General features: G+C 63.2%; 192 protein-coding genes, 3 pseudogenes and 2 riboswitches (2 of these 197 only partly in view). Of the genes and pseudogenes, 105 read left to right on the top strand and 90 right to left on the bottom strand.

Translation table 11 applies throughout. The features are described from left to right. From gltB to C2H86_RS10230, 16 genes are all read left to right on the top strand, one after another. Positions 1–1,798: the end of a glutamate synthase large subunit gene (gene gltB, locus C2H86_RS10305; protein ID WP_159412474.1), read on the top strand. It extends 2,648 nt beyond the left edge of the window; 1,798 of the gene's 4,446 nt are visible here — the last part of the coding sequence; the start codon falls outside the window, past its left edge; the stop codon is at positions 1,796–1,798. A 123-nt stretch (positions 1,799–1,921) separates the two neighbouring features. Further along, positions 1,922–3,340, top strand: coding sequence for an FAD-dependent oxidoreductase (locus tag C2H86_RS10300; RefSeq protein ID WP_103446059.1), 1,419 nt, complete (start codon positions 1,922–1,924; stop codon positions 3,338–3,340). Positions 3,341–3,490: 150 nt separating this feature from the next. After that, the gene (hemE, locus tag C2H86_RS10295) at positions 3,491–4,555 is read left to right on the top strand and encodes a uroporphyrinogen decarboxylase (RefSeq protein WP_159412473.1); all 1,065 of its coding nucleotides are present in this window, start codon (positions 3,491–3,493) and stop codon (positions 4,553–4,555) included. Positions 4,556–4,766: 211 nt separating this feature from the next. Further along, complete coding sequence (gene gbpA, locus C2H86_RS10290; RefSeq protein ID WP_240349698.1) at positions 4,767–6,236, top strand: N-acetylglucosamine-binding protein GbpA; 1,470 nt, start codon at positions 4,767–4,769, stop codon at positions 6,234–6,236. A 56-nt stretch (positions 6,237–6,292) separates the two neighbouring features. Next, entirely contained in the window at positions 6,293–6,805 is a 513-nt protein-coding gene (locus C2H86_RS10285; protein ID WP_159412472.1) for a cytochrome b, read from the top strand. A 79-nt stretch (positions 6,806–6,884) separates the two neighbouring features. Continuing rightward, a complete protein-coding gene (locus tag C2H86_RS10280) occupies positions 6,885–7,304 on the top strand; it encodes a hypothetical protein (RefSeq protein WP_159412471.1) in 420 nt (139 codons plus the stop codon). Continuing rightward, entirely contained in the window at positions 7,301–9,142 is a 1,842-nt protein-coding gene (gspD, locus tag C2H86_RS10275) for a type II secretion system secretin GspD (protein ID WP_159412470.1), read from the top strand. The genes C2H86_RS10280 and gspD overlap by 4 nt, the downstream gene beginning before the upstream one ends. Next, positions 9,139–10,602, top strand: coding sequence for a type II secretion system ATPase GspE (gene gspE / locus C2H86_RS10270; RefSeq protein ID WP_159412469.1), 1,464 nt, complete (start codon positions 9,139–9,141; stop codon positions 10,600–10,602). Before gspD ends, gspE begins: the two co-directional genes overlap by 4 nt. A gap of 2 nt (positions 10,603–10,604) precedes the next feature. Next, on the top strand, positions 10,605–11,810 hold the full coding sequence (gspF, locus tag C2H86_RS10265; protein ID WP_159412468.1) for a type II secretion system inner membrane protein GspF: 1,206 nt from the start codon (positions 10,605–10,607) through the stop codon (positions 11,808–11,810). A gap of 1 nt (position 11,811) precedes the next feature. Then, positions 11,812–12,258: a type II secretion system major pseudopilin GspG gene (gene gspG / locus C2H86_RS10260; RefSeq protein WP_159412467.1), complete on the top strand. Its 447-nt coding sequence runs from the start codon at positions 11,812–11,814 to the stop codon at positions 12,256–12,258. Continuing rightward, positions 12,255–12,719, top strand: coding sequence for a GspH/FimT family pseudopilin (locus tag C2H86_RS10255; protein ID WP_159412466.1), 465 nt, complete (start codon positions 12,255–12,257; stop codon positions 12,717–12,719). Before gspG ends, C2H86_RS10255 begins: the two co-directional genes overlap by 4 nt. 22 nt (positions 12,720–12,741) lie before the next feature. Further along, complete coding sequence (gene gspI, locus C2H86_RS10250) at positions 12,742–13,080, top strand: type II secretion system minor pseudopilin GspI (protein WP_240349717.1); 339 nt, start codon at positions 12,742–12,744, stop codon at positions 13,078–13,080. Beyond that, complete coding sequence (gspJ, locus tag C2H86_RS10245) at positions 13,067–13,645, top strand: type II secretion system minor pseudopilin GspJ (RefSeq protein ID WP_159412464.1); 579 nt, start codon at positions 13,067–13,069, stop codon at positions 13,643–13,645. Before gspI ends, gspJ begins: the two co-directional genes overlap by 14 nt. A gap of 47 nt (positions 13,646–13,692) precedes the next feature. Then, entirely contained in the window at positions 13,693–14,499 is an 807-nt protein-coding gene (locus tag C2H86_RS10240) for a general secretion pathway protein GspK (RefSeq protein WP_159412463.1), read from the top strand. After that, positions 14,492–15,604, top strand: a complete 1,113-nt coding sequence (gene gspL, locus C2H86_RS10235; RefSeq protein ID WP_346266757.1) for a type II secretion system protein GspL — start codon at positions 14,492–14,494, stop codon at positions 15,602–15,604. The genes C2H86_RS10240 and gspL overlap by 8 nt, the downstream gene beginning before the upstream one ends. Before the next feature lie 92 nt (positions 15,605–15,696). Next, the gene (locus C2H86_RS10230) at positions 15,697–16,071 is read left to right on the top strand and encodes a hypothetical protein (protein WP_240349697.1); all 375 of its coding nucleotides are present in this window, start codon (positions 15,697–15,699) and stop codon (positions 16,069–16,071) included. A 12-nt stretch (positions 16,072–16,083) separates the two neighbouring features. Here C2H86_RS10230 and C2H86_RS10225 read toward each other — a convergent pair whose 3' ends face one another. Next, on the bottom strand, positions 16,084–17,271 hold the full coding sequence (locus C2H86_RS10225) for an MFS transporter (protein ID WP_240349715.1): 1,188 nt from the start codon (positions 17,269–17,271) through the stop codon (positions 16,084–16,086). A gap of 164 nt (positions 17,272–17,435) precedes the next feature. Here C2H86_RS10225 and C2H86_RS10220 point away from each other — a divergent pair, with 164 nt between their 5' ends. Beyond that, complete coding sequence (locus tag C2H86_RS10220; protein WP_159412459.1) at positions 17,436–18,329, top strand: LysR family transcriptional regulator; 894 nt, start codon at positions 17,436–17,438, stop codon at positions 18,327–18,329. An 82-nt stretch (positions 18,330–18,411) separates the two neighbouring features. Then, the gene (locus tag C2H86_RS10215) at positions 18,412–19,185 is read left to right on the top strand and encodes a ParA family protein (protein ID WP_159412458.1); all 774 of its coding nucleotides are present in this window, start codon (positions 18,412–18,414) and stop codon (positions 19,183–19,185) included. A gap of 279 nt (positions 19,186–19,464) precedes the next feature. Here the strand turns inward: C2H86_RS10215 and selO are convergent, their stop codons facing one another. The 6 genes from selO to betI all read right to left on the bottom strand — a co-directional run bounded on the left by selO (position 19,465) and on the right by betI (position 30,190). Further along, entirely contained in the window at positions 19,465–20,925 is a 1,461-nt protein-coding gene (gene selO, locus C2H86_RS10210; RefSeq protein ID WP_159412457.1) for a protein adenylyltransferase SelO, read from the bottom strand. 45 nt (positions 20,926–20,970) lie between these two features. After that, the gene (gene mscK, locus C2H86_RS10205; protein WP_159412456.1) at positions 20,971–24,279 is read right to left on the bottom strand and encodes a mechanosensitive channel MscK; all 3,309 of its coding nucleotides are present in this window, start codon (positions 24,277–24,279) and stop codon (positions 20,971–20,973) included. A 35-nt stretch (positions 24,280–24,314) separates the two neighbouring features. Next, on the bottom strand, positions 24,315–26,057 hold the full coding sequence (locus C2H86_RS10200) for a potassium/proton antiporter (RefSeq protein WP_159412455.1): 1,743 nt from the start codon (positions 26,055–26,057) through the stop codon (positions 24,315–24,317). Positions 26,058–26,248: 191 nt separating this feature from the next. Then, positions 26,249–27,946: a choline dehydrogenase gene (betA, locus tag C2H86_RS10195; protein ID WP_159412454.1), complete on the bottom strand. Its 1,698-nt coding sequence runs from the start codon at positions 27,944–27,946 to the stop codon at positions 26,249–26,251. Between the two features lie 77 nt (positions 27,947–28,023). After that, positions 28,024–29,496 (bottom strand): betaine-aldehyde dehydrogenase, encoded by a 1,473-nt coding sequence (betB, locus tag C2H86_RS10190; protein ID WP_110633071.1) that lies wholly within the window; start codon positions 29,494–29,496, stop codon positions 28,024–28,026. Between the two features lie 37 nt (positions 29,497–29,533). After that, a complete protein-coding gene (gene betI / locus C2H86_RS10185) occupies positions 29,534–30,190 on the bottom strand; it encodes a transcriptional regulator BetI (protein WP_159412453.1) in 657 nt (218 codons plus the stop codon). A gap of 533 nt (positions 30,191–30,723) precedes the next feature. On the opposite strand from betI, the gene C2H86_RS10180 reads away from it, so the two are divergent. Next, entirely contained in the window at positions 30,724–32,670 is a 1,947-nt protein-coding gene (locus C2H86_RS10180) for a BCCT family transporter (protein WP_240349714.1), read from the top strand. Between the two features lie 161 nt (positions 32,671–32,831). Further along, on the top strand, positions 32,832–37,499 hold the full coding sequence (locus tag C2H86_RS10175) for a dermonecrotic toxin domain-containing protein (protein WP_159412451.1): 4,668 nt from the start codon (positions 32,832–32,834) through the stop codon (positions 37,497–37,499). Here the strand turns inward: C2H86_RS10175 and C2H86_RS10170 are convergent. From C2H86_RS10170 to gpmI, 4 genes are all read right to left on the bottom strand, one after another. Continuing rightward, the gene (locus C2H86_RS10170) at positions 37,486–38,271 is read right to left on the bottom strand and encodes a divergent polysaccharide deacetylase family protein (protein ID WP_159412450.1); all 786 of its coding nucleotides are present in this window, start codon (positions 38,269–38,271) and stop codon (positions 37,486–37,488) included. The genes C2H86_RS10175 and C2H86_RS10170 overlap by 14 nt on opposite strands. Before the next feature lie 8 nt (positions 38,272–38,279). Next, positions 38,280–39,614 (bottom strand): S41 family peptidase, encoded by a 1,335-nt coding sequence (locus C2H86_RS10165; RefSeq protein WP_159412449.1) that lies wholly within the window; start codon positions 39,612–39,614, stop codon positions 38,280–38,282. A gap of 78 nt (positions 39,615–39,692) precedes the next feature. Beyond that, positions 39,693–40,988, bottom strand: coding sequence for a murein hydrolase activator EnvC family protein (locus tag C2H86_RS10160; RefSeq protein ID WP_159412448.1), 1,296 nt, complete (start codon positions 40,986–40,988; stop codon positions 39,693–39,695). A gap of 143 nt (positions 40,989–41,131) precedes the next feature. Further along, positions 41,132–42,667, bottom strand: a complete 1,536-nt coding sequence (gene gpmI, locus C2H86_RS10155) for a 2,3-bisphosphoglycerate-independent phosphoglycerate mutase (protein WP_159412447.1) — start codon at positions 42,665–42,667, stop codon at positions 41,132–41,134. 206 nt (positions 42,668–42,873) lie between these two features. On the opposite strand from gpmI, the gene C2H86_RS10150 reads away from it, so the two are divergent. Genes C2H86_RS10150 through secB form a run of 3 tightly spaced genes read left to right on the top strand, consistent with a single transcriptional unit; the run spans position 42,874 to position 44,069 of the window. Then, on the top strand, positions 42,874–43,287 hold the full coding sequence (locus C2H86_RS10150) for a rhodanese-like domain-containing protein (RefSeq protein WP_159412446.1): 414 nt from the start codon (positions 42,874–42,876) through the stop codon (positions 43,285–43,287). Position 43,288: 1 nt separating this feature from the next. After that, positions 43,289–43,543: a glutaredoxin 3 gene (grxC, locus tag C2H86_RS10145; protein ID WP_003249204.1), complete on the top strand. Its 255-nt coding sequence runs from the start codon at positions 43,289–43,291 to the stop codon at positions 43,541–43,543. 40 nt (positions 43,544–43,583) lie between these two features. Beyond that, entirely contained in the window at positions 43,584–44,069 is a 486-nt protein-coding gene (gene secB, locus C2H86_RS10140; protein WP_060480433.1) for a protein-export chaperone SecB, read from the top strand. An 80-nt stretch (positions 44,070–44,149) separates the two neighbouring features. On the opposite strand, the gene trmL is transcribed toward secB, so the two are convergent. Beyond that, complete coding sequence (trmL, locus tag C2H86_RS10135) at positions 44,150–44,611, bottom strand: tRNA (uridine(34)/cytosine(34)/5-carboxymethylaminomethyluridine(34)-2'-O)-methyltransferase TrmL (protein ID WP_054884254.1); 462 nt, start codon at positions 44,609–44,611, stop codon at positions 44,150–44,152. Here trmL and C2H86_RS10130 point away from each other — a divergent pair. Further along, positions 44,610–45,047, top strand: coding sequence for a hypothetical protein (locus C2H86_RS10130; protein WP_159412445.1), 438 nt, complete (start codon positions 44,610–44,612; stop codon positions 45,045–45,047). The genes trmL and C2H86_RS10130 overlap by 2 nt on opposite strands. A 300-nt stretch (positions 45,048–45,347) precedes the next feature. Here C2H86_RS10130 and ntrC read toward each other — a convergent pair whose 3' ends face one another. The 4 genes from ntrC to glnA form a co-directional block, all read right to left on the bottom strand. Continuing rightward, complete coding sequence (gene ntrC / locus C2H86_RS10125; RefSeq protein ID WP_054884256.1) at positions 45,348–46,784, bottom strand: nitrogen regulation protein NR(I); 1,437 nt, start codon at positions 46,782–46,784, stop codon at positions 45,348–45,350. Further along, positions 46,781–47,866, bottom strand: a complete 1,086-nt coding sequence (gene glnL, locus C2H86_RS10120; protein WP_159412444.1) for a nitrogen regulation protein NR(II) — start codon at positions 47,864–47,866, stop codon at positions 46,781–46,783. Before glnL ends, ntrC begins: the two co-directional genes overlap by 4 nt. A gap of 265 nt (positions 47,867–48,131) precedes the next feature. Then, complete coding sequence (locus tag C2H86_RS10115) at positions 48,132–48,668, bottom strand: chorismate mutase (protein WP_159412443.1); 537 nt, start codon at positions 48,666–48,668, stop codon at positions 48,132–48,134. A gap of 152 nt (positions 48,669–48,820) precedes the next feature. Then, positions 48,821–50,227, bottom strand: a complete 1,407-nt coding sequence (gene glnA / locus C2H86_RS10110; RefSeq protein WP_103446036.1) for a type I glutamate--ammonia ligase — start codon at positions 50,225–50,227, stop codon at positions 48,821–48,823. Between the two features lie 490 nt (positions 50,228–50,717). Here glnA and thiI point away from each other — a divergent pair, with 490 nt between their 5' ends. Further along, the gene (thiI, locus tag C2H86_RS10105; protein WP_159412442.1) at positions 50,718–52,172 is read left to right on the top strand and encodes a tRNA uracil 4-sulfurtransferase ThiI; all 1,455 of its coding nucleotides are present in this window, start codon (positions 50,718–50,720) and stop codon (positions 52,170–52,172) included. Positions 52,173–52,300: 128 nt separating this feature from the next. Then, the gene (gene typA, locus C2H86_RS10100) at positions 52,301–54,121 is read left to right on the top strand and encodes a translational GTPase TypA (protein ID WP_027921032.1); all 1,821 of its coding nucleotides are present in this window, start codon (positions 52,301–52,303) and stop codon (positions 54,119–54,121) included. 71 nt (positions 54,122–54,192) lie between these two features. On the opposite strand, the gene C2H86_RS10095 is transcribed toward typA, so the two are convergent. The 3 genes from C2H86_RS10095 to C2H86_RS10085 all read right to left on the bottom strand — a co-directional run bounded on the left by C2H86_RS10095 (position 54,193) and on the right by C2H86_RS10085 (position 55,689). Then, the gene (locus C2H86_RS10095) at positions 54,193–54,453 is read right to left on the bottom strand and encodes a DUF3077 domain-containing protein (protein WP_159412441.1); all 261 of its coding nucleotides are present in this window, start codon (positions 54,451–54,453) and stop codon (positions 54,193–54,195) included. 62 nt (positions 54,454–54,515) lie between these two features. After that, positions 54,516–54,797 carry a hypothetical protein gene (locus C2H86_RS10090; RefSeq protein ID WP_159412440.1) on the bottom strand — a complete coding sequence of 94 codons (282 nt, stop codon included), beginning with the start codon at positions 54,795–54,797 and terminating at the stop codon, positions 54,516–54,518. A 487-nt stretch (positions 54,798–55,284) separates the two neighbouring features. Next, positions 55,285–55,689 (bottom strand): YkgJ family cysteine cluster protein, encoded by a 405-nt coding sequence (locus tag C2H86_RS10085; RefSeq protein WP_003249225.1) that lies wholly within the window; start codon positions 55,687–55,689, stop codon positions 55,285–55,287. 185 nt (positions 55,690–55,874) lie between these two features. On the opposite strand from C2H86_RS10085, the gene C2H86_RS10080 reads away from it, so the two are divergent. From C2H86_RS10080 to C2H86_RS10070, 3 genes are all read left to right on the top strand, one after another. Continuing rightward, positions 55,875–58,325, top strand: coding sequence for a glycogen/starch/alpha-glucan phosphorylase (locus C2H86_RS10080; RefSeq protein WP_159412439.1), 2,451 nt, complete (start codon positions 55,875–55,877; stop codon positions 58,323–58,325). Positions 58,326–58,471: 146 nt separating this feature from the next. Continuing rightward, positions 58,472–59,482: a class 1 fructose-bisphosphatase gene (locus C2H86_RS10075; RefSeq protein WP_103446028.1), complete on the top strand. Its 1,011-nt coding sequence runs from the start codon at positions 58,472–58,474 to the stop codon at positions 59,480–59,482. Between the two features lie 3 nt (positions 59,483–59,485). After that, positions 59,486–60,082, top strand: coding sequence for a DUF924 family protein (locus C2H86_RS10070; protein ID WP_159412438.1), 597 nt, complete (start codon positions 59,486–59,488; stop codon positions 60,080–60,082). A gap of 116 nt (positions 60,083–60,198) precedes the next feature. On the opposite strand, the gene C2H86_RS28685 is transcribed toward C2H86_RS10070, so the two are convergent. Then, complete coding sequence (locus C2H86_RS28685) at positions 60,199–60,924, bottom strand: methyl-accepting chemotaxis protein (protein ID WP_374755353.1); 726 nt, start codon at positions 60,922–60,924, stop codon at positions 60,199–60,201. A 177-nt stretch (positions 60,925–61,101) separates the two neighbouring features. Continuing rightward, positions 61,102–62,091 (bottom strand): annotated as a pseudogene (locus tag C2H86_RS28680) (cache domain-containing protein); the annotation flags it as partial. A gap of 224 nt (positions 62,092–62,315) precedes the next feature. Between C2H86_RS28680 and bamE the strand changes: the two are divergent. Both bamE and C2H86_RS10055 read left to right on the top strand, forming a co-directional pair. Further along, on the top strand, positions 62,316–62,570 hold the full coding sequence (gene bamE, locus C2H86_RS10060; RefSeq protein ID WP_027921036.1) for an outer membrane protein assembly factor BamE domain-containing protein: 255 nt from the start codon (positions 62,316–62,318) through the stop codon (positions 62,568–62,570). Next, entirely contained in the window at positions 62,567–63,139 is a 573-nt protein-coding gene (locus tag C2H86_RS10055) for a lipocalin family protein (RefSeq protein WP_159412436.1), read from the top strand. The genes bamE and C2H86_RS10055 overlap by 4 nt, the downstream gene beginning before the upstream one ends. Positions 63,140–63,173: 34 nt before the next feature. Here the strand turns inward: C2H86_RS10055 and C2H86_RS10050 are convergent, their stop codons facing one another. Next, positions 63,174–64,538, bottom strand: coding sequence for a formimidoylglutamate deiminase (locus tag C2H86_RS10050; protein ID WP_159412435.1), 1,365 nt, complete (start codon positions 64,536–64,538; stop codon positions 63,174–63,176). Between the two features lie 145 nt (positions 64,539–64,683). Here C2H86_RS10050 and hutC point away from each other — a divergent pair, with 145 nt between their 5' ends. From hutC to hutG, 7 genes are all read left to right on the top strand, one after another. Then, positions 64,684–65,394: a histidine utilization repressor gene (hutC, locus tag C2H86_RS10045; protein WP_178083372.1), complete on the top strand. Its 711-nt coding sequence runs from the start codon at positions 64,684–64,686 to the stop codon at positions 65,392–65,394. Then, complete coding sequence (locus C2H86_RS10040) at positions 65,391–65,960, top strand: HutD/Ves family protein (protein ID WP_159412434.1); 570 nt, start codon at positions 65,391–65,393, stop codon at positions 65,958–65,960. Before hutC ends, C2H86_RS10040 begins: the two co-directional genes overlap by 4 nt. 230 nt (positions 65,961–66,190) lie before the next feature. Further along, entirely contained in the window at positions 66,191–67,864 is a 1,674-nt protein-coding gene (gene hutU / locus C2H86_RS10035) for a urocanate hydratase (protein ID WP_051099534.1), read from the top strand. 70 nt (positions 67,865–67,934) lie between these two features. After that, positions 67,935–69,467: a histidine ammonia-lyase gene (hutH, locus tag C2H86_RS10030; RefSeq protein ID WP_159412433.1), complete on the top strand. Its 1,533-nt coding sequence runs from the start codon at positions 67,935–67,937 to the stop codon at positions 69,465–69,467. Between the two features lie 166 nt (positions 69,468–69,633). Next, on the top strand, positions 69,634–71,025 hold the full coding sequence (locus C2H86_RS10025) for an amino acid permease (RefSeq protein WP_159412432.1): 1,392 nt from the start codon (positions 69,634–69,636) through the stop codon (positions 71,023–71,025). Between the two features lie 15 nt (positions 71,026–71,040). Beyond that, positions 71,041–72,246 carry an imidazolonepropionase gene (hutI, locus tag C2H86_RS10020; protein WP_159412431.1) on the top strand — a complete coding sequence of 402 codons (1,206 nt, stop codon included), beginning with the start codon at positions 71,041–71,043 and terminating at the stop codon, positions 72,244–72,246. Positions 72,247–72,256: 10 nt separating this feature from the next. Further along, a complete protein-coding gene (gene hutG / locus C2H86_RS10015) occupies positions 72,257–73,060 on the top strand; it encodes an N-formylglutamate deformylase (RefSeq protein WP_159412430.1) in 804 nt (267 codons plus the stop codon). Positions 73,061–73,118: 58 nt separating this feature from the next. Here hutG and C2H86_RS10010 read toward each other — a convergent pair whose 3' ends face one another. Further along, positions 73,119–78,644: a dermonecrotic toxin domain-containing protein gene (locus C2H86_RS10010; RefSeq protein WP_240349696.1), complete on the bottom strand. Its 5,526-nt coding sequence runs from the start codon at positions 78,642–78,644 to the stop codon at positions 73,119–73,121. 170 nt (positions 78,645–78,814) lie between these two features. On the opposite strand from C2H86_RS10010, the gene pip reads away from it, so the two are divergent. The 7 genes from pip (at position 78,815) to C2H86_RS09975 (ending at position 87,588) form a co-directional block, all read left to right on the top strand. Then, entirely contained in the window at positions 78,815–79,786 is a 972-nt protein-coding gene (gene pip, locus C2H86_RS10005; RefSeq protein WP_159412429.1) for a prolyl aminopeptidase, read from the top strand. Further along, positions 79,783–80,220, top strand: coding sequence for a D-aminoacyl-tRNA deacylase (gene dtd, locus C2H86_RS10000; protein ID WP_159412428.1), 438 nt, complete (start codon positions 79,783–79,785; stop codon positions 80,218–80,220). Before pip ends, dtd begins: the two co-directional genes overlap by 4 nt. A 263-nt stretch (positions 80,221–80,483) precedes the next feature. Continuing rightward, entirely contained in the window at positions 80,484–82,220 is a 1,737-nt protein-coding gene (locus C2H86_RS09995; protein WP_205524602.1) for a glucan biosynthesis protein G, read from the top strand. Continuing rightward, positions 82,213–84,786, top strand: coding sequence for a glucans biosynthesis glucosyltransferase MdoH (gene mdoH / locus C2H86_RS09990; protein WP_159412427.1), 2,574 nt, complete (start codon positions 82,213–82,215; stop codon positions 84,784–84,786). Before C2H86_RS09995 ends, mdoH begins: the two co-directional genes overlap by 8 nt. A 236-nt stretch (positions 84,787–85,022) precedes the next feature. Beyond that, a complete protein-coding gene (locus C2H86_RS09985; RefSeq protein ID WP_027921050.1) occupies positions 85,023–85,820 on the top strand; it encodes a transporter substrate-binding domain-containing protein in 798 nt (265 codons plus the stop codon). Between the two features lie 78 nt (positions 85,821–85,898). After that, complete coding sequence (locus C2H86_RS09980) at positions 85,899–86,861, top strand: amino acid ABC transporter permease (RefSeq protein WP_159412426.1); 963 nt, start codon at positions 85,899–85,901, stop codon at positions 86,859–86,861. Further along, positions 86,854–87,588, top strand: coding sequence for an amino acid ABC transporter ATP-binding protein (locus tag C2H86_RS09975; protein WP_027921052.1), 735 nt, complete (start codon positions 86,854–86,856; stop codon positions 87,586–87,588). The genes C2H86_RS09980 and C2H86_RS09975 overlap by 8 nt, the downstream gene beginning before the upstream one ends. A 104-nt stretch (positions 87,589–87,692) precedes the next feature. Here the strand turns inward: C2H86_RS09975 and C2H86_RS28675 are convergent, their stop codons facing one another. The 13 genes and pseudogenes from C2H86_RS28675 to ubiE form a co-directional block, all read right to left on the bottom strand. Beyond that, complete coding sequence (locus C2H86_RS28675; protein WP_430738586.1) at positions 87,693–88,397, bottom strand: methyl-accepting chemotaxis protein; 705 nt, start codon at positions 88,395–88,397, stop codon at positions 87,693–87,695. Positions 88,398–88,595: 198 nt separating this feature from the next. Beyond that, positions 88,596–89,636, bottom strand: a pseudogene (locus C2H86_RS28670) (methyl-accepting chemotaxis protein); the annotation flags it as partial. A 133-nt stretch (positions 89,637–89,769) separates the two neighbouring features. After that, positions 89,770–90,474: a methyl-accepting chemotaxis protein gene (locus C2H86_RS28665; protein WP_430738585.1), complete on the bottom strand. Its 705-nt coding sequence runs from the start codon at positions 90,472–90,474 to the stop codon at positions 89,770–89,772. A 198-nt stretch (positions 90,475–90,672) separates the two neighbouring features. Beyond that, positions 90,673–91,686, bottom strand: a pseudogene (locus C2H86_RS28660) (methyl-accepting chemotaxis protein); the annotation flags it as partial. Positions 91,687–91,785: 99 nt separating this feature from the next. After that, positions 91,786–92,493 carry a 16S rRNA (uracil(1498)-N(3))-methyltransferase gene (locus C2H86_RS09960; RefSeq protein ID WP_159412423.1) on the bottom strand — a complete coding sequence of 236 codons (708 nt, stop codon included), beginning with the start codon at positions 92,491–92,493 and terminating at the stop codon, positions 91,786–91,788. Beyond that, positions 92,490–93,281, bottom strand: coding sequence for a twin-arginine translocase subunit TatC (tatC, locus tag C2H86_RS09955; RefSeq protein ID WP_110633178.1), 792 nt, complete (start codon positions 93,279–93,281; stop codon positions 92,490–92,492). Before tatC ends, C2H86_RS09960 begins: the two co-directional genes overlap by 4 nt. Next, complete coding sequence (gene tatB, locus C2H86_RS09950; RefSeq protein WP_159412422.1) at positions 93,278–93,655, bottom strand: Sec-independent protein translocase protein TatB; 378 nt, start codon at positions 93,653–93,655, stop codon at positions 93,278–93,280. Before tatB ends, tatC begins: the two co-directional genes overlap by 4 nt. A 3-nt stretch (positions 93,656–93,658) precedes the next feature. Then, entirely contained in the window at positions 93,659–93,931 is a 273-nt protein-coding gene (locus tag C2H86_RS09945) for a twin-arginine translocase TatA/TatE family subunit (protein WP_085676666.1), read from the bottom strand. A gap of 24 nt (positions 93,932–93,955) precedes the next feature. Beyond that, complete coding sequence (locus C2H86_RS09940; protein WP_013974545.1) at positions 93,956–94,291, bottom strand: phosphoribosyl-ATP diphosphatase; 336 nt, start codon at positions 94,289–94,291, stop codon at positions 93,956–93,958. Between the two features lies 1 nt (position 94,292). Beyond that, positions 94,293–94,685, bottom strand: coding sequence for a phosphoribosyl-AMP cyclohydrolase (gene hisI, locus C2H86_RS09935; RefSeq protein WP_159412421.1), 393 nt, complete (start codon positions 94,683–94,685; stop codon positions 94,293–94,295). 72 nt (positions 94,686–94,757) lie between these two features. After that, entirely contained in the window at positions 94,758–96,380 is a 1,623-nt protein-coding gene (gene ubiB / locus C2H86_RS09930) for a ubiquinone biosynthesis regulatory protein kinase UbiB (protein ID WP_159412420.1), read from the bottom strand. Then, positions 96,377–97,000: a ubiquinone biosynthesis accessory factor UbiJ gene (locus C2H86_RS09925; RefSeq protein ID WP_159412419.1), complete on the bottom strand. Its 624-nt coding sequence runs from the start codon at positions 96,998–97,000 to the stop codon at positions 96,377–96,379. The genes ubiB and C2H86_RS09925 overlap by 4 nt, the downstream gene beginning before the upstream one ends. Further along, positions 97,000–97,770 carry a bifunctional demethylmenaquinone methyltransferase/2-methoxy-6-polyprenyl-1,4-benzoquinol methylase UbiE gene (ubiE, locus tag C2H86_RS09920; RefSeq protein WP_103446001.1) on the bottom strand — a complete coding sequence of 257 codons (771 nt, stop codon included), beginning with the start codon at positions 97,768–97,770 and terminating at the stop codon, positions 97,000–97,002. The genes C2H86_RS09925 and ubiE overlap by 1 nt, the downstream gene beginning before the upstream one ends. A gap of 124 nt (positions 97,771–97,894) precedes the next feature. Between ubiE and C2H86_RS09915 the strand changes: the two genes are divergently transcribed. Beyond that, positions 97,895–98,170 (top strand): polyhydroxyalkanoic acid system family protein, encoded by a 276-nt coding sequence (locus C2H86_RS09915; protein ID WP_159412418.1) that lies wholly within the window; start codon positions 97,895–97,897, stop codon positions 98,168–98,170. Between the two features lie 18 nt (positions 98,171–98,188). Here the strand turns inward: C2H86_RS09915 and C2H86_RS09910 are convergent, their stop codons facing one another. Next, positions 98,189–102,919 (bottom strand): hypothetical protein, encoded by a 4,731-nt coding sequence (locus tag C2H86_RS09910; RefSeq protein ID WP_159412417.1) that lies wholly within the window; start codon positions 102,917–102,919, stop codon positions 98,189–98,191. A gap of 178 nt (positions 102,920–103,097) precedes the next feature. Between C2H86_RS09910 and C2H86_RS09905 the strand changes: the two genes are divergently transcribed. Continuing rightward, the gene (locus tag C2H86_RS09905) at positions 103,098–103,517 is read left to right on the top strand and encodes a phasin family protein (protein WP_159412416.1); all 420 of its coding nucleotides are present in this window, start codon (positions 103,098–103,100) and stop codon (positions 103,515–103,517) included. Positions 103,518–103,527: 10 nt separating this feature from the next. Further along, a complete protein-coding gene (locus C2H86_RS09900) occupies positions 103,528–104,289 on the top strand; it encodes a phasin family protein (protein WP_159412415.1) in 762 nt (253 codons plus the stop codon). Between the two features lie 123 nt (positions 104,290–104,412). Here C2H86_RS09900 and C2H86_RS09895 read toward each other — a convergent pair whose 3' ends face one another. The 14 genes from C2H86_RS09895 to gshB form a co-directional block, all read right to left on the bottom strand. Continuing rightward, positions 104,413–105,027: a TetR/AcrR family transcriptional regulator gene (locus tag C2H86_RS09895; protein WP_159412414.1), complete on the bottom strand. Its 615-nt coding sequence runs from the start codon at positions 105,025–105,027 to the stop codon at positions 104,413–104,415. Positions 105,028–105,040: 13 nt separating this feature from the next. Continuing rightward, complete coding sequence (gene phaC, locus C2H86_RS09890) at positions 105,041–106,723, bottom strand: class II poly(R)-hydroxyalkanoic acid synthase (protein ID WP_159412413.1); 1,683 nt, start codon at positions 106,721–106,723, stop codon at positions 105,041–105,043. 68 nt (positions 106,724–106,791) lie between these two features. Next, positions 106,792–107,643, bottom strand: coding sequence for a poly(3-hydroxyalkanoate) depolymerase (phaZ, locus tag C2H86_RS09885; RefSeq protein WP_103445995.1), 852 nt, complete (start codon positions 107,641–107,643; stop codon positions 106,792–106,794). A gap of 63 nt (positions 107,644–107,706) precedes the next feature. Next, a complete protein-coding gene (gene phaC / locus C2H86_RS09880; RefSeq protein ID WP_159412412.1) occupies positions 107,707–109,386 on the bottom strand; it encodes a class II poly(R)-hydroxyalkanoic acid synthase in 1,680 nt (559 codons plus the stop codon). A 353-nt stretch (positions 109,387–109,739) separates the two neighbouring features. After that, positions 109,740–110,117 carry a gamma-butyrobetaine hydroxylase-like domain-containing protein gene (locus tag C2H86_RS09875; protein ID WP_159412411.1) on the bottom strand — a complete coding sequence of 126 codons (378 nt, stop codon included), beginning with the start codon at positions 110,115–110,117 and terminating at the stop codon, positions 109,740–109,742. 141 nt (positions 110,118–110,258) lie between these two features. Continuing rightward, complete coding sequence (hslU, locus tag C2H86_RS09870) at positions 110,259–111,602, bottom strand: ATP-dependent protease ATPase subunit HslU (protein WP_159412410.1); 1,344 nt, start codon at positions 111,600–111,602, stop codon at positions 110,259–110,261. Between the two features lie 74 nt (positions 111,603–111,676). Continuing rightward, positions 111,677–112,207 carry an ATP-dependent protease subunit HslV gene (gene hslV / locus C2H86_RS09865; protein ID WP_027920652.1) on the bottom strand — a complete coding sequence of 177 codons (531 nt, stop codon included), beginning with the start codon at positions 112,205–112,207 and terminating at the stop codon, positions 111,677–111,679. A 243-nt stretch (positions 112,208–112,450) separates the two neighbouring features. Next, positions 112,451–113,722 carry a dihydroorotase gene (locus tag C2H86_RS09860; protein ID WP_159412409.1) on the bottom strand — a complete coding sequence of 424 codons (1,272 nt, stop codon included), beginning with the start codon at positions 113,720–113,722 and terminating at the stop codon, positions 112,451–112,453. After that, positions 113,719–114,723 (bottom strand): aspartate carbamoyltransferase catalytic subunit, encoded by a 1,005-nt coding sequence (locus tag C2H86_RS09855; protein WP_016395343.1) that lies wholly within the window; start codon positions 114,721–114,723, stop codon positions 113,719–113,721. Before C2H86_RS09855 ends, C2H86_RS09860 begins: the two co-directional genes overlap by 4 nt. A gap of 13 nt (positions 114,724–114,736) precedes the next feature. After that, positions 114,737–115,255 (bottom strand): bifunctional pyr operon transcriptional regulator/uracil phosphoribosyltransferase PyrR, encoded by a 519-nt coding sequence (gene pyrR / locus C2H86_RS09850; protein WP_159412408.1) that lies wholly within the window; start codon positions 115,253–115,255, stop codon positions 114,737–114,739. Between the two features lie 60 nt (positions 115,256–115,315). Next, the gene (gene ruvX, locus C2H86_RS09845) at positions 115,316–115,741 is read right to left on the bottom strand and encodes a Holliday junction resolvase RuvX (RefSeq protein WP_159412407.1); all 426 of its coding nucleotides are present in this window, start codon (positions 115,739–115,741) and stop codon (positions 115,316–115,318) included. After that, entirely contained in the window at positions 115,741–116,310 is a 570-nt protein-coding gene (locus tag C2H86_RS09840) for a YqgE/AlgH family protein (RefSeq protein WP_159412406.1), read from the bottom strand. Before C2H86_RS09840 ends, ruvX begins: the two co-directional genes overlap by 1 nt. 129 nt (positions 116,311–116,439) lie before the next feature. Beyond that, a complete protein-coding gene (locus C2H86_RS09835; protein ID WP_159412405.1) occupies positions 116,440–117,345 on the bottom strand; it encodes an energy transducer TonB in 906 nt (301 codons plus the stop codon). A gap of 91 nt (positions 117,346–117,436) precedes the next feature. Further along, positions 117,437–118,390, bottom strand: a complete 954-nt coding sequence (gene gshB / locus C2H86_RS09830) for a glutathione synthase (protein ID WP_159412404.1) — start codon at positions 118,388–118,390, stop codon at positions 117,437–117,439. A gap of 195 nt (positions 118,391–118,585) precedes the next feature. Between gshB and pilG the strand changes: the two genes are divergently transcribed. Genes pilG through trhA form a run of 7 tightly spaced genes read left to right on the top strand, consistent with a single transcriptional unit; the run spans position 118,586 to position 128,064 of the window. Continuing rightward, positions 118,586–118,975: a twitching motility response regulator PilG gene (gene pilG, locus C2H86_RS09825; protein ID WP_159412403.1), complete on the top strand. Its 390-nt coding sequence runs from the start codon at positions 118,586–118,588 to the stop codon at positions 118,973–118,975. Positions 118,976–119,033: 58 nt separating this feature from the next. After that, the gene (gene pilH / locus C2H86_RS09820) at positions 119,034–119,399 is read left to right on the top strand and encodes a twitching motility response regulator PilH (protein WP_060509717.1); all 366 of its coding nucleotides are present in this window, start codon (positions 119,034–119,036) and stop codon (positions 119,397–119,399) included. Further along, positions 119,396–119,950 (top strand): chemotaxis protein CheW, encoded by a 555-nt coding sequence (locus C2H86_RS09815; RefSeq protein WP_159412402.1) that lies wholly within the window; start codon positions 119,396–119,398, stop codon positions 119,948–119,950. Before pilH ends, C2H86_RS09815 begins: the two co-directional genes overlap by 4 nt. Positions 119,951–119,997: 47 nt before the next feature. After that, positions 119,998–122,022 (top strand): methyl-accepting chemotaxis protein, encoded by a 2,025-nt coding sequence (locus C2H86_RS09810; protein WP_240349713.1) that lies wholly within the window; start codon positions 119,998–120,000, stop codon positions 122,020–122,022. 9 nt (positions 122,023–122,031) lie between these two features. Beyond that, on the top strand, positions 122,032–126,921 hold the full coding sequence (locus tag C2H86_RS09805; RefSeq protein ID WP_159412400.1) for a hybrid sensor histidine kinase/response regulator: 4,890 nt from the start codon (positions 122,032–122,034) through the stop codon (positions 126,919–126,921). Next, complete coding sequence (locus tag C2H86_RS09800) at positions 126,914–127,387, top strand: chemotaxis protein CheW (protein ID WP_159412399.1); 474 nt, start codon at positions 126,914–126,916, stop codon at positions 127,385–127,387. The genes C2H86_RS09805 and C2H86_RS09800 overlap by 8 nt, the downstream gene beginning before the upstream one ends. 59 nt (positions 127,388–127,446) lie before the next feature. Beyond that, positions 127,447–128,064, top strand: coding sequence for a PAQR family membrane homeostasis protein TrhA (trhA, locus tag C2H86_RS09795; protein ID WP_159412398.1), 618 nt, complete (start codon positions 127,447–127,449; stop codon positions 128,062–128,064). Between the two features lie 8 nt (positions 128,065–128,072). Here the strand turns inward: trhA and C2H86_RS09790 are convergent, their stop codons facing one another. The 3 genes from C2H86_RS09790 to C2H86_RS09780 all read right to left on the bottom strand — a co-directional run bounded on the left by C2H86_RS09790 (position 128,073) and on the right by C2H86_RS09780 (position 130,893). Continuing rightward, the gene (locus C2H86_RS09790) at positions 128,073–128,795 is read right to left on the bottom strand and encodes a 16S rRNA (uracil(1498)-N(3))-methyltransferase (RefSeq protein WP_159412397.1); all 723 of its coding nucleotides are present in this window, start codon (positions 128,793–128,795) and stop codon (positions 128,073–128,075) included. Positions 128,796–128,916: 121 nt separating this feature from the next. After that, positions 128,917–130,323: an adenosylmethionine--8-amino-7-oxononanoate transaminase gene (locus C2H86_RS09785; RefSeq protein WP_159412396.1), complete on the bottom strand. Its 1,407-nt coding sequence runs from the start codon at positions 130,321–130,323 to the stop codon at positions 128,917–128,919. A gap of 78 nt (positions 130,324–130,401) precedes the next feature. Then, entirely contained in the window at positions 130,402–130,893 is a 492-nt protein-coding gene (locus C2H86_RS09780) for a hypothetical protein (RefSeq protein WP_159412395.1), read from the bottom strand. A gap of 211 nt (positions 130,894–131,104) precedes the next feature. Between C2H86_RS09780 and C2H86_RS09775 the strand changes: the two genes are divergently transcribed. The 3 genes from C2H86_RS09775 to C2H86_RS09765 all read left to right on the top strand — a co-directional run bounded on the left by C2H86_RS09775 (position 131,105) and on the right by C2H86_RS09765 (position 134,245). Beyond that, a complete protein-coding gene (locus tag C2H86_RS09775) occupies positions 131,105–132,874 on the top strand; it encodes a flavin monoamine oxidase family protein (RefSeq protein ID WP_159412394.1) in 1,770 nt (589 codons plus the stop codon). A 206-nt stretch (positions 132,875–133,080) separates the two neighbouring features. Further along, positions 133,081–133,632 (top strand): cytochrome b, encoded by a 552-nt coding sequence (locus C2H86_RS09770; protein WP_103445976.1) that lies wholly within the window; start codon positions 133,081–133,083, stop codon positions 133,630–133,632. A gap of 34 nt (positions 133,633–133,666) precedes the next feature. Beyond that, a complete protein-coding gene (locus C2H86_RS09765) occupies positions 133,667–134,245 on the top strand; it encodes a YceI family protein (protein WP_159412393.1) in 579 nt (192 codons plus the stop codon). 64 nt (positions 134,246–134,309) lie between these two features. On the opposite strand, the gene C2H86_RS09760 is transcribed toward C2H86_RS09765, so the two are convergent. The 5 genes from C2H86_RS09760 to ahcY form a co-directional block, all read right to left on the bottom strand. After that, a complete protein-coding gene (locus tag C2H86_RS09760; RefSeq protein WP_159412392.1) occupies positions 134,310–136,205 on the bottom strand; it encodes a DEAD/DEAH box helicase in 1,896 nt (631 codons plus the stop codon). Between the two features lie 218 nt (positions 136,206–136,423). Further along, entirely contained in the window at positions 136,424–137,212 is a 789-nt protein-coding gene (locus C2H86_RS09755; protein ID WP_159412391.1) for a substrate-binding periplasmic protein, read from the bottom strand. 63 nt (positions 137,213–137,275) lie between these two features. Then, positions 137,276–138,352 (bottom strand): hypothetical protein, encoded by a 1,077-nt coding sequence (locus C2H86_RS09750; RefSeq protein WP_159412390.1) that lies wholly within the window; start codon positions 138,350–138,352, stop codon positions 137,276–137,278. Positions 138,353–138,446: 94 nt separating this feature from the next. After that, positions 138,447–139,292: a methylenetetrahydrofolate reductase [NAD(P)H] gene (gene metF, locus C2H86_RS09745; RefSeq protein WP_159412389.1), complete on the bottom strand. Its 846-nt coding sequence runs from the start codon at positions 139,290–139,292 to the stop codon at positions 138,447–138,449. 126 nt (positions 139,293–139,418) lie between these two features. Then, positions 139,419–140,828, bottom strand: a complete 1,410-nt coding sequence (ahcY, locus tag C2H86_RS09740; RefSeq protein WP_099815603.1) for an adenosylhomocysteinase — start codon at positions 140,826–140,828, stop codon at positions 139,419–139,421. 20 nt (positions 140,829–140,848) lie between these two features. Next, positions 140,849–140,945: riboswitch (S-adenosyl-L-homocysteine riboswitch) on the bottom strand. Between the two features lie 179 nt (positions 140,946–141,124). Here ahcY and C2H86_RS09735 point away from each other — a divergent pair. After that, positions 141,125–141,526, top strand: a complete 402-nt coding sequence (locus tag C2H86_RS09735; RefSeq protein WP_012274534.1) for an acyl-CoA thioesterase — start codon at positions 141,125–141,127, stop codon at positions 141,524–141,526. Between the two features lie 32 nt (positions 141,527–141,558). On the opposite strand, the gene C2H86_RS09730 is transcribed toward C2H86_RS09735, so the two are convergent. Continuing rightward, the gene (locus tag C2H86_RS09730) at positions 141,559–142,794 is read right to left on the bottom strand and encodes a cation:proton antiporter (RefSeq protein ID WP_103445969.1); all 1,236 of its coding nucleotides are present in this window, start codon (positions 142,792–142,794) and stop codon (positions 141,559–141,561) included. Positions 142,795–143,065: 271 nt separating this feature from the next. Between C2H86_RS09730 and C2H86_RS09725 the strand changes: the two genes are divergently transcribed. Further along, positions 143,066–143,899 carry an EamA family transporter gene (locus tag C2H86_RS09725; RefSeq protein ID WP_159412388.1) on the top strand — a complete coding sequence of 278 codons (834 nt, stop codon included), beginning with the start codon at positions 143,066–143,068 and terminating at the stop codon, positions 143,897–143,899. A gap of 28 nt (positions 143,900–143,927) precedes the next feature. Continuing rightward, the gene (locus C2H86_RS09720; RefSeq protein WP_159412387.1) at positions 143,928–144,314 is read left to right on the top strand and encodes an MAPEG family protein; all 387 of its coding nucleotides are present in this window, start codon (positions 143,928–143,930) and stop codon (positions 144,312–144,314) included. Between the two features lie 24 nt (positions 144,315–144,338). Here C2H86_RS09720 and mltA read toward each other — a convergent pair whose 3' ends face one another. Further along, on the bottom strand, positions 144,339–145,490 hold the full coding sequence (gene mltA / locus C2H86_RS09715; protein WP_159412386.1) for a murein transglycosylase A: 1,152 nt from the start codon (positions 145,488–145,490) through the stop codon (positions 144,339–144,341). A gap of 119 nt (positions 145,491–145,609) precedes the next feature. Between mltA and C2H86_RS09710 the strand changes: the two genes are divergently transcribed. After that, positions 145,610–146,056 (top strand): c-type cytochrome, encoded by a 447-nt coding sequence (locus C2H86_RS09710; protein ID WP_159412385.1) that lies wholly within the window; start codon positions 145,610–145,612, stop codon positions 146,054–146,056. Positions 146,057–146,086: 30 nt separating this feature from the next. Here C2H86_RS09710 and C2H86_RS09705 read toward each other — a convergent pair whose 3' ends face one another. From C2H86_RS09705 to C2H86_RS09690, 4 genes are all read right to left on the bottom strand, one after another. Beyond that, positions 146,087–146,479, bottom strand: coding sequence for a DUF1090 domain-containing protein (locus tag C2H86_RS09705; protein ID WP_159412384.1), 393 nt, complete (start codon positions 146,477–146,479; stop codon positions 146,087–146,089). Between the two features lie 131 nt (positions 146,480–146,610). Continuing rightward, positions 146,611–148,302 (bottom strand): NAD-dependent DNA ligase LigB, encoded by a 1,692-nt coding sequence (gene ligB, locus C2H86_RS09700; RefSeq protein WP_159412383.1) that lies wholly within the window; start codon positions 148,300–148,302, stop codon positions 146,611–146,613. Between the two features lie 144 nt (positions 148,303–148,446). After that, positions 148,447–149,637 carry a methionine adenosyltransferase gene (metK, locus tag C2H86_RS09695; RefSeq protein ID WP_103445962.1) on the bottom strand — a complete coding sequence of 397 codons (1,191 nt, stop codon included), beginning with the start codon at positions 149,635–149,637 and terminating at the stop codon, positions 148,447–148,449. A gap of 19 nt (positions 149,638–149,656) precedes the next feature. Next, on the bottom strand, positions 149,657–150,649 hold the full coding sequence (locus C2H86_RS09690) for an ArsR/SmtB family transcription factor (protein WP_159412382.1): 993 nt from the start codon (positions 150,647–150,649) through the stop codon (positions 149,657–149,659). A 226-nt stretch (positions 150,650–150,875) separates the two neighbouring features. On the opposite strand from C2H86_RS09690, the gene tkt reads away from it, so the two are divergent. From tkt to C2H86_RS09645, 9 genes are all read left to right on the top strand, one after another. Continuing rightward, complete coding sequence (gene tkt / locus C2H86_RS09685; protein ID WP_159412381.1) at positions 150,876–152,873, top strand: transketolase; 1,998 nt, start codon at positions 150,876–150,878, stop codon at positions 152,871–152,873. Between the two features lie 150 nt (positions 152,874–153,023). Beyond that, positions 153,024–154,085 (top strand): erythrose-4-phosphate dehydrogenase, encoded by a 1,062-nt coding sequence (gene epd / locus C2H86_RS09680; protein WP_159412380.1) that lies wholly within the window; start codon positions 153,024–153,026, stop codon positions 154,083–154,085. Positions 154,086–154,097: 12 nt separating this feature from the next. Further along, entirely contained in the window at positions 154,098–155,261 is a 1,164-nt protein-coding gene (locus tag C2H86_RS09675) for a phosphoglycerate kinase (protein WP_159412379.1), read from the top strand. 32 nt (positions 155,262–155,293) lie between these two features. Further along, positions 155,294–155,512 carry a hypothetical protein gene (locus C2H86_RS09670; protein ID WP_159412378.1) on the top strand — a complete coding sequence of 73 codons (219 nt, stop codon included), beginning with the start codon at positions 155,294–155,296 and terminating at the stop codon, positions 155,510–155,512. A 76-nt stretch (positions 155,513–155,588) separates the two neighbouring features. Further along, positions 155,589–155,918, top strand: coding sequence for an MliC family protein (locus C2H86_RS09665; RefSeq protein WP_110633321.1), 330 nt, complete (start codon positions 155,589–155,591; stop codon positions 155,916–155,918). Between the two features lie 100 nt (positions 155,919–156,018). Next, positions 156,019–157,083: a class II fructose-bisphosphate aldolase gene (gene fba, locus C2H86_RS09660; RefSeq protein ID WP_008093958.1), complete on the top strand. Its 1,065-nt coding sequence runs from the start codon at positions 156,019–156,021 to the stop codon at positions 157,081–157,083. Positions 157,084–157,281: 198 nt separating this feature from the next. After that, positions 157,282–159,399: a putative bifunctional diguanylate cyclase/phosphodiesterase gene (locus C2H86_RS09655; RefSeq protein ID WP_159412377.1), complete on the top strand. Its 2,118-nt coding sequence runs from the start codon at positions 157,282–157,284 to the stop codon at positions 159,397–159,399. Between the two features lie 39 nt (positions 159,400–159,438). Next, positions 159,439–159,939, top strand: a complete 501-nt coding sequence (locus C2H86_RS09650) for a M48 metallopeptidase family protein (RefSeq protein WP_027920691.1) — start codon at positions 159,439–159,441, stop codon at positions 159,937–159,939. Positions 159,940–159,951: 12 nt separating this feature from the next. Continuing rightward, positions 159,952–160,248 carry a winged helix-turn-helix domain-containing protein gene (locus C2H86_RS09645; protein ID WP_023378388.1) on the top strand — a complete coding sequence of 99 codons (297 nt, stop codon included), beginning with the start codon at positions 159,952–159,954 and terminating at the stop codon, positions 160,246–160,248. On the opposite strand, the gene C2H86_RS09640 is transcribed toward C2H86_RS09645, so the two are convergent. Next, on the bottom strand, positions 160,223–160,696 hold the full coding sequence (locus tag C2H86_RS09640; RefSeq protein ID WP_159412376.1) for a GNAT family N-acetyltransferase: 474 nt from the start codon (positions 160,694–160,696) through the stop codon (positions 160,223–160,225). The two genes, C2H86_RS09645 and C2H86_RS09640, sit on opposite strands and share 26 nt — an antisense overlap. Positions 160,697–160,862: 166 nt before the next feature. Here C2H86_RS09640 and C2H86_RS09635 point away from each other — a divergent pair, with 166 nt between their 5' ends. Then, positions 160,863–161,600, top strand: coding sequence for a substrate-binding periplasmic protein (locus tag C2H86_RS09635; RefSeq protein ID WP_159412375.1), 738 nt, complete (start codon positions 160,863–160,865; stop codon positions 161,598–161,600). A gap of 41 nt (positions 161,601–161,641) precedes the next feature. Here C2H86_RS09635 and yccS read toward each other — a convergent pair whose 3' ends face one another. From yccS to C2H86_RS09600, 7 genes are all read right to left on the bottom strand, one after another. Continuing rightward, positions 161,642–163,825, bottom strand: a complete 2,184-nt coding sequence (yccS, locus tag C2H86_RS09630; protein ID WP_159412374.1) for a YccS family putative transporter — start codon at positions 163,823–163,825, stop codon at positions 161,642–161,644. Between the two features lie 83 nt (positions 163,826–163,908). Continuing rightward, positions 163,909–165,090, bottom strand: a complete 1,182-nt coding sequence (locus C2H86_RS09625) for an NAD(P)/FAD-dependent oxidoreductase (protein ID WP_159412373.1) — start codon at positions 165,088–165,090, stop codon at positions 163,909–163,911. Positions 165,091–165,204: 114 nt separating this feature from the next. After that, positions 165,205–166,539, bottom strand: a complete 1,335-nt coding sequence (dbpA, locus tag C2H86_RS09620) for an ATP-dependent RNA helicase DbpA (RefSeq protein ID WP_240349712.1) — start codon at positions 166,537–166,539, stop codon at positions 165,205–165,207. Between the two features lie 112 nt (positions 166,540–166,651). After that, positions 166,652–168,079 (bottom strand): multidrug transporter subunit MdtD, encoded by a 1,428-nt coding sequence (gene mdtD / locus C2H86_RS09615; RefSeq protein ID WP_159412372.1) that lies wholly within the window; start codon positions 168,077–168,079, stop codon positions 166,652–166,654. Positions 168,080–168,209: 130 nt separating this feature from the next. Continuing rightward, positions 168,210–169,529 (bottom strand): TldD/PmbA family protein, encoded by a 1,320-nt coding sequence (locus C2H86_RS09610; RefSeq protein ID WP_159412371.1) that lies wholly within the window; start codon positions 169,527–169,529, stop codon positions 168,210–168,212. After that, positions 169,529–170,971, bottom strand: a complete 1,443-nt coding sequence (locus C2H86_RS09605; protein WP_159412370.1) for a TldD/PmbA family protein — start codon at positions 170,969–170,971, stop codon at positions 169,529–169,531. The genes C2H86_RS09610 and C2H86_RS09605 overlap by 1 nt, the downstream gene beginning before the upstream one ends. Before the next feature lie 120 nt (positions 170,972–171,091). Then, complete coding sequence (locus C2H86_RS09600) at positions 171,092–171,970, bottom strand: LysR family transcriptional regulator (protein ID WP_159412369.1); 879 nt, start codon at positions 171,968–171,970, stop codon at positions 171,092–171,094. Positions 171,971–172,095: 125 nt separating this feature from the next. Between C2H86_RS09600 and C2H86_RS09595 the strand changes: the two genes are divergently transcribed. Genes C2H86_RS09595 through C2H86_RS09585 form a run of 3 tightly spaced genes read left to right on the top strand, consistent with a single transcriptional unit; the run spans position 172,096 to position 174,992 of the window. Next, complete coding sequence (locus tag C2H86_RS09595) at positions 172,096–173,076, top strand: hypothetical protein (protein WP_159412368.1); 981 nt, start codon at positions 172,096–172,098, stop codon at positions 173,074–173,076. 24 nt (positions 173,077–173,100) lie between these two features. Further along, complete coding sequence (locus C2H86_RS09590; protein WP_240349695.1) at positions 173,101–174,057, top strand: 2OG-Fe(II) oxygenase; 957 nt, start codon at positions 173,101–173,103, stop codon at positions 174,055–174,057. A 2-nt stretch (positions 174,058–174,059) separates the two neighbouring features. Further along, positions 174,060–174,992: a DMT family transporter gene (locus C2H86_RS09585; protein ID WP_159412367.1), complete on the top strand. Its 933-nt coding sequence runs from the start codon at positions 174,060–174,062 to the stop codon at positions 174,990–174,992. Here the strand turns inward: C2H86_RS09585 and C2H86_RS09580 are convergent. Continuing rightward, entirely contained in the window at positions 174,989–176,791 is a 1,803-nt protein-coding gene (locus C2H86_RS09580) for an acyl-CoA dehydrogenase (protein WP_159412366.1), read from the bottom strand. The genes C2H86_RS09585 and C2H86_RS09580 overlap by 4 nt on opposite strands. Before the next feature lie 152 nt (positions 176,792–176,943). Next, positions 176,944–180,897, bottom strand: a complete 3,954-nt coding sequence (putA, locus tag C2H86_RS09575; RefSeq protein WP_159412365.1) for a trifunctional transcriptional regulator/proline dehydrogenase/L-glutamate gamma-semialdehyde dehydrogenase — start codon at positions 180,895–180,897, stop codon at positions 176,944–176,946. A 357-nt stretch (positions 180,898–181,254) separates the two neighbouring features. Between putA and putP the strand changes: the two genes are divergently transcribed. After that, the gene (gene putP, locus C2H86_RS09570; RefSeq protein WP_159412364.1) at positions 181,255–182,733 is read left to right on the top strand and encodes a sodium/proline symporter PutP; all 1,479 of its coding nucleotides are present in this window, start codon (positions 181,255–181,257) and stop codon (positions 182,731–182,733) included. A gap of 126 nt (positions 182,734–182,859) precedes the next feature. Here putP and C2H86_RS09565 read toward each other — a convergent pair whose 3' ends face one another. Further along, positions 182,860–183,117, bottom strand: coding sequence for a hypothetical protein (locus C2H86_RS09565; protein ID WP_159412363.1), 258 nt, complete (start codon positions 183,115–183,117; stop codon positions 182,860–182,862). 181 nt (positions 183,118–183,298) lie between these two features. On the opposite strand from C2H86_RS09565, the gene C2H86_RS09560 reads away from it, so the two are divergent. The 7 genes from C2H86_RS09560 (at position 183,299) to C2H86_RS09530 (ending at position 191,783) form a co-directional block, all read left to right on the top strand. Further along, positions 183,299–184,135 carry a 23S rRNA (adenine(2030)-N(6))-methyltransferase RlmJ gene (locus tag C2H86_RS09560; RefSeq protein ID WP_159412362.1) on the top strand — a complete coding sequence of 279 codons (837 nt, stop codon included), beginning with the start codon at positions 183,299–183,301 and terminating at the stop codon, positions 184,133–184,135. A gap of 226 nt (positions 184,136–184,361) precedes the next feature. After that, positions 184,362–186,119, top strand: coding sequence for a carbamoyltransferase family protein (locus C2H86_RS09555; protein ID WP_159412361.1), 1,758 nt, complete (start codon positions 184,362–184,364; stop codon positions 186,117–186,119). Beyond that, complete coding sequence (locus C2H86_RS09550) at positions 186,103–187,233, top strand: glycosyltransferase (RefSeq protein WP_159412360.1); 1,131 nt, start codon at positions 186,103–186,105, stop codon at positions 187,231–187,233. Before C2H86_RS09555 ends, C2H86_RS09550 begins: the two co-directional genes overlap by 17 nt. Then, entirely contained in the window at positions 187,233–188,129 is an 897-nt protein-coding gene (locus tag C2H86_RS09545; RefSeq protein ID WP_159412359.1) for an antimicrobial resistance protein Mig-14, read from the top strand. Before C2H86_RS09550 ends, C2H86_RS09545 begins: the two co-directional genes overlap by 1 nt. Further along, the gene (locus C2H86_RS09540) at positions 188,126–189,529 is read left to right on the top strand and encodes a PIG-L deacetylase family protein (RefSeq protein ID WP_159413075.1); all 1,404 of its coding nucleotides are present in this window, start codon (positions 188,126–188,128) and stop codon (positions 189,527–189,529) included. The genes C2H86_RS09545 and C2H86_RS09540 overlap by 4 nt, the downstream gene beginning before the upstream one ends. A gap of 37 nt (positions 189,530–189,566) precedes the next feature. After that, positions 189,567–190,523: a glycosyltransferase gene (locus C2H86_RS09535; RefSeq protein ID WP_159412358.1), complete on the top strand. Its 957-nt coding sequence runs from the start codon at positions 189,567–189,569 to the stop codon at positions 190,521–190,523. Between the two features lie 168 nt (positions 190,524–190,691). Beyond that, on the top strand, positions 190,692–191,783 hold the full coding sequence (locus C2H86_RS09530) for a glycosyltransferase (RefSeq protein ID WP_159412357.1): 1,092 nt from the start codon (positions 190,692–190,694) through the stop codon (positions 191,781–191,783). Positions 191,784–191,785: 2 nt separating this feature from the next. On the opposite strand, the gene C2H86_RS09525 is transcribed toward C2H86_RS09530, so the two are convergent. Further along, entirely contained in the window at positions 191,786–192,391 is a 606-nt protein-coding gene (locus C2H86_RS09525) for a toluene tolerance protein (protein WP_159412356.1), read from the bottom strand. Between the two features lie 101 nt (positions 192,392–192,492). Here C2H86_RS09525 and C2H86_RS09520 point away from each other — a divergent pair, with 101 nt between their 5' ends. The 3 genes from C2H86_RS09520 (at position 192,493) to hldE (ending at position 197,042) form a co-directional block, all read left to right on the top strand. Next, entirely contained in the window at positions 192,493–193,668 is a 1,176-nt protein-coding gene (locus C2H86_RS09520) for an O-antigen ligase family protein (RefSeq protein WP_159412355.1), read from the top strand. Positions 193,669–193,683: 15 nt separating this feature from the next. Further along, on the top strand, positions 193,684–195,492 hold the full coding sequence (msbA, locus tag C2H86_RS09515) for a lipid A export permease/ATP-binding protein MsbA (protein WP_159412354.1): 1,809 nt from the start codon (positions 193,684–193,686) through the stop codon (positions 195,490–195,492). Positions 195,493–195,620: 128 nt separating this feature from the next. Then, entirely contained in the window at positions 195,621–197,042 is a 1,422-nt protein-coding gene (gene hldE / locus C2H86_RS09510; protein ID WP_159412353.1) for a bifunctional D-glycero-beta-D-manno-heptose-7-phosphate kinase/D-glycero-beta-D-manno-heptose 1-phosphate adenylyltransferase HldE, read from the top strand. A 34-nt stretch (positions 197,043–197,076) separates the two neighbouring features. Here hldE and C2H86_RS09505 read toward each other — a convergent pair whose 3' ends face one another. Genes C2H86_RS09505 through C2H86_RS09490 form a run of 4 tightly spaced genes read right to left on the bottom strand, consistent with a single transcriptional unit; the run spans position 197,077 to position 200,464 of the window. Continuing rightward, the gene (locus C2H86_RS09505) at positions 197,077–198,045 is read right to left on the bottom strand and encodes a metal ABC transporter ATPase (protein ID WP_085676736.1); all 969 of its coding nucleotides are present in this window, start codon (positions 198,043–198,045) and stop codon (positions 197,077–197,079) included. 55 nt (positions 198,046–198,100) lie between these two features. Next, positions 198,101–198,913 carry an aldo/keto reductase gene (locus tag C2H86_RS09500; protein ID WP_159412352.1) on the bottom strand — a complete coding sequence of 271 codons (813 nt, stop codon included), beginning with the start codon at positions 198,911–198,913 and terminating at the stop codon, positions 198,101–198,103. Next, on the bottom strand, positions 198,910–200,085 hold the full coding sequence (locus C2H86_RS09495; RefSeq protein ID WP_159412351.1) for an NAD(P)/FAD-dependent oxidoreductase: 1,176 nt from the start codon (positions 200,083–200,085) through the stop codon (positions 198,910–198,912). Before C2H86_RS09495 ends, C2H86_RS09500 begins: the two co-directional genes overlap by 4 nt. 46 nt (positions 200,086–200,131) lie before the next feature. Continuing rightward, the gene (locus C2H86_RS09490; protein ID WP_054887895.1) at positions 200,132–200,464 is read right to left on the bottom strand and encodes a DMT family transporter; all 333 of its coding nucleotides are present in this window, start codon (positions 200,462–200,464) and stop codon (positions 200,132–200,134) included. Positions 200,465–200,551: 87 nt separating this feature from the next. On the opposite strand from C2H86_RS09490, the gene C2H86_RS09485 reads away from it, so the two are divergent. Both C2H86_RS09485 and waaA read left to right on the top strand, forming a co-directional pair. After that, positions 200,552–201,442, top strand: a complete 891-nt coding sequence (locus C2H86_RS09485; protein ID WP_159412350.1) for a LysR family transcriptional regulator — start codon at positions 200,552–200,554, stop codon at positions 201,440–201,442. An 11-nt stretch (positions 201,443–201,453) separates the two neighbouring features. Beyond that, positions 201,454–202,725 carry a lipid IV(A) 3-deoxy-D-manno-octulosonic acid transferase gene (gene waaA, locus C2H86_RS09480; RefSeq protein ID WP_159412349.1) on the top strand — a complete coding sequence of 424 codons (1,272 nt, stop codon included), beginning with the start codon at positions 201,454–201,456 and terminating at the stop codon, positions 202,723–202,725. 67 nt (positions 202,726–202,792) lie between these two features. Here waaA and C2H86_RS09475 read toward each other — a convergent pair whose 3' ends face one another. Beyond that, positions 202,793–204,229: a TolC family outer membrane protein gene (locus C2H86_RS09475; protein ID WP_159412348.1), complete on the bottom strand. Its 1,437-nt coding sequence runs from the start codon at positions 204,227–204,229 to the stop codon at positions 202,793–202,795. A gap of 161 nt (positions 204,230–204,390) precedes the next feature. Continuing rightward, positions 204,391–204,497: riboswitch (TPP riboswitch) on the top strand. Between the two features lie 154 nt (positions 204,498–204,651). On the opposite strand from C2H86_RS09475, the gene thiC reads away from it, so the two are divergent. Next, complete coding sequence (thiC, locus tag C2H86_RS09470) at positions 204,652–206,532, top strand: phosphomethylpyrimidine synthase ThiC (protein WP_085676742.1); 1,881 nt, start codon at positions 204,652–204,654, stop codon at positions 206,530–206,532. Positions 206,533–206,683: 151 nt separating this feature from the next. Next, on the top strand, positions 206,684–207,967 hold the full coding sequence (cytX, locus tag C2H86_RS09465) for a putative hydroxymethylpyrimidine transporter CytX (protein ID WP_159412347.1): 1,284 nt from the start codon (positions 206,684–206,686) through the stop codon (positions 207,965–207,967). On the opposite strand, the gene C2H86_RS09460 is transcribed toward cytX, so the two are convergent. Continuing rightward, positions 207,936–208,682, bottom strand: a complete 747-nt coding sequence (locus C2H86_RS09460; RefSeq protein ID WP_159412346.1) for an RsiV family protein — start codon at positions 208,680–208,682, stop codon at positions 207,936–207,938. The genes cytX and C2H86_RS09460 overlap by 32 nt on opposite strands. A 185-nt stretch (positions 208,683–208,867) precedes the next feature. On the opposite strand from C2H86_RS09460, the gene C2H86_RS09455 reads away from it, so the two are divergent. The 9 genes from C2H86_RS09455 (at position 208,868) to C2H86_RS09415 (ending at position 218,163) form a co-directional block, all read left to right on the top strand. Beyond that, the gene (locus C2H86_RS09455; RefSeq protein ID WP_159412345.1) at positions 208,868–209,485 is read left to right on the top strand and encodes an NUDIX domain-containing protein; all 618 of its coding nucleotides are present in this window, start codon (positions 208,868–208,870) and stop codon (positions 209,483–209,485) included. After that, positions 209,476–209,928, top strand: a complete 453-nt coding sequence (locus C2H86_RS09450; protein WP_027920723.1) for a DUF1249 domain-containing protein — start codon at positions 209,476–209,478, stop codon at positions 209,926–209,928. The genes C2H86_RS09455 and C2H86_RS09450 overlap by 10 nt, the downstream gene beginning before the upstream one ends. Positions 209,929–210,013: 85 nt before the next feature. Beyond that, on the top strand, positions 210,014–210,817 hold the full coding sequence (gene cpdA, locus C2H86_RS09445) for a 3',5'-cyclic-AMP phosphodiesterase (protein ID WP_159412344.1): 804 nt from the start codon (positions 210,014–210,016) through the stop codon (positions 210,815–210,817). A 144-nt stretch (positions 210,818–210,961) separates the two neighbouring features. Then, the gene (locus C2H86_RS09440) at positions 210,962–211,570 is read left to right on the top strand and encodes a YqiA/YcfP family alpha/beta fold hydrolase (RefSeq protein WP_159412343.1); all 609 of its coding nucleotides are present in this window, start codon (positions 210,962–210,964) and stop codon (positions 211,568–211,570) included. 35 nt (positions 211,571–211,605) lie between these two features. Then, positions 211,606–213,510 (top strand): DNA topoisomerase IV subunit B, encoded by a 1,905-nt coding sequence (gene parE / locus C2H86_RS09435; RefSeq protein ID WP_159412342.1) that lies wholly within the window; start codon positions 211,606–211,608, stop codon positions 213,508–213,510. Beyond that, positions 213,507–214,493 carry an esterase-like activity of phytase family protein gene (locus C2H86_RS09430; RefSeq protein ID WP_159412341.1) on the top strand — a complete coding sequence of 329 codons (987 nt, stop codon included), beginning with the start codon at positions 213,507–213,509 and terminating at the stop codon, positions 214,491–214,493. The genes parE and C2H86_RS09430 overlap by 4 nt, the downstream gene beginning before the upstream one ends. Beyond that, the gene (locus C2H86_RS09425) at positions 214,490–215,008 is read left to right on the top strand and encodes a retropepsin-like aspartic protease family protein (protein WP_159412340.1); all 519 of its coding nucleotides are present in this window, start codon (positions 214,490–214,492) and stop codon (positions 215,006–215,008) included. The genes C2H86_RS09430 and C2H86_RS09425 overlap by 4 nt, the downstream gene beginning before the upstream one ends. A 10-nt stretch (positions 215,009–215,018) precedes the next feature. Continuing rightward, positions 215,019–217,277 carry a DNA topoisomerase IV subunit A gene (gene parC / locus C2H86_RS09420; protein ID WP_159412339.1) on the top strand — a complete coding sequence of 753 codons (2,259 nt, stop codon included), beginning with the start codon at positions 215,019–215,021 and terminating at the stop codon, positions 217,275–217,277. Positions 217,278–217,452: 175 nt separating this feature from the next. Beyond that, complete coding sequence (locus C2H86_RS09415; protein ID WP_159412338.1) at positions 217,453–218,163, top strand: PqiC family protein; 711 nt, start codon at positions 217,453–217,455, stop codon at positions 218,161–218,163. Between the two features lie 117 nt (positions 218,164–218,280). On the opposite strand, the gene C2H86_RS09410 is transcribed toward C2H86_RS09415, so the two are convergent. After that, positions 218,281–219,744 (bottom strand): AhpA/YtjB family protein, encoded by a 1,464-nt coding sequence (locus tag C2H86_RS09410; RefSeq protein WP_159412337.1) that lies wholly within the window; start codon positions 219,742–219,744, stop codon positions 218,281–218,283. A 135-nt stretch (positions 219,745–219,879) separates the two neighbouring features. On the opposite strand from C2H86_RS09410, the gene serB reads away from it, so the two are divergent. Next, on the top strand, positions 219,880–221,094 hold the full coding sequence (gene serB, locus C2H86_RS09405) for a phosphoserine phosphatase SerB (RefSeq protein ID WP_163985954.1): 1,215 nt from the start codon (positions 219,880–219,882) through the stop codon (positions 221,092–221,094). 56 nt (positions 221,095–221,150) lie between these two features. Here the strand turns inward: serB and asd are convergent, their stop codons facing one another. From asd to C2H86_RS09390, 3 genes are read right to left on the bottom strand one after another with little or no spacing between them, the layout of a single operon-like run. Further along, on the bottom strand, positions 221,151–222,014 hold the full coding sequence (asd, locus tag C2H86_RS09400; protein ID WP_159412335.1) for an archaetidylserine decarboxylase: 864 nt from the start codon (positions 222,012–222,014) through the stop codon (positions 221,151–221,153). Next, positions 222,011–222,838: a rhodanese-like domain-containing protein gene (locus C2H86_RS09395; protein WP_159412334.1), complete on the bottom strand. Its 828-nt coding sequence runs from the start codon at positions 222,836–222,838 to the stop codon at positions 222,011–222,013. The genes asd and C2H86_RS09395 overlap by 4 nt, the downstream gene beginning before the upstream one ends. Positions 222,839–222,882: 44 nt before the next feature. Further along, on the bottom strand, positions 222,883–224,418 hold the full coding sequence (locus tag C2H86_RS09390) for an HDOD domain-containing protein (protein WP_159412333.1): 1,536 nt from the start codon (positions 224,416–224,418) through the stop codon (positions 222,883–222,885). Positions 224,419–224,548: 130 nt separating this feature from the next. Between C2H86_RS09390 and motA the strand changes: the two genes are divergently transcribed. Then, positions 224,549–225,400, top strand: a complete 852-nt coding sequence (motA, locus tag C2H86_RS09385) for a flagellar motor stator protein MotA (protein ID WP_159412332.1) — start codon at positions 224,549–224,551, stop codon at positions 225,398–225,400. Positions 225,401–225,403: 3 nt separating this feature from the next. Further along, on the top strand, positions 225,404–226,438 hold the full coding sequence (motB, locus tag C2H86_RS09380; RefSeq protein ID WP_159412331.1) for a flagellar motor protein MotB: 1,035 nt from the start codon (positions 225,404–225,406) through the stop codon (positions 226,436–226,438). Between the two features lie 34 nt (positions 226,439–226,472). On the opposite strand, the gene C2H86_RS09375 is transcribed toward motB, so the two are convergent. Continuing rightward, positions 226,473–226,952 (bottom strand): molecular chaperone Tir, encoded by a 480-nt coding sequence (locus C2H86_RS09375; RefSeq protein WP_159412330.1) that lies wholly within the window; start codon positions 226,950–226,952, stop codon positions 226,473–226,475. 113 nt (positions 226,953–227,065) lie between these two features. Further along, positions 227,066–228,097 (bottom strand): small ribosomal subunit biogenesis GTPase RsgA, encoded by a 1,032-nt coding sequence (gene rsgA, locus C2H86_RS09370; RefSeq protein WP_159412329.1) that lies wholly within the window; start codon positions 228,095–228,097, stop codon positions 227,066–227,068. Positions 228,098–228,238: 141 nt separating this feature from the next. Between rsgA and orn the strand changes: the two genes are divergently transcribed. Together orn and C2H86_RS09360 are read left to right on the top strand one after the other, a co-directional pair. Beyond that, entirely contained in the window at positions 228,239–228,781 is a 543-nt protein-coding gene (gene orn / locus C2H86_RS09365; RefSeq protein ID WP_054887871.1) for an oligoribonuclease, read from the top strand. 91 nt (positions 228,782–228,872) lie between these two features. After that, positions 228,873–229,484 (top strand): trimeric intracellular cation channel family protein, encoded by a 612-nt coding sequence (locus C2H86_RS09360; protein WP_103445901.1) that lies wholly within the window; start codon positions 228,873–228,875, stop codon positions 229,482–229,484. A gap of 26 nt (positions 229,485–229,510) precedes the next feature. Here C2H86_RS09360 and queG read toward each other — a convergent pair whose 3' ends face one another. Further along, positions 229,511–230,575: a tRNA epoxyqueuosine(34) reductase QueG gene (gene queG, locus C2H86_RS09355; RefSeq protein ID WP_159412328.1), complete on the bottom strand. Its 1,065-nt coding sequence runs from the start codon at positions 230,573–230,575 to the stop codon at positions 229,511–229,513. 64 nt (positions 230,576–230,639) lie between these two features. Here queG and C2H86_RS09350 point away from each other — a divergent pair, with 64 nt between their 5' ends. Next, positions 230,640–230,686: the 5' end (the start) of an NAD(P)H-hydrate dehydratase gene (locus C2H86_RS09350; protein ID WP_159412327.1), read on the top strand. The gene runs 814 nt beyond the window's last position; the window shows 47 of its 861 coding nt (coding positions 1–47); the start codon lies at positions 230,640–230,642; the stop codon falls past the right edge of the window.

The following is a 230,686-nucleotide window of genomic DNA, read 5'->3' as shown; positions in this document are numbered from 1 at the left end:
CGCGCGCTCCAACTCCGGTGAGGGCGGTGAAGACCCGTCGCGCTACGGCACCATCCGCAGCTCGAAGATCAAGCAGGTGGCCACCGGCCGCTTTGGCGTGACCCCGGAATACCTGGTTAACGCCGAAGTGCTGCAGATCAAGGTTGCCCAGGGCGCCAAGCCCGGCGAAGGCGGCCAGCTGCCAGGCGGCAAGGTCAACGGCCTGATCGCCAAGCTGCGCTATGCGGTACCGGGCGTGACCCTGATCTCGCCGCCGCCGCACCACGACATCTACTCGATCGAAGACCTGGCCCAGCTGATCTATGACCTCAAGCAGGTCAACCCGCAGGCCCTGGTTTCGGTCAAGCTGGTGGCGGAAGCCGGCGTTGGCACCATCGCCGCTGGCGTGGCCAAGGCCTATGCCGACCTGATCACCATCTCCGGTTACGACGGTGGTACCGGTGCTTCGCCGCTGACCTCGATCAAGTACGCTGGCGCCCCGTGGGAACTGGGCCTGGCCGAAACCCACCAGACCCTGCGCGGCAACGACCTGCGCGGCAAGGTACGGGTGCAGACCGACGGCGGCCTGAAAACCGGCCTGGACGTGATCAAGGCCGCCATCCTCGGCGCCGAGAGCTTCGGCTTCGGCACCGCGCCGATGATCGCCCTGGGTTGCAAGTACCTGCGCATCTGCCACCTGAATAACTGCGCCACCGGCGTGGCCACGCAGAACGAGAAGCTGCGCAAGGACCACTACATCGGCACCGTCGACATGGTGATCAACTTCTTCACCTTCGTCGCCGAGGAAACCCGTGAGTGGCTGGCCAAGCTGGGCGTGCGCAGCCTCGGCGAGCTGATCGGCCGTACCGACCTGCTCGACGTGCTGCCAGGCGACACCGAGCGCCAGCAGTACCTGGACCTGACCCCGCTGCTGGGCAGCTCGCACATCCCGGCTGACAAGCCGCAGTTCTGCGAAGTCGACAAGAACCCGCCGTTCGACAAGGGCGAGCTGGCCGAGAAGATGGTCGAGATGGCCCTGCCGGCGATTCGCGACCAGGCCGGCGGCGAGTTCAGCCTCGACATCTGCAACTGCGACCGTTCCATTGGTGCCCGTATCTCTGGCGAAATCGCCAAGCTGTACGGCAACCAGGGCATGGCTGACAAGCCGGTCACCTTCCGCTTCAAGGGTACTGCCGGGCAGAGCTTCGGCGTGTGGAACGCCGGTGGCCTGAACCTGCACCTGGAAGGTGACGCCAACGACTACGTCGGCAAAGGCATGACCGGTGGCAAGGTCACCATCGTGCCGCCAGCCGGCAGCCCGTTCGCCACCCAGCACAGCGCCATCGTCGGCAACACCTGCCTGTACGGCGCCACCGGCGGCAAGCTGTTCGCCGCGGGTACCGCAGGCGAGCGCTTCGCTGTGCGTAACTCCGGCGCCCACGCTGTTGTCGAGGGTACTGGCGATCACTGCTGTGAATACATGACCGGTGGCTTTGTCTGCGTTCTGGGCAAGACCGGTTACAACTTCGGTTCTGGCATGACTGGCGGCTTCGCCTACGTGCTCGACATGGACAACAGCTTCGTCGACAAGCTCAACCACGAGCTGGTGGAAATCCAGCGCATCAGTGGTGAGGCGATGGAGGCCTACCGCAGCCACCTGGCGCGGGTCCTTGGCGAATACGTGGAAGAGACCGGCAGCGAGTGGGGGCGTGAGCTCTTCGAAAACCTGGACGACTACGTGCGGCGCTTCTGGCTGGTCAAGCCGAAGGCGGCCAACCTCAAGCAACTGCTGTCCAGCACCCGTGCCAACCCGCAGTAACAACAGCTGCAAGTGGCAAGCCTCAAGCTGCAAGTAAAAGCAGCACGAGGTTTGCCCGGCTTAAGTGATCGTCTTGCGGCTTGCAGCTTGTAGCTCGCAGCTGCTGTAAAGAGGTTTTGAAAAATGGCTGAACGTCTGAACAACGACTTCCAGTTCATCGAAGTGGGCCGCAAGGACCCGAAGAAAAAGCTGCTGCGCCAGCGCAAGAAGGAGTTCGTGGAGATCTACGAACCGTTCAAACCGCAGCAGTCCGTGGAGCAGGCGCATCGCTGCCTGGGCTGCGGCAACCCGTATTGCGAATGGAAGTGCCCGGTACACAACTTCATCCCCAACTGGCTGAAGCTGGTCTCCGAAGGCAACATCCTGGCCGCGGCCGAACTGTCGCACCAGACCAACACCCTGCCGGAAGTGTGCGGCCGTGTGTGCCCGCAGGACCGTCTGTGCGAGGGTGCCTGTACCTTGAACGACGGCTTCGGCGCGGTGACCATCGGCTCGGTGGAGAAGTACATTACCGACACCGCCTTTGCCATGGGCTGGCGCCCGGACATGTCCAGGGTCAAGCCAACCGGCAAGCGCGTCGCCATCATTGGAGCCGGCCCGGCTGGCCTGGGCTGTGCCGACGTGCTGGTGCGTGGTGGCGTGACCCCGGTGGTGTTCGACAAGAACCCGGAAATCGGTGGCCTGCTGACCTTCGGTATCCCAGAGTTCAAGCTGGAAAAGACCGTGCTGAGCAATCGCCGCGAAGTCTTTACCGGCATGGGCATCGAGTTCCGCCTGAACACCGAGGTGGGCAAGGACATCACCATGGAACAGCTGCTCGCCGAGTACGACGCAGTGTTCATGGGCATGGGCACCTACACCTACATGAAGGGTGGTTTCCCGGGGGAAGACCTGCCAGGCGTGCACGATGCGCTGGACTTTCTGATCGCCAACGTCAACCGCAACCTCGGTTTCGAGAAATCGCCGGAAGACTTCGTCGACATGCAGGGCAAGAAGGTCGTGGTACTGGGTGGTGGCGACACCGCGATGGACTGCAACCGCACCTCGATCCGCCAGGGCGCCAAGTCGGTGACCTGTGCCTATCGCCGTGACGAAGCCAACATGCCGGGTTCGCGCAAAGAGGTGAAGAACGCCAAGGAAGAGGGCGTGAAATTCCTCTACAACCGCCAGCCCATCGCCATTGTCGGTGAGGACAAGGTCGAAGGCGTGAAGGTGGTCGAGACCCGTCTCGGCGAGCCGGATGCCCGTGGCCGTCGCAGTCCCGAGCCGATCCCGGGCTCCGAAGAAATCCTGCCGGCTGACGCCGTGGTGATCGCCTTCGGCTTCCGCCCGAGCCCGGCACCGTGGTTCGAGCAGCATGGCATCCAGCTGGACAGCCAAGGCCGTGTGGTGGCCCCGGAGAAAGCCAAGTTCAAGCACCAGACCAGTAACCCGAAAGTGTTCGCCGGTGGCGACATGGTGCGTGGTTCGGACCTGGTGGTGACCGCCATCTTCGAAGGCCGCAACGCCGCTGAAGGTATCCTGGACTACCTCGAAGTCTGATCGATTGCTGGGGCCGCTTTGCGGCCCCGGCACATTTTGTATACAAAATCGCTTGATCTGTGGCACCCAATAGACAAAACGCATGGCCTTGACCGTGCCTTTTGCGCTGGCGTCTGAGAAAATGCCGGCACTATTTTTCCGGATGCCGACATGACTGCCCTGAAGAACGATCGTTTCCTGCGTGCACTGCTCAAGCAACCCGTAGACGTCACCCCTGTCTGGATGATGCGCCAGGCCGGCCGCTACTTGCCGGAGTACCGCGCCAGCCGCGCCAAGGCCGGTGATTTCATGAGCCTTTGCATGAATCCGCAGTTCGCCTGCGAGGTTACCCTGCAGCCGCTGGACCGCTACCCGCTGGACGCGGCGATCCTGTTCTCGGACATCCTCACCATTCCCGACGCCATGGGCCTGGGCCTGTACTTCGAAACCGGCGAAGGCCCGCGTTTCAAGAAGGTCATCAGCACGCCGGCCGATATCGAAGCGCTGCCGATCCCTGACCCGCAGAAAGATCTCGGCTATGTGATGGATGCGGTCAGCACCATCCGCCGCGAGCTCAATGGTCGTGTGCCACTGATCGGTTTCTCCGGCAGCCCGTGGACCCTGGCCACCTACATGGTAGAAGGCGGCTCGTCCAAGGACTTCCGCAAGACCAAGGCCATGGCCTACGACAACCCGCAGGCCCTGCACCTGTTGCTGGACAAGCTGGCCCAGTCGGTCACCAGCTACCTCAACGGCCAGATCCTTGCTGGCGCCCAAGCGGTACAGATCTTCGATACCTGGGGCGGTAACCTGTCGGCGGCGGCCTACCAGGAGTTCTCCCTGGCATACATGCGCAAGATCGTCAGCGGCCTGATCCGTGAGCACGAAGGGCGCAAGGTGCCGGTGATCCTGTTCACCAAGAATGGCGGCCTGTGGCTGGAAAGCATCGCCGAAGCAGGCGCCGACGCACTGGGACTGGACTGGACCTGCGAAATCGGCGACGCCCGCCGCCGTGTTGGTGACAAGGTTGCACTGCAGGGCAACATGGACCCAACGGTGCTGTACGCCAAGCCCGAGGCTATCCGCCAGGAAGTGGCGCGTATCCTGGCCAGTTATGGCAAGGGCACTGGCCACGTATTCAATCTTGGTCACGGGATCACCCCGGAAGTCGACCCGGAGCATGCCGGCGTGTTCATCAACGCCGTGCATGAGCTGTCGGCGCAGTACCACCAGTAAATGCGCTGAAACGAACAGCCCGGCCAAGTGCCGGGCTTTTTGTTGAGTTCTACACGCCTCCCTCACCGATGAGGTCGGCGCCATCAAGCCGCTAGTGAGAAGCCTGAAGAATTCCAGGCTTTTTCCTACATATCGGCGCCTTGGCCATTCCTAGACTCCTGCACTCCTGTCGGGCCCCCCCGACGCAAGCTCAAGTAGTCCGGAGTGCGTCATGAGTACAACAAAGAATCTGCGAAGGTTTGCTGCCAGCGGTTTATGGCTGGCAGTTGCCGGTGCGGGCATGCATGCCCAGCTGGCCAATGCGCATGGTTATACCAGTGAGCCACCATCTCGTGCGTATGCCTGCAAGTTAGGTACGAACACTGGATGCGGCCAGCCCATGTACGAGCCGCAAGCTGTCGGAGAGGCACCAAAAGGGTTTCCGGCCCGCGGTCCAGTCGATGGGAAGCTCGCCAGTGGTGGTGTGCGGTCTGATTTCTCGTTGCTTGATGAACAATCGGCCAACCGCTGGACCCTGACCCCTATCAAACAACGTGAAATCGCCTTCAACTGGCACTACACGGAAGGGCACAAGACAACGGGCTGGGAGTATTTCATCACCAAAACGGGTTGGAACCCGAATGCCCCGTTGGGCCGTGATGCGTTCGAGCCAACGCCTTTCTGCACAGTCGACGGGCAAGGCAAGCCCGCCCGTGGCGAGGGGCAACCCACGAGTGGGCCGGCCCTGGTAAAACACCAGTGCACGCTGCCTGCCGGCAAGTCCGGGCAGCACATTATTCTGGGAGCCTGGACAATCGGCGATACCGCCTTTGCGTTCTACAACGTCATGGATGTGGATATCCAGGTAGATGGCGGCCCGGTTCCGGAGTGGCCGCAGGTGGGTAGCATCAACCCCCACCGTGACCTGCAGGTTGGCGACAAGGTCAAGGCCCGCGCGTTCGTGGCCGGTTCGGAAAGCGCTCCATACAGCGTCACGGTTGCTATCGAGAACGCCGAGGAAGGCCTCGCGCCCAATTGGTCTTACAAGCTGGCCAAGCGCATCAATGAAACCCAGTCGCTGGTGCAGGCCGGTCAGCTCGATAACGACGGCAACATAAAGCCCGAGCAGGGCGCCAACAACATCTTCGCCAAGCCAGAGACGGGCATCAGCAGTTATCAGCTGGATTTCGAAGGCGTGCCGGTCGACGACAGCTATATGCATCTGCATGACCTCAAGCCTGATTACAGCTTGACTGACGGCAAGGCGAACATTGACTTCACCGTCATGACCAACCGCAAGCTGCAGGTCAGCGCACGGCTGTTCGACAGCGCTAACCAGCAGGTCGGCTTCGCTCGCCTGGACGTGGATGCCACCACCAGCCCCGTTGCGCTACCAGTGACTAGCGTCGAGGGCGAACACCTGCTCAAGGTGGTTGGTGTGAACAAGACGGGGAGAATTTTGCTGCAGGAAGAACGTGTGGTTCAGCTCAAAGCCGCAGGTGGCGAAGACTACGACTTTGAATTCCCTCAGTCGATCGCAAGCTACAAAGAAGGCACTCGTGTCCTGCAGCCCAAGACCGGCGAGGTATTCGAGTGCAAACCATTCCCGTTCGAGGGCTGGTGCAAGAGCTATTCCGCCAGTGCCAATCACTATGAGCCTGGCGTAGGCAGCAACTGGCAAGACGCCTGGATCAAGCGCTAAAAGGAGTGCGGCCTGGCAGCCCAATAGGCATGCCGGGCCGTGCCACGGTATTTCTCATGCAACAACATACTTATTGCTGGCAGCAGGTCCTGTTGCACTGGGTCTCTGCCTTGGTCATCGTCTGGGCCTTGGTGAGTGGTTTTTACGTGACTGGCTTTGTTGTCGAACCAGCCACCGCACAATGGGTCGGTTTCGTGAATGTCGGCCTGACCACGCTGTTTATTCCGGTCTTTCTGTTGCGCTGGTTGACGCGCTACCTGAAGGCAAGGCCGAGTGCACTGAACGAAAACGCCCTGGCGCGGCGTATGGCGCATGTTGTCCACGAAGGCATCTATTGGCTCATCGCATTGGTGCTGACTTCAGGCGTGCTGATGATGGATCGTGCAATTGACGTGTTTGGCTGGTTTGCATTCGCGCCCTTGCTGACTGATCCATTTTGGCTAAGCACATGGCTCAAGGTGCATATAGCAGCAAACGTCGCCCTGGCTTTGGCTGTGGCGTTGCACGTAGGTGCAGTCGCCATGCATGAGTTTGCCGGGCGGAGTGTATTACGTCGAATGCTGCCCTGAGCCAATGAAACACGCTACTGCCTTGTCCTGGATGGCAATCCCTCTGCTGGCGCTGGTCTTTCTGGTCTGGCGCGAAGTCATGCGTCCTGCTCTGGTTGAACCTGCCGGGCCGGGCAGTGTTGCTGGTGCACTACCTGCGCAGCAGCCATTACCTGTGGCAACCCTGGCATTGGCCTTTGGCTACAGCGAGCCAGGGGAGCGGGTTGCAAGCCAGGCCGGATTGGTGCTCAAGGCATGCTTCATCCCCAGTCGCGGCCAAACCCGTGCGTTGGTGGGAAGCCGCGAGGGTGACCGCTTCTACAGTGTGGGCGACCGCTTGCCGGGTGGCAGCGTATTGCGCCGCATCGACGTGGGAGCGATCACCCTTTGGGTCGACGGGCGTGAAAAAACCCTGACCTTGTCCGGCTCCCGCGGCAACGTGTTCGTTCAATCTGGCAGCGGCACCGTACGCGCGTCTGCCCCTTCCGACTCGCCCCGCCTTTTGCGGGAGGTGCAATGAGATATCAACGTTACCTGCGGGCAGCCTCACTCGGCGCTTGCCTCACCTTGACCGGCCCACTGGCCATGGCTGATGTACCTACCTGGCAATTGGCGATGAGCGATGCGGATGTGCGTGATGTGGTGCGCGAAGTCGGCGCCATCCTTGACCAGACGATTGTGCTCGATCCACGCGTGCAAGGACGTATCACGGTGTTGTCCAATGAGGCGCACGACCGCGAGGGTGTGCGTCGGCTGTTCTACTCGGTCTTGAATGCCCAGGGCTTTGCCGCGGTCAACGACGGCGACCGCTTGCTGGTCTTGCCGGCAAGTGAAGCCAAGGCTTGGGCCAACCAGCAGGTCGATGCGATTCCGTCCGCATTTACCACACGTGTGTTCAGCCTGTCTGGCAGCACTGCCGCCGACCTGGCCGGCCTGCTGAGACCGCTGGTGTCGAGCAATGGGTATATCGGCCCGTCCAGCTCCGCCAATGCCCTGGTTGTCACTGACTCGGCTGCCAACCTCGAGCGGTTGCAGGCCCTGGTGGGGCAACTGGACGGCGGTCAGCGGCATGACTACGAACTGGTCACGCTGCGTACAGCGCAAGCCGCCGATGTATTGCCGGTCGTCGAGGCCTCGGCAGGAAGCCCGGACAGCGGTGTGCGGGTATTGGCCGACACGCGCAGCAATCGCCTGCTCGTGCTTGGCCCGGAAAAGTCCCGTCAACGATTGGCAAGACTGGCCCGCGAACTGGATGTGCCGGCACCTGAAAATTCGCATAACTGGCGTGTGGTGCGCCTTCAGCATGGAAATGCCGAACAGCTGGCCGAGGTGCTCAATGAAGTGGGCAAGCGGCTGGATGGCAAACCGGGCACAGAAGCCTTGGGCCAGGCGCTTGCGGCCGGGGCGATGGTCAAGGCAGACAGCAGCCAGAACGCCTTGGTGCTGCTGGGGGAACCCAAGGCGCTGGGGAGTGTGGTGCAGATCATCGAGCAATTGGACCAGCCTCGCGCGCAGGTGTTGATACACGCGGCCATTGTCGAAGTCAGTGGTGATATCAATGAGGCGTTGGGATTGCAGTGGGGTATAGATACCGGCAGCCTCAAGGGCGGAGTGACATTCCCGGACAGCGGTGCGCTGTTGTCCGATGTGCTGGGGGCGGACAAGGCGTTGCCCAGTGGCGCGGCCCTGGTTCTGGGCTCTGACCGCTTCGGTCTGCTGGTTTCTGCATTAGCCAGCAACAGCCGTAGCAACCTGCTGTCCACTCCCAGCCTGCTTACGCTCGACAACCAGGAAGCGCAAATCCTGGTGGGGCAGAACGTGCCATTCAAGACGGGTTCGTACACCACGGCGGGCAATGGCGCGGATAACCCGTTCACCACCGTGGAACGCAAAGATATTGGCATCAGCCTCAAGGTTCGCCCGCATATCAACGAAGGCCGAAGCTTGCGTCTCGAGGTCGAGCAGGAAAGCTCGGAACTGGCACCCAGCACGCTCGAAGGTGACCTGATTACCAGCAAGCGAACGCTCAAGAGCACCATCCTCGCGGCGGACGGCGAGATCATCGTTATCGGTGGACTGATCAAGGACAGTGTGCGCACAGAGCAGCGTGGCGTGCCGTTACTCAGTCGTATTCCTTTGATCGGTGGCTTGTTCCGCTGGACCAGGGATACCCAGGAAAAGACCAATCTGATGGTGTTCCTGCGCCCCACCATTTTGCGTACCCAGGCGGAATTGGTCGAGTCCGGGCAGCGTGCCTACGATGATGTTCGCGCCTCCGACCCGACGCGCGTGCCCCAGGATCCCCACAGGTTGTTCGAAGCGCGGCCAATGCCGGAAGGCGGGGAGCCATCGCCTTGAACCCTTTGCTTCCATTCGGCTTCGCCCGGCGTCATGGCATTCTGCTAGATCGGCAGGCAGCCGAGCCCACACTGTTGATGCGTGACGATGCCACGCTGGAATCGCTTTCCGAGGCGCTGCGTATCGTTGGGCATCACTGGCCACTGCGCCTGGTGGATGGCGACCAGTTTGCAGAGCACCTTGCCGCTTGCTACGGCGGCGCCCAGGATGCTGCGGAGTCGGTCATTCAGGGGCTGGATGAGCACATAGACCTGTCACGCCTGGCTGAGGCCTTGCCGCAGGCAAGCGACCTGCTCGATCAACAGGATGATGCGCCCATCATCCGTTTGCTCAATGCCTTGCTCAGCGAAGCGGTCAGGTCGCGCGCTTCCGATATCCACCTGGAAACGTTCGAACAGCAGTTGCGCGTTCGCATGCGCGTCGACGGGGTTATGCGTGAAGTGCTGTCGCCGCCCAGGGCGCTCGCGGCCTTGCTGGTGTCGCGGATCAAGGTCATGGCGCGTCTGGACATTGCCGAAAAGCGCGTGCCACAGGATGGCCGCATCAGCCTGCGGCTGGCCGGCCATGAGGTGGATGTGCGTGTGTCTACCTTGCCTGCGGCCCATGGCGAAAGGGTAGTGCTACGTCTGCTGGACAAGCAGGCTGTGCGTCTGGATGTGCAGCACATGCAGATGCGACCCTCGGTGCAGCAAGCGTTTCTGGCATTGCTGGAAAAACCCCATGGTATTTTCCTGGTGACAGGCCCGACCGGCTCGGGCAAGACCACCACGCTGTATACCGCGCTCTCGGTACTGAACCGTGAGTCGCGCAACATCCTCACCGTTGAAGACCCGGTCGAATACCACTTGCCAGGCATCGGCCAGACCCAGGTCAACACCAAGGTCGACATGACCTTCGCCCGTGGGCTTCGGGCGATCCTGCGGCAGGACCCAGACGTCGTGATGGTAGGGGAGATCCGTGACCGGGAAACGGCGGAAATCGCCGTGCAGGCATCGCTGACAGGTCATCTGGTGCTGTCGACCCTGCATACCAACAGCGCTCTGGGCGCCATCACGCGGCTGGCGGACATGGGGGTGGATCCCTGCCTGCTGGCCTCCTCCCTTGCCGGTGTCATGGCACAGCGCCTGGTGCGTGTGTTATGCCCCCACTGCAAAGCCGCGTACGAGGTGGAGGGCGCCATTGCCGACGCCCTGGGCAACCCTGACAGCCTGCCGAGGCAGCTGTACAAGGCCGTAGGCTGTGAGCTGTGCCAGATGGGTTACAGCGGGCGCATGGCGTTGCATGAGATGGTCGTCATTACCCCGCAGCTGGCGCAGGCCATCCATGGCCGCGCGTCGTTGGCACAGATGCAAGATTTACTGCGACCGGGCACGACCAGCCTGTTTCAGCATGGCGTTCAGCGTGTCTGCCAAGGGCAGACCAGTCTTGAGGAACTGCTGCGCGTGACGGGCGAGGGCTGAGAATGGCGGTTTTCCGGTATCAGGCCCAACGCCTGGGTGGCGCTCGCCAGCGCGGAACGCTTGAGGCGGCCAATGCGCGTCAGGCCCGGCAGCAGTTGCGCGAGCAAGGCTGGTTGGTCATCACGATCGAGCGGGTACAGCCTTCGCCTTTTGCTGCCCTGGTTGCAGGCAATCGTCTTTCCCTGGCACGCCGCTGTTTGCTTACCCGGCAGCTGGCGACGCTGTTGCAGGCGAGCATGCCGTTGACCGAGGCGTTACAGGCGGTGGCGACCCAAAGTGGCCAGCGACAGGCCAGGCAGATATTGCTTGGCGTGGCTGAGCGAGTCGCCGAAGGTAATACCTTTGCCGATGCGCTGGCCCATTACCCCTTGGCTTTCCCACTGGTTTACCGCGCCACGGTCGAGGCGGCGGAGCGCTCCGGGCACCTGGCAGGAGTACTGGAGCGGCTGGCAGCCCATGGTGAAGATCAGCAGGCCCTGCGCCAGAAAGTGCAACTGGCGATGGTCTACCCACTGATACTGACCATCGTCGCGCTGATGGTGGTGGCGTTTCTGCTCGGCTATGTAGTGCCGGACGTGGTACAGGCATTTACCCGCGACCAGGCACAGTTGCCGCTGGCGACACAGCTGCTGATTGCATTGAGCAATGCTTTTGGCCGCTTCGGGTTGCCGGCCCTGCTGGTGCTGCTGGCAGGTGTTGCTGGCGCTGCCTCGCTGTTGCGCCAGCCGGCGAGGCGAAGGCAATGGCATGCCATGGCCCTGCGCCTGCCAGGTTACGCAGGCTTCGTTCGTGCCAGTGAGGCTGCGCGTTTCATCAGTACCCTGGCGATTCTCGGCCGCAGCGGTGTTGTGTTGGTCGATGCCATGAACATCGCTGCCGGTGTGGTGGGCAACCTGGTCTTGCGCGAACGCTTGCATACCGCTGTGCGTGAGGTGGGCGAGGGCGCAACGCTGGCCCAAAGCCTGGAACGCAGCCAGAGCATGCCTGCACTGATGCTGCACATGATTGCCAGTGGCGAGCGTGCCGGTGAACTGGACAGCATGCTCGAACGTGCCGCCGATCTTCAGGCCAGGCAACTGGCGGGTCGGATAACCCTCCTGGTTAGCCTGTGCGAACCCCTGATGCTGTTGGTGATGGGGGGCATCGTGCTGTTCATCGTGCTGGCCATCCTGCTGCCCATTCTCAATCTCAACCAACTGGTCAACTGATATGTCTTCTGGCTTTGCACGTCGTGCGCAGCGTGGTTTCACGCTCATCGAAATCATGGTGGTTGTGGTTATTCTGGGGGTGCTCGGCGCGTTGGTGCTGCCCAACGTGATGAGCCGCCCGGACCATGCCAAGTTCACGGCGGCGCATACCGATATCCAGTCAATCTCCACAGCACTGGAAATTTACCGCCTGGACAATGGCCGTTATCCGACCACCGCCCAAGGCCTGGAGGCGCTCATCCGGCGCCCGACCGTTGCCCCCTTGCCACGTCAGTGGAACGCCCAAGGCTACCTCAAGAGCCAGGCGCTCGACCCCTGGGGCACACCCTATCAATACAGTAACCCCGGTACGCGATCAGGGCAGGGGTATGACCTGTTCTCTTTCGGCGCCGATGGCCAACCTGGTGGTGAAGATGCGGATGCCGATATCGGTAACTGGGCCGAATGAGTCTGCGTCGCTCGCGAGGCTTCACCCTGCTTGAAATGATGCTGGTGCTGGTACTGGCGGGCGTTGTCATGGGCATGGCCGGGGTGCAGTTGGGGCGCGACCCGCAACGCCTGGCCAGCCAGGAGGCCGGCTTGTTCCTGCAACTGGTCGAGCATGCCCGGCAGCAGGCGGTGCTGGAGGGGCAGGAGATGGGAGTGCACATCGATGACCGCGGCTATCAGCTGATGAAGGCGTCCGGGAGAAGCTGGGTGTCTGCAGGGCCGCGCCGGGACACTGGCCTGGACCTGCGCCTGAGTATCGACGGGTTCCCGGTGATGCTCGCTGGCCCAGGAAATGCTACGCAATTGGTGTTTGACCGTAACGACGAGTACACCCCGTTCTCGTTGTCATTCCACGAGGCGGGGGTCAGCCTTGCCCAACTATCAAGCGATGGCCTCAATGACCCCTGGCTCGAACGCTGAACGTGGGTTCACCTTGCTGGAAGTGCTGGTGGCGCTGTCTGTATTTGCCGTGCTGGCCGCAGCAGTGACCACCGCCAGCCAGCAGGTGCTGGCACAGTCGCAGGGTATGCGCGATCGACTGTTCGCAAGCTGGATCGCTGATAACCACCTCAACGAGCTTCGCTTGCACGCGACAGCGACTGCACAGCGTCGCATGCAAGAGGTCCAGTTCGATCAGCGCAGCTGGTTCATCGTCGAATCGAGGCGTCATCAGCCAGAGCTGGCACTCGTCGAAGTTGGCGTGAGCGTCGGCCTGGCATCGGACCGACAGCCGCTTCACCACGCTGTGGGCTGGCTGGAGGTTGCCGATGCAACGCAATAAGTCAGTCCGAATCCAGCGCGGCTTTACCCTGCTCGAGCTATTACTGGCCATCGCCATCTTTGCCTTGCTGGCGACGGCTACCAGCCAATTGTTGGCTGCATTGGTACGGGTAGATGCCGCGCGTCAGGCCCAGGCCGAAGAATTGCGTGCGCTTGGGCGAGCAATGAGTGTGATGCAGCGGGATGCACTGCAAGGGTACTGGACCGCAGGCAGCAAAAAGGGCGGGAGTCACGGTGTATTGCTGACGCCGCAGCGGGTGGGCTGGTTGCTTGGCGCAGAGCGTGATCGGCAATCGCTGCCACGCAGCGATCTGCGAGTAGTCGAGTACTGGCTGGCGGACGGTGTGTTGTGGCGTCAGCGGCGCACGCTGGAGCACGGGCAGGTACGCCCGCAACGGCTGCTCGAAGGTATCGAGGAGCTGCACTGGAGGATGTACGGTGCAGAAAGCGGATGGGTATCCAGCTGGGCGGCTGCGCAACCGCCCCAGGCACTTGAAGTCACCTTGTCGACCCAGCGCTTTCAGCGGATTCGCCGAGTACTGCCCCTGGCGGGGGTAAGCCTGTGAAAACCCCGAGGCAACAGGGCGTGGCGCTCATTACGGTGCTGTTAGTAATGGCACTGTCGACCCTGCTGATTGCCGGCATGTTGCGTAGCCACCAGGGGATGCTGGGCAGCATGCGGCAGCAGATCGATGCCTCGCGCTTGCTGCAGCTCGCCCATGCCGGCGAGCACCATGCCTTGAAGCAGCTGAAACAGCAGGCTGCGACCTTGCTGCAGGTGACCCATCGCGGTCAGCCTTGGGCGCAAACCCGATTGCTGGACCTTGAGCAGGGGCAAGTTCGGCTGCGCCTGGAGGACCTTTCCGGGCGCTTCAATATCGCTGCGTTGACCGCACGAAAAACCCTCGACCCGGTACTGCTCGAACGTTGGCAGCGGTTGTGCCATGCCCTGCAGATCGAGGCACCAATGTTGGAACCTCTGGCCGGGCAACGCCTGCTCGACCCCAGTCAACTGCGCGCCTTGCCGGGCGTCGATGCGCAGGTGATGGCACGTTTGCAGCCATGGGTCGTGGCCTTGCCTACCCATGCGGGGCTCAACGTCAATACCGCCCTGGCGCAGGTACTTGAAGGCCTGGAAGGCGTGGATGCCACCATTGCACGGAGCGTGACGGGCAAGCAGCCCGAACAGGGCTACGCGAGCGTTCAGCAATTTCTGGCGCAACCGCAGTTGGTGGGCCTTGGCATCGACAGCCATGGGTTGTCGGTGACGAGCCGCTGGTACCGCCTGGAGGTGCGTGCAGAGGTGGAAGGCAACCTTGGCTATCTGTACAGCGACCTTGAAATCGACCCGAACACACATCAGGTGCGCGTGCTGCGTCGGTTTTTTTCTGCACAACCGGAGCACATGCACGATGAGTAATGTTTACCTGTTTCTGCTGATGGGGGGCGTGGCCGAAGACAGTGGGACATGGCCAGTGCTAGTGCGCACAGCGCAGGGCCATCTATATCGGTCACAGTTAGGCAGCTTGCCGTCGGAGTTGGCCGGCGCTGCGGTGGTGCTCGTCCTGCCGATGGAGCTGGCGGGGTACTGTGTGATCGGGCCGATACCGGGCAGGCGCCCCAGCCGGGAGACTTTGGGCTATGCGACGGAAGATCAATTGGCAGCACCCTTGGAGGCTGTGCACCTGGCGTTCGGGCCAGCGGATGAAGAAGGCCGGCGCAAGGTAATGGCGATAGCGCTGGAATGCTTGCGCTTGCTGATGTCGAAGCTGTTGCAGCAGGGCATCGACCCCATCGCTGTCTACGTCGATGCCGACCTGCTGAATGCCGAGCGGGCCTGCGCCCTGTGGTTCGAGGGGCGATGGCTGCTGGGGGGCAGCGAGGGTGCTTGCCTGGCGCTCAGTGCCCAGGCGGCACAGGCACTGAAGCAGAAATATGCTTCGATGCCCTGGATGGCCGAGGCTGGCTCAACAGGCGCAGGCGACTCTAGTCAGCCGATTACCAGTGCTGTGGATATCCTGATGCAAGGCAATGCTGGCGCCGTGGACCTGCGCCAAGGCGCCCTGCGTCGGCGGCGCATTGGGCCAGCATGGCGTGGTCTGGCAAGTGGCGTGGTGCTGGCTTTGCTGATGGTTTGCCTGGTCGATCACGTGCGCACGCAGTGGCTCATGCAGCAAGCTTCACGGTTGCATGCCGAGAACCTTCGAGTTTTGCAGCGCTGGGCACCTGAGCAGTCTCCGGATGGCGACCTGGCTACGCGAATCAGGTTGCTCGAACACCGCCCTAGGCAGGCGACTACGTTGGAGCAGCTGGCACTGCTCTCGGAGCAACTGGTCGGCGTTGGCAATGTAGTGATCGAGCGGGCTGAATCGACGCCTGAACAAGGCTGGCGAGTCGACGTTGTCGCCCAAGGCTTTGACGATCTCGAACGGCTTGGCGCACGTGTGCCCGGTATGCGAATGGAACAGGGCCGACAGGCCGACCAAGGTGTGCGCGCGACCCTGTCCTGGCGGGAGGCTGAATGAGTTATTGGAGAGGATCTGGGTGGGTACGACAGTGGCAACAGCTACCGCCCAGCCGACGCACGCAGTTGAAGGCAGCATCATGGGGGCTGACCTTGATCGTGATCGGCCAGTTACTCTGGCTGCCGGGGCAGGCCCGCCTGCAACAGGCTGAGCGAGACCTGGCACGCGAACATGAAGTGCGTGTCCAGTTGCAGCGAATCGTGCAGGGGCCACCTTGGTCGTCAATCCCCGTCGAGGTGCTGACACCTGCGGGATTGAACGAGCGCGCCAAGGCTGCGGGCCTGCGTATCACCAGCCTGGAGGCCAGGTCCGGGCAAGTGGATGTCAGCCTGGAAGGGGCTGCGGCCGCCGTGCTGGCCTGGTTGCACGTACTGGAGCAGGACGGTGGCAAACCGCTCACTCTCCAGCTGCAAGCCGAAGGAGAGCTGATACAGGCGCGTTTCGTGATGATACTCGCCGAGGCATGATGCCTCGGCCTTTCAGGCCGCCTTGGGTTGCAACCTGCTCAAGTGCAGGGCCACCAGCAACGCTACTGCCAGCAGGCTGCCGATGAACAAGCCGATCCCATTCCACCCCCACTGGTGCCAGAACACTCCACCGGCCGTACCGGCCACGCTGGACCCTGCGTAATAGCTGAACAGGTACAGCGACGAAGCCTGCCCCTTGGCCTTCAGCGCCCGCCGGCCGATCCAACTGCTGGCCACCGAGTGCGCACCGAAGAAGCCGAAGGTGAACACCAGCATGCCGACGATCACCAGCGCCAGCGGGTTGGCCAACGTCATCAGCAAACCGCCGGCCATTACCACGATACTGGCCCAGAACACCTTGCGCCGGCCCAGCTTGTCGGCCAGGGCACCGACCTGCGCCGAGCTGTAGATACCCGACAGGTACACCACCGACAGCAAGCCGACCAGCGCCTGGTTCATGTGGTAAGGCTCGGCCAGCAGGCGATAGCCGATGTAGTTGAACAGGGTGACGAAGGCGCCCATCAGCAGGAAGGCTTCGAGGAACAACCACGGCAGCCCGGCATCCTTGAAGTGCATGACAAAGCCGTCCAGCAGGCTGCGCGGGTTCATCGACTGCGGGCGGAAATTGCGCGATTCAGGCAGCACTTTCCAGAACACCAGCGCCGCCACCAGGGCCAGGCCACCGATGGTCAGCATCGCCGCATGCCAACTGACGAAATCGATCAGTACCCCGGTAATCAACCGCCCGCTCATGCCGCCGATGGCATTGCCGCCGATGTACAGGCCCATGGCCAGGCCGATGTGCTGCGGGTGGATTTCTTCGCTGAGGTAGGTCATCGCCACCGCCGCCAGGCCACTCAGCGACAGGCCCACCAGGGCGCGGGTGGCCAGCACCAGCTCCCAGCTCGGCATCACCGCGCTGGCCAGGGTCGACAGGGCGGCACAGACCAAGGCAAACACCATCACCGGCTTGCGGCCGATGCGGTCGGAGATCGGGCCGGTGATCAGCAGGCCGAACGCCAGCATCGCAGTGGACACCGACAGCACCAGGCTGCTCTGCGCCGCGTTGATGGAAAACTCCTTCGACAGCAGCGGCATCATCGGCTGCACGCAGTACAGCAGGGCGAACGTGGCGAAGCCGCCGCTGAACAGGGCCAGCACGGTTTTCATGAAGGCGGGGGTGCCTTTTTCGATCCACATGTCGTTCAGGGGGGCAGGTTCTGGGCCGGCAGGAAGGGGGGCTACAGCAGTTTTCACGGGCGGTACCTCTCGCGCAATGAAAAAAGCATATAGCTGGCTAATGATTAGATCCAATATATTGTTCGACCTATTTAAGACGTTTAGCGACCTGATTGGAGCCGATCATGGAACTGCGCCATTTGCGTTACTTCATCGCCGTTGCCGAAGAGCTGCACTTCGGCCGCGCGGCCCAGCAACTGGGCATCTCCCAGCCGCCGTTGAGCCAGCAGATCCAGGCACTGGAACAGGAACTGGGCGCCCGCCTGTTCGAGCGGACCAATCGTCGGGTCGAGCTGAGCGAGGCGGGTCGCCTGTTCCTTGAAGAGGCGCGTCAGGTGCTGGCGCAGGTGGAGAAGGCGGCCGATGTGGCGCGCCGTGCGCAGCTGGGTGAACTGGGTGAGATGAAAATTGGCTTCACCTCGTCGGCGCCGTTCACGTCGAAAATTCCCAAGGCCATTCATGCCTTTCGCCAGCGCTTCCCCGCAGTGCACCTGAACCTCAAGGAAATGAGCAGCCGGGATGTCGCCGAAGGGGTGTTCGACGAATCCATCGAGGTCGGTCTGATGCGGCCGATGCCGCTGCCGGAAGGCCTGGTGGCTACCGAGCTGTTCCGCGAGCCGCTGGTGGCAGTGATCAATGCCTCGCATCCGTTGGCAGAAGGTACGGAACATGGCGTGCACATGGCCGCCCTGGCCCATGAACCGTTCGTGTTCTTCCCACGCAGCTATGGCAGCGGGTTGCACGCGCAGTTGCTGAGCCTGGCACGCGAGGCCGGGTTCAGCCCGCACTTTGCCCAGGAAGCGGGGGAGGCGATGACCATCATCGGCCTGGTATCGGCGGGGCTTGGCGTCTCGGTGCTGCCGGCATCGTTCCAGCGCATGCGCATCGAAGGTGTGGTGTACCGCACGCTGCTGGATGAAGGGGCGATGTCGGCAGTATGGCTGGTGCAGCGCGAGCGCGGTGGTTCGGCGATGGCCCGGGCGTTTGCCGAATTGCTGACGGGCCTGATGGCGGCCTGAGGCGGCGAACGGGCAAATGGCACTGGCCATTGCCGCTGCGTCGCCACATACTCGGGCATTCGTTGATACACGGAGGTCAATCATGCGGCGCGTGGTGTTCAATCAGAAAGGTGGCGTGGGCAAGTCGAGCATCGCTTGCAACCTGGCGGCAGTGAGCGCCAGCGAAGGTTATCGGACCTTGCTGATCGACCTGGATGCCCAGGCCAACTCGACCCAGTACCTGACTGGCCTGACCGGCGACGACATTCCCATGGGCATCGCCGATTTCTTCAAGCAGAGCCTGTCCAGCGGACCGTTCAGCAAGAAGAACAAGGTCGACATCTACGAAACCCCGTTCGACAACCTGCATGTGGTCACCGCCACGGCAGAGCTGGCCGACCTCCAGCCGAAGCTGGAAGCCAAGCACAAGATCAACAAGCTGCGTAAGTTGCTCGACGAACTGGACGAGGACTACGAGCGGATCTACATCGACACCCCGCCGGCGCTCAACTTCTATGCGGTTTCCGCATTGATCGCCGCTGATCGCGTACTGATCCCCTTCGACTGCGACAGTTTCTCGCGCCAGGCACTGTACGGCCTGCTGGCCGAAATCGAAGAGCTCAAAGACGACCACAACGAAGACCTGGTGGTCGAAGGCATCGTGGTCAACCAGTTCCAGTCCCGCGCCAGCCTGCCCCAGCAGATGCTCGACGAACTGCTGGCCGAAGGGCTGCCGGTGCTACCGGTGTACCTGGGCAGCTCGGTGAAGATGCGCGAGTCGCACCATGCCAACCTGCCGCTGATTCACCTGGAACCGCGGCACAAGCTGACACAGCAGTTTGTCGAATTGCATGATTTGCTCGAGGAGAATGCCTGAAGATCTTCAGCGCCAATGAGATCGAGCGCCGCCCGCGCGGCGCATCGCGAGCTTTGCTCGCTCCTACGCTTGTTTCGGGCCAGTTTCGCCTGTGGCAGGCGCGCGCGACCGCCTTGTTGGTACAACGCAATATCGCGCTATGCGCCAAGGCGTACGCGCGCAAATCCGATAGGACACATTGGCCCGAAACAAACGTAGGAGCGAGCGCAGCTCGCGATGCGCCGCGCGGGCGGCGCTCGATCTCACAGGCTCCAATTATCTCAAGACATGCCCTTCAGATTATGAAGAACAGCTGATTTCCAAATGCTTGCCCCATTCCGGTGGGCGCTCGGCATAGGCCTGCATGCCGGCTTGCTCATCGAACGGCTTGCTCAGCACCTGGTGCAGGCGGCGCACCTCACTGTAGTCCCCCGCTTCGGCCGCTTCGATGGCCTTCTGCGCCAGGTAATTGCGCAGCACGTACAGCGGGTTCACCGCATGCATGCGCTCACGACGGCCTTCGGCATTGCCCGTCTCGCGCTCGCAGCGGGCCAGGTAATCCGCGCCCCAGGCATCGAACCCGGCGAGGTCGATGAAGTCGTCGCGCACCGCTTTCAGCGCCTCGGCGACGGGCTGGTCGCCCAGCTTGCGGAAGAACAGGTTGTAGTCCACGCCGCCGCTCTGCATGCGCTGCAAAAGGCGCTCGACCAGCGCCATGTCGTCGTCTTCTGCAGTGGTCAGGCCCAGGCGCCGACGCATCAGGTCCAGGTAGTGCGCCTGATACAGCGGCAGGAACAGGCCCAGCGCCTCCTTGAGCGACTCCACCTCGATCACCGTGGTCATGGCCTGAGCCAGGGCGCTGAGGTTCCAGTGGGCAATCGGCACCTGGTTGGCGTAGCTGTAGCGGCCTCGATCGTCGGAGTGGTTGCAGATGAAATTGGCGTCGAAGTCGTCGAGGAAGGCGTACGGGCCGAAATCGAAGGTGATGCCGAGGATCGACATGTTGTCGGTGTTCATCACCCCGTGGCAGAAGCCATAGGCCTGCCAGCGGGCGATCAGCTCGGCATTGCGCTCGACGATGGTGCGGAACATGGCCAGGTAAGGCTGCTCGGCATCGCGGCATTCGGGGTAGTGCTGCTCCAGCACGTGGTCGATCAGCACACGCTGCTGTTCCGGCTGCTTGGTGTAGTAGAAGTACTCGAAATGCCCGAAGCGCACATGGCTCTGCGCCAGGCGGGTGAGCATTGCCGCGCTCTCGCGGGTTTCGCGCCACACCGGGGTGCTCGAACCGATCACGCACAGTGCCCGGCTGGTGGGGATGCCCAGCGCGTGCAGGGCCTCTGAGGCGAGGAACTCGCGGATCGACGAGCGCAGCACGGCGCGGCCGTCGCCCATGCGCGAATACGGCGTCTGGCCGGCGCCCTTGAGGTGCAGGTCCCAGTGTTCGCCCTGGTCATTCAGCACTTCGGCCAGCAGCAGGCCGCGGCCATCGCCCAGGCGCGGGTTGTAGGAGCCGAACTGGTGGCCGGAATAGACCATCGCCCGCGGGTCGGCCTCTTCCCAGAGCTTGTGGCCGCTGAACAGCTCGGCGAACACCGGCTCATTGGCCTGGGCCGGGTCGAGGTCAAGCAGGGCCATGGCCGACTCGCTGGCCACCACCAGGCGCGGCTCGGCGATCGGCTCGGGCAGGACCTGGGTGGAGAACGCATCGCCCAGGCGGGCGAAGCGGTTGTCGAAGGTGAGTTGGTCGAGGGCTTTCACGGGCTGCTCCTGAGATTCAGCACAGAATAAAGCATTCGAGCCCACTCAGGCCGGTGCAGTGCCATCCGGTTTAGGTTGCTCCATCGGGATCAACTGCTGCTTGCCGCCTTTCGGGTCCATCAGGAACACCTCGACCTGGCGTACCGAGATCTTGATGTTGTGGGCTTTGAACTCGCGGTTGATGTAGCGGTTGATCTCGTCCAGCGTCGGGTTGCGGTCACCGAGGTCGCGCACGTGCATGCGCAGCTCGTGGTCCAGCGAGCTCTCGCCGAAGTTGAGGAAGTACACGATCGGCTCCGGGTCCTTGAGCACCCGTGGGTTGTCGTGGGCGCCCTTGAGCAGCAGGTCGCGCACCAGGTCGAGGTCGGAGCCGTAGTCGATGCCCAGCTTCAGCGTCACCCGGGTGACGGTGTCGGTCAGCGACCAGTTGATCAGCTGGCCGGTGATGAAGGTCTTGTTGGGGACGATGATGTCCTTGCGGTCGAAGTCGGTGATGGTGGTGGCGCGGATGCGGATCTTGCTCACCGTGCCCGACAGGTTGCCGATGGTGATGGTGTCACCGATCCGCACCGGGCGCTCGAACAGGATCATGATGCCGGAGATGAAGTTGGCGAAGATCTCCTGCATGCCGAAACCCAGGCCCACCGACAGTGCCGCCACCAGCCACTGCAGCTTGTCCCAGCTCACCCCGAGGGTCGACAGGGTACTGACGATGCCGACGCCGACGATGGTGTACGAAAGCAGTGTGGTGGTGGCGTAGGCGCTGCCCTGGGCCAGGTTCAGGCGCGACAGCACCAGCACTTCCAGCAGACCCGGCAAGTTGCCGGCCAGGGCGAAGGTGATGCCGACGATCACCAGCGCGCCAAGCAGGTCGCCGAGGCTGATCGGCACCATGCTGGCGGCGGTGCCGGTGCCGCTGGTGTATTCGTACAGGACGAAATTGTTGAGGTAGGCGAACACCGTGATCAGGTCCGACCAGACCCAATACAAGCCGGCGATGAAACCACCGAGCAGGGCCAGGCGGATCAGGCGCAGCGACTGCTGGTTGACCTGTTCGATGTCCAGGGTCGGCTCTTCGGTGATGACTTCGCCATCCAGCCCTTCCTTGGCCGCCTGGCGCTTGCTCAGCGCCCGCTGGTAGGCCAGGCGCCGCGCAGCCACCGACAGGCCGCGCACGAATGCAGCTTCGATCACCAACCAGAACATCAGCAGGTAGAGGGTGTAGATGAGCCGGTCGGTGAGCTTGAGCGCGGTGTAGTAATAGCCGAAGCACACCGCCACGAACAGGGCGATCGGCAGGGCGGTGAAGGCCACCCCGACGGCCCGGCGGAACAACGAAGTGTCGCGGTGAGCCGGGCTGCTTGCCAGCAGCCGGCTGAGCAGCCAGGCCATCAGCGCATAACAGGTGAGCACCACACCGATGCCCAGCACATCGTCGGCCAGCGCCGAAGGCTGGTGTTCCGCGACCGCCACCACGCCGACCAACGCCAGCACCACGGTGCCCAGCCGGCGTACCCAGCCACGCAAAAACTCGACTTGCGGCTTGTGCCAGCGGAAATGGATTTCCGCCACGCCACCGGGAGCGAGGATACGGTAGGCGGTGTAGAACACCAGCCACGCCTGGGCCAGTTGCCAAAGTGCGGCGCCGAGGTTGGCGTTCTGCCCGCGGGCGTCGATCTGCAGGGCGTAGCTGCACAGCGCAAGGCCCAGGCTCACCGGCATCGCCAGAAGGATGTTGATCAGGATCGCCTGGGGCGTGTGCCACTGGCTGTCACGCCGGAAATGGCCGATATCCTGATGCACCTTGCTCAGCCGCTGGTAGAGGTACTTGCGCCGCCACAGCAGCGCGCCGATCACCAGCAGCAACGGCAGGAACAGCAAAGGGCGCTGGCTCAGGCCATCGCTCAGTTCCTGGAGCCCGGAGCCCCAAGGCAGGTCGGCAACCTGCTTGGCAAAGCGCTCCGGTACATATTTCAACCAATCCCAGTCCAGCGGCTTGTTGCTGGGGATCCAGAACATCTGCTCATCCAGGGTAGTGCGCAGGCCCTGCGCGGTACCGAGCAGTTGCTTCTGGTTGAGTTGCAAGGTGATCGATTCGTTGAGCAGCGCCGACAGTTCGCGGTTCAAGCGTTCGAGCAGGTCGCTGCGGGTGATCGCCACTTCCAGCAAGGCTTTGCGCAGGGCCGGGGTGACGTCTTCCTGCGGCTGGCTGGCCAGCAGCTTGTCAACGTAGGTCACCGGGTTGCTCATCTGCTCGCGCTGCTGGTTGATCTCGAACTGGTACAGGCGGATGTCGGCGATCTGATCGGCCAGGTCACGGTCGAGCTTGAGGTGCGGCAGCGCTTGTTTCTGTTTGTAGAGAATCTTCGACAGCAACAGGCTGCCCTTGAGCACGCTGATCTGCTCATCCAGCGCCTGGTCAGCCTGGGTCAGGCTGTCGAGCTGCTGCTTGGTGCGCAGGTTCTGCTGGGTCAGCTCGTTGAGACGGTCGGTGCTCTTGAGCAAGTAGTCGGACAACTTCAGGTTGGCCGCACTTTCGCTGGCCAGCAGGCTGCTGCCGCCAGCCTTCTGTGCTTCGATCGACTGCTGGGTGACGGTCTGCTGGGATTGCGCCAGGCGTTTTTCGTTGATCAGGGTCTGCAGGTCCTGGATTTCCTGTTCCAGGCGCGCGGCACGCTCGATCAGCAGGTCATGGCGAGCATTGCCCAGGTCCTGCAGCAGGCCATTGCCGGCCAGCTCCTGGCGGCGCAACAAGGTCACGGCGTTAAGAGAGGCCAGTTCGGCGGCGAGCTGGTTGCGCTGGTCGGCGTTGATCGACTTGCCGCCGTCCTTGCCGCTCTTGAGAATGTTGTTGATCTGCTGGGTGCGGGTCTGGTTGCTGCTGATCTCGGCCTGGGCGCGCTCGGGGCGGGTCTGCGAGTTGATGATCAGGCTATTGGCTTCGGACAGCGCCTTCTGCAGCTCACCCTGCAAAGTGTTGCGCTCGCTGAGCAGCTGCTCCAGCTGCGGCACCGTGAGGCTGGCATAGCGCTGGGCGACCGGTTGCGGCTTGCTTTCCTTGAGCCTGGCCAGTTCTTTCTGGCTGTCGCTGGTTTCCTTGGGCGCGCTGGCCAGCTGCTGTTTGAGGGCGGCAAGCTTCTTCTCGCTGTCTTCCTTGCTGTTGAGCAGGCTCAAGGTCTGTTCGAGCACCTGCTGCAAGGCCTTCTGGTCGGCTTCGGGCAGCTTGCGCTCGGCGATCTTGTCGAGGCTGTTCTGGATGCTGGCGGTGGTCGGGGTTTCCGCCGCGTTGACGGCGAAAGGAAGGGACAGGCACAACCCCAGCAGGGCTGTGCGAAGGTACACGCGCAGGGACATAGGCAGACTACTTGTGGATCAGGCAGAAACGGAGTTTAGAGGAACAATCCTGGTCCGGGTCGCGTTCCTTCGGGGAATCTGACGCCGACTTTCTGGATCTTGTTCCCGTCCATGGTCGCCACGGTCCAGATCGTGCCGTGCCAATCGACCTGGTCACCTACTACTGGAGCGCCTCCGACCTTCTGTCGGATGAACTGCGCCAGCGGCATTTTCGCGTCCAGGCCGTCCAGTTTCAGGCCATAAAGTGCGGCCACTGCGCCCAGCTCGGCATCACCTTCGAGCACGAAGTCGCCGAAGAAGCGCAGGTCCAGGCCACGCTGCGGAGCCTGGCTGAACAGTTTGCCCAGCGCCGGAAGGTTATGTTCGTGGCCGATCACGCAGAGCATGTCGCCGACTTCCAGTACCGTGCTGCCGGACGGGTGCAGCAGTTGCTCGGCGCGGAACAGCGCGGCGATGCGGGTGCCTTCAGGCATTTTCAGCTCGCGCAGGGCAGCACCGATGCACCATTTTTCCGCACCCAGGCGGTAGACGAACAGCTCCCACTCGCTGGTGACGTGCACTTCCAGCGCCGAGCGGGAAATGGGTGCAGGGTCTGGCGGTACGGTGACTTTCAGCAGCTTGGCCATCCACGGCAGGCTGGTGCCTTGCACCAGCAGCGACACCAGCACGATGAAGAACGCCAGGTTGAAGAACAGCTGGGCGTCCGGCAGGCCGGCCATCAGCGGGAACACCGCCAGAATGATCGGTACCGCACCGCGCAGGCCAACCCAGGAAATGAAGCCTTTTTCGCGACCATGGAAGGCCTTGAACGGCAGCAGGCTGGCGACCACCGACAGGGGGCGCGCCACCAGGATCATCCACAGCGCCAGGCCCAGTGCTGGCAGGGCGATCGGCAGCAGGTCGTGGGGCGTAACCAGTAGCCCCAGCACCAGGAACATGCCGATCTGGGCCAGCCAGGCCATGCCGTCGAGCATGTGCAGGATGCCGTGGCGGCTGCGGATCGGCTTGTTGCCCAGCACCAGGCCACACAGGTAAACGGCGAGGAAGCCGCTGCCGTGCAGGGCGTTGGTAAGCGAGAACACCACCAGGCCGCCAGCGACCACCAGGATCGGGTACAGGCCACCGGCCAGGTTGATGCGGTTGACCAGCTGCAGCATCAGCCAGCCGCCGCCCAGGCCAAGCAGGGCACCGATGCCAAACTCGCGCAGCAAGTGGCCTAGCAGGCTCCAGTGCAGGCCCGTCTGGCCGCTGGCGATCATGTCGATCAAGGTAACGGTCAGGAACACCGCCATCGGGTCGTTGCTGCCTGATTCGATTTCCAGCGTGGCGGTAACCCGTTCGTTCAGGCCTTTGCCGCCGAGCAGCGAAAACACTGCCGCAGCGTCGGTGGAGCCGACGATGGCGCCGATCAGCAGGCCCTGGATCAGGCTCAGGTTGAACAGCCAGGCAGCTACCATGCCGGTGAGCCCGGTGGTAATCATCACACCGACGGTGGCCAGCGACAGTGCCGGCCACAGGGCTACGCGGAAGCTCGCCACCCGGGTGCGCAGGCCACCGTCGAGGAGGATCACGGCCAATGCCAGGTTGCCCACCAGGTAGGCGGTCGGGTAGTTGTTGAAGATGATGCCGCCACCATCGACACCTGCGACCATGCCGACGGCGAGGATGATGACCAGAATAGGGATGCCCAGGCGTGACGACAGCGAGCTGACCAGGATACTTGCGCCCACCAGCAATGCGCCGATCAGAAACAGGCTGTTGATGGTGCTGGCATCCAAAGGCAGGTACTCCGGGATATCGCGGGAAGAGGGTGACTCGCAAGTCGCGTGCCAAATGATTCTAACCTGATGAATTGGCAGCCTGTAAAGCGTTTCTGCAGATGAAAAAAAGGCACCGCAGTCGGTGCCTTTTCTGGTGTTGGCTGGGAGGGCCCTTTCGCGGGCTTGCCCGCGAAGAGGCCGGGGCAGGCTTACGCCTGCTTCACCTCACGCATCGCCTTGCCCTTCACCGGTGCACCGTTGGCTACGTAGTACTTGGCGGTGCTGCGCGGCAGTGGTTTGCGGTTGCGGATCTTGTCCGAGATCTTCTCGGCGATCATGATCGTGGTGGCGTTGAGGTTGCCGGTGATGATGATCGGCATGATCGACGCATCGACCACACGCAGGCCCTTCATGCCGTGCACGCGGCCTTCGCCGTCAACCACTGCCATGTCATCGGTGCCCATCTTGCAGGAGCAGGATGGGTGGAAGGCGGTTTCGGCGTGTTCGCGGATGAACTTGTCCAGCTCCTCATCGGTTTGCACGTGCTCGCCCGGGCTGATCTCGCGACCGCGGTACGGGTCCAGCGCCGGCTGGGCCATGATTTCGCGGGTCAGGCGGATGCCATCACGGAATTCCTGCCAGTCCTGCTCGGTGGCCATGTAGTTGAACAGGATGCTCGGGTGCTGGCGCGGGTTCTTCGACTTGGCCTGGATGCGGCCACGGCTTGGCGAACGCATCGAGCCCATGTGCGCCTGGAAACCGTGTTCCTTCACCCCGTTGGAGCCGTTGTAGTTAATCGCGACCGGCAGGAAGTGGTACTGGATGTTCGGCCACTCGAATTCAGGACGGGTGCGGATGAAACCACCGGCCTCGAACTGGTTGCTGGCGCCGATACCGGTACCCTTGAACATCCACTCGGCGCCAATGGCCGGCTGGTTCCACCACAGCAGCGATGGGTACAGCGACACGGGCTGGGTGCAGGCGTACTGCAGGTACAGCTCGAGGTGGTCCTGCAGGTTCTCGCCGACGCCCGGCAGGTCGTGCACCACCGGGATGTCGAGGCTTTCCAGAAGGGCGCGCGGGCCGACACCGGAGCGCTGCAGCAGCTGCGGCGAAGCGATGGCGCCGGAGCTGACGATCACTTCCTTACGGGCACGGGCTTCGACGCGCTCTTCGCTGTCGCCAACCAGGTAGGTCACGCCGATGGCGCGCTTGCCGTCGAACAGCACACGGTCGCTCAGAGCGTGGGTGACGATGGTCAGGTTCGGGCGCTTCTTGGCCTGGTCCAGGTAGCCACGGGCGGTGCTGGAACGGCGGCCGTTCTTGGTCACCGAACGGTCCATCGGGCCGAAGCCTTCCTGCTGGTAGCCGTTGAGGTCTTCGGTGCGCGGGTATCCGGCCTGCACGCCGGCTTCGACCATGGCGTGGAACAGCGGGTTGTTGCCGGCTTTTGGCGTGGCCACGCTGACCGGGCCGTCGCCGCCGTGGTAGTCGTTCGGGCCGATGTCGCGGGTTTCGGCTTTACGGAAGTACGGCAGGCAATCCAGGTAGGTCCAGTCTTCCAGGCCTGGCAGTTCCGCCCAGCCGTCGAAGTCCATGGCGTTGCCGCGGATGTAGCACATGCCGTTGATCAGCGACGAGCCACCCAGGCCCTTGCCGCGGCCACATTCCATGCGGCGGCCGTCCATGTGCGGCTCCGGGTCGGTCTCGTAGGCCCAGTTGTAGCGGCGGCCCTGCAGCGGGAAGGCCAAAGCGGCTGGCATCTGGGTGCGGAAGTCGAAGCGGTAGTCGGGGCCACCGGCTTCCAGCAGCAGCACGGTAACGCCGGCGTCTTCGGTCAGGCGGGTCGCCAGGGTGTTACCGGCGGAGCCGGCACCGACGATGATGTAGTCGAATTCTTGGGACATGAAAGTACCCTCGTGTTGGCGGTGATCAGGGAGCGGAAACGCCCGTGCGCAGTGCACGGGCGTGGCTGGACAGGGCCTTAGAAGACCGAGTTGTAGCCGCCCAGCTCGACCTGGACCGACTTGATGCGAGTGTATTGAGCCAGCGAGCTGACGCCGTTCTCACGGCCGACGCCCGACTGCTTGTAGCCGCCAACCGGCATTTCGGCTGGCGATTCGCCCCAGGCGTTGATCCAGCAGATACCGGCTTCCAGCTGGTGGATGATGCGGTGGGCGCGGGAGATGTCGTTGGTGCAGACACCGGCGGCCAGGCCGTAGTCGGTGTCGTTGGCACGGCGGATGACTTCTTCTTCGGTTTCGTAGGTGAGGATGCTCATCACCGGGCCGAAGATCTCTTCCTTGACGATGGTCATGTCGTCGGTGCAGTCAGTGAACACGGTCGGGGCCACGAAGGCGCCGTTGGCGAAGTCACCGGCAGTCAGACGCTCGCCGCCGCACAGTACGCGGGCACCTTCTTCCTTGCCCTTGGCGATATAGCCGAGCACGCTTTCCATGTGCTGGAAGCTGACCAGCGGGCCGAAGTTGGTGTTCTCGTCTTCAGGGTTGCCAACGCGGATGCGGGCAACGCGCTCGGCGATCTTGGCTTCGAAGGCAGCCTTCATTTCAGCCGGGATGAACACGCGGGTGCCGTTGGTGCAGACCTGGCCGGAGCTGTAGAAGTTGGCCATCATGGCGATGTCGGCGGCCTTGTCCAGGTCGGCGTCGGCGCAGATGATCAGTGGCGACTTGCCGCCCAGTTCCATGGTGACTTCCTTGAGCGACGAGCTCGAGGCGCTGGCCATGACCTTCTTGCCGGTGGTGGTGCCGCCGGTGAAGGAGACTTTCTCGATGCGTGGGTGCTCGGTGAGCCAGGTGCCGACTTCGCGGCCGCTGCCGGTCAGGACGTTGAACACGCCGTTCGGCAGGCCGGCTTCGGTGTAGATCTCGGCCAGTTTCAGGGTGGTCAGCGAAGTGACTTCCGACGGCTTGAAGATCATCGCGTTGCCAGCGGCCAGGGCCGGCGCGGACTTCCACAGGGCGATCTGGATCGGGTAGTTCCACGCACCGATACCCACGGTGACGCCCAGCGGCTCGCGGCGGGTGTAGACAAAGGACGATTCACGCAGCGGGATCTGCTCGCCTTCGATGGCCGGTACCAGGCCAGCGTAGTACTCCAGCACGTCGGCGCCGGTGACGATGTCGACGTAGCGGGTTTCCGAGTACGACTTGCCGGTGTCCAGGGTTTCCAGCATGGCCAGTTCATCGTTGCGCTCGCGCAGGATGTCGACGGCGCGGCGCAGGATGCGCGAACGCTGCATGGCGGTCATCGCGGCCCAGACTTTCTGGCCGCGCTCGGCGCTTTCAACGGCCTTCTCGACGTCAGCCTCGGTGGCACGTTGCACGTGGGCGAGGACTTCGCCGGTAGCCGGGTTGATGGCTTCGAAGGTGGCATCGCTGCCAGCGTCGACGTAAGCGCCATCAATGTAGAGTTTTTGCGTTCCGAAACGGGCCATAGTGTCCTCGCAAGTGCAGTGTGTGGTTGGCTGCGCGTCACGCTCCTGCCGGGTTGGCAAGTGCCGTGCGTGCTTGATCAGCGGCCTGGTCGGTTGTGCCCAGGGTGTGCTGTTTTGCCAGTTGTAGATCCATGTATTCGTATGCAATCCGTACTGCCTGGTCGGTGTCGAATGCATCTCCCGACAGGGCACCACGCAGCCACAGGCCGTCGATCAGGGCCGCCAGGCCGCGGGCTGCCTTGCGCGCATGGTAGAGCGGCAGGGCGCGGCGGAACTGGCAGCACAGGTTGGAATACAGGCGGTGATCGTTGATCCGCTGCAACCTGTGCAAATCGGGCTGGTGCATGCTGGAAGCCCAGAAGGCCAACCAGGTTTTCATTGCCGGGCCGTTCACCTGGCTGGCATCGAAGTTGCCCTCGATGATCACTTTCAGGTGGGCGCGCGGGCTGTCGTCCGTCAGGGCCTGGCGACGTGCTCTAACGCCTTCGTTGAGCATGTTCATGATGTAACCCATCGTCGCTGCGATCAGGCCGTTCTTGTCCCGAAAGTAGTGACTGATGATGCCGTTCGACACACCGGCCAAACGGGCAATCAGCGCAATGCTGGCGTCACCCAGTCCGACCTGATCGACCGCCTGCAACGTGGCTTCGATCAACTGCTGGCGGCGGATGGGTTGCATACCGACCTTGGGCATCTTGCTATCTCCTCAGGCCTGCGAGCAGACGACAGGCGGCTGACTCGGCGAAGGCCAGTCTATTTTGTTTTGATTGAACGTTCAATCAATAAAGAATAAGCTCTGCGACAATTTGTGCCATTGACAGTTTTTAAGGCCGTCGAGAAGGCACCGATTGACACCCCAGGAAATCGTGTAACCCCCGGAATACAAGGCGTTGACGGGCATGAGCGATGCGAAATGCAGATTCTGCCGTACGGTCACTGGCCCTGCGACAGGCCCTTGGAGCGGGCGGGGTGATCTGTGACGAATGCGCGCACCTCCGCTGAGGCGTGGCATTTTCAGCAGGCCACCTGTCTGTTTTTTTGCAACGTATCGATTCGGGATCACGGTTTCCAGGGTGCTTTTATAACACCTGATGCAGTGGGGATATTCCACCAATTGCTCGGGAAAGACTGATTAGCCTCCACAGCCGTACTGCCCGGAGCATTCGTGCAATGAGTTCTGCCTCACTTACCAAGCCCCCCGCCGAGAGGGTACGGGTCAACCGCGTGGTGTTCTTCACCTCCGCGCTGATGATCCTCGTTCTGACTGCCTTGTTGATCGCTGTACCCGAAACCGCCGGCCAGGTGCTGGGCGTGGCCCAGAAGTGGTTGACGCGCACCTTCGGCTGGTACTACATGCTGGTGATCGGCGGTTACCTGCTGTTCGTCATCTACCTGGCGTTTTCCGACTACGGCAAGCTCAAGCTTGGCGGCAAGGACGACCAGCCTGACTTCAGCTATGGCGCCTGGGCCGGCATGCTGTTCTCCTCCGGTATCGGCATCTCGCTGCTGTACTTCGGCGCGTCCGAGCCGCTGGACCACTACTTCAATCCACCGGAAGGCACCTCCGCCAGCCTCGAGGCCGCGCGCCAGGGCCTGCAGCTGACCTTCCTGCACTGGGGCCTGCATGGCTGGGCGATCTACGCCCTGGTCGGCCTGGCCGTGGGTTACTTCGCCTACCGCCACAACCAGCCGCTGGCACTGCGCTCGGCGCTGTACCCGCTGGTGGGTGAGCGCTGGGTCAAGGGTGCAGCGGGCAATGCCGTGGATATCTTCGGCATGTTCGTGACCCTGCTGGGCCTGGTGACCAACCTGGGTATCGGTTCCATGCAGGTTTCGTCCGGCCTGGAATACCTGTTCGGCATGGACCACAGCAAGACCAACCTGCTGGTGGTGATCCTGGTCATGGCCGGCGTGGCCACCGTGGCGGCGGTATCGGGTGTGGAAAACGGCATCCGTCGCTTGTCCAACCTGAACATCATGCTGTTCAGTGGCCTGCTGATCTTCGTCCTGCTGGGCGGCGAGACCCTGCACCTGCTCAACGGCTTCGTGCAGAACGTCGGCGACTACCTGAACGGCATCGTGCTGAAGACCTTCGACCTTTACGTGTATGAAGGCGAGGCCGGCAAGTCCGAGCGCTGGCTGGGCCTGTGGACCGTGTTCTACTGGGCCTGGTGGATCTCCTGGGGTCCATTCGTCGGTATGTTCATTGCCCGTATCTCCAAGGGTCGTACCGTGCGCCAGCTGGTCAGCGGCGTGCTGCTGATCCCGCTGGGCTTCACCCTGGCCTGGCTGTCGATCTTCGGCAACACCGCGCTGGACCTGGTGATCAACCAGGGCGCCGTGGAGCTGGGCAAAACTGCCCTTGAACAGCCGTCGATGTCGATTTATCAGCTGCTGGAATACTTCCCGGCGGCCAAGATCGTGATCGGTGTGGCGGTGTTCGTCGGCTTCGTGCTGTTCCTTACCCCGGCCGACTCCGGTGCGGTGATGATGGCCAACCTGTCGTGCAAAGGCGGCAAGGTCGACGAAGACGCTCCGCACTGGATGGTGGTGTTCTGGTCGGTGGTCATCACCCTGGTCACCATCGGTCTGCTGTTCGCCGGTAACTTCGAAGCCATGCAGACCATGGTAGTGCTGGCGGGCCTGCCGTTCTCGGTGGTGCTGGTGCTGTTCATGTTCGGCCTGTACAAGGCCATGAAGCAGGACGTGGCCGTTGAGCAGGAGCGTGCCGAGCTGGCCGCCCGTGGCCGCCGCGGCTTCACCGAGCGCCTGAGCCAGCTGGACCTGCAGCCAACCCAGGCCGTGGTGCAGCGCTTCATGGACAAGCAAGTCAGCCCGGCCCTCAAGGAGGCCGCGGCACAGCTGCAGACCCTGGGCTTCGAGGTGGAAACCCGTGTTGGCCAGTCGCGCAACATGATGGGCCTGCGGGTGATGATGGACGAGGGCAACCCGTTCGTTTACGAAGTGAGCCTGGACGGCTACATGGCCGCGCCGAGTGAAGCACCGGTGGAAGGCGAGCCGGAAGTGCGCCAGCGCTTCTACCGTGCCGAGGTGTACCTGCACGATGGCAGCCAGGAGTACGACCTGATGGGCTTTGCGCCGGAGCAGATCGTGCGCGATGTACTGGACCAGTTCGAAAGTCACCGCCAGTTGCTGGGGCGTGTGTACAGCTGACGAAGGCTACCGAGCAACAAGGGCCCGGTTCGTGAGAGCCGGGCCCTTTTTTGTTTCCGCTCGCTCGTGGCCGCGTCTGAAATAGCACAGCAGTATGTAATGCCACGCAGGGAGTACGCCTCTGCATTCTTGTGCCCTTTGACCGTAAAGGGCGCGCGTATATGTCTACCTTGGAAACTTCCCCTTTTGACTTCATGGCAGCGGTTGCAAGCCAGTTCGCCTCCCGGCCACGCCTGCGCGAAGTGCTAGGCAGGCAGTTGCTCGAACTGCTGCTCAAGCAGCTCCCCTACCTCGCTGCGACCCAGCCCCCGCTGATATCGGCCGCCCCGCTGATGCTCGATTCACCCGAACCGGGGCAGGGTTGGTGGACGACTCAACCGCTGGTCGATGCCGTACTCGCGGCCATGGCTGCCGGTGAAGAAATAGACATCGAACCGCTTGAAGGTCGTGACTACAAGCTGGGGCTGTCGGGTTCCTATCGGTTTGCGGGGTCCGAAAGTGTGTATGACACCTGTGCGCTCAGTGGCCTGAGCGAGCCACTGAATGAATTGATCGAACAGCTTCCCCGGCATTTCGCCCAGGCGCAGTTGGATTTCTGGCGCTCTCACGGCAGCGCGGGGGTCAGCCGTGATCGCTGGTTCCAGTTGCTGATCAAGCAGGCGATGCTGCGCAATCTGCCCCTGCAAGGGCTGGATGCCAGGGCTGTGGCTTGCGTGCATGGGCTGCTGTTGGGGGAAGATCCTCCTCCGGTGTATGCGTTGCAGGTCAGCCTGAGCCTTGAAGATCAGCAAACCAGCCTGCTGCTGCACAACCTGCTGGTAACCGGCGAATGGGATGAAGGCACGGTGGTGTTGTGGTGCGCCCCGTCGAGCGTCATCAGCGCGTTCGAGTCGCTGGACGCGTTTGCACAGGCGCTGTGCGATGAGCTCGCCAAGGACTATTGCTTCGATGCCATGACCTGGCAATGCCTTGCGCTTGAGGGCGATGCATTCGCCCAGCAAAGTGCCTTGCTGCTGGATGGCCTGCTGGAGCGCATCGAGCAGGTTCGCTATTCGCAGGTGGAGGACAGCGCTGCGCTGGAGCAGTTGTTCGCCAACCTGAGCGACCCCTCTCAAGCGTTCTACAGTGGCTACTTCATAGACCGGGACGTATGGCCCGAGGTGCTCCCAGCTCTGGCGGCATCCAGCGCCAGGGACTGCTTTGCCTGGCAGGAGGCGCAGTTCACGCTGGCGTTGTACCAGCTCGAGTCGAAGGGCGCAGGGTCACTGGACGATATCCAGGATCTACATGGCTATGTCAGCCAGCGACTCGCCGAACGCATGCGTGCGCTGCATCCGGACGAAGACATACCTGTGTCGGACGACATTGTACTCTCGCTGGGCATCGCGGCCGGTGTGCCAGGCGGGGCGGGTGTGGGTAGCGGTGGAGGCGAGCCGTTGGTGCCGGCCGGCAGCAAGTCACTGACTGAATTCGCCATTGGCAACCTGGCCGCTCTGCAGGGGGCGATCATTACTGGCATGGCCCGCCGGGATGGTGGTGTTTTGCCGAAATGGCTCGGCGTGGACTTTGCCAAGCAGTTGGTGGCCGATGTCGACATCGGCGGCCACTACCCCCGTTATGTCGCCGAGCGACTGGATGACACCGAGAGGCGACCGACAAGGGTCAGCCACTTCGCCCGGGAGTGGCGTGCCTCATTACTGTTCGCAGGGCTGCAGGCAAAACTGGCCGGCCGGCTGAGCGAGCGTGGTCTGCAATGCGTGACGGATTTTTGCCGAGGCCATATCGATGCCTTGGCCCCGACCCTCTCGCTGTTGCCGTTGGCGTTCAAGCGTCGGCCGACGACGACGGTGCGCGATGTGGTTGCCGGCATGTATGTGCTGATGTGCAGCCAGCCCTCGGTCGTGGTGCTCTACAGGCCGCTGTACCCGGATGATCCGCTCAGATCGTTCGCCAGTGAGCAGGCCATGCTGGAGGCGATTATCAAGGATCACGAGCTGGAGAGGAGCCTGCTTGAGTGGATGGCGCCAACTGCACGCCCGGTCTATGACAAAGGCGGCTTCGCTGAGCCGCACATTGAGCATATCGGTATCGATCCGTTCCTCAATTTCGAGTCGCCAGCGCCTGCCAGCCTGGCGGTCGAGCTCTGGGACGACGATGTGGATGAGAAGCTGTTTGTCGCGAACCGCAACCTGCTGGTCGCATTGGCCGATCTGCGTACTACGTCGACTGCGGAAAACCGCTGGGCCACGTTGTTGGAAGGTGCCTGGCTGGTGTTCAACACCGTAACGCTCATTTTCAATGGGCCGATTGCTTCGGTTACCTGGTTGCTGCAGACCGTGAAAAGTCTGGAGGCTGATCTTGAGGCCATCAGCGACGGTGAGCCATTCGACCGCTCCGCGGCCTGCGTTGATGTGCTGCTCACGTTAGGCGTGACCATGGCGCATTTACGGCAACCAGTCAGGCAACCGATGATGTCGACTCGGCTGCCGGATGCCAGGTTTTTCGAAGGGCCTCTGCGGCGTGAGGCGGTCAGGCAATGGGTCGACCCCGTGAGCCAGCCCCGCATTACGGCTTTATCCGGAGGATTGCAGGGTATAGCGGGGCATCAGCTTGACTTCTCGTGGCGCGGAAACCAGGGCTTCAATAGCTTGCCTGCCGCGAAGCGTGCGGCGCTCAGGGCGATGCGCGTGAGTGTTCGTCTAGATGACCTGGCGCCGCTGGACAGTGGAGATGGGCAGGGGACCTACCGGATCGGCACGCGACATTACGTCGAAATGGCCGCAGACGTCTATGAAGTGAACCTGCTGCCGGAGGGCGTGCGTGTGGTCGGCAAGCAGGGCGCAGTCGGGCCTTGGCTGTCCCTGGAGCACGGGGTCTGGCGCGTCGATAGCGGATTGCGTTTGCTGGGTGGGATGCCCCGAAGCATGACGGCGCAAAGGCTGGCCGCGACGCTAAAAGGGATGAAAAAGACAGCGGATGCGCTCACGGACCGAGTCAACGCACTTTCGGCCCTGTTCACCGAACAGGGCAAGGAAGTCCTTCGACTGCAGGGGCAGATCGAAACACTTGAGCGCCTCAAGGCCTCCGAGGTCATCAAAGCGCAGGCTAATCACGCGATGGTGCAGATGTATGCCGAGCGAATCACGCAGCTCGAGCCTGGTGTGCAGGAGGAGCGCCTGAAGTCCATTGCGACGATGGAGCAGGTCGTCAAACTCGACGATAACAAGATAGCGCTGTTCGACCAGATGCTGGAACCCAAGTACCGTGGGGGGCAGGAGGCTGATTTCGAGCAGTCGTTGAGGGACCAGCGTGCTCTGCTGACTGCCTCGCAGATCACCAACAACGACTTCGTCTTCAACGAATTGTGGCGCCTCGCCGACTACCCGAAGCACGATGCCCTGGTGACGGCCCTGAGTGGCAAGAAACTGCATGAAGTACGGCAGCCTTACCAGGCCTTCAGGCAGAACCTTGAGCGTGTGGTGGCACTGCAGGAACGGATGCTGGTCGCCAATGCGCAGCTCGACAAGTACTTGCCGCTCGTCAGTCCCGACGCGCAGGTTAACCCCGGTGTCGATGCCCGGACGATGGCCCAGCTGATCGGCCAACGGGCATTCACGACCGAAGACCTGCGCTTGCACCATGTGCTCAATCTGGCTGACCTGGCCTTGCACATGGATTCGGCCACGGGCTTGAGGAAATTGGTGAAATATCGGGGCGAGCTGGGTGGCAAGCTGTTCCAGAGCGCTGCCCGTGCCCATGGCGAGTCGATCATGGCCAACCTGGCGGTGGCGGATCGAGTCAGCATTCTCCAGGAGGCGTGGGACGAGTACTCGGCTGCGATAGTCAACAGTGATCTGATTGCCGCTGATGGAGGCAGCCTGGTCGATCCTGCCTTGCTCAAACAGTACAAGGATCATGTGCTGTTGCTCAAGGAGGACGCCGGGCGTCGCTTGGTAGAAGCCCGCGAGGTGCTCGAGGGAAGGGCTGGGCGTGTGCTGGACACCGGCATTTACCCCGTGCCGACACAAGCCCAGCATGTGATCCGCAATAGTGAAGGCGTCATTATCATCGCCACTGAGGAGCAGGAAGAGGGGCACTCGATCCTCGTTGTGCGTGAGCCCTTGAACCAGAACGTGGTGCAGCGTTTCGATCTACGCGAAGGGCAGTGGGTCGAACGTATCGATGCCGTGCCCGAGGCGGTGATTGACGAAGAGTCCGCAAGCGTCAGTAGCCTGGCGCAGGCACAGGCGCTGATGCAGGACAATGAAGCCATTCTCCGGCAAGCCCGGCTGTTTGTGTCGCAGGATATCAGCGGCAAGCATCTGGCTCGGCTGTTCGATGAGCAGATTGCCAGGTTGCAGGCGTTTGCCGTGGGGCTTTCGGAAGCGGACTCTGAGGCTGCCCGGCTGGTTGGCACCGCGCGCGGCGAATTGCAGGCGCACAAAGACGCACTGTTGACCCAGCTCTACACGCAGACGTCATATCCTGACGCGCAAGCCCTGCTGTACCTGCATGGACGGAAACTGATCAAAGTCGAATACGTCGGCCCTCGACAGCTCATGGTCGACGGCAGTGCGTTCGATGAGTACAAGGTCATGCGCCTGAAGGCCGCAGGCGAAAGCAAGGGCAAGGCGCTTTGGGCCGTACACTTCCACCTGCCCAGTGCCGGTGCTATGGCTGATGCGTTCACCCGCGGTCACCTCAAGCTTTGGGCGCAACGCTTCGAGAGCAATGCGAACAGCGGCTTCAAGCGTGACGCCTTGCCGGGCAGGCGGGTGCATTACGGCCCACTGACCTTGGAGCAGGCCCGAGGGATCATTCCATTCTGACCGGGCTGCTGTTGGTGTAACGGCCATGCTTGCCGTGGGCAGGCATGGCCTGGTTGCCGCGCACGGCAATCATCTGTGGCAGGGTGATCAGCTCGATGCCCTGGCTTTTCAACTTGGGGATCTCGCGTGACAGCACGTCGAGTGTCTGTGGATAAGGGTGGCCGATCAATACCGCAGAGCCCTGTTTGCGTGCCAATTCGACACCTTGGCGCAGTTGCCCGGCAATGGCCTCAGGGGTGCGCACGTCGTCGAGAAACACATCCCTGGACACATGCGCCAAGTCTTGTGCCTGTGCTTCGGCTGCCGCGACCGTGGCGGCGCTGGTTCGGCTGTCGACAAAGAACAGATGGCGTCGCCCCAACTCGCCCATCAACCACTTCATGGGTTCGCGTTGAGCTGTCATTCGGCTACCCATGTGGTTGTTGATGCCAGCGGCGTACGGCACCTTGGCCAAGGCCGCATCCAGGCGCTGCGCCAGCTCATTGATCGGGATGCCTGGGTGCCAGGCGTAGGGTCCGGTCGCAGGGTCCATGGGCATGTGCAGGATCACCGTCTTGCCGGCCTTGTGGGCCTGGCGGGCGAAGTCGGTGGCATGCGGGGTATCGGGCATGATCGCCATGGTCACCGGCCCGGGCAGGGCCAGCGTTCGACTGTCGCGATCGGCGCTCTGGCCCAGGTCGTCGATGATGATGCTCAGGTAGGCCTTGCCGGCCGGCGCCGCTTGCGCGACCCCGGCCATCAGGCAGAACAGCAGACACAGCAGATAACGCATGGGGTGGATCAGTCGCCCTTGGTGATGTTCAGGCCCTTGAGCAGGCTCAGGGCCTGGCTCAGCTGGTAGTCACTGTCCTGCGGGCGCTCCTGGCGCTTGCTGCTGCCGGTCGGTCGGTCGGCGCCGCCGTTGCCGTTGCCCAGGTGGCCCTGCAGGTCGGCTTCCTTGAAGGTGTCGTTGTCGCTGGCATCGGCGGTCAGCTTGGCCGGGCGCACTTCGATGTCGGGGACGATGCCCTGGGCCTGGATCGAGCGGCCGTTGGGCGTGTAGTACAGCGCGGTGGTGAGCTTCAGCGCACGGTCGTTGGCCAGTGGCAGCACAGTCTGTACCGAGCCCTTGCCGAAGCTGTCGGTGCCCATCAGCACGGCACGCTTCTGGTCCTGCAGGGCGCCAGCGACGATTTCCGAGGCCGAGGCACTGCCGCCATTGATCAACACCACCAGCGGCACGCCTTCGCTGGCGTCGGCCGGGTCGGCATTGAAGCGCAGCTCGGAGTTGGCGATGCGGCCCTTGGTGTAGACGATCAGGCCCTTGGTCAGGAAGTGGTCGGCAACTTCCACTGCCGACTGCAGCACGCCACCGGGGTTGTTGCGCAGGTCGAGGATTACCCCGCGCAGCTTCTTGCCGTTGTCCTTGCGCAGTTTGGCCAGGGCCTTGCCGACTTCGTCGCCGGTCTTGACCTGGAACTGGGTGATGCGAATGTAGCCATAGCCGCTCTCCAGCAGCTGACTCTTCACGCTCTTGACCTGGATCACCGCACGGGCAAGGGTCACGTCGAACGGATTGCCGCCGTCGCGCACCAGGGTCAGGGTAATCTTCTCGCCAATCTTGCCGCGCATCTTGTCGACCGCTTCGGTCATGGTCTGGCCACGGGTGGGTGCGCCGTTGATCTTGACGATCAGGTCACCGGCCTGCACGCCGGCACGCGAGGCGGGGGTGTCGTCGATCGGCGACACCACCTTGATGTTGCCGTCCTCCTGGCCCACTTCGATGCCGAGGCCGCCGAATTCACCGCTGGTGCTTTCCTGCAGCTCCTGGAAGTCCTCAGGGCCGAGGTAGGCCGAGTGTGGGTCAAGGTTGCTGAGCATGCCCTTGATGGCGTTTTCCAGCAGGGTCTTGTCGTCCACGGGTTCGACGTAGGCGGCCTTGATGCGGTCCATGACCTCGGCGAAGGTGCGCAGCTCTTCCAGCGGCAGCGGTGCCTTGGCGGTCACCTCGGTGGCTGGCACTGCAGCAGGCTTGGCTGGCGAGGCTTTCGCCGGCTCCGCGGCGCTGGCCAGGGGCGCACCGATCGCCAGGGCGATGGTCAGGGCCAGCTGGGTGAGGCGAGGCGAATGCAGCATGTCGAACGAACTCCTGATCCTGTAAACGCTCCCTGCGGAGCATCGGCGGGGCGCTTGGCGCCATGCCGTATGTATGTGTCAGCCGCGGCACCACTGCGAAGGGTCGGTCGGCCGGCCCTGCTGGCGGATGGCGAAGTACAAGCCTGCGCTGTCCTGGCCACCACTGTCGCCAACGGTGGAGATGGCTTCGCCGGCCTTGACGATGTCGCCGGCGCTCTTGAGCAGGCTCTGGTTGTGGCCGTACAGGCTCAGGTAACCATTACCATGGTCGAGAATGACCAGAAGTCCAGCGCCACGCAACCAGTCGGCAAACACCACGCGCCCGCCGTGCACCGCGCGTACCTGGGTGCCGGGGCTGGCGCTGATCATCACGCCGTCCCACTTGGCCCGGGCATCGCTGCCGCGGGCATCACCGAAGCGTGCCAGCAATCGACCATTGACCGGCCAGGGAAGTTTTCCCCGTGCAGCAGAAAATGCACCGCCATAGCTGGCGCCGTCACTGGAAACCAGCGGACCGAGGGTGGTGCGGGCCTTTTTCGGCGGCTCGGCATCTTCCTTATCCGCGCGGGCGGCCAAGGCCTCCTGCTGGCGGCGCTTCTCGGCTTCCTGCTGGGCGAGCAGGGCTTTCTTGCGTGCTTCTTCGGCTTCGCGGGCCTGGCGGGCCAGGGTTTCCTCGATGGTCTTGAGCACCTTGGCCAGGTCGGCCTGGTCCTGTTGGCGGGCCTGCAGCTTCTGGTCGCCGTCTTTCACGTCGCTGTTGAGCTTGGCCAGTACCTGCTGGCGCTTGCCGCGCTCGGCGTCCAGCGCCTGGCGGCGGGTGTCGAGGTCGGCGCGCTGGGCCAGCAGCTGTTCCTGCTCGCGGGAAATGTTCTGTTCGACACTGGCCAGCTGGCGCAGGGTCTCGTTGAACGCCTTGAGCTGGTCGAGGCGCGCTTTGCTCAGGTAGTCGTAATAGGACAGGGTGCGAGCGAATTTCTCAGGGTTCTGCTGGTTGAGCAGCAGCTTGAGGTATTCCTCGCGGCCGTTGTTCTGGTAGGCCGAACGGGCCTGAATGGCTATCAGCCGTTGTTGTTCAACGCGGGCGCTCTGGAGTTTTTTTTTCTCGGTATCAAGGCGCTCCAGCTCGCCCTCGGTCTTTTTTAGTTCTTGTTGCAGGGCCTCCACCTGCTTCTCCAGGTTACCGATGTCGGTCTCGGTGGCCTTGAGGTCTTTTTGCACGCCGGCCTTTTCTTCCTGGAGCTTGCCCAGCGTCTTCTTGAGCTCGGCAATGTCCTGGCGGGTGGCGTCCAGTTGCTGCTGGGTCTGTGCGCGCTCATCGGCGAAGGCCGGACTGAGCAGGCAGGACAGGGCTAGTAGAATCAGGGCGCGTAGCATGGGGTTTGGCGTACCGGGGATGGAGACTGGCCTAGTATGGAGTAGCTGCAAGCGCCAAGCTACAAGCGGCAAGAAAAAGCGAGCAATGGCAGGCCTCTTCTTGCAGCTTGCAGCTTGCAGCTTGCAGCTTGCAGCTTGCAGCTTTAAGCGTCGACCAGGATCGAAGTACCGGTCATTTCTGCCGGCTTTTCCAGGCCCAGCAGTTTCAGCATGGTCGGCGCCACGTCCGCCAGCACGCCGCCTTCGCGCACTTGCACCTTGCGCTTGCCGACATAGATGAACGGCACCGGCTCGCTGGTGTGCGCCGTGTGCGCCTGGCCGGTGCAGGCGTCTTCCATCTGCTCGACGTTGCCGTGGTCGGCAGTGATCAGTGCTTCGCCGTCGACCTTTTCCAGCGCCTCGACGATGCGTCCGACACAGGTATCCAGGGCTTCGACTGCTTTGACGGCAGCCTCGAACACGCCGGTGTGGCCAACCATGTCGCCGTTGGCGTAGTTGACCACGATCACGTCAAAACGCTGCTGCTCGATGGCTTCGACGATGCGGTCGGTCACTTCAGGGGCGTTCATCTCGGGCTGCAGGTCGTACGTGGCGACCTTTGGCGACGGTATCAGGATGCGCTCTTCGCCTTCGAACGGCTCTTCACGGCCACCGGAGAAGAAGAACGTGACGTGCGCATACTTTTCGGTTTCGGCGATGCGCAGCTGGGTCTTGCCGTTTTTCGCCAGGTACTCGCCCAGTACGTTGTTCAGGCTGGACGGGGCGTAGGCTGCCGGCGCGGCGATTTTTGCCGAGTACTGGGTCAGGCCGATGTAGGCGGCCATCTTCGGCAGGCGTGCACGCGGGAACTCGTTGAAGTCCGGCTCGACGAAGGCGCGCGACAGCTCGCGGGCGCGGTCGGCGCGGAAGTTCATGAAGATCACGGCATCGCCGTCTTCGACCTTGACCGCCTCGCCAATGCGCGTGGCCTTGACGAATTCGTCGTTCTCCTCGCGGGCGTAGGCGGCTTCCAGGCCTGCCAAGGCGGTGTCGGCGGTGTAGTCGGCAACGCTGTCGACGATCAGGTTGTAGGCGGCGCTGACGCGGTCCCAGCGGTTGTCGCGGTCCATCGCGAAGTAGCGGCCGATCAGGCTGGCGATCCGGCCCTTGCCGAGCTTGGCGAAGGTCTTGTCGAGCAGTTCGATCGACGATTGCGCGCTGCGTGGCGGGGTGTCACGGCCATCGAGGAAGGCGTGCAGGTAGATCTTCTCGGCACCGCGCTGCGCGGCCAGTTCGGCCATGGCGACCAGGTGGTCCTGATGGCTGTGCACGCCACCGTCGGACAGCAGGCCGAGGATGTGCACAGCCTTGCCGGCGCTTGCAGCCTTGTCCACGGCGCCGGTGAGCACCGGGTTCTGGAAGAACTCGCCATCACGGATGGCCTTGGTCACCCGGGTGAAGTCCTGGTAGACGACGCGACCCGCGCCGAGGTTCATGTGACCGACTTCGGAGTTGCCCATCTGCCCGTCCGGCAGGCCGACATCCATCCCTGATCCGGAAATCAGGCCGTGCGGCTGGGTAGCGCGCAGGCGGTCATAGACCGGTGTATTGGCGGCATAGATGGCGTTGTATTCGGGGCTTTCGCTGTGGCCGAATCCATCCAGGATGATCAGGACCAGGGGTTTGGGCGTACTCGTCATCAATCAAACTCACGGTTGTTCAAAGATGATAAAGACACGCATTTTAGGGCAAATGCGCCATCAACGGCGAATAATCGTCCCGTCGCCCGACCGGCGCGGTCAACCCGGTAACATGAAGGTACCTTTACAGCCGGCCCTTCGGGCTTTGGTGGTACTGGGGGGCTGTGTATACTGGCCGGCATTTTCAATCGCCTGGAACACCGCTGATGGTTGCTCACCTGATTCAATTCGCGACAGATCACTACATCCTGGTGGCGATCTTCGTGGTTCTGCTGGTTGCACTGCTCGTCAATGAACTGCGCCGTGGCGGCCAGAGCCTGAGCAACGGCCAACTGACCGCGCTGGTCAATGCCGACAAGGCACTGGTCATCGACATTCGTCCTTCCAAGGAATACTCCGCCGGCCACATCGTCGGTGCGCTGAACATCCCGCAGGACAAGATCGCCAGCCGCATGACCGAGCTCGAGAAGCACAAAGAGAAGACCCTGATCGTCGTCGACGCGATGGGCCAGCAGTCCGGCGCGGTCTGCGGTGAGCTGATCAAGGCCGGTTACACTGCCGCCAAACTGAGCGGTGGCGTTTCCAGCTGGAAAGCCGATAACCTGCCCCTGGTGAAGTGATATGAAGCCCGTCATCGTCTATTCCAGCGACTACTGCCCCTACTGCATGCGCGCCAAGTACCTGCTCGAGAGCAAGGGCGTGGCCTTCGAGGAAATCAAGGTCGACGGCAAGCCGCAGGTTCGCGCCGAGATGAGCCAGAAGGCCGGCCGTACTTCGGTGCCGCAGATCTGGATCGGCAGCACCCACGTCGGCGGATGCGATGACCTCTATGCCCTGGAGCGCGCCGGCAAGCTCGACGCGCTGCTGGCGGCCTGATTTGCACTGCATTCAAAAACATTAGGATTAAGGATCTGCCATGACTGACCAACAGACCAACGGCGCTGCTGCAGAAGACAACAGCCCTCAGTTCTCCATGCAGCGCATCTACGTGCGCGACCTGTCGTTCGAGGCCCCGAAAAGCCCGCAGATCTTCCGTCAGACCTGGGAGCCAAGCGTTGCCCTGGACCTGAACACCAAGCAGAAGGCCCTGGAAGGCGACTTCCACGAAGTGGTACTGACCCTGTCGGTGACCGTCAAGAACGGCGACGAAGTAGCCTTCATCGCTGAAGTTCAGCAGGCCGGCATCTTCCTGATCAAGAACCTCGACGCTTCCTCGATGAGCCACACCCTCGGCGCGTTCTGCCCGAACATCCTGTTCCCGTACGCCCGTGAAACCCTGGACAGCCTGGTGACCCGCGGTTCGTTCCCGGCCCTGATGCTGTCGCCGGTCAACTTCGATGCCCTGTACGCGCAAGAGCTGCAGCGCATGCAGGAAACTGGCGAAACGCCGACCGTGCAGTAATTCTGCCGGTAACAAAAAAGCGCCTCTCGGGGCGCTTTTTTGTTACCTGTACTGTCGTCTTCGCGGGTACAGGCTCGCGATCAGCTCCCGGCAAACCCGTTCTGCCGCCAGGCTTCATAGACGGTAACCGCCACGGTATTGGACAGGTTCAGGCTGCGACACCCTGGCCGCATCGGCAGGCGCAGGCGTTGCTCGGCCGGCAGGCTGTCCAGCACTTCGGCCGGCAGGCCGCGGCTCTCTGGCCCGAACAGAAACGCGTCACCGGGCTGATAAGCCACTTCATGGAACGGGTGCGAGCCCTTGGTGGTGAAGGCGAACAACCGTGGATTGCCCAGGCTTTCCAGGCATCCGGCCAGGCTTTCGTGGCGCTTGAGCGTGGCATACTCGTGGTAATCCAGCCCGGCACGGCGCAGGCGCTTGTCGTCCAGTTCGAAGCTGATCGGTTCGATCAGGTGCAGGGCGCACCCGCTGTTGGCGCAGAGGCGGATGATGTTGCCGGTATTCGGCGGAATTTCTGGTTGAAAAAGGATGACGTGAAACATGCACGGCTCCAAACGTGAAGATGACGAGCATTCTACCCCCGAACCCGACCTGCGTTCGAAGGCCTGGCCGCGCATGCTGCTTTCCCTGGCGCTGTTCGGCATTTTGGTGGGCCTGATGATCGGCCGTTTGACTGCCCCCGATGAGCATGTGCTGGAACAGGTCGAGGTGGTGCAGGATGGCTTGGACCTGTGGTTCAACGAAGAGCCCAAGCTGCATGGTGAAAACGTTGAAGGCACCGTTGCGCTGTTGTTCGAGGCCGAGGGCAAGGCGCAGCGTGGTCAATTGGACCTGCAGGGCAAGCCGGTCGGCTGGCGATTGCAGAAAAGCGATAAGGGGCTGTTGCTGACGGTAATTGCTGCGCGTCCCCTGCACGGCGAATGGGCCGGTGCAGAGGACGCTGGGCGTTGGCGGGTGCAGGTGAAGCTGCACGAATAAAAGAGGGGATATCTCGGCCTGCCTGTACCAAGGTCCCCGAAAGCGGCGTTACTGCAAATAAAAGAGGGGTTACCCGGCCTGCCTGTACCAGGGCCCCCGAAACTGGATATGTATTAACTATTGCAGGGGGCGTGCCAGTTTTGCATGGCCATGGAAACATGGGGTTTCAGGGCGATTAGGCCGAATTTTGAGGGGTTTTGTGCCTTCGTGAGGTGCATCGGGCACAGCATCGGTGCACTGGAAGGCAGAAATGACTGGGGCCGCAAATGCGGCCCCAGAGTTTTCACGGGTTAACAGGGATCAGTGGTCCTCGCCCTCATCATCATCCCCGCCATCGACATTCATCCCCAGCTCCTTGATTTTGCGGGTCAGGGTATTACGCCCCCAGCCCAGCAGCACTGCTGCATCCCGCCGGCGCCCGGCAGTGTGTTTGAGCGCGGTCTCGATCATGATTCGTTCGAAGCTGGGCACTGCGCTGTCGAGCAGGTTCGACTGCCCGCGCGCCAGAGCCTGATCCGCCCACTGGCGCAGCGCCTGTTCCCAGTTGGTCACTGGCGCTGCGTCCTGCGGCAGGTTCAGCAGCTCCGGCGGCAGGTCGCCGATCAGCACTTCGCGACTCGAGGCCATCACCGTGATCCAGCGGCAGGTATTCTCCAGCTGGCGCACGTTGCCTGGCCACGGCAGGTTGCGGATGAATTCTTCGGTTTCCGGCTTGAGCAGCTTCGGCTCTACGGCAAGTTCCTGGGCGGCACGGCCGAGGAAATGCCGGGCCAGCGCCGGAATGTCCTCGCGGCGGTCGGCCAGGCGTGGGATATGGATGCGGATCACGTTGAGGCGGTGGAACAAGTCCTCCCGGAACTTGCCGGCCGTCACCAGCGATTCCAGATTCTGGTGGGTCGCCGCAATGATGCGTACATCAACCTTTACCGGCACGTGGCCGCCAACGCGATAGAACTCGCCATCGGCCAGCACCCGCAGCAGGCGGGTCTGGGTATCGGCGGGCATGTCGCCGATCTCGTCGAGGAACAAGGTACCGCCGTCGGCCTGCTCGAAGCGGCCGCGGCGCAGGTTGGCCGCGCCGGTGAAGGCGCCTTTCTCGTGGCCGAACAGCTCCGACTCCATCAGGTCCTTGGGGATGGCCGCCATGTTCAGGGCGATGAACGGCGATGCGGCACGCGGGCTGTGACGGTGCAGGGCGTGTGCCACCAGTTCTTTACCGGTACCGGATTCGCCGTTGATCAGTACCGTGATGTTGGAGTGGCTCAGGCGGCCGATAGCGCGGAACACCTCCTGCATCGCTGGCGCTTCGCCGATGATTTCCGGGGTGCGGGCCAAGGCCTGCGGCACATCGAGGCCTTGCTGCTCCTGGGCGTGCTGATTGGCACGCTTGACCAGGGACACCGCTTCGTCGACGTCGAACGGCTTGGGCAGGTACTCGAAAGCACCCCCCTGGTAGGACGCCACGGCGCTGTCCAGATCGGAATGGGCGGTCATGATGATGACCGGCAGGCGTGGATGCTGTTCGCGGATCTGCGCCAGCAGGTCTAGGCCGCTGGCGCCGGGCATGCGAATGTCGGAAATGATCACATCAGGCTGCTGGCGGGCCAGGCGGCCCATGACACCATCGGCGCTGTCGAAGCTCTGGGTGGTCATGCCTTCCTGTTGCAGGGCTTTTTCCAGGACCCAGCGGATGGAGCGATCATCATCGACGATCCATACGGTTTCACTTCGGCTCATGAGGCGGTGGCTCCTTGTTCCAGGGGCAGGAAGATCGAGAAGGCGGTGTGCCCTGCGTGGCTTTCACACTCGATCAGGCCCTGGTGCTGGCTGATGATGTTCTGGGTAATGGCCAGGCCGAGCCCGGTACCGTCCGGGCGCCCGCTGACCATGGGATAAAAAAGCGTGTCCTGCAATTCCGCAGGGATGCCTGGGCCGTTGTCGATGATCTCGATACGCGCCGCCAGGCGATGGCGCACATGGCCGATGGTGAACTGGCGCACGGCACGGCTGCGCAGGGTGATGCGACCCAGGCGCAACTCGTGCTGCGAACTGATCGCCTGCATCGCGTTGCGCACGATGTTCAGTACGGCCTGGATCATCTGCTCGCGGTCGATCAGCACATCCGGCAGGCTTGGGTCGTAGTCGCGCACCAACGTGATGCATCCCTGACTTTCGGCTTCGACCAGGCTGCAGACCCGCTCCAGTACTTCGTGGATGTTGGTCATGGCCAGCGACGGCAGCTTGTTCGAGCCGAGCATGCGGTCGACCAGGTTGCGCAGGCGGTCGGCCTCTTCGATGATCACGTTGGTGTAGTCGCGCAGCCCCTCTTCGGGCAATTCGCGAGCCAGCAGCTGCGCGGCACCACGAATACCGCCAAGCGGGTTCTTGATCTCGTGGGCCAGGCCGCGCACCAGCATCTTGGTGGTTTCCTGCTTGCTCAGCTGGGCTTCTTCCTTGGTGATGCGCAGCAAGCGATCACGCGGGTGCACTTCCAACAGCAGCAAGGTATTGCCCTGATGCAGGATCGGAGTCACGGCATAGTCGACGGTGATGGCCTGCCCGGTCAGCGAGGTCAGTTGCGCTTCACGCTTGGTGAACGGGTGCGCCTGTTCCACGGCCTGGCGCAGCGAGTTGAGCGCCTCGGTCGATTCAGTGAACAGCTCACTGATGAACTGCCCATGACTGCGCTGGCCGCTGACGGCCAGGAGCATTTCCGCAGCCGGGTTCATGTACTCCAGGCGCAGTTCGCTGTTGAGCAGGAGCGTGGCGGTGGTCAGGTTGTCCAGAAGCAGACGGTGCTGTGCATCGCTGATGGTCATAAGGCGTCGTTGACCTCTTTTGGCGCTTGTCAGGCAGGGCACGGCCATGGCCGGGCAGTCGGTGGATCCGCGGATGCCAGTCTCTGCACAGGAAAATGCAAGAAACAAACCAAGGCTCCGAAAAGAAGCGGAATCGCCTGATAAAGACCTGGAATTGCGCTTATTCGGACCAGATTGCCCTGGTTTATCGTTTCAAGTGACCCGTTTTGGGCTGCAAATCGAAGCGTTCGGTGCGCTTATGCACCAATATAGAGCATTGCTGAGGTCAGCGTTTTACACACAAATGTGCGGTTGCGCGGACCAGGGCCATGTGCCGCAGCGGGTCGCTGGCATGACCGGCCAGGGCGTCGGTCAACTGGCGAGAGCAGTCGTCAAGCGGCTTGCGGTCCAGGTTGCCCAGTTCGAACAGCAATGTTGCCTGGAGCATGTCCAGGCGCGGGCGCAGTTCATCTGCGAGGTTCCGAGCTTGCTGAGGGGGCCGCTTCCCCAGTGCAGTCCAGCGGTCGATCAAGCCGTACTGGACGATTTTGTTGGCTTCGATCTGGTCGGCAAAAAAGGCCGCTGCCCGTTCGGGAGTCAGGTCGTAATCATGCGCTGCAGCTTGAACCTGCTGCAGAACCTCTTGTTCTCGCAGGGGGGCCTCGACTGGCACGCCATTGTCCCATTTGTGCACGGCTACGGCGTAGGCCAGGTCCAGGCGCTGGCCTATTGCCGCGAGCAAAGGCTTGAGTTCAGGTTGTGAGGGGGAGCTGCAGCCGAAAAGAGGTAAGACGAAGCACAGCACGAAGGGCAGGGGGCGCATGGCAATCTCCTTATTGTCGGAGATTTGATTGTGCGCAGTCAGGTAAGTCTTGCTTGTAGGGAGTATCTGAAAGCGATGAGCGTAAAACAAAAAACGGCCTTCAGAAGAAGGCCGTTTTCGGTGATTCTGATTGGCGCCAGGCGCCAATCGGATCAGCAGCTGTAGTACAGCTCATATTCCAGCGGGTGCACGAAGGTGCGGACCTTGATTTCCTCTTCGCTCTTCAGCTCGATGAAGGCATCGATGAAGTCGTCGGAGAACACGCCGCCCTTGGTCAGGAACGCACGGCCTTTATCCAGCTCTTCCAGAGCCTCTTTCAGGCTGCCGCAAACTTGCGGGATGTCCTTGGCTTCTTCAGGCGGCAGGTCGTACAGGTTCTTGTCGGCAGCATCGCCTGGGTGGATCTTGTTCTGGATGCCGTCCAGGCCGGCCATCAGCAGGGCCGCGAACGCCAGGTACGGGTTGGCCGATGGGTCCGGGAAGCGTGCTTCGATACGGCGGGCTTTCGGGCTGCCGACGTAAGGAATACGGATCGAGGCGGAACGGTTGCGAGCCGAGTAAGCCAGCATTACCGGGGCTTCGAAGCCTGGGACCAGACGCTTGTACGAGTTGGTCGACGGGTTGGTGAAGCCGTTCAGGGCCTTACCGTGCTTGATGATACCGCCGATGAAGTACAGGGCGGTGTCGGACAGGCCGGCATAGCCTTCACCGGAGAAGGTGTTCTTGCCGTCTTTCCAGATCGACATGTGCACGTGCATGCCCGAACCGTTGTCGCCGTACAGTGGCTTCGGCATGAAGGTAGCGGTGCGGCCGTAAGCGTCGGCAACGTTGTGCACGACGTATTTCAGGGCCTGTACTTCGTCAGCTTTCTTCACCAGGGTGTTGAACTTGACGCCGATTTCGTTCTGGCCGGCAGTCGCCACTTCGTGGTGGTGAACTTCAACGGTCTGGCCCATTTCTTCCAGAGCGTTGCACATGGCGGTACGGATTTCGTGGTCGTGGTCGAACGGCGGAACCGGGAAGTAGCCGCCTTTCACGCCTGGACGGTGGCCTTTGTTGCCGCCTTCCACGTCAGCATCAGACATCCACGAGCCTTGCTCGGAGAAGATCTTGAACATCGAACCGGAGATGTCGGACTTGAACTTCACTTCGTCGAAGATGAAGAATTCTGGCTCTGGGCCAGCGAAGACGGTGTCACCGATGCCGGTGCTCTTCAGGTACTCTTCGGCGCGCTTGGCGATCGCACGTGGGTCGCGATCGTAGCCCTGCATGCTCGATGGGTCGACGATGTCGCAGGTGATGATCAGGGTTGGTTCTTCGGTGAACGGGTCCAGAACGGCGGTCTCGTCGACCGGCATCAGGATCATGTCGGAAGCTTCGATGCCTTTCCAGCCAGCGATGGAGGAGCCGTCGAACATCTTGCCGACTTCGAAGAAGTCTTCGTCCAGGCCATCACGCGCCGGCATGGTCACGTGATGCTGTACGCCCTTGGTGTCCGTGAAACGCAGATCAATCCACTTGACGTCATGATCTTTGATGAGTTGAACCGACTTCGACATGTTGTCCTCCGGAGGGTCTAGAGCGCGGTGGGCCGCTGCTCTGGAAAAAGGGTGTTGCCGGGCGCGGATAGTCGGCCAAGCTTACCTGCCTCACAAGGGAGCAAATTGCATGCCAGTGCCCGAAAATGGCGAGGGCGAGATAAAAAGGGGCGTTTGCGGGCATTTGCTGGGGTGGCTGCGGACAAAAGTGCACCATTAGGAGGCGGGAATTCAGGGTGACGCACCAAATGAGTGCGCAGCTCGAATGCTGTGCTTTCTTTGAGGGCCCTTTCGCGGGTAAACCCGCTCCCACAGGGACCGCACAGCGCTGGAAACTTGTGTGGTCCCTGTGGGAGCGGGTTTACCCGCGAAAGGGCCGGAACAGGCGGCTCAAAAAACCGTCCCTGCATTTATCTGAAAGCTTCTGATCAAAAGTTGGTCAAATCCTGAGCAATTTCCGCTATAATTCGCGCCCCTCATTTTCGGCAGGCCCTGCGCGCGCTGTTAACCAATGAAACTTATCGTCAAAGTCTTCCCAGAAATCACCATCAAGAGCCGGCCGGTGCGCAAGCGCTTCATCCGCCAGCTCGGCAAGAACATCCGTAACGTGCTCAAGGATCTCGATCCTGAGCTCGCGGTCGATGGTGTCTGGGACAATCTCGAGGTGGTCACCCGCGTCGAGGACGAGAAGGTCCAGCGCGAGATGATCGAGCGCCTCACCTGCACCCCGGGTATTACCCACTTCCTGCAGGTCGAGGAATACCCGCTGGGCGACTTCGACGACATCGTCGCCAAGTGCAAGCACCACTTCGGCCACCTGCTGGCCGGCAAGCGCTTCTCGGTGCGCTGCAAGCGCGGCGGGCATCACGACTTCACCTCGATGGACGTCGACCGCTACGTCGGCAGCCAGCTGCGCCAGCAGTGCGGCGCCGCCGGCATCGACCTGAAGACGCCTGAAGTCGTGGTGCGCATGGAGATCCGCGACCAGCGCCTGTATGTGATCCACAACCAGCACAACGGCATCGGCGGCTACCCGCTGGGTGCCCTGGAGCAGACCCTGGTGCTGATGTCCGGTGGTTTCGACTCCACCGTGGCGGCCTACCAGATGATGCGCCGCGGCCTGATGACCCACTTCTGCTTCTTCAACCTTGGTGGCCGTGCCCACGAGCTGGGCGTGATGGAAGTGGCCCACTACCTGTGGAAAAAGTACGGCAGCAGCCAGCGCGTGCTGTTCATCAGCGTGCCGTTCGAAGAAGTGGTCGGCGAGATCCTCAACAAGGTCGATAACAGCTACATGGGCGTGACCCTCAAGCGCATGATGCTGCGCGGTGCCGCACACATGGCTGACCGCCTGCAGATCGACGCGCTGGTTACCGGCGAGGCGATCTCCCAGGTCTCCAGCCAGACCCTGCCGAACCTGTCGATCATCGACTCGGCCACCGACAAGCTGGTACTGCGCCCGTTGCTGGCCAGCCACAAGCAGGACATCATCGACCAGGCTACCGAGATCGGCACCGCCGACTTCGCCAAGCACATGCCGGAATACTGCGGCGTGATCTCGGTGAACCCGACCACCCATGCCAAGCGTCACCGCATGGAGCACGAAGAAAAGCAGTTCGACATGGCCGTGCTGGAGCGCGCCCTGGAGCGTGCCAAGTTCATCTCCATCGACCATGTGATCGACGAGCTGGGCAAGGACATCGAAGTCGAGGAAGTGGCCGAGGCGCTGCCAGGCCAGATCGTCATCGACATTCGTCACCCCGATGCCCAGGAAGACGAACCACTGGCGCTGGAAGGTATCGAAGTCCAGGCCATGCCGTTCTATGCGATCAACAGCAAGTTCAAGCATCTGGACCCTACGCGCCAGTACTTGCTGTATTGCGACAAAGGTGTGATGAGCCGTTTGCACGCACACCACCTGCTCAGTGAGGGACATGCCAATGTGCGTGTTTATCGTCCGACATAAGACGCCAGGGCTGTATGGCGGCAGCATCCGCCATCGCCCTCCCGACCATCGGGCCCGCTGAGCCTAAAAGCGTACATATTCGCCGCCTACACTAGGTGGCAACCGAATCCTCTGATCGAGATACAGTTGTGATCGAAAATCTGCGTAACATCGCCATCATCGCCCACGTTGACCATGGTAAAACCACCCTGGTCGACAAACTCCTGCGTCAGTCCGGCACTCTGGAGCGTAACGAGCTCAACGACGAGCGCGTCATGGACTCCAACGACCAGGAAAAAGAGCGCGGTATTACCATTCTGGCGAAAAACACCGCCATCAACTGGAACGGCTACCACATCAACATCGTCGACACCCCCGGCCACGCCGACTTCGGTGGCGAGGTTGAGCGTGTAATGTCGATGGTCGACTCCGTGCTGCTGCTGGTCGACGCCCAGGACGGCCCGATGCCGCAAACCCGCTTCGTGACCAAGAAGGCTTTCGAAGCTGGCCTCAAGCCGATCGTCGTGATCAACAAGGTCGACCGTCCGGGCGCGCGTCCTGACTGGGTTCTGGACCAGATCTTCGACCTGTTCGACAACCTCGGTGCCACCGACGAACAGCTGGACTTCAAAGTCGTCTACGCCTCGGCCCTGAACGGCATTGCCGGTCTGGACCACACCGCCATGGGCGAAGACATGACCGCCCTGTACCAGTCGATCGTCGACAACGTACCGGCGCCGGACGTTGACCGTGACGGTTCGTTCCAGATGCAGATCTCCGCGCTGGACTACAACAGCTTCCTCGGTGTTATCGGCGTTGGCCGTATCGCCCGTGGCCGCGTCAAGCCGAACACCCCGGTTGTCGCCATCGACACCAACGGCAAGAAGCGTAACGGTCGTATCCTGAAGCTGATGGGCCACCACGGCCTGCACCGCGTCGACGTCGAAGAAGCCCAGGCTGGCGACATCGTCTGCATCAGCGGTTTCGACGAGCTGTTCATCTCCGACACCCTGTGCGCCCCGGACGCGGTAGAGGCGATGAAGCCGCTGACCGTTGACGAGCCGACCGTTTCGATGACCTTCCAGGTCAACGACTCGCCGTTCTGCGGTAAGGAAGGCAAGTTCGTCACCAGCCGTAACATCAAGGACCGTCTGGACAAGGAGCTGCTGTACAACGTTGCTCTGCGCGTTCAGGAAACCGATTCCCCTGACAAGTTCAAGGTATCGGGCCGTGGTGAGCTGCACCTGTCCGTTCTGATCGAAACCATGCGCCGTGAAGGCTTCGAGATGGCCGTAGGCCGTCCTGAAGTGATCATCCGCGAAGTCGACGGCGTGAAGCAGGAACCGTTCGAGAACGTCACCATCGACATCCCTGAAGAATCCCAGGGCAAGGTCATGGAAGAGATGGGCCTGCGTAAAGGCGACCTGACCAACATGGTGCCGGATGGCAAGGGCCGTGTGCGTCTGGAGTACAACATTCCAGCCCGTGGTCTGATCGGTTTCCGTAACCAGTTCCTGACCCTGACCAACGGTGCAGGCATCCTGACCTCGATCTTCGATCGCTACGACACCATGAAGTCGGGCCAGATGTCCGGCCGTCTGAACGGTGTTCTGGTTTCGGTCGAAACCGGCAAGGCACTGACCTACTCGCTGGAAACCCTGCAGGCTCGCGGCAAGCTGTTCGTCGAGCACGGCCAGGAGATCTACAACGGTCAGATCATCGGCCTGAACAGCCGTGACAACGACCTGGGCGTGAACCCGACCAAAGGCAAGAAGCTCGACAACATGCGTGCTTCGGGCAAAGACGAAGTCATCGCCCTGGTACCGCCAGTTCGCCACACCCTGGAACAGGCTCTGGAATTCATCCAGGACGACGAGCTGTGCGAAGTGACGCCTAAGTCGATCCGTCTGCGCAAGAAGATCCTGGACGAAGGCGAGCGTACCCGCGCTGCCAAGAAAGCCAAGAACTGAGTTAGCTCAGGCTGAATGAAAACGCCCCCGGTCGAAAGGCCGGGGGCGTTTTTGTTTGTCTGGGGGAATGCTTAGCGAGTGGTGCCCAGTTCGGCGTCGTCCAGTAGTGCCTTGGCCAAGGCGCTGAGGTAGTGCGCGGCCCAGATCAGTTGCGGGTCGTTGTCCATGACCGCGTTCAGGGTCAGGTCGCGTACGCAGCCCAGCAGTTCGGAGGCTTGGTCGCGGGCGTCCTGGCAGGGGATGCCAGCGCAGATCTGGAACAGGGGCTGCTTGTGCTCTTCGCCTTGGAAAAAGCAGGTTTTGCCGGGGGTGGTCGGGTTGTGTTCGGTCATTGGTTCCTCTCCCTGAATCTTTGGTGTGGATGGCACCAGCTCTGCCCGCGAAGCGGCGAACATCAATGCGTGCTGCCGGTACGTTCCAAGGCGAGCGACAAGGCATCCGCTTGCCCCCAGGCCAGCTGCATGGCCCGCAAACCATTCACCAGCGTCTCCCGCGTGTGGTCATCCTCGATGTTGTCGAGGGCGCAGTGGCTGTGGTTGTAGGCGATCATCAGGTAGTGGGTGATGTTGACCACGACGTGGTCGAGAGGGACGAGATTTTCGCAGATGGCGTGGGTGAGGGTCGTGCCGTCTGGGAGGTCGAAGTGGTGGGGTGGGTCGGGGACGATCTTTTTCATGGCTGGCTCTCATGTCATTTACCGCACCCGCTCGTTTCCACACGAAAGGGCGGCGGTTGTACACGGAGTGGAAAACCAGGCATGAGAACCCCGGCAGGCCTTGCGGCCTTCCGCGTACAACCGCCATAACGACAGTCGCAGTTCTCATGAATTGCCGGGTTTCCACACCCGATCGCTGAACCATTCAGCGACTTGGACAGCCTAGGGGGACAGGTTTCCAGTAACAATCAGACGCGAGTCGACAGGGTTTGTAGGGTATTTCGCAGGGGGTGAGATCGCTAGATCGGATTTGTAGGAAATGTCTGTGGATTGTGTGGGAATGGTTGCTGCGGTGGGCCTGTCTTGAGGTTGCGGGTGGGCCACCATGGGTCCGCCTCGATATTTTCAGCGCCTATGAAATCGAGCGCCGCGCGGGCGGCGCTCGATATCCGCCACAACATCACAACCAAGGCATGCGCTTGGTGGCCATCACCCAATCAAAAGGCGATCACCGCCCAACCACCTTCGGCTTATAAGCACAATACCCCGGCCGCGGCCCGACCTTGGGGTGGTTGCGGCAGGTATCCGGCCGCTTGTCATAAATGGTGCACAGCCGGCTCTTGCGATCCAGGTACATGCAATCATCGTTGCTCATCCGGGTCAGGGTGAAAATCCCCGACTTCTGGTTGAAGCGCTCGATGATGCCTTCCTTCTGCAAACGCTTGGCCACGTTCTTCGGCGGTTCGTCTTTTTCGAACTCGTCGACCACGCCGATGCGGATCAGATCCTTGATCTTCACCTCCACCGGCAGGGTGCAACAGGTCGAATGGCAGCCATGGCACATGTTGCTGGTGTAGCGCTGCCAGGTCTCCAGGCGGTCGACTTCGGCCGCGGCGATCAGGGTCGTTTTCATCGTTATGGGGGTGAATCACGGTCTTGGGGCGCGCGATCATACCGGAATTGTTCAATTTATGAACAACCTTTTGACCGAATGCGCAAACGTTCATGAAAACCGCGAACACTGGCTGTCGCTCTTGGTCGAAGCGTCTAGGCTCAACAGTCTCCCTCCGCTTTCGTCAACTTGCCCGAGGATGCCGCATGTCCCAGGAACCTAAAGCACGTGACGCCGAAGTCGCGGATTTTCGCGCTGCTGTACTGGATAAGCTGACCTACGCGGTCGGCAAGGACCCAGAGCATGCCTTCGACCACGACTGGTTCGAAGCCATCGCCCTGGCCGCGCGCGATCACATGGTCGACCACTGGATGGACCACACCCGCCGCGCCTATCGACGCAGTCAGAAGCGGGTCTACTACCTTTCCCTGGAATTTCTCATCGGTCGCCTGCTGTACGACAGCCTGAGCAACCTCGGCTTGCTGGATATCGCCCGGGATGCCCTCGACGGCCTGAACGTCGATCTGGAGCGCATTCGCCTGCTGGAGCCTGATGCCGCCTTGGGCAATGGTGGCCTTGGCCGCCTGGCGGCTTGCTTCATGGAGAGCATGTCGACCTTGGGCATCGCTGCCCATGGCTACGGCATCCGTTACGAACATGGCCTGTTCCGCCAGGCTGTGGTCGATGGGTGGCAGCAGGAACAGACCGAGAACTGGCTGGACTTCGGCAACCCCTGGGAGTTCGAGCGTGCCGAGGTGATCTACCCGATCAGTTTCGGTGGCAGTGTCGAAACCGTGCACGATACCCACGGCCAGCAACGCCAGGTTTGGTCGCCGGGCGAGACGGTGCGGGCGGTAGCCTACGATACGCCCGTGGTTGGCTGGCGCGGCGCCAGCGTCAATACCTTGCGCCTGTGGCGGGCGCGGGCACTGGAAGAGCTGCACCTGGAGCGCTTCAATGCCGGTGACCACCTGGGTGCCGTCGCCGAAGTGGCGCGGGCCGAGAGCATCTCGCGGGTGCTGTATCCGGCCGATAGCACCGAGGCCGGCCAGGAGCTGCGCCTTCGCCAGGAGTACTTCTTTGTTTCGGCGTCGCTGCAGGATCTGCTGCGCCGGCATCTGAACATGCACCAGAATCTGCTCAACCTGCCGGATGCCGCCGCCATACAGCTCAATGACACGCACCCGTCAATCGCCGTGGCCGAGCTGATGCGGCTATTGGTCGACCAGCATGAAATTCCCTGGGACAAGGCCTGGGAACTGACGGTCGGCACGCTGGCCTACACCAACCACACCCTGCTGCCCGAGGCCCTGGAAACCTGGCCGGTGGCACTGATGGAGCGCATGTTGCCGCGGCACATGCAGATCATCTACCTGATCAACGCCTACCATATCGACAGCCTGCGGGCCAAAGGCCTGCACGACTTCGATGTGCTGCGCGCGGTATCGCTGATCGAAGAGGACAACGGCCGTCGGGTGCGCATGGGCAACCTGGCATTCCTGGGTTCGCACAGCGTCAATGGTGTGTCGGCGCTGCACAGCAAACTGATGAAAAGCACCGTGTTCGCCGAGCTGCACAAGCTCTACCCGCAGCGCATCAACAACAAGACCAACGGCATCACCTTCCGCCGCTGGCTGTACCAGTCCAATCCGCAGTTGACCGAGATGCTGGTCGAGGCGCTCGGGCCGGAGCTCAAGGACGACCCCGAGGGGCGTCTGGCCGGGCTGGTGCCGTTCGCCGACAAAGCCAGCTTCCGCAAGCAGTTCGCCGCCCAACGCTTGCACAGCAAGCGTGCCCTGGCCAGCATCATCCAGGACCGGATTGGCGTCACGGTAAATCCCGAGGCGCTGTTCGACGTGCAGGTCAAGCGCATCCATGAGTACAAGCGCCAACTGCTCAACCTGCTGCACACCGTGGCGCTGTACCAGGCCATGCGCAACGATCCCGGTACCAACTGGGTGCCACGTGTGAAGATCTTCGCCGGCAAGGCTGCCGCCAGTTACCACCAGGCCAAGCTGATCATCAAACTGGCCAACGACATCGCCCGGGTGGTCAACAACGACCCGACCGTGCGCGGCCTGCTCAAGGTGGTGTTCCTGCCCAACTACAACGTCAGCCTGGCAGAGAGCATCATCCCGGCGGCGGACCTTTCGGAGCAGATCTCCACGGCTGGCTACGAGGCGTCGGGTACCAGCAACATGAAATTCGGCCTCAACGGCGCGCTGACCATCGGTACGCTCGACGGTGCCAACGTCGAGATGTGCGAGCAGGTGGGTGCGGACAACATGTTCATCTTCGGCCTGACCGCGCAGCAGGTGGAGGCGCGGCGCAAGGCGGGGGACTTCGGTGCGAATGCGGCGATTGCCGCGTCCAGCCGATTGGGCGATGTGCTGCAGGCGATTCGCAGCGGGGTGTTCTCGCCGGACGATCCGTCACGCTATGCGGGGCTGATCGATGGGCTGGTGGGCTATGACCGTTTCCTGGTGTGCGCCGACTTCGATGCCTACTGGGATGCCCAGCGGCGGGTCGAGGAGCTGTGGCACACACCGCAGGAATGGTGGCGCATGGCAGTACTGAACACGGCGCGGATGGGATGGTTCTCCTCGGACCGCACCATTCGTGAGTACGCCACCGAGATCTGGAAGGCTCTGGATTGAATCGAGGGGCCGCACAGCGGCCCCAGCCGACCATTGGCCGGGCCCTTGCTGAACTCAAGGCCGGAAGTCGAGTCTCTTTGCTCGCTAGGCTGCAACTCTCCCTGTAAACTGCGGGGGTTTTCTCCCCCTATCCTTCGGAGCCATACATGTCCCGCGTTACCCTGAGTCGCTATCTGATTGAGCAGACCCGCAGCAACAATACCCCTGCCGATCTGCGCTTCCTGATCGAAGTGGTGGCGCGTGCGTGCAAGGAAATCAGCCATCACGTGTCCAAAGGCGCCCTTGGCGGTGTGCTGGGCAGCATGGGCACTGAAAACGTGCAGGGCGAAGTCCAGAAGAAACTGGACGTGATCTCCAACGACATCCTGCTCGAAGCCAACGAATGGGGCGGTCACCTGGCCGGCATGGCGTCCGAGGAAATGGACAATGCCTACCAGATCCCGGGCAAGTACCCGAAAGGCGCCTACCTGCTGGTCTTCGACCCACTGGACGGTTCGTCCAACATCGACGTCAACGTGTCGGTCGGCACCATCTTCTCGGTACTGCGTTGCCCTAACGAGTACCTGAGCCAGAACGAAACCCTGAACGAAAACGCCTTCCTGCAGCCAGGCACCCAGCAGGTCGCTGCCGGCTACGCCATCTATGGCCCGCAGACCATGCTGATCCTGACCCTGGGCAACGGCGTCAAGGGCTTCACCCTGGACCGCGAACTGGGCAGCTTCGTCCTGACCCACGAGAACATCCGCGTGCCGGAAAGCACTGCCGAGTTCGCCATCAACATGTCCAACCAGCGTCACTGGGAAGCGCCGGTGCAGCGCTACGTGGGCGAACTGCTGGCTGGTGAGACCGGCCCGCTGAAGAAGAACTACAATATGCGCTGGATCGCCTCGATGGTGGCCGACGTGCACCGTATCCTGACCCGTGGCGGTCTGTTCATGTACCCGCGCGATGCCCGCGACCCAAGCAAGCCGGGCAAGCTGCGCCTGATGTACGAAGCCAACCCGATGTCGTTCATCATTGAACAGGCCGGCGGCGTATCCACCGATGGTTACCAGCGCATCCTCGACATCAAGCCGGAGGGCCTGCACCAGCGCGTGTCGGTGATCCTCGGCTCGAAGGAAGAGGTCGAGCGCGTCACCGCCTATCACAAGGAGTAAGTCATGCTCGCACCTTGGCAGCCGTTGCTGGAGTGGTGGTTCGGTTGGGGTACCAGTCCCCAGGCCGTGGCTGACGAGAAGAGCACGCTGTGGTTCGGCAAGCATCACGATGCCGAAGCCCAGGCGTTGTTTGGCGACCTGGTCGAGGACGCCCTGGCAGGTGGGCTCGACGAGTGGCAGCAGAGCCCGCAGGGTTGGCTCGGTTTGCTGATCCTGCTGGACCAGCTGCCGCGCATGATCTACCGCGACACGCCGCGTGCCTTTGAAGGCGACCGGCGGGCGCAGGTGGTGGCCATGCAGGGCCTGCAGAAGAACTGGGATTACCAGTTGCTGCCGATCCAGCGGGTGTTCGTGCTGCTGGTGCTGGAACATGCCGAGGTGCTGGACTGGCAGAACCTGTGCGTCGAGCGTTACCAGGTGCTGCTGGAAGAGCAGCCCGAGGATCACCGGCGTTTGTTCGAAGGTTTCCTCGATTACGCCGAGCAGCATCAGCGGGTGATTGCCCGCTTCGGGCGCTTCCCGCATCGCAACCTGGTGCTGGGGCGACCGAGTACCGGTGAAGAGATGGACTTTTTGCTGGAGCCTGGGTCCAGGTTCTAGTGCCAGTGGGGCTGCTTTGCAGCCCATCGCGACCTGCGGTCGCTCCTACGAGGGAACGCGATCCCACGTAGGAGCGACCGCAGGTCGCGATGGGCCGCACAGCGGCCCCAGCGGTTTCAGATCCTGAAACTGCCTACCAGATGTTTCAACCGCTCGACCTGATGCTCAAGGTCGGTGCAGGCACGCAAGGTGCTCTGCAGGTTCTGCACCCCTTCCTGATTCAACGTATTGATCTCGGTGATGTCGACATTGATCGACTCGACCACGGCCGTCTGCTCTTCGGTGGCGGTGGCCACCGACTGGTTCATGCCGTCGATCTCGCCAATGCGCTGGGTCACGCTGCCCAGGCGCTCGCCGGCCTGGTTGGCAATCCCCACACTGTGGTCGCTGTGCTGGCGGCTCTGGTTCATGGTGCTGACCGCCACTTGCGCGCCGGCCTGCAGCTCCTCGATCAGGCGCTGCACCTGCTGTGCCGACTCCTGGGTGCGGTGGGCCAGGTTGCGCACCTCGTCGGCCACCACGGCAAAGCCACGCCCGGCCTCGCCGGCACGGGCCGCTTCGATCGCGGCGTTGAGCGCCAGCAGGTTGGTCTGCTGGGAAATACCGCTGATCACATCGAGGATCTGGCCGATGTTGGCGGTGTGGGCATTGAGCGTCTCGATGTTGCCGCACGAGTCGCTGATCCGCGCCGACAACTGGTTCATCACATCGATGGTGCGCCCGACCACTTGCTGGCCATCCTCGGCAAGGCCACGCGCTTCGCTGGAATGTTGCGAGGCCAGCGCGGCGTTCTGGGCGATTTCCTGGGCGGCGGCGCCCAGCTCGTTGATGGCTGCCGCCACGCTGCTGGTACGGCTGGACTGCTGGTCGGCATTGTTGATCGAGGCATTCGAAGCGGTCACCACCTGGGCGGCCACGGCGTTGACCTGGCCGGTGGCCGAGGCCACTTCGCGGATCGACTCGTGAATACGCTCGACAAAGCGGTTGAACGATTGGCCAAGGCTGCCGAATTCATCCTGGGCGTGGATGGTCAGGCGTCGGGTCAGGTCGCCTTCGCCTTCGGCGATGTCGTGCATGGCACGGCCCATCAGGTGCAGTGGCTCCATCAGCACGCGAATTAGCAGGCCGAGCAGGGCGATGATGGCAACTACCGCGATGAAGGTGGCGATGATGGCGGAGGTGCGCAGCTCACCCAGCATGGCGAACGCTGCGTCCTGGTCGAGTACCAGGGCCACGTACCAGTCCGCCGACGGCACACCGTCGACGCGGGTGAAGCTGATGAACTGCTTGTGGCCATCGACTTCGACTTCCTTCAGGCCGCTGCCGATACGCGGCGTGTCCTGCGGGTAGATGTCGGCCAGGGTTTTCAGGGCCAGGTCGGCTTTGGGGTGGATGAGGATCTTGCCTTCGCCGTTGACGATGAAGGCATGGCCCTGGCCGTCGAAGTTCAGGGCGTTGATCAGGTTGCTGATGGTCTGCAGGTCGGTGTCGACGCCGCTGACGCCGATCAGCCGGCCCGCTTGCTGCACGGGGGTGGCCAGGGTGATCACCAGCTTGCCGGCCGAGGCCGAGATGTACGGCTCTGTGACAATGGTTTGGCCGCTGGCGCTGGCCGCCTTGTACCAGCCCCGCACCCGCGGGTCGTAGTCGGCGGGGCGGTTACCCACCGGTACCGACTGCATGCTACCGTCCTGGCCGCCGAAGTAGGTGAGCTGGAAGTTCTTGCCGTACACCGGCAAGGCCAGGCTGCGGTCCAGGCTGGCTTTGCCTGGCCCATCGACGGCAACTTGCTGGGCCAGTGAGTCGAGCAACTGGATACGGCTGTCGAGCCAGTTGCGGATGTTACCGGCGGTGAGGTTGCCCAGGTCCTGCAGGTTGGTCTGCGTGTCGCTGCGCAGGGACTGGCGTTGTCGGTAGTCGTTGAACAGCACGAAACAGGTAAAGGCAACGGCCACCACGAGGGCGGCGGCCAGCAGGATCTTGTGGCTGAACTTGAGGTTCTTGGTCATTTTTCTGGTCTGCACAAGGCAAGGCATAGGAGGGCGCTGTGGCAATGCGCCACAGCGTGCTCGCTGTGTCGTCGCGGCGCGGCAAAACATTAATCGTTTGCGCAGGTCCAGCCGACCAACGGCGTACGACTAAAGCGGTGTCGCCAGGGAACCAGGGAGGGTTTTTCCCGTCGAAGATCACTGCAGGCCACTCGCCTGTGTCTATTTTCCAGGAGTGTCCCTTCATGTCGTTGCGTTCCCTCGCCCTGTTGTCCTTGTGCGTCGTCCTGACTGCGTGCAGCAAGATCAATCAGGAAAACTATTCCAAGCTCAAGGCCGGCATGAACAAGGCCGAGGTCGAGCAACTGCTCGGCACGCCCACCGAGTGCTCTGGCGCGCTGGGCATGAGCAGCTGTACCTGGGGGGACGAGAAGAGCTTCATCAGCGTGCAATACGCGGCCGACAAGGTACTGATCTACTCCGGGCAGGGCCTCAAATGAGGCGTCTGCACGTACTGCTGGGGCTGTGCCTGGTCATGCTGCTGGGGGGCTGTGCCACCTCCGCCACGGACCCGCTGGCGCCGAAGACCGCCGGTAATGTCGACCTCAAGCGCTATCAGGGCAAGTGGTACGAGTTGGCGCGCCTGCCGATGAAGTACCAGGCCGAGTGCGCACAGTCCGAAGCGCATTACAACCTCAAGCCCGATGGCTCGTACGGCGTGCTCAACCGCTGCCGCACGGTGGGGGATGAATGGCTGCGCGCCGAGGGGCACGCCAACATCCAGGAGCCGGGGCATACCGACAGGCTGTGGGTGGAGTTCGACAACTGGTTTACCCGCCTGGTACCGGGCGTGGCCAAAGGCGAGTACTGGATACTGTACGTGGACGACCACTACCGCACGGCGATCGTCGGCAGCCCGGACCGCAAGTACCTGTGGATCCTGTCGCGCACGCCGACACTGCCGGTGTGGGAGCGCGAGAGCCTGATGTCCAAGGCCCGCCAGCAGGGCTATGACACCAGCCGCTTGATCTGGCGTACGCCGGACAAGCAGATCGTGCAGATGCATTGATAAGACGGGGGCCGCTTTAGCGGCCCCTCTGCATTCAGCCCAGTAGCGCTCGCAACACGGCGGCAAACGCCTGCCGGCTTTCCTCTTCATGGGCGTGCTGCCCTTGGCGCACTACCCATTTGCCATTGACCATCACATCCCGCACCTGACGGTCGCCGCCCGCGAACAGCCAGCGGTTGAGAATGCCGTCACCCTCGGCCATGGCGATATACGGGTCCTGCCCATCCAGCACCAGCCAGTCGGCCCGCTTGCCTACTGTCAGCTCGCCGACGGCTTGCCCCAGCGCCTGCGCCCCGCCGACCAGTGCGGCGTCATACAGCGTGCGCCCGACCATTGGCTGGTCGCCACGGTACAGCCGGTTACGCCGCTGATCCCGCAGGCGCTGGCCATATTCCAGCCAGCGCAGCTCCTCGACCACGCTCAGCGACACATGGCTGTCCGAACCAATGCCCATGCGCCCGCCCTGGGCCAGGAAATCCACCGCCGGGAAGATGCCGTCGCCCAGGTTAGCTTCGGTGGTCAGGCACAGCCCGGCCACTGCGCCACTGCGCGCCATGGCCGTGACTTCGTCGGCTTCGGCGTGGGTGGCGTGCACCAGGCACCAGCGGCGGTCCACTTCGACATGTTCGTACAGCCATTGCAGCGGCCGCAGCCCGCTCCAGGCCAGGCAGTCGTCGACTTCCTTCTGCTGTTCGGCGATGTGGATATGAATCGGGCAGTGTTGATTGCCGGCCGCCAGCACCTCGGCGATCTGACCGGGCGTGACTGCGCGCAGCGAGTGGAAGCACAGGCCCAGCTGCTGCGCGGGTTGTGCCGCCAGCACTGGCGCCAGCTGCGCCTGCAGTTGCAGGTACTGTTCGGTGGAGTTGATGAAGCGCCGTTGCCCTTCGTTCGGTGCCTGGCCGCCGAAACCGGCATGGCTGTACAGCACCGGCAGCAAGGTCAGGCCGATGCCGCTGCTGGCCGCAGCTGCACTGATGCGTCGAGACAGCTCGGCGGGGTCGGCGTAGGCCTTGCCCGCCTGGTCATGGTGCACGTAGTGGAATTCTGCCACCGAGGTGTAGCCGGCCTTGAGCATCTCGATATACAGCTGGCGGGCAATGACCTGCAGCTGCTCCGGGGTGATCTTGCCGACCAGCCGATACATCAGTTCACGCCAGGTCCAGAAGCTGTCATTGGGATTGCCCGCGACTTCCGCCAGCCCCGCCATGGCCCGCTGGAACGCGTGCGAGTGCAGGTTGGGCATGCCTGGCAGCAGCGGCCCGGCCAGGCGTTCGGCGCCGTCGGCCGAGGCGTCGGCTTCGATCCGGCTAAGCAAGCCATCACTGGAGACTTCGAAGCGGACGTTACTGGCCCAGCCCGTGGGCAGCAGGGCGCGTTCGGCAAAATAGGCGGACATCGGCAAAAATCCTGTTATTGTTTAACTTGTATATACATATACAGGCGTTTGCCTGCCGGGTAAACTGCGGCAAGCTACCGCTCATTCCATTGCCTAAGGACTCAACGCCGTGCCGACACCTCCTGTCTCCGCGCTGGTTGCCCAGATGGGCGAGGGCCCGGCGCCGCTGTATGCCCGGGTCAAGCAGATGATCATCCAGCAGATCGAAAACGGCAGCTGGCCACCGCATCACCGGGTGCCTTCGGAAAGCGAACTGGTCAGCGAGCTGGGCTTCAGCCGCATGACCATTAACCGCGCCTTGCGTGAACTCACCGCTGAAGGCCTGCTGGTGCGGATGCAGGGCGTGGGTACCTTCGTCGCCGAGCCCAAGTCCCGTTCGGCGTTGTTCGAGGTCAACAACATCGCCGACGAGATCGCCGGCCGTGGCCACCAGCATAGCTGCCAGGTGATCAAGCTGGCCGAGGAGGCCGCCGGTTCCGAGCGCGCCCTGGCCCTGGACATGCGTGAAGGGCAGCGGGTGTTCCACTCGTTGATCGTGCATTACGAGAATGGCGTGCCGGTGCAGATCGAAGACCGCTACGTCAACGCGGCGATTGCCCCCGAGTACCTCAAGCAGGACTTCACCCGGCAGACGCCTTATGCCTATTTGTCCCAGGTCGCGCCGCTGACCGAGGGCGAGCACGTGGTCGAGGCAATTCTTGCCGAGCCCGAAGAGTGCCGCCTGCTGCAGATCGAGCGCGGCGAGCCCTGCCTGCTGATCCGCCGTCGTACCTGGTCTGGCCGTCAGCCCGTGACGGCGGCGCGACTGATCCACCCTGGTTCCCGTCACCGCCTTGAAGGACGTTTCAGTAAATGACCCAGTTGCAGTTGCTGCGTGCGCAGGACTACCCGCGCATGCCTTGGAAGAACGGTGGCGGTTTCACCGAAGAGATCACCCGCGACAACGGCGAGGGGCTCGATGGCTTCGGCTGGCGCCTGTCGATCGCCGATATCGAGGAGTCGGGCGGGTTTTCCGTGTTCGCTGGCTACCAGCGGATCATCACCGTTCTTCAGGGCGACGGCATGCGTTTACTGGTCGACGACCAGGCCAGCCGGCCGTTGCTGCCGTTCGATGCCTTCGCCTTCAGTGGCGAGAGCCAGGTCAGCTGCAAACTGCTGGGTGGGGCGATCCGCGACTTCAACCTGATTTATGCGCCGCAGCGTTATCGGGCGCGGTTGCAGTGGTTTGACGGCTCCAGCCGGCTGTACAGCTCGGCGTCTACGGTGTTGCTGTTTGCTGCGAGCAATCAGGTTGAAGTGGCGATGGCTGGGGAATCGCACACGCTGGGTCTTTACGACTGCCTGCGGCTGGAGGGTAACGACGGGTTGCTGGGGCTGGATGTTCAAGGGCGGTTCTGCCTGATCGAACTCATTTCAAATTGAAATAGCTGGGGCTGCTGCGCAGCCCTTCGCGGGGCAAGCCCGCTCCTACAGGCCTGCGCAATACCTGTAGGAGCGGGCTTGCCCCGCGAAGGGCCGCACAGCGGCCCCTTCATGAATTCGGAGGAGTGGTCCGATAAATTTGGTTGTCCATGCTTGTACATACAAGTAAAGATGTGTTTGTATATTGACCACGACACAACTGCCCGCGGACAACCGCCGAGGACCTTCCCGTGACCGACAACAACAAATACCGTGACGTTGAAATCCGTGCCCCACGTGGCAACAAGCTGACCGCCAAGAGCTGGCTGACCGAAGCGCCACTGCGCATGCTGATGAACAACCTCGACCCGCAGGTCGCGGAAAACCCCAAAGAGCTGGTGGTGTATGGCGGCATCGGCCGCGCCGCGCGCAACTGGGCCTGCTACGACAAGATCGTCGAGACCCTCACCCGCCTGGAAGACGACGAAACCCTGCTGGTGCAGTCGGGCAAGCCGGTCGGCGTGTTCAAGACCCACAGCAACGCCCCGCGCGTACTGATCGCCAACTCCAACCTGGTGCCGCACTGGGCCAACTGGGAACACTTCAACGAACTGGACGCCAAGGGCCTGGCCATGTACGGCCAGATGACCGCCGGCAGCTGGATCTACATCGGCAGCCAGGGCATCGTCCAGGGCACCTACGAAACCTTCGTCGAAGCCGGCCGCCAGCACTACGGTGGCAGCCTGAAAGGCAAGTGGGTACTGACCGCCGGCCTCGGCGGCATGGGCGGCGCCCAGCCACTGGCGGCAACCCTGGCCGGCGCCTGCTCGCTGAACATCGAGTGCCAGCAGAGCCGCATCGACTTCCGCCTGGAAACCCGCTACGTCGACGAACAGGCCACTGACCTCGACGACGCCCTGGCACGCATTGCCAAGTACACCGCCGAAGGCAAGGCAATCTCCATCGCCCTGCACGGCAACGCCGCCGAAATCCTGCCAGAGCTGGTCAAGCGTGGCGTACGCCCGGACATGGTCACCGACCAGACCAGCGCCCACGACCCACTGAACGGCTACCTGCCAGCCGGCTGGACCTGGGAACAGTACCGCGACCGCGCGCAGACCGAGCCGGCTGCAGTGGTCAAGGCCGCCAAACAGTCGATGGCCGTGCACGTACAGGCCATGCTCGACTTCCAGAAGCAGGGTATCCCGACCTTCGACTACGGCAACAACATTCGCCAGATGGCCAAGGAAGAGGGCGTGGCCAACGCCTTCGATTTCCCAGGCTTCGTCCCGGCCTACATCCGCCCGCTGTTCTGCCGAGGCATCGGCCCGTTCCGCTGGGCGGCGCTGTCCGGTGATGCCGAAGACATCTACAAGACCGACGCCAAGGTCAAGGAACTGATCCCGGACGACGCCCACCTGCACCGCTGGCTGGACATGGCCCGCGAGCGCATCAGCTTCCAGGGCCTGCCGGCCCGTATCTGCTGGGTTGGCCTGGGCCTGCGCGCCAAGCTGGGCCTGGCCTTCAACGAAATGGTCCGCAGCGGCGAACTGTCGGCGCCGGTGGTGATCGGCCGTGACCACCTGGACTCAGGTTCGGTGTCCAGCCCCAACCGCGAAACCGAAGCCATGCGCGACGGCTCCGACGCCGTTTCCGACTGGCCACTGCTCAACGCCCTGCTCAACACCGCAGGCGGCGCCACCTGGGTTTCGCTGCACCACGGCGGCGGCGTGGGCATGGGCTTCTCCCAGCACTCGGGCATGGTCATCGTCTGCGACGGTACCGACGAAGCCGCCGAGCGTATCGCTCGCGTGCTGACCAACGACCCAGGGACCGGCGTGATGCGCCACGCCGATGCCGGTTACGACATCGCCATCGACTGCGCCAAAGAGCAGGGCCTTGACCTGCCAATGATCACGGGCTGATCGCTGCGCTTTGAGTGATACTGAACAATAAGAGGGGCCTGCGGGCCCCTGACAGAATTGGAGTAGCGAAGTGACCGTACTGACCCTCAAGCCCGGCACCCTGACCCTGGCCCAGCTGCGCGCCATCCACGCCGCGCCCGTGCGCCTGCAACTGGACGCCAGTGCCGGCCCAGCCATCGACGCCAGCGTCGCCTGTGTCGAGCAGATCATTGCCGAAGACCGTACTGCCTACGGCATCAACACCGGTTTTGGCCTGCTGGCTTCGACCCGCATCGCCAGCCACGACCTCGAGAACCTGCAGCGCTCGCTGGTGCTGTCCCACGCTGCCGGTATTGGTGCGCCGCTCGACGACGCCCTGGTGCGGCTGATCATGGTCCTCAAGATCAACAGCCTCAGCCGTGGTTTCTCCGGTATCCGCCGCAAGGTCATCGATGCGCTGATCGCCCTGGTCAATGCCGAGGTCTACCCGCACATTCCGCTCAAGGGCTCGGTCGGCGCTTCCGGCGACCTGGCACCGCTGGCGCACATGTCGCTGGTGCTGTTGGGCGAAGGCAAGGCCCGTCACCAGGGCCAGTGGCTGTCGGCTACCGAAGCCCTGGCGGTCGCCGGCCTCGAGCCGCTGACCCTGGCTGCCAAGGAGGGCCTGGCCCTGCTCAACGGCACCCAGGCTTCCACCGCCTACGCCCTGCGTGGCCTGTTCCAGGCGGAAGACCTGTATGCCGCCGCCATCGCCTGCGGTGGCCTGAGCGTCGAAGCGGCACTGGGTTCGCGTTCGCCGTTCGATGCACGTGTTCACGAAGTGCGTGGTCAGCGTGGCCAGATCGATACCGCTGCCTGCTTCCGCGACCTGCTGGGTGACTCCAGCGAAGTGTCGCTGTCGCACAAGAACTGCGACAAGGTCCAGGACCCGTACTCGCTGCGTTGCCAGCCACAGGTGATGGGCGCCTGCCTGACCCAGATCCGCCAGGCCGCCGAAGTGCTGGGCATCGAAGCCAACGCCGTGTCGGACAACCCGTTGGTGTTCGCCGCCGAAGGCGACGTGATTTCCGGTGGCAACTTCCACGCCGAGCCGGTGGCCATGGCCGCCGACAACATCGCCCTGGCGATCGCCGAAATCGGTTCGCTGAGCGAACGCCGCATCTCGCTGATGATGGACAAGCACATGTCCCAGCTGCCGCCGTTCCTGGTGGAAAACGGCGGGGTCAACTCTGGCTTCATGATCGCCCAGGTCACCGCAGCCGCCCTGGCCAGCGAGAACAAAGCCTTGTCGCACCCGCACAGTGTCGATAGCCTGCCGACCTCGGCCAACCAGGAAGACCACGTGTCGATGGCCCCGGCTGCTGGCAAGCGCCTGTGGGAAATGGCCGAGAACACCCGTGGCGTGCTGGCCATCGAATGGCTGGGTGCGTGTCAGGGGCTGGACCTGCGCAAAGGCCTGAAGACTTCGGCCAAGCTGGAGCAGGCGCGTCAGGCGCTGCGTCGTGAAGTGCCGCACTACGACCGTGACCGCTTCTTCGCACCGGACATCGAGGCAGCCGTCGAGCTGCTGGCCAAGGGCAGCCTGACCGGGCTGCTGCCTGCTGGTGTCCTGCCTAGCCTGTGATGCCCCCGGGGCCGCTATGCGGCCCATTCGCGGGACAAGTCGGATCGCCGCACCGCCGCTCCTGCAGAGGCAACGCTCTCCTGTAGGAGCGGGCTTGTCCCGCGAAAAGGGCTGCAAAGCAGCCCCCATCGACCTCACGACCACAAAAACAATTTAAGGACGTGACATGCAACAAGCTCAAGGTCTCAAGCGCGGGCTAACGGCCCGCCACATCCGTTTCATGGCCCTTGGTTCCGCCATCGGCACCGGCCTGTTCTACGGCTCCGCTTCGGCCATCCAGATGGCCGGCCCGGCTGTGCTGCTGGCGTACCTGATCGGCGGCGCTGCGGTGTTCATGGTCATGCGCGCCCTCGGCGAGATGGCCGTGCACAACCCGGTGGCCGGCTCCTTCGGCCACTACGCCACCACCTACCTCGGCCCCATGGCCGGCTTCATCCTCGGCTGGACCTACGCCTTCGAGATGGTCATCGTGGCCATCGCCGACATCACTGCCTTCGGTATCTACATGGGCTTCTGGTTCCCGGAAGTGGCCCGCTGGATCTGGGTACTGGGCATCGTCTTCGTGATCGGCGGCCTCAACCTGTGCAACGTCAAGGTGTTCGGCGAAATGGAGTTCTGGTTGTCGCTGCTCAAGGTCGGCGCCATCGTGGCGATGATCCTGGCCGGCCTTGGCATCATGGCCTTCGGTTTCAGCCAGGTGAGCGGCGAGCATGCCGTGGGCCTCGGCAACCTGATCGAGCATGGCGGTTTCATGCCCAATGGCATCGGCGGCCTGATCGCATCGTTCGCCGTGGTGATGTTTGCCTTTGGTGGCATCGAGATCATCGGCGTCACCGCAGGTGAAGCCAAGGACCCACAGCGCGTCATCCCCAAGGCGATCAACGCCGTGCCGCTGCGCATCCTGCTGTTCTACGTGCTGACCCTGTTCGTGCTGATGTGCCTGTACCCATGGCCGCAGATCGGCAGCGAAGGCAGCCCGTTCGTGCAGATCTTCAGCCATCTGGGCATTGGCTCCGCCGCCGCCGTGCTGAACATCGTGGTGATCTCGGCCGCCATCTCGGCGATCAACAGCGACATCTTCGGCGCCGGCCGCATGATGTACGGTCTGGCGCAGCAAGGCCATGCACCGCGCAGCTTCGGCAAACTGTCGAAACACGGCGTGCCATGGATGACCGTGGTAGTGATGGGTGCGGCGCTGCTGGTCGGCGTGCTGCTTAACTACCTGATCCCGGAAAACGTGTTCCTGCTGATCGCTTCCATCGCCACCTTCGCGACCGTGTGGGTGTGGTTGATGATCCTGGTCACCCAGGTGGCCATGCGCCGCAGCATGAGCCCTGAAGAAGCGGCCCAGCTGAAGTTCCCGGTACCGTTCTGGCCTTACGGCCCGGCGATGGCCATTGCCTTCATGGTGTTCATTTTCGGTGTGCTCGGTTACTTCCCGGATACCCAGGCGGCCTTGCTGGTCGGCGTGGTCTGGGTGGTGTTCCTGGTGGCGTCCTACCTGCTGTGGTGCAAGCCGCGCGCAGGCAAGCACGTGCCGGTCGAGATGCACCGCTAGTCAAGGAGATTGCACATGAGAACCCTCTGGCAGCACTGCCACGCGGCCACCCTGGCCGAGGGCCGCTACTCGATCATCGAGGACGCGGCCATCGTCACCAGCGCCGGGCTGATCGAATGGATCGGCCCCCGCGCCGAGCTGCAGCCGTTCGATGTCGACCGCACGGTGGACCTGGGCGGCGCCTGGGTCACCCCAGGGCTGATCGATTGCCACACCCATGCAGTATTCGGCGGCAACCGTAGTGGCGAGTTCGAACAGCGCCTGCAGGGCGTGAGCTATGCCGAGATCGCCGCCCAGGGCGGCGGTATCGCCAGCACCGTGCGGGCCACCCGCGCGGCCAGCGAGGACGAACTGTTCGCCAGTGCGCGTCAGCGGGTTCAGGCGTTGATGCGCGATGGCGTTACCACCATCGAGGTCAAGTCCGGCTACGGCCTTGACCTGGCCAACGAGCGCAAGATGCTGCGCGTGGCCCGTCGCCTGGCCGACGAGCTGCCATTGGCCGTGCGCGCTACCTGCCTGGCCGCCCATGCCTTGCCGCCGGAGTACGCCGGCCGTTCTGACGACTACATCGTCCACATCTGCGACGAAATGCTGCCCGCCCTGGCGGCCGAAGGTCTGGTGGATGCGGTGGACGCCTTCTGCGAACACCTGGCGTTTTCGCCGGCACAGGTCGAAAAGGTGTTCATCAAGGCACATGAACTGGGCCTGCCGGTGAAGCTGCATGCCGAGCAGCTGTCGTCGCTGCACGGCTCCAGCCTGGCAGCGCGCTACCAGGCGTTGTCGGCCGACCACCTGGAGTTCATGACCGAGGAAGATGCCATCGCCATGGCCGCCGCCGGCACGGTTGCCGTGCTGCTGCCGGGCGCTTTCTACTTCCTGCGCGAAACCCAGTTGCCGCCGATGGACGCCCTGCGTCGCCATGGTGTGAAGATTGCCCTGGCCAGTGACCTCAACCCGGGCACCTCGCCTGGGTTGTCGCTGCGCCTGATGCTGAACATGGGCTGCACGCTGTTCCGCATGACCCCGGAAGAAGCCCTGGCCGGGGTCACGCTGCATGCCGCCACGGCACTTGGCCTGGGGGACAGCCACGGTTCCCTGGAGGTCGGCAAGGTCGCCGACTTCGTCGCCTGGCAGATCGCCCGTCCCGCCGACCTGGCCTACTGGCTGGGCGGTGACCTGCCCAAGCGCGTGGTGCGCAAGGGCCACGAAATTTCCAACTGAGCGAGGCACGATGGACAAGGTACTGAGTTTTCACCAAGGCCGCCTGCCGCTGCTGATCAGCATGCCCCATGCCGGCCTGCGGCTGAGCGACGCCGTGCGCGACGGCCTGGTCGACCAGGCGCGCAGCCTGCCGGACACTGATTGGCACATTCCACGGTTGTACGACTTTGCCCGCGAGATGGGCGCCAGTGTCGTGGCGGCGGAGTATTCGCGCTTCGTCATCGACCTGAACCGCCCGGATGACGACAAACCGTTGTATGCCGGTGCGACTACCGGCTTGTACCCAGGCACGTTGTTCGAGGGCGAGCCGCTGTTCAAGGATGGCCTGGAGCCGACCGGCGAGCAGCGCAAGCAATACCTGGAGCAGATCTGGCGCCCTTACCACGATACGATCCGCAGCGAGCTGGACCGCTTGCGCGAGCAGTTTGGTTACGCATTGCTGTGGGACGCCCATTCGATCCGGTCACTGATCCCGCACCTGTTCGACGGCAAGTTGCCGGACTTCAACCTGGGCACTTTCAATGGTGCCAGTTGCGATCCGGCACTGGCCGAGCGCCTGCAAGGCGTATGTGCCAACGCGCCAGGCTACAGCCATGTGCTCAATGGCCGCTTCAAGGGCGGGCATATCACCCGGCATTATGGTGACCCGGTTAACCACATCCATGCGGTGCAACTGGAGCTGGCGCAGAGCACCTACATGGAAGAGGCCGAGCCTTTCGCCTACCGCGAAGACTTGGCGCAGCCCACCCAGCAGGTGCTGCAACAGCTGTTGCAGGCACTGCTGGCATGGGGCAAAGAGCGATATGGGCGGTAATTTCCGCCTGTGAAAGTGGCGACGCGATGCAGGCCATGCGCGTCGCCGCGCTTCTAGGTCAGTTGTTGTTGATCTGGGCTATGGTGAGCTCACGCAGCAGCTCCAGTTCTTCCTGGTTCTTATCGTTTTGCAGGCCCTGCTGCAGGTTCAGTTCGTCCTGAAGCGAGTGGTTTTCATTGGCCAGTTGCAGCACCCGCAGGCGGTAACGGGCTTCGATTTCGGCGAAGCGCTCGCTGAATTCGGCGCGCAGGCGTGCGGCCCAGTCCGTGTTCGCCAGCATGTAGTTCACCAGTGTGTCGCTCAGTTCACTTCGCCGGACCTTTTCCAGAACGCCGGACAACTCGTCACGCGCCAGGTTCGCGGCCCCCCGAAAGCGCATGCTGTCGGCGATCGGCAGGTCCAGTTCCCTGGCCAGCTCTCGGCGGTAAGCCAGGCGTACCGAAACCAGGTCACCCGTGCCGGAGCGCTGGTTGGCCAGTATCTCCAGCTGTTCGATCCGGAACAGTTGCAACAGCCGACGCCGCAGTGTTTGCAGGGTGTCGCCAGCGTCGATCAACAAACGCTGGCTCATCAAGTACAGCTCGATATTGTTGAATTCCTGCAACGCGCCGTCATGGCAGGTTTGCGAGCCGGTTTCCGGGTCGGGCAGGGCAGTCGCAGCGATGGCTTCCATGATGGGGCGTTCGGTTTCGTTGCTCGCAGCCACCACCAGCATGATGCGCACCCGCTCGCAGAAGCTGGCCTGGGTATTCGGGTCGACATAGGGCGCGGCATTTTGCAAACGGCCTGCCAGGCGCAAGAGGTCGCTGCCTTCAAGGGTCTTCCAGCAGTCCCGCAATGCTTCGTTCTGCGCTTCACCGCCGCGCGCCCAGGCTTCAACCCTGGGTGTATCGTCACCTAACAGCGGGAAGTGCGGGTGCTCAAGTGAGCCTTCGCTTGAGGAATCGACAAACTGCAGATTGCCGGGGATATCCAGGGCGAAGGAGTAACTGTGCTGGCTGTCCGAGAATGCGCGCACGCGCAGGATGGTATCGAGTGGCAATGGGTTGTCGAACAAGGCGATTGAAGTGATCGGCATGGGATTGCTCAAGTTCGACAGGATGTGGTCGGGCAGCTGACTGATGTTGTTCGAACTCAGGTCCAGCAGTTCCAGCGGCAATAGGCTGTCGCACCAGCTTGGCCAGGCCTGCAGGTTCATGTTGGTCAGCCCCAGCGACTGCAGGTTGTTGGATAGCCGCGCGGGCACCTGGCTGATGTTGCCCACGCGGTTGCCGGACAGGTCGAGTGTGGTCAGGTGATCGAGCCCGGCGAAGGTTTCCAGCATCGCCTGATCGACTTCCAGGCCCATGTTGAGAAATTCCAGGTAGGTGAGTTGAGGAAGGCGTGCCAAGGCAGAAGCCAGCGGGGCTGTGGCAGCCTGGTGGGCATCAATGGTCAATCGGGTCACATTGGGGAAGCGGCGCAGCAGCTCATCGAGCTGTGATGCGCTGCCACGTAAGCGGGTCAGGGTCATTGCATGTACGCGCTCGCCGAAGAACGGAGGCAGCCGCCGGGGGAAATGCTCGATGGCAACATCCTCAAGATGCAGGCGCAAGTGGAGCTGGCCTTGTTCCTGCTGTTCCCAGAAGTGGCTGACCGCGCTTTGGATACGTTGCCTGTCCGCCAGTGCCGCTTGGGTCAGCGGGTTGCTCGAACTGGAGGCCTGCGCCCAGCCATCGATCGCATCGCGCATTTGTTGCCGCTCGCTGCGGATGCGGGCGAGTTGCTCAGCGAGTACGGCAGGTTGGTCCGTGGTGATCCCGGACAGGTCGATACGCTCATTCAGCAGCAAGCGCTGCAAGTGGCTTTGATTGATCTCGTTACCCTGCAGTGAGATCACTGGTGGGGCGGCCAGTGTGTCTGCTTCGTGTAGCAGGAACGAGGGCAACGACCTGAGGTTGTTGTCGCGCATGGAGAGGTGTGCGATACGCGCAAGGGCATCGCTGCCAATGCCGATGGGCCACTGGGTCAACTGCATCTGGTTCAGGCCTAGGTAGTCCAGGGTCAGCTCGTGGAAACTGGGGCTGTTGTTCTGCGCCAGGCGATTGCCACTCAAGTCCAGGTACCTCAGCTGACCAAGGCCGGACAGCAGGTTGAGGTCGCTGTCTGAAAGCGTCATGTTCTGGTTGGTCATCGCCAGCCGCTGCAAGGCGGGCAAGCGCTCGGTGATGGTGGGAATGCTGAACAGGAAAGAAGAGGGCGTTGCCCCGGGGTCATAAGGTCGGCTGATTTCCAGCGATTCGACGCGTGGCAACTGCTCGAGCAGGCGATTCAGCAGGCGCTCGTTTTGCCTCCAGCCTGCCAGCGTTCTTGATGGCAGGTCGATCAGGCTCAAGCTGCGCACGCGTGCGTTGAAAAATGCGGGCAAGGTCAAGGGGATGTCGGCCAGTGGAACGCGGGTGATACGAAGTTCGGTCCCATGCCCGGCGCTGTCGTCCAGGGCCGAGTCGTACCAGTGTTGCATGATCGAGTCACGCAAGCTGTCATAGTCGTGCGCAGCCTGGTCGGTCGCCGGTGAAATGGCTTCGCTCCAGTCGTCCAGCCGGCTTTGCAGTTCATTGCGCTGCTCCAGCAAGGTCTGCAGATGTTCGAGAATCTGCAGGTTTGTACGGCCGTGGCCGGAAAGCATCAGCAGAATCTGGTCCGCTGACCGGCCGGTACGTGTGACGAGCCCCGTGGCTTCGACGGCTTCCAGCAGGCGCAGGCGGGTGACGCCCTGTGTGGCCGCGCCGCCACCACTGAGCCGGTAGCCCACGCGGCCATTGGCCAGGCGCATGGGCGAGCGGTAGCCGGGCCGCACTGGCTGCATGCCCAGTAGCCTCCTCAAGGCCGGGCGGGGTAGCAAGGGGCTCTCCTGTACAAGGCGCTGTAGCGCCTGCTCATCGGTGATACCCATGCCTGTCATGGCTATCGGCAGCGCCTCATGCAAGGCAGCGTAAAGGCTTGGATAGGGGGTGATCGCTGCATTCGGTTGGCTATCGTCATGGACGATGTACCCAGCCTCGGCATGGGTGATGGTTTTGTGCGGGCGCCCATCCAAAGGCCCCAGCTCTTGTTCCTGAGCGGGCCATGACAGACGCTGCAGTAGCCTCACCCGGGTTTCGGCGGGCCAGCCTGGCAAGTGCGCCAACGTATGCATGATCAACCGGTCGCTGTCCCAGTTCGGCACGCAGCTCAGGTACAGCCCTTCGTAGGCGCGGGCCAGGCGAAGCTGTTGCCGGTAGAGGCGAATTTCTTCGCCGAGGCGCAGGGGCACCTTGCCCTCGCCGAGCATCTGCAACTCGCTGGCGCTGGCGGCGCGTATCAGTTCATTGCTGACTACGGCTGGCAGTTGCGGATACATCCGCTGGATGACTTCGGCACCCGGCACCGGCACCGCCGGCAGTTTCGCGTAAGCCCTGGCAAACTCGGCTGGTCTGGCGCTGATGGTGGGTAGTTGCCGGATCGTTTCGTCGAGCTTGAAGCGCGCCAGGGTGTCTTCCAGCAAGGCCGGCAGCCGCTGGTTCTCGGCCAGGGCCCTGCGCAGTTGGTTTTCGTCTGCGCCGCTGATGGCGATGATGCGTTGTAGCGTTGCTTCGTCGAAGTGCGCGCTCAGGTGCCCGATACGGCGCAACAGGGTCATGCCCGACCAGCTCAGCGGTCTATCCGTGCCGAGCAACCAGGCCCCGGCGCCGTTGTGCCGCAGTGGCGGCTGGTAGCGGCGAGGGTTTTGCGGGTGCTGCAGGCGGTATTCGTCGGTAGCTGCTGCCTGTTCGACAATGTACCGATCACCCTGCAGCACCAGCCAGCGCCTGCCGTTGTGCTGACGAAGGCCGAGTTCGTCCGCTGCCAGTCCGTCGGGCAACACTTCGGTGCTCCGGTAGGGCGCGAGGTCGGGTTTCCACAGGCGCATCTGGCCGTCGGGCGTTTCGACGTTTTCCAGCTCCTCGATGAATGAGGGCGTTTCTACAGGAATACGCTCTATTTCTGGATCCTGATCATCAGGCTCTTCTATCACAGGCCCTTCCTGGCCAGCGCCGGCTTCGCCCCCCGATGCACCTCGCAATGCCTTGGCCGCCACGGTGAGGGCTGTCATGACCGCCACATTCTCGATCACATCGACCATGTAACCGTAAGCGGTATCGCGCTCGTCATTCTCCCAGGCTTCGATACCCTCATACACCTCATGGGCTAACTGAGCCACGCACACGGCAAGCATCACCTCGCCCAACCCGGGTACGAAAAAGCCGGCGATGTTCAGGGCGCTCAGCACGCGACCGGCAATCAGTTCCCGATGTGCCTGGGCGGTGCGTCGGTCGACGACTTCGGTCGGGGTTGCGTGGAACAGCACATCCATTTCATGGCGCTGGGACTTCTGAAACGCCATCACACCCTGGAATGCGTGGCTGAAAGGCCTTTTGACCGGGTACAGGGTGGCGTGCAGATCAGGAACACGCTCCTGCACGCCGCGAACACTCCAGCTGATGGGCGTCAGCCGGTCCTTCAGGCGGGTGATGATCGCCGCTTTGTCGCGGTCGGCGATGTGCATGTCCAAGTAGCCAATATTGGCCTGGAGCCTGTCACGCAGCTCTGCCTGCAAGGATTGCTGGCTGGCGAACTCCTTGAGGGGCGCCGCGCTGTCCTCCGGAATGTACAGCGCCACGGCCTGATGACCTTCGGTTTGCAGGCTGATGACCACCACTCCGGTCAATTCAGCTTCCCACAAGTCGAGCAAGCTGAACGCTACAGGCGAGCCATTCACTGGCGCCTGGTCAAGCGGTGCGGCAAGGGCCGCAGTGTAAAACGCCTCGCTGATATCGCCCTTGAGGCGGGCGAAGTGCAGCGATTGCCTGAATGCCGAGACCTCGGCACGCCCCAGGGTTTGATAAACAGCCAATGCGGCTTCATCGGCACTGAGTGCTGTCGTGGCCGCAGGGTAGTAGATGGCATGTACGCGCTCATGGTACTTGCCGCCTATATCCAGGGTGCGGCACAAGCCGGCGAAGTCTTCGGCGTTTATGGGCAGTGCGTTGCTGATCGGCGTAGTGCCCATGAAGCGCCGGTGATCGAGGATGACCGACTTTTTCAGCAAGGCGGCGGGCGCATCCATGCCGTGCTCGTCAGAGGAGGGCTGGTCGAAGTTGTTCAGGGCGCAGTGCAGCAGCGAACGGGTGGCCCGGTTGACAGCCAGGCGACTGTCGGCCGCATTGGTTATGTCGATCAGGCGGGCATCGACCAAGTGGGTCTTGCGTACATCCAGGTCGAGTCTGAACCGTTGCTTGATGGCTCCGGTCAGTTCCTGGATGGCGAAGGTCTCCAGTTCGGGAAGCTGTTCGAACAGCTTGTGCACCTGCGCCTGGTGCTCGCGGTGGCGCGCATGCTCTTCCTGCCAGGCCTTGGCGATCTCCGGTTGTTGCTGGATAGCCGTTGCAAGCCAGGCAGGTGCCTGTTGCCAGTCATGCAATGTGCGACGGATTTCTGGAGGGGCATGCTTGAGCCAGAGAGGGATCTTGCCCTCGATGGTGGTGTAATGAGCGCCAGGCGCGCCAGTGACTGCAGTCGGCATGGGGAGGCCCTTGCTGGATATGGGGCAAGCGACTATCGCTGGCCCCTCTGGCCTGGGCGAGGTAGATATGTGTGCCTTCCTGAGCAGCTGCATCAGCGAGGACGGTGCTCAAAGCGCAATTCAGGTTTATGATGGCCCACGGCCGAACCAAACCTCACACGGAGTGCGCAATGCAGACCCTCTACCCGCAGATCAAACCCTACGCCCGGCACGATCTGGCCGTGGAAGCGCCGCATGTGCTGTATGTCGATGAAAGCGGCTCGCCGGAAGGTCTGCCTGTGGTCTTCATCCACGGTGGCCCGGGCGCGGGCTGTGATGCCCAGAGCCGTTGCTACTTCGACCCCAACCTGTACCGCATCATCACCTTCGACCAGCGCGGCTGTGGCCGCTCCACGCCGCACGCGAGCCTGGAGAACAACACCACCTGGCACCTGGTCGAAGACCTTGAGCGCATCCGCAAGCACCTTGGTATCGACAAATGGGTGCTGTTCGGCGGTTCCTGGGGCTCGACCCTGGCCCTGGCCTACGCCCAGACCCACCCCGAACGCGTGCACGGCCTGATCCTGCGTGGCATCTTCCTGTGCCGACCGCAGGAAATCGAGTGGTTCTACCAGGAAGGTGCCAGCCGCATGTTCCCGGACTACTGGCAGGACTACATCGCGCCGATTCCGCCGGAAGAGCGTGGTGAACTGGTCAAGGCCTTCCACAAGCGTCTGACCGGCAACGACCAGATCGCCCAGATGCATGCGGCCAAGGCCTGGTCCACCTGGGAAGGCCGCACCGCAACGTTGCGCCCGAATCCGCTGGTGGTCGACCGCTTCTCCGAGCCACAGCGCGCGCTGTCGATCGCCCGCATCGAATGCCACTACTTCATGAACAATGCGTTCCTGGAGCCCGACCAGCTGATTCGCGACATGCCGAAGATCGCTCACCTGCCGGCGGTGATCGTGCATGGCCGCTACGACGTGATCTGCCCGCTGGACAACGCCTGGGCGCTACACCAGGCCTGGCCGAACAGCGAGCTGAAGGTCATCCGTGATGCTGGGCATGCTGCCTCCGAGCCAGGCATCACCGATGCCCTGGTGCGTGCAGCCGATCAGATGGCCCGCCGTCTGCTCGACCTGCCGCTGGAAGAAGCATGAGGGGTTTGCTGCAACGCGTGCGTGGTGCACGCGTGGAGGTCGGCGGGGAAATCGTCGGTGCCATTGACCAGGGGTTGCTGGTGTTGGTGGCCGTCGAGCCTGAAGATACCCATGAGCATGCCGACAAGCTGTTGCACAAGCTGCTGAACTATCGGGTGTTCAGCGACGATCAGGGCAAGATGAACCTGTCGCTCAAGGATGTCGGTGGCGGCCTGCTGCTGGTCTCCCAGTTCACCCTGGCGGCTGATACCCGCAGCGGCATGCGCCCGAGCTTCTCGACAGCAGCGCAACCGGCGCTCGGGGCCGAATTGTTCGACTATCTTTTGAGCAAGGCTCGCAGCCAGCATGCCGATGTAGCAAGCGGGCGCTTCGGCGCGGACATGCAGGTGCACCTGGTCAATGATGGCCCTGTGACATTCTTGTTACAAATATGAGGTCGAAAAACCCTTTGTTTATAGGAAAACAAGGGGTTTTGTACGATAAATAGTTAGTCCACACTGATGCGTTGTAACGCATCCTGCTGGATAATCGCGCGCTGCGTGAGCCTGCGTTCGCAGGTTCGTTTCACTCTGACTCGAGCATTGTCTGGACCTGTTTGGGGAATCATTACGCCCTCATGGGGTCCGAACAGTGCTCGCCAACCCGGCATTTTTCGCTGGCCGTTGGTTTCATGATCTGTTTTCGGCGAGGGTTGCTCGTGATTGTTAGTCCCCAAAAAGCATCAAGAATCCCCGGCACCGGGCTGCGCAAGGCCCTGATGGCCAGTGTGGCACTGGTCGGCCTGATGAGCGCGGGCCAGCTGTGGGCATTCAATCTTGACGATGTTGCAGCCAAGGCAAAGGATCTGGCCGGCCAGAAGTACGAGGCACCGAAAAGCAATCTGCCGGCGATTTTCCGTGACATGAAATTCGCTGACTATCAGAAAATTCATTTCCTGCAGGAGAAGGCGGAGTGGGCCAAGGACAAGACCCCCTTCAAGCTGTCCTTCTACCATCAGGGCATGCACTTCGACACCCCGGTGAAGATCAACGAGATCACGGCCACCAAGGTCGAGGAAATCAAGTACGACCCGAGCCGCTTCGAGTTCGGTGACGTGCCGCACGACCCGGATACCGTCAAGAACCTCGGTTACGCCGGTTTCCGCGTGCTCTACCCGATCAACAAGGCCGACAAGCAGGACGAGATCATGACCCTGCTGGGGGCCAGCTATTTCCGCGTGGTCGGCAAGGGCCATGTGTATGGCCTGTCGGCCCGTGGCCTGGCCATCGACACCGCGCTGCCGTCGGGCGAAGAGTTCCCGCGCTTCACCGAGTTCTGGGTCGAGAAGCCCAAGCCGGCCGACAAGCACCTGGTGATCTACGCCCTGCTGGATTCGCCACGCTCTACCGGCGCCTACAAGCTGATCCTGCGCCCGGGCAGCGACACCGTGGTCGACGTGCAATCGCGGGTGTTCCTGCGTGACCAGGTCAGCCGCCTGGGTATCGCCCCGCTGACCAGCATGTTCCTGTTCGGCCCCAACCAGCCGTCCAAGGTGCTGAACTATCGCCCGGCCCTGCATGACTCCGAAGGCCTGTCGATTCACGCCGGTAACGGCGAGTGGCTGTGGCGCCCGCTGAACAACCCGAAACACCTGGCCGTGAGCAACTTCAGCGTCGAGAACCCGCGTGGTTTCGGCCTGATGCAGCGTCAGCGCGCCTTCAGCGACTTCGAAGACCTCGACGACAACTACCAGAAGCGCCCGAGCGCCTGGATCGAGCCAAAAGGTGACTGGGGCAAGGGCACCGTCGATCTGGTCGAGATCCCGACTGCCGACGAGACCAACGACAACATCGTTGCCTTCTGGAGCCCGGAAAAGCTGCCTGAGCCAGGCAAGCCGTTCGAGTACGCCTACCGCCTGCACTGGACCATCGACGAGCAGCAGTTCCAGGCCCCTGAGCTGGGCTGGGTCAAGCAGACCCTGCGCTCCACCGGTGACGTCAAGCAGTCCAACCTGATCCGCCAGCCAGACGGCAGCGTCGCCTTCCTGGTCGACTTCGCCGGCCCGGCACTTGCTGCCCTGCCGGAAGACACCGCGGTGCGCAGCCAGATCAGCGTTGGCGACAATGCCGAGGTGGTCGAGAACAATCTGCGCTACAACCCGGAGACCAAGGGCTGGCGCCTGACCCTGCGCTTGAAGATCAAGGAAGCCAACAAGTCCACCGAAATGCGCGCTGCGCTGGTGCGTGACGTGCCGGTCGAGCCGGCCAAGCCTGCTGCCGAGACCAAGCAGGAAAAGGCTGCGGCCAAGCACGCCAAGCATGAGAAGACCGCCAAGGCGGAACCAGCCAAGGCCGAACAACCTGCCGCCGATGCGGCGTCCACCAACGGGACCCCGGCCACCACCGAAAAAGTGCTGACCGAGACCTGGAGCTATCAGTTGCCTGCCGATGAGTGACTCGAACGCAAGGCCAGTATCGCTTGGCGAGTACCTGGCTCACCTCCCACTGAGCGACGAGCAGCGGGCAGAACTTGCCGGCTGCACCTCGTTCAGTGAGCTGCACCAACGTCTGGCGGCCAACCCGGCCGCCAACGCCACCGAGGCCGTGCAGGCCTCGGTCGGCCCGCGCCTGACCGTGGGCAGCGCCGCCGAGCTGGAAGACGCCGAAATGCTCGGTGTCGACGGCAGCGGCCGCCTGTGCCTGAAGATCGCGCCGCCGATCAAGCGCACCAAGGTCGTGCCCGAGCCATGGCGCACCAACGTCCTGATCCGCATGTGGCGGCGCATGACCGGCCGACCCAACGCCCCGCAGCCGCCCAAGCGCGAGCTGCCGGCGGCGCGCTGGCGCACGGTCGGTTCGATCCGCCGCTACATCCTGCTCACCCTCATGATCGGCCAGACCATCGTCGCCGGCTGGTATATGAAGGGTATCCTGCCGTACCAGGGCTGGTCGTTCGTCGACCTCGACGAAATCGTCAGGCAGCCGCTGTGGGACACCGTGGTGCAGGTCTGGCCGTATGCCTTGCAGACGTCCATCCTGGTGCTGTTCGGTATCCTCTTCTGCTGGGTCTCGGCAGGCTTCTGGACCGCGCTGATGGGCTTCCTCGAGCTGCTCACCGGGCGTGACAAATACAAGATTTCCGGTAGCAGTGCCGGCAACGAGCCGATTGCCTCCGAAGCGCGTACCGCGCTGGTGATGCCGATCTGCAACGAAGACGTGCCGCGCGTGTTCGCAGGCCTGCGGGCGACCTTCGAGTCGGTGGCGGCCAGCGGCAACCTCGACCGTTTCGACTTCTTCGTGCTCAGCGACACCAACGACACCGACATCGCCGTGGCCGAGCAACAGGCCTGGCTGGACGTGTGCCGCGAAACCAAGGGCTTCGGCCGCATCTTCTACCGCCGCCGCCGTCGCCGCGTGAAGCGCAAGAGCGGCAACCTCGACGACTTCTGCCGTCGCTGGGGTGGCGAGTACAAGTACATGGTCGTGCTCGACGCCGACAGCGTCATGAGCGGCGAATGCCTGAGCAGCCTGGTGCGCCTGATGGAGGCCAACCCGGACGCCGGCATCATCCAGACCGGGCCGAAAGCCTCGGGCATGGACACCCTGTATGCGCGCATGCAGCAGTTCGCCACCCGCGTGTACGGCCCGCTGTTCACCGCCGGCCTGCACTTCTGGCAGCTGGGCGAGTCGCACTACTGGGGCCACAACGCGATCATCCGCATGAAGCCGTTCATCGAGCACTGCGCCCTGGCGCCGTTGCCGGGCAAAGGCGCGTTCGCCGGGGCCATTCTTTCCCACGACTTCGTCGAGGCCGCGCTGATGCGCCGTGCCGGCTGGGGCGTGTGGATTGCCTATGACCTGCCGGGCAGCTACGAGGAACTGCCGCCGAACCTGCTCGACGAGCTCAAGCGCGACCGCCGCTGGTGCCACGGTAACCTGATGAACTTCCGGCTGTTCCTGGTCAAGGGCATGCACCCGGTGCACCGTGCGGTGTTCCTCACCGGCGTGATGTCTTACCTGTCGGCGCCGCTGTGGTTCCTGTTCCTGGTGCTGTCGACGGCATTGCTGGCGACCAACACCCTGATGGAGCCGCAGTACTTCATCGAGCCGTACCAGCTCTACCCGCTGTGGCCGCAGTGGCACCCGGAAAAAGCCGTGGCGCTGTTCTCCACTACCATCGTGCTGCTGTTCCTGCCCAAGCTGCTCAGCGTCATCCTGATCTGGGCCAAGGGCGCCGTCGAGTTCGGCGGGCGCATCAAGGTCACCCTGTCGATGCTCATGGAGATGCTGTTCTCCATGCTGCTGGCGCCGGTTCGGATGATCTTCCACACCCGCTTCGTGCTGGCCGCGTTCCTCGGCTGGGCGGCGACCTGGAACTCGCCGCAGCGTGACGACGACTCCACCCCGTGGAGCGAGGCGCTGCGCCGCCATGGTCCGCAGACCTTGCTGGGCTTCGCCTGGGCCGGGCTGGTGGGCTGGCTGAACCCGAGCTTCCTGTGGTGGCTGGCGCCGATCGTGGGCTCGCTGGTGCTGTCGATCCCGGTATCGGTCATCTCCAGCCGCACGCGCCTGGGCCTTGCAGCCAAGGACGAGAAGCTGTTCCTCATTCCCGAGGAATACGCCACGCCGCAGGAGCTGCTGGCCACCGACCAGTACACCCACGAGAACCGCTGGCATGCCCTGCATGACGGCTTCGTGCGGGCAGTGGTCGACCCACGGCAGAATGCCCTGGCCTGTGCCATGGCCACTGCCCGTCACGGTCAGGCCGCGCCGATCGAGGCGCTGCGTGCCGAGCGCGTGGCAAAGGCGATGGAGGTCGGGCCGAAAGGGCTGGACCTCAACACCCGCCTGGCCTTGCTCAGCGACCCGGTCGCCTTGAGCCGCCTGCACGAGCAGGTCTGGGCCCAGCACAACGCGGCCTGGATCGACGTGTGGCGCGCCTCGATCAAGAACGACCCGCATTCGCCGCTGTTGCCACTGCACCCGGAGAATGAAGGCCAACCGGCACTCGCCGGCGCCTGATAGGGCCTCTTCGCGGGCACGCCCGCTCCCACAGGGATCCGCTTTTCCCTGTGGGAGCGGGCGTGCCCGCGAAGCTTTTAGGGCCCAACCCCGATTTTGGCCAACAAAGTCCCCCCCGGCTCTAGGTCCGAGCGCCGCCATGCGTTAGCATCCCTCTCCGATAATCCGCATCGGCCGGTACGGCCGTGCCACGACAATAAGATTCGCTTCTTTACTTGCTAGGGGACTTGGTGATGATCAAGAAATACCTTTCGCGACTGCTGGTCGGTGTTACCGCCCTGGTCGCCGTAACTGCGGCCCAGGCTGGCGCCATTGATGAGGCGGTCAAGCGCGGCACCCTGCGGGTGGGCATGGACCCAACCTACATGCCGTTCCAGATGACCAACAAGCGCGGCGAGATCATCGGCTTCGAGGTCGATATCCTCAAAGCCATGGCCAAATCCATGGGCGTCAAGTTCGAGGCTGTTTCCACCGCGTATGACGGCATCATCCCGGCCCTGCTGACCGACAAGTTCGACATGATCGGCAGCGGCATGACCCTGACCCAGGAACGCAACCTGCGCCTGAACTTCAGCGAACCCTTCATCGTGGTTGGCCAGACCCTGCTGATCCGCAAGGAGCTGGCTGGCGAGATCAAGTCGTACAAGGACCTGAACAACGAGAAGTACCGCCTGACCTCCAAGCTCGGCACCACCGGCGAGATGGTGTCCAAGAAACTGATCGGCAAAGCCAAGTACCACGGCTACGACAACGAGCAGGAAGCGGTGATGGACGTGGTCAACGGCAAGGCTGACGCCTTCGTCTACGACGCGCCGTACAACGTGGTGGCGGTCGAGAAGGCCGGTGCTGGCAAGCTGCTGTTCCTCGAAGAACCCTTCACCTACGAGCCGCTGGCCTTCGGCCTGAAGAAAGGCGACTACGACAGCATCAACTTCATCAACAACTTCCTGCACCAGATCAAGCATGACGGGACCTACGATCGTATTCACGACAAGTGGTTCAAGAACAAGGATTGGCTGAAGGAAATGGAATAAGGCCCAGGCCACAAGCCCGGCTTTTGACCCCGACGCGCAGGCAAACCCTGCGCGTTCGCATTTACGGAAGTACCCCACGTGATCAAACACAAGAAAGCCCAGTGGCCCTGGCACGGGTTGACTGCCCTGGTCCTGGTGGGCCTGGCGTTCAGCCTGTACATGGCCACCTCGATGATTTCCTACGAGTGGCGCTGGAACCGCGTACCGCAGTACTTCGCCTACAAAGCTGAGGACGTACAGCGTGCCGCCGGCAACGGTAGCGTGCAGGAGATCGTCGTTTCCGGTGACACCGCGCGTGTCACGCTCAAGGATGAAAACGGCGAAGAGCAAGTGCTCGACGTGGCCAAGGACAGCCTGCAACTGAGCCGCGGCGACGACGTCGCTGAAGGCGACCAGATCGGCGTTACCCGGCACTGGGCAGCTGGCCCGCTGGCCTGGGGCCTGTGGACCACGTTGTGGATCTCGGTGGTGTCCGGTGCACTGGGCCTGGTGATCGGCCTGTTCGCCGGCCTGTGCCGGTTGTCGAACAACCCGACCCTGCGCGACCTGTCGACCGTTTACGTCGAGCTGGTGCGCGGCACGCCGTTGCTGGTGCAGATCTTCATCTTCTACTTCTTCATCGGCACCGTGCTCAACCTGTCCCGGGAGTTTGCCGGGGTGGCCGCACTGGCGCTGTTCACCGGCGCTTACGTAGCGGAAATCGTCCGTGCCGGCGTGCAGTCCATTGCCAAGGGCCAGAATGAAGCTGCTCGCTCGCTGGGCCTGAACGCGGGCCAGTCGATGCGCCACGTGATCCTGCCTCAGGCGTTCAAGCGCGTGCTGCCACCGCTGGCCGGGCAGTTCATCAGCCTGGTCAAGGACACCTCGCTGGTGTCGGTGATCGCCATTACCGAGCTGACCAAGAGCGGCCGCGAGGCCATCACCACGTCGTTCTCGACCTTCGAGATCTGGTTCTGCGTGGCAGGCCTGTACCTGCTGATCAACCTGCCGCTGTCGCACATCGCCAGCCGGCTCGAGCGGAGGCTTGCGCAAAGTGATTGAAGTCCGTGACCTGCTGAAAGTCTTCGACACCCGTGGCCATGTGGTGCGGGCTGTGGATAACGTCACCACCCAGGTCGCCAAGGGCGAAGTGGTGGTGGTGCTCGGCCCGTCGGGTTCGGGCAAGTCGACCTTCTTGCGCTGCCTCAATGGCCTGGAGCATTTTGACGAAGGCCATGTGGCCATCGACGGCCTGCAACTGGCCGACCCGAAGACCGACATCAATGCCTACCGCCGGGAAGTCGGCATGGTGTTCCAGCACTTCAACCTGTTCCCGCACATGACCGTGCTGGAAAACCTCTGCCTGGCGCAGAAGGTGGTGCGCAAGCGCAACAAGGCCGAGCGTGAAGCCAAGGCCCGTGCGTTGCTGGAGAAGGTGGGTATCTCGCAGAAGGCCAACGAGTACCCGTCGCGGCTCTCGGGCGGCCAGCAGCAGCGGGTGGCGATCGCCCGCGCCCTGGCGATGGACCCGAAAGTGATGCTGTTCGACGAGCCGACCTCGGCGCTCGACCCGGAAATGGTCGGTGAGGTGCTGGACGTGATGAAGACCCTGGCCCAGGAAGGCATGACCATGGTCTGCGTCACCCACGAAATGGGCTTTGCCCGTGAAGTGGCAGACCGTGTGTTGTTCTTCGACCATGGCAAGCTGCTGGAAGACTCGGCCCCGGCCGCGTTCTTTGCCGCGCCGAAGGACCCGCGCGCGCAGGCGTTCCTGCGTCAGGTGCTGTAACCGCAGCGGCCCTTTCGCGGGGCAAGCCCGCTTCTACAGGAAACGCGATCCCGTGTAGGAGCGGGCTTGTCCCGCGAAAGGGCTGCACAGCAGCCCCGGCAATCTCAAAGGCTGAACCGCCCCACCATCCCCCGCAATTGACGCCCCAGTTGCTCCAGCTCCCCACTCGAAGCCGCCGTCTGCTCACTGGCCGCACCGGTCTGGTCGGACACATCCCTCACGCTGATCACGCTCCGGTTGATCTGCTCGGCCACCACGCTCTGTTCTTCGCTGGCCGTGGCTATCTGCTGGTTCATGCATTGAATGCTCGAGACCGTGTCAGTGATCTGCCCCAAGGCATGCCCGGCCCTGCGGCTCAGCTCCACACTTTGCTCGGTCAAGCGCTTGTTATCGTCGAGCAGGCGGGTGACCTCGTCGGTACCGCTGTGCAGGCTGTCGATCAGTTGCTCGATTTCCTCGGTGGACTGCTGGGTACGTTGCGCCAGGCCGCGTACCTCATCGGCAACCACGGCAAAGCCACGGCCCGCTTCACCCGCCCGGGCGGCTTCGATCGCTGCGTTCAGTGCCAGCAGGTTGGTCTGCTCCGAGACCGACTTGATCACATCGAGAATGCTGCCAATCCGCTGGCTTTCGCCGGCCAGGTGCTGCATAGCGGCCAAGCAATCGTCCATCTGCCCCGCCAGCTGCTCGATACGACCAATGGCTTCACCTACTACCTGATCACCCAGTTGTGCCTGCTGGTCGGCATTGGTAGCTGCCAGTGACGCTTGCTCGGCGTTCTGCGCCACCTCCTGCACGGTGGCGCTCATCTGGTTCATGGCGGTGGCAACCTGGTCGGTTTCTTCGCGCTGCTGGTTGATGCGCAGCTTGGTGTCCTCGCTGCTGGCGGCCAGCTGCGACGCTGCCTGAGACAGCTGGCCGACGCCTTGGTCGATACCACCGATCAGCTCGCGCAGGCTGACGGTCATCTCGCGCATACTGGTCTGCAGCTGCCCCATCTCGTCGCGGCGCTGCACAGGTTCGAGCTGGCTCAGGTCGCCCTTGGCGATACGCGCGGCCAGCGCCAGTGTCTGGCGCAGAGGCTGGGTGATCTGCTGGGTAATCAGCCAGCCGGCGACGATGCCGACGATCAGGGCCAGCAGGGCCACGCTGGTGAGCAAGGAACGAGCGGCCACAGCTTCGTTGTCGCGTTGCTCTACCTTCCTTTCACCCAGCTCCAGGCTGACTGCCCTGAGCTCTTTGCCCATCTGTTCCATTTCGTTCTGCAGCTGTTCGACCTGCAGTGCCGTGCGGCGATATTGATCAAGGCTGGTCCGGTACTTGGCCAGTTCGATGCCGGGCTGCTGGGTGAGGGCGCGAGGCAGGCCCAAGGGCGTGAGCGCCCTGAGCAACTGCTCGAGGCTGACGTCGGCGGCCTCCAGCGCGGCATCGCCAACCTTGGCAAAGTCTTCCAGCGGGGAGAACGTATAGGCGGGTACCAGGCTCTGCTGGTTGGCGCCGTCAACATGCCGGCTGAGTGTGTCCATCAAGCCCAGCACGGCGCCTTGCTGGTTGTCGCCCGGCATTTTCAGCAGGGCCTGGGTCTGCAGGTCATCGACGACCTCGTTCAGCTTCTGTTCCTGTGCCTGCATCGCCGCGCGCAGCTGCGCACGGTTGCGCACGGCATCCTGGAGGGTGGTGAAGTCAACGCGCAGGCGCTGTAGCAGCTGCAGCTTCTGGGTCAGCATCTGACGTGACTCATCGACGCTGCTGCGTTGCTGCAGGGTGGTCAGCAGCGCATCCAGCTGCTGCAGGATGCCGGCGATCTGCGCCTTGCTGGCGTCGTCCGCCAGCACCCGGTAGGTGATGCGCTCGGCGCGCAGGTCTTTGACCAGATCATTGATCCGGCCGATTTCACTAAGTTGTTCCGAGCGGGTGATGGCGTCGTCCAGGGCGCGCCATCCGCTGACCGTGGTGGCCAGGGTCAGCGCGAGGACTACGGCGAAGCCCAGGGCGAGCTTGGCGCCGACACTGATGTTGCCGAGCCTGTGGTTGAGGTAGCCGAACATGGCAGGTCTCCGTCCAGTTGATAGGGATGGGGTGCTGGCGTAGTGCTGGCATCCCATCCCTGCCCATCGGCGGAGGGCCTGTAGGACTTGACCTGAAAGTTCTGTAGGAAAATTCAGCGCATGTAGTGAAGCATCAGAGCCTGAAACGTCCGACCAACCCTTGCAGGTGGGTGCCCAGTCGGGCCAGTTCGACGCTGGAACTGGCGGTCTCCTCACTTGCCGCCGACGTCTGGTCGGAGATATCGCGCACATTCATCACGCTGCGGTTGATCTCCTCGGCGGTAGCGCTCTGCTGCTCGGCGGCCGTGGCGATCTGCTGGTTCATGGCCTGGATCGACGACACCGTGTGGGTGATGGTCTCCAGCGAACTGCCGGCGCGGCGGGTCAGTTCGACGCTGCTGTCGGTCAGCTGACGGCTGGCGTCCATCACGCTGGCCACGCGCTGGGTGCCACTTTGCAGGCCGGCAATCAGCTCTTCGATTTCTTCGGTAGATTGCTGGGTGCGCTGGGCCAGGCTGCGCACCTCGTCAGCGACCACCGCAAAGCCGCGCCCGGCCTCACCCGCACGCGCCGCTTCGATGGCGGCATTGAGCGCCAGCAGGTTGGTCTGTTGGGCCACCGACTTGATCACGTCGAGCACACTGCCGATCTTGTCGCTTTCAGCCTTGAGCTGGTTCATCGCTTCGCTGGAGTTGACCACTTCACTGGCAAGGCGCTCGATCTGCGCGACCGCCTCGCTGACCACCCGATCGCCCTCGCGGGCCTGCTGGTCGGCCATCGCCGCAGCCTCCGAGGCCTGTTCGGCATTGCGCGCCACTTCATGCACGGTGGCGGCCATTTCGTTCATTGCGGTCGCCACCTGATCGGTCTCGACCTTTTGATTGTTGACCCCGGAGCTGGTCTGCTCGGTGACTGCCGACAGTTCTTCGGCGGCGCTGGCGATCTGCGTCACGCCATCGCCGATGCCGCCGATCAGCTCGCGCAGGCCCTGGGTCATGCGCTGCATGCTGGCTTGCAGCTGGCCAAGTTCGTCGCGGCGGGTCGAGTGCAGGTCCTGGCGCAGGTCGCCGTTGGCCACGCGCTCGGCGGCGGCGAGGGTCTGGCGCAGCGGGATGATGATCTGCCGGGTGATGGCCCAGGCCGCGAGCAGGCCCAGCACCAGGGCCAGGGCCGTGGCACCGCCGAGCATGACTTTGGCCTGAGCAGTGCCGGCGTCGCGCACTGCGGTCTGCGAAAGGGTCATCGCCTCACTGGTCTGCAACAGCACCGTGCCCTGGTCAGCCATGCGCTGCAGCGCCTGCTCGCTGGCGCTCTGGGCATTGGCGAACTGGGCCACCGCATCTCGGTAACCTGCAAGCGCGGTCGCCGAATCGTCGAGGCTGGCGGCATATTCAGCTGGCAGCCTGGCCGGCAGTGCCTTGAGCCCGGCCAGTGCCTGGTCGACGGCGTTCAGGGCGGTTTGCTGGTAGTCGGCGATGCCGCTGTAGGTATAGCCACGCACCTGGTAGCGTGCTTGCTGCACCAGTGCGCTGACTTCCACGGCATGCTGGTACTGGCTGATGTCGCCGCCCTGCAGCAGGCGCTGCTGTACCCGGTTGATCAGCTCGACGGCCTTGTCGGCGCTGCTACCCAGCACATCGCGCGCAGCCTCACGGCGCTGACCGGCCTGTTTGATGTCATTGAAGGCCTGCTGATACTGGCTGACGGCGGCCTGCTGCTGTTGCAGGCGCTGGCGGTCGGTGGGCTGCTCGATCTGCCCGAGCATGAGGCCGATCTGGCGCTCGAGATTGCCCAGGGCCTTTTCCAGCTCGCCGATGGCCGCATCGTTGCGGTCGCGCTGGTAGTGCTGGCGGGCGATGCGCAGCTCCTGGGTGTACTGGTGGATCACCGAAATGTTGCCCAGCTTGTCACCGCGCTCGGTGACGCTGTTCAGGCCCTGCCAACCGGTAAAGGTGATGGCCAGAGTCAACAACAGCACCAGGCCAAAGCCCAGCCCTAACTTGCGATTGACGCTTACATTCCCGAGCGATTGGGAAAACCATTGGTACATGTTCGACTCCCCGGCAACGTGGCAGCACAGATTTTTGTTGTGTTGCCAACACATCGGCTTGCGCGGGAGAAACTTGATAGAAGAAAGCTGACCCGCCTGTCAGAAAATCCTTGAGAGCAGGGCAGTTACGGCGGTTTCCACGCGCAGGATGCGATCACCCAGCTGAACAGGTGCCAGGCCAGCCTTGCCGAACAGGTCGACTTCATAAGGGATCCAGCCGCCTTCGGGGCCGATGGCCAGTGTTACCGGGCCTTCAACCGCACGTGGGCAGGCCGGGTAGGGGCCGGGGTGACCGACCAGGCCGAGGGTGCCGTGGGCGATGGCAGGCAGGCGGTCTTCGACGAACGGTTTGAAGCGTTTTTCGATGATCACCTCGGGCAGCACCGTGTCACGGGCTTGCTCCAGGCCAAGAATGAGATTCTCGCGGATGGTTTCAGGGTGGAGAAAGGGGGTTTGCCAGAAGCTTTTCTCGACCTTGTAGCTGTTGACCAGGATCAGCCGAGGCACACCGAGGGTCGCCACGGTCTGGAACAGTCGGCGCAGCATCTTCGGGCGCGGCACGGCCAGCACCAGGGTCAGCGGCAGCTTGGCCGGTGGCTGTTGGTCGAAGGTGACTTCCAGTTCGGCTTCGTGCTTTTCCAGGCGCAGTACCGTGGCCTTGCCCATCAGGCCATTGATGCGGCCTACGCGCAGGGTGTCGCCCACGGCGACGCGGTGGATTTCCTGCATGTGGGTGAAGCGCCGATCAGCGAGAACGACGCGGTCGGCCGAAACGAAGTCGGCCTCTTCAAGGAGTAACAGGTTCACGGCTGGGTCGCTGGCGGCTGGTCGTTATGGTCGTTGGTGGCTTCGTCGTCAGCATGGCTGCGCTTGCGGATCAGGCTGCCACACAGCACGCCGATTTCGAACAGCAGCCACATGGGCACGGCGAGCAGCGTTTGCGAGAAGATGTCCGGCGGGGTGAGGATCATGCCGACCACGAAGCAGCCGATGATCACGTACGGGCGGACCTTCTTCAGGTACTTCACGTCGACCACGCCGATCCATACCAGCAGCACCACGGCCACCGGGATCTCGAAGGCAACGCCGAAGGCGAAGAACAGCGTCATGACGAAATCGAGGTAGGCGGCGATGTCGGTCATCATCGCCACGCCTTCCGGCGTGGCTTTGGCGAAGAAACTGAACATCAGCGGGAACACCAGGAAGTAGGCGAAGGCCATGCCGGCGTAGAACAGCAGAATGCTCGACACCAGCAGCGGAATGGCGATGCGCTTTTCATGGCGGTACAGGCCTGGCGCGATGAAGCCCCAGATCTGCTGGAGGATGAACGGGATCGCCAGGAACAGCGAGACGATCATGGTCAGCTTGAATGGCGTGAGGAACGGCGAGGCCACGTCGGTGGCGATCATCGTCGCGTTGGCCGGCAAGTGTTCGCGCAGTGGCGCCGAGACCAGGGTGTAGATCTGCTGGGCGAAGGAGAACAGCCCGGCAAAGATCAGGAAGATGACCGCCACGCAGCGCAACAGGCGGGTGCGCAGTTCGGTCAGGTGCGAAACCAGCGGCATAGGCTGGTCGTGGTCCGGATTTTCGCTCATGGGGCTCGCGGCGGTTGAGGCTGTTCAGAAGGTGCGGCCGGGGCGGCAGGTGGCTCGGCCGGCCTGGCTTCGAGCCCGGCAGGTGGCTGCACGCTGGCCGTGGTCACCGGCGGCTGCGCGGGTGGCGTCAGTGGGTTGAGGATGCGCTTGGCTTCCTCTTCCATCTGCAGGATGTGCTCGTTATGCAGCTGGCGGCGGATGTCGTCGGCGCCGATTTCGCGCTCGACCTCCATCTTGATCGCATTGAAGCTGCGTTTCAGCCGCCCGATCCACAGCCCCGCGGTACGCGCGGCGCCAGGCAGGCGCTCGGGGCCGAGCACCAGCAGGGCGACCAGGCCGACGAGCAGCAGCTCGCTGAAGCTGATGCCGAACATGGGTCAGTCTTTCCGCTGCGGCTCTTGGACCGGCTGGGCCTGGCCCTCGATGGTGTGGCCTTGCTGCGGCTGGGCAGTGTTCTGCACCGGCGGCACAGGCTGGGCGGGCGGTGGGGTCTGCTCGGCCGGCTTGTTCTCTTCTTCGTTCATGGCCTTGCGGAAGCCCTTGATCGACTCGCCCAGGTCGCTGCCGAAGTTCTTCAGCTTCTTGGTGCCGAACACCAGGACCACAACGACCAGCAGGACGATCCAGTGTTTCCAGTCAAAAATACCCATGGTGCTCTCCTAAATGCGGTTTGCTCAGGCCGATGGCTGACGCGCGGCCTTTTCATCGTGCCCGGAAAGCCCGAAACGGCGCTCCAGTTCATCAAGCACGGCTTGTGGATGCTGGCCCAGCGCGCTGAGCATGACCAGGCTATGGAACCACAAGTCTGCGGTTTCATAGATGACATCGCTGTAATCCTTGCTCACGGCGGCGTCTTTGGCCGCAATGATGGTCTCGACGGACTCTTCGCCGAGCTTTTCGAGGATCTTGTTCAGGCCCTTGTGGTACAGGCTGGCCACATAGGAGCTGTCGGGTGCCGCTTGTTTGCGCTCTTCGAGCACTTCGGCCAGGCGGTTGAGGGTGTCGCTCATGTCAGTGTCCTGCGCTGTAGATGGCATCCGGGTCTTTCAGAACCGGGTCGACGGTTTTCCACTGGCCGGCTTCAAAGACGCGATAGAAGCAGCTTTCGCGGCCGGTGTGGCAGGCGATATGGCCCAGTTGCTCGACCATCAGGATGATCACGTCGGCGTCGCAGTCCAGGCGCATTTCATGCAGCTTTTGCACATGGCCGGACTCTTCGCCCTTGCGCCACAGCTTGCCACGGGAACGCGACCAGTAGATGGCGCGTTGCTCGGCGGCGGTCAGCGCCAGCGATTCGCGGTTCATCCAGGCCATCATCAGCACGCGTCCGGTCTTGTGGTCCTGGGCGATCGCCGGTACCAGGCCATCGCTGTTCCACTTGATCTCGTCCAGCCAGTCTTTCATCGTCGACTCCAAAGCGGGCCCGCTCCTGTGCCGGGCCCTTTGCGCTAGTGTGCCAGCCAGCAGCGCGGCTGGCTATTGGCGCACGATCAGGTAAAGGCCGGCGGCCAGCATCAGCCACGCCGGCCAAGCGCCCGGCGCGGCCAGGCTGGCGGCCTCGGCGGCACCGGTGGCCAGTACCGCTCCGCCGCCGAGCAAGCCGGCACCGAGCAGGCGCAGTGCCCAGCGGTCGCCCTGGCGGCGGCGCTCCGGCAGTTGCGGGTCTTCCAGGTGCGGCTGCGACAGGCGCTCAAGCAGGTCTCGGGTCATGCCGGCCAGGTGGGGTAGCTGTTCAGCCTGGCTATACAGGTTACCGATTACCGCCTTGGGGCTCATGCGGTCGCGCATCCAGCGTTCCAGAAACGGCTTGGCGGTGCTCCACAGGTCCAGGTCGGGGTACAGCTGGCGGCCCAGGCCTTCGATGTTGAGCAGGGTCTTCTGCAGCAGCACCAGTTGCGGCTGGACTTCCATGTTGAAGCGACGTGCGGTCTGGAACAGGCGCATCAGCACCTGGCCGAAGGAAATATCCTTTAACGGTTTTTCGAAGATCGGCTCGCACACCGTACGGATCGCCGCTTCGAATTCATTGACCTTTGTGTGCGCCGGTACCCAGCCCGAATCGATGTGCAGCTGGGCAACGCGGCGGTAGTCGCGCTTGAAGAAGGCGATCAGGTTGCGCGCCAGGTAATCCTGGTCCTCCGCGGTGAGGCTGCCTACGATGCCGCAGTCGATGGCGATGTACTGCGGGCTCCACGGTTTGACCGTGCTGACGAAGATGTTGCCCGGGTGCATGTCGGCGTGGAAGAAGCTGTCGCGGAACACCTGGGTGAAGAACACTTCCACGCCACGCTCGGCCAGCATCTTCATGTCGGTGCGCTGGTCGGCCAGGGTGGCCATGTCGGTGACCGGCACGCCGTAGATGCGCTCCATCACCAGCACCTTGGGGCGGCACAGGTCCCAGTACACCTGGGGCACGTACATCAGCTCGGAACCTTCGAAGTTACGTCGCAGCTGGCTGGCGTTGGCCGCCTCGCGCAGCAGGTCGAGCTCGTCGTAGATGGTCTTCTCGTAGTCGCCGACGATTTCTACCGGGTGCAGGCGGCGGGCGTCGGCCGAGGCGCGTTCGGCGGCCTTGGCGATCAGGAACAGCCAGGCCAGGTCCTGGGCGATCACCGGCTTCAGGCCAGGGCGAACCACCTTGACTACCACCTCTTCGCCACTCTTCAGGCGGGCGGCGTGCACCTGCGCGACCGAGGCGGAGGCCAGTGGCTCGACGTCGAAGCGGCTGAACACTTCGCCGACCTTGGCGCCGAGCTGATCTTCGATCATCGCCACGGCTTTTTGCGGGTCGAACGGCGGCACGCGGTCCTGCAGCAACATCAGCTCGTCGGCGATGTCGGTGGGCAGCAGGTCGCGGCGGGTGGACAGCAACTGGCCGAACTTGATGAAGATCGGCCCCAGGTCCTGCAGCGCCAGGCGCAGGCGCGCCCCGCGGCTGAGCTCGGAGGGCTTGCGCGGCAGCCAGCGCCAAGGCATCAGCAGGCGCAGGCTGGCCAGCCACCAGGGTAGCAGGGGTTGATCGAACAACAGGTCATCGAGACGGTAGCGAATCACCACACGCTGGATGCGAAAAAGACGGCGGACGGCGAGCAGCTTCATGCGTTATCGCTGGTATCAAGGGATCGGGAGAGGCGCGTGAGGCGGGCCTCGAGGCGTTCTGTGTCGAGTTTCAGGGCATCGAGTTCGCTGAAGGCGGCTTCGGCTTCGCGCTTGCCGACCAAGGTGCGGGACTCTTCGGCCAGGTATTCGGAGAGGTTCTGGCTGAAGCGTGCCAGGCCCTGGCGGGTCCAGCGTGCGCGCAGGCGAATGTGGCCGGCGAGCATGGCCGTGGCGACCGGGCCAAGCCAGCGCTGCAGCTCGTGTTCCCAGTCCAGTTCCAGGTCCTGCAGCACGCCGAACAGGTCGAGCAGCACGGCACTGTCGCCATGCAGTTCGACATGCGGGCTGTGCAGCACGGCGGTCTTGTCCCGAGCCATGGCCAGTTGCGCCAGGCTGCCAGCCGGGGCGCGCAGGCTGCAGTCGACCTCGCCCGCCCAGTGGGCGGCGAGCATCAAGCCTTCTTCATCGGGCAGGATGAACACCTGCAGGGCCGGTTGGCGGCAGTCGATCTCGATGACCTTGCCTTCCAGCGCGGCCAGCCGCGGCAAGGCCGTGCTGTCCATGCGCAGGACGCGGTTCAGGCCATGTTCGACACTGGCGAGCAGCCCGGCCAGCAGCATCAGGGCTTGATTCCCCGGTGCACGGCAACGATGCCGCTGGTCATGTTGTGGTAGGTGACGCGGTCGAAACCGGCCTCGACCATCATGCTTTTGAGGGTTTCCTGGTCGGGGTGCATGCGGATCGACTCGGCGAGGTAACGGTAGCTCTCGGAGTCATTGGTGATCAGCTTGCCGGCCAGCGGCATGAAGGCGAACGAATAGGCGTCGTAGGCCTTGGACATCAGCTTGTTGGTCGGCTTGGAGAACTCCAGGATCAACAGGCGGCCGCCTGGCTTGAGCACACGCAGCATCGAGCGGATGGCTTCATCCTTGTGGGTAACGTTGCGCAGGCCGAAGGCGATGGTCACGCAGTCGAAGTGGTTGTCGGGGAATGGCAGCTTCTCGGCGTCGGCCTGGACGAACTCGATGTTGCCGGCCACGCCACGGTCGAGCAGGCGGTCACGGCCGACCTTGAGCATCGAATCGTTGATGTCGGCCAGTACCACCTGACCAGTCGGGCCGACCAGGCGCGAGAACTTGGCGGCCAGGTCGCCGGTACCGCCGGCGATGTCCAGCACGCGGCTGCCGGCGCGCACGCCCGACAGTTCGATGGTGAACCGCTTCCACAGGCGGTGCATGCCGCCGGAGAGCACGTCGTTCATCAGGTCGTACTTGGCGGCCACCGAGTGGAACACTTCGGCGACTTTCTTCGCCTTCTGGCTTTCAGGGACGTCCTGGTAGCCGAAATGGGTGGTGGGTTCGGCGTGGTCGCCTTTGCGCTGGTCGTTCATATCGCTTCACCGGAAAAAATTACCGCCATTCTAGGGCGAATGGGCGGATTTGTCTTGGCGGGGTGTGCCTTGGGGCAGGGGCGGGCATAATGCAGATTATGTCCAAGTATCCAGGAACACCTGCATGACCCAGATCAGCGTCGAACGCAAACATACCCTCGGCCGCGATGCCGCCCGTGCCAAGGCCGAGGCGCTGGTCGACAAGCTCAGCCGCGAATATGACCTCAAGGCCACCTGGAACGGTGACCGGGTCGATGTGGCACGCAGCGGCGCCAATGGCAGCGTGCACATCGGCGAGGACAGCATCCGCGTGGAACTGAAGCTGGGCATGATGCTGTCGATGATGAGCGGAACCATCAAAGGCGAGATCGAGCGGGCCCTGGACAAGGCCCTGGCCTGAGTCCCGCTCGCGGTCGATTCACCTGGCGGGAAACGGAATCAGGTCCCTGACCTGTTCGTATTTCATGTCGCCACGATAGACCTTCAACCGCTCCTGCGGGCTAAGCGCGTCCTCTAGCTGTGCCTCGCGCGCCTTGGCCGTGGCGAACTTCAGGTGACCCTTGGCAAAATCCACCGCCGCCGCATCCTGGCGCGTGTAGTGGAAATGCGCCTCCCATAGAATGCCGCTGCCAGCGGCGCGCGTCCGGTAGAGCGTGTACACGTCGAGGAAGTCTTGGTCAGCCAGCCGCCGGCGGGTCACGGTCGGCCTGATTTCCACCAGATGCTGCTCCAGCAGGAAACGCAATGCCTTGCTGTCAGGGTGACGCGTGGCGAGGTAGATGGCCTGCAGTCGCTCGCGCTTGGCGGTCTGCACGCGCCCGATGGCGTTGTTGAGGTTGTCCAGCAGGGCAGGGCTGGCGTCGCGACTGAGCCGAGCTGCGACGGAACTCAGGCGTTCGATGTGATGATCCAGCAAGTCGGTCAGACTGTTCGGCTCGTCCTCGAACAACCTGGCACGGGCGATCTCGCTGTCCGTTTCGGCCACCAGGCGGGTACCCAGACTGCGCAGCGCCTTCTGACTGCTACCAGGTTGGTCCCGTAACTCGACCCAGGTGCTGCCGTGGGCTTCGAACTGGGCGACCGGCTTGCGGGCGACCGGGTCGTACTGCACGGCCTTGCCGTCCTTGAGGGCCTCGTCTACCAGCAGTGTCCGCTGCCGGCTGGTGCGGATGACCTGCAGCCTGGCGCGGCGGGTGATCCGCGGCCTGGCCGCAGGCGCGGGCCCTGCCGCCGGCCAGTCGGGCCGTTGTTCGGCATCCCGGCGCGCATTGGCGTGGTCCAGGGCGCGTTCCGCGATGCGTTTGAGCGCCGTCATTTCCCTGGCGCAGGCCTGCAGGTATTCGTTGTTCCAGGCTGGGTGCCGCAGGGTGAGCAGGTACTGCGTGGTGCCTAACCCGATGCTGTACTGCTGCAGGCTGCTTTCCAGAATCGCGATCTGGTCGTCTACCGAGGTGTCGGTGCGCAGCAGTCCGTCATGGCTGAGCAGCGCCTGATGCATGTCCTTATTGCGCAGGTTCTGCTGGTCCTCATACATGCTGTCGACGTTTTCCGCCGTCAGTTGCGCGCGATCCAGCGCCAGCGCCTGCAGGTCCGAGAGGATCTGGGCATGTATCAGCAATGTGGTGTATGGGCGGTTTTCGGTGACCTCGCTCAGGTGGCTGGCTTTGTCCGGATAAACGATCTTGGGGTCCTCCAGGGCATCGAGGATGCTCTGGTCGAGCCGCTCGCTGACGATCAGCAGGCGTCGGTGGATGGCAAGGCCGTGGGCGCGAATCGCGCGATAGGTAGCGTAGTCATCGCGCTGGGCAGGGGTGCTCGGAAGCTTTCCGATGGCCATCGCCCGTGTGTTGATGTCGTCGTAGCTGACCTGCGCCAGCAGGCGCTTGTAGAGCTGGGTATCCCCTTTGATCAGCGCTTCGTGCCATAGGCCGATTTCCGCCTGGTAATTGACCGTCGCGAAGCGTTGCAAGGCGGGCGACTTCAGCAGATCGATGTAATCGATGTTCGACTGCAGCAGGAGCACTCGCTGTTCATACAGATCGCAGATGGCCCTGATGGTGCCTGCATGCTCGGCTCTCAGACTGTTCAATCGTTCTTGAGCGCTCGCCATTTCCACGGTTTCGTCATGTGTGTTACTGCCAGGCTGGCGGCGGTTTTCGCTGAAGGTGCGAGAGTAGACGATTTCCTGCTGGTCCAGTGGCTGCAAGGTCGTCAGGAGGCTGTTGATGCTGTCATCGCAAGCCTTCAGCGGCGCCTCGTTGGCCAGCAAGCGGTCGACCAGCCTGAAGTACTCGATATTGTCCGGGGTCTTGACCGGCGCGCCTCCGGTCAAGTTCAGGCTAAGGGACCATTCGCCGTTCCAGCGACTGATCCAGGGGCCCATCTTTCGTTCGCGACCGACGATATGGTAACCGTCCTCCTTTCCACCCAGGCTTACCCAGTCTCCCTTGCTCGTGTCCGGGCCGATGATGCGGACGCCGCCCCAACTTTCCTGCACTTCATAGGCGATGTCAGCGAGCTGCACGTAATGGCGACCGTGAACTTCGTATAGCCCGCTCAGGCGGCCTTCGCTCAGGGGCGCCCGCCCCTGCAGCGACAAGCCGGCCTGCAGCTGCATCAAGGCCTGGCGGCGTTCCGCTGACAGGTTGCCCAGCCGCTGGCGGTTACCCCAATGGCTCTCCAGCAGGCGCACCGGTTGCTGCTCGGGGGTGGGTGTTTCCCAACTGCGACGTGTCGCCGGCTTCTGCACTTCAGTGAGGCCGGCACCCCGCTCGGCGGGATTGCTGAAGCGTAGTGTGGCAGGGCGCTCGTGGAGGGCTTCGGCTTCCCCCGCCCGGTGAGCCAGTACCATGGCCAGGTTGCTCAGTAGGTCGGTCGCGGCCATGACCCGTGCGTCGGTGTTGCCGTTGGCCAGGGTTTCCACATCATCCCTGGCTGCCGACAGGGCCAGCAGCAACCAGGTTACGCTGGCCAGCGGCCCGTGCCAGAGCAGGGTCGCCGTGTTGAACAGAGCCCACGCCGCCTGTTGCAGCAGCCGCCACCTGACTTGCGCGTTGCTCACGCTGCGCCGGGAGGCGAGGTGCAGCATGGTCTGCACCCTGGCTTCGAACAGGTGGCCATCGAGGTCTGCCGGCCAGGGCTTGAATACAGCGGCCACCGGTTGCCTGAGGTTGTCCAGCAGCGTTGCCACCAGTGCTGCATCGGGGCCAAGCAGGTGCGCAAGGCTGCTGAGGCCGGGATGCAGGTGAGGGTGGGTGAAACCGTCGTTTTCGTACACGGCCAGGGCATCGTCCTGCAACGCATCCAGCACGCTTTGCTGCAAATCGGCCTGGTCGCGTATGTCATCCATCAACAGGCCGAGGTCCTTGTATTCCCGCAGGCTGGCGTCTGCGTGGAATTCACGGTAGAGCACCCAACCCCGGCTGGCGGGCAGTTCGATGAGGTGCATGCCATGCGCCCTGTCGCTGGCAGAGGCGCCGGGCGCACAGAGAAAGGCTAGCGGAGCTAAACGCAGAGGTGCCGGCCTGTTGTCGCCAGCAGCGCAGAAATCCAGCAGTGCGGTGCGCGCAGCCTCGCTCAGCTGCTGCTCGATGCTGGCCTTGAACACATTGAAACGCAGCGCGTCGCGCCATTCGCGGGCATACCGGCTGATGCGCCCGGCCTTGCGCAGCGGGTCGTCGACCTGGGCCCTCAGGTAGACGGGGTAGGTGCCACCGATGTCCACCGCGTCGAGCAACCGCTGAACATGGTGCAGGGTCAGCCAACCCATGTGGCTCGCGCCGTGAGGGTCAGTGATGCGGGTCATCACCTCGCCAGGGCCCAGGCGGGAGATGGCCAGGGCCGTCAGGCTGTCGTCGCGCAGGTGCAGGTATTGCGGTTGCCCGGGCAAGGAGCTGGCGAGGACCTGGGCGATGCTGATGAACACCTGGTCTGGATCGCGGGGTGTTTCGCGTGGCTGGATGATCCGCATCTGCTCGCGCAGGCGGCGGCGGGCGTAGCTCTGCATGTCATCGACGTCATCGAACGACGTGCTGCCTCGCGCTTGGCCCTGGTGGGTGGCCAGGTCGAGCAGGGCGAGGTGGTAGTCGTAGCGCTGCCGGGCGTCGGCCTGCTCCAGCCAGTCCGGCAGTTTGATGGAGGGCAGGTCCGGCGCCTGCATGGGCTGCTCGAGGAAGTGGCGTGACGGGTCGCAGGCCGCGGCGAACCGGGCTTCAAGCTCATCGATTGATGCCAGATCCGTAAGGCGCAGCCGCCTGAGGTCGTCGAGCGAGCCGTTGAGCAGCTGCATGGCCTGAAAGGTCTGTGCAGGTTCGGCCAGCGGCTGCAGTGCCCAGGACAGGCTGTCGAAGCGGTAGCGGTCGGCGAACTCGTCCTGCAACGCAGTTGCAAAGGCCGGCAGGTTGGCGAAGGCACGGATCACTCCTGAAGGTTTGCACCAGAGTACGCGCGTGCTGGATGCCTCGGTGGAGTGCAGCAGCAGGTCGGGCAATAACCGGCGCCAGAGCTTGTCGCCGACGTCGAAGGTGACCTGCACGGCGTTGCAGACCACGCCGTCATCGGCGCCGTCGAGCATCGCATAGAGCAGTGGGGGGTCGCCGGCGTCCAGGCCCTGGCGCGGGATGTTGTTGAGCAGCGCGGCCTTGATCAGTTGGGCCAGCCAGTGCAGGCGCGAGGTCTGGGTTTGTGCGTCGATGCCGTTCCAGAAGCTGACCTGGGCTTGCGCGAAGGCCTCCGGCAGCTTGCTCAGCACATGAGCGAAATCATCGTTCAGCTTCGACATGTCCAGATCGACTTGAGGATGCCTGTCGCGCTCGGCACCGGGTTGTTGCGCGCGGAAAATGGCCGGCGGGGCCAGGCTCAATGCGTCTGACGCGGCAAGCTGCAGCGGCTGGCCCGTCAACAGGCAACTGAGCAACTCGTCCAGCAGCGAGCCATGTCGGGCTGCCGCAGAGGCGGAAGCTGCATGCAGGAGCGTGAATCCTTCGAGCGAGGACAGCTGCGGATAGTTGCCGGGGATCATCGGATAGCGGTCGATCAGTCGCTTGAAGCCCACGTCTGCCAATACGGCGCGCAAGGTCGGGCGTTGGCTGAAGCAGGCCGCGACGCGGCGCTTGAAGGTTGGCGGTGGTGAAGGTTGGCTAGCGGTCATGTGTAGAACTCCGGTCGACAGGAGCTCACCACCCTAGCGATACAGTCCAGGCTGAATGAGGTACATGAATGCCGCTGCCGGACCTTAGGGTGAGGTTTCTAATTTATTTGCCTAACGTGTGCACAAGCCCAACCTCCTGGGCGGTTTTTCCTCCACTCATGAGCATGAGGTACACAGCATGGCCAAAGTGATTGCGAAGAAAAAAGACGAAGCCTTGGGCACGTTGGGCGAAGTACGTGGCTACGCACGCAAGATCTGGCTGGCCGGTATCGGCGCCTATGCCCGCGTTGGCCAGGAAGGCTCCGACTACTTCAAGGAGCTGGTCAAGGCCGGTGAAGGCGTCGAGAAACGCGGCAAGCAGCGCATCGACAAAGAGCTCGATGCCGCCAACCACCAGCTCGACGAAGCGGGTGAAGAAGTCAGCCGCGTACGCGGCAAGGTCGAAATTCAACTCGACAAGATCGAAAAAGCTTTCGACGCACGGGTAGGTCGCGCCTTGAATCGCCTTGGCATTCCGTCTAAACATGACGTTGAGGCGTTGTCCATCAAGCTTGAACAGCTGCATGAGCTGCTCGAGCGTGTCGCGCACAAACCATAAGGAGAGCAGGATGGCTGGCAAGAAGAATTCCGACAAAGAAGGCAGCTCCTGGATCGGCGGAGTCGAGAAGTACTCGCGCAAGATCTGGCTGGCTGGGCTGGGTATCTATTCGAAGATCGACCAGGACGGCCCGAAGCTGTTCGACTCGCTGGTGAAGGATGGCGAGAAGGCTGAGAAGCAAGCTAAGAAGACTGCTGAAGACGTAGCTGAAACTGCCAAGTCCTCGACCACTTCGCGCGTATCTGGCGTGAAGGACCGTGCGCTGGGCAAGTGGAGCGAACTCGAAGAAGCCTTCGACAAGCGCCTTAACAGCGCCATTTCGCGCCTGGGCGTACCGAGCCGCAACGAGATCAAGGCCCTGCACCAGCAGGTCGACAGCCTGACCAAGCAGATTGAGAAACTGACCGGCGCATCGGTCACCCCGGTCTCCTCGCGCTCTGCAGCGGCCAAGCCGGCAGCGAGCAAGGCGGCGGCCAAGCCATTGGCCAAGCCGACGGCAAAAACTGCAGCGGCCAAACCAGCAGCGGCGAAACCGGCTGCCAAGACTGCAGCGGCCAAACCAGCTGCGAAACCGGCTGCCAAGCCTGTTGCCGCCAAGCCTGCCGCAGCGAAGAAACCGGCGGTGAAGAAGGCCCCGGCCAAACCAGCCGCTGCCAAGCCGGCAGCACCAGTGGCCAGCGCCGCGCCGGCCGCAACCGCCGCACCAGCGCCTACTGCGGCCCCGGCGAGCAACCCGCCTTCGGCGCCGGCCAGCACCGGCTCTCTGCTCTGATAGCGGTGTAATGTCCTTCGCGGGGCAAGCCCGCTCCTACAGGTTCATCACATACCTCAAACATGTGGTAATCCTGTGGGAGCGGGCTTGTCCCGCGAAGGGCGCGCCACCGAGCTGTCAGGTCTACCCCTCCAGATACCGCACCGCCAACTCCTCGGCCGCCGCCCGTGCCTGCACCTCCAGATGCGGCGCCACCAGCATCATCACCTGATACACCACGATCCCTACATCGCCCTCGCGCCCCAGCACCCGCTGGTAATCCAGCGAGAACATCAGGGTCAGGGTGATCTGCTCCACCAGTTGCCCCAGTGCTTGCGTCTCACTGACCACCTGCCCCTGGCCCTTGAGGCTGGCCAGCAATGCCGCCAGTGTGCGCTTGAGCGCATTGATCAGGCTGCGCATGCCCCGCGCCAGTTTCGGCAAACGCCCGGTCAGGTTGGACAGGTCCTGGAACAGAAACCGGTACTGCGCCATGCGCTCGACGATCAAGTGCAGGAACAGCCAGTAGTCCTCGGCCTCCAGGCGCACCTCCAGCGGAGGGTCGAGCAGCGGCATCAGCGCTTCCTCGAAACGGTCGAACAACCCGTGGATCAAGGGTTCCTTGCCGTGGAAGTGGTAGTACAGGTTGCCCGGGCTGATGCCCAGTTCGTTGGCGATCTCCAGGGTCGAGACATTCGGCTCGCCCTGCGAGTTGAACAACTGCAGGGCGCATTCGAGGATACGGTCGCGGGTCTTCATCCAGTCGTGGTGCTCATCGGGTCAGGACATAGGTGCCTGGCGCAGGGCCCAGCGGTGGATAGGTGGTGTTGCCCAGTTCCGTGCGTGGCGCCTTGAGCGGGCCGGAGCGCGGCGTGATCCACTCCAGCCACAACGGCCACCAGCTACCGTCGCGGCGCTGTGCGTCATGGAACCAGGCGCGAGGGTCGCTCGAGAGCTTGGGGTTTTCCAGGTAGTAGGCCTTGGGGTTGCCGGGTGGGTTGATGATGCTCTGGATGTGCCCGCTGTTGGCCAGCACGAATTGCCGGTCGCCACCGAGCAGCAAGGCCGAGCGGTACACCGCGTCCCACGGCGTGATGTGGTCGTTGCTGCCGGCCACGGTGAAACTGTCGAGATCGACCTGTTTGAGATCGATGGGTGTGCCGCACACTTCCAGGCCCGCAGCGTGGGTCAGCGGGTTGACCTTGAAGAAGTCCAGCAAGTCACCGTGCAGCGCGGCCGGCAGGCGGGTGCTGTCGGCGTTCCAGTAGAGAATGTCGAAGGCCGGCGGGGTTTTGCCGAGCAGGTAGTTGTTGACCCAGTAGTTCCAGATCAGGTCGTTGGGTCGCATCCAGGCGAAGATCCGCGCCACCTCGCCACCGTCCAGCACGCCACGCTGGTACGAGCGACGCTTGGCTGCCTCGATGGTCTGTTCGTCGGCGAACAGGCTGGCCGGGCTGTCGAACTTGCTGTCGAGCAGGCTGACCAGGTAAGTGGCGCTGCGTACCCGGCGCAGCTGGTGCTTGGCCTGCAGGTGGCCCTGCAGTGCGGCCATGGTCAGGCCCCCGGCGCAGGCGCCCATCAGGTTCGGGTCGCGGCTGCCGCTGATGCTGCGGCAGGCGTTGAGTGCTTCTTCCAGGGCCTGCACATAGCTCGACAGGCCCCACTCGCGGTGACGTGGGTCGGGGTTGCGCCAGCTGACCATGAACACCTGCAGGCCGTTCTTGAGCATGTACTGGACATAGCTGTTGGTCGGCTGCAGGTCGAAGATGTAGTACTTGTTGATTTGCGGCGGCACTACCAGCACGGGCCGGGCGTACTGCTTTTCGCTCATCGGCTTGTACTGGATGAGCTCCAGCAGATCGTTGCGGAACACCACGGCGCCGGGCGTGGATGCCAGGTTGCCGCCCACTTCGAAGGCGCGCTCGTCCACCTGGCGCGGCAGGCCGTCGTTGTGGCGCAAATCGTCGAGCAGGTGGGCGACGCCACGCACCAGGCTCTGCCCGCCGGTATTGAACAGTTCCTTGACCGCCAGCGGGTTGAGCAGCGAATTGCTCGGTGCCAGGGCGTCGTTGATCAGGGTGAACAGAAAGTGCGCACGGGCCCGGTCATCGTCGCTCAGGTGGCTTTCTTCGATCCACAGGCGGGTTTGTTTCTGCCAAGCCAGGTAGGCCTGCAGGCTGCGCCGGTAGAACGGGTTCTGGCTCCACGTAGGATCGTTGAAACGGGCATCCCGCGCGCTCGGCTGGTAGGGCGTGTCGCCGAGCATCACGCGGCCCAGCTGGCCGCCCAGCGTCAGCAGGTGGCGGGCAGTGTGCAGTGGATTGAGCAAGCTGTGGCGGCCAACACTGCGCAAGGTGGAAATCAGGTCGCGACCGCGTACGCCGAGGATGGCGTTCTGCACGTTCATGCTGGTGGCGGGGAGCGTTGACGTTCCTTTGGCCGGTTTTTCTTTCATGGCAACAACTCCCTTGTCAGGCCACGGTCGTACTCATCAGTCGTGCTCGTGCAACAGCAAGCAACAATTCAGCCACCAGAGGCCGGACTGGGGTGCATGACCGCGCGCTGACGTTCTTGCTGGAGAAACTTCATGATGATGGGGGCGACGGCCTCGGCCCGGGTGATCAGGAACAGATGGCCGTCGTCGATAATGTGTAGCTGGGCATTGGGAATTCGCCAGGCCAGCAGGCGCATGTTGATCAGCGGGATCAGCGGGTCGTCGTCGCCGGCCAGCACCAGGGTCGGCTGCTGGATCTTGTGCAGCCAGTGGATGCTGGTCCAGCCCAGCCCGGCGAACAGCTGCCAGTAGTAGCCCATCTTGCCGCCGGAGCGCACCTTGGCGGCGTGGTGCATGGCCAGCTCCGGGTCGCGGCGAAAACCACCGCCATAGATCAGCGGCGCGATGCGGATGACATGGGAAGGCTGCACGTAACGCCTGGGGCTGGCCATCATCCACAGCACCTTGGGCTTGCCGGGCACCATAACTGCACCCGCCGCAGTGGCCGCCAGCACCAGCTTCTTGCAGCGCTCGGGGTAGTCATGGGCGAATTGCTGCGCCAGGGCGCCGCCCCAGGACACACCGATGACATTGACCTGGCCGTAGTCCAGGTAGTCGAGCATGCGCGCCGTCAGCTTGGCCAGGCCGGGAAAACGGTAAGGGTGGCGTGGCGTGGACGAGCCGCCCACGCCGGGGACGTCGAAGGCGATGACTTCCAGGTCCGGGTCCAGTGCCTCGATGAACGGGAACACCAGCTCCAGGTTGGCGCCGATGCCGTTGAAGATCAGCAATGGCGTCAGGTGCGGCTTGCCCGGGCGCACCGCGGTGCGGATGGATTGGTCGTCCAGCTCGACGGTGCGGAAGATGTAGGGTAGCGGCATGCGCGTGGCTCTGTGGCTTGAAAATGTACCGTGGCACGCTCCAAGCGGCCACGGTATTGCGACTTAACGCTCGTGGACGTATGTCCCCGGTGCGGCCTCACCAGCGGCATAGGCACGGTTGCCCAGGCGTGTGGGTGCCTTTTTTAGCTCGCCAGCGCGCTCGCCCAGCCAGGTCTGCCAATGCAGCCACCAGGAGTCGGCATGTTTGTCGGCGTTCTCCTGCCAGGCTACCGGGTCCCCCGGGCGGTCGGCGCCGGTCATGAAGCGCGCCTTGGGGTTGCCTGGCGGGTTGAGGATGCTCTGGATGTGGCCGCTGTTGGACAGCACGAATTCGATCTTGCCGCCGAACAGGTGCGCCGAGCGGTAGCACGATTGCCACGGGGTGATGTGGTCGGAGGTGCCGGCGACGCTGAAGATGTCGCACTGGACTTTCTTCAGGTCGATGGCGGTGCCGCACACTTCCAGGGCATCCGCGCGGGTCAGCGGGTTGTTCTTGAACAGTTCGATCAGGTCGCCGTGGAAGGCGGCGGGCAGCCGCGTGGTGTCGTTGTTCCAGAACAGGATGTCGAATACCGGTGGCTCGTTGCCGAGCAGGTAGTTGTTGACCCAGTAGTTCCAGATCAGGTCGTTGGGGCGCATCCAGGCGAACACCTTGGCCATGTCGCTGCCTTCGAGCACCCCGGACTGGTAGGAGTGGCGCTTGGCTGCCTCCAGTGTCTGTTCATCGACGAACAGTGCGACCTCGGTGTCCATCGTGGTGTCCAGCACGCTGACCAGCAGGGTCAGGGCATTGACCTTCTGCTCACCCAGCGCGGCGTAGTGGCCGACCAGGGCGGTGCAGGTGATGCCACCGGAGCAGGCACCGAGCATGTTCAGGTCTTTGCTGCCGGTGATTGCCAGTACCGCGTCGACCGCCTCCTTCAAGGCATCGATGTAGGTCGACAGGCCCCACTCGCGCTGGGCCTTGGTCGGGTTGCGCCAGCTGATGATGAAGGTCTGCTGCTGCGAGCGCAGGCAGAAGCGCGCCAGGCTCTTTTCCGGGCTCAGGTCGAAGACGTAGAACTTGTTGATCTGCGGCGGGACCACCAGCAGCGGGCGGGCATGCACCTGCTCGGTGATGGGGCTGTACTGGATCAGTTCCAGCACATCATTGCGGTAGACCACGGCGCCTTCGCTGGTGCCGAGGTTCTTGCCGACCTCGAACGCCTCCATGTTGACCTGGCTGGGCATGCCGCCATTGTTGACCACGTCCTTGGCCAGGTTGGACAGGCCGTCCAGCAGGCTCTTGCCGCCGGTTTCGAAGAAGCGTTTGACCGCCGCCGGGTTGGACAGGGTATTGGTCGGCGCCATGGCTTCGGTCATCAGGTTGATGACGAACTGGCCGCGGGCGATGTCCTGGGGCGACAGGTCACTGCTGCCGATCCACTCCTGCAGCTCCTTGCGCCAGGCCAGGTAGGTTTGCAGGTAGCGGCGGTAAAGCGGGTTTTTGCTCCAGGCCGGGTCCTGGAAGCGACGGTCGTCACCTGCCGGGGCGAGGCTGGACTTGCCCAGCAGGACGTTCTTCAGCTCCAGGCCGAAGTGCGCCACATGCTTGGCACTGTGCAGCGGCTGGCGCACGGCCTGACGCAGCACGGTACGCGCAGAGCTCAGCAGGTCCTTGCGGCGGATGCCGATGACCGGGTTCAGCCCCAGGGTGTTTTCCGAGGCCTGCCGCTGCAACTCATCGTTGTTCTTGTTACTCATCTACGACGCTCCGTTGTCCTGAGACGAGTACCGGGCTGCTGTGGCGCATGGCACAGCGGACAGCCCGGTACTGTTACTCGGGTGACCAGTGATAAGGAACAGCGGTGCTGCGGGCCGGATGCATACGGCGATGAGCTGCGGGGGATTCTGCGTGTGAAGACAGCCTGCTTTCGCTCGCGACCTCTACATACCGGCCAGTGCCTGATTGCCCTCAAGGCGATGCAGGGAACTTGCCAGCTCCATTGGTTACCCGACTTTCATGTAATGCGCAAGACAACCCGTTTAAGAGTTGTCTGTAAGGCATTCAAACAGATGAGATTAGAAAATGCGCTCTAAAGCCTGGAAGGCTTGAGCTAGAGCATGAGTTTGACCACCGATTCCGCCGGGTCGCGGGACTTGCCGGCCTTGTGCAGTTCGTCGAGGTAGTCGGCCCACAATTGTTCCTGGCGCAGGCACAGCTGCTCGAGGTATTCCCAGGTGAACAGGCCGCTGTCATGGCCGTCGTCGAAGGTCAGTTTCAGTGCATATTGGCCGGCAGGTTCCAGGCCGATGAGGCCGACATTGATTTTGCCGAATTGCAGGATGGGGTTGCCGTGGCCCTGGACCTCGGCGGAGGGGGAGTGCACCCGCAGGAACTCGGCGGGCAACTGATACACCTCGCCGGGGGCGTAGGTGAGGCTGAGGGTCTTGGAGGCTTTGTGCAGGTTGATGGCGGTGGGCAGGCGGGCCATGGTCTGAATCTCTCGGGAGCTGATGGAGGCAAGCTTCCAGCTTCCTGTACAGGGATTCAAGGGCCTCTTCGCGGGCAAGCTCCTACAGGGGGTCGCGGGCCCTGTGGGAGCGGGCGTGCCCGCGAAAAAGGCGACGCCGTCTTACAGGATGTAGCGCGACAGGTCTTCGTTCTGCGCCAGTTCACCGAGGTGGCCGTTCACATACGCGGCATCGATCAGAATCGGTGCTTCGTCGTGGGTGCTGGCCAGGTCACCGGCACTGAACGATACCTCTTCGAGCAGGCGCTCGAGCAGGGTGTGCAGGCGGCGGGCACCAATGTTCTCGGTCTTCTCGTTCACCTGATAGGCAATCTCGGCCAGGCGCTTGATACCGTCGGCGGCGAACTCGATGTTCAGGCCTTCGGTCTTGAGCAGTGCACTGTACTGTTCGGTCAGCGACGCGTGCGGCTCTTTCAGGATGCGCTCGAAGTCTTCTGGGGTCAGTGCCTTCAGTTCTACACGGATCGGCAGACGGCCCTGCAGCTCTGGCACCAGGTCGCTCGGCTTGCTCAGGTGGAACGCACCGGAAGCGATGAACAGGATGTGGTCGGTCTTGACCATACCCAGCTTGGTGTTGACGGTGCAGCCTTCGATCAGCGGCAGCAGGTCGCGCTGCACGCCTTCACGGGATACATCGGCACCGCCGACGTTGCCACGCTTGGCCACCTTGTCGATTTCGTCGATGAACACGATACCGTGCTGCTCGACCGCTTCCAGGGCCTTGGCCTTGAGTTCTTCCTCGTTGACCAGGCGACTGGCTTCTTCGTCGCGCACCATTTTCAGCGCGTCCTTGACCTTCAGCTTGCGGGCCTTGCGCTTGCCCTTGCCCATATTGGCGAACAGGCTCTGCAGCTGGTTGGTCATTTCTTCCATGCCGGGTGGCGCGGCGATTTCGACGCCCATGTTCTCGGCCACTTCGATCTCGATTTCCTTGTCGTCCAGCTGGCCTTCGCGCAGGCGCTTGCGGAACAGCTGGCGGGTGTTGGAATCGGTGCTGGTCTGCGCGGCTTCCTCGCTGAAGCTGCTGACCCGCGCCTGCGGCAGCAGGGCGTCGAGGATGCGGTCTTCGGCGGCGTCTTCGGCGCGGTGGCGCACGCGGACGATTTCCTGCTCGCGCAGCATCTTCAGCGCGGCATCGGCCAGGTCACGGATGATCGACTCGACGTCACGGCCAACGTAGCCCACTTCGGTGAACTTGGTGGCTTCGACCTTGAGGAACGGCGCGTTGGCCAGCTTGGCCAGGCGGCGGGCGATTTCGGTCTTGCCGACGCCGGTAGGGCCGATCATCAGGATGTTCTTCGGCGTCACTTCGGCACGCAGCTCGGCGGGGAGCTGCATGCGCCGCCAGCGGTTGCGCAGGGCAATGGCGACGGCACGCTTGGCGTCGTCCTGGCCGATGATGTGGCGGTTGAGTTCGTGGACGATCTCGCGGGGGGTCATGGACATGATCAATACGGTCCTCGAGCGGAGTAGGTCAGCGTGGAAAAGTCCCGCTACGAGCGGGACGCCAAAACAGCTGATTACTCGGCCAGGTCCTGCTCCTCGATGGTCAGGTTGTGGTTGGTGAACACGCAGATGTCACCGGCGATGTTCAGGGCGGCCTCGGTGATTTCCCGGGCCGACAGGTCGGTCTTGTTCAGCAAGGCGCGGGCCGCGGCCTGTGCATAGCCACCACCGGAACCCATGGCGATCAGGCCGTCTTCCGGCTCGACCACGTCACCGTTGCCGGTGATGATCAGCGATGCGTCCTTGTTGGCCACCGCCAGCATGGCTTCCAGGCGGCTCAGGGAGCGGTCGGTACGCCATTCCTTGGCCAGCTCGACGGCGGCACGCACCAGGTGGCCGGAGTGTTTCTGCAGCTGGGCTTCGAAGCGCTCGAACAGGGTGAAGGCGTCGGCGGTGGCACCGGCGAAACCGGCGATCACTTCGCCGTTGTACAGGCGACGGACCTTCTTGGCGTTGCCTTTCATCACGGTGTTGCCGAGGGATACCTGGCCGTCGCCGCCCATGACGACTTTGCCGTTACGGCGGACAGAAACGATGGTGGTCAAGGGGAGAGTCTCCACGCAGCGGGGCAAAATTGCCTGATGCAGACTCATATGGGGGTGGGGGGAAGGATTTCAACCGGGGGGGATGAATGGTCGCCGCAGGCTCAAGGTTGAGCGCGACCAATGTGGGAGCCGCGCTTGCCGGCGATGGGCCGCGAAGCGGCCCCGGAAATTTATGCAACAACCTTGAAATCGCGGGGCCGCGTCGCGGCCCATCGCCGGCAAGCGCGGCTCCCACAAGGTTACTCAGGCCTCGTGGCAGACGTGGCCATCGACCAAGGTATAACGCACCGCAGCCGGCAAGCAGTGGCCGATGAACGGGCAGTTTTCGCCGCGCGACAGCCATTGCTCACCCGCAATCGTCGAGGCCTTGGCGTCGAACAGCACCAGATCGGCCGCGCCGCCGACTTTCAGCTCGCCGGCCGGCAGGCGCATGGCCTTGGCCGGGCCGCTGCTCAGGCGGGCGAGCAGGGTCGGCAGGTCGAGCAGGCCGTCCTCGACCAGGGTCATGGCCAGTGGCAACAACAGTTCGACGCTGCTGATACCCGGTTCGGTGGCGCCGAACGGGGCCAGCTTTGCATCACGCTCGTGGGGCTGGTGGTGGCTGGAGATCGCCTGGATCACCCCCGACTTCACTGCCGCGCGCAGGCCGTCGCGGTCGGCGGCGGTGCGCAGCGGCGGCTGCACGTGGTACAGGCTGGAGAACTCACGCAGCGACTCGTCGGTGAGGATCAGCTGATACAGCGCCACGTCGGCCGTCACCGGCAGGCCCAGTTGCTGGGCTTGCTCGATCAGCCGTGCGCCACGGGCGCTGGTGATCTGGGTGAAGTGCGCACGCACGCCAGTCTGTTCCACCAGCAGCAGGTTGCGCGCCAGGGCGACGGTTTCCGCGGTCTCGGGGATGCCGGGCAGGCCGAGAAAGCTGGCCATGGCGCCTTCGTGGGCCAGGCCACCCTGGGCCAGGTCGCGGTCCTGGGAGTGGAACACCACGGTCAGGTCGAAGGTGGCGGCGTACTCCAGGGCACGGGCCAGGGTCCGGTTGTTGGGGATTTCCTTCAGGCCGTTGGCGAAGGCCACGCAACCGGTGTCGCGCAGGGCAACCAGCTCGGCCAGCTGCTCGCCCTCCAGGCCCTTGGTCAGGGCGCCGATCGGGTAGACCTTGCTGTTGGCGGCTTCGCGGGCGCGGTCGAGGATCAGCTCGGCCACCGCCGAGGTATCCAGCACCGGCTTGGTCTGCGGTGGGCAGCACAGGCTGGTGACGCCACCGGCCACGGCGGCGCGGGTTTCACTGGCGATCGAGCCCTTGCGGCTGTAGCCCGGCTCGCGCAGCGAGACGCCGAGGTCGACCAGGCCTGGCGCGGCAATCAGGCCGTCAGCTGCGATCGTGCGGCTGGCACTGAAACCGGCCGGGGCGGCGCCGATGGCGGCGATGCGCCCACCGTCCAGGTGCAGGTCGGTGACCTGGTCCAGGCCACTGGCAGGGTCGATGACCCGGGCGCCAAGAATACTGATGGTCACTGGGCGTTCTCCTGGTCGAGTTGACGTTGCGCGTTCTGCCCGCTCATGGCCATGGACAGCACGGCCATGCGCACGGCGATGCCATAGGTGACCTGGTTGAGAATCACCGAGTGTTTGCCGTCGGCCACCGCCGATTCGATTTCCACGCCGCGGTTGATCGGGCCCGGGTGCATGACGATGGCATCAGGCTTGGCACCGGCCAGGCGTGCGGTGGTCAGGCCGAACAGGCGGTAGAACTCGCCTTCGCTGGGCAGCAGGCCACCGGCCATGCGTTCACGCTGCAGGCGCAGCATGATCACCACGTCGACGTCTTTCAGGCCTTCGGCGAGGTCGGTGTAGACCTTCACGCCGTATTGCTCGATGCCGATCGGGATCAGGGTCTTCGGGCCGATCACGCGGATGTCCGGGCAGCCCAGCGCCTTCAGCGCGAGCATGTCGGAGCGGGCCACGCGCGAGTGCAGGATGTCGCCAACGATCGCCACCGAGAGGTTCTCGAAGCTGCCCTTGTGGCGGCGGATGGTCAGCATGTCGAGCATGCCCTGGGTCGGGTGCGCGTGGCGGCCGTCACCACCGTTGATCACGGCGACGTCCGGGCACACGTGCTCGGCGATGAAGTGCGCGGCGCCGGAGTCGGAGTGGCGCACGACGAACATGTCGGCGGCCATGGCTTCGAGGTTGCGCAGGGTGTCGAACAGGGTCTCGCCCTTGCTGGTCGAGGAGGTCGACACGTTCAGGCTGATCACGTCGGCCGACAGGCGCTGGGCGGCCAGCTCGAAGGTGGTGCGGGTACGGGTCGAGTTCTCGAAGAACACGTTGCACACGGTCTTGCCGCGCAGCAACGGGACTTTCTTGACGGCTCGGGCGCCGACTTCGAGGAACGAGTCGGCAGTGTCGAGGATCTCGGTGAGCAGTTCGCGGGGCAAACCGTCGAGCGAGAGGAAGTGGCGCAGCTGGCCCTGGTCATTGAGCTGCAGCGGGCGCTTGGCGTCGATTGGCGTCATCGCGAGGGGACTCTTAAAGGGCGGAAGCGGTGGCGAGGTCCTGGCGCTCGAGGGCGAGCGGTGCGGGTCCGGTCAATTTTACCCGTTCATGGGCCGCCAGCGACAGGGTGGCGCCGAGCACATTGGGGCGGATGGGCAGTTCGCCGGCATCCAGGTCGAGCAGGCAGACCAGGGTGACACTGGCCGGGCGGCCGTAATCGAACAGTTCGTTGAGTGCGGCGCGGATGGTGCGGCCACTCATCAGCACGTCGTCGATCAGCACCAGGTGTTGGCCTTCGACCTCGAACGGCAGTTCCGACGGGCGCACCTGCGGGTGGAGGCCGTTCTGGCTGAAATCATCGCGATAGAACGACACGTCAAGGGTGCCCAGCGGGCTGTGGTCGGCCATTTCCGCCTGCAGGGCCTGGGCAACCCAGACGCCGCCAGTGCGGATGCCGATGAAGCGCGGCTCGGTGATGTTGCGGCGGGCCAGATGGGCGCGAAGGTCGACAGCCATCTGCCGGATCAGGTCGGCGGGATTGGGTAGGCTCATTGCGTATCTCCTGGGGGCGCCGAGGGCGTTGTGATTGCCCCGACGTAAACGCGGGAAAAATCAGGTATTGGCCTCCAGCCAGCCTTGCAGCAGCAGGGCGGCGGCGATGGCGTCGACCGGGTTGTCACGGTAGCTGCCGCGCTGGCCGCCACGGGCCATGCGCTCGCCCTTGGCCTCGAAGGTGGTCAGGCGTTCGTCGTGGGTGTGCACGGGCAGGTTGAAGCGGCCATTGAGGCGACGGGCGAACTTTTCCGCGCGCTCGCTCATTTCGCTCGGCGTGCCGTCCATGTTCAGTGGCAGGCCGACGACGATGGCATCGGGCTTCCACTCATTGATGAGCTTTTCCACCTGAGCCCAGTCCGGCACGCCGTTCTGTGCCTTCAGGGTGCACAGCTCACGGGCTTGGCCGGTTACCACCTGGCCCACAGCGACGCCGATCTGTTTGCTACCGTAGTCGAAGCCCAGCAGCAGGCGTAGCTCAGCCATCAGGCGTGCCCCGCCTGGCTGGTCAGCAAGCTGAGGTTGATGCCCAGGCTGCGAGCTGCGGCGCCCAGGCGTTGTTCGCTGGCCATGGCGAAGAGGATGTCCGGGTCGAACGGGCAGTTGAGCCAGGCATTGTCGGCCAGTTCAGCTTCCAGTTGGCCCGCTTCCCAGCCGGCGTAACCCAGGGTAATCAGGCTTTGCTGCGGCCCCACGCCTTCGGCGATGGCGAACAGCACATCCTGCGAAGTGGACAGCGACAGGCCCTGCAGTTCGACGGTGGCCTGGTAGCTGCATTCGCTGCTGTGCAGGACGAAACCGCGGTCGGTCTGTACCGGGCCACCCTGGTAGATAGGGACCTGCAAGGTGCTGGCCGGTGGCATCTCGTTCGGGCGCAACTGCTCGAGAATGTCGGCCAGGTTCAGCTCCTGTGGTCGGTTGACCACCAGGCCCATGGCGCCATTGGCGTTGTGCTCGACGATGTACGTGAGGGTCTGGGCGAAGTTCGGATCGGCCATGTGCGGCATGGCGATCAGGAACTGATGCTTGAGGTAGCTCGGGGTGAGAGTTTTCATGGGGGATAGTGTGGCGCCAGGTGGCGAGGCTGACAAGGTGCGCAATTGTGTCGTCTGGTTGGTGACTGTCGTGAGGGTTTTGGCGCTCGGTATCCGCGCAACCACATCCGGCAAGCCCGGCGCCAATACTCAGTTGCTGGACAGGCGGTCGCCGCGGGCGAAGCGCCAGGTGCGGATGATCTCCAGCCGGTCGAACTCGGCCAGGTCGCCGGTAAACGGCGCAAAGGGCGCCGCCAGGCGCACGATGCGCTGGGCCGCCTGGTCCAGCACCGGCTGGCCGGACGACTCCAGCACCAGCACCTCGTACAGCGAGCCATCGCGGTTGATCGACACCATCATCCGCAAGTTGCCGTAGATCTGTTGCCGGCGTGCCTCGTCGGGGTAGTTGAGGTTACCCACCCGCTCGACCTTCTTGCGCCACTCTTCCTTGTACCAGGCGCCCTTGTCGCGCATGGTCGACGCCGCGTTGAGGCGGTGGATCTTCGGGCGCTTGGCGTACATCTGCTGTTCGTTGGACAGTTCCGCCTCAAGGCTGGCGATCTGGCTCGACAATTGCGAACTGTCGAAATCCGGCGTAGCCGCTGCCGGCTTGGGCTGTGGCTTGCTTTCCTTGGGCTTGGGCTCGATCTTCTGCGCTTTCGGCGCCTTGGTTGCCACGGCGGATTTCTCCGGCACGGGCGGTGGTGCTACTTCAGGCTTGGCGGCAGGCGGCGGGGTGACCTTGTTGATCTTGCTGTCCTGGAACGGCGCCACTTCGGTGGTGGTCGGCACCGCTTTCTTTTCCAGGGTGCCGCTGCCCTGCTGGTTGGCCTGGGCCTGGTAATCAGCCTTCTCCGGCGCTTTCTCGCTCTTGAAGGTGGCCAGGGTGATGTCCATGGTCTGGCGGATCTCGGCCGGTTTGACCACGGTAAAGCCCACGCCAAGGATCAGCGCCAGGTGCACCAAAGCAGCCAGGAACAAGGTAAAGCCAAGCCGGTCCACCGGGCGAACGCGCGGTGGCAGCAGGTCGGAAGGGATGTCGGCAGGCAGCGTCATCAGGTATCCAGCAACCGCAGGGCGGGGCAGCAGCTCAGTCGAAAAGGACCGGCATCATACCCCACTCCGCGCATTTGCTCCGCGTCGGCGGTCAGCGCGCCTTGAGCTGGCGATCAATGGCATCCATCAACCTGCCACCGATATCGGTGTTGTAGGCTGCGTCGATCTCGCGGATGCAGGTAGGGCTGGTGACGTTGATTTCGGTGAGGTAGTCGCCGATCACGTCGAGGCCGACGAACAGCAGGCCCTTAGCACGCAGGGTCGGGCCGACCTGGGCGGCGATCCAGCGGTCACGCTCGGTCAGCGGGCGGGCTTCGCCGCGGCCACCGGCAGCCAGGTTGCCACGGGTCTCGCCACTGGCGGGAATACGGGCCAGGCAGTAATCGACCGGTTCGCCGTCGATCATCAGGATGCGCTTGTCGCCGTCCTTGATGGCCGGCAGGTAGGCCTGGGCCATGATCTGCTGGGCACCCAGGGCGGTCAGGGTTTCTAGGATCACCGACAGGTTGGGGTCGCCGACCCGGTGGCGGAAGATCGACGTACCGCCCATGCCGTCCAGCGGCTTGAGAATCACGTCACCGTGCTGGGCCGCGAACTCGCGGATGATGTCCGGGCGACGGCTGACCAGGGTAGGCGGGGTGCACTGAGGGAACAGCGTGGCGAACAGTTTTTCGTTGCAGTCACGCAGGCTCTGCGGGCGGTTCACCACCAACACGCCTTCGCTCTCGGCCTGCTCCAGCAGGTAAGTGCTGTAGACGAACTCCATGTCGAACGGTGGGTCCTTGCGCATCAGGATCACGTTCAGGTCGGCCAGCGGGCTGTCCTGCTCTTCGCCCAGCTCGAACCAGTGCGCAGGGTCGGCGAATACTTTCAGCGGGCGCATGCGCGCACGGGCCTTGCCTTCGCCCTGGTACAGGTCGCGCTGCTCCATGTAGAACAGCTCCCAGCCGCGGGCCTGGGCGGCCAGCAGCATGGCCAGCGAGCTGTCCTTCTTGTAGGAGATGGACGCGATCGGGTCCATGACAATGCCGAGGCGAACGCTCATGGGGTGGTTCCTCTTGGCGGCCCGTGGCCGCAGTGAATCGAAAGAAAAGTGGCTCAGGGTGGCGCTGTGAACGCCGCGGGTCAAGGGGGTGGCAGATGGAACGGGCCCCCGGAGTGTGCTAAAAATGCCCTCAGCTTCAAGCGGCAAGCCATCCGTGGCTTCCGCCCACACAGTGCAGCGATGGTAGCGCGACTTATGGAACAGCCCCTGAAGGTGATGGTGATCGACGATTCCCGCACGATCCGCCGCACCGCGCAGATGTTGCTCGGCGAAGCGGGCTGCGAGGTGATCACCGCCAGTGACGGCTTCGATGCCCTGGCCAAGATCATCGACCACCAGCCACAGATCATCTTCGTCGACGTGCTGATGCCCCGTCTGGACGGTTATCAGACCTGCGCGGTGATCAAGCACAACAGTGCCTTCAAGGACATCCCGGTGATTCTTCTGTCGTCTCGCGACGGCCTGTTCGACAAGGCCCGCGGCCGGGTGGTCGGCTCCGACCAGTTCCTGACCAAACCATTCAGCAAGGAAGAACTGCTCGACGCGATCAGGGCCCATGTGCCTGGTTTCGCCGCGCCCGAATAACCCGCACCCTGACCGCGCCGCGCTGGCGCGGCCTTCAATTTCCTGATGGGGAAACAGCATGGCCCGCGTTCTGATTGTCGACGACTCGCCGACAGAGATGTACAGATTGACCGAATGGCTGGAAAAACACGGTCACCAGGTGCTCAAGGCCAACAACGGTGCCGACGGCGTGGCCCTGGCCCGCCAGGAAAAGCCCGACGCGGTGCTGATGGACATCGTCATGCCTGGCATGAACGGCTTCCAGGCCACCCGCCAGCTGAGCAAGGACCCGGAGACCAGTGCCATCCCCGTGGTGGTGGTGACCACCAAGGACCAGGAAACCGACCGTATCTGGGCTACGCGCCAGGGTGCCCGCGACTTCCTGACCAAGCCGGTGGAAGAGGACGCGCTGATCGCCAAGCTCAAAGAAGTGCTCGGCGCTTGACCACCCGCCCGCAGGGCGCGTCGTTGACCGCCTTCGAGCTGTTGCTGGACATTGACCGGCGCTGCCGCCTGCTGGCGGCCGACCAGCCGCTGCAGGACACCCGCCTGCAGCAGTGGAGCGGCATCGGCTTTCGCATCGCCGGGCAGTGGTTCGTCGCGCCGATGGGCGAGGTCGCCGAGGTGCTGCGCGAGCCGCGCAGTAGCCGCGTGCCTGGCGTGCAGCCGTGGGTGTGTGGCGTGGCCAACTTGCGCGGCCGGCTGTTGCCGGTGATGGACCTGAGCAGTTTCTTCGGCCTTGGCCCTGTTGCGCCAGGCAAGCAGCGGCGGGTGCTGGTGCTGGACCACGAAGACCTGTTCGTCGGCCTGTTGGTCGACGAGGTGCTGGGCCTGCAGCACTTCGCCCTGAGCAGCCTGGAACTGTCGCCACCGCAACCGCTGCTGCGGGCTGCTGCCCGCTTCGTGCAGGGGCACTTCCCGCGTGAACGCAACTGGGCGATCTTCAGCCCCTTCGCCCTGGCCCAAGCGCCGGGTTTTCTTGACGTGGCGCTATAGGATTTGCAAACGTGAACAAGCCGGCCACACCCGTCGCCCCCGCCAGCATGACCCCACGCACGCGCAGCATCGTGCAGATCACCGTGCTGTTCGTGATCCTGATCCTGTCGATCATCCTGTTGTTCGCCAACTTCGCCTACCTCAATACCCAGGCCAATCACGACAAACAGTACATCGGCCACGCCGGCGAGTTGCGGGTGTTGTCCCAACGCATCGCCAAGAACGCCACCGAGGCCGCAGCGGGCAAGGCCCTGGCATTCAAGCTGCTGTCGGATGCGCGCAACGATTTCGAGCGGCGCTGGGGCTACCTGCGCGAAGGCGACAAGTCCACCGGCCTGCCTGCGGCGCCGGCCGCGGTCCGCGATGAAATGGAGGCGGTGCGCCAGGACTGGGAAAACCTGCGCAAGAACACCGACACCATCCTGGCCAGCGAACAGACCGTGCTGTCGTTGCATCAGGTGGCGGCGACCCTCGCCGAAACCGTGCCGCAGCTGCAGGTCGAATACGAGAAGGTGGTCGAGATCCTGTTGCAGAGCGGTGCTCCGGCCAACCAGGTGGTCGTCGCCCAGCGCCAGCTGCTGCTGGCCGAGCGCATTCTCGGTTCGGTCAACACTGTTCTGGCCGGCGACGACACGGCGGCGCAGGCCGCCGATACCTTTGGCCGCGATGCCAGCCGCTTCGGCCAGGTGCTCGAGGGCATGCTGGGTGGCAACCCGGCCATCCAGGTGACCCGCGTCGAGGACGCTGATGCCCGCGCGCGCCTGGCGGAAATCGCCGAGCTGTTCCAGTTCGTGGCCGGTTCGGTCGATGAAATCCTAGAAACCTCGCCCGAGCTGTTCCGCGTGCGCGAAGCGGCCGGCAACATCTTCAGCCTGTCGCAAACGCTGCTCGATGAGGCCTCGCACCTGGCCAACGGTTTCGAGAACCTGGCCAGCGGCCGCACCCTGGATACCGTCGGGGGTTATGCGTTGGGCCTGCTGGCGCTGGCTTCGATCATCCTGATCGGCTTGGTGATGGTCCGCACCACCCACCGCCAGTTGCATGAAACCGCCGAAAAGAACGAACGCAACCAGCAGGCGATCATGCGCCTGCTCGATGAAATCGAAGAGCTGGCCGATGGCGACCTGACCGTCACTGTGTCGGTGACCGAAGACTTCACCGGCGCCATCGCCGACTCGATCAACTACTCGGTCGACCAGCTGCGCGACCTGGTGGCCACCATCAACCACAGCGCCGAGCAGGTCGCCGCTGCCGTGCAGGACACGCAGAACACCGCGCGCCAGCTGGCCAAGGCCTCGGAGCACCAGGCCGAACAGATCAGCGAGGCCTCCGAGGCAGTCGGCGACATGGTCGAATCGATCGACCGGGTTTCCGCCCACGCCTATGAGTCGGCCAAGGTCGCCGAGCGCTCGGTGGCGATCGCCAACAAGGGCAACGAGGTGGTGCACAACACCATCAACGGCATGGATAACATCCGCGAGCAGATTCAGGACACGGCCAAGCGGATCAAGCGCCTGGGCGAGTCTTCCCAGGAAATCGGCGACATCGTCAGCCTGATCGACGACATTGCCGACCAGACCAACATCCTGGCCCTCAATGCGGCGATTCAGGCCTCGCTGGCGGGTGAGGCCGGCCGCGGCTTTGCCGTGGTTGCCGACGAGGTGCAGCGCCTGGCCGAGCGTTCTTCCTCGGCGACCCGGCAGATCGAAGCGCTGGTGCGGACCATCCAGGCGGACACCAACGAGGCGGTGATCTCCATGGAGCAGACCACCGCCGAGGTGGTGCGTGGTGCGCGCCTGGCCCAGGATGCCGGCGTGGCGCTGGCCGAGATCGAGGGCGTATCGCAGAACCTCGCCGAACTTATCCACAGCATCTCCGATGCAGCCCAGTTGCAGACCTCCTCGGCGGGGCAGATTTCCCACACCATGGCGGTGATTCAGCAGATCACCGCGCAGACCTCCGCCGGCTCCGGCGCCACCGCCGACAGCATCCGCCACCTGGCTCGAATGGCTAGCGAGATGCGCCGCTCGGTCTCTGGTTTCACCCTGCCGGCTTCCGCCGAGCGAAGCTGAGGAAAACCCATGGCTTCTGCCGTCGTAAGCCCCGAGCGCCACGATACCGTGGCCCTGGCCTGGACCCGGGCCGCCATCCTCGATTGCCTGAGCCAGGCCCGTCAGGCCCTGGAGCGCTTTGCCGGCGAGACCGACGACTTGTCGATGCTGGCCTTCGTTGTGGATAACCTGCACCAGGTGCATGGCTGCCTGCGCATGCTCGAACTGCGCGGTGCCACACGCCTGGCCGAAGAACTGGAACTGCTGGCCAAGGCCTTGGCCGAGGGCCAGGTGAGCCCCCGCGGTGACTGCCTGGGGCCGTTGTTCCGTGGTCTGGAGCAATTGCCGTCGTATCTGGAGCGGTTGCGCGGCGCACGCCATGACCTGCCACTGGTGATGCTGCCGCTGCTCAACCAGCTGCGTGCCTGCCGTGGCGTCGAGCCGCTGGCCCAGGCCAGCCTGATCAGCGGCGCCGCGCAGCGCTTTGCCGGTTCCGATGACCTGGCCAACCTCGACTTGTCGCTGGGAAACTGGCGGGAACAGATGCAGGCCGGGCCGGGGCGTGACGCTCTGCGCTCGGTGGTCAGCGCCCTGTGCGACGACCTGATGCGGATCAAGGAGCGTCTGGACCAGTTCGTGCGCGGCGACCGCCAGCACAGTGAAGAGCTGGAGGCGCTGCTCGCGCCATTGCGCCATGTTGCCGACACCCTGGCAGTGCTGGGCTTCCAGCAACCTCGCCGGGTGATCATCGACCAGGTGCTGGCGCTGCAGGCTTTGGCCCAGGGTGAGCGTACGGCGGACGACGCGGTATTGATGGATGTGGCCGGCGCTCTGCTGTATGTGGAGGCCACGCTCAATGGTATGGTCCTGCCACTGGAAGAAGGCGGGCAGGGCGGCCTGCCCGGTTCCGACCTGGCCGAGATTCGTCAGTTGGTGTTGCACGAATCACTGTCTGTGCTGCAGCAGGCCAAGGACCTGATCGGCGATTGCCTGGAGTCCGGCTGGCCGCGCCAGCGCCTGCAGCCACTGCCGGGGCTGTTGCAGCAAGTGCGCGGCGCGTTGGCGATGCTGATGCTGCCGGCCGCTGCCGAAGTGTTTGCCGGCTGCGCAGGCTATGTGCAGGGCTGGTTGCAGCATCTGGAAGTGGAGCCGCCGGCGGACGAACTGACCCACCTGGCCGACTCCCTCAGTGCCGCCGAATGCTACTTGCAATGGCGCGTCGCCGACCCGCTGGCCGATGCTCAACCGTTCCTCGACATGGCCCGTGCCAGCCTGACGAAGCTGGGTGTGCAGTGCATCCATGCGGACCAGTCCCAGGCGCAGGATGGCAGCGATGGCATCGATGATGAATTGCGTGAGGTGTTCCTCGAAGAGGCCGGCGAGTTGCTGCCGGAAATCGAGCGCCACTGGCTGCGCTGGCGTGCCGACAATAGCCTGCGTGACGCCCTGATCGAAGTGCGCCGCGACCTGCATACGCTCAAGGGCAGCGGGCGCATGGTGCATGCCGAGGCGGTGGCCGAACTGGCGTGGGGCGCTGAGCACCTGCTCAACCGGGTGCTGGAGGGGCGTATCGCCCTGACCCCGGAGGGCGCGGTGGCGTTGCAGCAGGTGTTCGTCCATCTGCCGGACCTGCTGGCAGACTTTGCAGCTGGCCAATTGCCGCAATTGACCGAGATCGAACAACTGGCGAGCCACCTGCACGCCCTGGCCGAGAACGACACCCCGGTCAACGCCGACATCGATGGCCTGGACCCACAGCTACTGGATATCTTCCGCAACGAAGCACAAGGCCACCTGGCCAGCCTGGAAGGCTTTCTGCAGGGCGCCGACGGCCAGGGCAGAGAAGTCAGCGACAGCCTGCAGCGCGCCTTGCACACCCTCAAGGGCAGCGCTGCCATGGCCGGCGTCATGCCGATCGCCGAGCTGGCTACTGCCTTCGACCGCCTGGTGCGCGAGTACCGGGGGCACCAGCTGCCGTTGCAGGCTGCGGAGATGCAATGGCTGCAAACAGCCCATGGTCTGTTCCTGCAGGCCTTGGCACAGCTGGGCAGTACGCCGTTGGCCGCCATCCCGGGTGCGGCCCAGCTGATCGAGCAGGTCGGCGAGGCCGTTGATCTGCGCCTGGCCAGCCTGCATGCCGAGCCTCAGCACACCCGGCATGGCAAACGCGACCCGCAGCTGATCGCCAGTTTCCTGGCCCAGGCCATGGATATCCTGCTGGATGCCGAGTCGCTGCTGTCACGTTGGCAACAGCAGCCCGGTCAGCGCGAGCCGCTGGATACCTTGCTCGATGAGCTGACCAGCCTTGGCCACGCTGCGCACCTGGCCGACCTGTGGCAGATGGATACCGTCTGCGAAGCGCTGCTCGACCTCTACGGCGCCGTGGAAGAGGGCAGCCTGGGCGCCAGCCCGCGCTTCTTCACCATTGCTCAGCAAGCCCATGAAGCCCTGCTGGACATGCTCGACGAAGTGGCTGCCGGGCAGGAAATCAGCCCCCGGCCTGACTGCGTCGACGCCCTGCGCGAACTGTTGGATGGCGCGCTGGCTCCGGGGGCTACCGGCCTGGTAAGCCCTGATGCGGTAACGCCGCTAACCGGCGCGCTGGAGCACGATGACGAGCCCGACAGCCCAGGCGACAAGGAATTGCTGGAGGTCTTCCTCGAAGAAAGCTCGGACATCGTCGAAAGCGCCGCCGCCGCCCTGGCGCGCTGGCAGGCCGACCCGCGCAGCAGCGTCGAGGTGGAGAACCTGCTGCGGGACTTGCATACCCTCAAGGGCGGTGCGCGCATGGTCGAGATCAGCGCCATCGGCGACCTGGCCCATGAACTGGAATTCCTCTACGAACTGCTCGCCGCCGGGCGCCTGCCGCCGAGCGCGCCGCTGTTCGCGCTGCTGCAGAACTGCCATGACCGCCTGGCGCACATGCTCGACGCCGTGCGCCTGGGCCAGCCGTTGCATGCCGCTACCGCGCTGATCGACTACATCCGCAACTTCAGCAGCGCCGCGCTGACCGACAGCGCTGCCGGCCAGGCCCCGGCCGACACAGCACCCGCCGAAGTACCGGCTGCGGCACCGGAGCGGGCGCCGGGCGACATGGTCAAGGTCGACGCCGAGCTGCTCGACGACCTCGGCAACCTGGCCGGTGAGCATTCAATCATTCGTGGCCGTATCGAACAGCAGGTCAACGACGCGCAGTTCGCCCTCAACGAGATGGAAACCACTCTGGAGCGCATGCGCGACCAGCTGCTGCGCCTGGACATCGAGACCCAGGGGCGAATCAGCAGCCGACAGGCGTTCGAGGGGGATGCCTACGAAGATTTCGACCCGCTGGAGATGGACCGCCATTCGCAGCTCCAGCAGCTGTCGCGGGCACTGTTTGAGTCGGCCTCCGACCTGCTCGACCTCAAGGAAACCCTCACCCAGCGCGCCCAGGAAGCCTACAGCCTGCTGCAGCAACAGGCGCGGGTGAACAGCCAACTGCAGGAGGGCCTGACCGCGACCCTGATGGTGCCGTTCGAACGTCTGGTACCGCGCTTGCAGCGGGTGGTGCGTCAGGTGGCCAGCGAGCTGGGCAAGCAGGTCGAACTGGTGGTCGGCAACGCCGAGGGCGAGCTGGACCGCAGCGTGCTCGAACGCATGGTCGCGCCCTTGGAGCACATGCTGCGCAATGCCGTCGACCATGGCCTGGAAGCGCGCGAGGTACGCCTGGCCGCGGGCAAGCCGGAGCAGGGCACCATTCACCTGAACTTGTTGCATGAGGGCGCCGACATCGTCATCGAGATGACCGACGACGGCGCCGGTGTGCCGCTGGAGGCGGTACGGCGCAAGGCGATCAAGCGCGGCCTGCTGGACCCGCAGGCACAGCTGAGCGATCACGAGATCCTGCAGTTCATCCTGCGCCCAGGCTTTTCCACGGCAGAGAAGATCACCCAGATTTCCGGGCGCGGCCTGGGCATGGACGTGGTGCACGAAGAGGTCAAGCAACTGGGCGGTTCGATGACCATCGAGTCGGCCCAGGGCAAGGGCGCGCGCTTCCTGATCCGCCTGCCGTTCACCGTGTCGATCAATCGGGCCTTGATGGTGCACCTGGGCGAGGAGCAGTACGCCATTCCGCTCAACACCATCGAGGGCATCGTGCGCGTGCCGCCTGCCGAGCTGGCCGCCTGTTACCAGCTGGACGCGCCGCGTTATGTGTATGGCGGCCACGAGTACGCCTTGCGTTACCTGGGCGAACTGCTGCAAGGGCTGCCGCGCCCGGTGCTGTTGGGGCAGAGCGTGCCGTTGCCGGTGTTGCTGCTGCACTCCCAGGAGCAGTCGTTCGCCATCCAGGTGGACAGCCTGTCGCCGAGCCGTGAGATCGTGGTGAAGAGCCTTGGCCCGCAGTTCGCCGCCGTGGCGGGCTTGTCGGGTGCGACCTTGCTCGGTGATGGCCGGGTGGTGCTGATCCTCGACCTGCTGGGCCAGCTGCGTGGCCAGCAGCGGCGGCTGGCGCGTCTGCCCGGTGGCAGCGGGGTGCAGCGAACCTTGTTCGGCCCGGCACCACGGCGGGCCACGCTGGTGATGGTGGTGGACGACTCGGTCACCGTGCGCAAGGTCACCAGCCGCCTGCTGGAACGCCATGGCATGAGCGTGATGACGGCCAAGGATGGGGTCGATGCCATGGCCCTGCTGGAAGAGCACCGCCCTGATGTGCTTTTGCTGGACATCGAAATGCCGCGCATGGATGGCTTCGAAGTGGCCACCCGCATTCGCCGCGACGAGCGTCTGAAAGACGTGCCGATCATCATGATCACATCGCGCACCGGGCAGAAGCACCGCGACCGTGCCATGGCCATTGGCGTCAACGATTACCTGGGCAAACCCTATCAGGAGTCGGTGTTGCTGCAGAGCATCGCCCACTGGAGCCAGACCCATGCTTGAACTGATTGCAGGGCAACGCAGCAGCCTGACCGGCCTGCTGCTGCCGCTGGGTGACCGCACCCTGGTGTTGCCCAACGTCGCCGTGGTCGAACTGATCGGCCAGCGCAACCTGGTGTGTGAACCCGGCAACCCGGCCTGGCACCTGGGGTGGATCGACTGGCGGCAGCAGCATTTGCCGTTGATCGGTTTCGAGGCAGCTTGTGGTGGTGAGACGCCCTGTGGCGAGCGGGCGCGGATCGTCGTGTTGAATGCGCTGGGAGACACCGGCTTGCGCTACCTGGCCGTGCTGCTGCAGGACATTCCACGCTCGTGCAAGCTGGACAGCCAGCTCAATTATGTGGACGTGCCGCTGGGCAGCCTGGAGCTGGCCGCCGTGCAGGTGGGCGAACAGGTGGCGCGGGTGCCGGACCTGGCCGGGCTGGAAAGATTGGTGCGTGACGCTGAACTGCAACCTGCCCTTGGGTAGGATGAGGCAGGAATGAACCCTGTCATGAACCCAGCCCGCTTCGGGAGGTCTGTGTTTGCATGTACTACGGTGAACGCTTCAATGCCTGGACCCACCTGGTCGGTGCCGTCCTGGCCTGTATTGGTGCCATCTGGCTGATCGTCGTCGCGGGCCTGCAGGGTGACCCCTGGAAGATCGTCAGTTTCTCCATCTACGGCAGCACCTTGCTGTTGCTCTACAGCATTTCCACTCTCTACCACAGCACCCGCGGGCGGGCGAAGGTGATCATGCGCAAGCTCGATCACCTGTCGATCTACCTGTTGATCGCCGGCAGCTACACCCCGTTCTGCCTGGTGAGCCTGCGCGGACCCTGGGGCTGGAGCCTGTTCGGCGTGGTCTGGGGGCTGGCGGTGATCGGCATGTTGCAAGAGATCAAGCCGCGCTCGGAGGCGCGCATCCTGTCGATCATCATCTATGCGGTGATGGGCTGGATCGTGCTGGTGGCGGTCAAGCCACTGCTGAACAGCCTTGGCACCGCCGGCTTCACATGGCTGGCGGCCGGCGGTGTGTTCTACACCGTGGGCATCATCTTTTTCGCCCTCGACAGTCGGCTGCGCCATGCACATGGCATCTGGCACCTGTTCGTGATCGTCGGGAGCCTGATGCACTTCGTGGCCGTGTCGCTGTACGTGCGTTAGCTTTTTGTTTACGAGAAATCACCCCACAACTGCTGCGCTACCGACAGCGCCACCACCGGCGCTGTCTCGGTACGCAATACCCGCGGCCCGAGGCGTGCGGCATGGAAGCCGGCGGCCTTGGCCTGTTCGACTTCCGCCTCGCTCAGGCCACCTTCCGGGCCGATCAGGAACGCCAGCGTTGCCGGCTTGTCATGGCTGGTCAATGGCTCGGCGACCGGGTGCAGGACCAGTTTGAGGTCGGCTTCGGTGCCCTTGAGCCATTCGGCCAGGGTCACTGGTGGATGAATGACCGGCAGGGTCGAGCGGCCGCATTGTTCACAGGCGCTGATCGCCACTTGGCGCCAGTGGGCCAGGCGCTTGTCGGCACGCTCGTCCTTCAGGCGCACTTCACAGCGCTCGCTGACAATCGGGGTGATTGCGTTGGCGCCAAGCTCGGTGGCCTTCTGGATCGCCCAGTCCATGCGCTCGCCGCGGGACAGGCCCTGGCCGAGGTGGACCTGAAGCGGTGAGTCGGGCTGGCCGGCGAGGGCCTGGTCGAGGCTGACGCGTACGGTCTTCTTGCCGACTTCGAGCAGTTGGCCGAGGTATTCCTGGCCACTGCCATCGAACAGTTGCACGGCGTCGCCGGGGGCCATGCGCAGGACGCGGCCGATGTAGTGGGCCTGGGCTTCGGGCAGGTCGTGCTCGCCAAGGCTCAGGGGGGCGTCGATGAAGAAGCGGGACAGTCTCATGGGGTGCTCGTCAAAAAAGGTGTACTCGGCCCTTTGTGGGAGCGGCCTTGTGTCGCGAAAGGGGCGCGAAGCGGCCCCAGGTTCTTAGCTTCGCAGCGGTTATGTGTCGGGGCGAGCGGTTTTAGCCCGGGTCGCGGAAGTCGGGGTGGAAGTTGGCCGGTACGGCGACGCTGACGCTGTCGCGGGTGGCGATGTCGATGCCTTCGCTGGCTACTTCGGCGAGGAAGTCGATCTGCTCCGGGGTGATCACGTACGGCGGCAGGAAGTACACCACGCTGCCCAGTGGGCGCAGCAGGGCGCCGCGGGTCAGGGCGTGCTCGAACACCTTCAGGCCACGCCGCTCCTGCCACGGGTAGGCAGCCTTGGTCGCCTTGTCCTGGACCATTTCGATGGCCAGGGCCATGCCGGTCTGGCGGATTTCGGCGACGTGGGCGTGATCGGCCAGGTGCGCGGTGGCGCTGGCCATGCGCGTGGCCAGGGCCTTGTTGGCCTCGATTACGTTGTCCTGTTCGAAGATGTCCAGCGTCGCCAAGGCAGCGGCGCAGGCCAGCGGGTTGCCGGTGTAGCTGTGCGAGTGGAGGAACGCGCGCAGGGTCGGGTAATCGTCGTAGAAGGCCTGGTACACCTTGTCGGTGGTCAGGCAGGCGGCCAGCGGCAGGTAGCCACCGGTCAGCGCCTTGGACAGGCACAGGAAGTCCGGGCGGATGCCGGCTTGCTCGCAGGCGAACATGGTGCCGGTGCGGCCGAAACCGACGGCGATCTCGTCGTGGATCAGGTGCACGTCATAACGGTCGCAGGCTTCGCGCAGCAGCTTGAGGTACACCGGGTGGTACATGCGCATGCCACCGGCGCCCTGGATCAGCGGTTCGATGATCACCGCCGAGATCGTTTCGTGGTGTTCGGCCAGGGTCTGCTCCATGACTGCGAACAGGTTGCGCGAGTGTTCTTCCCAGCCCATGCCCTCGGGGCGCAGGTAGCAGTCGGGGCTTGGCACCTTGAGGGTGTCGAGCAGCAGCGCCTTGTAGGTCTCGGTGAACAGCGGCACGTCGCCCACCGACATCGCGGCGATGGTCTCGCCGTGGTAGCTGTTGGTCAGGGTAACAAAGCGCTTTTTCGCCGGTTTGCCGATGTTCTGCCAGTAGTGGAAGCTCATCTTCAACGCCACTTCGATGCACGACGAACCGTTGTCGGCATAGAACACCCGGTCAAGCCCGGCGGGGGTCATGGCGACCAGGCGCTCGGACAGCTCGATCACCGGCTGGTGGCTGAAGCCGGCGAGAATCACGTGCTCCAGCTGGTCGACCTGATCCTTGATGCGCTGGTTGATGCGCGGGTTGGCGTGGCCGAACACGTTGACCCACCAGCTGCTCACGGCATCCAGGTAGCGCTTGCCGTCGAAGTCCTCGAGCCACACGCCCTCACCGCGCCGGATCGGGATCAGTGGCAGCTGCTCGTGGTCTTTCATCTGGGTGCAGGGGTGCCACAGGACTTTGAGGTCGCGTTGCATCCACTGATCGTTGAGGCCCATGGGCACTTCTCCTGGCTTACTGCCTGCTTTGACCGCGTAAGCCTAAGCAAAGCCAGGGGGCAGGACAACCGCTAGTGCTCAATGGCGACAGGTGCGGGTCCATTCCAGGCGGCGAATGTGCACGGTGCCAGCCTGTGAGGTGGAAATGGTCAGGCGGCGAAAGGGGCCATCGATGACCTGGTGATAGGGTTGGGTGGAGATCGGGCCCGGCCGGAAATCGGTAAAGCCGCTACCGGAGAGGGTAAGCCAGTAGAAGTTGCGCGGGACCGGGGCAATCAGGTCCATGTCGTAGCCGTCGGTATCCAGCAGCATCTGCACATCGTCGAAATACTGGTCGCTGACGACGTAGTACTCCAGCCGCAGGCATTCGACTTCCTGATTGAAGGAGATCTCCACGTCACTGTGCTCGCCAATCACCAACTCGGTGCCGTCATCGCCTTTGAAGGCTTCGTGCAGACCGGTCCAGGAGGTACCGTTGGAGCGGATTTTCAGGCCTGAGGGGGTGTGTACAGTCTGGTTGTGCCACAAGAATTGCCTTTCTACCTGCGCGAAATGCTCCTCATAGGTCATGGTGCAGCTCCTTTTGTCGGTTTTTTCAGCCACCTTCGCCAGCTTCACCTAGTGGCCAGAGGCCTGGCTACTGACAAAAATGTCAGTTGCCAAAGGCACTTGATATCGCTGTGCTGGCAGGGTCCAGATACCTGACGTATTCTTAACGCATCGACTCTCGGGGCACTCCCGCCTCTTCCCATTCTGCTTTTTCAACTCGGAGTTCGCCGACATGGCTGCTGCTTGGGTGCGCCTGTGCGCGTTGGTATTGATCGGTGTGTCCAGCGGCGCCGCGCTGGCAAAGGACAAGACACCGTCGGCAATCGTGGTGGGTGGCGGCCTGGCAGGCCTGACCGCAGCCTACGAACTGCAAAATAAAGGCTGGCAGGTCGCCCTGCTGGAGGCCAAGTCGGGCATGGGTGGGCGATCTGGCCTGGCCACCAGCGAGTGGATCGGCAACGCCAAGGCACAGCCGGTGCTCAATCAGTACCTCGACCGTTTCAAGCTTGAAACACTGCCCGCGCCAGAATTTGTGCGTACGCCGGGTTACCTGATCGACGGCGAGTACTTCAGCGCCACCGACCTGACTGCCAAGCAGCCGGCCACCGCCGAAGCACTCAAGCGCTACGAGAAGACCCTCGACGACCTGGCCCGTTCGATCGATGACCCGCTCAACCCGCAGGCGAACAGCACCTTGTTCGCCCTCGACCAGATGAACGTGTCCACCTGGCTCGACAAGCTGCAGTTGCCGACCACAGCGCGTCAGCTGATCAACCAGCAGATCCGCACCCGCTATGACGAGCCATCGCGCCTGTCGCTGCTTTACTTCGCCCAGCAGAACCGCGTCTACCGTGGCGTCAGTGATCGCGACCTGCGTGCCGCGCGCCTGCCTGGCGGCAGCCCGGTGCTGGCCCAGGCATTCGTCAAGCAGTTGAAGACCATCAAGACCAGCTCGCCGGTCACAGCGATCGTGCAGGACAAGGATGGCGTCACGGTCAAGGTCGGCAGCACGGACTACAAGGCCGATTACCTGGTGATGGCGGTGCCACTGCGGGCGCTGGCCAAGATCCAGATCACCCCAGGCCTGGACACTCAACATGTGGCAGCGCTGCGAGGCACCAACTACGGCTGGCGCGACCAGTTGATGCTCAAGTTCAAGCAGCCGGTCTGGGAAAGCCGCGCGCGCATGTCGGGTGAAATCTTCAGTAACGCCGGCCTCGGCATGCTGTGGATCGAGCCGGCGCTCAAGGGCGGTGCCAACGTGGTGATCAACCTCTCGGGTGACAATGCGCGCCTGCTGCAGGCCTTTGGCGACAAGCAGATGGTCGACCAGGTGCTGATCCGCCTGCATGCGTTCTATCCACAGGCCCGTGGTGCGTTCACCGGTTATGAGGTCAAGCGCTACAGTGTCGACGCCGGCACCGGTGGCGCCTACCTGGCTTACGGCCCTGGGCAGATCAGCAAGTACTGGCGCCTGTGGGAGCGCCCGGTGCAGCGCATCACCTTTGCCGGTGAGCACACCGATGCGCTTTACCCAGGCACCCTCGAAGGCGCCCTGCGCAGCGGCCAGCGTGCAGCCAGCCAGGCTCAGGACCTGCTTGCGGGCAAGTCGTTCGACCCGGCCAAGGCTGCGACCGTCGCAGCTGCGGCGACAGCGGGTGCAGCAGTGGCGAAGAAGGAAAGTGGCGGCGGGTTCTTCTCGCGCCTGTTCGGTGGTAGCGACAAGCCTGAAGTGAAGACTGCGCCGGTTGCCAAGGCTGAGGAAGCCGCACCAGCGCCGGCACCGGCTCCTGCTGCCGCCCCCGCTATCCCTGCACCTGCAGTCGTTGCCAAGGAAGAGCCGGCCAAGCCCGCCGCGACCAAGGCAGCACCGGCCAAGCATGCACCGGCACACAAGTCTGCGGCGAAGCAGGCGAAAAAGCCGGTCGAGCCGAAGAAGGCCACAGTCAAATCCGAGCCGGTAAAGAAACCGGTGACCAATACCCAGGCGCAGGCTAACTGATACCAGTGCCGGCCCCCTCCCGGGTTTACCCGCGAAGGGGCCGGCACTGGAAACCGCTAACTCTCCGACTATTGTTAATGTTTCCTTAATAGGAAACTCACACACTAATCATCGTATTTTTCGATAAAACAAAGCAGTTTTTTAAGCTTTTATTCGATACGTTACGCGTTAGTCTGTGCACAGCTTTCACGGGGAACCACGTCATCATGCAACTGCGCAATTCACCTTCTCGCTATGGCGTGGTCAGCATCGTCCTGCACTGGGGCGTTGCACTGGCAGTCTTCGGTCTGTTCGGCCTGGGCCTGTGGATGGTCGGTCTCGACTACTACGACCCTTGGCGCAAGGCTGGCCCGGACCTGCACAAGAGCATCGGCCTGGTGTTGCTGGCGGTGATGCTGCTGCGTGTGGTCTGGCGTTTCATCACCCCGCCACCGCCGGCTCCGGCCAACCATGGGGCATTCACCCGCATGGCGGCCAAGCTGGGGCATCTGGCGCTGTACCTGGGGCTGTTTGCCGTCATGATCGCCGGTTACCTGATTTCCACTGCCGACGGCGTCGGTATTCCAGTGTTCGGCCTGTTCGACGTGCCGGCACTGATCAGCGACCTGCCCGACCAGGCGGACGTGGCCGGCGTGATTCATCTGTGGCTGGCATGGGGCCTGGTGATCTTCGCCGTGCTGCATGCCCTGGCCGCCTTGAAACACCATTTCATCGACCGTGACGCGACCCTGACTCGCATGCTGGGCCGCAAAGCTTGACTCTCAACCTCAATTGCATAGGAAGGAAGTAAGGATGTTGAAAAAGACTTTTGCCGCTCTGGCGCTCGGTACCGCTCTGTTCTCCGCCGGCCAGGCCATGGCTGCCGAGTACAAGATCGACAAGGAAGGCCAGCACGCGTTCGTCGACTGGAAGATCAGCCACCTGGGCTACAGCTTCATCCACGGCACCTTCAAGGACTTCGATGGTAAGTTCACTTGGGATAGCGCCAAGCCTGAGGCCAGCAAGATCGAAGTCGATGTCAAAACCGCCAGCCTGTGGTCGAACCACGCCGAGCGTGACAAGCACATCGCCAGCAAGGACTTCCTGGACGTCGCCAAGTACCCGGATGCCAAGTTCGTCTCCACCGCCGTCAAATCGACTGGCGAGAAGACTGCTGACGTGACCGGCGACCTGACCCTGCACGGCGTGACCAAGCCAGTCACCTTCAAGGCTACCTTCAACGGTGAGGGCAAGGACCCGTGGGGCGGCGAGCGCGCTGGCTTCAACGCAATCACCACGGTGAACCTGAACGACTTCGGCATCAAGGGCCCAGGCCCGACTTCGCAGACCCTGGACCTGGACATCAGTGTCGAAGGTGTGAAGCAGAAGTAAGCATTCCCCACGCAATGAAAAACGCCGCCCATTGGGCGGCGTTTTTTTATGCCTGATGTGCGACTCAGCCCTTGCGGGTGAGCAGTGCAGGGCGCTCACCGCGCGGGCGGCTCGGCAGATCGTCTAGCTGCTCTGGCGTTGGGTAACGGTCGAGCTTGGATTCCTTGCGGATGATCACTGGCTGGTGCTGTTCGCGGGTGCTGCGTACTGCCGGCTCCTGACGCGCTGCATCGTCACGCCCGGCCGAACGGTTGCGGCCACCGCCATTGTTGTCACGACGGGCGCCGCCACCGTTGTTGTTGCGTGGGCGCTTGTCGCCGCTGGCGCTGCGCTGTTGGCCGCCAGCATTGCGGCCCTGGCCTTGGCCACCGCCACTGTTGCTGCGCTGGCCGCTGCCCTGGCTTTGACCCTGACCTGCACCACCTGGACGGCGGTTGCGGCCTTGGCCTTTACCGTTCTGGTAAGGGCTGACGTAGTCGGCGCGGTTACCGAAGTTGTCGACATCGTCGTCCAGGAATTCTTCCGGGTCACGATCGGCTGGCGCTTTCGGTGCGGAATTGCTGCTGGCCTGTTGCTGCTGGCGTGGCTTCTTGTCACGCGGCTTGCGCTGCTGCTGCTTGTCGCCGGACTTTTCCTTGTCGGCCGGCTTGTCAGCGGCCTGCTGCTTGGCCTTGCCTTTGTCCTTGCCCTTGTCCTTGCGGCCGCCGTTGGCGTCTTTGCTGCCTTCGCCGCGGGCCTGCTGCTGGTTGCGGCCGCCGCGGCCGTTGTTCTGCTGGCGCTCACGCACCTCAGGCTTTTCAGCTTCTACCTGGCTGGCATCGAAGCCCATCAGGTCGCCGTCCGGGATCTTCTGCCTGGTGACCCGTTCGATGCTCTTGAGCAGCTTTTCTTCATCCGGCGCGACCATGGAGATGGCCTCGCCCGAGCGCCCGGCACGGCCGGTACGGCCGATGCGGTGCACGTAGTCTTCTTCGACGTTCGGCAGCTCGAAGTTGACCACGTGGGGCAGCTGGTCGATGTCCAGGCCACGGGCGGCGATGTCGGTGGCTACCAGCACGCGCACACTGTTGGCCTTGAAGTCGGCCAGGGCCTTGGTGCGGGCGTTCTGGCTCTTGTTACCGTGGATCGCGGCAGCGGTCAGGCCGTGCTTTTCCAGGTATTCGGCCAGGCGGTTGGCGCCGTGCTTGGTGCGAGTGAATACCAGTACCTGCTCCCAGGCACCCAGCGTGATCAAGTGCGCCAGCAGGGCACGCTTGTGGCTGGCGGGCAGGCGGTAGACGCGCTGCTCGATACGCTCGACGGTGGTGTTCGGCGGGGTGACCTCGATGCGCTCCGGGTTGTGCAGGAGCTTGTCGGCCAGGTCGGTGATGTCCTTGGAGAAGGTCGCCGAGAACAGCAGGTTCTGGCGCTTGGCCGGCAGGCGGGCGAGGACCTTTTTCACGTCATGGATGAAGCCCATGTCGAGCATCCGGTCGGCTTCGTCCAGGACCAGGATTTCCACGTGGGCAAGGTCGACCTTGCCTTGGCCGGCCAAGTCGAGCAGGCGCCCCGGGCAGGCGACGAGCACGTCGACACCCTTGGCAATGGCCTGGATCTGCGGGTTCATGCCGACGCCACCAAAGATGCAGGCGCTGACCAGTGGCAGGTCGCGGGCGTACACCTTGAAGCTGTCGTGTACCTGGGCGGCGAGTTCACGGGTCGGGGTCAGGACCAGGACCCGCGGCTGGCGCGGGCCATGACGCTGAGATTTGTCGGGGTGGCCGGCCGGGAACAGGCGCTCGAGGATCGGCAAGGCGAAGCCGCCGGTTTTACCAGTACCTGTCTGTGCGGCGACCATCAGGTCGCGGCCTTGCAACACGGCGGGAATGGCCCGCTGTTGCACCGGGGTCGGCTGGGTGTAGCCCGCTGCCTCGATAGCGCGGACAAGAGCCTCGGAGAGTCCGAGGGAAGCAAAGGACATGGGCAATCCTGTTCTCGTGGGGGCTGGGCCCGTTGGGATATTCTGCCTGGCGCGACGGGCATCCAAGGGATGCGATCGCGTCCGGTCCAGCTGGGCTTTCACTGCACATCCGGGAAGCGGAGGGTGGACGCAAAGTTGCGTCGATGCCGATCGGGATGCCTGTTGCGAGGCCGAGCGTCCGGGCGTGAGCCGGGCGGGAAGGCCCGAGTATAACAGAGCTAACGCAGCGTGCTGCTTTCCTGCTGCTCAACGGCGCCGGCAAGATTGCCAGTGTCGCCGATGTAGTGTTGGATAATCGCCTCGAACGCCGGTTCCTGCTTGAAACGACGCAGTTCTTCGGCAAACGCCTCGGCCAGTTGTTCGCGCCCGGGTTTGCGCGCAAGGCCCAGGTATTGCGCCTGACGGCTGATGACCAAGGGCAGCTCTTCGACCTGCTGTTCGAGGCCAAGCTGCTTGCGCAGGTAACGCCCGACCAGACGGTCGGTGACCAGCAGATCGATGCGCCCCCGAATGAGTTTGCCGAAATTGGCTTCGTGGCTCGGTGCGGTTTCGCGGCGGAACGCCTGGGATTCATTGAACGCTTTGTCGTAGGCGTAGCCCGGCGACGTGCCTACGGTCAGGCCGCTGAGGTCATCCAGCTGGCGGATGGCATGGCGCCGGTCGCTGGCCTGAAACAGCACGAACTCGACATCGGACATGGGTTCTGTCGGGTAGACCAAATACGCCTTGCGCGATTCAACCTGGAAAATGTCCATCACGCCGTCAGCTTGGCCCTGTTCCACCAAGGCCAGGCAGCGCTTCCACGGCAGGAACTGCCAGTCCACCTCGACACCCAGGCGTCGGAAGACCTCGGTGGTGACTTCGTAGTCGATACCTTTGGCCCGGCCACCATCGCGATACACATAGGGCGCCCAGTCGTCGCTGACCAGGCGCAGCCGCTCGCCCAGCGCCATCGGGCTCAGGCAGGCGAGCAGCAGGATGCACAGCAATTGGGCGATGTGGGGCATGGCGCGAGATTACGCGCTCACCAGGGGCAAGGCCAGTGAAGATGGAAGCCCCCGGTGCCAGCCTCAGCGATGGGAAGAACGCAGCAGGTGTGCCTCGATTTCCTTGCGCCGGCCACCCAGTGACAGGCGCAGGCTCGGGTGACGCAGGCACTGGCGCAGTTGCTCGGGCTCGATGCGCCCGTGGCGCTCGTTGAGGTTTTCCAGCGCCTTGTCCCACCATGCCGATGCACAGGCGCGATCGAACTCGTTGGAATAGGGGTAGCAGCCATACAGCAGCTCGCGTACGAACTGGCGCTCGCGGCTGGGCATGGTCAGGCTCAAGGCCTTGTAGCCCAGGCGCTGCAAGGTCGGTGGGCGTGGCAGTTGGTCGTTGACCAATGCCACATCGGCAAGCGCCGCCGCACCTAGCGGGTTATCGCCGTGCTTGCGCAACCAGGCCTGGATCTTGGCGCGGAACTGGGCCTTGCGGCTCCAGTAGTGGTGGATCACATCGGTGCACTCGGCCAGTTCCATCTTGCGGTAAGCGGCCACCGCCAGGCAGAACTCTTCCAGGGTATAGGCGGTGCGCGCCAACGGGTAGAACTCGTCCATCATGGCAATGGAGCGGTCCAGCACGTCGGTATCCTCGGCACACAGGCCGATTACGCCCGAGTTGACCAGCGGCATCTGGCAGTCGGCCAGGCCGCGCGACTCGAGAATGCCGAGCAGGTTCGTGTACAGCAGGCACTGCTGATTCGCACCGTAGCGCGCGCCGATGGCGTTGCACAGCAGCGTGCCGGGGTTGACTCGCTGGAACAGTTGCAGCGGCGATTTGCGGAAAAAGGTATCGGTGTCGATCAGCACGGCCTGAGGATGTTGCTGCAGCACCTGGCGCAACAGCACGTGCTTGCTGCGGAAGTGATAGCCGTGGGGCTGGTTCCAGGCCTTGCGGGTAGCTTCGTCGAGCAGATGAACGGTTACTGGCAGTTTGCTGTAGGGCTCGGCATTGTCGGTATAGACCTGGATGTCGATGGCCTGAGTGGCACTGCCCTTCAGGTGCGCGAGGGCACTGACGATGCTGAAGCAGGCTTCTTGATGATAGGTGGCGGGGCCGAACGCCAGGTACACGAGCTGAGGGCGAGATGGCAGGAAATGTTGCATTGCGAACGACACCTATCAGGGCCAGAAAGTAAATAAGGCCCTAGTCTACGACTAAAGCCTTAATTGTTTCTGAATCCGATGATGCCAAAAAGTTTCAGCGTGGCAGTTTCAGATTGTTCCAGATAGCCAGGCTCGCCTCGGCCTGGTTGAGGGTGTAGAAGTGCAGGCCCGGCGCGCCGCCTTGCAGCAGTTGCTCGCACATGCGGGTGATGACTTCTTCGCCAAAGGCCTGGATGCTCGCGGTATCGTCGGCGTAGGCTTCCAGCTGCTTGCGGATCCAGCGCGGGATCTCGGCGCCGCAGGCATCGGAGAAACGCGCCAGTTTGCTGTAGTTGGTGATCGGCATGATACCGGGCACCACCGGGATATCCACGCCCATTTTCTGTGCACGCTCGACGAAGTAGAAGTAGCTGTCGGCGTTGAAGAAGTACTGGGTGATGGCGCTGTCGGCACCGGCCTTGACCTTGTGCACGAAGTTGCCCAGGTCGGCTTCGAAGTTGCGCGCTTGCGGGTGCATTTCCGGATAGGCGGCAACTTCCAGGTGGAAGTGGTCGCCGGTTTCCTGGCGAATGAACTCGACCAGATCGCTGGCATAGCGCAGCTCACCACTGGCCATGCCCATGCCCGATGGCAGGTCGCCACGCAGGGCGACGATGCGCTTGATGCCGGCGGCCTTGTACTCGGCCAGCAGGGCGCGCAGTTCGTCTTTGGTGTCGCCGACGCACGACAGGTGCGGCGCGGCAGGAATCTTCACTTCGCTTTCCAGCTGCAGCACGGTGTTCAGCGTGCGGTCGCGGGTAGAGCCGCCGGCACCGTAGGTGCAGGAGAAGAAGTCCGGGTTGTACGCGGCCAGCTGGCGAGCTACGCCCATCAGCTTTTCGTGACCGGCGTCGGTCTTGGTTGGGAAGAACTCGAAACTGTAACGGCGATCTTGGGACATCAGGCGTTCCTCGAGCAGCAAGCCTCTGGCAGCAAGCTGCAAGTAAAAGCCAGATCGGTGATGGCCGATCTGGCTTGGGCATCGTTCAGGTTTCGGCGTTGAAGCGTGTCGCTCCAAGCCTGCCGCTTAGTAGCGGTAGGCGTCCGGCTTGAACGGGCCTTCGACGGTCACGCCGATGTACTCGGCCTGTTGCGGAGTCAGCTGGGTGACCACGCCACCGAAACCGCGGACCATTTCCAGGGCCACTTCTTCGTCGAGTTTCTTCGGCAGCACTTCCACGGTCAGGCGCTCGGCCTTCTTGGCAGCTGGCAGTTCAGCGAACTTCTGCTCGAACAGGAAGATCTGCGCCAGCACCTGGTTGGCGAACGAACCGTCCATGATGCGGCTTGGGTGGCCAGTGGCGTTGCCCAGGTTCACCAGGCGGCCTTCGGCCAGCAGGATCAGGTAGTCGTCGTTCTGCGGGTCGAAGGTGCCAGCGCCAGTGCGGTGGATCTTGTGAACCTGCGGCTTGACCTCTTCCCATGCCCAGTTCTTGCGCATGAAGGCGGTGTCGATTTCGTTGTCGAAGTGGCCGATGTTGCAGACCACGGCACGCTTCTTCAGGGCCTTGAGCATGTTGGCGTCGCAGACGTTGACGTTACCGGTGGTGGTGACGATCAGGTCGATGCGGCCCAACAGGTCGGCATTGATGCCGGCTTCGGTACCGGTGTTGATACCGTCCTTGAACGGCGAAACGACTTCGAAGCCGTCCATGCAGGCTTGCATGGCGCAGATCGGGTCGACTTCGGTGACCTTGACGATCATGCCTTCCTGACGCAGCGACTGGGCCGAGCCCTTGCCCACGTCACCATAGCCGATTACCAGGGCCTGCTTGCCCGACAGCAGGTGGTCGGTGCCGCGCTTGATGGCATCGTTCAGGCTGTGACGGCAGCCGTACTTGTTGTCGTTCTTGCTCTTGGTGACCGAGTCGTTGACGTTGATCGCCGGGACTTTCAGCTCGCCCTTGGCCAGCATGTCCAGCAGGCGGTGCACGCCAGTGGTGGTTTCTTCGGTCACGCCGTGGATCTTTTCCAGCATGGCCGGGTATTTCTTGTGCAGGATTTCGGTCAGGTCACCACCGTCGTCCAGCACCATGTTGGCGTCCCAAGGCTGGCCATCTTTCAGGATGGTCTGCTCGATGCACCACTCGTACTCCTGCTCGGTTTCACCTTTCCAGGCGAACACAGGAATGCCGGCGGCGGCAATGGCGGCAGCGGCCTGGTCCTGGGTGGAGAAGATGTTGCACGACGACCAGCGAACTTCGGCGCCCAGGGCGACCAGGGTCTCGATCAGCACGGCGGTCTGGATGGTCATGTGGATGCAGCCGATGATCTTGGCGCCCTTGAGCGGTTGCTCGGCTTGATACTTGCGGCGCAGGCCCATCAGTGCCGGCATTTCCGATTCGGCGATGATGACTTCCTTGCGGCCCCAGTCGGCCAGGGAAATGTCGGCGACCTTGAAGTCGGAAAAACCAGCAGGCGTGTTTACAGCGCTCATGAGAGCCTCCATTCGTAGTGTGCGAATGGGCGCCGTTGTGCGTTGAGCGTCCGCTTCAGCGGACAACGCCCCAACCGAGCCTGACAGGCCGAGCCTGCTGCAGCGCCCCTCGGATGGGTGGCGGGATGGCCGCCACTGCGGGCAGCCATGAGAATCGGCAGCGATTATAGCCGTGGCTGTGTGACACACCCAAGGCTTTCTGTCGATTTATCGCGACGATAGTCGATGTTCAATGGAGCGGTGGCGGCCGCTCTGCCATCATTACTTCACGTTAGCCAAGCAGGTCAGGAGTAAAGATGAACTTTCACACCCGCAAATGGGTAAAACCCGAAGACCTCAACCCCAACGGCACGCTGTTCGGCGGCAGCTTGCTGCGCTGGATCGACGAAGAAGCGGCAATCTATGCCATCGTCCAGCTGGGCAACCAGCGCGTGGTGACCAAGTACATGTCGGAGATCAACTTCGTCAGTGCCTCGCGCCAGGGCGATATCATCGAACTGGGCATCACGGCCACCGAGTTTGGCCGTACCTCGATCACCCTCAAGTGCGAAGTACGCAACAAGATTACCCGCAAGAGCATTCTGACGGTCGACAAGATGGTCTTCGTCAACCTGGGCGAAGACGGCTTGCCGGCGGCCCATGGGCGGACCGAGATCAAGTACGTCCAGGACCAGTTCCCGGACTCCGCAGTCGAGTGATTGTCAGGGGCCGCAAAGCGGCCCCTGCCTTTTCAAGGCTGTGCGCTGACTTTGCGTACCACGCGGCCAATGCTCAAACCTTGTACCAGGATCGATGACAACACTACGATGTAGGTGATCGACAACAGCAGGTCACGTTCCGCGCCCAGTGGCAGCGACAGCGCCAGGGCCACCGAAACCCCGCCACGCAAGCCACCCCAGGTCAGAACTCGCACGGTACCTTTCGGCACCGGCCGCCAGCGCCGCAACAGCACGATCGCCGGGGCCACGGTCAGCAGCCGCGACAGCAGCACCGCCAACGCCAGCACGCCACCCGCCGCCAGGTGCAGCCAGTTGAACGGCAACAGCAACAGTTCCAGGCCGATCAGGGCGAATAGCAGGGCATTGAGCATGTCATCGATCAGTTCCCAAAAGCCGTCCATGTAGCGGCGGGTCATGTCGTTCATTGCCAGGTTACGGCCCAGGTTACCGATGATCAGGCCCGCGACCACCATGGCGATCGGTGCCGAAACATGCAGTTCGTAGCACATTGCCGAACCACCGATCACCAGCGCCAGGGTCAACATCACCTCGACCTGATACTGCTCGACGCTCTTGATCATGCGGTAGGTGGCATAGCCGATCACGCCGCCGAACAGCACACCGCCGATGGCTTCGCGGGCGAACAGGATGGCGGTGTCGGAGACGCTCGGCGTTTCACCGAGCTGGATGATGCCCAGCAACACGGTAAACACCACCACCGCAGTACCGTCGTTGAACAACGACTCGCCGACGATGGTGGTCTTCAGCGGCTTGGAGGCGTTGGCGGTACGCAGCGCGCCCAGCACGGCGATCGGATCGGTCGGGGAGATCAGCGCGCCGAACAGCAGGCAGTAGATCAGCGGCACCTGCCAGCCGAACATCGCGAACACCCAGTGCGACAGGTAGCCGATCACCACGGTGGCAATCAGCACACCCAGTGTGGCCAGCAGGCCGATCGGCCAGCGGTAGCTGCGCAGGTCGCTGAGGTTGACGTGCAGTGCGCCGGCGAACAGCAGGAAGGCCAGCATCCAGTGCATCAGCAGGTCATTGAAATCGATCTGGTTCATCAAGCCTTCGACGCGTTCCTCCAGGCCAGGGAAGCCGATCAGGCTCAGGCCCTGCAGCATCAGGGAGAACAGCAACGCCGTGACCATCACGCCGATGGCGGGTGGCAGGCCGATGAAGCGGTAATTTACATAGGTGAGGAGGGTGGTGAGGCAGATAAACGCGGCAACTAGTTCAAGCATCCCGAATCCTGTGAAAGTGGCTTCCAAGTCGTTACCCGAGTGGCTCGGGCAGTTCTTTGATGATCTGGCGAGAGGGTCGGGACACAGGATTTGACCAGAATTGTTGGAATCGTTCCGGATGTATGCGGTTGGAGGGCGCAATAAGGCGGCCAGGTGCGCTCGGTCTCACAGACACAGAATCGCTCCCGGCGTACACATCCCAGGCAACCAGCGGCCCAACGCTATATATTCACCCCTCATAAACTGAAAAACGTCACAAGGACCCGAAGGCGTGCTGGCAACTTCCCTGGTATTGGTCGCCGCCCTGCTGCACGCGACCTGGAACACCCTGATCAAATTCAGCGCCGAGCGCCTGCTGGTGATCGCCAGCATGGACGTCGTGGCGTTGCTGTTCGCGGTGTGCGCCGTGGCCTTCACCGAGTTTCCGCCTGCCGAGATCTGGCCTTGGCTGCTGGCTTCGGCGCTGGCCGAGCAGTTGTATCGGTTTCTGCTGATCCAGGCCTATCGGGTCGGGGATCTGGGGCTGGTCTATCCTCTGATGCGCGGCCTGTCGCCGTTGGTGGTGCTGGGGCTGACCCTGGCGTTTGCCGGTGAGACGCTCAGCTCGCAGCAGATCATCGGCATCCTGCTGATCCCGTGTGGCATGGCGTGCCTGTTGTGGCAGGGCGGCGGCGGTGACCGGTTGCCGTGGTCGATGCTGCCGGTGGTTGCGCTGATCGGCCTGTGTATTGGTTGCTACACCTGGTTCGACGGCCAGGCGGTGCGGTTGTGGGGTAAGCCTTGGGATTACCTGGTGTGGTTGACGCTGCTCAGCGCCTGGCCATTCCCGCTGCTGGCCAGCGTGGCGCGACGGGCGCCCTTCGTGCTGTTCTGGCGCACCCAATGGCGGTTGGGCCTGGCGGTGGGCTTTTGCGTGCTGTTCAGTTACGCACTGGTGTTGTGGGCCATGCACCTGGGGTCGGTGGCTGAAGCGGCGGCCCTGCGCGAATTGAGTGTGATACTGGTGGTACTGCTGGGTATGCGCTACCTCAAAGAACCTTTTGGCGGGCCGAGACTCCTAGCTTGCGGGCTGGTCCTGGCAGGCATGCTGGTGATGAAGCTCTGACCTCACGATCGAACAAGGAGTCCTGTCCATGACCGTTGCCCTGTGGTGCATTTTAATCGCGTTGTTTCTGGCGCCGCTGTGCGCCTTGATTGCAAAAGTGTCGAGTGGCCGCTTCGGCCTCAAGGACAACCACGACCCGCGCGCCTTCCTCGACACGCTGTCGGGCTTGCCGCGCCGTGCGCATGCCGCCCAGCAGAATAGCTACGAGGCTTTTCCGGCATTTGCGGCGGCGGTACTGGTGGCCGATATCGTCGGTAATGCCGAACAGGTGACCCAGGATGTGCTGGGTGTGATGTATATCACCAGCCGCCTGCTCTACATCATCTGCTATCTGGCGGACTGGGCGGCACTGCGTTCGCTGGTGTGGTTCGCCGGGATGGCGTTGATCGTGGCGTTCTTCGTGGTCTCCATCTGAGACCACGAAGTGCTCAACGCCGGATCAGAGGACTTTGGGCACCTCTGGCAGCGGCTGGCCCTTGGGCCAGAGCATCCAGATCTGCCCTTGCTGCTTCATGTTCCCCGCCAGCTCGCCGGCTTGCGGCCCGGTCCCCCAGAACAGGTCGGCACGCACTTCGCCGGCAATCGCTCCCCCCGTGTCCTGAGCCCCCACCGGGCGTACCACCGGCGACCCATCCGGGCGTGTGGTCGACAGCCATAACAAGCTGCCCAGCGGGATCACCTTGCGGTCGATGGCCACGCTGTAGCCCGCTGTCAGCGGCACGTTCAGTGAGCCGCGCGGCCCTTCGTTGCTGTCCGGGCGGACACTGAAGAACACATAGCTAGGGTTGCTGGCCAACAGTTCCGGCACGCGCTGCGGGTTGGCCATGGCCCAGGCGTGAATGCTGCCCATGGTCACGTCTTCTTTTTTCAACTGGCCTTGCTCCACCAGCCAGCGGCCGATTGGCCGGTAGGGGTGGCCGTTCTGCTCGGCATAGCCCAGCCGCAGCTGGCGGCCATCTTCCAGCTGGATTCTGCCTGAGCCCTGAATCTGCAGGAACTGCAGGTCCATCGGATCGGTCAGCCAGGCCAGCACGGGTGCCTTGACGCCATCGCGGCTGATCACCTCGGCAGTGTCGTAAGGTTTGAGCACGCGACCGTCCAGGCGGCCACGCAGGCGCTTGCCTTTGAGTTCGGGGTACACGCTGGCCAGGTCGACCACGATCATGTCATCGGGTACGCCATAAACCGCCACGTGCGCCGCTTCGGTGCGCTTCAGGCTACCGGGGTAGACCGGTTCGTAGTAGCCGGTGATCAGGCCGTTGGCGTTGTTGTCGGCGGAACGCAGGCCATACACCTGCAGGTTCTGCTCAAGGAACGTGCGCACCTGAGTGGCGCTCGCCGTGTCGTTGCCGGCTGCTTCGCAGGTGGCGGCCCACACCGGGTCGCGCTTGAGTTTTTCGCAGCCGCTGCGCCAGGCATAGAAGCCGGCCAGCAGGTCTTCATCGCTGACCGCAGGCAGGTCTTTCCAGGTGGACGGGGCATAGGTGGCGATGGCATGAGGCTCGGGCTTGGCGCTTTCGCCGCCGTTGCAGCCGGCCAGCAGGGCGAGTGCCGGAAGTGTCCAGGCCAGATGGCGCAGGGCAGATTTCATCAGTGGGTACCTGTGGCTGGCGAACATGAAGATTCGCCCTTGTGTTTTATGTGGCTATTGGTCTTTGCCTGGCTGGCGGCGATACTGGCCACCCTTTTGCGTTGGCTGAAGTGACCGTGATGTTCAAGCGATTGACCGTAGTACTGCTTGCTGCCCTTGCCCTGACTGCCTGTGACCGGGTCGACCCCAACTCGCCGTTGGGCAAGCGCAAGGCAATCTTCAAGGACATGCTCAAGACCAGCGAAGACATGGGCGGGATGTTGCGCGGCCGCTTGCCCTTCGACGGAGTGAAGTTCGCCGATGGCGCGTTGAAGCTCGATGGTCTTGCCCATGCGCCGTGGCAGCATTTTCCACAGGCGCGGGATGAGGGTGACAGCAGTGCACGGCCGGAGGTGTGGGAGCGGCAGGCGCACTTCCATGACCTTGCCCGGCAACTGGAGGGTGTGACCGGCGAGTTGGTGGAAGTGACGCGGACCCAACCGCTGGACGCGGCGCAAATGAAGGCACCGATGGATAAGGTCGAGGCGGCGTGCAAGGCGTGCCATACCGAATTCCGCAATCATTGATCGCCTGCGTCAACAGGCGATCATGCAAGGTCAGCGGTCCAGTTCGTCTACTGCTTCCTGCAACTCCTTGCGGGACTCGGCAAGCTTGTCCTTGCGCTTGTTGATCTTTTCCGCGTCGCCCTTTTTCTCGGCCTTCTTCAGGTCCCTCTCGCGCTCCGCCACCTCGTGACGTGCATCGAGCACTTTCTGCTCGCGCTCTTTACGCAGGCTGGCGTCGGTGCAATTGCCAACGCCACGCAGTGCTTCCTCAAGCCCAGCCACCTGATCGCTGTTGCCGTGGTCGCGGGCGATTTTCAGCTGGTTCTCGATGGCACTGCGCTTGGCGGCGCAACCGGTCAAGCCCTCATCAGGCTGTGCCGCTTGGGCAACGCCGGCAGCCAGACCCAGGGTGGTCAGCAGTGTCAGGGTGAAAATCAATTTCATCAAAGCCTCCTTGAGGGGGCGGGTCAGCAAAAGGTGGGGCAAATCCTGCCTTGCTTTTGGCGATTTAGGAACCCTTGTTGGATATTTCTGGAACAATCCAGGCATTTTCCTACAACAGTTTTTGTTAAAACTCATTGCCTCACACGGGTGGCAACGGCGGCGAACCCTTGGATGCCGCTCTCGCTCAGCTGTTGAGCCAGGGCCTGCACGTGCTCGGCCGCGAAAAATACTTGTAGTTGGCTGGCACGAATTGCGCCAATGCCGGGCAAGGCTTGCCATTCAGTGGCTGAGCGCCGGGCGAGGGTTGCCCAGTCGCCCTCGAGCGGCAAATTGCGTGGTATTGGCACTCCAAGACCGCTGATCCACTGATCGAAAGGCCTGGCGCGGCCAGCCTCGAAGCTTCGTTGCAAGCGCCTGGCGCTGGTGTCGCTGATGCCAGGCAACTGGGCCAGTCGGTTGGCATCCAGCTCAAGCCAGTCGGTCATCGACGTTACCAGCCCGGCCTGTACCAGCCGTCGCCAAGTGCCGGGCCCGGTGCCGGGCATGGCCAGGCCATGTTTGCCACTGAGCCAGGTAAGGCGAGCAATGAACTGCTCTTCGCAGTTCTCACCAGCCTGCCAACATGTCAGGGCGCCGTATTGATCCAGCGCAGGAACCGTCAAGCTTTGGCGCTCGGTAGCGCGGTGCACAACCTGCTCGAAGCGCGGGATGGTCAGCCCCGCCAGGCTGATGGCGACCTGATCCCCCGGGCGAATATCGAGCGCCTGCCAGCGAGCCAGAGAGCCCAGGCTCACCTGGGTAACTCGGCGGTCGTCCAGTTTTACCGGCTGCAGCTTCAGGACCGGTGTGATTCGGCCCGTGCGGCCGATGCGAAAGTGCACGTCACGCACTTCGCTCAACACCTGGGCAAAGGGATGCTTCCAGGCTGCGATCCAGTAAGGTGCATTGGTTTGCCAACGCTCGGCGGGTGGCCGTGTGTTCTGGCGCAGGATCACTCCGTCCGTGGCGAAGGGCAGGGCAGAGCGATACCACTGCTGGCGCCAGTATGCAGCTTCGCCAGCGCTGCCGATGGCCACGCTGTAGCGCTGGCTGTCGGGGAAGCCCAGTGCCGCCAGCTGAGCCACACGCTCGCCCTGATCGCTCGGCCCTTGCGGCCAGTCCCAGACAAACAGCGCAATGTCTGCGCCTTGTTCACGGGTCAGCTGCTTGCGCGCCAACAACCCCGCGACGGTGGCGCGGGCGTTGGCGCTACCGTCGCGTGCTTGCACATGGTCTTCCAGGCGCAGATACAGCTCGCCTTGCAGGATCAGGTCCAGTGGGCTTGGCAGTTGCCGGTTGATGCCTTCCAGAACCTTGATATGCCGGCTCCAGTCATGCCCCTGGGTGCCGTCACCCCTGCTGAGCAGTTGGGTCAGGCTGCCTTGCTGATAAACCAGGGTCACCGCGACGCCATCGACCTTCGGTTGTAGCCAGACACCTGTCTTGCCAGTCATCCACTGGCTCACGGCCTGTTCATCCGGCAGCTTTTCGACGCCAGTGTGTGGGATCGGGTGGGCAATCGGCCCGCGTGCGCTGGCCAGTGAATCCAGCTCACTCTCTAGCGCGAAACACCCTTGCAGGTGCAGCAGGCGTTGCCGGCTCTGGTCATAGACCTCATCGGGTACCAGGGACTCGCCCAGGCGATGGTAGTGGTCATCCCATTGGCTAACTGTCGCGCGCAGACGGGTGACTTCTGTGCGAGCCCGCTCGGCTGACCAGGTTGGGCAGTCAGCGGCTTGCGCGTTGAACGATAGAACGAGCAGGAACAGGAGCACCAACGGCATGGCCAGCATCCTTGCTTGGCAGAGGGGAAGCCTCAGCCTAGGCAAAGGAAGCGAGCGTTGCGCTGCGCAGTTGTCAGCCGATATGTCACAAAAAAGCCCCTGCCGATCGCTCGGCAGGGGCTTTCATTTACCGCTGTAGGACAATTACAGGCCGGCAGCGTCACGCAGCGCCTGGGCGCGGTCGGTGCGCTCCCAGGTGAAGGTGGTGAAGGTGTCGTCGCCGACAGTCTTCTGCTGTGGCTCACGGCCGAAGTGGCCGTAGGCAGCGGTTTCCTGATACATCGGGTGCAGCAGGTCGAGCATCTTGGTGATGGCGTACGGGCGCAGGTCGAAGCACTCGCGCACGATCTGGATGATCTTGTCGTCGGAAACCTTGCCGGTGCCGAAGGTGTTGATCGAGATGGAGGTCGGCTGGGCCACGCCGATGGCGTAGGACACCTGGATCTCGCAGCGCTCGGCCAGGCCGGCGGCAACGATGTTCTTGGCCACGTAGCGGCCAGCGTAGGCGGCGGAACGGTCGACCTTGGACGGGTCCTTGCCGGAGAACGCGCCGCCACCGTGACGGGCCATGCCGCCGTAGGAGTCGACGATGATCTTGCGGCCGGTCAGGCCGCAGTCGCCCACCGGGCCACCGATGATGAAGTTGCCGGTCGGGTTGATGTGGAACTGGGTGCCTTTGTGCAGCAGTTCGGCCGGCAGGGTGTGCTTGACGATCAGCTCCATCACGGCTTCCTGCAGGTCTTTCAGCGAGACCTCAGGGTTGTGCTGGGTCGACAGGACCACCGCGTCGATACCGACGACCTTGCCGTTCTCGTAACGGCAGGTGACCTGCGACTTGGCGTCAGGGCGCAGCCACGGCAGCAGGCCGGACTTGCGCGCTTCGGCCTGGCGCTCGACCAGACGGTGCGAGAAGCAGATTGGCGCTGGCATCAGCACGTCGGTTTCGTTGCTGGCGTAGCCGAACATCAGGCCCTGGTCACCCGCGCCCTGGTCTTCCGGCTTGGAGCGGTCGACGCCTTGGGCGATGTCAACCGACTGTTTGCCGATGATGTTCATCACGGCGCAGGTGGCGCCGTCGAAGCCGACGTCGGAGCTGTTGTAGCCGATGTCGATGATGACTTTGCGCACCAGCTCTTCCAGGTCGACCCAGGCGGAGGTGGTGACTTCGCCGGCGATGATGGCGACACCGGTCTTGACCAGGGTTTCGCACGCTACGCGGGCGTACTTGTCCTGGGTGATGATGGCATCAAGGACCGCGTCCGAAATCTGGTCGGCGATCTTGTCCGGATGCCCTTCGGACACGGACTCGGAGGTGAAAAGGGAGTATTCGCTCATCTCGACGGGTTCCTAAAATTTACCGATGGTGAGTGTCGCCAGGCGTCCGCTGAAAATGACGGACCTGTATCTGGAAACCGTTACGCAAGCCTACATAGAGGCTATCCCCGGGGGCCAGCCCGGCTGCTGTGGCCCAACGGGCCAGATCGTCCTGTTCGAAGCCGAGCCAGAGGTCGCCGCAGGCTTCCCGCGCCCAACCCTGGTCATGGCTGCACAGTTCGGTGACCAGCAGGCTGCCGCCTGCCTTCACCCGTTTGGCCAGTTGGCGCAAGGCCAGGGCCGGGTCGCTGAAATGGTGCAGGACCATGTTCAGCACAACGCAGTCGGCTTCCACATCCGTTGCACCCAGTGCATCGGCCAACTGCAGGTACACATTACCCAGGCGTTCGCGTTCGCAGACCTGGCGCGCCAGCTCGAGCATGGTCGGGCTGTTGTCCAGGGCAGTGACCTGGGCGAAGCGCCGTGCCAGGTCCGGCAGGAAACCACCATCGCCGGGGCCGACTTCCAGCGCGCTGGCGGTCGACGCGAAGTTCAGCTTGTCGAGTAGCGCCAGCAGGCTTTCGCGGTACTGCGGCAAGCCGGCGATGAGGTCTTGCTGGGCGCGGAATTTTTCTTCCACACGCAGGAAGAAGTCCTGGCTGGTGGCGGCGCGGCGTTGCTGCACCTGGGCAATGCGGGCCTGCACATCCTCCGGCAAGGCCAGGTCGTCGACCTCATCGAGCAGGGCCATGTGCAGGCGCCCGCCGAAGCGCTGGCCATCGGGCAGGGCGCGGCGGTAGAAGATCGCATTGCCTTCACGCCGCGTGGCCACCAACTCGGCCTGGGCCAGCACCTTGAGGTGGTGGCTCATGCCCGACTGGCCGACGTCGAAGATCTGCGCCAGCTCCAGCACGCCGAACGAATCACTGGCCAGGGCGCGCAACACGTTCAGGCGCAGCTCATCGCCACTGGCCTTGCACAGGGCGGCCAGTGTGTCGCTTTGCTGGGGGATCGGTTGCGCACGGAGGTTCATGGTGCGGCAGTCTAGACAGGCGGGGCTGCCCCCGCAAGGTCAATATCAAAAAGTTTTGATATTGGCTGATGGGCGGGTGGCCCTGGCGGTTTTTTCGCCGTTATGGAGGCCAATCACAGGAAAATCCCCCAACTGCGACCATCCGTCATTGCCCCCGGCCCCCGCAGTGGGCGAAAATGGCCGCCTTTTTCGTGACACCACCTATTCAAGCCCCAGGAGATAAGCGATGCCCAGCCGTCGTGAACGTGCCAACGCCATTCGTGCACTCAGCATGGATGCCGTGCAAAAGGCCAACAGCGGCCACCCAGGTGCCCCCATGGGCATGGCGGATATCGCCGAAGTGCTTTGGCGCGACTACATGAAGCACAACCCGAGCAACCCGAAGTTCGCTGACCGTGACCGCTTCGTGCTGTCCAACGGCCACGGCTCGATGCTCATCTATTCGCTGCTGCACCTGACTGGCTACGATGTCACCATCGATGACATCAAAGGCTTCCGCCAGCTGCACAGCCGTACCCCGGGCCATCCGGAATACGGCTACACCCCAGGCGTCGAGACCACCACCGGCCCGCTCGGCCAAGGCATCGCCAACGCCGTGGGCTTTGCCCTGGCCGAGAAAGTGCTGGCTGCACAGTTCAACCGTGAAGGCCACAACATCGTCGACCACAACACCTATGTGTTCCTCGGCGACGGCTGCATGATGGAAGGTATTTCCCATGAAGTCGCCTCGTTGGCCGGCACCCTGGGCCTGAACAAGCTGATCGCCTTCTACGACGACAACGGCATCTCCATCGACGGCGAAGTGCACGGCTGGTTCACCGATAACACCCCGGCGCGTTTCGAAGCCTACAACTGGCAAGTCATCCGTAACGTCAACGGCCATGATGCCGATGAAATCAAGATGGCCATCGAGACCGCGCGCAAGAGCGACCGTCCGACCCTGATCTGCTGCAAGACCATCATCGGTTTCGGTTCGCCTAACAAGCAGGGCAAGGAAGACTGCCACGGCGCACCGCTGGGCAACGACGAAATCGCCCTGGCGCGCAAGGAACTGAACTGGAACCACGGTCCGTTCGAAGTCCCGGCCGACATTTACGCCGAGTGGGATGCCAAGGCTGCCGGTGCCAAGGCCGAAGCCGACTGGAACCAGCGTTTCGACGCCTACGCCAAGGCCTACCCGGAACTGGCTGCCGAGTTCAAGCGCCGCGACAGCGGCGAGCTGCCGGCCGACTTCAGCGAGAAGGCCCAGGCCTACATCAATGAAGTGGCCGCCAAAGGTGAAACCATCGCCAGCCGCAAGGCCAGCCAGAACGCGCTGAATGCCTTCGGCCCGATGCTGCCTGAGTTCCTCGGCGGTTCGGCTGACCTGGCCGGCTCCAACCTGACCCTGTGGAAAGGCTGCAAAGGCGTCGAAGCCAACGATGCCAGCGGCAACTACGTGTTCTACGGCGTGCGTGAGTTCGGCATGACTGCGATCATGAACGGCGTCGCCCTGCACGGTGGCCTGGTGCCTTACGGCGCAACCTTCCTGATGTTCATGGAATACGCCCGCAATGCCGTGCGCATGTCGGCACTGATGAAGCAGCGCGTGATCCACGTCTACACCCACGACTCCATCGGCCTGGGCGAAGACGGCCCGACTCACCAGCCGATCGAGCAGCTGACCAGCCTGCGCAGCACGCCGAACCTGGACACCTGGCGCCCAGCCGACGCGGTCGAATCGGCCGTGTCCTGGAAAAACGCCCTGGAGCGCAAGGACGGCCCATCGGCGCTGATCTTCTCGCGTCAGAACCTGCAGCACCAGGCGCGCGACGCCCAGCAGATCGCCGATATCAGCCGCGGTGGCTATGTGCTCAAGGACTGTGCTGGCGAGCCTGAGCTGATCCTGATCGCTACCGGTTCGGAAGTGGGCCTGGCTGTTCAGGCGCAGGCCAAGCTGACCGAGCAGGGCCGCAAGGTGCGCGTGGTTTCCATGCCTTGCACCAGCGTGTTCGATGCCCAGGACGCTGCCTACAAGCAATCGGTACTGCCGGTCGAAGTCGCTGCGCGCATCGCCATCGAAGCCGCCCACGCGGACTTCTGGTACAAGTACGTTGGCCTGGAAGGTCGTATCATCGGCATGACCACCTACGGTGAGTCGGCTCCGGCCGCTGCACTGTTCGAGGAATTCGGCTTCACTCTGGAGAACATCCTGGGCACCGCCGAAGAGCTGCTGGAAGACTGATACAGGCGTAAGGCGAGGGCTTCGCCCTCGTTTCGCGACACAAGGCCGCTCCCACAAGGTACTGCGTACGCGGTCTCTGTGGGAGCGGCCTTGCGTCGCGATGGGCCGCAACGCGGCCCCAACAGCCATCATGCGTTAGCGAGCCACCCAATGCCCCACCCGCGTCCCTACAAAGTTGCACTCAACGGTTACGGCCGCATCGGCCGCTGTGTCCTGCGCGCACTGTTCGAGCGGGGGGCAAAGGCCGGTTTCGAGATCGTTGCGCTGAACGACCTGGCCGATCAGGCCAGCATCGAATACCTGACACGCTTCGACTCCACCCACGGGCGTTTCCCCGGCGAGGTGAAGGTCGACGGCGACTGTCTGCACATCAATGGCGACTGCGTGAGAGTCATGCGCAGCGCTACGCCTGAAGGCATCGACTGGGCCGCCCTGGGTGTCGACCTGGTGCTGGAGTGCTCCGGCGTCTACCACACCCGCGCCGATGGCCAGCGCTTCCTCGATGCCGGTGCGCCGCGCGTATTGTTCTCGCAGCCCATGGCCAGCGAGGCCGATGTCGACGCCACCGTGGTCTATGGCATCAACCAGGATTGCCTGACCGGTAACGAACGCCTGGTGTCCAACGCCTCCTGTACCACCAACTGCGGCGTACCGCTGCTGCGCGTGCTGGACCAGGCATTCGGCATCGAGTACGTGCAGATCACCACCATCCACTCGGCAATGAACGACCAGCCGGTGATCGATGCCTATCACCACGAAGACCTGCGCCGCACGCGCTCGGCCTTCCAGTCGGTGATCCCGGTGTCCACTGGCCTGGCGCGCGGCATCGAACGCCTGCTTCCGGAACTTGCCGGGCGAATCCAGGCCAAAGCGGTACGTGTGCCGACCGTCAACGTCTCGTGCCTGGACATCACCCTGCAGACCGCCCGCGACACCAGCGCGGCCGAGGTCAACCGGGTGCTTCGCGAGGCAGCGCAGAGCGGCCCGCTCAAAGGCTTGCTGGCCTACACCGAGCTGCCTCACGCCAGCTGTGATTTCAACCATGACCCGCATTCGGCCATCGTCGATGCCAGCCAGACCCGCGTCTCAGGCCCACGCCTGGTGAACCTGCTGGCTTGGTTCGACAACGAATGGGGGTTCGCCAACCGTATGCTCGACGTTGCCGAACACTATCTGCACGTCGTCCACCCAACCCGCAGCAAACAGCCCTGAAGGACTGCATTCATGACCGTGTTGAAGATGACCGACCTCGACCTGCAAGGTAAGCGCGTACTGATCCGCGAAGACCTCAACGTACCTGTGAAGGACGGTGTGGTAGCCAGCGATGCGCGTATCCTGGCAGCGCTGCCGACCATCAAGCTGGCCCTGGAAAAGGGTGCGGCGGTAATGGTCTGCTCGCACCTGGGCCGCCCGACCGAAGGCGAGTTCTCTGCCGAGAACAGCCTCAAGCCGGTTGCCGACTACCTGAGCAAGGCCCTGGGCCGCGAAGTACCGCTGGTTGCCGACTATCTGGACGGCGTTCAGGTCAACGCGGGTGACCTGGTGCTGTTCGAGAACGTGCGCTTCAACAAGGGCGAGAAGAAGAACGCCGACGAGCTGGCACAGAAGTACGCCGCCCTCTGCGACGTGTTCGTCATGGACGCATTCGGCACTGCTCACCGCGCTGAAGGCTCCACCCATGGCGTCGCCAAGTTCGCCAAGGTCGCTGCCGCTGGCCCGCTGCTGGCCGCAGAACTGGACGCGCTGGGCAAGGCCCTGAAAGCCCCGGCCAAGCCGATGGCGGCCATCGTTGCCGGCTCCAAGGTGTCGACCAAGCTGGACGTGCTGAACAGCCTGAGCAGCGTCTGTGACCAGCTGATCGTCGGTGGCGGCATTGCCAACACCTTCCTCGCCGCTGCCGGACACCCGGTCGGCAAGTCGCTGTACGAGCCTGACCTGGTCGACACCGCCAAGGCCATCGCCGCCAAGGTCAGCGTGCCGCTGCCCGTCGACGTGGTGGTTGCCAAGGCCTTTGCCGAAGACGCCGAAGCCACCGTCAAGGCCATCGCCGACGTAGCCGCCGATGACATGATCCTGGACATCGGCCCGCAGACCGCAGCCAATTTCGCCGAGCTGCTGAAGTCGTCGAAGACCATCCTGTGGAACGGCCCGGTCGGCGTGTTCGAGTTCGACCAGTTCGGCAACGGCACCAAGGTACTGGCCAAGGCCATCGCTGATAGCGCCGCCTTCTCCATCGCCGGTGGTGGCGATACCCTGGCGGCCATCGACAAATATGGCGTCAGCAAGGAAATCTCCTACATTTCTACCGGTGGCGGTGCTTTCCTCGAGTTCGTCGAAGGCAAAGTGCTGCCCGCCGTGGCGATCCTGGAAGAGCGGGCAAAAGCCTGACAATGGCGGCGCCTGGCAAAGGGAGCGACCAGATGGTCAAGCAATTGCCTGTGATGATCCTGGCCGGCCTGCTGTGCGCTTGCTCCAGCGGTCCGTCCTCGGATGCCGACCCGGCGCAGCCGCCCAAGGGCGGTTGCTACCAGTCCGAGTGGCAGGCCGAGACCGTGCCGGTCATCAGCAAGCGCGTCGGCCCGCAAGGCCTGGAAAAGTACGACGAAGAACACCAGCACCAGGCGCCGGGTTGCCCTTGAAGAGAACGACCGGATAAGGCGTTTCGTCGGGGCAGGCAACCAAGCGACCGCTGTGTGGTCATCTAGAGGATATGTAATGAAAGCGCTGCTGGCCTCGATGGCCCTGGCGACACTGGCAGGATGCTCGCTGATGCAGCCTGCGCCTTCCGCCCCGGCGGACAACTGGACCCGCTGGGTCTGTGACACCCAGGCCGAAGTGCTGTGGCGCTTCGCTGATGCACAACGGGACCAGGTTGACGTGCGCCTCGGCGGCGGTGACCAGGTCTATCGGCTCAAGGCCGAGCCGGGCGCCTCTGGCGCGCTGTACAGCGATGGCGTGCTGGCCTTCCACACCAAGGGCGAAGAAGGCCTGGTGTATTGGGTGGCAACCAACGATCTGATTGGGCGGGGCTGCAAGGCACCGTGACTGGCCGGGCCGCACAGGCGGCCCACACTACTTGAACAGCAACCGCCCCTGCGGCAGGCTTGCACGAAACAAACGACGCTTGTCGGGAGAGAGATACACAATGGCACTCATTAGCATGCGCCAGATGCTGGACCACGCCGCCGAGTTCGGTTACGGCGTTCCGGCTTTCAACGTCAACAACCTCGAGCAGATGCGCGCCATCATGGAAGCGGCCGACAAGACCGACTCCCCGGTGATCGTCCAGGCTTCGGCCGGTGCCCGCAAATACGCTGGCGCCCCGTTCCTGCGCCACCTGATCCTGGCTGCCATCGAGGAATTCCCGCACATCCCGGTGTGCATGCACCAGGACCACGGCACCAGCCCTGACGTCTGCCAGCGCTCGATCCAGCTGGGCTTCAGCTCGGTGATGATGGACGGCTCGCTGGGTGAAGACGGCAAGACCCCGACCGACTACGAGTACAACGTCCGCGTTACCCAGCAGACCGTGGCCATGGCCCACGCCTGTGGCGTTTCGGTGGAAGGCGAGCTGGGCTGCCTGGGTTCGCTGGAAACCGGCATGGCCGGTGAGGAAGACGGCATCGGTGCCGAAGGCGTGCTGGACCACAGCCAGATGCTGACCGACCCGGAAGAAGCCGCCGACTTCGTCAAGAAGACCCAGGTCGACGCCCTGGCCATTGCCATCGGCACCAGCCACGGTGCCTACAAGTTCACCAAGCCGCCTACCGGTGACGTGCTGGCCATCGACCGCATCAAGGAAATCCACAAGCGCATCCCTAACACCCACCTGGTGATGCACGGTTCTTCCTCGGTGCCACAAGAGTGGCTGGCGATCATCAACCAGTACGGCGGCGACATCAAAGAGACCTACGGCGTACCGGTCGAAGAGATCGTCGAAGGCATCAAGCACGGCGTGCGCAAGGTCAACATCGACACCGACCTGCGCCTGGCGTCCACCGGTGCCATGCGCCGCCTGATGGCACAGAACCCGAGCGAGTTCGACCCGCGCAAGTTCTTTGGTGAAACCGTGAAAGCGATGCGTGACGTGTGCATCGCCCGTTACGAAGCGTTCGGTACCGCCGGCAATGCCTCGAAGATCAAGCCGATCTCCCTGGAAGGCATGTTCCAGCGCTATCTGAAGGGTGAGCTGGCCGCCAAGGTCAACTGATTCACAGGTGCAGTCATGAAAAACCCGCAGCGATGCGGGTTTTTTATGTGTCGAAAAAGCTGCAAGGCAACCGTTAGTCGGCTACCGTGAAACTAATTCACTGATAGCGATCTGATTGCATTGCTTGTCGCAACCGCAGGTCTAGAGTATTAATCGGATCCAATAGCTAGTCGAAGTCGGTCAAACAAGAGAAGCAGCATGGATGGCGCTTACCCTCAACCACTGGATGGCAAATCGGTTCTCCTGGTAGTAGACGATTACCCGGAAAACCTCATCAGCATGCGGGCCTTGCTGGCGCGCAATGATTGGCACGTGTTGACGGCAAGCTCGGGGATGGAAGCCCTGGGTACGTTGCTCGAACACGAGGTCGATCTGGTCCTGCTCGATGTGCAGATGCCCGAAATGGACGGCTTCGAGGTCGCCCGCCTGATGCGCGGCAGCCAACGCACCCGGCTGACCCCGATCATCTTCCTCACCGCCAACGAGCAGTCCGACGCTGCCGTGCTCAAGGGCTATGCCAGCGGTGCGGTGGATTACCTGTTCAAACCGTTCGATCCACAGATTCTGAAGCCCAAGGTGCAGGCGCAGCTGGACCAGCAGCGCAACCGGCGCATGCTGCAGCGGTTGACCCGCGAGCTGGAGGCGGCCCGGGCATTCAACGCCTCGATCCTGGAGAACGCCGCCGAAGGCATCCTGGTGGTCGACGCCGAGGGTGTCATCAGTTTTGCCAACCCGGCGATATCGCGCCTGATGCATACCCCGGTCGAGCAACTGCAGGGTGTGCACCTACTCGACCTGCTGCAGCTGGCCAATGCCACCCTGTGGAGTGAGTCCGAGTTTCACAGCGCCTATCTCGCGCGGCAAATCGTGCGGGTTCACGATGCCCATCTGCGCATCCCCGGTGGTCTGGTGCCCGTGGCCCTCTCCTGCGCGCCGTTGCCGGCGGAGCAGCAGGCCATGGTGGTGACGGTGCTGGACATGTCGGTCGAGCGCAACCTGCACCAGCAGCTCGAGTACCAAGCGGTGACCGACCCTTTGACCGGCTTGCTCAACCGTCGCGGTTTCTACCAGGCCGCCGAAGGCGCATTGCTGCGTGGCGAGCGTTCGAACAAGACCCAGGCCCTGATGTACATGGACCTGGACGGTTTCAAGCGGATCAACGACTCGCTGGGCCATGAGGCCGGTGACCGGGTGCTGCGCTGGGTGGCCGAGCAGATCAAGGACTGCCTTGGCAGCGAGGCGCTGCTGGCGCGCATGGGCGGCGACGAATTCACCGCGCTGTTCGACGGCCTGCCCTACCCGGAACAGGCCGGGCGCCATGCCGAAAAGCTGCTCGAGCGAGTGTCGATCCAGCAACAGGTGGACGGGCTGGATGTGTGCCTGGGCGTCAGCATCGGTATCGCCACTTATCCCGACTGTGGCGGCAATGTCGAAGGCCTGCTGCGCGCCGCCGATACGGCGATGTATGCGGCCAAGCAGGCCGGTCGCCAGCAGTATCGCTTCTATGATCAGGAGCTCAATGGCCGTGCCCGGTCGCGGTTGATGCTTGAAGACAGCGTACGCAATGCCGTCGAGGCCCAGGACTTCAGCCTCGTGTACCAACCCCAGGTGGCCTTTGCCGATGGCCAGCTACGGGGTTTCGAAGCCTTGCTGCGCTGGCAGCACCCCAGCGTTGGCGATGTACCGCCCGGGCTGTTCATACCCTTGCTGGAAGAGGCACGGCTGATCAACCGCCTGGCCAGCTGGATCTACCGCCAGGGCGCCGCCCAGCGCCAGGCCTGGTGCCAGCGTTTCGACTCGGAACTGGTGTTGGGTATCAGCCTGAGCCGCGCGCAGTTCACCATGCCCAGCCTGGTCGATGAACTGCAGCGGGTGATCCAGGATTACCAGCTCGACCCGGCACAACTGGAGGTTGAGGTTGCCGAGACCTCGCTCATGTACAACATCGACACGGCGATCAAGCAGATTCACCGCCTGCGTGAACTGGGCGTGCGCGTGGCGCTGGACGATTTCGGTGCGGGCGACTGTTCGCTGCGCATGCTGCGCGACTTGCCCATCGACACGTTGAAGCTGGACCGCCATCTGGTGGCGCGCCTGCCGGACTCGGCGGCGGATGCCGCGCTGGTGCGCAGTGTCATCGGCTTGTGCGCGGACTACCGCATCACGGTGATCGCCGAGGGTGTTGAAACAGAGGCCCAAGCTGCGTGGCTGAAGGCAAACGGTTGCGCTTACGTCCAGGGCTTCCTGGTCGCGCACCCGATGACGGCGGCTGATGCCAGTGGCTTTCCGGCGATTTTTCCCTGGCTACGGCCGTGATTGGCTAGAATCGGCACTCGTTACGCCGAATGCCATGCCATGACCGTATTACGCTATTTGCAAGCCTACCCACCGCACCTGCAGGAGCAGGTGCGGCAGATGATCGACAGCGACCGCCTGGGCGAGTACCTGCAGCGCCGCTACCCCGGGCGCCATGACGTGCAGAGCGACAAGGCGCTGTACGGCTATGCCCAGGACCTGCGCCAGCAATACCTGCGCAGTGCACCCAACCTGGACAAGGTGCTGTTCGACAACCGCCTGGACCTGACTCATCGGGCCCTGGGGCTCAATACCGCGGTTTCGCGGGTGCAGGGCGGCAAGCTCAAGGCGAAGAAGGAAATCCGCATTGCCTCGCTGTTCAAGGAGGCGGCGCCCGAGTTCCTGCGCATGATCGTGGTGCACGAGCTGGCGCACTTGCGCGAGCGCGATCACAACAAGGCGTTCTACCAGCTCTGCCAGCACATGGAGCCGGCTTACCACCAACTGGAATTCGACCTGCGCGTCTACCTGACCTACCGGGAGTTGCCAGGCAACCTGTAAGGATCACGCAGCATGGATGTGAGCAAGACCAAGAGCAGTTTCTACCGCCGCCTGTACGTGGCCTGGCTGATTGACAGCCAGACCGCCACCAGCGTGCCGGCACTGATGGAGGCCACCGGCATGCCTCGGCGTACGGCCCAGGACACCATCGCCGCACTCGCCGACCTGGACATCGTCTGCGAGTTCGAGCAGCAGGAAGGTGCGCGCAACCATGCCGGGCATTACCGCATCCATGACTGGGGGGCGATCGACAAGCAGTGGATCATCCAGCACCTGCGCCAGATCAGGGAAGTACTGGGGTATCCATGACCTTGCGCATGCCGATATGCGGAATGTCATCCTCAAGGTATTGCTCACCCACCACTGCAAAGCCGTGCCGGGCATAGAACCCTTGCAGGTGCGCCTGCGCCGACAGATAGACCGGCGTCCCGTGCCAGCAGTGCCCGGCCGCTTCCAGCCCTTTCATCAGCAGCGGATGACCGAGTTTCAGGTCACGCACCTCGGGTGAGGTCACCACCCGCCCGATGACCACATCACCGCCCTGCGACTGCGGATCGAGCAGGCGCAGGTAGGCCACCAGCTTGTCATCCTGCCAGCCCATCAAGTGCAGGGTGTCGCCTGTCAGGTCCTGGCCATCGACTTCCTGGTAGGCACAGCGTTGCTCGACCACGAACACAGCGGTACGCAATTGCAGGATGGCGTAGAGCTCATGCTTGTCGAGGTCGGAGTGATGCTTGCAAAGCCAGTGGATGGACATGGGGAAACTCCTGATTTGGATGGCTGATCATCGCAAATTTTCAAAGCTCGGCCAAAATAGAGGCTAAATGACATTATTGGCCGCTGCCCCAGGCAACGGCTTTGTGTAATCTCATCTGCGAATCGCCTTCCACAGCGTGTGCCTCCCACTGCAAAAGGACTTCTGCATGCGGCCACTGCTTTGCGCGTTGGGTTTGCTGGGCGTGCTCCTGGCAGTACCTGCATCCGGCCATGACAGGCTGCGGCTGGTGGCCGACAACTGGCCGCCGTTCACCGACAGTGCCATGCCAGGTGGCGGCCTGGCCACCAGCCTGGTCAGCACGGCGCTGGCCCGTGCCGGGTATGCCAGCGGCTACGAGGAAGTGCCTTGGGCGCGGGCTTTGATGGGCATTGGTGAAGGGCGCTACGACGTGCTGATCAGCGCCTGGTACAACGACGGGCGCAAACTGATCGGGCAGTTTTCCAAGGGCTACCTGAGCAATCGCATTCGCCTGCTCAAGCGCAAGGGCGACACGTTCAGCTACAAAAATCAGAGCGACCTTTATCCCTACAGCATCGCAGTGGTGCGCGACTATGCCTATTCACCGGCGTTCGATGGCGATACCCGCTTGCACAAGGTGGAGGTGCGCAACTTCTCGACTGCCGTGCGCATGCTGGCAGCCGGCAGAGTGAACCTGGCCGTGGAAGATGAATACGTGGCGCGCTACAACCTGCAGCGCGAGCCGCAGGATGTGCGCGATGGCGTGACGTTGGTGGAGCCGCTGCTGGCAGAGAACACCCTGCATATTCTGGTGAGCCTGAAGCACCCCGATCACCAACAGATCGTCGAACGCTTCGAGCAGGCCATTGCGGCGATGAAAGCCGATGGCAGCTATGCACGGCTGATGCGCCAGCATGGCTTTTGATCTCTATCGTCTGTGCTCGCCCTTTCGCGGGACAGGCGTGCTCAGGGCGCAGGTGCCTCTTTGATCAGGTGGGCCGCCAAGGTCCGCAACGGCCCCAGCTGCCGGCAGATTAGCGCCAACTGTGTCTGCACCAACCGCTGGTGCTCATCCAGTTCTTCCGGCATCTGCTCCAGGGCATCGGCCAGCGCTTCTTCGGCATCACTGTGAATCGCCACTGGCAGCCGTGCTGCCAAGCCATTGGCAATCTCGTCCAGGCTATTGGCCAGGCTCTGCCCCGCGCCATCGATCAACTGTTCCTGCACCTCTGCAGGCAAGGCTGTATCGCGGTGCGCGCCCAACCCTGACAGGTAACTGAGCAAGGTGTGCGACAAAACCAGGAAGCGGAAACCGACATCGGCCTCTTTGCGGAAATGCCCCGGCTCCATGAGCATGTTGGCCAGTGTGGTCGACAGCGCCGCATCGGCGTTGTGGGCGTTGCGCCGGGCCAGGCGGTAGGCGAGGTCGTCGCGCTTGCCGTGGGCGTATTGCTGCATGATCTGGCGCAAGTACACGCTGGCGCAGGCCAGCGTATTGGCCAGTGCCTTGTTCAGGCGCCGGCCTTGCCAGTCGGGCAGGAACAGGAACACCGCGAGAATGGCGATCAGGCTGCCGACCAGGGTATCGAACAGGCGCGGCAGGAACAGGCCGTAGCCATCGCCGATCTGGTTGAAGCAGAACAGCACCATCAGGGTGATGGCTGCCGTGGCCAAGGTGTAGCGGGTGGTGCGGTTGACGAAGAACACCACGCCCGCAGCCACGGCGAACAGCGACTGGATGACCGGGTTGGGGAACAGGTCGAACAGCGCCCAGCCGACAGTCAGGCCGATCGCGGTGCCGAAGATCCTCTGCACCAGCTTGCGCCGGGTGGCGCCGTAGTTGGGCTGGCAGACGAACAGCGTGGTGAGGATGATCCAGTAGCCCTGGGTCGGGTGGATCAGGTGCACCATGCCGTAACCGATCGACAGCGCCAACGGCAGGCGCAGGGCGTGGCGGAACAGCAGCGAGGTCGGCGTCAACTGGGTGCGCAGGCGCGTCCACACGTCTTTCAGCGTGCGTGGTGAGCGGTCGAGCAAACTGCTGTCGCTGGCATCGGCCAGGCTGTCGGGGTTGCTGGCGGCGCTGAGCAGGCGGTCGAGGGTCGCCAGGTTGGCGGCCAGGGCGCGCAGCGAGCGCAGCAGGCCGCGCCAGGCCGGGTTGCTCTGGATGCGCAGGTGTTCAAGCGAAGCGTTGAGGTCTTCCAGTGCTTCGGCGAAACCGCTGGCCAGCACGAATGGCTGGCGCAGGCGGATCGAACGGGCCAGCTCCTGGCAGGAGGCCCCCTGTTTGCGCAGCAGGCGTTGGCAGCGGAACATCACATCGCTGTGGAAGAACGCCTCGTTGAGGGCGTTGTAGGGGTAGTGCGAGGCGCTGACCCGTTCGTGGATATCCTGGGCCAGGAAGTACAGCTTGAGGTAGCGGCTGACCTTGGAGTTCGGCTGGCTGTTGCCGACCCGGTGCAGGATGATTTCCTTGGCCGCGTTGAGCGCCGCCACCACCTTGCCATTCTGCCGGGCCAGCTCCAGGCGCTGGGCTTCGACATCGAGGTTGCGGATCGGCTCGAACAGGCTGGCCTTGAGCTTGAGGTAGCTGCCGAGTTCGTAAAACAGCTTGGCCAGGCTCTGCTGCACCGGCTGGTTGGAAAACAGTGCCTGCCACAGCACCGAAAGCAGGCCGTACCAGGCTGCGCCCGCCACCAGCAGCATCGGCTCGTGCCAGAAATCGGTGACCTGGCCGCCACGCTGGTCCACGCCGATCATGGTGTACACCGAGGTGATCAGCGTCGCCGAAGCAATCGCGCCATAGCGCTCACCCAAGGCGCCGAGCATGGTCAGGCCGAACGCTGCCAGCGCCAGGGCGATGACGAAGATCCACGGATAGGGGAACAGCAGCTCGACCGCAAGCGCGGCGATGGCAAAGCAGGTGAGGGTAACGGCCAGGGCGCTGAGGCGGCCCTGCCAGCTGTCATCGGTCTCGGCCAGGGCACTGGCGATGATGCCTAGGAACAGCGGAATCAGCAGGGCCATTTCGTTCTGGAACCAGCACAGGGCCAGGCTGCCGGTGAGGGCGATGGTGACCCGGATGCTGTAGCTGAACTTGTCTTGGCCCCACAGGCGACGCAGTGACTGACGGAACGAACTCGATGACATGATGGCCTGCTAGGCAGTGATCGAATGAATGCATTGCAGCACGGCCAGCAAGAAGCGTTCCGTGCTGCTGAATGGATTCTACTCTACACGAACTGCGCAGCGGCGTTGGCAGACGCCCAGGCCCACTGGAAATTGAAACCGCCCAGGTGGCCGGTGACGTCGAGCACTTCGCCGATGAAGTAGAGGCCGGGGCTTTTCAGCGATTCCATGGTCTTGGACGACACTTCGCGGGTGTCCACGCCACCGAGGGTCACTTCCGCGGTGCGATAGCCTTCGGTACCGGCCGGCACCACCTGCCAGTTCGCCAGTTTTTCGGCGATCTCTGCCAGTTCCGCCGGGGTGTACTGTTTCATCGGCCGGGATTCGAACCACTGCTCGGCCAGCAGGTTGGCCAGCTTGCGGGTGAACACCTCGCCCAGCACGGTCTTCAGTTCGGCGTTGGCACGCTCCGCTTGCATCTGCTGCAGCCAGCTCAGTGCGTCGCGGTCGGGCAGCAGGTTGATCTCCACCGTGTCGCCGGCTTCCCAGAACGACGAGATCTGCAGGATCGCCGGGCCACTCAGGCCGCGGTGGGTGAACAGCAGGTTCTCACGGAAACTGGTGCCGTTGCAGCTGGCCGTGCAGTCCAGCGAAGTACCCGACAGTTCGGTGCACAGTGCCTTGAGTTGGGGCTCGGTGATGGTGAACGGCACCAACCCGGCGCGGGTCGGCAGCAGGGTGTGGCCGAACTGGCGGGCCACCTGGTAACCGAAGCCGGTGGCGCCCAGGGTCGGGATCGACAGGCCACCGGTGGCGATCACCAGCGACTGGCAGGCGAACTGGCCGCCGCTGGTCTGCAGCAGGTAGCCACCTTCGGTCTTCTCGATGTGTTCGATGCTGGTGTGCATGCGGATTTCGGCGCCCGCGTCGTCGCATTCGGCCAGCAGCATGTCGAGGATGTCGCTGGCCTTGTTGTCGCAGAACAGCTGGCCGAGCTTCTTCTCGTGGTAGGCAACGCCGTGCTTGCTCACCAGTTCGATGAAGTCCCACTGGGTGTAGCGGGCCAGGGCCGACTTGCAGAAGTGCGCGTTGTGCGAAAGGAAGTTGGCAGGCTCGGTGTACATGTTGGTGAAGTTGCAGCGCCCGCCGCCGGACATGAGGATCTTCTTGCCGGGCTTGTTGGCGTGGTCGAGCAGCAGCACCCGGCGGCCACGGCGGGCGCTGAGCTGGGCGCACATCAGGCCGGCGGCGCCGGCGCCGAGGATGATCACGTCGGTGGAGTGCACGGTGTTACCTCATAGAAAGCAGGGGCTGCTTTGCAGCCCTTTCGCAGGGGCATGCGATCCCCTGTAGGAGCGGGCTTGTCCCGCGAATGGGCCGCAAAGCGGCCCCAAAATAGGTCAGACGATGCGGACTTTCAGGGACCGGCCCTTGATCTTGCCGCTGTTCAGGCGCTGCATGGCCTGCTTGGCCAATGGCCGCTCCACCGCCACAAAGGCCTGGAAGTCGAAGATGGCGATCTTGCCCACCTGCTTGCCCGGGATCCCGGCATCGCCGGTCAGCGCACCCAGGATGTCGCCCGGGCGCAGCTTGTCCTTGCGCCCGGCGGCGATGCACAGCGTGCTCATCAGCGGCAACAGCGGCTCGCCCTTGTTCTTCAGGCTGTCCAGCTGGTCCCAGCGCAGCGGGCTTTTCTGCAGGTCTTCGATGGCCTGGGCGCGATGGCCTTCGGCTGGCGCGACCAGGCTTACCGCGACACCTTTCTCACCGGCACGGCCGGTACGGCCCACGCGGTGTACGTGAATCTCGGCATCACGCGCCAGCTCGACGTTGATGACCATGTCCAGGCCGTCGATATCCAGGCCGCGGGCCGCCACGTCAGTGGCCACCAGTACCGAGCTGCTGCGGTTGGCGAACATGGTCAGCACCTGGTCGCGGTCACGCTGCTCCAGGTCGCCATGCAGGGCCTGGGCGACGATACCCTTGGCGGTCAGGTGGGCAACCACGTCTTCGCATTGCTGCTTGGTGAAGCAGAACGCCACGCACGATTGCGGGCGATAGTGGCCAAGCACACGGGTGACGGCTTCCAGACGTTGCTGCGGGTCGATCTCGATGAAACGCTGCTCGATCTGGTTGTCGGCGTGCAGGCTTTCGACCTTGACCTGCTGCGGCTTGCGCATGAAATCTGCAGCCAGTTGCTCGATGCCGGCCGGGTAGGTAGCCGAGAACAGCAGGGTCTGGCGACGCGACGGGGTCTTGCCGATGATGCTGGCGATGGCGTCGAAGAAACCCATGTCGAGCATGCGGTCGGCTTCGTCCAGCACCAGTGTGTTCAGGCCGTCGAGCACCAGGGTGCCCTTGTCCAGATGCTGCTGGATGCGACCGGGAGTGCCGACGATGATGTGTGCACCGTGCTCCAGCGAGGCAATCTGCGGGCCCAGCGACACGCCGCCGCAGAGGGTGAGGATCTTGATGTTGTCCTCGGCCCGGGCCAGGCGGCGCAGTTCCTTGGCCACCTGGTCGGCCAGCTCGCGGGTCGGGCACAGCACCAGCGCCTGGCAGCCGAAGTAGCGCGGGTTGATCGGGTTGAGCAGGCCGATGCCGAAGGCGGCGGTCTTGCCACTGCCGGTCTTGGCCTGGGCGATCAGGTCCTGGCCGCGCAGGATGACGGGCAGGCTCTGGGCCTGGATCGGCGTCATCGAGGCATAGCCGAGGGCGTCCAGGTTGGCCAGCATGGCGGTGGACAGCGGCAAGGTGGCAAAGGCGGTGGATTCGGTGGTCACGAGGCGGGCCTGCGGTGCGAAGCGAAAAATGCCGCACAGTCTACCAGCCTCATGGCCATTCGCCCTACGATTCCACGTGTTGTTCCGGACGACGGGCACGCCTTCCGTCCGTCGGCGACAGTTGCAGGAAGATCGCTGCTGCCAGCATGGCCATCACGCCGATGGTGACGAAGGTCAGCTGGAACGCGCCCAGCGTGGTTTCCACGCCTTCGGCGCTGCCCGCCGCAGTGAAGCCGCCGAGCAAGGCGCCGGCGCAGGCCACGCCGAGGCTCAGCGACAGCTGCGCGACCACCGACAGCAGGCTGTTGCCGCTGCTGGCGCTGGCGTCGTCGAGGTCGATCAGGGTCACCGTGTTCATCGCAGTGAACTGCATCGAGTTGACCGCGCCGAGCAGCGCCAACTGCACCAGCAGCAGGGCATACGGCGTCTGCTCGTCGACCAGGCCCAGGCTAGCCAGCAGGATGCCCAGCAGCAAGGTGTTGCCGGTCAGCACGATGCGGTAGCCAAGCCGCTCGATCAAGGGTCGGGCGACGGACTTGGCGAGCATCGCCGATGCGGCCAGTGGGATCATGCTCATGCCGGCCTGGGCTGGCGAATAGCCCAATGCTACCTGCAACAGCAGCGGCACCAGGAACGGCAGGGCACCGCTGCCCAGGCGTGCGAACAGGTTGCCGAGGATACCGATGGCGAAGGTGCGCACGCTGAACAGGCTGGGGGAGAACAATGGCTCCGGGTCGCGCCCGGCGCGCAGCCAGTAGGCGGCCAGGCAGGCCATGCCGGCGAATAGCAGCAACATCACCCGCAGGTGCGGCAGGTGCAGCTCGCCCAGGCCTTCCATGGCGATGGTGATCAGCACCATCGCTGCGCCGAACAGGATGAAGCCTGGCGTGTCGAAGCGGGTGCGTTCAGCGCCGCGCAGGTCGGGGATGAACTTCCAGACTGCGTAGCAGCCGACCAGGCCGACGGGCAGGTTGAGCAGGAAGATCCAGTGCCAGCTGAGGATCTCCACCAGCCAGCCGCCCAGGGTCGGGCCCAGCAGCGGGCCGAGCAGGCCGGGGATGGTGATGAAGCTCATGATCCGCACCAGTTCGCTGCGCGGGTAGGCGCGCAACACCACCAGCCGCCCGACCGGCAGCATCAGCGCGCCGCCCAAGCCTTGCACGATGCGGGCGAAGATCAGGAAACCGAGGCTGTTGGCCATGGCACACAACAGCGAGCCGAAGCTGAACAGCAGGATGGCGCTGAAGAAGATGCGCTTGGTGCCGAAGCGGTCGGCGATCCAGCCGGAGGCGGGGATCAGCAAGGCCACGGTGAGCATGTAGGCGATGATCACGCCCTGCATGCGCAGTGGGTCTTCGGCCAGCGAGCGGGCCATGGCCGGCAGGGCGGTGTTGAGGATGGTGCCATCCAGGGACTGCATGAAGAAGGCGATGGCCACCACCCAGGGGATCCAGCGGGCAGTGGTGGGATCTAACGGAGTGCGTTCGGGCATGGCTTCCTCTTTTTGCCTGTGCCGGCCCTTTCGCGGGGTAAGCCCGCTCCTACAGGATCTCCACCGCCTTTGAATGCGGTGACATTCCTGTAGTAGCGGGCTTGCCCCGCGAAAAGGCCGGTCCTGCCAATCACAATGTCAGGGTCAGCCCTTTGACCAGCGCCCCCGGCAGATGACTCGACCCAGTACTGCGCTGCCCATAGGTGCTGGTCGACAGGATCATCTCGCGCTCGCAGGTCAGGTCCTCCAGTTGGCTGCCGAGCAGACTGTACAGGCTGTCATCGAAGCGCATGGTGCTTACCGGCCCCTGGATCTCGCCGTTCTCCACCCAGAAAGTGGCGAAACGGGTCAGCCCGGTCATGCGTGCCGCTGGCAGGTCAGAGTAGTTCAGGTACCACAGGTTGCTGATGTACAGGCCGGTCCCGAGCCGCTCAAGGACCTGCTCGCTGGGCAAGTTGCCCGGCGCCAGGCTCAGTGCGCACGGCGACTCGTAGCTGTCGGCGCCATTGGCCCGCAACTCGAATTCCGCTGCGCTGCGGGCACTGACCAGCCGCTGCATTGCGTTGCCTTGCTGGATCAACGGCACATCCAGGCGCGGTGAGCCCTCGTCGGAGAATTCCGGGCTCAGCGAGCCGCTGACCTGCTCGCTGAAACTGACCATCGGGTGCAGTTGCGCATCGCCGTTGTACAGGCGCTGCAGGGCACTGTTGCCGGTGGCCAGGGCCTGTGCGGAGAAACCACCCCAGCAGAGCATGCCGGCAATTTCATCCATGGCCGCAGGTGCCAGGTAAGCGCGGTAGCTGCCGGGCTTGAGGGTCACTGCCGGGCGACCGAGGAAGCTCAGCTGTTCCCGTGCCAGGCGCAGGCGGGCAGTGAAATCTTCGGCGCTCCACTGCTGGCCAGCATAATTGGCCTTCACCGCCTCACCATTTTCGTGGAACAGGCTCCAGTCGACGTTGAAGCTGTTGGCCTGGTGCCAGCCAATGGCCCCGAACGAGCTGGCGAAGCCCCGGCAGATCGGGCCGGCGGCATAGATGCCGACCAAGTCCAGGTCGCCAGCCTCGCGTTCGAGCAGGGCCAGCACTTCGCTCAGCGCGGGCAACGGCTGCTCCTGCTGGCTGTGGCTGTGCCATGCGCATTCGTCCAGACGCAGGTACGGATCGACGGCCAGCAATGGCAGGGTCTGGCGCAACTGCGCCATGGCAGCGATCAGGCGTTGCCGGTCAAGTTGCGCGTCGCCACTCAGGGTCACCTGCTGTTCCGCCTGGCGGCCATCGTGGACCAACCGCAGTTGCGCGCTGGCCTGGCTTACCTCGCCAGCCTGGCGCACCTTGGCGTGGTTGAAACGCACGAATTGCGACTGTTCGGCACTGTAACCGAGGGTGAATTGCTCGTCGGCCTGCAGGGCCTGGCGCACATCCGCGATCAGGGCTTCGAAAACGTGTTTCATCAGGCATCTCCTCCGAAAACGTCGATCTGGCGGAACACGCAGGCGGGTGAAGCATGCCCGACCCGCACGACCTGGTTGGGCTCGCCCTTGCCGCAGTTGGGTGTACCCAGAACCTGGAAGGTGCTGCGGTCGCCGACCGCCGCGAGGTTGCGCCAGAACTGCGCGGAGATGCCGCGGTAGTTGGGGTTCTTGACGATGCCTTTGAGCTCGCCGTTTTCGATCAGCTGGCCCAACTCACAGCCGAACTGGAACTTGTTGCGCGCATCGTCGATAGACCAGGAGCGGTTGGTGCGCATCAGGATGCCGTGCTCGATGCCCCGGATCAGCTGGTCGAGGGACTGGTCGCCCGGTTCGATATTGAGGTTGGCCATGCGGTCGATTGGTGCACGGTTCCAGCCGCAGGCGCGGCTATTGGCCACGCCGTCGAGGCCGGAGCGGAACTGCGACAGCGCACCACCTAGCGGGCGCATCAACAGGCCGTTGTGGATCAGGAACTGCTTGCTGGCCGGGGTGCCGTCATCATCAAAGCTGTAGCTGGCCAGTTCTTCGCCGATGGTTGGGTCGAAGGTCACATTGAGCAATTCGGAACCGTACTGCAGGTGGCCGAAGTCGGTGGCTTTGACGAAGCTGGTGCCAGCGTAGTTGCGCTCGTCGCCGAGGATGCGGTCCATCTCCAGCGGGTGGCCGATGGACTCGTGAATCTGCAGCATCATCTGGTCGGGCATCAGCAGCAGGTCGCGTGCGCCGCTGGGGGTGTTCGGCGCCAGCAGCAGTTGCAGTGCCTGGTCGGCGACCTGGCGAGCAGCGCCAACCAGTCCGCAGCGCTCGACGATTTCGAAGCCGCCTTGCTGGCCGAAGTTGTCGCGGCCCAGGCTGCGGCTCTGGCTGTCCTGGCCGTCGCTGGCGGTGACACTGAGGCCCGGGAACAGGAAGCGCTGGGCATGGCGCAGTTCGGCGCCGGCCGAGTTCAGGTAGGTCTGCTCGACCAGGCTCAGGCCCAGGCTGGCCTGCCAGTCCACCAGGCGGCTGTCCTTGGGCACGCTTGCCGATTCTGCGGCGAGCAGGCCAAGGCAGTCGGCCAGGCTCGGTACCGGCTGGTCGAAATTGGGTGAGATGTGGTCGTGGCGGGCGCTGGTCGCCGGCTGCTCGCGCAGGTCGAGCAAGCTGTGCCGGGCGATCTGGCGAGCCAATGCCTCGGCCTGTTCCAGTGCCCGTTGCAGGCCGGCCTGGGATAGGTCGGCGGTGGCCGCATAGGCCTCCACACCATTGATCCGCACTGTGAGCATGGCGCCCTCGTCATGGCTGAAGACGGGCGGCTCAGCCACATTGCGGCGAACCGAAAGCGCCTGGTGCGACTGTTTCACATGACGCAGGGAAAACAACTCGGCCGTACTGCGCAGCGCAGCAAAGCGCTGGCGCAGCAGGGCGCTGGAATCGAACATCTGGAAGCCTCCGTTTTCACGGTGGCTCCCCCTAGAACCACCCGTCTTGCATGGCGAGGCACGTGTCGTCGCATGCCTCGAGCAATGCCAGGTCATTATGGCAGGCGGGGATTTCCCAGGTCAGGAAATAACACGCGGCGCCGACAGCCCATCTTTCTGGATGGCGGCTTTCAACATCCCGTTCAGTTGCAAAGCGATATGGTGAGAGGCATCTGTCAGCAGGTAAAGGTGATGCTCGGCGAAGTCGGGCAAACCCGACCCTTCGACGAATGCCAGCGATGTATCGCCGCTCTCCAGCCCTTCGACGATACCCACTGCCAAGCCGCTGCGCATGCACGCCAGCACTGCATGCCAGTTGGCGCTTTCCAGCAGGATACGGTAGGCAATGCCGTGAGCCTTCAATGCCTGCAAGGCCGCTTCCCGATACGGGCAGCCCTTCATTTGCAGTGCCAGTGGCAACGGGCGGCTGGCATCGTATGCAAACCCAGGCGCGGCGGCCCAACGTGGCTGGGTCGAGCGCAGCCACTCACCTTGCTGCCAGTGGTCACTGCTGACTGCTACAGCCAGGTCCAGCCGCTGGCGCGCAAACAAGTCGAAGAGTTCTGCGCTGGAGCATGCTACGGCTTCCAGCTCCAGTTTCGGATTGTTGGCTACAAATACCGGCAAAAAGTCGCTCATCAGGTTGGCGGCGTAACCATCGGGTACGCCCAGGCGCACTTTGCCGGTGATCTGCTGCGGCGACAGCGTCGCCAGCAGCCGGTCATGGGCCATCAAAAAACGTGTGGCTTCACCCAGTAGATGCCGGCCTGCAGGGGTCAGTTCCACCGACTGGTTGCTGCGGGCGAACAATTGTTGGCCGACCTTTTCCTCCAGCTTCTGGATCTGCGTGGTGACTGCCGAAGGGCTGCGGTGGACGTAGTCGGCTGCATCCTTGAAGCGGCCAAGCCGGGCTACTGCCTGGAAGGTCCGCAGTACGTTTATGTCGAGGCCTTTGCCCATGTAACCACCTGATTTGGTTGGATCGAACCAGCGTTTCGATTTAATCAACTGTACAGGCTTTATAACCCCTCTTACCTTGTGGTTACAGCACTGTTGCCCCTCGAAAATGCAATGGAATGATACGGATGAGCCTGAACGACTTCGTTGTAGATGCCCTCGTACACACCCCGAGCTACCAGCACGCAAGGCTTTGGACTGTCGAGAATCATGAGAAGTATTCGACGCTGTTTCAGCCTGATTCAGGGCCTGAAAGTGAGCATCGATTCAATCACGAAATATTTCTGCTTATGCGCGCCCTGAATGAGCAAGGCCTGGGTGAAGACGGGTTGTGTGCCGACACGCAAGGGCAGGGTGCGCTCAAGAGCGTCATTGGCAACGTTGCCGAGCGTTTGGCGATGCTGGGCAGCGGGCGTAGTGTGCATTATGTCGAGCTGGGCCCCGAGCCGGTCAAAAGTACCTGCTTGCTCAAACGAATGGCCGAGACGTCCAGCTCCATCCGTTACACCGCCATCGATATCAACCAGACATCCGAACCCGCGATGAGCGATGCATTGCGCCCCATCGTGCAGGCTGATGGCAGCTTCAATTACATTGCTGCCGACTATCGCACCGTGACACACGATGCCTTGCGTCACGACCAGGAGCTCACCCTTATCACTTTGCTGGGTTTCCAGGAGGGTAATGAGCTGCCGGTAAGTACGGGCAGGCTGATACGCAACCTGGCAGGAGACGCCACTTACATACTTTCTGAAATGCAGGTGTATGAGCAGGGCCTGGAAGGCGCCATTCTGGCATTTTATGCCAACCGCAACATGCTTCAGTTCTCGCACATGGTTGCACTGCAACAAGGCTTCATACCCTCGGGTGAGCACGAAGCCATTCTTGTGCCTCTTCGTATTCTGGATGAGTCGATCCATGTGGCCGTGACCCTGCAGCCCGTGCAGCGCTTGCACGAGCATGGGTACCTGCTGACCAACATCTGCCTCAAATACACGCCCGAACAGTTTCGTCGCATTCGAGTTCGCCATTGCAACTGCAGTGTGGTCGACGAATTTGCCAGCGGTGACGGCTCGGTGCGCTATCAGATCGCGAAGTACCTTCAGTAGGGGCTACACAGGGACAGACACATCATGAACCTAGACACCTTACCCTTGTTCGAGCGCGGCATTGGGCGCGTGAAGCTGGCGCTCAAGTCAACCTTGAAACGCACACCGCGGCCTGCACCAATGTGCCTGAACGAGCAGAGCGTTTGGCGGGATGATTTCCTCTGCCAGCATGGACCCACCGTCAGCGACACCCGGACACTGGGTGAGCTTGGGTATGGCCAGAGCCCGCACGCAAATATCGCAGTAGACAGCATCACCGGCGCAGCGGTTGTCCACCGGCTGCTAACGCCGGAAGGTGTCGCGGTTTTGCAAGGCATCTGCACACGTCTAGAAGAACGCGCGGGTGACAGTGACTGGATCATTTCCCGGCGCACGCGGGGTGTTACGGCGCTGTCGTCGTTCATCAACGACATGATGTGCAGTCGTTCATTTCTTCTCGCTGTCTCGCGTGTTGCCGGCGTACCGCTTGTGCCTTACCCGATGCTCAATGCCCGCTCGCAGATCAATTACTTCTACCCCAAGCCTGCCGAGCAACAGCAGCAATTGGGCATGTGGCACACGGATGGCACCAACTATGTGCTGAACATCGTGCTCTCGGGCGCCTCCGACTACAGCGGCGGCGAGTTCCTGTTCCACAACGGTACTGTCGACAGCTTTGATGCCCTGGATCACCGGACCTTCGAGACCGCGCAGCTCGCCGATCCTGGCGATGCCCTGTTCATCTACGGCAGCCGGTTGTTCCACGGTGTTCGCCCGGTGCTCAGCGGGCGACGCATGTCACTGGTGTTGTCATTCCATTGCCCTTACTTCACCGATGATTCCAACCGTTTCTGGCACCTGGCCTCCGACGACGGAATACCCGCCACCATCCCCAACTGGTTGAAGTTGCGGTGGGCTTTGCAGCGCTCGGCTACCCGGCAATTTGCACGAATAGGCATCGCGCCGATTACGTTCGAGGAATTGCGTCACACGGAGGCTTGATCATGCCAAGCAGTGCGCTTTATCTGATCCTGCTTCAAGCCATCTTCGTCTTGTCCTGGAGTTCGGGCTTTATTGGTGCCCGCATGGGTACGGAGGACGCAGGTGCGATAAACCTGTTGTTCTGGCGATTCCTGTTGGTCTGCGCCTGCCTGCTACCCTTTGTCTGGCACCGATTGCGTGCGCTGACATGGGCGCAGATCCGCTACAACGCGGTGATTGGGTTCCTGGCCCAGTTTGCGTATCTGGTCAGCGTTTACATCGCCATTCGCGGTGGGCTGCCGGCTGGGATTGCTGCCATCATTTGCGCGCTGCAACCGCTGATCACGGCATCGATGAGCAACAAGGACCAGCAAGAGCGCAGTGGCCTGCAGGAGTGGTTGGGGCTTGGGATCGGGTTTGCCGGTGTCAGCATGGTTATCCTCGGCGAGTACAACCTGTCTACGACCCGCCTTGACCTTTGGCTATATGCCCTGCCGCTGATCGCCGCGATCACGCTGTCCATCGCCACGCTCTATCAGCGGCGGCAATCGGTCATGGCAACGGGGCACAGCAAGGACGGGTTGCTGATGCCGTTGTTTCTGCAATCGACTGCAACGCTGTTATTGCTTACCGCTACAGGCTTACCGTTTGGCTTGATCGAAGTCCCTGCCAGTACACAGGTGTGGACGGCCGTTGCATGGCTGACGTTGTTCTCGACCTTCATTGCCTATTTGAGCTTGTGGATACTCTTGACCAGGCTCTCGGCAACCCGCGTTTCGGCACTGGTCTACCTGGAGCCGCCGGTCACGTTGTTGTGGGCCGCGTTGATGTTCGGGGACGCAATTCATTGGACAACTTATGTGGGTATCGCGGTGGTTGCGGCAGGCATAGCCATCACTCGCAACCCGCGCAGATCGGGGCGGGCGGCGAGTGTGGAACACGGTAGTGCGCCTTAGAACCACTTGTCCTGCATGTCTAGGCACGTTTTGTCGCGCGCCTCGAGCAATGCCAGCTCGTGATGGCAGCCCGGTATTTCCCAGGTCAGGAAATAACGTGCGGCTTGCAGCTTGCCGTGATAGAAACCGTGATCAGCAGCGGTTCCCTTGAGCAGGCCGAGCTCGGCGTGAACTGCCTGTTCCAGCCAACGCCAGCCAATTACACAGTGGCCGAACGCCTTGAGGTAGAGGGCCGAGTTAGCCAGGGCGACAGTGGCTTTGCCTTGGGCCAGGTCACCGAGCAGGGCCAGTGTTACACCTTGCAGGCGGTTGACCAGTTGCTCCAGCGGCTGGCGTAGCGGGTCAAGCTTGGGGTGGTGGCTGGCACGTTCGCCGGTAGCAGCGATCAGGCGGATCAACTGCTTGAGTCCGGCGCCATTGTTCTGCGCCAGCTTGCGGCCGAGCAGGTCGAGCGACTGGATGCCCTCGGTGCCTTCGTGGATTGGGTTCAGGCGGTTGTCGCGGTAGTACTGCTCAACCAGGTACTCGCGGGTGTAGCCGTGGCCGCCGAGGATCTGGATCGCCAGTTCGTTAGCCTTGAGGCAGAACGCCGAGGGCCAGGACTTGACGATCGGGGTCAGCAGGTCAAGCAGTTCCTGCGCTTGTTTGCGGACGTTTTCGTCGTTGGCGGTCTGGGTGTCGTCGAACAGACGTGCGGCGTACAGGCCGAGGTCGAAGGCGCCTTCGACATAGGCTTTCTGTATCAGCAGCATGCGTTTCACATCGGTGTGTTCGATGATCGGTACCGCCGGGCTGTGCGGGTCTTTGTTGTCCGGCAACCGGCCCTGCGGGCGCTGGCGGGCGTATTCCAGCGAATACAGGTAGCCGGCGTAACCGAGCATCACCGCGCCCATGCCGACGCCGATACGCGCCTCGTTCATCATCTGGAACATGCAGGCCAGGCCTTGGTGCGGCTGGCCGACCAGGTAGCCGACGCACTGGCCGTTGTCACCGAAGTTGAGCGCGGTCGACGTGGTGCCGCGCCAGCCCATCTTGTGGAACAGCCCGGCCAGCAGCACATCGTTGCGCGGGCCACGGCTGCCGTCCGGGTTGACGTGGTACTTGGGTACGATGAACAGCGAAATGCCCTTCACCCCGGGTGGTGCGTCCGGCAGTTTGGCTAGCACCATGTGCACGATGTTTTCCGACAGCTCGTGATCGCCGCCGGAGATGAAGATCTTGTTGCCCTTGAGCCGGTAAGTGCCATCGCCAGCGGGTTCGGCGCGGGTGCGGATATCTGCAAGCGACGATCCCGCATGGGGCTCGGTCAGCGCCATGGTGCCGAAGTAGCGGCCTTCGATCATCGGCTGCAGGTACAGGCGCTTCTGTTCCTCGGTGCCGAAGCTTTCGATCAGGTTGGCCGCGCCCATGGTCAGGAACGGGTAGGCGGTGGTGCCGGCGTTGGCTGCCTGGAAGTGGGCGAAGCAGGCTTGCGAGACCAGGCTGGGCAGCTGCATGCCGCCGACTTCGAAGTCGCGATTGGCGTTGAGGAAGCCGGCCTCGAGGAAGGCATCGACGGCGGGCTTCACTTCGGGGATCAGCTCGGCGCGGCCGTCCACATAGCGCGGCTCGTTTTCGTCGGCCTTGCGGTTGTGCGGGGCGAAGAACTTTTCGGCGATGGTGCGAGCGATGGTAAGGGCGGCGTCGAAGGTTTCGCGGCTGTGCTCGGCGAAGCGCGGGCGCTGGGTCAGGGCTTCGGCGTCGAGGACTTCGTAGAGTTCGAAGGCAAGGTTGCGGGGGCTGAGCAGAGTCTCGGGCATGGAGGCGGTCCTGAGGCGGGATGCATCGAGTCTAGGGGGTTGGGATGGGGGAGGGGAGGTTAATAGGTTTGGGTGATATGGGTTTAGAAGGCATGCACCTCAAAAAAGAAAGGAGAGCCGAAGCTCTCCTTTTTCATCAATAACCCCGCGCCTTAGCCGATGGTCATCAGGCTGGCGTTACCGCCCGCCGCAGCAGTGTTCACACTCACCGCCCGCTCGATCACCAGACGCTCCAGGGCAATCTGGTGGTCGCCACTGGACAGCCCGTGCACCCCGACGATCGCACCAGCACGCTTGGCCACCTGCTGGCACACGCCGCGCAGCTGGTCGGAGTCGCCATGGTGGATCACGGCGTCGAACGCCACGTCGTCCTTGTTCCAGTCCGCCACCAACTTGACCTTGGCCTGTAGCTCACGCGGCAGGCGGCCGCGCAGGGCCTTGCCAGGTTCTGCGTCAGCCCACACCGCCGAACTACCCACCGCAAGCACGGCAGCGAACTGCGCCAGCAAGTCGGCCTCGTTGTCCGCCAGGCAAAGCACGTGTTCGCGCGGCAGGATGGTGTAGGTGTTGCGCTCGCCGGTCGGGCCAGGCAGCAGGCGGGCGATGCCGCTCTGCGACTGGCTGGCGAACTGGCTGCACAGGGCGGCCAGGTCAGCTTGCTGGTTGCTCTCGGCCCAGGCCTTCAGGGCGTGCAGCGGCTTGATCAGCTGGTCGTGCAGGGCACGGTCCGGCTGGCCTTCGCCATCCTGCTGCTGGAAGTGGCGGCCAATTGCGTCGGCCGGGCGGGTCGACAGCAGGCGGTACAGGTACAGCGGGCCGCCGGCTTTCGGGCCGGTGCCGGACAGGCCTTCGCCCCCGAACGGCTGCACGCCCACCACGGCGCCAACGATGTTGCGGTTGACGTACATGTTGCCGGCGTTGGCGGTTTCCACCACCTTGGCGATGGTTTCGTCGATGCGGGTATGTACGCCGAGGGTCAGGCCGTAGCCGGAAGCGTTGATCTGCTCGATCAGCTGGTCCAGGTTGCGGCGGTTGTAGCGCACCACGTGCAGCACCGGGCCGAAGATTTCACGCTTCAGTTCGTCGAAACTGTCCAGCTCGATCAGGGTTGGCATCACGAAAGTGCCGCGCTTGATCTCGGCCGCATCGGCGATTGCGACTTGATAGACCGTGCGGCCTTTCTCGCGCATTCCCTGGATGTGCTTCTCGATACCAGCCTTGGCTTCAGCGTCGATCACCGGGCCGATGTCCACGGCCAGGCGGTCCGGGCAGCCCAGGCGGCTTTCGGCCATGGCGCCCTTGAGCATTTCGATCACGCGGTCGGCGGAGTCTTCCTGCAGGCACAGCACGCGCAGGGCCGAGCAACGCTGGCCGGCGCTGTCGAAGGCCGAGGACACCACGTCGATCACCACCTGTTCGGTGAGTGCCGAGGAGTCGACGATCATGGCGTTCTGGCCACCGGTTTCGGCGATCAGCGGGATCGGACGGCCCTGGTTGTCCAGGCGGCCAGCGACATTGCGCTGAAGCAGGCGGGCAACTTCGGTGGAACCAGTGAACATCACGCCTTTGACGCGCTCGTCACCGACCAGGCCAGCCCCGACGGTTTCGCCGCGGCCCGGCAGCAGCTGCAGTACGCCTTCAGGAATACCGGCTTCCAGCAGCAGGCGCACGGCCTGGGCTGCGATCAGTGGCGTCTGCTCGGCGGGCTTGGCCAGTACCGGGTTGCCGGCCGCCAGGGCGGCGGCCACCTGGCCGCTGAAGATCGCCAGCGGGAAGTTCCACGGGCTGATGCACACCACCGGGCCCAGTGGGCGGTGGGCGTCATTGCTGAAGTCGTTGCGTGCCTGTACCGCGTAGTAGCGCAGGAAGTCCACGGCTTCACGCACTTCGGCAATGGCGTTGGCGAAGGTCTTGCCAGCTTCGCGGATGAGCAGGCCCATCAGCGGCTGGATTTCGGCTTCCATCAAGTCGGCGGTGCGCTCGAGGATCGCGGCACGCTCGGCTGGCGGGGTGGCCTGCCAGATTGGCGCAGCGTTCAGCGCGCACTGGATGGCATTGTCGACGTCGGCGACAGTGGCTTCCTGCACGTGGCCGACCACGTCGCGGTGTTCCGCCGGGTTCAGTACCGGTGCGGCTGCCGCTTCACTGGCGGCGCAGGCCAGCAACGGGGTGGCTTTCCAGTCATTGTTGGCAGTGGCCAGCATGGCGCAGGACAGCGACGCCAGGCGGTGTTCGTTGGCCATGTCGATACCGGCCGAGTTGGCTCGCTCGCTGCCATACAGGTCGCGCGGCAGCGGAATGCGCGGGTGCGGCAGGCCGATGCTGCCTTCCTGGGTGCCCATGCGTTCGATGCTGGAAACCGGGTCGGCGACCAGTTCCTGGATGGAAATCGAGTGGTCGGCTATGCGGTTGACGAACGAGGTGTTGGCGCCGTTTTCCAGCAGGCGGCGGACCAGGTAGGCCAGCAGGGTCTCGTGGGTGCCGACCGGTGCGTACACGCGGCACGGACGGTTCAGCTTGCCTTCGGAAACCTTGCCGACAACTTGCTCGTACAGCGGCTCACCCATGCCGTGCAGGCACTGGAACTCGTACTGGCCCGGGTAGTAGTTCTGGCCGGCGATGTGGTAGATGGCCGACAGGGTATGGGCGTTGTGGGTAGCGAACTGCGGGTAGATGGCTTCCGGCACCGCCAGCAGCTTGCGGGCACAGGCTACGTAGGACACGTCGGTGTACACCTTGCGGGTGTAGACCGGGTAGCCTTCCAGGCCTTCGACCTGGGCGCGCTTGATCTCGCTGTCCCAATAGGCGCCTTTCACCAGGCGGATCATCAGGCGGTGGCGGCTGCGCTTGGCCAGGTCGATGACGTAGTCGATCACGTACGGGCAGCGCTTCTGGTAGGCCTGGATGACGAAGCCGATACCGTTCCAGCCCGCCAGGGATGGCTCGAAGCACAGGCGCTCGAGCAGGTCGAGGGACAGCTCCAGGCGGTCGGCCTCTTCGGCGTCGATGTTCAGGCCGATGTCATATTGCTTGGCCAGCAGAGTCAGCGACAGCAGGCGCGGGTACAGCTCTTCCATCACGCGCTCGTACTGGGCACGGCTGTAGCGTGGGTGCAGTGCCGACAGCTTGATCGAGATGCCCGGGCCTTCATAGATGCCGCGGCCGTGTGAAGCCTTGCCGATCGAGTGGATCGCCTGCTCGTAGGAGGCCAGGTACTTCTGTGCGTCATGTTCGGTTAGTGCGGCTTCGCCGAGCATGTCGTAGGAATAACGGAAGCCTTTGGCTTCGAAGCGGCTGGCGTTAGCCAGCGCTTCGGCGATGGTTTCGCCGGTCACGAACTGCTCGCCCATCAGGCGCATGGCCATGTCGACGCCCTTGCGGATCATCGGTTCGCCACTCTTGCCGATGATGCGGGTGAGCGAGGAGGTGAGGCCGGCTTCGTTATGGGTGGAGACCAGCTTGCCGGTCAGCAGCAGGCCCCAGGTGGCGGCGTTGACGAACAGCGACGGGCTGTTGCCCAGGTGCGGCTGCCAGTTGCCGTTGCTGATCTTGTCGCGGATCAGGGCGTCGCGGGTACCTTTGTCGGGGATGCGCAGCAGGGCTTCGGCCAGGCACATCAGTGCCACGCCTTCCTGGGACGACAGGGAAAACTCCTGCAGCAGGCCCTGGACGATGCCGGCACGGCCGCCAGCACTTTTCTGGTTACGCAGTTTTTCGGCGATGCCGGCAGCCAGCTTGTTGGTGGCTTCGGCCAGTGGCGCGCTCAGGCGCGCCTGCTCCAGCAGCATCGGCACGACTTCCTGCTCGGGGCGGCGGTAGGCGGCGGTGATCGCCGAGCGCAGCACCGACTGCGGCAGGATGCTCTCGGCAAATTCGAGGAAGCACTGATGGGCGTGGTCTGGCTGGACTTCGCCAGCGTCATCGGCCAGGTTGTTGGCGTGACCGTTGAGTTCGGTCAGGGTGGCGCCACCCTCGAGCTTCTCCAGGTAATTGAAGATCGCTTGCTTGATCAACCAGTGCGGCGTGCGGTCGATGGACTGCGCAGCTGCTTTGAGTCGCTCACGGGTCGGGTCGTCAAGTTTGACCCCAAGGGTGGTCGTCGCCAATTTCTTATCCTCATTATTGCCACGGTTGTGGCTTAAGCTGCGCCAAGATTAGCTGTAGGCGTTTTCGGGTGCAACCAGGTGCAACCCGAATTTTTTGAGGAAAAGGTGCAACTCGTCTGAGGAAGCGTCCTACAGATTAAAAAGCATTCATAACGGTGCGTTTTCTTATGAAAAAACCTGTTTTTGCTCCAAAATGGAGCAAAAAGCGCGATTTCTGGCAAAGCGCACGGGTGGGTGCAACTTGCAAATGAAAAAGGGTTGCACCGACTTTGCGTTGTTGCATAGCATTCGCCGCCTGGGTGCAACCATCGTCAAGAAGGTTGCGCATGAAATAAAAACAAACGCCAGGGCACACGCATGGGCAATCCACTAACGATCACCTTCGTGATCTACATCGCGGCAATGGTGCTGATCGGTTTCGCGGCCTATCGCTCCACCAAGAACCTTTCCGACTACATCCTCGGCGGTCGCAGCCTGGGTAGCGTGGTCACCGCACTCTCCGCTGGTGCTTCCGACATGAGCGGCTGGCTGCTGATGGGCCTGCCGGGCGCCATCTACTTCTCCGGCCTTTCCGAAGCCTGGATCGCCATCGGCCTGACCGTAGGCGCCTACCTGAACTGGCTGTTCGTCGCGGGCCGTCTGCGCGTGCAGACCGAGCACAACGGCGATGCGCTGACCCTGCCGGACTACTTCTCCAGCCGTTTCGAAGACCAGAGTGGTTTGCTGCGGATCATCTCGGCGATCGTCATCCTGGTGTTCTTCACCATCTATTGCGCCTCGGGCATCGTGGCCGGTGCTCGTCTGTTCGAAAGTACCTTCGGCATGCCGTACGAGACTGCCCTGTGGGCTGGCGCCGCAGCGACCATCGCCTACACCTTCGTCGGTGGTTTCCTGGCGGTGAGCTGGACCGATACCGTGCAGGCTTCGCTGATGATCTTCGCGCTGATCCTCACGCCGGTGATCGTGCTGATCTCCACCGGTGGCTTCGATACCACCTTCCTGGCCATCGAAGCGCAGAATCCAGCCAACTTCGACATGCTCAAGGGTGCAACCTTCGTCGGCATCATCTCGCTGATGGGCTGGGGCCTGGGCTACTTCGGCCAGCCGCACATCCTGGCGCGCTTCATGGCCGCCGACTCGGTGAAGTCGATCGCCAACGCCCGTCGCATCTCCATGACCTGGATGATCCTGTGCCTGGCCGGTACCTGTGCCGTGGGCTTCTTCGGTATCGCCTATTTCTCGGCGCACCCTGACCTGGCGGGCCCGGTGACCGAGAACCATGAGCGCGTGTTCATCGAACTGGCCAAGATCCTGTTCAATCCGTGGATCGCCGGTGTGCTGCTGTCGGCCATCCTGGCGGCGGTGATGAGTACTCTGAGCTGCCAGCTGCTGGTCTGCTCCAGTGCCCTGACCGAAGACTTCTACAAGGCCTTCCTGCGCAAGAACGCTTCGCAGGGTGAGCTGGTGTGGGTCGGTCGCCTGATGGTGCTGGCCGTGGCCCTGATCGCCATTGCCATGGCGGCCAACCCGGAAAACCGCGTGCTGGGCCTGGTGGCCTACGCCTGGGCCGGTTTCGGTGCCGCCTTCGGCCCGGTAGTGCTGATTTCGGTGCTGTGGAAAGGCATGACCCGTAACGGCGCGCTGGCCGGTATCGTGGTGGGTGCGCTGACCGTGATCCTGTGGAAGAACTTCGACACCCTCGGCCTGTACGAAATCATCCCTGGCTTCCTGTTCGCCAGCATTGCCATCGTTCTGGTGAGCAAGCTGGGCAGCCCATCGCAGTCGATGGTGCAGCGCTTCGAAACCGCTGATGCGGCGTATCACGCTGACAAGTAAGGCAGATATCTGCTGGTTTGGCGGGAGCTGAGTGCCGGTAGCGAGTTGTCGGCAATCGTCCTGTCAAACGCGAACGGCCCGAACAACCATGTTGTTCGGGCCGTTCGCGTTTTCAGCTAGGGCAAGTTACAGCGAGAACGCCAGGCGGGTGGCTTCGAACGCCATGCCATTTCGTGGGCAAATCTTGGCGTCGTATTTTCCGGCAGCGTATCCGTCCAGGCTGACGGCCCAGGCATCGGTGTCGGAGCTGGGTACGACCTTGTTTTCGGTACTGCCATCGGGTCGAGTCAGTTCGAGAACGGCGGTGTACGGCGCATTCATGATGCCGAGCTTGCCTTTCAGGGTGGGGGTCGCAGTGCTATCGAGTTCAATGGAAGCTTTCATGCGGTTTACTCCGTTGGGTGGAGCCGCAATTGTCGATATGTGGCAGGCCTGGAAAAATCGGGAAGGTATTCCGCAGGCCGCATGGCTCTGGCTGTCAGGGGGTGTGCAGGGTGCCGATCGGCTGTCGCACCTGACGGCGTCAGCCTGACAAGGTAAACTTGCAGCCCCCGCAGGAGTTGCCATGAATTATCGTCACGCCTTCCACGCCGGCAACCACGCCGACGTCCTCAAACATATCGTACTGACCCGCCTCATCGCCTTGATGTCGCGCAAGGAGCAGCCCTTCGCCTACATCGATACCCATGCCGGCCTCGGTCTGTACGACCTGCAAGGCGATCAGGCGACTCGTACCGGTGAATACCTGGAAGGCGTCGCTCGCCTGTGGAACCGCGATGACCTGCCAGCCATGGCTGCGGACTACCTGCGTATCATCAAGCGCCTGAATGCCGATGGCGAACTGCGCTACTACCCGGGTTCGCCCGAGCTGGCGCGTCGCCTGATGCGTCAGCAGGACCGTGCACTGCTCAACGAGAAGCACCCGGAAGACGGGCCGCTGCTCAAAGAGAACATGAAGAAGGATCCGCGTGTGGTCGTGCACCTGGGCGAAGGCTGGCATGTGCCGCGTGCCTTGCTGCCGGTGCAGGAAAAGCGCGCGATCATGCTGATCGACCCGCCATTCGAACAGGCTGACGAGCTCAAGCGCTGCACCAATTCGATGAAAGAGGCGATCGGCCGCATGCGCCAGACCGTCGCGGCCATCTGGTACCCGATCAAGGACCAGCGCTCGCTGACCCGCTTCTACCAGGATCTGACCAGCACCGGAGCACCGAAGCTGCTGCGGGTCGAGCTGTATGTGCACCATCAGGACAGCCCGCAGGGCCTCAATGGTTCGGGCCTGGCAATCGCCAACCCGCCGTGGGGGCTAGAGGAGGAGCTGCGCGAGCTGCTGCCATGGCTGGCCAAGGAGCTGGCGCAGACGGCCGGCAGCTTCCGCATGGACTGGCTGATCGCCGAGTAACCAGGCGCTACAAATCTACTGTGGGAGCGGGCTCGTCGGACCGCCGCACCGCCGCGAACACCGGCAAAGCCGGTGCCATGCACCGCGGCGCCTGCTTCGCGGGCAAGCCCGCTCCCACAGGTTAATGCAGTGTCTCCCTCATTGTTTGCGTTATAATCTCGCCCTTTAGCCGCCACCCGCCCATGAGGCCGCTGGCGCATCTCTACCGAATGAAGAGGCTAATCCCTTGGCATTGACGATTCTTGGCCTGTCCGGCGCCCTTAGCCATGACCCTTCCGCGGCCCTGTACATCGACGGCAAACTGATTGCCGCCGCCGAAGAAGAGCGCTTCGTGCGTGACAAGCATGCGAAGAACCGCATGCCCTACGAGTCGGCGAAATTCTGCCTGGAACAAGCCGGCATCAAGCCGTCCGACGTTGATGTGGTGGCCATCCCGTTCGCCCCGATCAGCCTGTTCGGCAAGGCCCGCTGGCACTACGCCAAGCGTTACTGGTATGCCCCGGACCGCGCCCTCGACGCGATCCTGATGGGCAACCGTCGCTACAAGCGCTACCGCAAGAAGATCGTCTGGTGCCTGGAGCAGCTGGGCTTCGACCCGAAGAAGATCAAGATCGAACCGGTCGAGCACCACCTGGCCCACGCTTCCAGCGCCTACCACTGCTCGGGCTTCAAGGAAAAGACCGCGATCCTCGGCATCGACGGCAAGGGTGAGTACGCCACAACCTTCTTCGGCTACGGCGAAAACGGCAAGATCCACAAGATCAAGGAATTCTTCGACCCGGACTCGCTGGGTGGCTTGTACGGCGCAATCACCGAATTCCTCGGTTTCGAGATGCTCGACGGCGAGTTCAAGGTCATGGGCATGGCGCCGTACGGCGACGCCAGCAAGTACGACTTCTCCCGCCTGGCCAGCTTCGAGAACGGCGAACTGGTGATCAACACCGAGTACGCCAACGTCATCGGCCTGCGCCGCTATAAAGAGAAGGGCAAAGGCTTCTACTTCTCGCCGAAGCTGATCGAATGGCTGGGCCCCAAGCGCGAAGGCGACATCGCCGACGAGCCGTACATCCACTACGCAGCCAGCATGCAGGCGTTGTTCGAGAAGATCGCCCTGCAGATGATCGATCACTACCTGGGCGATACCCTGCGTGAAACCGGCAAGCTCGCCTTCGCTGGCGGCTGTGCGCTGAACGTCAAGCTCAACCAGAAGATCATCGCCCGTCCTGACGTCAAGGAACTGTTCGTCCAGCCGGCCTCCGGCGACGCTGGTACCGCCGTCGGTGCAGCAGCCTACGTTTCCCACGCCCGTGGCGTGCCGGTCGAGAAGATGGAACACGTCTACCTCGGCCCGTCGTACTCCAACGAAGACGTGATCGCCGCCTGCGCCCGTCACCCGAACGCGCCGAAGTGGCGCAAGCTCGACGACATGCCGCAGCGCATCGCCAAGATCATGGTCGAGGGCAACCCGGTGGCCTGGTTCCAAGGTCGCATGGAATTCGGCCCGCGCGCCCTGGGTGGTCGTTCGATCATCGGCTGCCCGAGCGTGCCGGGCGTGGCCAACCGCATCAACGAGCAGATCAAGTTCCGCGAACGCTGGAGACCTTTCTGCCCGTCGATGCTCGACACCGTCGCTCCGCAGATGATCAAGGTCGACCACCCGGCGCCGTTCATGACCTTCACCTTCGAAGTGGCTGAAGAGTGGAAGACCCGTGTGCCGGAAGTGGTCCACGAAGACGGTACCTCGCGGGCCCAGGTGCTCAAGCGCGAGTACAACCCTCGCTACTACGACATGATGAAGGCGCTGGAAGACCTGACCGGCAACGGCGTGTCGCTGAACACCTCGCTGAACCGCCGTGGCGAGCCGATGATCTGCTCGCCGACCGATGCGCTGAACATGTTCTTCGGTTCGGACCTGCAGTACCTGATCATGGAAGACATCCTGGTCGTGAAGGACGGCGCCGCCGCCTATGACCAGCCGCTCTGAAACGCGGATCCTGCAGTTCTGCCATGGCTATGACGGGCCGTTCCTCGATTGTGCCCGTCAATACGCCAGCCTGTTCCAGGGCAGCGGCTACAAGGTCACCACCGTGTTCCTCACCGGCGCAGCCGACCCGCAGGTTGCGGCAGGTTGTGCGTCGGACGAGGTGCTGTTTCTCGAATTCAGCTCCAAGGCCGTGCGTGGCCTGAAGCTCGGCGCAATTCGCACCCTGCGGCGCATTGCGGCCGAGCGCAATTTCAGCTTCTGCATCGCTCACCGTTTCAAGCCGATCTATGTCGCGCTGCTGGGCACCGGCTTGCCAGTGATCGGCGTGCACCATGCATTCGGCGACTATGAACGCAAGGGGCGGCGCCTGTTCGCCAACCTGTTCAGCAAGCGCCTGAGTCTGCTGGGCGTGTCGGATGCGGTGCGTGACGACATGCGTCGCTGCCTGCCGCAGTGGCCGGCCGAGCGTATCCAGACGCTGTACAACCGTATCGATATCGACGCCCTGCAAGCTGCCCTGGAGCCCCGTGCCGAGGCCCGTGCGGCGCTGGGCCTGGATGCCCAGGCATGGGTGGTCGGCAACGTCGGTCGCCTGCACCCTGACAAGGACCAGGCAACCTTGCTGCGCGGCTTTGCCGAGGCGCTGCCAGGCTTGCCAGCCGGCGCACGCCTGGCAATCCTGGGCAAGGGGCGCCTGGAAGCGAAGCTCAAGGCACAGGCTGCCGAATTGGGCATTGCCGCGCAGGTTGACTTCCTCGGCCAGGTGGCGGATGCCCGTCGCTATTTCCAAGCCTTCGATGTTTTTGCCTTGAGCTCCGACCATGAGCCGTTCGGTATGGTCCTGCTCGAAGCCATGGTCGCCGGCGTGCCCGTGCTGGCCACGGCCTGTGGCGGTGCACGTGAGGTGGTCGAGGGTGTTGGCGTGCTGTTCCCGCTGGCCGATGCCGGGCAGCTGGCGCAGGGCCTCAAGCACATGGCCACGCTGGATGAACAGCAACGTGAAGCCTGCGCCGCGCACATGCTGCGGCGCCTGCACGAGCGTTTCTCCGACCAGGCCGTGCGCGAGGCGTTCTGGCAGTTGCCACAGGTTCGTGCGCTGGTGGGGAAGGCTTGATGCTCAATCATATCCAGGCTTTCCGCGAGCGCGGTTGGCAGGCCATCGATGCGCCAGCCTACGCCGAAGCGTGGGCGCGTTTCGGTGGTAGCGTCGCGACGCACCCGTTGGTGGTCGAGGAGTTGGCTGACCTGGCACAGATCCCGGTGCGTTATCTGGGCTGGTACCAGGCGGGTGAACTGAAAGCCGCCATCCCGACCTGGGGGCGTCATCTGGCGTTGTCCAAGGACGTGCTCAAGCGTGCCGGCAAGAAAGCGCTGTTCGACCTTGGCAATGCCGAGCTCATCCTGCCGGCGGCGGCAGATGCCGGCGCGCCGTTGCGCCATGCTGCACGCTACCTGTCCGAGCTTAATCAGGGCCGCTTCAGCGGCCTCAAGGTGCAGAAGGAGCAGCTGGCCATGGCCCGCGCCCATGAAGACCTTTCGAAGAAATTCCGCTACAACCAGCGCCGCGAATTGCGCCTGCTGGAAGAGGCGGGCGGCGTGGTGCGCCCGATCGGCGACTTCAGCGCGCAGCAGATTGCCGCCATGTACTGCGACCTGTTCCAGCGCCGCTGGGGCTTCCCGGCCACGGGTGCCGAGCGCATGGCCGATGTGCTGGAGCGCCTGCGCGAGCTGCTGATTGGCTCGGTGCTGATGCTCGACGACAAGCCCATCGCCATCCAGCTGGTGTATCGCGTTGAAGCGCCCGAGTGGATCAGCGTCGAATACATCAACGGCGGTGTCGACCCGGAAACCAAGGCCTTCAGCCCTGGTAGCGTGCTGAGCTTCCTCAATACCCAAGCGGCCTGGGAAGATGCCCGGGCGCGCAACAAACCCCTGCGCTTCTCCTTCGGCCGTGCCGACCGTGAGTACAAGGACCGTTGGTGCAACCCTGTGCCGGTATTCCAGGCGTGAGCCGCAAGCAGCAGTTGCTCAAGCGCCATCGGCGCAACAAGCGCGTGGGCTTGCTCGCCAGCCTGATTGCGCTGGCAGCGCTGGGTTTCTTTAGCTGGTGGTGGCTGCCGCTGTTGCTGCTGCCGCTGCTCTGGGCCGCGCACGAAGCCTGGTTCGCCGATCACCTGTTCTATGCGCCTGGCGAGGATTACGCCTACCGCTTCGGTGAACTGAGCCATGAAGCGCCGGTCATGTCGCGCGACGGGCAGCTCAAGGTGGACACGGCGTTGCAGGGTGATGAAACCCTGGTGCTTGAAGTGCGGGTCAAAAGTAGTTGGCTGGGGCGCTTCTTCGATCCGCAGGTCGAGTTGCACGGCAGCGAATGCACTGACCGGCAAACCTTCGAGCGCGGTGTCGATGGGCTTCGCTTCCTCAACCTCACCGGTATGGCTGAGCCTTTACAGGCTGGCACGCTGCATCTGCGTGGGCGCCATTGCCGGCTGCAGGGCGAGCCACGCCTGTGGATAACCCCCAGTGTCGAGCTTCAGCGCCGCCGCGTGATGGTCATCGCGCCGCATGCCGATGATGCTGAGCTGGCGGCTTATGGCTTGTACAGTCAGGCCGACGAGACTTGGGTGGTAACCCTGACGGCGGGTGAGATCGAGGCTGAGCACTATCAGCAGATGGGCATGGGCAAGTCGGAGGCTGCCCGCTTGAAGGGTCGCCTGCGCGCCTGGGACAGCATCGCCGTACCACGCTGGGCCGGCGTGCCCGAGTCGCGCTGCGTGCAGTTAGGGTATTTCTGCCTGCAGCTGCCCGCCATGCAGGCCGCCCCTGATCAGCCTGCTGTATCCCGCGAAGCGGACATGGCCGATATCCGCCCGTTCCGCCAGTTCAACCCGTTCCCGCTGCCGGCCGACCGCGATGGTGCGCCAACCTGGCACAACCTGCTGGCCGACCTGCGGGCGCTGCTGGAAATGGCCAGGCCTGAAGTGCTGGTCATGCCGCATCCGCAACTTGACCCGCATCCCGACCATATCTGCGCCCAGGCGGCTGTCATGGAGGCCTTGCAGGGCCTGGCATGGCAGCCGCAGACGCTGTTGTGCTACGCCAACCACCTGCATGACAACGACCGCTGGCCAATGGGCGACAGCGGTGATGGCGTGGCCTTGCCGCCGCAATTACGCGCCGAGCAGGCCTGGGCGCCGTGCACAATGCTGCTGGATGTGGCAACCCAGCGTGACAAGGCCATGGCCTTGGGCATGATGCACGACCTGCAGCCCCGGGCACCGTTCAAGCGCCGCCTGCGTCGATGGCTGCAGCGCTGGCTGGCGGGGCGCCGGCCGTCGCCTTACGGGGAGAACGAGTTCTTCCGCAAGGCCGTGCGCCGGCATGAGTTGTTCTGGCGGCGTGAGCTGTAAACCCGACCGCGATGGCGCAGAGCGCCCAAGGAAAGCAATGAAAGTCCTATTTCTGGTACAGAAGGAACAGCGCGCGATCCTCGATCGCCTGTACGACGGCGTCGCGGCCAACTGCGAATGCGACCTGCGCTGGCTGACCAGCGAAGACCAGCGCAACCTGCGCCGTTACTTCAAACGTGAAGTGCAGGTCGAGCGTTATGACCGTATCGTCTTCTTCCTGCGCTTCAAGCAAGAGATCCGCCAGGCAGCCTTCATCCGCACGGTACCGAACCTGGTCATTCTCGAGCACGACGCCTACCAGAACTACATTCCTTGCAAGTACACCGGCAAGTTCAGCGCGCATTATCGCAAGCTGCCGTGGGCACGGGTGATCAGCTCGGGGTACATGGTCAGCGAGCGCCTTCGCCAGGAGGGCTTCGATGCGGTGTTCGTGCCCAAGGGCTACGATGAGCAACTGCTGACCGACCAGGGCCGTGAGCGCGATATCGAACTGGCATTCGTCGGCAGCACCAACAGCGTTGCCTACAGCGGGCGCAAGGCGCTGCTTGACGAACTGGGGCAGGTCGAGAACCTCGTGGTCACCCGTACCAAGTCGGGCGAGGACTACTGCAACACGCTCAACCGTATCCAGTACTTCGTCAGTGCAGATGTTGGCATGGGCGAGTACATGATCAAGAACTTCGAAGCCATGGCCTGCGGCTGCGTGTTGCTCGCCTATGACCAGGGCGAAGCAGAGAATCGCGCGCTGGGCCTGCAGGATATGCAAAACGTCGTGTTCTATGGCGACATTCCTACGTTGCAGGCAAAGTTGCGTGTCTTGCGTGACGATCCTGCCCTCGCACAGCAAATCGCCAGAAACGGGCGCGAACTGGCAGTGTCGCGTTTCAGTTTTGCTGCAGTGGGGCAAAGCATCGTGGAGCATATGCGCCCGGCGCTGAGGCCCCATCCGCCGTTGTCTGCGTGGCAACGCTTGCGCCTGAAACTGGGCTTCTGATCTGAATATTCCAGCCTATGCTGGAGTTAGGGTGCTTTCCCGGCGCTGCGCCGGGACAAGGCGGGCATTGACGCGGCGCTTGGGCACCCTTGTCGGCATGGGATCATCTTTTTCTATCAATGACGTTGCAGTCCCACTTGGCTTGCACGGGAGAGCGGCGCTATCCCCATGAATATCGTCAACATGATGTGGGCAGGCGGTTCTCCGTACATGTCCATCCATAAAGTTCATCAACAGGTGCTGTCGCAAGCGGGAGCCGACGCCCGTATCAGTAACTGGCTGCTGCTGGGCGGTGAGCTGTGCCATGGGCGAGGTGCCACGCGTGTATGGCACATGCCGCAGCGAGCGCTGAAGGGCAAACACCTGTGGCGCCTGTTGCGTCCCTGGCTGCGACTGCGCCTGCGCAGGGCACTGGAGGAGGCCGGGGCCGAGGTGATCCTGCTCGACGGCGTTGGTGTCGCACGGCTGGTGTTGCCAGTGCTGCGACAGATTCCCGAGGTGCGCGCCAAGGTGCTGTTCCATGGCATGACCCGCCTGACCGCCAGTGATGTCGACTTGTTGAACCAGCTTCCAGCGGAGCGTTTGAGCATCGCGGCGGTCTCTCGCACCCTCGCGCAATCCCTGGAGCAAGACATTGGCCGGCCGGTGCAGACGCTGCGCATGGCGTTCGACCCGCAAGCCTTCACCAGGCCGCTGCTCAGCCGTGAGCAGGCGCGCGAGGCGCTGGCACTACCGCAAACCGCTGGGCCCTTGCTCGGCGCGGTGGGGCGGCTGGTCGAAAGCAAAGGTTTCGAGATGCTTGTCGAGGCATTTGCCAACGCGGCTGAGCACCAGCCAGGCATGCGGCTGGCAATTGTCGGTGATGGCCCGCTACGCGCAAGCCTGCAGGCGCGGATCGATGCGCGGGGCCTGGCAGGTAGCGTATATCTGTGTGGGCATCATGCTGACTTGCAGCAACTGTACCGAGCGTTTGACTGGCTGTTGGTGCCTTCGCGTGCCGAAGGCCTGGGCCTGGTGGTGCAGGAAGCCGTCATGGCGGATGTACCGGTAGTCTGCAGCGACCTGCCGGTGTTCAGGGAGCAATTGCTGGAGTCGGGCTGCTATCTGCCGGTTGGCGACGTGGAAGCCTGGGCCCGGGAAATTGGGCGCTGTGATGTCCCTCGAGCGCTGGCGATGGCCGCCCGGCAGCGGCAGACTCTGGCGCCGGAAGCGGCGTGGCAGGCGTTCTGCGATGGATCGCACAGCCTGCTGCGCGGTTGAGGTCAGCGCGCCAGCAAGGCTGCTTCGAAGTCGGCGAGGGGGAATCGGTCACCCAGATTCTCCCGCTCGATGTAACGCACCATGTGCTGCACGTTGCGGCGAATCATGCGGGCGGACAGTGGCGCGCGCAGGAAGCGCATGTCCGCTACGTCGATCAGGCCGAGGCGTTGGTCAGGAGTGACGACTACGTTGCCCAGATGCAGGGAGCGGAAATAGATGCCACTGCGATGAAGGTGGCGGATGAGCTCGATCAGGCGGGGCAGGTAGTGTTCCCAGCTGAAGCCGTCGTCGCGAGACATCTGCAACAAGGTGCGTCCTGGCAACGGGCGATAAAGCACCGCTGTTCTGCCCGGTATGTCGAGTTTGTGCTGGCTGATCACCTCGAGGGTAGGGATGCCCAGTTGCGCAAGGCGTGCGGCGTTGTCGACGAAGCGCTGCGAGTAGGGACGCAGCAGCGCAGATGAAATAAGGCGCTTGCGGCGAAATACCTTGAGGAAATTACCATCGCCAAGCAGGTAGACTTTGGCGCCATGACTGTCAGCCTCGAGTATCTGGGCACCAAGTATCAGCTGATCGAAGTCGAGCTGGGAGAGCCGGGAGCATTGCATGAGTTGAGCCTTGTCATCTGGCGAGCAAATTGACCGGCAATAATGCCGAAAATAATGCCGAAGCACCAATGCATGGTGTCGTTGATTGACCGAGGGGACCTATGGTCTACGAAAAAAACTGGGTTCAGGCCTGGTTGGGTTTTGGTTTGGTGTGGTTCTTCGGGGCGATCGCCCTGGCGCCTAGTAACAAGGTTTATCAGCAAGGTCTGGTTGTGTTCCTGTGGTTACCCATGCTGCTGCTGGCATGGCCTGCTCGGCGAGTGCTGGTTGAAGCCTGGCGACGCCAACCGGCGCTATGGGGCAGCATTATGTTGCTGATGGTGTGGGGGCTGATCAGCCTGGCCTGGACTGCTGCCGAAGATGCTAGCCGCGAGGCCAAGCGCTTACTGTACATTTTCGTGTTCTTGCTCGCGTTCCCTGTGCTGGCACAAGCCGGCAGCGCCCGTGTCCGGCACTTGTTGCAGCTAGGGGCTGCTGCGCTGGCTTTCGCCGCATTGCTATCGATCGTGCATTTCTATGGCCAGCAGGCCATGCCTTTGACCGGGCGGCTCGCCGGTATCGGCGGTATTTCGCACCCGATTCTCGGTGCCTATGTGGTCGCCGCCGGAGCACTGTTGCTGTTGTACCAGATGCCTCGGCATCGGCTTGCCCAGCTGGGTTGGTTGCTAGCGCTGGCCTGCCTGGGAGCCTTCGTCGTGCTCAGTCAGAGTCGCGGTGCAGTGCTGTCCTTGCTGTTTACCCTGTTACTCGCGCCGCTTTGGTGCCGTGATCGGCTCAGCCAAGTGATCGCGATCATGGCGATGGTCACGTTCGGCCTGGCCATCTATTTCATGTATGACCTGCTGGCTGAGCGTGGTGCGTCGTATCGCCCGCAAATCTTCGAAACGGTGCTGCACATGATCACTGCTCATCCCTGGGGCGGGCTGGGCCTTGGCTCCAGTTACACGGTAAGCGCTGCAGGCCTTGAGTTCGATCACTCCCACAATATGTTCACCCACGTTGCCTTGGAACTGGGGTTGCCCGGCATGGTGCTCTGGGCCGCAGTCTGGCTGTTTGCCCTGGGTGAGATCACACGTGCCCGGCATACCCCGATGGGCAAGATCCTGTTTGGCCTGTGGGTGTTTTCGACCATGGCGATGCAATTCGATGCTGCAAGCCTGACGGCTACGCCGCGCGCCGAGTGGTTCGTCAGTTGGCTGCCGGTTGCTCTGGTCATGTTGTTGCCATGGGTACGTGCCGAAAATGACGCCTGTGGTAAAATTTCCGGTTCAACCTGAACAGCGAGCTCGATGATGGCCGAAACACCGCTACCGGCGGAACACAGCTCCAGCCTGAAGATCTACTTCCGGCTGCTGAGCTACGTGAAACCTTATGTCGGCATTTTCCTGCTGAGCATTGTCGGTTTTGTGATCTTTGCCTCGACCCAGCCCATGCTGGCCGGGATTCTCAAGTATTTCGTCGACGGGTTGAGCAACCCGGAAGCGGTACTGTTCCCCAATGTCCCCTACCTGCGCGACCTGCAATTGCTGCAGGCGGTGCCACTGCTGATCATCCTGATTGCGGCGTGGCAAGGCCTGGGTTCGTTCCTGGGCAACTATTTCCTGGCCAAGGTTTCCCTTTGCCTGGTGCATGACCTGCGCGTTGAGTTGTTCAACAAGCTGCTGGTGCTGCCCAATCGCTACTTCGACAACCACAACTCTGGCCACCTGATCTCGCGGATCACCTTCAACGTGACCATGGTCACCGGCGCTGCCACCGATGCGATCAAGGTCGTCATCCGTGAAGGCCTGACGGTGGTGTTCCTGTTCGGCTACCTGCTGTGGATGAACTGGCACCTGACCCTGGTGATGGTTGCCATCCTGCCGGTGATCGCGGTGATGGTCAGCGTTGCCAGCAAGAAATTCCGCAAGCAGAGCAAGAAGATCCAGTCCGCCATGGGCGACGTGACGCATGTCGCGTCCGAGACCATTCAGGGTTACCGGGTGGTCCGCAGCTTCGGCGGTGAAGCCTACGAGCAGCAGCGCTTCGCCAACGCCAGCCAGAGCAACACCGACAAGCAGCTGCACATGACCAAGACCGGCTCGCTGTACACGCCGTTGCTGCAGCTGGTGATCTACACCGCCATGGCGGCGCTGATGTTCCTGGTGCTGTTCCTGCGCGGTGAATCCACTGCCGGTGACCTGGTGGCCTACATCACGGCGGCGGGCCTGCTGCCCAAGCCGATCCGCCAGCTGTCGGAAGTCAGTTCGACCATCCAGAAGGGCCTGGCCGGTGCCGAGAGCATTTTCGAGCAACTGGACGAAGCACCAGAGATCGATACCGGCACCGTCGAGAAGGACCGTGTTCAAGGCCGCCTCGAAGTGCGCAACCTGAGCTTCACCTACCCCGGTACCGAGCGCGAAGTGCTTAGCGACATCAGCTTCGTCGCCGAGCCTGGGCAGATGATTGCACTGGTCGGGCGCTCAGGCAGCGGTAAGTCGACCTTGGCGGCCCTGATCCCGCGCTTCTACCACCACAACCAGGGAGAGATCCTGCTCGATGGTGTGGAGATCGAAAACTATCGACTGCGCAACCTGCGTCGCCATGTTTCCCAGGTGACCCAGCACGTCACTCTGTTCAACGATACCGTGGCCAACAATATCGCCTATGGCGATCTGGCGGGCGCCCCGCGTGCCGATATCGAAGCGGCAGCCGCAGATGCCTATGCCAAGGAGTTTGTCGACCGCCTGCCAAAAGGCTTCGATACCGAAGTCGGTGAGAACGGCGTGCTGCTCTCCGGTGGTCAGCGCCAGCGTCTGGCGATTGCCCGGGCGCTGCTGAAGAATGCGCCGCTGCTGATCCTCGACGAAGCTACTTCGGCGCTGGATACCGAATCCGAGCGGCATATCCAGGCCGCCTTGGACCATGTCATGCAGGGTCGTACCACGCTGGTGATCGCCCACCGCCTGTCGACCATCGAGAAGGCCGACCTGATCCTGGTGATGGACCAGGGCCGCCTGGTCGAGCGCGGTACGCATGCCGAACTGCTTGCGGCTAATGGCCATTATGCCCGCCTGCATGCCATGGGCCTGGATGAGCCGGCCAAGGCCGATATCACCTGACCCGCCTTGATCGGGGCCGTATCGGCCCCGATTGTCACGGGAATTTTCCAGGGTGTATGTGGCCGTAAAGCCGTCGCCTACCCTGTGCTAATATCCTGCCCCTGTCATTATTTCCATATGGGTTGCCCATGAAGTTGTCCATGCCGCGTTTCGATCAAGCCCCGGTACTGGTGGTCGGCGATGTCATGCTCGACCGCTACTGGCATGGCGGTACTTCGCGTATTTCGCCTGAAGCGCCAGTGCCGGTGGTCAAGGTCGATCAGATCGAGGATCGCCCCGGCGGCGCGGCCAACGTTGCCTTGAACATCGCCGCCCTCGGCGCGCCAGCCTCGCTGATCGGTGTCACCGGCCAGGACGAGGCCGCCGACAGCCTGGCCAACAGCCTGCAGGCCGCTGGCGTGCGCTCGGTGTTCCAGCGCATCGCGCACCAGCCGACCATCGTCAAGCTGCGGGTCATGAGCCGTCACCAGCAGTTGCTGCGTATCGATTTCGAAGAGCCGTTCGCCACTGACCCGCTGTCGCTGGGGACGGAAGTCGACACGTTGCTCGAAGGTGTCAAGGTCCTGGTCCTGTCCGACTACGGCAAGGGCGCGCTTAAGAACCACCAGAGCCTGATCCAGGCCGCACGTGCCAAGGGCATTCCAGTGCTGGCCGATCCCAAGGGCAAGGATTTTTCCATCTACCGTGGCGCCAGCCTGATCACCCCGAACCTCAGCGAATTCGAGACCATTGTCGGCCGCTGCGCCGATGAGGCCGAACTGGTCGCCAAGGGCCTGCAATTGCTGCAGGACCTGGACCTGGGCGCGCTGCTGGTGACCCGTGGCGAGCACGGCATGACCCTGCTGCGCACCGGTCAGCCGGCGCTGCACCTGCCAGCCCGGGCGCGCGAAGTGTTCGACGTGACCGGTGCTGGCGATACCGTGATCTCGACCCTGGCGGCTGCCATTGCCGCAGGCGAAGACCTGCCGCACGCCGTGGCCCTGGCCAACCTGGCTGCGGGCATCGTGGTCGGCAAGCTGGGGACCGCGGCCATCAGTGCCCCGGAACTGCGCCGGGCGATCCAGCGTGAGGAAGGCTCCGAGCGTGGCGTGCTGGGCCTGGAGCAACTGCTGCTGGCCATCGACGATGCGCGGGCGCACAAAGAAAAGATCGTCTTCACCAACGGTTGCTTCGATATCCTGCATGCCGGGCATGTCACCTACCTGGAGCAGGCGCGGGCACAGGGTGATCGGCTGATTGTCGCGGTCAACGACGACGCGTCGGTCAGCCGCCTGAAGGGGCCGGGTCGTCCGATCAACAGCGTTGACCGGCGCATGGCCGTGCTGGCCGGTCTGGGCGCGGTGGACTGGGTGATCAGCTTCCCCGAAGGCACCCCGGAAAACCTGCTGAGCCAGGTCAAGCCGGATGTGCTGGTCAAGGGCGGGGACTATGGTATCGACCAGGTGGTGGGTGCCGATATCGTCAAGGGCTATGGCGGTACCGTGAAGGTGCTGGGGCTGGTCGAAAACAGCTCGACCACAGCCATCGTCGAGAAGATTCGCAAGAACTGATCGATTGCTGGGGCCGCAAAGCGACCCCAGCTTGTTACTTGTGAAGTGAAGTGCGGGCCCGTTCCAGCAGCGCCCGCGCCTTGTCGCCAAAGCGTTGCAGATGCGAAGCCGGCGCCACCTTGCGCTCCACCAACCCCTGCTGTTTCACCCAGTCCTTCCAGCGAATCCGCTCATCGGCCACCACCCAGCCTTCCTGCCGGGCAAAGCTCTCGGCCAGGTACAGCCCGCGGGTACTTGCCGGCACCAGCTCATCTTTCTTCAAGGTGTATAACTCGGCCAACGGCTGCCCATCCTGTACCGGCATCAGATACAGATCTGGTCGCTTGCGGTTGAGCCGCGCCACCAGTTGATCCCCTTCCAGGCGCTCATCGACATGGAAAAGGCTGAGCTTCTTGGCTTCCCTCGGCACCTGCAGGCGCATGTCGTAGATCAGCTGCAGCGAAGCTGTCGGCAAGTGCACATAGGCGCGAGGCCGTTCCAGCAGCATCAGGTTGCCGCAGTGCACCGGGCGGGCAGCACCCGACTCCGGCGTCAGTACGAAGGGCAAGGCTTCACGGTAATGCAGTGCGGCGGCATAGGGGGCTGGCAGCCAGGTGTCATTGAAACGCCCGCTCAGCCAGCCTTCCGGGGTCTCCAGCAGGCATTCTTCAGCTACTTCCTGAACGGCGGTGTGCAGCGGCAGGTTGAGTTCCTGGGCGGGGACATACCCAGAAATCAATTTCAGGACCACGTCGCCGCGGTCCTGGCGGCGTTGCCTCACCAGCACCCAGTAATCACGGTGCTGCCAGTGCAGGGTCAGACGTACGGAAACACCCAGGTTGGCCAGCTCCACCACAAAGCGCTGCTTGTCGGCCAGCTGGATCGCGCGCCGCCGTTGTTGGGTCTGGGCGAAGTTCAGGGGCATGCCGATGCTCTGGTAGACCAGGCCCTCGGCGGTGGCTTCGACATGCAGCGGCAGTGTCTTGAAGTTGCTCGGGTTCTTTCGGATCAGCGTACGCGCCACGAGGCTCCTCCTTGCGTCGGGTCAGTCTCCAGGCCCATCTTGGGTGGGTGACAACTCAATGCTGGCCCAGGATGCGGGCAACGGTGGCCACGTTGTGAGCCAGGTGCAATGGATTGATGGTGCCGACAATAGCACTGCTCACCCCCGGGTGGGCGAACAGCAACTCGAAGCTGGCTTGCACCGGATCGACCCCAGGGGCAAGGCAGATATGCCCGCTGGCCAACGCCTTCTTAACCAGAATGGCCTTGCCGTGTTCGGCAGCGTAGTCCAGCACCGGGCGTTCTGCCTGCTCGTTGAGGTTGTAGGTGACCATGGCGCAATCGCCTTGCTCCAGCGCTTTCAGGCCGCCGGCGACGGTCTTGCCGGAAAGTCCATAGCCGAGAATCTTGCCTTCCTGCTTGAGTGCAGCCAGGGTCTGGTAGACCTCTTCATGTTCGAGGATTGCCAGGTCATTGCCATCGGAGTGCACCAGCACCAGCTCGATGCGGTCAGTTTCCAGGCGGCGCAGGCTGCGTTCAACCGAGCGGCGGGTGTGAGCGGCGCTGAAGTCGAAGCTCGACTGGCCGTCTTCGAATTCTTCACCCACCTTGCTGACAATCACCCATTCATCGCGCTGGCCGCGCAGTAGCGGCCCCAGGCGCTCTTCACTGCGGCCGTAGGCCGGGGCGGTGTCGATCAGGTTGATACCCAGCTCGCGGGCCTGGGCCAACAGCAGACGAGCTTCACCATCGTCGGGGATGGTGAAGCCATTAGGGTATTTGACGCCCTGGTCGCGGCCCAGCTTGACCGTGCCCAGGCCCAGCGGGGAGACCTTGAAGCCGGTGCTGCCTAGTGGGCGCTGCAAGCCATGCAAGGTTGGCAAGGTCATGGCAGCAGTTGCTCCCAGGCCGGTACACCCAGGGCCGGGCGCGGCAGGCCGGTAAGGTCGGCCTGCGCGGCCGGGCGCACGCCATCGCGCTCGAGGCTGGCCAGTACGCGGTCACTGAAGTCCGGTGCCAGTGCCAGTTTGGTCGGCCAGCCCACCAGCAGGCGCTGTTGTTCGGCGAGGAAGGCATTGTCAGGGCGGACCAGGCCGGACTGCGCGGGCTCGGCGCGATCAACGCGCAGGGTTGCCCAGCGCACCTGGTTCTGGTCGACCCAAGGCAGCAGGCTGGCAATTTCCTTCTGTGCTGCAGCGATCTGCGCGGCTGGCTCGCGGGCCACGCCATCGGCCTCGGCCAGGTCGCCGCCGAGGTACCAGACCCACTGGCCATCGGCGGCCGGGTGGGTGGTCACGGTCACGCGCGGCTTCGGCCCACCGCCCAGGCAGTGCGCATAAAGCGGCTTGAGGTTTGGCCCTTTGGCCAGGACCATGTGCAAAGGGCGGGTCTGCATGGCAGGTTGCTTGAGGCCCAAGGCATGCAGCAAGTCTTCGGTGCCAGCGCCAGCGCTGAGCACGATGCGCTGGGCGCGGATTTCACGGTCGTCGACGCGCAGGCCAACCAGTTCGTCGCCCTCGCGCAGCGGTTCGACCTGTTCGCCAGCGAGCAAGCTGTCACCGGCCAGTTCGGCCAGGTTGGCCAACAGGCTGGGCACATCGATTACCAGTTCCGCCAGGCGGTAGACCTTGCCTTTGAAGTCACGGTCTTGCAGGGCCGGCGGCAATTGCTCGCCTTTTACCTGATCGACACGGCCGCGCACCGCCTTGCTGGCGAAGAAGCTGGTCAGGTTGCCGGCGAGGGTGCCTGGCGACCACAGGTAGTGGGCATCGGAAAGCAGGCGGGTGCGGGTCAGGTCCAGTTCACCGCTGCCATCGATCGCTTCGCGCCAGCGTCGCGGCATGTCGGCGATGGCTTCCGAGGCGCCGGTCAGGGCGCCGTGCAGGGCGTACTTGGTACCACCATGGATGATGCCCTGGGACTTGATGGTCTGCTCGCCACCGAGGCTGGCGCGCTCCACCAGCACTGTCGAGTAACCCAGGCGACGCAGGCGGGCATTGAGCCAGAGGCCTGCGACCCCGGCGCCGACGATCAGGACGTCAGTGGAAATGGCGGTTGGCATGGCGGTACCTCGAAGACTGGGACAGCTGGCAAGTATACAGGCTGCCTCAGTGCCCGGCAGTTTTGGAAAACAGCTGAATCACTACCACGCCACCCACGATCATCGCCATGCCCAGCATCGCCGGTACATCCAGCTTCTGCCCATAGACCACCAGCGCTGCCACGCTGATCAGCACGATGCCAAGGCCCGACCAGATCGCGTAGGCGATGCCTACCGGAATGCTGCGCACCACCAGGGTCAGCATCCAGAAGGCGATCCCGTAGCCGACCACCATCAGCAGCAACGGCAACGGCGTGCTCAGCCCTTTTACCGCCTTCATGGAGGCAGTGGCGATGACTTCGGCGCAGATGGCGATGGCGAGATAGGTATAGGCATTCATGACGGGATCCTCCGGTAACTGGCTCGGCATTCTAGCGATTGCCCGAATGCGGTAAAGTCATTACCTATCCGAGCTGGAGATAGGTTGATGGCCGAGCAATGGAACCTTGAACAACTGCGCACCTTTCTGCGGGTCGCCGAATTGCGCTCGTTTTCCGCCGTGGCCCGCGAACAGCGCAAGGCACAGTCGGCCATCAGCAATGCCATCGCCCTGCTTGAAACCGACCTCGGTGTCACGCTGTTCGAGCGCAGCAGCGGACGCCAACCCAAACTGACTGAAAACGGTACGGCGTTGCTCGAAGATGCCCGAGAGCTCTTGCGCCAGTGCGAACGCCTGGATGGTCGTGCCCTGGCCTTGATGCGTGGCCAGGAAGCCTTGTTGCGGGTGGCTCAGGATGAGGCGATGCCTTATCAGCCAGTGATCGACAGCCTCGACGAACTGGCTAGCCGTTATCCATACCTGGAGGTGCAACTGGCCAGTGGTGCCCAGGGGGATGTAGCGCGCAAGCTGGCCGAGCGACGCGCCGACCTGGGGCTGTTCTTCCACCACGAAAGCATCCCGGCATCACTGGAGCGCCGAGCGTTGGGCAGTGTGGAGATGGTGACGGTCTGTGCAGTTGATCATCCACTTGCTCGCGAAGGCCGAGTCACCCGCCAACAGCTGGCCCGCCATCGGCAATTGCTGATCACCCCGCAACAAAGCGGCTACCCGGGTGGCGAAGCGATCAGCCCGCAGGTCTGGCGTGCCGACAGCTTCTACGCCATGGCCGAGCTGCTGATGCGCGGCCTGGGCTGGGCCTGGCTGCCGCGGCATGTGGTGCAATACCCGACTTACCAGACGCACATGGTCGAACTCGACAGCGAATGGCGCCCGCCCGCGTTGGTGGCAGAACTGGCCTGGCGGCGTGATGAGCCGCTGGGCCCGGCTGCGCAATGGTTGGCCGAGCGCTTTGCGGTGCACCTGCGCGCGATCGGGTAAACTCCGCGGCCATGAACAGAACACTCTATACCTTGCTGTTTCACCTGGGCCTGCCGCTGGTTGCGCTGCGCCTGTACCTGCGCGCACGCAAGGCACCGGCCTACGGCCAGCGCATCGGCGAGCGCTTTGCCTGCAACCTGCCGGCCATGCGCCAGGGCGGAATCTGGGTACATGCGGTGTCGGTTGGTGAAAGCATTGCCGCCGCACCGATGGTGCGTGCGCTGCTCAAGGCTTACCCGGACCTGCCGATCACGCTCACCTGCATGACCCCGACCGGTTCCGAGCGCATTCGCGCAATGTTCGCCGACGAGCCGCGCATCCAGCATTGTTACCTGCCCTACGACCTGCCATGGGCGGCCGGACGCTTTCTCGACCATGTGCGCCCGCGCCTGGGCATCATCATGGAAACCGAACTGTGGCCCAACCATATCCACCAATGCGCCAGGCGCGGCATTCCGGTGGCCCTGGCCAATGCCCGCCTGTCCGAGCGCTCGGCCCGTGGCTACGGGCGCTTTGCCAAGCTGACCCGGCCGATGCTGGGTGAAATGAGCCTGATCGCCGTGCAGACCGAAACCGAGGCCCGGCGCTTCCGTGACCTGGGCGCGCGCCCCGAGTGCGTGCAGGTGACCGGCTCGATCAAGTTCGACCTGAAGATCGATGAGCACTTGCCGCCTCGTGCCAGGGCATTGCGCGAACAGTGGGGCGCCGACCAGCGTCCGGTGTGGATCGCTGCCAGCACTCACGAGGGTGAGGATGCCTTGATCCTGCAGGCGCACCGGCAGTTGCTGCAGGTACATGGCGATGCACTGCTGATTCTGGTGCCGCGTCATCCTGAGCGGTTCGATGCCGTGCATGCCTTGTGTGCCGAGCAGTTCGCCACGGTGCGCCGCTCCGCCGGCACGTCGGTGGATGCCCGGACGCAGGTGCTGCTGGGTGACACCATGGGTGAGTTGCTGTTCCTCTACGCCCTGGCCGACATCGCTTTTGTCGGTGGCAGCCTGGTGGCCACGGGCGGCCATAACCCACTGGAGCCTGCGGCATTGGCTTTGCCGGTGCTCATGGGGCCACATGTGTTCAACTTCCTTGAGATCAGCGCGATGTTGCGCGAGGCGGGTGCGTTGCAGCAGGTCGAAGATGCCGACGGGCTGGCCGAGGCGGTGCGTCGATTGATCGAGCTGCCCCAGGATGCGCAGCGCATGGGCGAGGCGGGCAGGGCGGTGATGCGGGCCAATCAGGGCGCCTTGCAGCGCTTGCTGGATGGGTTGGGCAAGTTCATCCGCTGAAAGCGAGCTTGCGCGGATCCTGTGGGAGCGCCCCGGCAAGGCCGCTCCCACAGGGCGAGTGTCTATCTCAAGGCCTGCGCTCAAAGTTCTTGGCAGCCGCGGCCGCAAGGTCCGGTGGCAGGAAGTCCTTGTCCGGGTTGTAGTCCGGCTTCAGGTACTGTTTGAGGTCCTGCAGGTCCTGCGGGCTCAAGGTCCCTGCCGCCTGCTTCAAACTCAGGTTGTCGATAATGTAGTCGTAGCGGCTGTTGTTGTAGTCGCGCACCGAGGTGTACAGCTGGCGCTGGGCGTCGAGTACGTCGACGATGTTGCGGGTACCGACCTGGTAGCCGATCTCGGTGGCTTCCAGGGCACTCTGGTTGGAAATGATCGACTGCTTGCGCGCCTGCACCTGCTCCACATCGGTGTTCACCGCGCGGTGCAGGTTGCGGGTGTTCTCCACTACCTGGCGGCGCAGGCTTTCGCGTTGCTGCTCGCTTTGGCTCAGGCGCTGGTAGGCCTCGCGTACCTGCGAGCTGGTCAGGCCACCGCTGTAGATCGGGATGTTCAGCTGCAGGCCGACGGTGGTCTGCTCCACGTCACCGCTGTAATGCACATTGGGCAGTGCAGCCGAGTTGCTGAAACCCAGGTTGTCGTTGTCGCCTTTTTGGTATTGGGCCACCGCATCGAGGGTCGGGGCGTGGCCGGCCTTGCGCTGGCGCAGGGTTTCTTCAGCGGCGGCAACGGCATGGTTGGTGGCCAGCAGGTTGAGGTTCTGACGACCAGCGGTTTCCACCCAGGCCTTGGCGTCGTTGGGGGTCGGCACCTTCACCGGCAGTGTGTGGACCACTCCCTGGATCGAGCTGTACTCGCGGTTGGTCAGGGTGACCAGGGCCTCGAAGGCATCCTGTACCTGGCGCTCGGCGACGATCCGGTTGGCCCGGGCAGTGTCGTAGCTGGCCTGGGACTGCAGCACGTCGGTCTTGTCGGAGAGGCCGACGTCGAAACGTTCGTTGGACTGGTCCAGCTGGCGCTTGAAAGCCGCTTCCTCGGCTTTGGTTGCGGCCAGGTTGTCCTGGGCGCGCAGTACGGTGAAGTAATCCTGCGCAGTCTGCAGGATCAGGTTCTGCTCGGTCGCCGACAGTTGCAGCGCCGCCTGCTCGTTGACCGCTTCGGCAGCCTGCAGCTGGAACCAGCGATCGGCGCGGAAGATCGGTTGTGAAAGGGTCGCGCTCCAGCTGTTGCCGCTGCGGTTGATGGTCGCCGAAGGCTGGTCGAGCTTGGTGCGGGTATTCTGCATCTCGGCACCGGCCGAGAGGTTTGGCAGCAGGCCGGCGCGGGCCTGCGGCACCACTTCTTTCTGGGCACCATAATCGGCACGGGCGGCAGCAAGATCGGCGTTGTTGTCGACCGCTTCCTGGTAAACACTGACCAGATCGGTCTTTACCGTCGTGGGCATGTCCGCTGCCCAGACCACTCCGTTGGACGCACAAGACACGGCTATCGCCAGTGAAAGTTTGCGCAGCATAGAGGCAATCCTTGTACGAAATTTAATTACTGAACTGTTGAGTATCGAGCGACGGGCCAGTGTAGTGCCATGCGCACCCGTCAACAATCATAGGTTGCGCCTTTCATCTCCCCTGCGTTTTACCCGCTTGGCTTTGCCGACCACTCCAGTCTAGACTGCGCATGTTCTTGTCGGGGTGCCTTGAAGCAAAGGCTGAGATCGCAGAGGTGCGGATCCCGTTGAACCTGATCAGGTTAGCGCCTGCGTAGGGAACAAGATTGCTCGCCTTCCCGGGGAGCCTCTTGTGCCAGGTCCGGGAATGTCGCAGCTGCATGCAGCTTCAGGCACCCCCATGTCCGGCACTGCACCCGTCAAGGGTGCGTCCACGTCTTTCAGGTTCACCCCGACATTCCACTGCTAGGAAGCCGTCTGGAGAGCCTGTGATGACCAAACAAGAAAAAACGATCAACCTCAGCGAATCGGCGCAAGTCGATCAGCAGTCCGTGCAACCGTTCCCGCGTTCGCGCAAGGTCTATGTCGAAGGCTCGCGCCCGGACATCCGCGTGCCCATGCGCGAAATCAGCCTGGACGACACCCCGACCGACTTTGGCGGCGAAAGCAATGCGCCGGTGCTGGTCTACGACACCTCCGGCCCGTACACCGACCCCAACGTCATCATCGATGTGCGCAAGGGCCTGGCCGATGTGCGTTCGGCCTGGATCGACGCGCGCGGTGACACCGAGCGCCTGGGCGGCCTGAGCTCCGACTTCGGCCAGCAGCGCCTGAACGATGCCGAGCTGGCCAAGCTGCGCTTCGCCCACGTGCGCAACCCGCGCCGGGCCAAGGCTGGCGCCAACGTCTCGCAGATGCATTACGCCCGCCAGGGCATCATCACCGCCGAGATGGAATACGTGGCCATCCGCGAGAACATGAAGCTGCAGGAAGCACGCGCAGCCGGTCTGCTCAACGAGCAGCATGCCGGCCACAGCTTCGGTGCCAACATCCCGAAAGAAATCACCCCGGAATTCGTTCGCCAGGAAATCGCCCGAGGCCGCGCGATCATCCCGGCCAACATCAACCACCCGGAAGTGGAGCCGATGATCATCGGCCGCAACTTCCTGGTGAAGATCAACGGCAACATCGGCAACAGTGCCCTGGGCTCCTCGATCGAGGAAGAAGTGGCCAAGCTGACCTGGGGCATCCGCTGGGGCTCGGACACCGTCATGGACCTGTCCACCGGCAAGCACATCCACGAAACCCGCGAGTGGATCATCCGTAACTCGCCCGTGCCGATCGGTACCGTGCCGATCTACCAGGCACTGGAAAAGGTCAACGGAGTGGCCGAGGACCTGACCTGGGAGCTGTTCCGCGACACCTTGATCGAACAGGCCGAGCAGGGCGTCGACTACTTCACCATCCACGCCGGTGTGCTGCTGCGCTACGTGCCGCTGACCGCCAAGCGGGTCACTGGTATCGTCAGCCGCGGTGGCTCGATCATGGCCAAGTGGTGCCTGGCGCACCACAAAGAAAACTTCCTGTACACGCACTTCGACGAGATCTGCGAAATCATGAAGGCCTACGACGTCAGCTTCTCGCTGGGCGATGGCCTGCGCCCAGGCTCGATCGCCGACGCCAACGACGCCGCCCAGTTCGGTGAGCTGGAAACCCTTGGCGAGCTGACCAAGATCGCCTGGAAGCATGATGTGCAGTGCATGATCGAAGGCCCCGGCCACGTGCCGATGCAACTGATCAAGGAGAACATGGACAAGCAGCTGGAATGCTGCGACGAGGCGCCGTTCTACACCCTCGGCCCGCTGACCACCGACATCGCCCCGGGTTACGACCACATCACCTCCGGTATTGGTGCGGCGATGATCGGCTGGTTCGGTTGCGCCATGCTCTGCTACGTCACGCCCAAGGAGCACCTGGGCCTGCCGAACAAGGATGACGTCAAGACCGGCATCATCACCTACAAGATCGCCGCCCATGCCGCCGACCTTGCCAAGGGCCATCCGGGCGCGCAGATTCGTGACAATGCCTTGTCCAAGGCACGCTTCGAATTCCGCTGGGAAGACCAGTTCAACCTGGGCCTGGACCCGGACACCGCGCGCGCATTCCACGACGAGACCCTGCCGAAGGAATCGGCCAAGGTCGCGCACTTCTGCTCGATGTGCGGGCCGAAGTTCTGCTCGATGAAGATCACCCAGGAAGTACGTGAATACGCGGCCAAGATCGAGGCCGTGGACGTGACGGTCGAGCAAGGCATGCGCGAGCAGGCCGAGCGGTTCCGCCAGGAAGGCAGCCAGCTGTACCACAAAGTGTAAGAACGCCAACGTCCCTCATGTGGGAGCGGGCTTGCCCCGCGAAAGCGTCAGCTGCGCCAGCGCACTTGGCAGGTCTGACGCCTTCGCGGGGCAAGCCCGCTCCCACAAGGGGGTAGTCAGTGCCACATTCATTCTTCCTGTGAACATAACAATGACATCACCCAGCCAATTCTCCCCCGACCACCCGGTCCCCACCCACCAGCGCATCTTCGGCGCCCGTGACCTGTTCTCGCTGTGGTTTTCCCTCGGCATCGGCCTGATGGTCCTGCAGGTCGGCGCCATGCTGGCCCCTGGCCTGGGCCTGGCCGGCGCGATCCTGGCCATCGCCCTTGGCACTGGTGTCGGTGTGCTGCTGCTCGGCGCCGCCGGGGTCATCGGCAGTGACACCGGCCTGTCGGCCATGGGCACCCTGAAGTTGAGCCTGGGTAGCCATGGCGCGCGCTTGCCGGCACTGCTCAACCTGCTGCAACTGGTGGGCTGGGGCGCCTTCGAGATCATCGTCATGCGCGATGCTGCCAGCCTGCTGGGCGCTCGGGCGTTCGGCGAAGACAGTGCCTGGAACAGCCCGATGCTCTGGACGCTGTGCTTCGGTGGCCTGGCCACCTTGCTGGCGGTTAGCGGGCCGTTGGCGTTCGTGCGCAAGGTGCTGCGTGCCTGGGGTATCTGGCTGCTGCTGGGTGCGTGCCTGTGGCTGACCTGGAACCTGTTCGCCAAGGCCGACCTGGCTGAGCTGTGGAACCGCGCCGGGGATGGTTCGATGTCGCTGGCAGTGGGCTTCGACATTGCCATTGCGATGCCGTTGTCATGGTTGCCGTTGATCGCCGACTACTCGCGTTTCGCCCGTAACGGCAAACATGTATTCGGCGGAACCGTGCTGGGCTACTTCATCGGCAACACCTGGCTGATGAGCCTGGGCGTGGCGTATACCCTGGCCTTTGCCGCCAGCGGCGAGGTCAATGCGCTGCTGCTGGCACTCGCGGGAGCCGGCATGGGCATCCCACTGCTGTTGATCCTGCTGGACGAGTCGGAAAAGGCCTTTGCCGATATTCACTCGGCTGCCGTGTCCACCGGCGTGCTGTTGCCACTGAAGGTCGAGCACCTTGCATTGGCCATTGGTGTGCTATGCACCCTGATTGCCTTGCTGGCTCCGCTGGCCCAGTACGAGAACTTCCTGCTGTTGATCGGCTCGGTGTTCGCACCGCTGTTCGGCGTGGTGCTGATGGACCACTATGTAATCCGTCGACGCCGCCTGCCGACCCAGGTCGGTGGTTTGCACTGGCAGGCGCTGCTGGCCTGGATAGTGGGTGTGGCGGCCTATCATGTGATCGTCGCCAAGGCGCCGGAGCTGGGCGCTACCCTGCCAGCACTGCTGCTGGCAGGTGGGCTGCATGGCCTGCTGAGCTTCAGCCGCGGCCGGGAAACAGCTCAGGCTTGAGCACGCCGTTCAGGCGTGGGTAAGGGATCTTCAGTTCCACGTGGCCCATGGAGTAGGGCGCGATGGCGTAGACCTCGTACTTCACCACCAGCGCGCCGTACGTCAGGGCGATGTGCGGCGAGCGCTTGAAGGGCCAGGTCTTGACGAATTCGGCGTCCTTGTCCATGCCCACGCTGATCAGCCAGGCACGGTGCGACTCTTCCACGGTCTTCCAGAAGGTCTCCTCCTGGCCTGGCACCAGCATGTCCTGCAGGGTCAGCACCTTGTCCAGCTTGCGCGAGTAGTTGATGAAGCCACGCCCCGGCATGCCGTGGGCGCCGCCGCTGTCGAGGTAGCTGGACAGCTCGATGATCACCAGCCCGTCATGCTGCTCGCGTACCTTGGCTTGCAGATAGCTGCTGTTGCGTTTGTCGGCACTGGCCAGGTATTGCTGCTCGTAGGCCAGCAGGGTGCTTGGCGCGGTGCCATGCTGATTGTCTTCGGTCAGTTGCAGCAAGCGCTTTTCGACGATGGCATCGAGCTTGGGCTGGGCCGGAAAGTGGATGGTGTCTATGTTCACCAGTGGGCAGTCGCTTGCGCTGCAGCCGGGCTTGACGTGCTCCCAGGCATCGCGCTTGACCTCCAGCGGAGTCCGGTAATTGGGCGCGAACAGGCTCTGGCAGGCGCCCAGAGCGAGTGCCAGCACGGCCACGGAAGTCAGTTTGACAAGTGTCATGATGATCCTTGCAGAACAGGGAAAAGTCGGCCTTTGACCGTCTGCGCGGCCTTCAGTTCGCCACTAAGCTAACAGAGTGAACGCGTGCTGTCCCGAGTGCGCGAACGGTTGCCGGAAAGGGGTGAAACGGGCAACCGTGCAGAGTAGGATGGCGCGATGCGGTAATTGAGGTAATGAGGATTTCCATGTCAGACACGTTGAATTCGGTGCCCAAGGCGGTCGAGATCGTCAAGCGGGACAACTGCTTCAAGGGCTTCTACAAGCTCGACAAGGTGCAGCTGCGCCATGAGTTGTTCGCTGGCGGTATGGGGCGCGAGATCAGCCGAGAGCTGTTCGTGCGCCATGACGCAGTGTGCGTGTTGCCCTACGATTCGCTGCGTGATGAAGTGGTACTCATCGAGCAGTTCCGGGTCGGCGCCATCGACAAGATCGACAACCCCTGGCTGATCGAGATGGTCGCCGGGCTGATCGACAAGGACGAGCAACCGGAAGAAGTCGCCCATCGTGAAGCTGAGGAAGAGGCCGGGCTCACCTTCAGCGCGTTGTGGCCAATGACCCGCTATTTCCCTTCGCCAGGCGGTAGCGACGAGTATGTTCACCTGTTCCTTGGCCGCTGCACCAGCGAAGGTGCTGGCGGGCTGCATGGGCTGGAAGAAGAGGGCGAAGATATCCGGGTGCGCGTGTGGTCGTTCGACGATGCCTTGCAGGCGGTGCGCGATGGGCGCATCTGCAACGCAGCGACTATCATCGGCCTGCAATGGCTGGCGCTGAACAAAGATGAAGTTCGAGGTATGTGGAAGTGAACCTGTTGCGTGAGCGTTATCGGGTCGATCTGGCCGGGCTGCAAGCAGCCTGCGAGGCCAACTATGCCCGGCTCATGCGCCTGCTGCCCGACATGCGTACTACCCAGAGTTCGCGGCGCATCGGCATGACCCAGGGCGACCAGATGCTCGGTGTGCTGGTGCTCGATGTGCTCCTGGCTTGCCCATACACCACCACCTTGCGGGTGCGCCAGGAACATAGCCTGCCCTGGCTGCCGGTGCCGCACTTGGAGGTGCAGGTGTATCACGATGCGCGCATGGCCGAAGTGGTCAGCGCCGAGCATACCCGCCGCCTGCGCAGCATTTACCCGTACCCCAACGAGGCCATGCACCAGCCGGACGAGAAGGCCCAACTCAATCTGTTCCTCGGCGAATGGCTCAGCCATTGCCTGGCCTGCGGCCACGAACTGGCCAGTGTGCGCTGAAATGTGACCTGTGTCGGTTTCGAGTGTTTGCTCGCAACCGTTCCAGCGCCATAATTCGCGCAGTACCCGTTCGAGGAGACGGCCGTTGCCGCACCCAGACCCTTCCCCTGCGCCCGTGCATGTGGTGCAACTGACCGACGCCCACCTGTTCGCCAATCCGGCGGGCACCTTGCTGGGCCTCAATACCCGAGACAGCCTGCGCCACGTGGTGGCCCAGGTACGTCGCGAGCAGCCACGTGTCGACTTGCTGCTGTGCACGGGTGATCTGTCCCAGGATGGTAGTGTCGCGTCCTATGAAGCGTTCCGTGAGCTGACCGGTGGATTTGCAGTACCGACTCGCTGGTTGCCGGGTAACCATGATGAAGCCAAGATCATGGCGGAAGTTGCGCCAGAGCTGGTGCAATCAGTGACCGACATCGGCAGCTGGCGTGTGGTCATGCTCAACACGGCGGTGCCGGGCGCGACCCATGGGCTGCTCGAGCAAGACCAGTTGTCGATCCTTGCCGAAGCCCTGGCGACAGCCGGCGAGCGCCATTGCCTGGTGTGTTGTCACCATCAGCCGGTGGACATCGGTTGTGCCTGGATCGCGCCGATTGGCTTGCGCAATGCCGATGAACTGCTGCAGCGCCTGCGCGGTTATCCACAGGTGAAGGCATTGCTCTGGGGGCACATTCACCAGGCGTGGGATGAACGGCGCGATGGCTTGAGGCTGCTGGCCACGCCGTCGACCTGCATTCAGTTCGCGGCGGGCAGCGAGGACTTCAAGGTCAGCGAAGAACAGCCGGGGTATCGCTGGCTGCGCCTGCATGCCGATGGGCGAGTGGAGACTGGGGTGGAGCGGGCCACGGATTTTGAAGTGAAGCTCGACTTCAATAGCGCGGGATATTGAAGAGCCTGGGCCACGCAGCGGCACCAGCTCTTGAAGAATTTGTTGCTAAATCCCAGGCGCGGCGCCAAAACCCGGCGAACGCGCTACACTGCGCGTCCCTGCGCCCGCTCGATCGGGCGCGAAGCCACAGATTCCGGGGGCAGCATGTCGGGTTCCATCCTCTATATCCATGGCTTCAACAGCTCGCCGCTTTCCACCAAGGCGCGCCAGCTCGCGGCGGTGATGCAGCAGCTGGGCCTGTCGCAGCAGCTGCGCGTCCCGGACTTGCACCACCACCCACGCCAGGCCATGGTCCAGCTCGAAGCTGCCATCGCCGAGCTCGGGGCACCCCTGCTGGTCGGCAGTTCGCTCGGCGGCTACTATGCCACCCATCTGGCCGAGCGCCATGGGTTGAAAGCCCTGTTGGTCAACCCGGCAGTCACCCCGCACAAGCGCTTCGATGGTTATCTGGGTGCCCAGCGCAACCACTACACTGGCGAGACCTGGGAGCTGACCCTGGACCATGTGCAGGCCCTGGCCGAACTGGAAGTGCCGGCGCCGACCGACCCGGGCCGCTATCAAGTGTGGCTGCAGACCGCCGATGAAACCCTGGACTATCGCCACGCCGAGCAGTATTACCGGGCTTGCGCCCTGCGCATCCAGGCCGGTGGAGACCACAGTTTCCAGGGCTTTGCCGAGCAGCTGCCAGGCCTGCTGGCCTTTGCCGGCATTGCCCGGCAGCAGTATGCGGCGCTCGATTTTTCTGTATTTTGATCATTTTGCATTCACCAGACTGACGACGAGAACCCATGGCCAATCCCAGCGCTAGCGCCTATAACGCAGACGCCATCGAAGTCCTCTCCGGCCTCGACCCGGTGCGTAAACGCCCGGGCATGTACACCGATACCAGCCGGCCTAACCACCTGGCCCAGGAAGTCATCGACAACAGTGTCGACGAAGCCCTGGCCGGCCACGCCCGTTCTGTGCAGGTCATCCTCCACGCCGACCACTCGCTGGAAGTCAGCGACGATGGCCGTGGCATGCCGGTGGATATCCATCCCGAAGAGGGCGTGTCGGGCGTTGAGCTGATCCTCACCAAGCTGCACGCCGGCGGCAAGTTCTCCAACAAGAACTACCAGTTCTCCGGCGGCCTGCATGGGGTGGGTATTTCGGTGGTCAACGCCCTGTCGACCCAGGTGCGCGTGCGCGTCAAACGCGACGGCAACGAGTACCAGATGACCTTCGCCGATGGCTTCAAGGCCAGCGAGCTGGAAGTGGTCGGCACGGTCGGCAAGCGCAACACCGGTACCAGCGTGTACTTCAGCCCGGACCCGAAGTACTTCGATTCGCCGAAGTTTTCCATCAGCCGCCTCAAGCACGTGCTCAAGGCCAAGGCCGTGCTGTGCCCGGGCCTGCTGGTCAGTTTCGAGGACAAGGCCAGCGGCGAGAAGGTCGAGTGGCACTACGAAGATGGCCTGCGTTCCTACCTTGTCGACTCGGTCAGCGAGTTCCAGCGCCTGCCCGACGAGCCGTTCTGCGGCAGCCTGGCGGGTAACAAGGAGGCCGTCGACTGGGCCTTGCTGTGGCTGCCCGAAGGCGGTGACAGCGTTCAGGAAAGCTACGTCAACCTGATCCCCACCGCCCAGGGCGGTACCCACGTCAACGGCCTGCGCCAGGGCCTGCTCGATGCCATGCGCGAGTTCTGCGAGTTCCGCAACCTGTTGCCGCGCGGCGTCAAGCTGGCGCCGGAAGACGTCTGGGAGCGCATCACCTTCGTCCTCTCGATGAAGATGCAGGAACCCCAGTTCTCCGGCCAGACCAAGGAGCGACTGTCGTCCCGTGAGGCCGCCGCGTTCGTCTCCGGTGTGGTCAAGGACGCCTTCAGCCTGTGGCTCAATGCCCACCCCGAGCTGGGCATGCAGCTGGCGGAACTGGCCATCAGCAACGCAGGCCGTCGCCTCAAGGCCAGCAAGAAGGTCGAACGCAAGCGCATCACCCAGGGCCCGGCGTTGCCAGGCAAACTGGCCGACTGCGCCGGGCAGGACCCGATGCGCGCCGAACTATTCCTGGTCGAGGGTGATTCCGCCGGTGGTTCGGCCAAACAGGCCCGGGACAAGGAATTCCAGGCCATCCTGCCGCTGCGCGGCAAGATCCTCAACACCTGGGAAGTGGACGGCGGCGAAGTCCTGGCCAGCCAGGAAGTGCATAACATCGCCGTGGCCATCGGTGTCGACCCGGGCGCGGCCGACCTGTCGCAGCTGCGTTACGGCAAGATCTGCATCCTTGCCGACGCCGACTCCGACGGCCTGCACATTGCCACTTTGCTCTGCGCATTGTTCGTCCAGCACTTCCGCCCGCTGGTCGAGGCCGGCCATGTCTACGTAGCCATGCCGCCGCTGTACCGCATCGACCTGGGCAAGGAAATCTACTACGCCCTCGACGAAGCCGAGCGTGACGGTATCCTCGACCGCCTGGTGGCCGAGAAGAAGCGTGGCAAGCCGCAGGTCACTCGATTCAAGGGCCTGGGTGAGATGAACCCGCCGCAGCTGCGCGAAACCACCATGGACCCGAACACCCGGCGCCTGGTGCAGTTGACCCTGGACGATGTCGAAGCCACCTGCGAGTTGATGGACAAGCTGTTGGCCAAGAAGCGCGCAAGTGATCGCAAGAGCTGGCTGGAAACCAAAGGGAACCTGGCTGAGGTCATGGTTTGATCCGTCTTTTCGTCGCGGCCTGCCTGGCGCTGTTTGCCTTGCCGAGCCTGGCGGGCAACTGGCCGGAGCTGAAGCTGGCCTCCGAGCACCCGATCGAGGGCATGCGCGGCGGCAACCTGTCCGGCCTGGTCGAGTGCCGGGGCGGGCTCTGGGGTGTTTCCGACCGTGATGACGACCGCATCTACCGCTTTGATCAGCAGAACGCCGTCTGGCGCGCGCAGCCGCTGACCTTCACACCACCGCCGGTGCCCGAGAGTGGCCTGCCGTGGGGGTTGAAGTCGCGTAACTGGGCAGCCTCCTACGTGCGCGGCGGCGAGCTGGATTACGAAGGCATCACCTGCGATCAGGCTGGCAACCTCTACCTGGTCAGCGAGGCCCATGCGGCAGTGCTGCAGTTGCCTGCGGAGGGTGAGCCGGACTGGTTGAAGATCGACCCGGCGATGGTGCGTCAGGCCCGTGCCAGCGGCATGCTGCTCAATTTCAATGCCTTGTTCGAAGGCCTGGCGATCAACCCGCAAGGTGACCGCCTGTGGCTGGCGGCCGAGCGTGAGCGGCGCGGCCTGGTGGCGATCGAGCGCCAGCAGTCGGTATGGACCTGCGGGCGCCGCTGCGTATTGCTGAGCGAAGCCGGGGTCGAGATGCAGCCGCCACAGATGCCCGAGCCCCGGGCGCTGTCGCGCGACTTCGCCGACCTCGCCTGGTTCGAGGGCAAGCTGTTTACCCTCGAACGCAACGCCTACCGTGTGTGCCGGCGTGATGCCGACAGTGGCAAGGTCGAGCAGTGCTGGTCGTTCGCCGCCGAAGCTTTGGTGCCGGAACGCCGCTACGACCAGCCGTTTGGCCTGGCCGAAGCGCTGGTGATCGATGCCAAGGGTGCCTGGATCGGCCTGGACAACAACAATGGTGACCGCGCCGACGGCGAAAGCCGGCCGATCGTCTGGCGCTTCGAGGCGCCGCAGGGCGGCTGGAGCGCCACACCATGAGCCAGCCACCGGGCAAACGCGCCGGCAAGGTCCTGATGATCGTCGCCTGGGCGGCGGGGCTGTTCCTTGCCACGCGCTTCTTCGGGCAATGGGAAGACCACGAGCGCAACCCTAACACCCAGGTGCAGTCGTCCCATGGCGACGGTTTCATCGAAGTGCGCCTGCTGGGCAATGGGCAGGGGCACTTCGTGCTGGACGGCGCGATCAACGGCCAGGTGGTGCATTTCATGCTCGACACCGGAGCCACCGATGTGGCGATCCCGGAGTCACTGGCCAAGGACCTGAACCTGCAGCGGGGCAGCCCGGTGATGCTGAGCACCGCCAACGGTCGCACCGAAGGCTACCGCACCCGGCTGGATACCCTGCAGTTGGGTGATATTCACCTGCAGAATGTGCGCGCTTTGGTGGTTCCGGGCCTGGACGGGCAGACCGTGCTGCTGGGCATGAGCGCCCTGAAACAACTTGAATTTACCCAGCGCGGCGGCACCATGCTGCTGCGCCAGAACCTGAAATGACGAGGCCCGCATGAGCGACTCACTGGAACTCAGCCTGGACGGCGTCGAACGCCGCTCGCTGGCTGACTTCACCGAACAGGCCTACCTCAACTATTCCATGTACGTGATCATGGACCGGGCCTTGCCGCACATCGGCGACGGCCTCAAGCCGGTGCAGCGACGCATCGTCTACGCCATGAGCGAGTTGGGGCTCGATGCCGACGCCAAGCACAAGAAGTCTGCCCGTACTGTCGGCGACGTGCTCGGCAAGTTCCACCCCCACGGCGATTCGGCCTGCTATGAAGCCATGGTGCTGATGGCGCAGCCGTTCAGCTACCGCTATACCCTGGTCGACGGCCAGGGCAACTGGGGTGCGCCGGACGATCCGAAGTCGTTCGCCGCCATGCGTTACACCGAGGCACGCCTGTCGCGCTATTCGGAGGTACTGCTCAGCGAAGTGGGCCAGGGTACCGTCGACTGGGTGCCGAACTTCGACGGCACGCTGGAGGAGCCTGCGGTACTGCCGGCACGCCTGCCGAACATCCTGCTCAACGGCACCACCGGTATCGCCGTGGGCATGGCCACCGACGTCCCGCCGCACAACCTGCGTGAAGTGGCCAGCGCCTGCGTGCGCCTGCTCGACGAGCCCAAGGCCACCATCGAGCAGCTGTGCGAGCACATCCAGGGCCCTGACTACCCGACCGAAGCCGAAATCGTCACCCCGCGTGCCGAAATCCAGAAGATCTACGAAAGCGGCCGCGGCTCGATCCGCATGCGCGCCGTGTACCGCGTCGAGGACGGCGACATCGTCGTCACCGCGCTGCCGCACCAGGTCTCCGGGGCCAAGGTGCTGGAGCAGATCGCTGCGCAGATGCAGGCCAAGAAGCTGCCGATGGTCGCCGACCTGCGTGATGAGTCGGACCACGAGAACCCGTGCCGTATCGTCATCATCCCGCGTTCCAACCGCGTCGATGCCGACGAACTGATGCAGCACCTGTTCGCCACCACCGACCTGGAGAGCAGCTACCGGGTCAACGTCAACATCATCGGCCTTGACGGCCGCCCGCAGCTGAAGAACCTGCGCGCGTTGCTGCTGGAGTGGCTGGAGTTCCGTACCAACACCGTTCGCCGCCGCCTGCAGCACCGCCTGGACAAGGTCGAGAAGCGCCTGCACCTGTTGGACGGCTTGCTCACCGCGTTCCTCAACCTGGATGAAGTGATCCACATCATCCGTACCGAAGAGCACCCCAAGCAGGCCCTGATCGAGCGCTTCCAGCTCACCGAGATCCAGGCCGACTACATCCTCGAGACTCGCCTGCGTCAGCTGGCGCGCCTGGAAGAGATGAAGATTCGCGGCGAGCAGGATGAACTGCTCAAGGAGCAGGCCAAGCTGCAGGCCCTGCTGGGCAGCGACGCCAAGCTGCGCAAGCTGGTGCGCAGCGAGCTGATCAAGGACGCCGAAACCTATGGCGACGACCGCCGCTCGCCAATCGTCGAGCGCGCCGAAGCCAAGGCCTTGTCGGAAAACGAGCTGATGCCGACCGAGCCGGTCACTGTGGTGCTGTCGGAAAAGGGCTGGGTGCGTTGTGCCAAGGGCCACGACATCGACGCTACCGGCCTGTCCTACAAGGCCGGCGACGGCTTCAAGGCCGCTGCTGCAGGCCGTTCCAACCAGTTTGCCGTATTGATCGACTCCACCGGGCGCAGTTATTCGGTGGCCGCACATACCCTGCCATCGGCGCGCGGCCAGGGCGAGCCGCTGACCGGCCGCCTGACGCCACCCCCTGGGGCGACCTTCGAATGCGTGCTGCTGCCAGACGATGATGCGCTGTACGTGGTGGCCTCGGACGCCGGTTACGGCTTCGTGGTCAAGGGCGAGGACCTGCAGGCCAAGAACAAGGCCGGCAAAGGCCTGCTCAGCTTGCCTAACGGTGCCAAGGTCATGACCCCGCGCCCGGTGGCCGACCGCGAGCAGGACTGGCTGGCGGCGGTGACCACCGAAGGCCGCTTGCTGGTGTTCAAGGTTTCTGATCTGCCACAGTTGGGTAAAGGCAAGGGCAACAAGATCATCGGTGTGCCCGGTGATCGGGTCGCCAGCCGTGAAGAATTTGTCACCGACCTGGCGGTGGTTGCCGAGGGTGCAACCCTTGTTTTGCAAGCCGGCAAGCGTACCCTGTCTCTTAAGCCAGACGACCTGGAGCACTACAAGGGCGAACGTGGCCGACGCGGGAGCAAGCTGCCACGCGGCTTCCAGCGCGTTGATGGGTTGCAGGTGGAACTGCCGGCATAATCCGACGAAATGTCTGGAACGGCAATTTCAGCGCCGTTCCAGGCAGAAATGCTGGAGTCGGGCCGATATTTCGCGGATGATAGTGCCCCTGCGGTGCCGGCGTGGCCGTGTGCCCGATTGAATCTCTATCAGTATCACTGCGGTTTGCCTGGTAGCGACCGCCTGGATGGGTTGAATGAAATTCCTGCGCCTTCCATTTGCGCTGTTGATGACGGGTTTGCTGGGTCTGAGCGGATGCAGCATGCATCAGCCGGTTGCCCTGTACCAACTCGACAGCGGTGATCCTGGCCAGCCTTCACAGAGTGCGGGCATGGCCGTGGTGCTCGGCCCGGTGTCGGTCGCCGATTACCTGCAGCGTGAAACCTTCTTGCAGCGTCAGGCCGATGGCAGCCTGAGTTCGGCGACCGACGGTCGTTGGGCCGGCAGCCTGTCAGCAGACATCGATCAGTTGCTGGTGCGCCAGCTGGCCTGGCGCCTGGACAGCCAGCGCGTGGTGCTGGCCCCGGCCAGCACTGGCTTCACCCCGGACGTGCAGGTGCTGCTGTCGATCACTCGCCTGGACTCGGGCAAGAACCAGCCAGCGATTCTCGATGCGCAATGGCGCCTGCTCGACCGTCGTGGCCATGTGCGTGACAACCGTATCGTTCATCTCGAGCAGCCGCACGAGGGCAGTGAGTCGTCCCAGGTTCAGGCCCAGGGGCAGTTGCTGCAGAAGCTCGCCGAACAGTTGAGCACGGCGGTCAAGCCGCTGGCCAATCAGCCAGCGGTTGCTGAAGAATCGCCAAAGAAGCCGGCAGCACCGGTGCAAGTGAAGAAGTCGCCAGAAAAGTCGAAGATCCCGATGGCTTCGCCGATCCGCACCGATATGGAAGTCTATCGCTTCTGATTGAACCGCCACCCACAAAAAAGCCCGCATGCTCGCGGGCTTTTTTGTGGGTGTACGTATTGTGTTCTTTGTGCCGGCCTCTTCGCGCCGAACCGCCGCGAAGAGGCCGGCCCGGTATCAGGCCCGGCGTTCGTGCATCCGCGCCAACTGACGCTCCAGCATCGACGGATAAGGCTCCAGCAACCGCTCTACGCAGCAAGCCCCTTCAGGGCTGGCAATCGGCCGGATTCTGGCACGCTTGCGGATCAGCTCGTCATCACTGATCTGCCGCTCCACCAACAGCAGGTTGCGGCTGTGTTGCGACAGTGCCAGCGCGTCCTGGGCCTTTTCGGCCATCAGCAAGTCGACCTGTTCCAGTCCTTGCAGGTCATCGCCCAAGGCCAGGCCCAGCTGCAGCTGCAGGGTGATGCCACTGTCGGCCACTTCGATCTGCAGGGCATGGCCCAGCGCACGCAGCAGCTCGCCACAGCAGATGGCGTTGGTCAGGTAATCCTCACCGCAGTCGCGGCTGTGGAACAGCACCAGCGTGCTGCCATCGTTGAGCGTGTGGATGTCGCCTTCATACAGCGAGGCGGCTTGCTCCAGGCAGCCACGATAGCGTTCCAGCAGCTCGGTCAGGCGCGTGCGGGGCAGGCGACGCAGTTGCTCCTGGGAGCCCAGTTGAACGGCCAGCACTGCGGTGTTCTGCGGCTCGTCGGATTCGACCATGGCAGGTTTGGCCGCCGGTTGCTCCTCGTCGTCCAGCAGCCCGGCGAAGGCCTCGTCGTCGTCCTCGTCCGCCTGGACCACAGCCTTGGCGCGCTGTGCGGGCTTGGCCGGGGCTTCGTCGTGCAGGTCGTCGAACTCGTCTTCGTCCTCTTCTTCCTCCGGTTCCGGCTCGGGCGGAGGTGGCGGGGCCAGGCGCGCATGAAGCTGGCGAGCGATGTCGCCGATTTCGTCCTGACGGTCGATGGCTGGGGTGTAAGGGTGCGGGTCACGCAGCCACACCCGCAGCTGCAGCAGCGGCAGGGTGATGTGGCGACCTTGGCGCAGGCTCAGGCTCAGCGCCAAGGCCAGCAGGATGGCGGCGAGAATGCCCATGCTCTGCAGGCTGATCAGCATCGGCTGCTGGAACTGGCTCATGTCCAGGCTGATGCGCAGCTGGCCGGCGGTCACGTCCTGGAACGTGATCTTGGTCTGGTACAGGCCTTCGGCTTCGCCCAGCAGGCTATTGCGCGGGCGCTGACCGGCTTCGGCGAGAATGCGGTTGTCCACGCTGTAGATGGCCGCATGGGCCACCAGCGGGTTCTTCACCAGGTTGCCCAGCAGCACGTTGAGGCTGAGGATGTCGTTGGACACCAGCAGCTCGGTCGCCGAGGTGGCGGTCTGGGTGGTCAGGCTCTGGCCGAGGGCGTCGGCCTGCTCGTGCATGGCTTGCTTGAACTGCAGACCCATCACGCAGGCGTAGATCACCAGCGCCAGCGCCACCAGGAAAATGTTGGTGGTGGCGATGCGCAGTGCCAAGGGCACACGGCGTTGACGCAGGGCTCGGAAGATCATGATGAAGAAGTTGTCGGTTTTGACGGGCGTGGGCCGGTTCACAGAGCTCGGCTCTTAATGGCATAAAAGTGTTGGGCAGTATAGCGAGCAGTGTTTTGTCGGCAAAGTAGAGTTGGCGCCCGATGGTCATGGAAAATCGGTAGAATGCGCATTTTTCATCGAAGTCGGAGCCAGGTTGTGCGCGAAATCGTTCTGATCAACATCACCGGTGAGGACCGTCCGGGTCTCACCGCCGCCATTACCGGCGTCCTGCTCCAGGGCGGTGTGAACATCCTCGACATCGGCCTGGCGGTCATGCACGGCACCCTGTCGTTCGGCATCCTGGTCGATATCCCGGATAACGAAGTGGCTACTGGCCTGCTGCAGAGCGTGCAGTCCAAGGCCCACGAGCTGAACCTGCAAGCGCGTTACACGCCGATCTCCGAAGCCGACTACCAGCATTGGGCTGATGCCCAGGGTGAAGCGCGACATATCGCGACCCTGCTCAGCCGCAAGATCACCCCCGAGCAACTGCAACGCGTCAGCGCCGTCATCAGCCAGTATGGCCTGACCATCGAGCGTATCGAGCGCCTGTCGGCGCGGGTTACCCTGGGCGCTCCGAGCGAGAAGGGCAAGGCGGCGCTGGAAATTTCCGTGCGTGGCGTGCCGAGCGACGCCCAGGCATTGCGTGCTGACTTCTTCGCGTTGTCCGAAGAGTTGAACATCGACATCGCGTTCCAGAAGGACGACCTGTTCCGTCGCAACCGCCGCCTGGCGGTTTTCGACATGGACTCGACGCTGATCGAGGCTGAAGTCATCGATGAACTGGCCAAGGCCGCCGGGGTGGGCGAGCAGGTTGCCGCAATCACCGAGCGGGCCATGCGTGGCGAGCTCGACTTCCGCGCCAGCTTCAAGGAGCGCATGGCGCTGCTCAAGGGCCTGGATGTCGGCGTACTCGACGAGATCGGTGCCTCCCTGCGCCTGACCGAAGGTGCAGAGAACCTGTTCGCCGAGCTCAAGCGCTTGGGCTACAAGACGGCGATCCTGTCCGGTGGTTTCTCGTACTTCGCCAAGCAGGTGCAGGCGCGCCTGGGTATCGATTACGTGTTCGCCAACGAACTGGAAGTGGTCGATGGCAAGGTGACCGGCGTGGCCGTGGAACCGATCGTCGACGCCCAGCGCAAGGCCGACCTGCTGCAGCAGCTGGCCAGCGAAGAAGGCCTGCAACTGGAACAGACCATTGCCGTGGGCGATGGCGCCAACGATCTGCCAATGCTGTCGCTGGCTGGCCTTGGCGTGGCCTTCCGCGCCAAGCCGCTGGTGCGCCAGTCGGCCAAGCAGGCAATTTCCACCCTGGGGCTGGATGGCGTGCTGTACCTGCTGGGCCTGCGCGACCGCGACGCCCGCGGCTGATCCGCCGTTAAAAAAAGGCCCTGCATGCGCATGCAGGGCCTTTTTTGTTGCCAGGATCAAGCCTGTGCAGGGGTCGCCAGCAGTTCACCCATGCGCACAGCCGAAGCTGCACCCAGGGTCTGGGCCCATTTCACTTGGTCTGGCCCGAACAGCACGATGGCGGTCGAACCCAGCTTGAAGCGGCCCAGTTCGGCGCCTTTTTCCAGGTGAATCGGCGCACGGCTTTCTTCGTCGTAACGGAAGGTCTTCAGCTCACGCTTTGGCGGAGTGACCAGGCCAGCCCATACGGTCTCGATCGAAGCGACGATCATCGCGCCGACCAGCACCACGGCCATTGGCCCGCGCTCGGTATCGAACAGGCACACCACGCGCTCGTTGCGGGCGAACAGCTCCGGAACGTTCTCGGCAGTGGTCTGGTTGACCGAGAACAGGCGGCCCGGCACGTAGACCATCTCGCGCAGGGTGCCGGCCAGCGGCATGTGCACGCGGTGGTAATCCTTCGGCGACAGGTAGATGGTGGCGAACTCACCGCCCATGAACGGCGCGGCCAGTGCCGGGTCGCCGCCGAGCAACTCAAGCGCGCTGAAGCTGTGGCCCTTGGCCTGGAAGATACGACCGTGTTCGATCGGGCCCAGCTGGCTGACGGCACCGTCGGCCGGGCAGAGGATTGCGCCCGGAGTTTCGTCCAGCGAGCGTGCACCTGGTTTCAGAGCGCGGGTGAAGAAGGCGTTGAAGTGCTCGTAGGCGGTGAGGTCTTCGACCAGCGCTTCGCTCATGTTCACCTGGTAACGCTTGGCGAACCAGGCGGTGAAGGCGTTCTTGAACCAGCGCGCACGGCACTCGGCGATGCAGCCAGCCAGGCGCGACAGCAAATGGTGCGGCAGCAGGTACTGGCTGAGGATGAACAGACGGGATTTCATTGAGTTGATTGTCCTTGAACTTCGACAGGCGTGTCCGGGTGGTTGCCCCATTCGCTCCACGAACCGGCATAGGCCTTGATGCGTGGGTAGCCGAGGGACTTGGCCACCAGGTAGGTGAAACCGGAGCGGCGGTGGGTCTGGCAGTGGGTGATCACTTCCTTGTCTGGCGTGATGCCCAATTGCTGCAGGACTTCAGCGATGTCCTTGCGGATGCGCAGATGGTCGTTGAGGTCCATGCCGGCCGTCCACTCGAAATTGACGGCACCGGGAATGTGCCCGGCCTTGGCGGCCAGGACTTTTTCGCCGTTGAATTCCTGCGGGCCGCGGGCATCCCAGACCACCAGGTCGTCGGCGCCCAGACGGCTTTGCAGGTATTCGCGCGTGGCAGTCGGCTCGCTGTGCAGTTGCAGGTGCACGGGGGCATTGCCCGGCGTTGGCACGTCGGTGGAGAGCTTGTCCGCTGGCCAGGCCTGGATACCGCCATTGAGGTAGTGGTAGCGCGTATGGCCGATGACATCGAGCAGCCAGATGAAGCGCCCGGCCCAGCCGCCACCTTCGTCGTCATAGACCACGTAGGCGGCATCGTCACGGTGGCCCAGTTCGCTGAACAGCTTTTCCAGATCGCCCAGGGCCGGCAGCAGGCCGGGCGCCGGAGGCTGGCCGAGCTGGGTGCGCTTGCCCTCGACGAAGCGGGCGCCGGGGATGTGCCCGCTGACATAGCGGTTGGCGCTGCTCAGGTCTACCAGGATCAGCTGGGGTGAATCCAGGCGCGGCAGCAGGTCTGCGGCTTCGATCACCAAAGGCAGGCCGGAAAAGTCAGTCATCCACGTTCTCCAGTGTGGAAAGAGGGGCGATTGTAGCGCAAGGCTCAGGCGCCGCGGTTGGCAAACACCGCGAGCGCACGCTCGATACATTGCGAAGTCTTGCCGAAGGCCTGCACGCTGACATCGGCCAGTGGCTTGCCGCCCTGATCGGCCACCGCCAGCATCAGCACCTGGTCACCCACGGCCAGCGAGCGCAGCAACAGGTGTTCGCTGTGGAACAACGCACGCAGCGGTGCTGGCAGTAGCGCCGAGAACTGGGCGTGGTTCTCGGGCGTCAGGCGCAGCTGGCCGACTTTGCTCATCAGCTTTTGCAGCAGCTTGTTCTGCTCGATCTCCAGGGCGATGCCCCCGGCTTCCTTGGGCAGGCCGGCGATCTGCTGCACGCGCAGGTAATCGGCGGTCTTGTCCAGGCTCAGCAGCATGATGCGCTGCATCCCGCAGGCTTGCAGCGCTTCGCGCGCATGGGTGGCCAGGTGCACGGCATTGGTGAAGGGGCTGGGCTGGGAAAGCAGTTCCTGGCACAGTTTGCGCCAGCGGCCGAGCGCCTCGCTGGAAGGCGGTGGCGGGGTGAGCATGTCCGGGTGCGGGCGACGCTGGTCCCAGGGCCAGATCAGCGCCTCGGCTGGGTGGAACAGGGCATGGCGGGCGTGGCGCCGGGCGCTGGCCGCTGCTTGTTGGTGAACCTGTTGTTGCACGTCTTCCAGCGAGGTCTGCAGGTACAGCGCAGTCAGCAGTTGCCAGCGCAGCAGATGCGGATTGTCCCAGCCCACCTGCGCCGCCAGCGCCAGGTTGTTGGCCAGCAGCACAGTATTGGCCGGTTCGTTGAACCAGCGGCGTAAGCCGGGTGCTTCGTCCAGGTGATGCTGCTGGCTGAGCGGGTCTTCTTCGCGGGCGATGCTCAAAACCAAGGCCAGTTGGTCGCGTTCTTCGAGCAGCAGGCGATAGCCTTGGGTCACCCACTTGGGCAGGCGCCAATGTTCGGCCATGGCCTGGCACAGGGCGAAGATGCGCACGCCAAACAGTTCCTGCTCCACGTCTGCCGCGTTTTCGCCCTTGTGGATGACCCGCAGCTCCCAGGCGTCCAGCAACTTTGGGTAGGCCAGGGCCAGTGGCCACAGGGGGGCGAGGAACAACAGGCTGCCCCAGTGGATCTCCTGCCACAGTCGCGCCAGGCGGCTGGCAAAAAGACCGTTGGCCTGTTGCGCGGCGTGCTGGCTGATCAGCAGGAATTGGCGCAGCACGGGCGGGATGTCGTCTTCCGGCAGGGCAGGCAGGCGCATCAGCAGTTCCTTGCTGCGCCCCAGGCCCAGGCGATTCAGGGCGACTTCCAGGCTTTCGGCGGGCTCGGCCTGGCTGGCGTTGGCAGGGTGGTTGGCCTCGCGCATCACCGACAACACCAGGGCGGGGCTGTCCTGCATCAGTTCAGCGATGTCGCGCAACGAGCGGCGATTGTCGTTGATCGCGCTCATGACCCGGTCGTAACTCTGCTTCGGGACCGGTACACGAACACCGTCGAGCAGCTTGACCCAGGCTTCTACAGTACGCGGATTCTGAGTGGGCACCTTGGATTCCATTGGCATTTTGACATCAGTCCGAACTGGCTTTTCGCTTTTAGTGGCTATAGTCTGGCGCAGTTCTGCCGATAAGTAGAAGAAGAGTTTTAAAGCTCCCGTCCCTCTCCCTGACCACGACAGCAAGTGCTTTGATCCTATGGCTAAAATTATCGGCATCATCGTCGTATTCGCGAGCGTGCTCGGCGGATATGTACTCTCCCACGGCAAGATCGCGGCGCTGATCCAGCCGTTCGAAGTGCTGATCATCGGCGGTGCAGCCTTTGGCGCCTTCATGCAGGCTAACCCTGGTTACATGACCATGCATGTAATCAAGAAGTCGATGAAGATGTTTGGCTCACGCTTTTCCCATACGTTCTACCTGGAAGTGCTGGGCCTGGTGTACGAGATCCTCAACAAGAGCCGTCGCGAAGGCATGATGGCGATCGAGAGCGATATCGAAGATGCCGCCGCCAGCCCGATCTTCGCCAAGTACCCGGCGGTGCTGGGCGACGAGCGCATGACTGCTTTCATCTGCGACTACCTGCGCATCATGTCCACTGGCAACATGGCTCCGCACGAACTGGAAGGCCTGTTCGACATGGAGCTGTTGAGCATGAAGGAAGAGCTCGAGCACCCGTCGCACGCAGTCACCGGCATCGCCGATGGCATGCCTGGTTTCGGTATCGTTGCGGCAGTACTGGGTATTGTGGTGACCATGGCGTCGCTGGGCGAAGGCGACCAGGCAGCCATCGGCATGCACGTTGGTGCGGCACTGGTCGGTACCTTCTTCGGTATTCTTGCGGCCTATGGCTTCTTCGGCCCGCTGGCCAAGTGCCTTGAACATGATGCCAAGGAAGAGCTCAACCTCTATGAGTCGATCAAGGCCTCGCTGGTCGCCTCGGCTTCCGGCATGCCGCCTTCGCTGGCTGTCGAGTTCGGGCGCAAGGTGCTGTATCCGAAGCACCGTCCAAGCTTCGCCGAGCTGGAACAAGCGGTTCGCGGTCGCTGAGTCATGGAGAACAATCAGCCGATAATCATCAAGCGCGTCAAGCGCTTCGGTGGCGGGCACCATGGCGGCGCCTGGAAGATCGCTTTCGCCGACTTCGCCACGGCGATGATGGCGTTCTTCCTGGTGCTGTGGCTGTTATCCACGGCCACGCCTGAACAGAAGATCGCCATCGCCGGCTACTTCAAGGACCCGATCGGTTTTTCCGAGAGTGGCACGCCTTACATCATCGACCTGGGTGGCTCGCCGCAGCTGGCACCGGAAAAGACCATCAACCCGGAGCAGAAGTCCGAGCCTACGCCTGACACCAGCATCCAGCTGGACAAGGACCAGGTCGAGACCATGGCCGAGCAGGTCGAGCGCGAGCGCCTCGAGTTGCTGCTGCAGGAGCTGCAGAACAAGGTCGAGGAAAACCCGCAGCTGCAGAAGTTCAAAGACCAGATCCTGTTCGAAATTACCCAGGACGGCCTGCGCATCCAGATCATGGATGCCGAGAACCGGCCGATGTTCGACATCGGCAGTGCGCGCCTGCAGCCGTATTTCGAAGACATCCTGCTGGCCATGGCCGACACCATCAAGGCTGTGCCGAACAAGATCAGTATCAGTGGGCACACCGATGCCAAACCGTACTCCGGTACTGGCGACTTCGGTAACTGGGAGCTCTCGGCCAACCGTGCCAACGCTGCCCGTCGAGCCCTGGTTGCCGGCGGCTACCCGGATGGCCAGGTGGCGCGGGTGGTGGGTTATGCCTCGTCGTCGCTGTTCGATCGCAAGGACCCGTACAACCCGGTCAACCGGCGTATCGACATCATCGTCCTGACCAAGAAGGCGCAGCGCAACATCGAGGGTGAGCAGGGTGCCCCCGAGGCGCCAGCCCAGCCGGCTCCGCCAGCAGATGCAGCGCCTGGGGCCGCGGCCCCGGCAGCGCCGACGGCAGGGGATGCAGCTGCCCAGGCGCCGATGCAGCCGCGTGAGCTGCGCCAGAAGCTGAACATCTTCGAGGATGGGACCTTGAAGATGGATGAGCAAAAGGACCAGTAATGACTGGCAGGGGCTGCGGTGCAGCCCCAACGGTTCAAAACCCCCGCCTGATCTTGGCCTTGAGATCGGCATGAAAGAAATCCGCATTGTCCCGGTCGACACTCGACCCATGCTCCGCTGGCAGAATCATCGCCCGCTGAAACGTGCACTCATCGTGATACGCCCACACGAACAGGTCGATGTGCGCCCGTTCGCGCATCACTGGCCACCTGTCGAGCTGCTCGGGTAGCTCGTAGTCTCCGCTGCGATAGAAACTTACCCGTCGATTGGCTGTTACCGCAGCCTCCAGCAGCCTGGCAGTCCACCAGTCTTCGCCGGCTTCTACGGGTAGCAGGCCGATCCAGTGGGTTGCATCGTTTAACTGTTGGCAAGCGCTGCCATGAGCGTCTTCGCGGGTTTGCCCGTCGGCACCGAACTCCACCAGCTGCGCGGTGATGCCTTCGAGCAGCAGGCGTTCGTTGAGGATGAAGGCGTCAAGCCGCTCTTCGTGGCGGTAACTGATAAAAACCGGCATCGCCGATGCCCTCCCTGATAGAAGTCATGACCTTCAGGGAAAGCGACAGGTAGGGCAATAGATGGCAGGAAAACCGGATGCGTCCTACGCGCTCCGGTAATAATTCCTACAAATCAGTAACTGTCTTCCGGCAGGCTGGCGATGATCGAACGGTAGCTGTTCATCCGCTGGGGCTTGATGCGGCCGTCTTCGAGGGCCTTGAGCAGCGCGCATCCGGGTTCGCGATCATGCTTGCAGTCGCGGAAGCGGCAGGTGCCGAACAAATCGCGGAATTCGATGAAACCGTCCTCGACGTCGTCGCGGCTGACATGGCCTAGGCCGAATTCACGGATGCCCGGCGAGTCGATCAGGTCGCCGCCGTTGGGGAAGTGATACAGGCGCGCCGTGGTGGTGGTGTGCTGGCCCTGGCCAGACCATTCGGACAGGTCGCCGACGCGGGTGCCGGCCTCTGGCAGCAGGCTGTTGACCAGCGACGACTTGCCCACGCCCGACTGGCCGACGAACACGCTGATGTGCCCGTCGAGCATCTGCTGCAGGCGCAACATGCCGTCGCCGTGGTGCGCGGAGACTTCCAGCAGCGGGTAGCCGAGGTCGCGGTAGACCTCGAGCAGCGCATGCAGGCCCGGGCCGTTCTCTTCATCGATCAGGTCGGCCTTGTTCAGCAGCAGCAGCGGGCGGATGCCAGCGTGCTCGGCGGCCACCAGGTAACGGTCGATCAGGTTCGGGTGCGGCTCTGGCGCCGGGGCGAAGACGATCACGATCAGGTCGACGTTGGCCGCCACCGGCTTGAGTTGACCGTGGTTGTTCGGTCGGCACAGCTCGGTGCTGCGCGGCATCTGCGCGACGATCACGCCGATGCCCTGGTTGCCGGCGCGCCAGACTACGCGGTCGCCTGTGACCAGCGCCGGCAGGTTGGCACGCAGGTGGCAGCGGAACACCTGGCCGGCGGCTTCGCCGTCCTGGGCTTCCACCTCGACCTGCACACCGAAGTGAGCGATCACCAGGCCCAATTGTTCCGGCCCCAGGTCACCGCCCTCCAGCTCCTGCAGCGCGTGCTGCTCGCGTTTGGCGGCGCGAGCGGCGCGTTCGTTCTGGATTTTTTCGATACGCCAGTTCTGGCGACGATTGAGCTGGCGTTTGGCCATGGACCTTCCAAGGTGGGGCAAGTTGAAAACGGCAGGCAGTTTAGCACGCCAGCTCGCTGACCATTCTGGTTACCTTTGCGCCGCGCATGCGCAGGCTGGCGTCGCTAGGCTAATATGACGGCCTATACGAGGAGCCCCTTCATGCAGAACCCACAGAACCTGATCTGGATCGATCTGGAAATGACCGGCCTGGATCCGGACCACGACGTCATCATCGAGATGGCCACCATCGTCACCGACAGCGAGCTCAACACCCTGGCCGAAGGCCCGGTGATCGCCATCCACCACAGTGACGAAGTGCTGGCGCGCATGGATGAATGGAACACCCGCACCCATGGCGCCTCGGGCCTGACCCAGCGCGTGCGTGACAGCAAGATCAGCATGGCCGAAGCCGAAGCGCAGACCATCGCCTTCCTCGAGCAGTGGGTGCCAAAAGGCAAGTCGCCGATCTGCGGCAACAGTATCTGCCAGGATCGACGCTTCCTCTATCGGCACATGCGCGGCCTGGAAAACTACTTCCACTATCGCAACCTCGATGTCTCCACCCTGAAAGAGCTGGCCGCACGCTGGGCGCCGGATGTGCGTGACAGCTTCAAGAAGGGCAGCACCCACCTGGCGCTGGACGATATCCGCGAGTCGATCGCCGAACTGCGTCACTACCGCGAGCATTTCATCAAGGTGTGAGCCGAAAGGGCGCAGATATTGTGCCCGCGCCCTCTTTTGGTGCCACAGGCAACTGGTTAGACTGCGCGCCTTTCCCGCACGGACCTGCGCCATGTTGTTGATGCTCTACCTGATCGCCATCACCGCCGAAGCCATGACCGGTGCCCTGTCCGCCGGCCGCCGCGGCATGGACTGGTTTGGCGTGGTGTTGATCGCCTGCGTGACTGCCCTGGGTGGTGGCTCGGTGCGCGACGTGCTGCTTGGGCATTACCCGCTGACATGGGTGAAGCACCCGGAATACCTGGTGTTGACCAGCTGCGCCGCGCTCCTGACGATTTTCATCGCGCCGATGATGCGCCGTTTGCGTTCGCTGTTCCTGGTGCTGGATGCCTTGGGCCTGGTGGCCTTTACCCTGATTGGCTGCATGACCGCGCTGGAGATGGGGCAGGGCATGCTGGTGGCGTCGATCAGCGGGGTGATCACCGGGGTGTTTGGTGGGATCCTGCGGGATATCTTCTGCAACGACATTCCGCTGGTGTTCCGTCGCGAGCTGTATGCCAGTGTGTCGTTTGCGGCGGCCTGGTTCTATCTGGGCTGCGTGTACTTCAAGCTACCGGCGGAGCAAGCGATGCTGCTGACCTTGTTCGGTGGCTTCCTGGTGCGTTTGCTGGCGATCCGTTTCCATTGGGAAATGCCCAAGTTTCACTACAACGACCAGCAGTGAGGTCTGGGGCTGCGCAGTGGCCCCGACTAATCAACGCCGTGCCGGGCCAGCGCCCATTCGACATGCTCGCGCACCAGTTCCGACTCATCCTCCCGCCGAGCCTTCAACGCCTCTATCACCGGAATCGTCGAAGGCGCATTACCCAGCCCCACCGCCAGGTTGCGCAAGAATCGCTCATACCCCGCCCGCCGTAGCGGCCCGCCTTCGGTCTTGCGCAGGAAGGTGCGCTCGTCCCACAGGAACATTTCAGCCAGTTCGGCATTTTCCAGCCCATGCCGTGGCTGGAAGTCCTGTTCCTTGCTGTGATTGGCAAAGCGGTTCCAGGGGCAGACGATCTGGCAGTCATCACAGCCAAACACACGATTGCCCATCATTGAGCGCAGTTCGACCGGAATGGGCCCGCGCAACTCGATGGTCAGGTAGGAGATGCAGCGCCGCGCATCCAGTACGTATGGCCCGACGAACGCCTGGGTCGGGCAGATGTCCAGGCACGCCTGGCAGCGCCCGCAGTGTTCACTGGTATGCGCCTCGTCCACCGGCAGCGGCAGGTCGACGAACAGTTCGGCAAGGAAGAAGTAGCTGCCGGCCTTGCGGTTGAGCAGCAGGGTATTCTTGCCAATCCAGCCCAGCCCGGCTTGCTCGGCAAGGGCCTTCTCCAGCACCGGGGCGCTGTCGACGAAGGCGCGGTAGCCGAACGGGCCGATCGCTTCCTGGATGCGGTCCGCCAGGAACTGCACGCGCTTGCGCACCAGCTTGTGGTAGTCGCGGCCCAGGGCGTAGCGCGACACGTAGGCCTTTTCCGGCTGGGCCAGACGTTGCGCCATCTGCGTGTCGCCGGGCAGGTAGTCCATGCGCAGCGACACCACGCGTACCGTGCCGGGAATCAGCTGGTCGGGGTGGGCGCGCTTGCTGCCATGGGCGCCGAGGTACTCCATTTCGCCCTGGTAGCCGGCCTCGAGCCAGCGTTGCAGGTGGTGTTCGTGTTCGCCAAGGTCGACACCGGCGATGCCGACGTGGGCAAAACCGAGTTCTTGGCCCCAGATCTTGATGGATTGGGCCAGTTGGGCGAGGTCAGGCGTACAGGCGGACATGGATGGGCAGGCAATACGGGCTCAGGTGCGTATAATTCTGCCAGACATTGGAGCCTTTGACCCCATGCCGCAGACCAAACACTCCAGTAATGCCCCGCAACTGCTCAGCAG

It is taken from the genome of Pseudomonas putida (assembly GCF_009883635.2).
Taxonomy (GTDB): Bacteria; Pseudomonadota; Gammaproteobacteria; order Pseudomonadales; family Pseudomonadaceae; genus Aquipseudomonas; species Aquipseudomonas putida_W.
This window is presented reverse-complemented; position numbering and strand designations above follow the sequence as displayed.

Excerpts from the sequence above, each read along its gene's own strand:
- C2H86_RS10300 (WP_103446059.1), top strand. The coding sequence starts at position 1,922 with ATGGCTGAACGTCTGAACAACGACTTCCAGTTCATCGAAGTGGGCCGC.
- hemE (WP_159412473.1), top strand. The coding sequence starts at position 3,491 with ATGACTGCCCTGAAGAACGATCGTTTCCTGCGTGCACTGCTCAAGCAA.
- gbpA (WP_240349698.1), top strand. The coding sequence starts at position 4,767 with ATGAGTACAACAAAGAATCTGCGAAGGTTTGCTGCCAGCGGTTTATGG.
- C2H86_RS10285 (WP_159412472.1), top strand. The coding sequence starts at position 6,293 with ATGCAACAACATACTTATTGCTGGCAGCAGGTCCTGTTGCACTGGGTC.
- C2H86_RS10280 (WP_159412471.1), top strand. The coding sequence starts at position 6,885 with ATGCGTCCTGCTCTGGTTGAACCTGCCGGGCCGGGCAGTGTTGCTGGT.
- gspD (WP_159412470.1), top strand. The coding sequence starts at position 7,301 with ATGAGATATCAACGTTACCTGCGGGCAGCCTCACTCGGCGCTTGCCTC.
- gspF (WP_159412468.1), top strand. The coding sequence starts at position 10,605 with ATGGCGGTTTTCCGGTATCAGGCCCAACGCCTGGGTGGCGCTCGCCAG.
- gspG (WP_159412467.1), top strand. The coding sequence starts at position 11,812 with ATGTCTTCTGGCTTTGCACGTCGTGCGCAGCGTGGTTTCACGCTCATC.
- C2H86_RS10255 (WP_159412466.1), top strand. The coding sequence starts at position 12,255 with ATGAGTCTGCGTCGCTCGCGAGGCTTCACCCTGCTTGAAATGATGCTG.
- gspJ (WP_159412464.1), top strand. The coding sequence starts at position 13,067 with ATGCAACGCAATAAGTCAGTCCGAATCCAGCGCGGCTTTACCCTGCTC.
- C2H86_RS10240 (WP_159412463.1), top strand. The coding sequence starts at position 13,693 with ATGGCACTGTCGACCCTGCTGATTGCCGGCATGTTGCGTAGCCACCAG.
- gspL (WP_346266757.1), top strand. The coding sequence starts at position 14,492 with ATGAGTAATGTTTACCTGTTTCTGCTGATGGGGGGCGTGGCCGAAGAC.
- C2H86_RS10225 (WP_240349715.1), bottom strand. The coding sequence starts at position 17,271 with ATGTGGATCGAAAAAGGCACCCCCGCCTTCATGAAAACCGTGCTGGCC.
- C2H86_RS10220 (WP_159412459.1), top strand. The coding sequence starts at position 17,436 with ATGGAACTGCGCCATTTGCGTTACTTCATCGCCGTTGCCGAAGAGCTG.
- C2H86_RS10215 (WP_159412458.1), top strand. The coding sequence starts at position 18,412 with ATGCGGCGCGTGGTGTTCAATCAGAAAGGTGGCGTGGGCAAGTCGAGC.
- mscK (WP_159412456.1), bottom strand. The coding sequence starts at position 24,279 with ATGTCCCTGCGCGTGTACCTTCGCACAGCCCTGCTGGGGTTGTGCCTG.
- betA (WP_159412454.1), bottom strand. The coding sequence starts at position 27,946 with ATGTCCCAAGAATTCGACTACATCATCGTCGGTGCCGGCTCCGCCGGT.
- betB (WP_110633071.1), bottom strand. The coding sequence starts at position 29,496 with ATGGCCCGTTTCGGAACGCAAAAACTCTACATTGATGGCGCTTACGTC.
- betI (WP_159412453.1), bottom strand. The coding sequence starts at position 30,190 with ATGCCCAAGGTCGGTATGCAACCCATCCGCCGCCAGCAGTTGATCGAA.
- C2H86_RS10175 (WP_159412451.1), top strand. The coding sequence starts at position 32,832 with ATGTCTACCTTGGAAACTTCCCCTTTTGACTTCATGGCAGCGGTTGCA.
- C2H86_RS10170 (WP_159412450.1), bottom strand. The coding sequence starts at position 38,271 with ATGCGTTATCTGCTGTGTCTGCTGTTCTGCCTGATGGCCGGGGTCGCG.
- C2H86_RS10165 (WP_159412449.1), bottom strand. The coding sequence starts at position 39,614 with ATGCTGCATTCGCCTCGCCTCACCCAGCTGGCCCTGACCATCGCCCTG.
- C2H86_RS10160 (WP_159412448.1), bottom strand. The coding sequence starts at position 40,988 with ATGCTACGCGCCCTGATTCTACTAGCCCTGTCCTGCCTGCTCAGTCCG.
- gpmI (WP_159412447.1), bottom strand. The coding sequence starts at position 42,667 with ATGACGAGTACGCCCAAACCCCTGGTCCTGATCATCCTGGATGGATTC.
- C2H86_RS10150 (WP_159412446.1), top strand. The coding sequence starts at position 42,874 with ATGGTTGCTCACCTGATTCAATTCGCGACAGATCACTACATCCTGGTG.
- grxC (WP_003249204.1), top strand. The coding sequence starts at position 43,289 with ATGAAGCCCGTCATCGTCTATTCCAGCGACTACTGCCCCTACTGCATG.
- secB (WP_060480433.1), top strand. The coding sequence starts at position 43,584 with ATGACTGACCAACAGACCAACGGCGCTGCTGCAGAAGACAACAGCCCT.
- C2H86_RS10130 (WP_159412445.1), top strand. The coding sequence starts at position 44,610 with ATGCACGGCTCCAAACGTGAAGATGACGAGCATTCTACCCCCGAACCC.
- trmL (WP_054884254.1), bottom strand. The coding sequence starts at position 44,611 with ATGTTTCACGTCATCCTTTTTCAACCAGAAATTCCGCCGAATACCGGC.
- ntrC (WP_054884256.1), bottom strand. The coding sequence starts at position 46,784 with ATGAGCCGAAGTGAAACCGTATGGATCGTCGATGATGATCGCTCCATC.
- glnL (WP_159412444.1), bottom strand. The coding sequence starts at position 47,866 with ATGACCATCAGCGATGCACAGCACCGTCTGCTTCTGGACAACCTGACC.
- C2H86_RS10115 (WP_159412443.1), bottom strand. The coding sequence starts at position 48,668 with ATGCGCCCCCTGCCCTTCGTGCTGTGCTTCGTCTTACCTCTTTTCGGC.
- glnA (WP_103446036.1), bottom strand. The coding sequence starts at position 50,227 with ATGTCGAAGTCGGTTCAACTCATCAAAGATCATGACGTCAAGTGGATT.
- thiI (WP_159412442.1), top strand. The coding sequence starts at position 50,718 with ATGAAACTTATCGTCAAAGTCTTCCCAGAAATCACCATCAAGAGCCGG.
- C2H86_RS10095 (WP_159412441.1), bottom strand. The coding sequence starts at position 54,453 with ATGACCGAACACAACCCGACCACCCCCGGCAAAACCTGCTTTTTCCAA.
- C2H86_RS10090 (WP_159412440.1), bottom strand. The coding sequence starts at position 54,797 with ATGAAAAAGATCGTCCCCGACCCACCCCACCACTTCGACCTCCCAGAC.
- C2H86_RS10085 (WP_003249225.1), bottom strand. The coding sequence starts at position 55,689 with ATGAAAACGACCCTGATCGCCGCGGCCGAAGTCGACCGCCTGGAGACC.
- C2H86_RS10080 (WP_159412439.1), top strand. The coding sequence starts at position 55,875 with ATGTCCCAGGAACCTAAAGCACGTGACGCCGAAGTCGCGGATTTTCGC.
- C2H86_RS10075 (WP_103446028.1), top strand. The coding sequence starts at position 58,472 with ATGTCCCGCGTTACCCTGAGTCGCTATCTGATTGAGCAGACCCGCAGC.
- C2H86_RS10070 (WP_159412438.1), top strand. The coding sequence starts at position 59,486 with ATGCTCGCACCTTGGCAGCCGTTGCTGGAGTGGTGGTTCGGTTGGGGT.
- bamE (WP_027921036.1), top strand. The coding sequence starts at position 62,316 with ATGTCGTTGCGTTCCCTCGCCCTGTTGTCCTTGTGCGTCGTCCTGACT.
- C2H86_RS10055 (WP_159412436.1), top strand. The coding sequence starts at position 62,567 with ATGAGGCGTCTGCACGTACTGCTGGGGCTGTGCCTGGTCATGCTGCTG.
- C2H86_RS10050 (WP_159412435.1), bottom strand. The coding sequence starts at position 64,538 with ATGTCCGCCTATTTTGCCGAACGCGCCCTGCTGCCCACGGGCTGGGCC.
- hutC (WP_178083372.1), top strand. The coding sequence starts at position 64,684 with ATGGGCGAGGGCCCGGCGCCGCTGTATGCCCGGGTCAAGCAGATGATC.
- C2H86_RS10040 (WP_159412434.1), top strand. The coding sequence starts at position 65,391 with ATGACCCAGTTGCAGTTGCTGCGTGCGCAGGACTACCCGCGCATGCCT.
- C2H86_RS10025 (WP_159412432.1), top strand. The coding sequence starts at position 69,634 with ATGCAACAAGCTCAAGGTCTCAAGCGCGGGCTAACGGCCCGCCACATC.
- hutI (WP_159412431.1), top strand. The coding sequence starts at position 71,041 with ATGAGAACCCTCTGGCAGCACTGCCACGCGGCCACCCTGGCCGAGGGC.
- hutG (WP_159412430.1), top strand. The coding sequence starts at position 72,257 with ATGGACAAGGTACTGAGTTTTCACCAAGGCCGCCTGCCGCTGCTGATC.
- C2H86_RS10010 (WP_240349696.1), bottom strand. The coding sequence starts at position 78,644 with ATGCCGACTGCAGTCACTGGCGCGCCTGGCGCTCATTACACCACCATC.
- pip (WP_159412429.1), top strand. The coding sequence starts at position 78,815 with ATGCAGACCCTCTACCCGCAGATCAAACCCTACGCCCGGCACGATCTG.
- dtd (WP_159412428.1), top strand. The coding sequence starts at position 79,783 with ATGAGGGGTTTGCTGCAACGCGTGCGTGGTGCACGCGTGGAGGTCGGC.
- mdoH (WP_159412427.1), top strand. The coding sequence starts at position 82,213 with ATGAGTGACTCGAACGCAAGGCCAGTATCGCTTGGCGAGTACCTGGCT.
- C2H86_RS28675 (WP_430738586.1), bottom strand. The coding sequence starts at position 88,397 with ATGAGCGCCACCGTGCAGGAGGTGGCGCAGAACGCCGAGCAAGCGTCA.
- C2H86_RS28665 (WP_430738585.1), bottom strand. The coding sequence starts at position 90,474 with ATGGCCGCCACCGTGCATGAAGTGGCGCGCAATGCCGAACAGGCCTCG.
- tatC (WP_110633178.1), bottom strand. The coding sequence starts at position 93,281 with ATGAGCGAAAATCCGGACCACGACCAGCCTATGCCGCTGGTTTCGCAC.
- tatB (WP_159412422.1), bottom strand. The coding sequence starts at position 93,655 with ATGTTCGGCATCAGCTTCAGCGAGCTGCTGCTCGTCGGCCTGGTCGCC.
- C2H86_RS09945 (WP_085676666.1), bottom strand. The coding sequence starts at position 93,931 with ATGGGTATTTTTGACTGGAAACACTGGATCGTCCTGCTGGTCGTTGTG.
- C2H86_RS09940 (WP_013974545.1), bottom strand. The coding sequence starts at position 94,291 with ATGAGCGACACCCTCAACCGCCTGGCCGAAGTGCTCGAAGAGCGCAAA.
- hisI (WP_159412421.1), bottom strand. The coding sequence starts at position 94,685 with ATGAAAGACTGGCTGGACGAGATCAAGTGGAACAGCGATGGCCTGGTA.
- ubiB (WP_159412420.1), bottom strand. The coding sequence starts at position 96,380 with ATGAAGCTGCTCGCCGTCCGCCGTCTTTTTCGCATCCAGCGTGTGGTG.
- C2H86_RS09925 (WP_159412419.1), bottom strand. The coding sequence starts at position 97,000 with ATGCTGCTGGCCGGGCTGCTCGCCAGTGTCGAACATGGCCTGAACCGC.
- ubiE (WP_103446001.1), bottom strand. The coding sequence starts at position 97,770 with ATGAACGACCAGCGCAAAGGCGACCACGCCGAACCCACCACCCATTTC.
- C2H86_RS09915 (WP_159412418.1), top strand. The coding sequence starts at position 97,895 with ATGACCCAGATCAGCGTCGAACGCAAACATACCCTCGGCCGCGATGCC.
- C2H86_RS09910 (WP_159412417.1), bottom strand. The coding sequence starts at position 102,919 with ATGACCGCTAGCCAACCTTCACCACCGCCAACCTTCAAGCGCCGCGTC.
- C2H86_RS09905 (WP_159412416.1), top strand. The coding sequence starts at position 103,098 with ATGGCCAAAGTGATTGCGAAGAAAAAAGACGAAGCCTTGGGCACGTTG.
- C2H86_RS09900 (WP_159412415.1), top strand. The coding sequence starts at position 103,528 with ATGGCTGGCAAGAAGAATTCCGACAAAGAAGGCAGCTCCTGGATCGGC.
- C2H86_RS09895 (WP_159412414.1), bottom strand. The coding sequence starts at position 105,027 with ATGAAGACCCGCGACCGTATCCTCGAATGCGCCCTGCAGTTGTTCAAC.
- phaC (WP_159412413.1), bottom strand. The coding sequence starts at position 106,723 with ATGAAAGAAAAACCGGCCAAAGGAACGTCAACGCTCCCCGCCACCAGC.
- phaZ (WP_103445995.1), bottom strand. The coding sequence starts at position 107,643 with ATGCCGCTACCCTACATCTTCCGCACCGTCGAGCTGGACGACCAATCC.
- phaC (WP_159412412.1), bottom strand. The coding sequence starts at position 109,386 with ATGAGTAACAAGAACAACGATGAGTTGCAGCGGCAGGCCTCGGAAAAC.
- C2H86_RS09875 (WP_159412411.1), bottom strand. The coding sequence starts at position 110,117 with ATGGCCCGCCTGCCCACCGCCATCAACCTGCACAAAGCCTCCAAGACC.
- hslU (WP_159412410.1), bottom strand. The coding sequence starts at position 111,602 with ATGTCCATGACCCCCCGCGAGATCGTCCACGAACTCAACCGCCACATC.
- C2H86_RS09855 (WP_016395343.1), bottom strand. The coding sequence starts at position 114,723 with ATGACGCCAATCGACGCCAAGCGCCCGCTGCAGCTCAATGACCAGGGC.
- pyrR (WP_159412408.1), bottom strand. The coding sequence starts at position 115,255 with ATGAGCCTACCCAATCCCGCCGACCTGATCCGGCAGATGGCTGTCGAC.
- ruvX (WP_159412407.1), bottom strand. The coding sequence starts at position 115,741 with ATGGCTGAGCTACGCCTGCTGCTGGGCTTCGACTACGGTAGCAAACAG.
- C2H86_RS09840 (WP_159412406.1), bottom strand. The coding sequence starts at position 116,310 with ATGAAAACTCTCACCCCGAGCTACCTCAAGCATCAGTTCCTGATCGCC.
- C2H86_RS09835 (WP_159412405.1), bottom strand. The coding sequence starts at position 117,345 with ATGACGCTGCCTGCCGACATCCCTTCCGACCTGCTGCCACCGCGCGTT.
- gshB (WP_159412404.1), bottom strand. The coding sequence starts at position 118,390 with ATGAGCGTTCGCCTCGGCATTGTCATGGACCCGATCGCGTCCATCTCC.
- pilG (WP_159412403.1), top strand. The coding sequence starts at position 118,586 with ATGGAACAGCCCCTGAAGGTGATGGTGATCGACGATTCCCGCACGATC.
- pilH (WP_060509717.1), top strand. The coding sequence starts at position 119,034 with ATGGCCCGCGTTCTGATTGTCGACGACTCGCCGACAGAGATGTACAGA.
- C2H86_RS09810 (WP_240349713.1), top strand. The coding sequence starts at position 119,998 with ATGACCCCACGCACGCGCAGCATCGTGCAGATCACCGTGCTGTTCGTG.
- C2H86_RS09805 (WP_159412400.1), top strand. The coding sequence starts at position 122,032 with ATGGCTTCTGCCGTCGTAAGCCCCGAGCGCCACGATACCGTGGCCCTG.
- C2H86_RS09800 (WP_159412399.1), top strand. The coding sequence starts at position 126,914 with ATGCTTGAACTGATTGCAGGGCAACGCAGCAGCCTGACCGGCCTGCTG.
- trhA (WP_159412398.1), top strand. The coding sequence starts at position 127,447 with ATGTACTACGGTGAACGCTTCAATGCCTGGACCCACCTGGTCGGTGCC.
- C2H86_RS09790 (WP_159412397.1), bottom strand. The coding sequence starts at position 128,795 with ATGAGACTGTCCCGCTTCTTCATCGACGCCCCCCTGAGCCTTGGCGAG.
- C2H86_RS09785 (WP_159412396.1), bottom strand. The coding sequence starts at position 130,323 with ATGGGCCTCAACGATCAGTGGATGCAACGCGACCTCAAAGTCCTGTGG.
- C2H86_RS09780 (WP_159412395.1), bottom strand. The coding sequence starts at position 130,893 with ATGACCTATGAGGAGCATTTCGCGCAGGTAGAAAGGCAATTCTTGTGG.
- C2H86_RS09775 (WP_159412394.1), top strand. The coding sequence starts at position 131,105 with ATGGCTGCTGCTTGGGTGCGCCTGTGCGCGTTGGTATTGATCGGTGTG.
- C2H86_RS09770 (WP_103445976.1), top strand. The coding sequence starts at position 133,081 with ATGCAACTGCGCAATTCACCTTCTCGCTATGGCGTGGTCAGCATCGTC.
- C2H86_RS09765 (WP_159412393.1), top strand. The coding sequence starts at position 133,667 with ATGTTGAAAAAGACTTTTGCCGCTCTGGCGCTCGGTACCGCTCTGTTC.
- C2H86_RS09760 (WP_159412392.1), bottom strand. The coding sequence starts at position 136,205 with ATGTCCTTTGCTTCCCTCGGACTCTCCGAGGCTCTTGTCCGCGCTATC.
- C2H86_RS09755 (WP_159412391.1), bottom strand. The coding sequence starts at position 137,212 with ATGCCCCACATCGCCCAATTGCTGTGCATCCTGCTGCTCGCCTGCCTG.
- C2H86_RS09750 (WP_159412390.1), bottom strand. The coding sequence starts at position 138,352 with ATGCAACATTTCCTGCCATCTCGCCCTCAGCTCGTGTACCTGGCGTTC.
- metF (WP_159412389.1), bottom strand. The coding sequence starts at position 139,292 with ATGTCCCAAGATCGCCGTTACAGTTTCGAGTTCTTCCCAACCAAGACC.
- ahcY (WP_099815603.1), bottom strand. The coding sequence starts at position 140,828 with ATGAGCGCTGTAAACACGCCTGCTGGTTTTTCCGACTTCAAGGTCGCC.
- C2H86_RS09735 (WP_012274534.1), top strand. The coding sequence starts at position 141,125 with ATGAACTTTCACACCCGCAAATGGGTAAAACCCGAAGACCTCAACCCC.
- C2H86_RS09730 (WP_103445969.1), bottom strand. The coding sequence starts at position 142,794 with ATGCTTGAACTAGTTGCCGCGTTTATCTGCCTCACCACCCTCCTCACC.
- C2H86_RS09720 (WP_159412387.1), top strand. The coding sequence starts at position 143,928 with ATGACCGTTGCCCTGTGGTGCATTTTAATCGCGTTGTTTCTGGCGCCG.
- mltA (WP_159412386.1), bottom strand. The coding sequence starts at position 145,490 with ATGAAATCTGCCCTGCGCCATCTGGCCTGGACACTTCCGGCACTCGCC.
- C2H86_RS09710 (WP_159412385.1), top strand. The coding sequence starts at position 145,610 with ATGTTCAAGCGATTGACCGTAGTACTGCTTGCTGCCCTTGCCCTGACT.
- C2H86_RS09705 (WP_159412384.1), bottom strand. The coding sequence starts at position 146,479 with ATGAAATTGATTTTCACCCTGACACTGCTGACCACCCTGGGTCTGGCT.
- ligB (WP_159412383.1), bottom strand. The coding sequence starts at position 148,302 with ATGCCGTTGGTGCTCCTGTTCCTGCTCGTTCTATCGTTCAACGCGCAA.
- metK (WP_103445962.1), bottom strand. The coding sequence starts at position 149,637 with ATGAGCGAATACTCCCTTTTCACCTCCGAGTCCGTGTCCGAAGGGCAT.
- C2H86_RS09690 (WP_159412382.1), bottom strand. The coding sequence starts at position 150,649 with ATGAACCTCCGTGCGCAACCGATCCCCCAGCAAAGCGACACACTGGCC.
- tkt (WP_159412381.1), top strand. The coding sequence starts at position 150,876 with ATGCCCAGCCGTCGTGAACGTGCCAACGCCATTCGTGCACTCAGCATG.
- epd (WP_159412380.1), top strand. The coding sequence starts at position 153,024 with ATGCCCCACCCGCGTCCCTACAAAGTTGCACTCAACGGTTACGGCCGC.
- C2H86_RS09675 (WP_159412379.1), top strand. The coding sequence starts at position 154,098 with ATGACCGTGTTGAAGATGACCGACCTCGACCTGCAAGGTAAGCGCGTA.
- C2H86_RS09670 (WP_159412378.1), top strand. The coding sequence starts at position 155,294 with ATGGTCAAGCAATTGCCTGTGATGATCCTGGCCGGCCTGCTGTGCGCT.
- C2H86_RS09665 (WP_110633321.1), top strand. The coding sequence starts at position 155,589 with ATGAAAGCGCTGCTGGCCTCGATGGCCCTGGCGACACTGGCAGGATGC.
- fba (WP_008093958.1), top strand. The coding sequence starts at position 156,019 with ATGGCACTCATTAGCATGCGCCAGATGCTGGACCACGCCGCCGAGTTC.
- C2H86_RS09655 (WP_159412377.1), top strand. The coding sequence starts at position 157,282 with ATGGATGGCGCTTACCCTCAACCACTGGATGGCAAATCGGTTCTCCTG.
- C2H86_RS09650 (WP_027920691.1), top strand. The coding sequence starts at position 159,439 with ATGACCGTATTACGCTATTTGCAAGCCTACCCACCGCACCTGCAGGAG.
- C2H86_RS09645 (WP_023378388.1), top strand. The coding sequence starts at position 159,952 with ATGGATGTGAGCAAGACCAAGAGCAGTTTCTACCGCCGCCTGTACGTG.
- C2H86_RS09640 (WP_159412376.1), bottom strand. The coding sequence starts at position 160,696 with ATGTCCATCCACTGGCTTTGCAAGCATCACTCCGACCTCGACAAGCAT.
- C2H86_RS09635 (WP_159412375.1), top strand. The coding sequence starts at position 160,863 with ATGCGGCCACTGCTTTGCGCGTTGGGTTTGCTGGGCGTGCTCCTGGCA.
- yccS (WP_159412374.1), bottom strand. The coding sequence starts at position 163,825 with ATGTCATCGAGTTCGTTCCGTCAGTCACTGCGTCGCCTGTGGGGCCAA.
- dbpA (WP_240349712.1), bottom strand. The coding sequence starts at position 166,539 with ATGCTGGCCAACCTGGACGCCCTCGGCTATGCCTCGATGACGCCGATC.
- mdtD (WP_159412372.1), bottom strand. The coding sequence starts at position 168,079 with ATGCCCGAACGCACTCCGTTAGATCCCACCACTGCCCGCTGGATCCCC.
- C2H86_RS09610 (WP_159412371.1), bottom strand. The coding sequence starts at position 169,529 with ATGAAACACGTTTTCGAAGCCCTGATCGCGGATGTGCGCCAGGCCCTG.
- C2H86_RS09605 (WP_159412370.1), bottom strand. The coding sequence starts at position 170,971 with ATGTTCGATTCCAGCGCCCTGCTGCGCCAGCGCTTTGCTGCGCTGCGC.
- C2H86_RS09600 (WP_159412369.1), bottom strand. The coding sequence starts at position 171,970 with ATGGGCAAAGGCCTCGACATAAACGTACTGCGGACCTTCCAGGCAGTA.
- C2H86_RS09595 (WP_159412368.1), top strand. The coding sequence starts at position 172,096 with ATGAGCCTGAACGACTTCGTTGTAGATGCCCTCGTACACACCCCGAGC.
- C2H86_RS09590 (WP_240349695.1), top strand. The coding sequence starts at position 173,101 with ATGAACCTAGACACCTTACCCTTGTTCGAGCGCGGCATTGGGCGCGTG.
- C2H86_RS09585 (WP_159412367.1), top strand. The coding sequence starts at position 174,060 with ATGCCAAGCAGTGCGCTTTATCTGATCCTGCTTCAAGCCATCTTCGTC.
- C2H86_RS09580 (WP_159412366.1), bottom strand. The coding sequence starts at position 176,791 with ATGCCCGAGACTCTGCTCAGCCCCCGCAACCTTGCCTTCGAACTCTAC.
- putP (WP_159412364.1), top strand. The coding sequence starts at position 181,255 with ATGGGCAATCCACTAACGATCACCTTCGTGATCTACATCGCGGCAATG.
- C2H86_RS09565 (WP_159412363.1), bottom strand. The coding sequence starts at position 183,117 with ATGAAAGCTTCCATTGAACTCGATAGCACTGCGACCCCCACCCTGAAA.
- C2H86_RS09560 (WP_159412362.1), top strand. The coding sequence starts at position 183,299 with ATGAATTATCGTCACGCCTTCCACGCCGGCAACCACGCCGACGTCCTC.
- C2H86_RS09550 (WP_159412360.1), top strand. The coding sequence starts at position 186,103 with ATGACCAGCCGCTCTGAAACGCGGATCCTGCAGTTCTGCCATGGCTAT.
- C2H86_RS09545 (WP_159412359.1), top strand. The coding sequence starts at position 187,233 with ATGCTCAATCATATCCAGGCTTTCCGCGAGCGCGGTTGGCAGGCCATC.
- C2H86_RS09535 (WP_159412358.1), top strand. The coding sequence starts at position 189,567 with ATGAAAGTCCTATTTCTGGTACAGAAGGAACAGCGCGCGATCCTCGAT.
- C2H86_RS09530 (WP_159412357.1), top strand. The coding sequence starts at position 190,692 with ATGAATATCGTCAACATGATGTGGGCAGGCGGTTCTCCGTACATGTCC.
- C2H86_RS09525 (WP_159412356.1), bottom strand. The coding sequence starts at position 192,391 with ATGCAATGCTCCCGGCTCTCCCAGCTCGACTTCGATCAGCTGATACTT.
- C2H86_RS09520 (WP_159412355.1), top strand. The coding sequence starts at position 192,493 with ATGGTCTACGAAAAAAACTGGGTTCAGGCCTGGTTGGGTTTTGGTTTG.
- msbA (WP_159412354.1), top strand. The coding sequence starts at position 193,684 with ATGGCCGAAACACCGCTACCGGCGGAACACAGCTCCAGCCTGAAGATC.
- hldE (WP_159412353.1), top strand. The coding sequence starts at position 195,621 with ATGAAGTTGTCCATGCCGCGTTTCGATCAAGCCCCGGTACTGGTGGTC.
- C2H86_RS09500 (WP_159412352.1), bottom strand. The coding sequence starts at position 198,913 with ATGACCTTGCCAACCTTGCATGGCTTGCAGCGCCCACTAGGCAGCACC.
- C2H86_RS09495 (WP_159412351.1), bottom strand. The coding sequence starts at position 200,085 with ATGCCAACCGCCATTTCCACTGACGTCCTGATCGTCGGCGCCGGGGTC.
- C2H86_RS09490 (WP_054887895.1), bottom strand. The coding sequence starts at position 200,464 with ATGAATGCCTATACCTATCTCGCCATCGCCATCTGCGCCGAAGTCATC.
- C2H86_RS09485 (WP_159412350.1), top strand. The coding sequence starts at position 200,552 with ATGGCCGAGCAATGGAACCTTGAACAACTGCGCACCTTTCTGCGGGTC.
- waaA (WP_159412349.1), top strand. The coding sequence starts at position 201,454 with ATGAACAGAACACTCTATACCTTGCTGTTTCACCTGGGCCTGCCGCTG.
- C2H86_RS09475 (WP_159412348.1), bottom strand. The coding sequence starts at position 204,229 with ATGCTGCGCAAACTTTCACTGGCGATAGCCGTGTCTTGTGCGTCCAAC.
- thiC (WP_085676742.1), top strand. The coding sequence starts at position 204,652 with ATGACCAAACAAGAAAAAACGATCAACCTCAGCGAATCGGCGCAAGTC.
- cytX (WP_159412347.1), top strand. The coding sequence starts at position 206,684 with ATGACATCACCCAGCCAATTCTCCCCCGACCACCCGGTCCCCACCCAC.
- C2H86_RS09460 (WP_159412346.1), bottom strand. The coding sequence starts at position 208,682 with ATGACACTTGTCAAACTGACTTCCGTGGCCGTGCTGGCACTCGCTCTG.
- C2H86_RS09455 (WP_159412345.1), top strand. The coding sequence starts at position 208,868 with ATGTCAGACACGTTGAATTCGGTGCCCAAGGCGGTCGAGATCGTCAAG.
- C2H86_RS09440 (WP_159412343.1), top strand. The coding sequence starts at position 210,962 with ATGTCGGGTTCCATCCTCTATATCCATGGCTTCAACAGCTCGCCGCTT.
- parE (WP_159412342.1), top strand. The coding sequence starts at position 211,606 with ATGGCCAATCCCAGCGCTAGCGCCTATAACGCAGACGCCATCGAAGTC.
- C2H86_RS09425 (WP_159412340.1), top strand. The coding sequence starts at position 214,490 with ATGAGCCAGCCACCGGGCAAACGCGCCGGCAAGGTCCTGATGATCGTC.
- parC (WP_159412339.1), top strand. The coding sequence starts at position 215,019 with ATGAGCGACTCACTGGAACTCAGCCTGGACGGCGTCGAACGCCGCTCG.
- C2H86_RS09415 (WP_159412338.1), top strand. The coding sequence starts at position 217,453 with ATGAAATTCCTGCGCCTTCCATTTGCGCTGTTGATGACGGGTTTGCTG.
- asd (WP_159412335.1), bottom strand. The coding sequence starts at position 222,014 with ATGAAATCCCGTCTGTTCATCCTCAGCCAGTACCTGCTGCCGCACCAT.
- C2H86_RS09395 (WP_159412334.1), bottom strand. The coding sequence starts at position 222,838 with ATGACTGACTTTTCCGGCCTGCCTTTGGTGATCGAAGCCGCAGACCTG.
- C2H86_RS09390 (WP_159412333.1), bottom strand. The coding sequence starts at position 224,418 with ATGCCAATGGAATCCAAGGTGCCCACTCAGAATCCGCGTACTGTAGAA.
- motA (WP_159412332.1), top strand. The coding sequence starts at position 224,549 with ATGGCTAAAATTATCGGCATCATCGTCGTATTCGCGAGCGTGCTCGGC.
- motB (WP_159412331.1), top strand. The coding sequence starts at position 225,404 with ATGGAGAACAATCAGCCGATAATCATCAAGCGCGTCAAGCGCTTCGGT.
- C2H86_RS09375 (WP_159412330.1), bottom strand. The coding sequence starts at position 226,952 with ATGCCGGTTTTTATCAGTTACCGCCACGAAGAGCGGCTTGACGCCTTC.
- rsgA (WP_159412329.1), bottom strand. The coding sequence starts at position 228,097 with ATGGCCAAACGCCAGCTCAATCGTCGCCAGAACTGGCGTATCGAAAAA.
- orn (WP_054887871.1), top strand. The coding sequence starts at position 228,239 with ATGCAGAACCCACAGAACCTGATCTGGATCGATCTGGAAATGACCGGC.
- C2H86_RS09360 (WP_103445901.1), top strand. The coding sequence starts at position 228,873 with ATGTTGTTGATGCTCTACCTGATCGCCATCACCGCCGAAGCCATGACC.
- queG (WP_159412328.1), bottom strand. The coding sequence starts at position 230,575 with ATGTCCGCCTGTACGCCTGACCTCGCCCAACTGGCCCAATCCATCAAG.